The following is a 227,427-nucleotide window of genomic DNA, read 5'->3' on the forward strand; positions in this document are numbered from 1 at the left end:
TGCTCTTCGCCGCCGTCGCCTTCGTCGGTGGAGCGGTGCTGCTGCGCCGCACCAGCCGGGACCGGTCCGCCACGCTCGACGTGCCCGGCGCGATCCTCGTCGGCGGTGGTCTGTTCGGCCTGGTCTACGGCTTCTCCAACGCCGAGACGCACGACTGGGACTCGCCGGCCACCTGGGGCTTCCTGATCGCCGGAGCCGTACTGCTGGCAGCGTTCACCTGGTGGCAGACGCGTGCCAGCCACCCGTTGCTGCCCCTGCGCGTGCTGCTCGACCGCAACCGCGGCGCTTCCTTCGTCTCGGTCCTGATCAGCGGCGCGGGCATGTTCGGGGTGTTCCTCTTCCTGACCTACTACCTCCAGCAGAGCCTCGGTTACACGCCGGTCAGGACCGGGCTGGCCTTCCTGCCCATGACTGCCGCGCTCATGATCAGCGCCACCCTCGCCTCCAGCGTGCTGGTGCCCCGGATCGGCCCCAGGCCGATCGTCCCGCTGGGCATGGGGCTGGCCGCGGCCGGCATGGTGTGGATGACGGCCCTGGATCTGCACAGCGGTTACGCCACCGATGTGCTGCCCCCGCTGCTCGCAGCCGGCTTCGGGCTCGGGCTGGTCATCGCGCCCGCCATGGGGCTGGCGACCGCCGGTGTGGACGCCAGGGACTCCGGGGTCGCCTCGGCCACCGTGAACGCCATGCAGCAGGTCGGCGGCTCGATCGGTACGGCCCTGCTGAACACGCTGGCCACCGGCGCCGCGACCGACTACCTCGCCGGCCGGAACCCCAGGGATCCCGCGGTGCAGGCGCAGGCCGGGCTGGAGGCCTACTCCACCGCCTACTGGTGGTCGGCGGTCTTCTTCGCAGTCGGCCTGGTCGTGAGCGTCGCGCTGTACCGGCGGGGCGCACCGGCCACGGATCCGGACGCGGCGCCGGTCGTCCACATGTGAGCGGCCGCCGGGGGGTGTCTGCACGCGGCACTTGTGAGACTGCCCCGCCCTCCCGCGCCGCGGCCCGGCGGCTCCTCCCCCGAGCCGCGCCGGGCTGCGGGCATCTCACGGATTGCCGGACTCCGTACCATGAGAGCCATGAACGAGAACGTCGAGCCGCCCGTGCCGCCCGCGCCGGGCGCGGAGCAGTACCCGTCGCTCGCCCTCGTCAACAGCGTGATCGCGCTGCCGGGCGGACACTTCGTGGATCAGCTCGGCACGCCCGCCGCGGCGAACGAGTGGCTCGTGGAGCGCGGGCTGGCTCCCGTCGACGCCGGGATGCGGGAGATGTGCGCGGCACAGCTGCGGTCGCTGCGCGAGCAGGTCCGGTCGCTGTTCGACTCGCGGGTCGCGGCGCTGCCCGCGCTGCCGGCCGCGCTGACCGCCGTCAACGACGCGCTGACCAGGGTGCCGACGGCTCCGCTGCTCCAGTGGGACGAGAAGGACGGCCCCTACCGGGCCGCGACGCACCCCACGACCGAGATCGTCGACCACGCGCTGGCGACCCTCGCCGCCGACGCCGCCGACCTCCTCACCTCCGCCGACGCCGAACGCCTCACGGCCTGCGGCTCGGCCCCCTGCAACCGGTACCTGCTCCGCCACGGCCGCCGCCACTGGTGCTCCACCCGCTGCGGCGACCGCGCCCGCGCGGCCCGCGCCTACGCCCGCCGCACCCGGACGACGGCCGACTGAGGGGGTCCCGGAGCCGGGACACAGAATCGAGTGCTCATGCACCGTCGGCCCCCGAATCACGCCAGTGCCGGTGGGATGCGGGAGATTGCCAAGGTCAGGGCCAGTTCGCTCGCGACGGTCGGGACCGGGGGCCGGCAGGTCCGCCAGTTCGTGCGGGGCAGGGCCAGCGGGGTGGAGAGGTTCGCGGCGGAGAGGAGGGCCGCCGCCGTGGCCGTCCGCTCCGTCGGGGTGCCGGTCCCGGCGCGGCGGATCGCCTCGCGGGCCCGTGCGGCTCGGACCGGGTCCGACGGGACTCGGTCGGTCGTCGGGAGTACGCCCCATCTCCGTACGCGCCGCTCGGACAGGGCGCCCGTGTGCAGGAGGCGGCTCAGGGTGAGGTCCAGGACGGTGTCGCCCTGGCGGTCCAGCCACCAGTGGGCGCGGTGCGCGCGGCGGGTCAGCAGGAGCCGTTCCAGGAGGGCGTCCGAGACCGGGTCCGGGGCTTTCGTCGCGTCCCGGGCGTACACGACCCCGGCGGGGTCCACCACCACCCGGCCCGCCCGCGCCAGTTCCGTCAGGACCGCCGCCGCGAGGACGAGGCCCAGTTCCCGGGACCAGCCCCGGACGCCCGCGCCGCCCCAGCCGTCGTACGCCGCGAGCAGGATCTCCTCGTGCAGGGCGGAATCGGCGGCGAGCACCCGGCTCAGCCTCCCGCGCCCGTGCCCACGGCCATCGGGACGACCGGCCAGGCGTGGTACACGCCCTTGCCGTACAGCAGCGGCTCGCGCGGGAAGACCGCGCTGCCCTCGACCTCGCCGACGATGATCCGGTGGTCGCCCGCGGTCACGGTCTGCACCACCCGGCACTCCGCGTACGCCAGCACGACGTCCGTGAGGATCGGGGCGCCGCCCGCCCTGCGCGACGGCTCCCATGCCACCCGGTCGAACTTGTCCGCCGTCTTGCCCGCGAAGATCCTCGACGCCTCCTCGCCGGGCGCCGCGAGGACGTTCGCCACGAAGCTCCGGCCGGCCAGGATCGCGGGCAGCGTCTGGGAGTTCTCGTCCACGCAGATCAGCAGCAGGGGCGGGGCCGCCGACACCGCGCACGTGGTCGTGCAGGTGAATCCGCGCGGCCGGCCGTCCGCGCCGACCGCGGTGATGACCGCCACCTGCGCCGGGAAGGAGCCGAACAACTCCCTGAAACTCTCCGGACTCACGGGCATACGGCCCGCCTCCTCACAAACGCTCCCGGCCGGTCGGCCTGCCCCACCCGCCCCGCCCTCACAGCAACTCCCGTTCCACGGCCCGCAGCATCTTGTAGCTGCTCTCGATCTCCTCCGGGTCCCGGTGCACCAGGAACACCACGCCCGGCGAGGAGTTGAGGTCGACGGTCGGGCGGGTCGGGGTGCCGTCGGCCTTGCGGAAGCGGACGCTCTCGAAGGCGGGGAGCCGTTCCAGGGCCGCTCGCAGCGCGTGCGTCGGCAGGGGCACCTCGCGGTGGGCGAGGAGGTTGACGCAGCGGGCCGACTCGTGGCGGACGTAGCGCCGGGGGCGGGAGCTCAGTGCCGCCGCCCGCGAGGTGTGGCTGTCGAGGGTCAGGGTGACCTGGTCCGCGCCGGTGCACCGCTGGAGCGCGGGCGGGTTGGCGAGGCCGGACAGCCGGGCGCCGGTCTCCAGCAGGCGCGGCCCGTGCGGGGTGAGGATGAGCTCGGTGTGGGCCGGGCCGTGGGCGATGCCGAGGCCGTCGAGCACCCGGCCGACATAGCCGAGGATCTCGTCGAGCACGGGCGCGTCCGGCGGCAGCAGGTCCTCGTGGTCGTAGACGAGCCGCTTGCCGGAGGTGACCTGCTTGCGGCTGATCCACGCGTCGGTGAACCAGTGGTCGCCGTCCCTGCTCACGCTGTTGACGACGTACTCGTCCCCGGCGAGGTGCTCCTGGATCAGCACCGCCTCGTTGGCGCACAGCATCAGATTGGTCTTGCCGAGGGCCGCCCGCAGTGCCGCGGCCACCTCCTGCTCGGTGTCGCAGGTGTACACGTCCTCGGAGCCGGCGCTGTCCAGCGGTTTGACGACCACCCGTGCCAGGCCCTGGGCGCGGCGCCAGTCCAGCAGTTCCGTGAGATCGCTGCCGCGCAGCTGACGCGGGGTCGGCACGCCGGCCGCCGCGAGGACCTCCATCATGCGGGACTTGTCGCGCCGGGCCGTCGACAGCACGGGGTCGTTCCCGCGCAGTCCCAGGCGGCCGGCGAGTTCGTCGGCGACCTCCACGCCGAACTCGCTGGCGGCGATCACGGCGACGGGTGCCTGCGTCCGCAGCCGGGCGAGCACCTCCTGCGCGCGGCCCGGATACGTGAGGTCCTCCGCGAAGACCTCGGTGGGCAGGCTCGCGGCGAAGGTCTCCGGCAGCTCCGCGCGCGAACGCACATGGACCACGCGGTGGTCGGCGGCGGCCGCGCGGGCCAGCATGGCGCCCGTGGTGAGGGCATCCACCAGGACCAGGGTGGGGCGGGCGCTCACCGCGGGTCCCCCTGAGCGAGCCGGGGCCGGGTCCGCAGCCCGGTCCAGCGCTCCTCGATCAGGTCCAGGCACTCCTGCCGGCTGCCGGGGTCCGACGCGACGCGCCAGCCCGCGGGCACCGGCCAGCCGGGCCACCACAGGGAGTGCCGACCCTCGTCGCTGACGACCACGACGAACGCCTCGACCGCGTCCCCCGCGCCCGCCCCGGACCCGTTCACGTCGTTCCCGTCGACGTCCACGTCTGCTGTGGTCACGCTGCTGCTCTCCATGTGCCGTCCGTCGGTTGTCGATGGCCCGCTCAGACCAGCACCGGACCGTTGCCCGCCCGGTGCGCCCGGGTGAGGCGGTTGTCCAGGTGGACGAAGATGCGGTGCAGCCAGCGGTCCCGGCCGTCGTAGCGGGGGACGAAGTTCGTACGGCCGTGCAGGACCAGGCGGTTGTCGACGAAGACCAGCTCGCCGGGGCGCAGGACCACCGACTCGGAGGCGTCCGTCATGGTCTCGCGCAGCCGGACCAGGGCGCCGGCGGCCTCCTCGTCGAGGGCGACCGTGGCGTTGAAGTCCACGCGGATGTCGGGGTCCTCGGGGCTGCCGACGAGGACCGGGTGGGCCTCGGTGCGCTCGGCGGAGCGGAAGGACGGCGGCGCCTCGGTCACGAAGCGGGGCGCCTCCAGGATCTTGCGGTCGGCCTCGTCGATCAGGCCGAGGACCCGGCGGACCGAGCAGATCTGGGTGCCGGCCGTGCCCTCGTGGTCGGAGCGCAGGCACAGCAGGCCGACGTAGTGCGGCCGGTGCGGGTGGAAGGCGTTCTCGATGTGGAACTCCAGCGGTACGGAGCCGCCGTTGCTCTGGGAGGCGGCGAGCGAGGGCACCGGCACGACGTTCTGCACCAGCGCCCCGTACTTCTCGTCGCGGTAGGCGATGACCTCGCCGAGCTGCTGTCCGATCAGCATCGCGACGGCGGACGGCACGGTGGCGTCCCGCTCGACCGAGTCCGGCACGGCGGGTGTCTCGGGCAGCAGCCCGTCCTCGACCGGCAGACCGGCCAGGCACAGCATGCCGTCGGGGCCGGGGTCGCTGCGGTACTGGCGGATCCGCTCCAGCAGGCGCAGGGGCAGCCGGCAGCTCAGCCGGCGTGCCTCGGCCACCCACGCGTGCGCGTCGACCAGGCCGGGCGCGACCCGGTTGAGCTGCTCGGCCAGCTCACCCACGGCGGCACGCTCGGCACCGGTGAGCTCGAGCCGGACCGGGACCTCGCTCTCGGCACCGGGGCGCGACCGGGCCGCGTCATGGACCTGGACCCCGTACCCGGGCTCGGCCGCATCATGGACCTGAACCCCGTACCCGGGCTCGGCCGTGTCGTCGACCTCCGCCCCGGACCGGGACTCGGCCCCCTCCTTCGGTCCGGCCGTGTCGTGGGACGTCCCCGACCCGGCCGATATGTCAGCGATGGACACGTTGTTCGCCTCTCGTGAGGTACGGACGGGACACTCCGCGGTCAGAGCAGGCTCTGCAGCACGCGGGTGTCGACCTTTCCGTTGGTCGTCAGCGGCACCTGGTCGATGGCGACGAAGTGCGCGGGGAGCATGTAGGCGGGCAGTACGGCCGCCAGGTGGTCCCGGAGTCCGGTGGCGTCCATCGGCGTTCCCTCGGCGGGGATCACATAGGCCGCCAGGGAGCGGGAGCGGACCGGGCCGACCGCGATGACGACGGCCTCGGCGACGTCCGCGTGTTCGCGCAACCGTGCCTGGATCTCGCCGAGTTCGACCCGGAACCCGCGGATCTTGACCTGGTGGTCGACCCGGCCGAGGAACTCCAGCGAGCCGTCGGCCCGCCACCGTGCCCGGTCGCCGGTGCGGTAGAGACAGGATCCGGGTGCGCCGTACGGGTCGGGCAGGAACCTCTCGGCGGTCAGGCCGGGACGGTCCAGGTAGCCGCGGGCCACGCCCGTGCCGCCGATGTACACCTCGCCGGGGACGCCGACGGGTACGGGTTCGAGGCGGTCGGTGAGGACGTACATGGTGGTGTTGGGAATGGGGGCGCCCAGCGGGATCAGCTCGGTGGCGGGCGGCTCGGTGAGCGTCTCCCCGGAGTTGCCGACGGTGATCTCGGTGGGCCCGTACTCGGTGGCCACCGGGGTGCCGCCGGGCCCGGCGAACTCCAGCCAGCGCCGCGCCAGTTCGCTGGTGAACGCGTCGCCGGCGGCGATGACGAGCCCGGCGAGCGAGTGGATCTCGTCGGGGGTCAGGTCGTAGCTCAGCAGGTCGAGATGGCCGGGAGTCATCTTGATGAAGCTGTACGGCGCCCCGGCCGCGAGTTCGTCGCCGAGGTCGGCGGTGTCCAGCGGGTCGGGCAGCAGGTGGACGGGCTGCCCGGTCAGCAGCGGGGCGAACAGGCTGGGCATGCCCAGGTCGAAGGAGATCGACGAGAACACCGGGGAGCCGCCGGTGCCGCGGGCCGCGTACGTCTCGGCCGTCCACAGCAGGTAGTTGGCGAGCCCGGCGTGCTCCACCATCACGCCCTTGGGGTTGCCGGTGGAGCCCGAGGTGTAGATGACGTAGGCGAGGGAGCGCGGATCCGTCGTGCGGTCGAGGGGTGTCGCGGGCAGCGCCTCGATCGACTCCCGTTCCCGGTCGAGGAGGACGACGTCGCAGCCGGCCGGCGGTTCCAGGGCCGGCAGATGGGCGGACTCGGTGAGCACCAGCTCGCATCCGGCGGCGTCGATCATGTGCCGCAGCCGCTCGGCGGGCAGGGCCGGGTCGAGCGGGAGATAGCCGGCGCCGGACTTCCACACGCCGAGCAGCGCGGGCAGCAGATCGGCGGTGCGGCGCAGGCAGACGCCGACCAGGGCGTCGGGACGGGCGCCGAGCCCGGCCAGCCGGCGGGCGATGCGGTTGGCCCGCTCGTCGAGTTCCCGGTACGTCGTCGCGGTGCCGGCGACCTTGACGGCCGTCCCGTCGGGCGTCATGGCGGCCTGGGCCTCGATCCGCTCGACGACGGTGCCGGCGCCCCGGTCGAGCCGCGGCCCCGTGCTCCAGTCGCCGAGCACCGCCCGCCGCTCGTCAGGGTCGAGACGGGCGGCGAGCGCGTCCCCGCCGGGGTCGGCCGCCATGGCCCGCAGGACCTCGCGGTGCATCGAGGCGAGTCGGGCGAGGTACGGCGGGGCGAGGGCGGCGGTGAACGTCAGCCGACGCCCGTCCGCGTGGACCCGCAGGCCGTACCCGGACCGCTGGTCGTCCCCGCCGCTCCCGGGCGGTCCGCCGCTGCCGTCACTCGCGGGTCGTGCACCACTGCCACCGCTCCCGGATCCTTCGACACTCCCGTCGCACCCGGGCCGCTCGACGCTCCCGTCACTCCCGGGCCGCTCGATGCTGCCACCGCTCCCGGATCCTTCGACACTCCCGTCACTCCCGGCCCGCTCGCCGCTGCCGCCACGCGCGAACCGTGCACCACTGCCACCGCCCCCCGACCATCCGTCGCTCCCGTCGCGTTCACCGCCGGCCTCCGCCCCGGCGGTGAACAGTGCGCGTTCGCCGTGTGTCACCTCGTCGGCGGACCCGGCCGGCGGCCGCTCCGCCTTGGCGACGCGTAACACCAGCTCCTGCCAGGTGGCCGCCGCCCGGACCACGGTGACGTGCCGCACCCCGGCGCCGTCCGCGACCTCGGCGCACCGCTCGTCCGCCTCGCCCAGCATGCCCAGCACCTTGATGTGGGCGGCCAGCAGCACGGTCGGCAGGTCGGTGCCGCAGATCCCGGCGAGCGCGCCCAGCCCGTCGGCGAGGTCGGCGTGCTCGACGACGGCCGTTTCGGGTGCCGGGTCGGATCCGGGCGCCGGGCGCCATGCCATGGGCAGCGCGAACACCGTGGCGCCGCTCGCGCCGGCCGGGGTCATGGCGCGACTCCCGCGGGGCGGGCGGCGAAGACGGTGTAGACGCTGGTGCCGCGGTACTCCGCCGGCTGCTCGACCACGGTCTCCATGCCGTGCTCGGCGAACAGCTTGGTGACCACGGCCAGTTCGCCGTTGTCGTCCTCGACCTCGACGGCGGCCCGGCCGATGCGGGACCACAGCGCGTCGCCGATGCCTTCGAGGACCTTCACCTCGAAGCCCTCGACGTCGATCTTCAGGAAGTCGATGCGGTCGATGCCGAGGTCGGCGGCGACCGTCTCCAGCCGGTCGATCCGGACGGGCACCCGCTCCACCGTGTCGAAGCGCTCGCCGATCAGTTCGTCCGCCTCTTCCAGGAGCAAATCCCGGCGGTCCTCGTCGAGTGTTTCCGCGATGTTCCCGATGTACGACTTGACCAACGCCCGGTCGACTTCCGGATCGGCGTCGAAGCCCGACATCATCGAGTACTGCGGGTAAAAAGTCAGCTCACGGGTTTGCGCGGCGTCCCCGAGGGCCATGTTGAAGACGGACACGTTCGGCACGCCACCGGCGTTCTTCTGCAATGCGTCGAACGTGCGCGGCACCGGCTCGAAGGAGAAGATCCGGGCTTCCGGGAACTTCGCCGCCATGAACAGAGCGAACATTCCTATGTTGGCGCCCACATCAAAGACAACGGGCCGTTCCGGAAAACCGAAACCGTCGCCCGGTGTATAAACCTCGTCCTCGAAGATTTCCTTGTAGAGATACTCGGTCTCATTGCGGTTCAGCCCGTGCACGGTCATACCGTTGGGCAGCTCCTGCTGGGTCACCTGGCATCATCCCTGGTCAGGCTGGACGCCAGCAGAGACGGCGTCGGGTTTCTGAACACCGCCGAACTGCGGAAAGTGATCCCCCGCTTTCGAGCGGCCGCGACGACGTCCACCACCTTCAGCGAGTCGCCGCCAAGGTCGAAGAAGTTGTCATCAGGACCTACGTCGACACCGAACAACCCCCTCCAGATGTCTCGAATCTCCTGCTCGATCTCTGCGCCTGAGAGGCCATTCTCGATCACGCCACGGACGGTAGCACGCACTTAACGGATCGGAAAAGGTTCGATCTCGGATCATGAGACAACCGAAGAGGAGAGTCCGTTTTTGCCGCGTCTCAATCCTTTTCTTGTGGTGGACATTCCGAGTGACCCCTGCGCTATCCTCCGGCGAGTTGCATTGGGGGATGCCCGGGACGCGCGGATCGCGTACTGAATTTGGAAATTCCCCCTTCCGTTTGTGAGGGGATCCGACATTGTCCACCCAGACCACCGAAACGACCGGGCCCGGCCGGCCGGCCCCGCAGGACGTCGCCGAACTGCGCAGGACGACCCTGGAGGAGCTGCGGCACTGGATGTCCTCGGGCCACTGGGACGAGGTGGAACGCTGCGTCCCCAAACTCCGTGCCCAGCTGGAGGAACTGGGCCCGCTCCCGGAGCGGGTCGTCATGGTCGCCTACGGCGGCGGCAAGGACAGCGCCTACACCACCGCCTTCGTGCGGGCCATGCAGCTGCGGCTGCTGGAGGAGGCCGGTGAGACGTTCCGGCTGCGCGTGGTCACCATGCGGCACGCCGGAATGCCCGTCGCCGTGATGCACAACATCGACCGCACCTACGCCGCGCTCCGGCTGGAGGCCGACCCCGACTGCGAGCAACTGCTCGTCGACGGGGACGAAATCTCGCCATTCCACGTCGACCTGCCGCAGCGCGACCACGTCGTCGCCCGCAACCGCCTCGACATCCTGGTCACCGGCCACCGCACCCTCGGCGACGGCCGCCCGACCTTCTGCAACGCCTGCAACCTGAGCGCGGCCCACGCCTTCGGCCTCGGCGCCTCCCACGACGGCGGCGTGGACGTCATCATCACCGGCGACTCCCCCTACGAGCAGCGCACCTACCTGGTGTGGATCCACCGTCTCGCCGAGCGCATGGGCGTCGCCCCCGAGGGACAGGACCGGGCCGGCTTCCGCGGCGTCCTGAAGGCCACGGACAACATCGGGCGCGCCTACTTCAGCGACATCTACGGCGCCGGGGCGAAGAATCTGATCCACGAGCGCCGGGTCCACCACGACACCCCCGACCAGCTGCGCTTCTTCTCGATCTACGACGACACCGCCTACGCCTCCGGCGACCACTGGGACCTGCTGACGGACTTCCTCGGCTTCCGCTTCGACGAACTCGCCTTCAGCTTCTCCGAGTCCGACTGCGGCAACCCGGCGCTGATGGCCCACATACGCGGCCTGAAGTGCGAGCGCGTCTACGGCCGCTCCTACGAGGAGGGCCTGGACGAGTACGTCAAGTTCGGCAAGCAGCTGATGCGCAAGAAGGAGTTCCCCGACCAGCTGATCGAGCTGATCGGTGCCCGGTACGAGGGCGAGGGCGCCGTAGAGCGCATGCGCGCCGGCATGGACACCTACGCGCAGGACTGCTTCCAGATCACCGAGGAGCAGCTGGTCTGCATGGTCCACTCGCCCTTCACCGACGGCGGCGCGGGTCTGGCCGGCTACGTCAAGGCCGAACAGCCCGAGCTGCTGGAGCGGGTGGACGCCATGGTCGCGCTGCTCACCTCCGACGCGGACCCGGCCGGCGACGAGGCGGACCTGGTGGCCGAGCTGGAGCGCTTCAGCGGGCTGCCGCTGGCCCAGTTGCGCGTCCTGGCGGCCCGGACCACGCGCTCCATGACCGGCATGGGACAGTCGGGGGTCGTGGACCTGATTCTCGACGGCGATCCCCACAAGCAGCGCATCGCGACCCGGCACACGCCCGACGGTCCCGTCGTCGACGAGCTGATCTCTGGAAGGTAACTCGTTGAACTTCGTGGAAGCCGTCGCCATCGGGGCCGCGAGCGTGGCCGCGGGCGCCATCAACGCAGTGGTGGGGTCCGGCACGCTCATCACCTTTCCGACTCTGGTGGCCTGCGGATTTCCGCCGGTTCTGGCCAACGTGACCAACAACATCGGGCTCGTCCCGGGGGTGCTCAGCGCCGCCTACGGCTACCGCCGTGAGCTGCGCGGGCAGCGGCGCCGGCTGCTGCGGTTCGGCGCCGCGTCCCTGATCGGCGGCCTCACCGGAGCCCTGCTGCTGCTCCAGCTGGACTCCGCCGCCTTCGACACCGTGGTGCCGGTGCTGATCCTCGCCGCGTGCGCCCTGGTGCTGCTCCAGCCCCGGCTGAACGCCTGGCTGAGGAAGCGCCCGGAGCGCGGCGGCGCGGACGGCGGGGTGCCGCTGTGGTGCGGGGTGCTGGGCACCGGCGTGTACGGCGGCTACTTCGGCGCGGCCCAAGGGGTGCTGCTCATGGGCCTGTTCGGGAGCTTTCTGCGGGACGACCTCCAGCGGCTGAACGCGGCGAAGAACGTGCTGGCGGCCATCGTCAACGGTGCCGCCGCGGTGGTGTTCGTGGCGGTCGCCGACGTCGACTGGGCGGCCGCCACGGTGATCGCGGCCGGTTCGACGGTCGGCGGTCTGCTCGGGGCCAAGGTGGGCCGCAAGCTGCCGGCGATGGCGTTGCGCGTCGTGATCGTCGTCGTCGGGGTCACCGCGGCGACGGTCATGATCGTCACGTGAGCCGCCGGCTCATGGCTGCTCCACCTCGAACTCGAAGGTCTCGATGATGCGGTGGATGTCGTCCGTGACCCGCTGCTGGTCCTCGTGGAGCAGGATGAACCGGCCGCTGTGCAGGGCGTCGTAGCTGCCGCCCGGCTCCAGGACCTGCCCCGGCCGGGGCACGAGCTCGCGCCAGATCGTCTCGAAGCGTTCCTTCATCGGGGACGCCCTGCGCACCCGCAGCGGCAGCCCGTCCGGCTTGGGCAGCACGAGCCAGCCGCCGCTCGGGTCGCCGGACTTGGGCGGCAGGTCGACGCTCTCGCCGGACAGGGCGCGCAGCCATGCCTCGTACAGGTTGACCCCGAAGAGCTTGTTCACCAGGTGCGGCACCTCGCTGCCGCCGACCCGGCCGCCCACCTCCAGGAAGACGAGCTCGCCGCTCTCGGTGACGAACAGCTCCAGGTGGAAGGGGGTGTCGTACATCCCGAGGACGGCGATGCACTCGCGGGTGAAGTCCTCGATGCGGGTGCGCAGTTCGCTCTCGTGCAGCACCACCGAGCCCAGCGGCGAGCCGGAGCCGAAGGCGAGGCAGTCGTTGACGTACACGGACGCGACCTGGAAGGGGACCTGGCAGCGCGCGTCGGCGAAGCCGTCCACGTGGTGGATGACGCCGGTGACGAACTCCTCGATCTCGTACCGGGTCAGGTCGAGGGTGGGCACGAGCTCCCGCAGCGCGGCCTCGTCGTCGACGCGGTGGACGCCGATGCTCGCGGCACCGTCGACGGGCTTGAGGATCACCGGGTAGCCGGTGGCGCCGGCGAAGGCGACGCAGCTCTCCAGGTCGGCGCAGGGCGCGAAGCGCGGTACCCGTACCCCCGCCTCGGCCAGCACCTCCTTCATGCGGACCTTGTCCCGGTACACGGCCACCTGCTCGGGGCCGGGCCCGGGGATGCCGAGCGCGACCCGCACCCGGGCGGCGATCTCCAGGGTGAACTCGGACAGCGCGATCAGCTGGTCCACGGGCCCGGCCTTCTCGGTGACCTCCTGGACCGCCGAGCGCAGCGCGTCGTAGTCGTTGACGTCCTCGACCTGCACGAAGTGCGCGATGCGGGCGGGGTCGACGAGCACGCCCTCGGCGCCGAGCGCGTCGACGACGTAGCTCACCCGGTGCTTGTCGTGGTCGATGAACTCCTCGTACCGCGTCAGTTCGTTGTCCCAGCGGATCCCGTCCGAGAAGCGGGGCCAGCGATTGACCAGGACGATATGCATCAGTGCACCTCTGTTGTCTGGGGAACGTCCGGGGAGCCGGTGTCCCGCGGGGCGAGGACCTGGCGGAAGCTGCGCATGACCAGCGGCAGCAGGACGGCCCCGAACACGCTGAGCACCACGGCGAGCACGGTCACCAGGTCCTGGGGCTCGATCGCCTCGCCGGCGGTGCCGACCAGGAGCCCGGCCATCGGGTAGGAGAGCAGGTTGAGCAGGTAGAAGGGGCCCATGACCTTGCCCAGGTGCTCCTGCGGGATGACCTTGATCCGCTGGGTGCGGTTGAAGACGTTGTAGTACGCCACTCCGGTCATCCCCGCGACGAAGGCGGTGCCGTAGACGGCGAACGAGGAAGCGGTGCCGGCGACGAACAGGGCCGCGCACAGCGAGGTGAACCCGATGACGCCGAGGACGTGCACGTCGAGCTTGCGCAGCAGCAGCGGGATGACCAGCAGGTTTCCCAGGCCCACGATGCCGACGAAGGTGTTGAGCATGCCGTAGGACGACTCGGAGGCCCCGAACACCCCGGTGACCAGGGCGGCGTTGGCGCTGAGCACGGTCGCGAAGACCAGGTTGATGGCGAAGTTGAGCACGGCAAGCAGCCGGACCGGGCGGTTGCGGATCAGCAGGGTCCAGCCGAGGCCGAGTTCGCCGAGGATCTCCCGGGCACCGCCGCCGTTCCCGGGCTGCCACTTCTGCCGGGGCAGCGGGAGCCAGCAGGCGGCGGCGACCAGGAAGACGCCCGCTGCGAGGGCGAGCAGCCACACCTTGCCGAGGACCAGTACGGCGACGGCGGCGAGGGCGGGCCCGAGGGCCATCGCCAGCAGTTCCATGTTCTGCACGAGGGACTGCGTGGTCGCGAGCTTCTCGCCCCGGGCCACCTGCGGGACCATCTTCTCGACCGACATCCGCACGGGTGCCGCGAGGATCGACAGCAGCGCGCCGTTGGTCATCAGGGCGGCCGTCGTCCAGCCGGGCTGGGCCACGACGACCACGACGACAAGGCCGAGGACGGCGGCGCGGCCCACGGAGACGCGGGAGAACAGCCGGGCGCCGCCGTCCCGGTCGGCGATCAGTCCCGCGAAGGGGTAGGCCAGCAGTCCGGGAAGCCATTCCAGGGCGAACGCGAAGCCGAGCGTCGACACGTCGCCGGTGTCCTGGAAGATGAGCAACGGCACGGCGAACAGCACCACTTGCTCCGCGATCAGCCCGAGCAGCACGCCGGTGGCGAACAGCCCCCGGTGCAGGCTCTCCACCCGCGCCGTCATGCCGGTCCGGCGGTGCGCTCGTGCTCGCGGATCAGCGGCAGTACGTGGGTGTAGAAGATCCGCATCTCGTCGCGGGTGGGCCAGCCGGAGAAGATGAACTCGCTGACGCCGGCGGCCTTGTACTCGTACAGGTAGGCCGCGACCTCCTCGTAGCTGCCGACGACGCAGAGCGCGGGGCCGCCGCGGTAGGCGACGGCGCCGGAGTAGAGGTAGGGGGACAGCCAGTCGTCCTGGGCCTTCTCGGCCAGGCGGAAGGAGTTCTTCACCGCCTCGGAGTCGGAGGCGGCGACGAAACTCGTGACCCAGGCGCGGTGGTCCTCGTCGGGGTCGCGCATCATCTCGGCGAGGTCGGTCAGCGCCTCCTCGCGGGTCGGGCGGGCCAGGACGTGCATACGGATGCCGGCCCGGCATCCGTTGGCGAGCACGGGGGCGGTGGCCTGTGCGATGCCCTCCGGGGTGTCGCCGTAGCGCAGCCAGCAGTCGCCGAAGTCGACGGCGGTCTTCTGCGCGGGGGCGGAGGCGCCGCTGATGTAGATCGTGGGGCGGCCGCCGCCTTTGTATCCCAGTCCCAGCTGGGCTTCTTCGATGCGATAGTGCGCGCCCCGGTGAGAAAGCGGATTCTCGCCTTCCCAGAAGCGGTGCAGGACACTCAGGAACTCATTCGAGCGGGCATAGCGGTCGTCGTGAGCCAGGAAGTCGCCGTAGTACGCCTGCTCGGCAGGAGAAATTCCGGCCACCAGATTCAGCGATATCCGGCCGTCCGACATCCAGGAAATGGTGTTCACGACCTGAGTGAAGAGCGTGGGGCCCAAAAGACCCGGCCGATAGGCGAGAATGAACTTGACGCGTTCCGTTTCGCGCACCAGGGCGCCGATCATCGGAAGCGGGTCGGGCATGTGGTAGCTGATGCCCATGAGCAGGGAGTCGACGCCGAGTTGCTCGGCCTCCTGCGCGAAGTCGACGATCCCGTCGAAGTCAAGCTCCCCGGACCGGTATTTTTCGGTCGCTTTCTGCTGCCCACTGTCCAGCGGTGAACACCAATGGAACTTCAGCTCCGCCATGCTGGTTCCCCGTTCGTGAATACGAGGTCACCCCTACCCGATCATGGCCAAACCGGGCATTCGCTCCCCCGTGCGACTCATATTCCTTGGGGACACTGACACGTGCCCGCCTGGGCAGTCAAGATCGATCCATATTCTGGAATGTCTGCCGGAGATGCCGATCGACGGTTACCGTGGCTTGTTCAAGGGCGAGGAAAGGATGTCTGAAAAGTGCTCCACTCCACCCGCTGGCTAAAGCGTTACCGCCCCTCGGACGCACCCCGGCTGCGGCTGTTCTGTCTGCCGCACGGCGGTGGCACCGCCGCCTTCTTCCGCAGCTGGGCGGAGGCGCTGCCCGCGGAGGTGGAGCCGGTGGCCGTCCAGTACCCGGGCCGCCAGGACCGTCTGGCCGAGAGTTGCGTCGCGGACATGGACACCCTCGCGGACGCCGTCGCCGAAGCCCTCGCCCCGCTGCTGGAGGCGCCGTTCGCCCTGTTCGGCCACAGCATGGGAGCCACCGTCGGCTACGAGGTGACGCGCCGGCTGGAGGACCGGGGCACGCCCCCGCTGCGGCTGTTCGCCTCCGGCCAGGCCACCCCCTTCGCGGAGCGGACCGGCCGCCCGCTGCACCACGAGGACGACGCCACCATGCTCGCGGGCGTGCGCGGCCTCGGCGGCGCGTACGAGACGCTGGCCGACGACCCCGACCTGCTGGAGGTCGTCCTGCCCTCCCTGCGCGCCGACCTGCGCCTGATGGAGACCTACCGCCCCACGCCCGGCGCCCGCATCGGCACCCCGGTGACCGTCTACGCGGGCGGGGCGGACCCAGGCGTCCCGGTGACGCAGGCGGCGGCCTGGCGCGAGGCGACCACCGGCGGCTTCGCCCTGCGCACCTTCCCGGGCGGCCACTTCTTCCTCACGGAGCATCAGCGGGAACTGCTGGCCGACATCCTCGACAGCGTTTCGGCCGGCCGCTCCTGACCGCGCTCACCCGACGCCGACCGTCCGCAGCACCGTCACCGCCAACGTCCGTGCCACCTCGGCCACTTCGGCCAGGGACACCTGTTCCCGCGCGCTGTGCGCCACCCGGATGTCGCCCGGCCCGTACTGCAGCGTCGGGATCCCCGCCCCGGAGTACAGCCGCAGATCGCTGCCGTACGGCGCCCCGCACTCGCGCGGGTCCGCGGCTCCCCCGGCATCGGCGTGGGCGCCGCGTATCAGCGCCGGCAGCGGGTGGCCCCCGGGCAGCCGGCCGCTGGCGAACTGCCCGCCCGGCCAGGTCACCGTCGCCGGATGCCCGCGCAGCCACGGGTCGGCGGCGCACGCCTCGGCGACGCACCGCTCGAAGGCGGCCCGCGCCTCGGCCGGGTCCTCGCCGAGCCGTACGCCCAACCGCCCCTCGGCGACCAGCAGATCGGGCACGCTGCTCGCCCAGTCCCCGGCGCGGACGGTGCCCACCGACAGGGCGTAGGGGATCGGGTGCTCGGCCATCAGCGCGTCGGCGTCCCGGTTGCGCTCGGTCTCCAGCCGGGCCAGCGCCGCGTGCAGCGGCACATACGCGTCGATCGCGCTGACGCCCTGGTCGCGGGCGCTGCCGTGGGCCGCCTTGCCGGGCACGGCGATCCGGAAGGTCAGCGCGCCGGCGTTGGCGGTGACGAGGGCGCCGCCGGTCGGCTCGGTGATGACGCAGACGTCGCCGCGGTGGCCGCGCCGCAGCGTGCCGAAGGCGCCGAGGCCGCCGTCCTCCTCCCCGACCACGAAGTGCACCCCGACCCGCCCGCGCAGCCGCACCCCGGCGGCCCGGATCGCGGCGAGCGCGGCGAGGTGGGCGGTCAGCCCGGCCTTCATGTCGCAGGCGCCGCGCCCGTGCACGACGTCCCCGACGACCCTGGGCACGAACGGGTCGCCGTCCCAGGCGTCCGGGTCCCCGGGCGGTACGACGTCGACATGGCCCTGCATCACGAAGGTGGGCCCGTCCCCGCCGTCCCCGGTGACCCCGACCAGGCCCCAGGCCTCCTCGCGCTCGGCCTCCGTGCCCGGGAACTCCGGGTCCGCACGCAGCGCGTCCAGGTCCATGGACCACAGGTCGACGTCCAGACCGAGCCGCTCCAGCCGCCCGGCCAGCAGATGCTGGAGCTCCGACTCGGCGGCGCTCCCGGTCACGCTCGGCACGGAGATCAGCTCCAGCAGCGTCCGCCCGATCCCGGCCTCGTCGATCTCCGCCAGTACGGCGTTCTCCACGTCACTCAGCACGACGACGTCCCTCCCCTCGCCACCGGGCGCACGGCCCGCCCGCTCAGATGGTGGCCCATGACGGGGAGATCCGAGAGGGGGCGGGCCCTCGCCGGGTCAGCCGGAGCCGCCGACGGTGAAGCCGATCGCCGTCCCGCCGCCCTCCCGGTGGAACGCGAACGGCGCCCCGCCGTGCGCCAGCGCCACCTCCCGCACGATGGACAGACCCAGCCCGGACCCGGGCAGGGAGCGGGCGTCGGCGGCGCGGTAGAAGCGGTCGAAGACCCGGATCAGGTCGTCCTCGGCGATGCCGGGTCCCCGGTCCAGGACCTCGACGCGCACGGTTCCCGGGCGGGCGGGTCCGGCGACGCCGATCTCGATGGGCGCGGTGCCGTCGCGGTCGAACTTCGCCGCGTTCTCCACGAGGTTGGTCACCGCCCGCTGGAGCATCGCGGGCCGGCCCTCCGTGGTCGTCTCGCCGCTCGTCCGCACCAGGATCCGCCGTCCGGTGCGCCGCCGGGCGAGCACCGCGACGTCCTCGGCGATGTCGGCGAGGTCCACCCGCTGGGCCGGCTCGGTGTCGGACTGCCCGGCCGCCAGATCGACCAGCTCGTTGACCAGGTCGGTCAGTTCGCGTGCCTCCTGGCCCAGGTCCGCCACCAGCTCGTCGCGGGTGTCGGGCGGCAGCTCGTCGATGCGGCGCAGCAGGGAGATGTTGGTCCGCAGGGAGGTGAGCGGGGTGCGCAGCTCGTGGCCCGCGTCCTGCACCAGCCGCCGCTGGTCCTCCTCGGACTGGGCCAGCCGCCCCAGCATGCGGTCGAAGGCCCGGCCGAGGCGGCCGACCTCGTCGTAGCCGGTGACGGGCACCTGGATGCCCAGCTGCCGGGTGCGCGCGACGTCCTCGGCCGCGTCGGTGAGGACGACGAGGCGGCGGGTGATGCGCCGGGCCAGCCACCAGCCGAAGAGTCCCGCGAGGACCACCACGGCCGCCATCAGCAGCAGCGTCCGCTGCTGGAGCGCCCGCAGCAGGTCCTCGGTGTCGCTGAACTCCTGGGCGATCTGCACCGCGCCCCGGCCGCCGCCGAGCGCGACGGTCGCCACGCGGTAGACGTCGCTGCCGACGTCTACGTCCTTGTGCTGGACCATCCGCCCGGCCGTCCCGTCGGCCGCGATCCGCCGGTCGGACGCCGTCACCGGCAGCCCCGGCCGGCCCGGGTCGACGACGGCGCCGTCCGGGCCCAGCACCTGCACATCGGTACGGGCGGGCCGTACGAGATCGTGGCCGGGCGCGGAGGAGGAGAAGTCGTCCGGCAGCATCGGCCGCTGCCGCACCTCGCCGCGCAGGTCCTGCACGACCTCGTCGAACACGGACTCCTGGTCCACCCGCACCAGCCGGGCGGCGGCGGTGTACGACAGCAGGCCGACCAGGACGGTGACGACGGCGGTGACGGCCGCGAAGGACACGGCGAAGGTGGAGCGCAGCGAGACGAGCCCGGTCCGCCGGCGTCCGGTCAGCAGCCGTGCGGCGAGGCTCCTGGCGAGCCGTCGGCGGGCGGGGCCGCCCACTCAGTCCTCCCGCAGCACGTAACCCACCCCGCGGACCGTTTGGATCAGCTGCGGGGCGCCCGGCTCGTCGAGCTTGCGGCGCAGGTAGCCGACGTAGACGGCGAGGTTCTTGGAGCCGGGGCCGAAGTCGTAGCCCCAGATGCGGTCGTAGATGGTGGCGTGGTCGAGGACGATGCCGGCGTTGCGCACGAGCAGCTCCAGCAGCTCGAACTCGGTCCGCGTCAGCTCCAGCTCCCGCTCGCCCCGCCAGGCCCGGCGCGCCTGCGGGTCCATCCGCAGCCCGGCGGCCTCGATCAGCCGGCCTATGGGTCCGGGGGGCTGCCGGGGTACGTCGACGGGGGCGGGGGTGCCGTTGTTCTCGCTGGTGCGGCGCAGCAGGGCGCGCAGGCGGGCGAAGACCTCCTCCACGTCGAAGGGCTTCACCACGTAGTCGTCGGCGCCCGCGTCCAGGCCCGCGATGCGGTCCTGGGTCTCCACGAGCGCCGTCAGCATCAGGATCGGGGTGCGGTCGCCCTCGGCGCGCAGCACCCGGCAGACCTGGAGCCCGTCTATGCCGGGCATCATCACGTCCAGCACGAGCACGTCCGGCGGGGTGCGGTGGGCCTGCGCCAGCGCCTCGACGCCGTCGGCGACCGCGGTGACCTGATAGCCCTCCAGGGTCAGCGCGCGCTCCAGGGCGTGGCGGATGGCGCGGTCGTCTTCGGCGAGGAGAACAGTCTGGGACACCCGTTCAGTCTGCCAAGGCCTCCGGCGGTTCGGCTGTTTCGGGTGCGCCGCAGTTGCCCTTCTTACTGGGATCTCACCGTCACACGGCCGTCTCCGGGGGCTCCGCCCCCGGACCCCCGTTTCGGCCTGGACGGCCTCGTCCTCAAACGCCGGACGGGCTGGTACATGTCTCCCCGCCTCAGCCGCCGGCCGGGCTCGACAGTGCCGCCAGCTGTTCGGCGAACGGCACCACCGCGAGGTCGTCCCCGGCGGGCCGCCTCGCCCCCGACAGGCCCTGCATCAGCGCAGCCAGTTCCCCGGCCGCCCGGTCGATGCGACCGTTCAGGCCCTCCGCGCCCCAGTCCTCCGAGGCGGCGTACACGCCGGTCGGGACGACCACGGCGCGCAGATGGGCGAAGAGCGGGCGCAGCGCGTGCTCCAGGACCAGGGAGTGCCGTGCCGTGCCGCCGGTCGCGGCGATCAGCACCGGCAGCCCCGCCAGCGCGTCCTTCTCGATCACGTCGAAGAACGACTTGAACAGTCCGCTGTACGACGCCGAGAACACCGGCGTGACGACGATCAGTCCGTCGGCCGAGGTCACCGCGTCGATCGCGGCGGCCAGCTGCCGGCCGGGGAAGCCGTTGGTGAAGTTGTGCGCGATCTCCACGGCGAGGTCGCGCAGCTCGACGACCTCGACCTCCACGGGCTCGGCGACGGTCCGTACGGCCGCCGCCGCCAGCCGGTCGCCCAGCAGCCGGGTGGAGGACGGGACGCTCAGCCCCGCGGACACGACCACGAGCTTCATGCGACGGTCACCTCCTGCGACTCCTTCTTCACCAGCAGGGAAGCGTGGGTCGGCGCGTCCGGCACGTCGGCCGGGCGCCCGGCGGCGAACTCCTTGCGCAGCACCGGCACGACCTCCTCGCCGAGCAGGTCGAGCTGCTCCAGGACGGTCTTGAGCGGCAGCCCGGCGTGGTCCATCAGGAACAGCTGGCGCTGGTAGTCACCGGCGTACTCGCGGAAGGCGAGCGTCTTCTCGATCACCTGCTGGGGGGAGCCGACCGTCAGCGGGGTCTGGTCCATGAAGTCCTCCAGCGACGGGCCGTGCCCGTAGACCGGGGCGACGTCGAAGTAGGGACGGAACTCGCGGATCGCGTCCTGGGAGTTCTTCCGCATGAACACCTGGCCGCCGAGGCCGACGATCGCCTGCTCGGGCGTGCCGTGGCCGTAGTGGGCGTACCGGGACCGGTACAGCTCGACCATCCGCTTGGTGTGGTCGGCCGGCCAGAAGATGTTGTTGTGGAAGAAGCCGTCGCCGTAGTACGCGGCCTGCTCGGCGATCTCCGGGGAGCGGATGGAGCCGTGCCAGACGAACGGCGCGACGCCGTCCAGCGGGCGGGGCGTGGACGTGAAGCCCTGGAGAGGCGTACGGAACTTGCCCTCCCAGTTCACGACGTCCTCGCGCCACAGCCGGTGCAGCAGGGCGTAGTTCTCGATGGCGAGGTTGATGCCCTCGCGGATGTCCTGCCCGAACCAGGGGTAGACCGGGCCGGTGTTGCCGCGGCCCATCATCAGGTCCATCCGGCCGTCGGCCAGGTGCTGGAGCATCGCGAAGTCCTCGGCGATCTTCACCGGGTCGTTCGTGGTGATGAGCGTGGTGGAGGTGGACAGCACCAGCCGCTCCGTCCGCGCCGCGATGTAGCCGAGCATCGTCGTCGGCGACGACGGAACGAACGGCGGGTTGTGGTGCTCACCGGTCGCGAAGACGTCGAGTCCGACCTCCTCGGCCTTCAGCGCGATGGCGACCATGGCCTTGATGCGGTCGCGCTCGGTCGGCGTACGGCCCGTGGTGGGGTCCGGCGTGACATCGCCGACGCTGAAGATCCCGAACTGCATGGTCGCTCACCCTCCAGGTTGTTGACGCTTCAACTATACCCGGAGAACGGAGACCTGCGGCGGACTATTCCCGGCCCGTCGCGCTCACCCCCAGTGCGGGTCCCGGCCGGTCCGGGCGAGCAGGCGCTCGAAGGGGGACGCGCCCGCCGGCTCCGGGACGGGCTCTCCGAAGACCCCCATCTTCCGGGCCGTCGGCGCCAGCGTGTCCACGGCGCCGGTGAGCTCCGCCACGACCGGCTCGTCGGCGCCGGCGTAGTCCTGCCCGGTCGCCCGCGCCAGGTCCCACACGTGCACCGTCAGATCGAGCAGCGCCATCGAGCCGACGAGCCGCGCGGGCATGTCCATCCCGCCGGTCCGCCCCTCCTCCGCGCCGGGCGCGGACCAGGCAGCCACCAGCAGGTCCGCCTCCCGCACGAGCCCCTCGCGCCACTCGGCGTCCTCGGCGACCCGGTCCGGGATGCTGTCGCCGAAGTCCGACGCCTCCTTCGCGGCCAGCCGCTGGAACTGCACGATCACCTGGTAGAGGTGATTGACCAGCGCCTTCACGTCGTACTCCGCGCAGGGCGTGGGCGCGGTGAGCGCCTCGTCGGGGATGCCCCGCACCACCACGCCCGCCCGCTCGCGTGCCATCGCCAGCAGCTCGCCGATGCCGTACGTCTTCACACCGTTCGTGTCCATGCCTCGACGGTAGGGACCGCGGCGGCTGCCCTTCTTGAAGAAACGCGACGTACGATCCGGCCATGGAGGCACCCCGCCACGACACCCGCGGGATCGTCGACCCGTCCGGGTTGCTGCGGCGCGTGCGGTTCCGCCGCCACGAGCCCGCCGAGCCGCTGCGCCGGTACGTCGAGTGGTACTGGCTCATCGACTGGGACCTGCCCGAGCCCTACGCCTCCCACGTCGTCCCGCACCCGGCGGTCAACCTGACCTTCCAGTGGGACGAGGACGAGGGACCGCCGTACGCGGAGGTCACCGGCGTCGCGCTCGGCATGTACACCCGGAAGCTGACCGGGCGGGGCCGGGTCTGCGGGGTGAAATTCCGGCCCGGCGGATTCCGTCCGTACGCCCCCGACGCCCCCGTCTCCCACTGGACGGGCCGCGCGCTGCCTGCAGGCGAGGTGTTCCAGGGGGCCACCGCCGACACCGCCCGCACGATCGTCACCGGGGCCGACGACCCCGCCCGGGTGGCCGCCCTGGACGCCTTCCTCCTCGCGCTCCCCCGCACCCCCGACCCCCAGGCCGACCTCGCGATCGGCCTCGTCCGCCGCATCCGTGCCGACCGCACGGTCCTGCGCGTCGGCGACTTCGCGCAGGCGCAGGGCCTGTCGGTCCGGGCGCTGCAACGGCTCTTCTCCACCCACGTCGGCGTCAGCCCCAAGTGGTGCATCCTGCGCTACCGCATCCACGAGGCCCTGGAGCTCGCCGGCACCCGCACGGACGTCGACTGGGCCGCCCTCGCAGCCGACCTCGGCTACGCCGACCAGGCCCACCTGATCCGGGACTTCACCGCAACGGTGGGAGTACCACCGACGGCGTACACACAGGGCACAGAGCCCCGATAGCCCCCGAATCCCCTGGACCTGTGCCGACGACGCCGCCAACCACCAACGCCCCAAAGGGGCGCGGGGAACTGCGCGACCAACCACGACGCCGCCGCACCCGAACGACCACCCATCGCGCCACCCCCAAGGGGCGCGGGGAACTGCGCAACCACCCACGACGCCGCCGCACCCGAACGACCACCCATCGCGCCACCCCCCAAGGGGCGCGGGGAACTGCGCAACCACCCACGACGCCGCCGCACCCGAACGACACACCCCGGCACCCCGGTCACGGCACAAGCACCAGCCTCCCCCGCACCCCACCCTCCCCCAGCCGCGCATGCGCCTTCGCCGCGTCGTCCAGGGCGTACGTCTCCGCCACCCGCAGGACCAGCGCCCCCTCGTCCACCAGCCGCACCAGTTCGGCGAGCTGCGCACCGTCCGCGCTCACCTCGACCGCACCCGTCCGCACCCCGCGCACCGGCCCCGGCTCGGCGTGCGGGATGACGCCGATGTAGGCGCCCCCGTCCCGCACCCACTCCAGCGCGGGCTCGCCCAGGACCGCCGCGTCCAGCACCGCGTCGAAGCTCCCCGCCCCGGCACCGCCCGCCGTGAAACCGGCGGCACCGAGCGACCGTACGAACTCCTCGTCGGCCTCCCGCGCCAGCGCGGTGACCGTGATCCCGCGCCGCGCGGCGAGCTGCACGGCGTAGGCGCCGACCGCGCCCGCCGCACCCGTGACCAGCAACGACCGCCCGGACGTCAGCTCGAGGCGGTCCAGGGCCTGGAGGGCGGTCAGCGCGTTCAGCGGCAGCGAAGCCGCGTGCACCGCGTCCGCGGTCGCCGGCGCCGGGGCCACGGCGTCCGAGTCCACCACGACGTACTCGGCGTGCGTGCCGAGCGGCTTGACCATGCCGTAGTGCAGGGCCACCACCGCGTCGCCCACGCTCCACGGTCCGGCACCGCCGACCGCGTCCACCGTCCCGGCGACGTCCCAGCCGAGGCCGGTCCGCCCCTGAAGAGCTCCGAAGACCCCGGCCCGCACACCCGCGTCCACGGGGTTCAGCGCGGCCGCCGCGACCTTGATCCGTATCTGCCGCTCGCCGGGCTCCGGTACGCCGGTCTCCACGACCTCCACGACCTCGGGCCCACCGACCGAATCCACCACTACAGCACGCACAGCGACTCTCCTCGGTTCGTCAGCGTGTGGACGGGACGCTCTCCCGACCACCTGCGAGCAACCCTAGGAAGAGTTACTATCTCTGGGTAAGTAGTTACCTGAGAGTGCGTACCTACCCCAGAGGTGAGCCATGGCGACCACGACGGCGGCCCAGCGGCGCGAACAGGCCCGGATCGAGTACGACGCGTTCCTCAAGAGCTGCCCGACCAACCAGCTCCTGGACCGCATCAGCGACAAGTGGGTCAGCCTCGTCGTCTCCGCCCTCGCCCCCGGCCCCCTGCGCTACAGCGACCTCGGCCGCAAGATCGCCGGCGTCAGCCCCAAGATGCTGACCCAGACCCTGCGCACCCTCGAACGCGACGGCCTGCTCACCCGCACCGTCACCCCGTCCGTCCCGGTCCGCGTCGACTACGAACTCACCGCGCTCGGCCAGAACCTCGCCCTGCTGCTGACCGCCGTGAAGACCTGGGCGGAGACCCACTTCGACGAGGTGCACCGGTCCCGCGAGCGCTACGACGCCGAGACCCCGGCGGGCTGAGGTTCAGAAGTAGTACGTGTCGCCCGTGTCCAGCACGAGCACGCGCTGCCGCTCCGCCGCCGCCCGGCTCTCGTCGACCGTCCCGTCGCTGCCCACCGGATCGAACTCCAGCAGCACCTCCGTCGGCGCCTCGCGCAGCCGTACCCGCAGGCCGATGCGCTCACCCGTGTCGTGCGCGCCCAGCCGCCCGACCCGGCACCGCACCGCCCGGTCCCCCTCCGGCGCACACCGCGCGGGCAGCGTCTGCCCCTCCTCCAGCGGCTGTGACCAGCGAATCCGCACCACGGAGTCCGGCACGGCAGCCGCCCCGTGATTGTGCGGCGTGAACCGTACGTCGACCCGCTCCCCGACGATGCCGGCGGAGCCGTGATAGGCGAGCCCGACCTCGGCCCCGCGCACCGCCTCGGCCCCGCGCACCGCCCCCGGGGTCCCGGCGGCCGGAGCCACCCCGCCGACCGCCGTCACCACGACCGCGCCGCACACCGCAGCAACCCGCATCCGCCGCATACCGCCACTCCTCACTCCACGTGGTCGTAGCGATGTATCCCCCGCCCGGCGCCCGGCAGGCGCCGTCCAACAGGTGACACGCGGCGAAAAGCCCCCCGCGACGGCATGCGAAGCTCGTCGCCATGCTGATCCTCCGCTCCGTCGCCCTGTTCGTCGTCGCCGCGCTGTTCGAGATCGGCGGCGCGTGGCTGGTCTGGCAGGGCGTGCGCGAACACCGCGGCTGGCTGTGGATCGGCGCCGGCGTGATGGCCCTCGGCGCGTACGGCTTCATCGCCACGCTCCAGCCCGACGCGAACTTCGGCCGGATCCTCGCCGCGTACGGAGGTGTCTTCGTCGCCGGTTCGCTGGCCTGGGGGATGGTCGCCGACGGCTACCGCCCGGACCGCTGGGACGTCACGGGCGCGCTGATCTGCCTCGCGGGCATGGCCGTGATCATGTACGCCCCGCGAGGGAACTGACCGGCGTCTCCCGCCGGGCCCGGCTCAGGACGCCTCGTCGGGCAGCAGCCCCAACTGCCCCAGGAACTCCATCTCGTCGAAGTAGAGCCGGTAGTCGACGATCCGCCCGGCGTCGTCGACCGTGGCGAAGTCCACCCCGCGGATCCTGATCTCCTTCTGCGTCGGCGGCAGCGTCTCCCCCGTCGGCAACTGGATCGGCCCGGTGTTCCTGCCGGTGAAGACGCCCTCGTCGATCGCCGTGTTGCCGACCTCGTAGGCGTGCACCGACTGGTACGAGCCGTCCGGCACCGCCTCGGTCATCTGTCGCCAGTACGCCGCGATGTCGTCGCGCCCGTGCAGCTCCCCGCCGTCCGGGGTGACCGCGACCGCGTCCTGCGCGTAGAGACCGGCGATGGCGTCGGAGTTGCCGGCGGTGATCGCCGTGGTGAGCCGGTCCATGACCTCACGTGCCTGTCCCATGATCCACCTCCTGCCCGAGGGATCACCCGTCTCATTGTCCCACCGCACCGCGCGCCTATCCTGGCCGGACAGGCTCTCGGCCCAGGCCCCAGCCGCATCGACCCGCACGAGGAGCAGCCATGCCCACCGCCGCACCGTCCGCCGCCTCCCGCATCGCCGTCGTCACCGGTGCGAGCAGCGGAATCGGAGCCGCCACGGCACGGCAGCTCGCCGCGGCCGGCTACCGCGTGGTCCTCACCGCCCGCCGCAAGGACCGCATCGAGGCGCTGGCCGAGGAGATCAACGCGGCCGGGCACGCCGCGACCGCGTACCAGCTCGACGTGACCGACCGCGCGGCCGTGGACGAGTTCGCGACGGCCTTCAAGAGCATCGGCGTCCTCGTCAACAACGCCGGCGGCGCGCTCGGCGCCGACCCGGTCGCGACCGGCGACCCGGCCGACTGGCGCACGATGTACGAGACGAACGTCATCGGCACCCTGAACCTCACCCAGGCCCTGCTGCCCAAGCTGGAGGCGAGCGGCGACGGCACGGTGGTCGTCCTGTCCTCCACGGCCGGCCACGGCACCTACGAGGGCGGCGGTGGCTACGTCGCCGCCAAGCACGGCGCCCACGTCCTCGCCGAGACGCTCCGCCTGGAGATCGTCGGCCGCCCGGTCCGCGTCATCGAGGTCGCGCCCGGCATGGTCAGGACCGACGAGTTCGCCCTGACCCGCTTCGGCGGCGACGAGACCAGGGCGGCGAAGGTCTACGAGGGCGTGGCCGAGCCCCTCACCGCCGACGACGTCGCCGACACCATCACCTGGGCGGTCACCCGCCCCAGCCACGTGAACATCGACCTCCTCGTCGTCCGCCCCCGCGCCCAGGCATCCAACACGAAGGTGCACAGGGACCTGTAGTGGCACAGGACGACCGCAAGGACCCCCACGACGAACGCCAGATGTGGTGGTGGCTCGGCTACTTCCTCTTCGGCATCCACATCGTGGCCTTCGTAATGATCTACGCGGTGACCCACGCCCCGAAGTAACCCACAGGGGTGAACCCCATCGATCACCCGACGGGAGTCCGAACAGTCGACCTAGGCTCGCGCCACAACATCAAAACGACGGCCCCCGGCCGGGCGGCATCCCGACCGAGGACCTGACCAGCAAGGAAGTGGAGCTTCCCTGTGGCCAACTGCGAGCCTAGCGTCCACCGGTTCATGGACCTGAGGGTCCCCGAGTACGCGTACATGTTCGGCTTCTTACAGGCGGACGGGCATCTCTCCCAACAGTCCCGGCAGCGGGGGCGGTTGACGGTCGAGATCAGCGCGCGAGACATCGATCTCCTGCGTACGTTCCAGAAGCTGACGCCGTACAACAGCAGCATCACCGAGCGCACTCGATCCACGAACTTCGCCGAGACTGCCCACTCAGCGATCTGGAGCCTCTGCTCCCTCGAAGCCAGGACCAAGCTCAACGAACTCGGCCTGCCGTACGGCCACAAGTCGAAGACAATCACTCCGCCAGGTATCGAGTTCTCACACCGCGACTACCTACGAGGGGTCGTCGACGCCGACGGTTCGGTGGGCTACACCAGCCAGGGGTTCCCCTTCTTGTCCCTGGCAACGAAGAGCACTGCCATCGCGGTCTTCGCGTGCTCCTACGCAAGGGAGATCACAGGAGCCGAACGCACTCTCAAACGCAACGCGCGGGACGGCATTTACAACGTCATGTACACGAAGGAAAACGCCCAGCAGTTGACTGCCCACGTCTACTACCCGGGTTGCCTGTCACTGGAGCGGAAGCAGATCGCTGCTGACTCACTCGCCCATGGGTCCGTCCCGCAGGGATGGGGCGCAGGCCACCGCGCATCCAATGGACCGCCGAAATGGACCGAGTCCTCCTTGCTGCACCAACCATCGCCCACGCGGCAGCGGAGCTCGGCTACTCCACCAGCCCGTGTCAAAACCGTCGGTGGAAGCTGTTGCACGGAGTAGTGCCGCTGCCGGACTGAACAGTGGGTGACGGGCGCGGCCCACCAGCACCCCGCCCGTCACTCTCTACCCCTTCACGCAGATGACCTGCTTCAGCTTGGCCACGACCTGGACAAGGTCCCTCTGCTGATCGATGACCTGCTCGATCGGCTTGTATGCAGCCGGAATCTCGTCCACGACGCCGGAGTCCTTCCGACACTCCACGCCCCTGGTCTGCTCCTCCAGGTCCTTCGTCGTGAAGCGACGCTTCGCTGCGTTACGGCTCATGCGCCGACCCGCGCCGTGGGACGCCGAGTTGAAGGCCTTCTCGTTGCCGAGACCCTTCACGATGTACGAGCCCGTCCCCATCGAACCCGGAATGATCCCGTATTCACCGGAGCCGGCCCGGATCGCGCCTTTACGAGTCACGAGCAGATCCATGCCTTCGTACCGTTCCTCGGCCACATAATTGTGGTGACACGAAATCTCCGGCTCGAAGGTCGGCTTCGCCTTCTTGAACTCCTTGCGGATGACGTCCTTGAGGAGAGCCATCATGATCGTGCGGTTGTACTTGGCGTACTCCTGCGCCCAGAACAAGTCGTTTCGGTACGCCGCCATCTGCGGAGTGTCCGCCACGAAGACGGCGAGATCGCGATCCACCAGACCCTGGTTGTGCGGGAGCTTCTGGGCCACGCCGATGTGGTGCTCGGCCAGTTCCTTGCCGATGTTGCGCGAACCGGAGTGCAGCATCAGCCACACCTGCCCAGAATCGCAAACGGTTACTTCCGCAAAGTGATTCCCGGCTCCGAGCGTTCCCATCTGCTTGGTCGCCCGCTCCTGACGGAACTTCACCGCCTCGGCGACCCCCTCGAACCGCCCCCAGAAGCCGTCCCACCCCGACGTGCCGAAGCCGTGCAGCCGGCCGGGGTCGACAGGGCTGTCATGCATGCCCCGCCCCACCGGAATCGCCTGCTCGATCTTCGACCGCAGCCGGGACAGGTCCCCCGGCAGGTCGTTCGCCGTCAGGGACGTCCGCACCGCCGACATACCGCAGCCGATGTCCACGCCGACCGCCGCGGGGCACACGGCCCCGTGCATCGCGATGACGGACCCGACCGTCGCGCCCTTTCCGTAATGCACGTCCGGCATCACGGCGAGGCCCTTGATCCACGGCAGGGTCGCGACGTTCTGGAGCTGCTGGAGTGCGGAGCCCTCGATCGTCGCCGGGTCGGCCCACATACGGATGGGAACCTTCGCGCCCGGCATCTCCACGTACGACATATCGTCCTCAATCCCCCGGAAACAAAACACAAGTCTGAAAACGCAAAACCGGCGCCAGGGTCGATGAAAAGGGACAACGGACCGGCGTCCACGGTGGTGCGTGCGATACACATTGTCTCCAGTGGGCGCCCCCGCGCGGCAAGCGAATAACCAGCGGGGACACTGAGAGACCGGCAGCGGACCGACCACACAGCCACCGTCGAGAGGAGCCTGACCGTGCAGCGGAAGGCCTATGTATCCGGCGTCGCCGCACTCCTCGCGGCGCTGCTGGCAGGCTGCACCGGCAGCTCCGACAGCGGCGGCGCGACCGACGACTCCAACCCGGGCGACACCGGCACGGCGACCGCGACGGCCGAACCCGGCCGTTACCGCACGCTCCCCGAACCCTGCGGCGTGGTCGGCGAGGACACCCTCGACTCGCTCCTACCCGGCATCCAGGAACTCACGGACGCCGACCAGCAGGAGAAGGCGTACGAGGGCACTCCGACGCTCACCTACGACACCGACCGCAAGATCGGCTGCCGTTGGAAGGTGGACTCCGCCGAAGCCACCGACCACCTCTTCGTCGGCTTCGAGCGTGTCGTGTCGTACGACACCTCGGTCAGCGACGACAGCGAGGCCGAGCAGCTCTTCGCGACCGAGCAGGAGGCGGCGGACCTGCCCGAGCCCGTGAGTTCGGACAGTGACACCGCGGGCGGCGAGGGCACCGCGAGCACCGACCCGAGCGGCAGCCCGAGCGGCTCGCCCTCCGCCCCGGCCGCCAACTCCGCGTCCCCGTCCGTTTCGTCCTCCACGTCCCCCTCCGCGTCCGCGTCGACCGACGCCGCCGGCGCCGCCGAACTCCAGCCCCGGGTACTGGAGGACCTCGGCGACGAGGCGTTCCTCGACGACCGGCTCGCCGGCTCCGGTTCAACGGCTCAGCAGCGCACCGTGACTGTGGCGTTCCGCACGTCCAACGTGATCGTGACCATCGAGTACGAGGAGCAGCCGGCGACCGTCGGCGTCGTCCCGGACAGCGAGGAAATGCAGGACAGGGCGCAGAAACTGGCGGCACAGCTGGCGGACGCGCTGTCGGAATAGCGCCCGTTCTTCACACCTCCACCCCCCTGTGCGACGTAACCGAAACGAGACCGCACAGCTTCTTCACCGCGTACCGTGGCCCCTCGGACCCGATCCGACCGCAGGAACCACAGTGGCAGTCATGAGTGAAGGAACCATGCAGCGAGCAGTGAAGCGAGACGAGCATGACCAGCGCGAGCAGCGGGCGAGGGGCCTGCGCCGAGCCGTCGTCTGCGCGGCCGCAGTCCCCGTGATGCTGATCGCCGCGGGCTGCTCCTCGGACTCCGGTTCGGGCGACAAGGCCGCCGACGACAGCAGCACGAAGTCCTCGGCGTCGTCGTCCGCGAGCCCGTCGCCGACGGTGCAGGCGGCCGCGTACAAGTCGATCCCGGACGCGTGCAAGGTGCTGGGCAAGAAGACGCTCGAGGACCTGGCTCCCAAGGCCAAGTCGGGCAAGAAGGGCTCTTCGGACGACGCGTCGACGCGCGGCTCCTGCTCCTGGAGCAGCCTGGACAACAACGGCGTGAAGGGCTCGCAGTTCCGCTGGCTCAACGTCTCCCTGCTGCGCTTCGAGTCCGATGTGACGCGCGGCTCGGGCGAGGAGCTGGCCCAGGCGTACTACGAGACGCAGGTGCAGGACGCCAAGTCGGTGTCCGGTGCGAAGAGCCTGAAGTCGGAGCCGGTCGCCGGGGTCGGCGACCAGGCGACGGCGGTGCGCTACGACCTGAAGAAGAAGGAGGGTTCCTTCAAGCAGGAGACGGTCGTGGCCCGGGTCGAGAACGTCGTCGTGACGCTCGACTACAACGGTGCCGGTCTCGCCGGTGAGAAGACCCCGAGCGCGGACACCCTGAACAAGCTCGCCCAGAAGGCCGTCAAGGAGGTCGTGGCCGCGGTGGCCGAGGCCAACGACGGCGGCTCTGCGGGCACGCCGAGCAGCGCCCCCTCGAAGTCGGCTTCGAAGTCTCCGTCCGGCAGCGCGTCGAAGGCGGCGTCCAGCTCCCCTTCCAAGTCAGCGGCGAAGAAGAGCTGACCGTCACACCCGGCACTGCGCTGCGTCACAACGCGCAGCTCAGCCAAGCCCTTTGCCCGAGCCCGGCCCGATAACGGTCCGGGCTCGGGCCCGTACCGGGAGAACGTAGGCCGTACGGATGTGCCACTCTGTTGCGCGCAACAACACGCAATGGGAGGGGAGTACGAGTGGCCGGGCCACCCCAGCTGACTCGGATGCACCGCGTTCTCATCGGCGTGGTCGTGTTCGGCGCCGTGATCATCGCCGGCATCGGCTTCGCCGGTTCGTACGCGGCCGTCCGTGAGCTGGCCATCCAGAAGGGCTTCGGGAACTTCAGCTATGTGTTCCCGATCGGCATCGACGCGGGTATCTGCGTCCTGCTCGCCCTCGACCTCCTGCTGACCTGGATCCGAATACCGTTCCCGCTGCTGCGGCAGACCGCCTGGCTGCTGACGGCCGCGACGATCGCGTTCAACGGCGCGGCGGCGTGGCCGGACCCGCTGGGCGTCGGCATGCACGCGGTCATCCCGATCCTGTTCGTGGTGGCCGTCGAGGCCGCCCGGCACGCGATCGGCCGCATAGCGGACATCACCGCCGACAAGCACATGGAGGGCGTCCGCCTCACGCGCTGGCTGCTCTCCCCGTTGCCCACGTTCCTGCTGTGGCGCCGTATGAAGCTGTGGGAGCTGCGCTCCTACGAGCAGGTCATCAAGCTGGAGCAGGAGCGCCTGGTGTACCAGGCCCGGCTGCGCTCCCGCTTCGGCCGCGCGTGGCGCCGCAAGGCGCCGGTGGAGTCGCTGATGCCGCTGCGTCTGGCGCGCTACGGCGTTCCGCTCGCGGACACGGCCCCGGCCGGGCTGGCCGCGGCGGGCATCGAGCCGGCGGTGCTGCCGCCGACCCGGCAGCCGGCCCTGGATGCGGTGCCCGTGGCCGAGGTGGCCGCGCCGGCGCCGGCCGCCACCGCTGCGGTGCCGCTTCCGCAGCAGCGGACGGCGCCTCCCGGCGAGCAGCGCCCGGAGCCGGCGAGCCCGCTCGGACCGGGGCAACAGGACTATGTGCAGGACTGGTTCAACACGCCCCGCCAGGTCGACTATCAGGGCGGTTACAACGCCTCGTACGACCCGCAGGGGCACTACGAGGAGTGGTACCAGGAGCAGGTCCAGGCGGAGCAGTACCAGGACCAGTACGTGGAGGAGCCTCCGACCCAGGAGCCCTCTCCGGAGGACACCGGTACTTTTCCGATCCCGGTGACGCCCAATCGCACCCGCCAGCTGGGCGAGGGCGGCGGCACCCCGGCGCCGGCACCGGGCGAGGAGGACTACTACCTGGTCTTCCGTGAGTCGATCAAGGGCGGGAACGGCGCGCCGACCCCGCGTGGCTTCATCGCCGACGTCGAGGCCACGTACGGCGTCACGCTGGAGGAGGCCGAGTCCAAGCGGATGGTGAACCGCTTCTCCAACCGCCTCAACGCGGAACTGACGGACGAGCACATCGCCTGACGCGGACGGCGTCCGCAGCTCACGAGAAGGGGCCCCCGACAGGTCGGGGGCCCCTTCTTCGTCTCGCGGGCTACTCGCCGAGCAGGCGCCGCACCCGCTCCTGCCCGACCGCGAGCAGCAGCGTGGGCAGTCGCGGTCCGGTGTCCCGGCTCACCAGCAGGTGGTAGAGCAGGGCGAAGAACGTCCGCTGGGCGGTCTTGATCTCGGCCGGCAGTTCCTTGGGCGTGGCGTCGGCGGCGAACCCGGCCTGCACCTTGGGCACGCCGTAGACGAGGTGGGTGAGCCCGTCGAGCGACCAGTGCTCGGCGAGGCCGTCGAGCAGCAGCCGCAGCGACTGCTGGGACGCCTCGTCGAGGGACTTCAGCAGCTCGCCGTCGGCCTCCTCGCGCACGATGGTCCGCTGGTCGGCGGGCACCTGCGTGTTGATCCACGCCTCGGCCTTGTCGTACCGGGGGCGGGCCTCGTCCAGGGTGGCCAGCGGGTTCTCCGGGTCGAGCTCGGAGAGGATCCGCAGCGCCTGGTCCTGGTGTCCGGCGGTGATGTCGGCGACGGAGGCGAGCGTCCGGTACGGCATCGGGCGTGCCGTGCGCGGCAGCTCACCCGCGGCGGTGCGCACGGCACGGGAGTGCGCGGCGATGTCGGCGGGCAGCGCGGAGCCGTCCTCGACCTTCGCGTCCAGCTTGTCCCACTCGTCGTAGAGCCGCTGGATCTCCTGGTCGAAGGCGATCTTGAAGGACTGGTTGGGCCGGCGGCGGGCGTACAGCCAGCGCAGGATCTGCGGCTCCATGATCTTCAGCGCGTCGGCGGGGGTGGGCACCCCGCCGCGCGAGGAGGACATCTTCGCCATGCCGCTGATGCCGACGAAGGCGTACATCGGCCCGATGGGCTGCTTGCCGCCGAAGATCCCGACGATCTGCCCGCCGACCTGGAAGCTGGAGCCCGGCGACGAGTGGTCGACACCGCTGGGCTCGAAGACGACGCCCTCGTAGGCCCAGCGCATGGGCCAGTCGACCTTCCAGACCAGCTTGCCGCGGTTGAACTCGTTGAGCCGGACGGTCTCGGAGAAGCCGCACTCGTCGCAGGTGTACGACAGCTCGGTGCTGTCGTCGATGTACGAGGTGACGGTGGTGAGGTCCTTCTCGCAGTTGCCGCAGTAGGGCTTGTACGGGAAGTACCCGGCGGAGCCGTGGCTGCCGTCGTCCTCGCCGGCCGCGCCTGAGCCCTCGGCGGCCTCCAGCTCGGCCTCGTCGACCGGCTTCTGCGACTTCTTGGCGCCGCCCTTGGGCTTGGTGCGGTACTGGGCGAGCACGGCGTCGATGTCGCCGCGGTGCTTCATGGCGTGCAGGATCTGCTCCCGGTACACGCCCGAGGTGTACTGCGCGGTCTGGCTGATCCCGTCGAAGTCCACGCCGAGCTCGGCGAGCGACTCGACCATCGCGGCCTTGAAGTGCTCGGCCCAGTTCGGGAACGCCGAGCCCTGCGGCGCCGGTACGGAGGTCAGCGGCTTGCCGATGTGCTGGGCCCACGACTCGTCCACCCCGGCGATGCCGGCCGGCACCTTGCGGTAGCGGTCGTAGTCGTCCCAGGAGATCAGGTGCCGGACCTCGCGGCCGCGCCGCCGGATCTCGTCGGCGACCAGGTGCGGGGTCATGACCTCGCGCAGGTTGCCCAGATGGATGGGGCCCGAGGGGGAGAGTCCGGACGCGACGACGACCGGTTTGCCCGGGGCCCGACGCTCCGACTCCTCGATGACCTCATCCGCGAAACGGGAGACCCAGTCGGTGGTCTCGGTGCTCTGAGCCACGATCGGCACGTCCTTCTTTCTCCAGGGCAGCCGTACGGTCAACGGCCGGCACTGCATTCTCCCAGAAGGCATCCCGGTCGAGAAAACGGCTTTACCACCCATGGGATACTGACTGCGTCCATCCGACCCACGAGGAGAACGGCTCCCAATCCCATGGCCTCGGTCACGCCCCTCAGCGCCTCCGTCGAACAGCAGCTCACGTCCGCCCTCTCGGCCACCCTGCCGGAGGCGACCGACGTCGACCCGCTGCTGCGACGTAGCGACCGGGCGGACTACCAGGCGAACGGCATCCTCGCCCTCGCCAAGAAGGCCAAGTCGAACCCCCGGGAGCTGGCCGCCCAGGTCGTCGCCGGCATCACCACCGGTGACGTGATCAAGGACGTCGAGGTCTCCGGCCCCGGCTTCCTCAACATCACCCTCACGGACCGGGCGATCACCGAGAACCTGGCCGCGCGGTACGCCGACGGCGACCGGCTCGGCGTGGCGCCCAAGGCCGAGCCCGGCATCACGGTCGTCGACTACGCCCAGCCGAACGTGGCCAAGGAGATGCACGTCGGCCACCTGCGCTCCGCCGTGATCGGCGACGCCCTGCGCGGCATGCTCGACTTCACCGGCGAGAAGACGATCGGCCGGCACCACATCGGCGACTGGGGCACCCAGTTCGGCATGCTCATCCAGCACCTGTTCGAGAACCCCGGCGAGCTGGCCCCCGCGGCCGAGGTCGACGGCGAGCAGGCGATGAGCAACCTGAACCGGGTGTACAAGGCGTCGCGCGCGGTCTTCGACTCGGACGAGGAGTTCAAGGAGCGGGCCCGCAAGCGGGTCGTCGCCCTCCAGTCCGGCGACAAGGAGACGCTGGAGCTCTGGCAGCAGTTCGTCGACGAGTCGAAGGTCTACTTCTACTCCGTCTTCGAGAAGCTCGACATGGAGATCCGCGACGACGAGATCGTCGGCGAGTCCGCGTACAACGACGGCATGCCCGAGACGGCCCGCCTCCTGGAGGAGATGGGTGTCGCGGAGCGTTCCGAGGGCGCGCTCGTCGTCTTCTTCGACGACATCCGCGGCAAGGACGACAAGCCGGTCCCGCTGATCGTGCAGAAGGCCGACGGCGGCTTCGGCTACGCGGCCTCCGACCTGACGGCGATCCGCAACCGGGTCACGGACCTGCACGCCACGTCCCTGATCTATGTCGTGGACGTGCGGCAGTCGCTGCACTTCAAGATGGTCTTCGAGGCGGCGCGGCGCGCGGGCTGGCTGACCGACGGGGTCACCGCGCACAACATGGGCTACGGCACGGTGCTGGGCGCGGACGGCAAGCCGTTCAAGACGCGTGAGGGCGAGACCGTACGGCTGGAGGACCTCCTCGACGAGGCGGTGCAGCGGGCCGCCGAGGTGGTCCGGGAGAAGGCGCAGGACCTCACCGAGGACGAGATCCAGGAGCGGGCGCAGCAGGTCGGCATCGGCGCCGTGAAGTACGCCGACCTGTCGACGTCGCCGAACCGGGACTACAAGTTCGACCTGGACCAGATGGTCTCGCTGAACGGCGACACGTCCGTCTATCTCCAGTACGCGTACGCCCGTATCCAGTCGATCCTGCGCAAGGCGGGCGAGACGAAGCCGGCCGCCCACCCGGAGCTTGAACTGCACGCGGCGGAGCGGGCGCTCGGCCTGCACCTGGACGCCTTCGGGGACACGGTCTTCGAGGCGGCGGCGGAGTACGCCCCGCACAAGCTGGCCGCGTACCTGTACCAACTGGCGTCGCTGTTCACGTCGTTCTACGACAAGTGCCCGGTGATCAAGCCGGCACCGCCGAAGGAGATCGCGGAAAACCGGCTGCTGCTGTGCGACATGACGGCCCGCACGCTCCACCAGGGCATGGCCCTGCTGGGCATCCGGACGCCCGAGCGCCTCTGAGCCCGTGACGTGACGCCGCGGCCCGTCCTCTCCCCCGCGGGGAGGACGGGCCGCGGTCGTTCCGGGCCGGCGGCTCAGCAGTACTGCTTGGAGTCGGCAGCGAAGTCCTTGAAGGCGGCCTTGGTGCCCGATCCGGCGATGCCGTCGATCGCGCCGGTGTAGCCGTGGTGCGCCTTCAGGTCACGTTGCAGGGCCTTGATGGTGTTCGGGCCGACGATCCCGTCGATGCTGTCGTTGTAGCCCCAGTGCGTCTTGAGCCAGCGCTGGAGCGCCTTCCAGCTGTTGGTGCCGAGCTGCCCGTCGAGGGCGCCGGTGTAGCCCCAGTAGTCCTGGATCCAGCACTGGACGTAGCGGGCCTCGGTGGTGCTCAGGCCGAGGTTGTTCACCGCGAGGACGCCGACCTCGGCGCGCACGGCCGGCTTCGCGTCCGAGGCGGCGAAGGATGTGCCGGCGGTCGCGAGGCTTCCGGCGGCGAGGCCGATGACAGCGCCGGCGCTCACGAGGGTCCTCGTCCAGATGTTCGCTCGCATGCGTTTCCCTCTCGCTCTGGTTGGGGTGCCGGCCCCTGCCGCCGGCTGGTGGGACGAGAGTGCGGGGCGGGCGGCGAGCGTTGCCAGGGCCGCCGCGCAAGTGACGTCACGGCGGGACGCCCCACCCCCTGACCTGCGCGGACGCCTCCGACCTGGGCGGCACGGCGGGACGCCTGTGGCGGGGTGGGTGGCCGATTCCGTACCGGTGCCGGAACCGACTTCCGGTGCGGGCCGTGGATGCTGTTGCAGAATGCGGCGGGGGCGCGGGGGCCGCTGACCACGGACCGCGGGCCCGGACCGTGAACGCGAATGGGGGGAACATGTCGCGTTGGGCAGCGCTGCCCGCGGAACTGGATCCGCGCGTGAGGCAGTTGGTGGTGCGGTTACGTCGGCTGAAGGATCACAGCGGGCTGAGCCTGCGGCAGCTGGCGGCTCGGACGGGGTACAGCCAGAAGTCGTGGGAGCGGTATCTGGGCGGCCGGTCGCTGCCGCCGCGGGAGGCCGTCGAAGCGCTGGCCCGGGCCGTGGACGAGGAGCCGACCCGGCTGCTGGCGCTGCACGAGGTGGCGGCGGAGGCGTGGCGGACCGGACGCCGCGAGGCGACGGCCGGTGCGCCGGAGCAGGAGCCGCTCGTGGCGCCCGGGAGCCTCTCCGCCGAGGCCACCGGCCCCCGGTCGCCCGGCCGTTCGCTGCGGGTCGCCCTGGTGGCGGGCGCGGTGGCGCTGGTGCTGGCGCTCTCCACGGCCGTACTCCTCGTCGTCCGGCTGAGCGGCGGCGACCCGGCACAGCCGGCTTCGCCCCTGGTCGCGACCGGCGGGCAGTCGTCCCCGGCCGTGTCCGCGTCGAGGCCGCCCTCCGTGTCGGCCTCGCCCCCGGCACCGGCGTACACCTGCCGTCCCGAACGGGTCGACGGCCGCTGGTACGCGGGCCTCAGCCGGACCCGGGACGCCATCCTGGCCAACGGCCACGCCGGGCCGGAGGTCGCCGAGGCGCAGTGTCTGCTGCGCCGGGCGGGCATCTCGCCGGGCGCCGTCGACGGGATCTTCGGGCCGGTGACCGAACGCGCGGTCAGGCAGGTGCAGCGGCGGGCGGGCCTGGTGGTGGACGGCATCATCGGGCCGCACACCTGGAAGGCCCTACGGCAATGACGGCGCCGTCCCCGGAACGGGCCCGACTGGCCGCCGCGCTGAGGGAGTTGAAGTGCCGCACCGGCCTGAGCCTGGCCGGGCTCGCGGCCAAGACGGCGTTCAGCAAGTCGTCGTGGGACCGCTACCTCAACGGCAGGACGCTCCCGCCGCGCGACGCGGTGCAGGAGTTGTGCCGCCTCGCCGGGGAGCCGGAGGGGCGCTGTCTGGCGCTGTGGGAGATCGCCGAGTCGGAGGGCAGCGGACGGGCGGCGGCGCAGCCCCCTGAAGAGGCCGCGCCCGTCGAGGACGACGGCCTGCGGGGCTCGGTGGACCAGAGTTCGGTGCACCGCCGAGCGACGCTGGTCGCGGTGCTCGCGTCGGTGTCCGCCGTGGTCGTCGGGGGCGTCGCCGCGGCGGCCCTGCTGCTGCCGGACCGGGGCGGCGAGCCCGGGGCGGCGCTGTCACCGCCGCCGTCCGTGGCCGGGCCGCGCTGCCGGGGGGAGGTCTGTGAAGGCAAGAGCCCGATGCGGATGAAGTGCGCGGGGGCGCCGCTGACCCTCGCCTCGTACCGGACCGCCACCGGTGCCTCGCTGGAGCTGCGCTACAGCCAGGAGTGCGGGACGAGTTGGGCCAGGATGTGGGGGACGCGGATCGGCGACCGGCTGGAGATGTCGGTGACCGGAGGCGCGGGGGACGGCACCAGGAGCGGCACCGGGAACGGCCGTGTCCGCAGCGTGGAGATCCACAACGGCGTCGACGCGGACTCCTACGTCTACACGCCCATGACCGCGGCCGACCCGGGCAGCGTCGTGCGGGCCTGCTTCGACCCGGTGGCCGGCGGCGAGGAGTGCTTCGACAGCCGGGTGGCGAGGTGAGTTGTCAGTGCCGCCCCCTACAGTCACCGGCATGGCGACTCTTCCGAATCCGCTGCCGAAGCTCACGAGCGATCCCACGGGTGCCGCTCTCGGTCTCCAACTCCCGCCCGGGCGGCTCGTCGACGCGACAGACGAGGGCCCTTGGCACGAGCCCTTGCTGTGGCTCGCGGACGGAGAGGCCGCGCCCGGCGACTGGGCCGCGCTGGCCCCGGCCCGGCGGTCCGCAGGACTGCTGCCGGTCGTCGTGGACGGGGGCGGCCGGCACGGCGGCCCGCAGGACTGGGAGCTGGCGCCCGACGCGGTGTCGTACCCGGGAGACCACGACGCCGACGAGGTGCTGGCGGATCTCTGGGAGGAGTACGCCGCCGGGGAGACGCAGGAGGAGTGGCCGGGCCTGGCCGACGCCGGCGCCGACCCGGACTCCGGCGACGGTTCCGGCTCCGCCGAGGACCCGGACGCCGTGGCCATGGACATCGCGGACGACCTCGTGGCGAGCGGCGGCCTGCTGGAGGAGCCCCGCCTCGCACTCGTCCCGGCCCGCCGCAGCGCGGACATCCCGGCGGCGATCGGCTGGTCGGGCCCGGTGAACCACGAGGGCGACACCGCCCGCCTGTGCGCGGTGCTGCGCTCCTGGGAGGACCGCTTCGGCATACGCGTGGTGGCGCTCGGCTTCGACCACCTGCTCGTCTCCGTCGCGTTCCCGCCGGCCACCCTGGCCGAGGCGGAGGCCGTCGCCGCCGAGCACTTCGCGTTCTGCCCGGACAACATCCTCCAGAGCGGCGACACCAGCATCCGCGCCTACGCCGAGAACCGTCTGCTGGGCCGGCCGGCCTGGCACTTCTGGTGGGACTGACGGCCCGTCCTCACGCGGGCGGCAGCAGCGTCATCCCGTCGGGGACGTCGATCCCGAACTCCTCGTCCAGCAGCCGCCGCGCCTCCGCCTCCCCCGTCACCTCCCGCTCGACGACCGTTCCGTCCGCCCGCGTCTCGGCGAGGAGCCGGCCGTTGAGCAGCAGGTGGCGCTCGGCGGACAGGCTCTGGACGTAGACGCGCTGGGTGAAGGGCGAGCGCGGGTTGGTGCCGATGTGCCAGTTGATGACCTCGAAGTCGGGCTGCTCGAACGGCTCCAGGGTGAACGCGTACTGGTCGGCCCACTCGTCCTTCGTCCGGTCGTGGGCCTGGAGCAGCCACAGCGGGAGCGGCCCGTGGTGCGGGGTGTGGGCGAGCCGGTGCCGGCGCCCGGCGTCCTCGAACTCGACGCCGGCCGTCAGGGGCACCGGCTCGAGCAGCGCGCCGATCGCGCCGAAGCCGACGTCCGCGAGATACGGCTGCGGGTCGCCGGGTGCCTCGACGAGCAGCGTCATGTGGGTGCGGGGCCGGCTGTCGATGCGGTCCGCTCCGACGACGACCCGTGCGGCAAGCCGGGTCACCCGGAACCCGAGCGCCTCCAGGATGCCCGCGAACAGGGTGTTGTGCTCGTAGCAGTAGCCGCCGCGCCGGCTGTGCAGCAGCTTGGCGGTCAGATCGGCGGGGTCGAGGGAGGGGGCGATGCGCCGCAGGGCGTCCAGGTTCTCGAAGGGGATGGCCCGCATGTGCGCCAGGTGCACTCCCCGCAGCGTCGCCAGGTCGGCCCGCCGCTCCCCCTCCCAACCGATCCGCCGGAGATACGCGTCGGGATCGAACCGCTGGGTTTCGGTCATGCCTTCACCTTAGGAACACCGGCCGCTCCCCGTCCGCCGTCCACGGCCCGACCCGCACTGCGCCCTTGGCCCTAGGACCCCAGCCCCCGGCCCAGCCGCCGCAGTCCCTCCCCGATCTCCTCGGGCGTCTGCGTCACGAAGCACAGCCGCAGGGTCGAGCGGTCGGGTTCACCGGCGTAGAAGGGTGCCCCGGGGACGTAGGCGACGTCGTGCCGCACGACCTCCGGCAGCAGGGCCGTCGTGTCGTAGGAGTCCGGCAGGCGGGCCCACAGGAACATGCCGCCCTCGGGCCGGTTCCAGGTCGAGCCCTCCGGCAGGGCCCCGGGCAGGCCCGCCAGCATGGCGTCGCGGCGTTCGCGGTAGACGTCCCTGACGCGGGCCACGTGGGCGTCGAGGCCGCCGAGGCAGCGGGCCGCGGCGAGCTGGTTGACGGTCGGGGTGTGCAGGTCGGCGGCCTGCTTGGCGACCGCGCAGGCCCGCCGCAGGGCGGCCGGGGCGCGCAGCCAGCCCAGCCGCAGGCCGGGCGCCATCACCTTGGAGAAGGAGCCGAGCAGCACCGTCCGGTCCTCGGCGCCCGGGTACGCGGCGATCCAGGGCACGCGCTCGCCGTCGTAGCGCAGTTCGCCGTACGGGTCGTCCTCGACGATCCACACCCCGAGCCGGGCGGCGACCTCGGCGACGGCGGCCCGGCGTTCGGCGGGCAGGGTCCGGCCGGTCGGGTTCTGGAAGGTGGGGACGGTGTAGAAGAGCTTGGGCCGCTCCCGCGCGACCAGTTCCGCCAGCGCCCTCGGGTCCACGCCGTCCGCGTCGCAGGGCACGGCCACGACACGGGCTCCCGCGAGGCCGAACGCCTGAAGTGCCGCCAGATAGCAGGGGTCTTCGACCAGGACCGTGTCGCCGGGCTCCAGCAGCGCGGTGGCCAGGAGCGAGAGGCCCTGCTGTGAGCCGGTGGTGATGAGCAGGTCGTCGGCGTCGGTCGCCGGTCCGCGTGCCGACATGCGTGCGGCGAGCCCGGTGCGCAGAGCGGGCTCGCCCTCGGTGGTGGAGTACTGAAGGGCCTGCGCCGGAGTGTCGGCGAGCACGTCCCGGAAGGCCGCCGCGATGGCCTCCCGGTCGAACAGCTCGGGCGCCGGGAGCCCGCCCGCGAAGTTGATGACCTCGGGCCGGGCGGTGACGGCGAGGATGTCCCGCACGGGCGAACCGCCGACGGCACCGGTCCGCGCCGCGAGCGGCGGCACGGCGGCCGGGGCGGTCGGGGGCGCGGGTTCGATGACGGTCATGACACGGCTCCTTGGGCTGCGGCGACACGGGCGACGGCTCGTGCCGGGCAGCCTAGAGAACTGCATGTCCTCTACAAGCGACTTTCCGGGATACGGACCCCGCCGCCCCGCACCCGGGGCCCCGGCCGCCGGTCCCGACGCCTTCCGGCGTCCCACGACCGGTCCCCGCTGTCCGGCATCCCCGCAGGTCAGCGGCCGTCCCACCGCTCGGGTGTCCCGAATCCGCGGTCCATGGTGGCGGTCGGGACGGATGATCACGCAGGCTGGGGGGCGACCCCGACCCCCACCCATGGAGAGGGCCGCACCATGTCCGCGTCCGCACACCCCCCTCGCTCCCGGGCCCGGCTGCTCGCCGCCACGCTGGTGGCGGTCGCCGTGCTCGCGCTCACCGCGTGCGAGGACGGCCAGGGCCTGCGCGACGAGGGTCCCTCGACCCCGACCAGCCCGACGGCCACCGCGCCCACGACTCCACCGCCGTCGGGCGGACGGTGACGGTGCCCGGGTGCGCCGCGGCTACCGGCGGCCCAGCTTCTGCGCGGCCTCCGTGGCCCAGTAGGTGAGGATGTTGCGCGCGCCGGCCCGCTTGATGCCGGTCAGCGTCTCGAAGATCGCCCGGTCCCGGTCGATCCAGCCCTTCTCGGCGGCGGCCTCGATCATCGAGTACTCGCCGGAGATCTGGTAGGCGGCGACCGGCACATCGACCGCGTCGGCGACCCGGGCCAGGATGTCGAGGTAGGGCCCGGCCGGCTTGACCATCACCATGTCGGCGCCCTCCTCCAGGTCGAGGGCCAGCTCGCGCATCGACTCCCGGACGTTCGCGGGGTCCTGCTGATAGGTCTTGCGGTCGCCCTTGAGGGAGGAGGCGACGGCTTCGCGGAAGGGCCCGTAGAACGCGGAGGCGTACTTGGCGGTGTAGGCGAGGATCGCGACGTCCTCCCGCCCGATCTGGTCGAGCGCGTCACGGACGACGCCGATCTGCCCGTCCATCATGCCGCTGGGCCCCACGACATGGGCCCCGGCGTCGGCCTGCACCTGCGCCATCTCGGCGTAGCGCTCCAGGGTCGCGTCGTTGTCGACCCGCCCCTCGTCGTCCAGCACACCGCAGTGCCCGTGGTCGGTCGTCTCGTCCAGGCACAGGTCGGACATGACGAGCAGGTCGTCGCCCACCTCGGCGCGCACGTCGCGGATGGCGACCTGGAGGATGCCGTCGGGGTCCGTCCCCGGCGTCCCGAGCGCGTCCTTCTTCTCCTCCTCGGGCACCCCGAAGAGCATGATCCCGGAGACCCCGGCCTGCACGGCCTCCAGCGCCGCCTTCTTCAGGCTGTCCCGCGTGTGCTGGACGACACCCGGCATGGTGGCGATGGGCACCGGCTCGCCGACGCCCTCGCGCACGAAGGCCGGGAGGATGAAGTCGGCGGGGTGCAGCCGCGTCTCGGCGACCATGCGCCGCATGACGGGGGTGGTCCGCAGACGCCGCGGCCGAGTACCGGGAAAGGATCCGTACGTCGTCATGCCACCTACGCTACGCCCGCCCCGGCAGCACCTTTGCCGACGTCCCGTCGGGGCCCGGCGTGCGAGGGCCACGATCACGGGTCCATCCTGAAGAAAGGCACTGGAACACACCCGCAGACACCCTCGAACCATCCCTCCGTACACGCACCACGGAGGACGCGATGACAGCGATCCATCACAACACTCCCGACCTGTTCGCCCTCTCCGAGATCCGCGGCCCGGTCCTGCGCCCCGCCGACGACGGCTACGTCGACGAGGTCACCGGCTTCAACCTGGCCGCGTTGCACACCCCCGACGTGGTGGTGGGCGCGACGGGCGTGGACGACGTCGTCACGGCCCTGCGCTGGGCGACGGCCACCGGCACCCCGGTGGCGGTCCAGGCGACCGGCCACGGCGCGAACTTCCCGATCGAACGCGGCCTGCTGATCAGCACGGCACGCATGACGGACGTGAGCGTCGACGCGGACCGGCGCCTGGCGACCGTCGCGGCGGGCGCGAAGTGGCAGCACGTCCTGGAGGCTGCCGCCCCGCACGGCCTGGCCGCGCTCTGCGGCACCTCCACGGACGCGGGCGTCGTCGGCTACACCCTCGGCGGCGGCCTGCCGGTCCTGGGCCGGACCTACGGCTACGCCGCCGACACCGTCCGCTCCTTCGAGGTCGCCACCGCCGACGGCACCCTCCATGTGAGCGACCCCGAGCACGAGCCCGACCTGTTCTGGGCGCTGCGCGGCGGCAAGGGCAACGTGGGCGTGGTGACGTCCCTGACCTTCGACCTGCTCCCCCTGCGGACGCTGCTCGGCGGGGGCCTGTACTGCGCGGGCGAGGACGCCGAGCCGCTGCTCAACGCCTGGGCGGAGTGGACCCGCACGGTCCCGGCGGAGATGTGCAGCACGTTCGGCCTGCTGCGGCTGCCGCCCTTCCCGGAGATCCCCGAACCGTTCCGGGGCCGCTTCTGGGCGCGGGTGTGCGTGGCCTGGACGGGAGATGCGGCCCGGGGCGAAGAGCTCCTGGCACCGCTGCGCGCGGCCGCGCCGGTGGTGATCGACACGGTGGAGGAGATGGACTACACGGCCCTGGACCGCATCTATTTGGACCCCCGGGACCCGCTCCCCGCCCGCGAGTCCTGCGCCCTGCTGCGCGACCTGCCGCCGGATGCGATCAGCGCCTTCCTCGCCCAGGTGGGCCCCGAGGCCGCCGACTGCCCGCTCCTCCTGGTCGAGCTGCGGCACATGGGCGGCGCGCTGGCCCGCCCCGCCGCCGTCGAGGACGCGGTGTGCGCCCGCGACGCCGAGTACCTCCTGGAAGCGGTGGGCGTCCTGGCCGCACCGCCCATGGCCGAGGCGGTCGAGGCGGCCACCGGTGCCCTCCACGCCGCGATGGCCCCGTACGGCACGGGCCGCACCATGGTCAATCTGCACGGCACCCCGGGCGACGAACCGGACCGTGCCCGGGCCTGGACCCCCGAGGTCTACGAACGCCTGCGACGGACGAAGTCGACCTACGACCCGGCCAACCTGCTCAGCCTCGGCCACACGGTGACGGCTTCCGGCCCGCCCGGCGTCTGAGAAGCAAAGGGCGGTGGGGGCGAGAACCCTCAGGTCCGCGCCCTCGCCACCGCCCTCGAATCCCTTACGTCGTCGACCGACGCCGACGGGCGCCCGGACGCCGCTCGCTCGGCCGAGTGACCGGGTCCCCGGCCTCGACCGCGGCGGCACGGCGCCGCAGCCCGAAGTCCGCCAGCGCCTCGGCCAGCCTGTGCACGGACGGCTCCGGCGCCATCACGTCCACCCGCAGCCCGTGCTCCTCGGCGGTCTTCGCGGTGGCGGGACCGATACAGGCGATCACGGTCACGTTGTGCGGCTTGCCGGCGATCCCCACGAGGTTGCGCACCGTGGACGACGACGTGAAGAGAACGGCGTCGAAGCCACCCCCCTTGATCGCCTCCCGGGTCTCCGCCGGCGGCGGCGAGGCCCGCACGGTCCGGTAGGCCGTGACGTCGTCGACCTCCCAGCCGAGCTCGATGAGCCCGGCCACCAGGGTCTCCGTGGCGATGTCGGCCCGCGGCAGGAACACGCGGTCGATCGGGTCGAAGACCGGGTCGTACGGCGGCCAGTCCTCCAGCAGCCCCGCGGCCGACTGCTCACCGCTCGGCACCAGGTCCGGCTTCACGCCGAAGGCGATGAGCGCCTTCGCGGTCTGCTCCCCCACCGCCGCGACCTTGATCCCGGCGAACGCACGGGCGTCGAGCCCGTACTCCTCGAACTTCTCCCGCACGGCCTTGACCGCGTTCACCGAGGTGAAGGCGATCCACTCGTACCGTCCGGTCACGAGCCCCTTGACGGCCCGCTCCATCTGCTGGGGCGTGCGCGGCGGTTCGACGGCGATCGTCGGCACCTCGTGCGGCACGGCCCCGTACGACCGCAGCTGGTCGGAGAGCGAAGCCGCCTGCTCCTTCGTACGCGGCACGAGCACCCGCCACCCGAAGAGCGGCTTGGACTCGAACCACGACAACTGGTCGCGCTGTGCTGCGGCGGAACGCTCACCGACCACGGCTATCACCGGCCGGCCGCCCTCCGGCGAGGGCAGCACCTTGGCCTGCTTCAGCGTCTGGGCGATGGTGCCCAGCGTCGCGGTCCAGGTCCGCTGCCGGGTCGTCGTACCGGCGACGGTGACGGTCAGCGGCGTATCGGGCTTGCGTCCCGCCGACACCAGTTCACCGGCGGCCGCGCCCACGGAGTCCAGCGTCGTCGACACGACCACGGTCCCGTCCGACGCGCCGACCTCGGTCCAGCAACGGTCGGACGCGGTGCGCGCGTCGACGAACCGGACGTCCGCGCCCTGCGCGTCACGGAGCGGGACGCCGGCGTACGCGGGGACGCCCACGGCCGCGGCGACACCCGGTACGACCTCGAACGGCACACCGGCCGCGGCGCACGCGAGCATCTCGTTGGTGGCGTACGTGTCGAGGCCGGGATCCCCGGACACCGCACGCACGACCCGCCTGCCGCCACGCGCGGCCTCCATGACAAGATGTGCGGCATCCCGCACCGCGGGTAGCCCAGCGGTCGTTGACGCGCCGTCAACAACCGCTAGTTGAGGCGTGCCTGTGCCCGGCACGGCGTCCGCATCGGGACCCGTGTCCGTGTGCACTTCGGCGATGCCGGCTCTGGCGTGCACGCGTACGACGTCGAGCACCTCGTGCTCGGCGACCAGTACGTCCGCGTTCGCCAGTGCCTCGACGGCGCGCAGAGTCAGCAGCCCCGGATCCCCGGGTCCGGCACCGAGGAAGGTGACGTGCCCGTGTTCAAGGCCGGCGGGAAGGGTGGTGGGGCTCACTGTGCTCGCTCCCCCATCAGACCGGCCGCGCCCTGGGCAAGCATCTCGGTAGCGAGTTCGCGACCCAGCGCCAGCGCTTGGTCGTGCGTCTCGGGCACGGGACCGGTGGTGGACAGCTGCACCATGCGCGAACCGTCGGTCGTGCCGACGACGCCACGCAGGCGCATTTCCTTGACAATCTGCCCGTCGGCCAAAAGGTCGGCCAGCGCGCCCACAGGGGCGGAGCAGCCGGCCTCCAGGGCGGCGAGCAGTGATCGCTCGGCGCTCACGGCGACCCGCGTGAACGGGTCGTCGAGCTCGCCGAGCGCGGCGACGAGGTCCGCGTTGTCCGCGGTGCACTCGATCGCCAGTGCCCCCTGGCCGGGGGCGGGCAAAACCGTGTCGACCGACAGGAAGTCGGTCACTTCTTCGCTGCGGCCGATGCGATTCATGCCGGCCGCGGCCAGCACGACCGCGTCCAGCTCGCCGTCGCGCACGTACCGGATCCGGGTGTCGACGTTCCCGCGGATCGCGACCGTCTCGAAGTCCAGCCCGTGGCTGCGCGCGTACGCGTTCAGCTGGGCCATCCGGCGCGGCGAGCCCGTACCGATGCGCGCGCCGCGCGGCAGGTCGGTGAGCTTGAGGGCGTCCCGGGCGACTATCACGTCACGCGGGTCCTCGCGCTCGGGGACGGCCGCCAGGGCCAGTTCCTCGGGCTGCGTGGTCGGCAGGTCCTTCAGGGAGTGCACCGCGAAGTCGACCTCGCCCCTGACGAGCGCGTCCCGCAGGGCGGTGACGAACACGCCGGTGCCGCCGATCTGCGCGAGGGCCTCGCGCGAGACATCGCCGTACGTGGTGATCTCGACGAGTTCGACGGGCCGTCCGGTCACCCGGCGTACGGCGTCCGCGACCTGCCCGGACTGGGCCATGGCGAGCTTGCTGCGCCTGGTGCCGAGCCGTAGTGCCTGCTGAGTCATCGTGGGCCTCGGTTCTTCTCGGTGCTGTCCTCGGCGCGGGAGACGGAGGCCACCGTCTCCTGATCGAGGTCGAACAGGGTCCGCAGGGCGTCCGCGTACCCGGCGCCGCCGGGCTCGGCCGCGAGCTGCTTGACCCGCACGGTCGGGGCGTGCAGCAGCTTGTCGACCACGCGCCGCACGGTCTGCGTGATCTCACCGCGGTGCTTGTCGTCGAGGCCGGGCAGACGGCCCTCCAGCCGGGCGATCTCGTTCGCCACGACATCGGCGGCCATCGCGCGCAGCGCGACGACGGTGGGTGTGATGTGCGCGGCCCGCAGCGCGGCGCCGAAGGCGGCGACCTCGTCGGAGACGATCCGGCGGACCTGGTCGACGTCGGCCGCCATCGGGGCGTCGGCGGAGGCTTCCGCCAGCGACTCGATGTCCACCAGACGCACCCCGGTCAGCCGGTGCGCGGCCGCGTCGATGTCGCGGGGCATGGCGAGGTCGAGCAGGGACAGCGCCGGCGCGGGCCGGGGCACCTCGATCACGGGCTCGGGCTTGCGGCGCTCGGGGATGCGGCCGACGGTGGCCGCGGTCGCGGCGAGCGCGGTGATCAGCTCGGCGTCGGCCTCGGGGCTGCGCCGGGCGGCCTCCCGCCGGTCGACGGCACTGCCGGCGGCCCACGCCGCGTGCTGCTCCAGGGTGGCCGCGTCCATCCCGGCGACGGCGGCCTCGCCGAGCACAGAGAAACCTCCCTGCACGGCGGCGACGTCGAGCGGGCAGTTCTCGTCGGTGCCGACGCTGGTGGGCGGCAGCGGGGTCTGCCGTACGTCGGTGGAGTCGGCGGCCGTCCGGGGAGCGGGCGTGCCCGCCTCCGTGAAGGCGACCGGCTGACCGGTACGGCCCTCCACCGCGGCGGCGACCTCCTCGGCCGCGAGGACGAGGCCGGTCGCGCCGGTGCAGGAGACGGCGACGTCGGCACGTGTCAGCTCGACCGGCACCGACTCCATCGGTACCGCGCGGGCGGGCACGTCCGTGCCGTCGGTCAGGATCTCCACGAGCCGCTCGGCGCGGTCCTGCGTCCGGTTGGCGATGACGATCTCCGCGACCCCGGCCCGCGCGAGCGTCGCCGCGGCCAGCGAGGACATCGAACCGGCGCCGATGACCAGAGCCTTCTTGCCGCGGGCCCAGGCCGTGACGTCCGTGCCCTCGGCCAGCTGCTCCAGGCCGAAGGTGACCAGGGACTGGCCGGCGCGGTCGATGCCGGTCTCGGAGTGGGCGCGCTTGCCGACCCGCAGGGCCTGTTGGAACAGGTCGTTCAGCAGCCGTCCGGCGCTGTGCAGCTCCTGCGCCTTGGCGAGGGAGTCCTTGATCTGCCCGAGGACCTGGCCCTCGCCGACGACCATGGAGTCGAGCCCGCAGGCCACCGAGAAGAGGTGGTGGACGGCCCGGTCCTCGTAGTGGACGTAGAGGTACGGCGTGAGTTCGTCGAGGCCCACCCCGCTGTGCTGGGCGAGCAGCGTGGACAGCTCGGCGACACCGGCGTGGAACTTGTCCACGTCGGCGTACAGCTCGATGCGGTTGCAGGTGGCGAGCACCGCGGCCTCGGTGGCGGGCTCGGCGGCGACCGTGTCCTGAAGCAGCTTGATCTGGGCGTCCGCGCCCAGCGCGGCCCGCTCCAGCACGCTGACCGGGGCGCTGCGGTGGCTCAGCCCCACGACGAGGAGACTCATGCCGGCATCACGGCGGGTACGTCCCCGTCGGGCCCCTGATCGGCGGAGTCGTCGGACCCCTCACGGGTGGCGGCGGCCGGTCCCGCACCGTCGGTGTGGGCCTCCTCGCCCGCCTTGCGCTGCTCGTGGAAGGCGAGGATCTGCAGCTCGATGGAGAGGTCGACCTTGCGCACGTCGACACCGTCCGGGACGGTCAGCACGGTCGGCGCGAAGTTCAGGATGGAGGTCACACCGGCGGCCACGAGGCGGTCGCAGACCGGCTGGGCGGCACCGGCGGGAGTGGCGATGACACCGATCGACACGCCATTCTCCTGGATGATCTTCTCCAGGCTGTCGGAGTGCTGCACCGGGATCCCGGCGACGGGCTTGCCGGCCATGGCCGGGTCGGCGTCGATGAGCGCGGCGACCCGGAAGCCGCGGGAGGCGAACCCGCCGTAGTTGGCGAGGGCGGCGCCGAGGTTACCGATGCCGACGATCACAACCGGCCAGTCCTGGGTCAGCCCGAGTTCGCGGGAGATCTGGTAGACGAGATACTCGACGTCGTAGCCGACACCGCGCGTTCCGTACGACCCGAGGTACGAGAAGTCCTTGCGCAGCTTGGCGGAGTTGACCCCCGCCGCGGCCGCGAGCTCCTCGGAGGAGACCGTGGGTACCGAGCGCTCCGACAGTGCGGTCAGGGCTCGGAGGTACAGCGGAAGCCGGGCGACGGTGGCCTCGGGAATCCCTCGGCTACGGGTCGCCGGTCGGTGAGTTCGGCCAGTTGCCACGGTGCTCCTGCGGGTAGAGCGTGGGGGCAGGCGGTCACATGTACCTAGACCGCCCCGTCGAATGCAGGCTATGTCTTTGTGAACGCGTGCACAAAGATGGTGTCCGATTTGCCCGCCCAACGTGACCGGGCTCACGCACGCCCGGCGCACTGGTGTGGAACCGGCGCACACGCACCACCGTTCCTCAACTCTTGAGGGCAAAACCGCACACTCTCCTCAACGATCCCCGCCCCCGAGACCAAGTCGCCGTCGATCCTAAGCCGTTTCCCGAGGACTTTGGACTACCCGGTCAGTGCTTTGCGGAGGCGATCCTCGTTCACGCGCCAGAAGGTGTGCTGGGCTCCGTCGACGAGGACGACGGGGATCTGTTCCCAGTACTGGTCGTGGAGTTGGGCGTCCTCGGTGATGTCCTTCCACTCCCAGGGAACCCCCAGCTCGCCGCAGATCCTCTCGACGACGCTCTGTGCGTCATCACACAGATGGCAGTCGGGCTTGCCGATGAGGGTGACCAGCCGGTCCCCGGGGGACTTGGCCGTGGCACGACGGAAGAGGGGGCTCATGTCAGCCATTCTCGCGCGCCGGAGCCCGGATGACCGGCCGTCGCCCGACCACGCCGTTTAACTGCGCGGTCGCGGAGAGTTCACAGCCTTCAAACCTCTCGACTCCGGAAGCACCGAACAAACTGGCTATGCTCACGGTCATGGCCGCTCTTGGATGGCTCACTCCCCGTAGGCGCTCCGCCACGGCGCGGAGCGTGTTGGCTGGCGAGGCTTCGGCGGAGGCCGCGCGCAAGTCCTCGCAGGAGGCGACAGAGGTCCCGGAGTCCTCGGAGGCCGAGCCGGAGTTCCCGGTGCTCGGCGACGAGGAGGCCGCGGCCTTCTTCGACCTGGACAACACCGTGATGCAAGGCGCCGCCCTCTTCCACTTCGGCCGGGGCCTGTACAAGCGGAAGTTCTTCGAGACCCGCGACCTCGCGAAGTTCGCCTGGCAGCAGGCCTGGTTCAGGCTCGCAGGCGTCGAGGATCCGGAACACATGCAGGAGGCCCGCGACTCGGCGCTGTCGATCGTCAAGGGCCACCGCGTCGCCGAGCTCCAGTCGATCGGCGAGGAGATCTACGACGAGTACATGGCCGAGCGCATCTGGCCGGGCACTCGGGCTCTCGCGCAGGCCCACCTGGACGCGGGCCAGAAGGTCTGGCTCGTCACGGCGGCCCCGGTGGAGATCGCCACGGTGATCGCCCGCCGCCTGGGCCTGACCGGCGCCCTGGGCACGGTGGCCGAATCGGTCGACGGCGTCTACACCGGCAAGCTGGTGGGCGAGCCGCTGCACGGCCCGGCGAAGGCGGAGGCGGTACGCGCGCTGGCCTCGGCGGAGGGCCTGGACCTCGCCCGCTGCGCGGCGTACAGCGACTCGCACAACGACATCCCGATGCTCTCCCTGGTCGGCCACCCCTACGCCATCAACCCGGACACCAAGCTCCGCAAACACGCCCGCCGCCTGGACTGGCGCCTGCGTGACTACCGCACCGGCCGGAAGGCGGCCAAGGTCGGCATCCCGGCCGCCGCCGGCGTCGGCGCGGTGGCCGGCGGCACGGCAGCGGCGATCGCCCTGCACCGCCGCCGCCGCTGAATGCGCCCGCACCACCACTGAATCCGCCTGTACCGAGGTCGCCGCCGGATCTTCCCGCGGCGGCCTCGGCGCGCTTTCGCATGACGGGGCGCGCCCGGGCCGACCGGCCGATCGGCACCCCATACCCGCGTGACTCCCTGTCCAGTCACCTTGGCTGCACACGGCCACAACACGCCCTGGAGTCAGCCCGAACACGGACGTAATCGATCAACAAACGGTCACTCTGCGGCACTTGATCGGGCGTCAATCGGTTACAGAAGAGACGCAATCGGTGATTTGAGCAACTGGGCGTAGCAGTGCCTGCACGAAGCGTTATTCTCCTCAGACGCAAACCGGCACCTCTCCGTCGCTACGACGGGTGAATGGTTCCGTACTGCACGTGATGGAAGCTCTGCCTCTGGGAGTCCCGTGTACCCACACGTCGGGGTTGACGCCTCGGGCCTGGCTACGCTGCGCGCAACGGTCCTCGACCTGTTGCGCGGCTTCGTCCCCACCGCGTACGCCGTCCCCGCCCTCGCCGTAACCGCCGCACCCGTAGGCCCGTGCTACGCGCTCGCCGACGGCGGCGCCGCAGTCGGCAGACGGGGGCGCTCGACCGGCGCGACGACCGCGCGCCGGCCCGCCGCGGACAGCGACAGCGCTCGAATGATGGATCTCGTCGAACGCGCGCAGGCCGGCGAGGCCGACGCGTTCGGCCGGCTCTACGACCAGTACAGCGACACCGTCTACCGCTACATCTACTACCGCGTCGGCGGGAAGGCCACGGCCGAGGACCTCACCAGTGAGACCTTTCTGCGGGCCCTGCGGCGCATCGGCACCTTCACCTGGCAGGGCCGGGACTTCGGCGCCTGGCTCGTCACCATCGCCCGCAACCTGGTCGCCGACCACTTCAAGTCCAGCCGCTTCCGGCTGGAGGTGACCACCGGCGAGATGCTCGACGCCAACGAGGTCGAGCGCTCCCCCGAGGACTCCGTCCTGGAGTCCCTCTCCAACGCCGCCCTCCTGGAAGCCGTACGGCGGCTCAACCCCCAGCAGCAGGAGTGCGTCACCCTCCGCTTCCTCCAGGGCCTGTCCGTCGCCGAGACGGCCCGGGTCATGGGCAAGAACGAGGGCGCCATCAAGACCCTTCAGTACCGGGCCGTCCGCACCCTGGCCCGACTGCTGCCGGACGACGCGCGCTGAGCGCTTCACCGGTACCGATCCAGTACTCTCCGCAACCTCCAACTCACCCTCGGTGAAAGTCTGTTGACTTCGCGGTCCGTTCATCCGCAGTCCGTAACCCAAGTGCCAAGCCGCTCGTTGTGCGGGATGCAGGCTCCCTGTGGTCACTCCCTGGCCGACTTCGATCACTCGATCGTGTGCAAGTGGTCAGGGCGTGCAACCCTCAGGACCCCCTGGGGAGTCGACCGTCATCACGAGAGGAGGTGCCGCCAGTGATCGCGAACGTATCGGCACACCGGCGGGCGAACGCCTTCGCCCAGGCCCTGGACGAGCTGACCGACCGGGGTTCGGCGGCCGAACAGCCCGAGCAGCCCGATGGAACGGCACCGGCGGACGCTGCTTCGGAACACACCGAGCAGGGTCGCCTTCTGACCCTCACCGAGAGTCTCGGCGAACTTCCGAAGCCCGAGCTCGACCCTGAGGTCAAGGTCGTCCAGCGGGCACAGCTGGTGGCCGCCATGGAGGCAATGCTCCGGGAGGGCACCACGGGCGCCGAGGCAGGCCCGGCCCTGCCCGGGCAGCGTTCGGAACGGGGACGAGGGGCGCACCGGGCTTCCCCACTGGGCAAACTGCGGCCGCGCTCACGACTCGCCAAGGGCCTCACCGCCGGCGGGCTCAGTGTCGGCGTCGCCGCCGGAGCCTTCGGCGGGGTGGCCGCGGCGAGCTCCGACGCCCTGCCGGGCGACTCGCTGTACGGCCTCAAGCGCGGCATCGAGGACTTCAAGCTCAATGTCCTGGCCGACGGCGAGGACGAGCGCGGGCGCAGCTACCTCGACCAGGCGTCCACCCGGCTGAGCGAGGCCCGGCGGCTGATGGAGCGCGACCGTGGCGGACAGCTCGACCACGAGTCGATGGCGGAGATCCGCCGCGCTCTGTACGGCATGCGGCACGACGCCTCGGAGGGCCACCGGCTGCTGCGCGAGGCCTATGAGCGCGACCCCGACTCCCTGGGCCCCATCCAGGCCCTGTCCGCCTTCTCCCGCTCACACCGCGCGGTGTGGGGCAGCCTCCGTGAGCGGCTGCCCCTCCAGCTCGGGGACGTCGGCGACGAGGTGTCGTCGGTGTTCGACGCCATAGACGAAGAGGTCGCCCCGCTGCAGTCCCTGCTGCCTGAGCAGCCGGCCCAGAGCGGCGAGGGCAAGCGGCACGGCGGTTCCGGATCGGCCTCCACCGGTACGTCCGGCTCGGACCGGTCGGCGCGGCCCAGCGCCGGCGGCAGCGGCTCCTCCGACGGCCATCGCTCCAGCCGTCCGAGCAACTCGGCGGACAGCTCCGGCAGCGAGGGCGAGGGCCTGCTCGGCGGAAACACCGGCGGCCTCCTCGACCCGCCGAAGGACACCGGCAGCTCGGGTTCGTCGTCCTCCACGCCGACGCCCACCACCGAGCCCGCCGTCACCCTCCCACCCCTGCTCCCGGGCCTCCTGCCCGGCCTGGGCATCGAGGGCGAGGACGCGAACTAGGCCACCGCGAAATCGCCGACACGCCGATGGGGCGCCCCTCAGGGGGTGCCCCATCGGCGTACAAACGTCTCTCCGGTCAGAAAAGCCGTCAGAAGAACACCGACCGCCGCTGCACCAGCAGCTTGTACAGCGTGTGCTGGATCTGTTCTCTGACCTGGTCGGTCAGGTTGAACATCAGCATCGGGTCCTCGGCGGCCTCCGGCGGGTAGCCGTCCGTGGGGATCGGCTCGCCGAACTGGATCGTCCACTTCGTCGGCAGCGGGACCGCGCCGAGCGGGCCGAGCCACGGGAAGGTCGGCGTCAGCGGGAAGTACGGGAAGCCCAGGAGCCGGGCCAGCGTCTTCGCGTTGCCGATCATCGGGTAGATCTCCTCGGCCCCGACGATCGAGCACGGGATGATCGGCGTGCGCTTGCGCAGCGCCGTGGAGACGAAGCCGCCGCGGCCGAAGCGCTGCAGCTTGTAGCGCTCGCCGAAGGGCTTGCCGATGCCCTTGAAGCCCTCCGGCATCACCCCGACCAGCTCGCCCTTCCCGAGCAGCCGCTCGGCGTCCTCCGCGCAGGCCAGGGTGTGGCCCAGCTTGCGGGCGAGTTCGTTGACCACCGGCAGGACGAAGACCAGGTCCGCCGCGAGCAGCCGCAGGTGCCGGCCCGCGGGGTGGTGGTCGTGCACGGCGACCTGCATCATCAGGCCGTCCAGCGGCACCGTGCCCGAGTGGTTGGCGACGATCAGCGCGCCGCCCTCGGCCGGGATGTTCTCGACGCCCTTCACCTCGACCCGGAAGTACTTCTCGTACACCGGGCGCAGCAGGGACATCAGGACCTGGTCGGTGAGCTCCTCGTCGTACCCGAAGTCGTCGACCTCGTAGTCCCCGGTGAGGCGGCGGCGCAGAAAGGCCAGGCCGCTCGCGATACGCCGCTCCAGGCCGCCGTCGTCCTGGGGCCTCGTCGGCGCAGGCTCTTCCTCACGTGTCACAGGAACATCATCCTGCGCGATGGACCGTCCCGGGAGAGGCTGGACCTCGCGTACCAGCGCGGATTCACCGCTCTTGCGCCGGCTCCCCGCGCTCCGGCGCCGCGACGGCCGCTGAACGGCGCTCCCGCGGGACCGGTCGTCGTCGAACGGAATGACCTTGGCGTCCGCCATCGTTGATGCGCTCCTCAGTTGGCGCTCTGCGTCGGGAGGTGGCCGCCGCCCGGCAGGGGCAGCGCGGCGATCCGGTCGACGGCCCCCGCGAGGGCCTCCGGCGGCAGCAGACCCGGTCCGCGGCTGCGCGCGAACTCCGCGAAGGTCTCCGCCGTCGTGTACTTCGGCTTGAATCCGAGCGTCTCTCGCATCTGGTCCGTGGACACCACCCGGCCGTGGGTGAGCAACCGGATCTGCTCCGGCGAGAAGTCCGACATGCCCAGCGTACGCACCAGGGAGCCCGCCCAGGTGACCGCGGGGAGCAGGAGCGGCACGGTGGGCCGGCCCAGCCGCCGGGAGCACTGCGAGAGCAGCAGGACGCCGTCGCCGGCGATGTTGAAGGTGCCGCTGTTGAGCGTGCCCCGCTCCGGCTCGTGCGAGGCGATGCGCAGCACCTCGATCACGTCGTCCTCGTGGACGAACTGGAGCCGAGGGTCGTAGCCGAACACCGTCGGCAGCACCGGCAGCGAGAAGTACGAGGCGAGCGGCGTGTCCGCGGAGGGGCCGAGGATGTTGGCGAACCGCAGCACGCACACGGCGACGTCCGGCCGCCGCCGCGCGAACCCGCGCACATAGCCCTCGACCTCGACGGCGTCCTTGGCGAAGCCGCCGCTGGGCAGGGACTTGGGCGGGGTCGTCTCGGTGAAGACGGCCGGGTCGCGGGGTGCGGACCCGTAGACGTTCGTACTGGACTTCACCACGAGGCGCTTGACGGTGGGGGACTTCTGGCAGGCGCCGAGCAGCTGCATGGTCCCGATGACGTTGGTCTCCTTGACCGTGGTCCGGCTGCCGCTGCCCAGCGCGGTCCCGGTCACGTCCATGTGGACGACGGTGTCGGCGCCGCTCTCCGCCAGCACCCGCGCGATGGTGGGCTGCCGGATGTCGGCCTGGATGAAGTCGGCTCCGCCCAGATGGTGCTCGGGCGGGACCGCGTCCACGGCCACCACCCGGTCCACCTGGGGGTCACGCTGGATCCGTCGTACGAAACGGCCCCCCAGTTGACGGGCCACTCCGGTCACGAGCACGACCTTGCCCAAGATCAGCGCCTTCCTTCCAGCACTCGTACCCCTGCCGAGTTCCCCGTGTGCGGCCAACCTAGCGGGTCGATGTTGCGCTGTGATGACCGCCCAATGCACGAAGTGACGATAATTCTCCGCGTACCACCGGACGGGTCAGTCCTTTGTCCAGGCATACGCACAGAGTTCGGCCCTTCGCACATCGCCCCCGATACGCGTGTGGCCCCCCACCGGTGCGGTGGGGGGCCACAATCACGCTGCTTTCGCAGCGTCGCTCACTTCTTGTTGCGACGCTGAACGCGCGTGCGCTTGAGCAGCTTGCGGTGCTTCTTCTTGGCCATCCGCTTGCGCCGCTTCTTGATAACAGAGCCCACGACTACCCTCGCTCACTTCTCATCACTCGGTGTTTGGGCGCCATGGGCCCACACGACCTACGAGGGGCTAGCCTACCCGTCCGAGCGCTGAGGTCGTAATCGAGGAGGCGAGGGGGAATCCCGAAGTGCCCTGAGGATCCCCTCCCGCCCTCTGCCGTCAGGCGGTTTCCACCCCCACGTAGCTCTCGCGGAGGTATTCGTGAACCGCTTGCTCCGGGACGCGGAACGACCGTCCCACCCGGATCGCGGGCAGATGACCGCTGTGCACCAGCCGGTACACGGTCATCTTCGACACTCGCATCACCGAGGCGACTTCCGCCACGGTAAGGAACTGAACCTCGTTCAGAGGCCTCTCGCCAGCTGCAGCCATGACACACCTGAACCTTCCGCACTCGACGGCCACCGGCTTCCCCTTCCGGTGACTCTTCGTCGTTGCGTGCTCACTCCCCAATGTAGGGGCGGGTGATGCGAGTGGGGAAGAGGGGATGGCATCGGCGCCTTACTGTGACAGACACGCTCGATTGAGTACGTAGCGGGTAAGCGGTCGGTAGTAATCAGACCGCACAGCGTCATCAAGTGGAACGACGACGGACACGGACCCCTCCGCCTGCCCCACAAAGAGCGCGGGGTCATTCGTATCGGCTGGACCAATGGCCTCAAACCCCAGCTGACCTGCCCCGCAGACCCAGCCGTGGTCCCCGATCACCAGCTCCGGCATGGGGCCGCCGGCCTCCGCGGCGGCCGCCAGGGCCGTGCGAACCGGGAGGGGTGAATGCGTGTGTGCGCCGGGCTCACAACCGGGGCGAGAAGCGCCGGGTTCCCGCACCAGCGCGACTCCTCGTACGTAGGCAAGGTTGTACGTGCGTAGTCCGAACCGGGTCGTTATGTCGACACTGTGGCCATGCGCGGGGGTGAGAACGGCACATCCCGCCGCCGACAACGCGTCCGCCAAGGCGGCGTAGAACCCGAGCAGTCGATGGGGGTGCCCGGTGCCGAGCAGGACGGGTGCCCTGCGCTGGGCAACTGCCGCGAGGCGTTCCGCAAAGGCATCCAGAGCGGTCAGAGTCAGCTCCGGATCGATCACATCCTGGCCAGAAATATGATGCGGATCGGCCGAAACCCCACACTTCTCCGCCATCAGCGCAATCAGCTCGCGCTGCCCCCAGGCCCCCTCGGGATCGAGCCCGAGCAGCACCCGAGGATCGCGGGCCGCGAAGAGCCGGTAACTCCGCAGGCTCTCCTCGCGGGAAGTGGCCACGGGCCCGGCGAGCCGCGCGGCAAGAAGATGGGCGCGCAGGGCACCGGTACTCAGCACGTCAGCGATCGTGACCGAAGGAACGGACGAATGCCGACGGAACGGGGAAACACCGCACAGTTGGCGTAACGACCGCCGTGACAGCGGTGACTGAACAGCGACAAAACCGCCCACAACCGTCGGACGGGGTCCCTGGTCTCACAACACGTGTGCGGCAAGCGCCAGTTGACCGGCGTCACCCATGACCCGGGCGTCGCACACGTCGACCACATCACAGGGGGAACACCATGAAGCCGACCCGTCGTACAGCCGCCACCGCCGCCGCCCTCGCAACCTTGGCCCTGGGCGGCACCCTGGCCACGACCGCCCCGGCCTCGGCGGCCACCACCGCGGGCGCGTACAACGGCAAGTGCGGAACCGGCTACGACGTCCAGGACCGGACGGAGATCCACGACTCGGCACGCAAGGTCATCGGCACCGTGTACGTCACCTACAGCCGCGAGACCGGACAGCACTGCGCCGTCCTCGTCCGCAGCAACCCCGGCACCCGCACGTTCATGGAGGTCACCCTCGACACCGACCCCACCTCGGGCAAGCCCGAGCGGGACTACGGCTCCTACTCGACGTACGCGGGCCCGGTGTACCTGGACGCCTCGAAGTCCGGCGCCCAGTGCCTCGAGTGGAGCGGCACGATCGACATCTACTACAACAGCGTGCGCGGGCTCTGCTCCTGACCTCGCCGGTGTTCCGGCCGCGCGGGCGCCGCTACGGCAGCAGGCCCCGCAGCGGGAACACCGCCCGCCTGGCCGCCAGTACGGCCTGGTCCAGGCGGTCCCCGGGGTCGTACCCCGACTCCCAGTCCGCCCAGGACACCGGCCACCGGCCGTCGGTCATCCGCATCGGCGCCAGCTGCCGCGTGCGCGCGAAGACCTCCTGCCGCCAGCTCTCCGGGATCATCGCCTCGGGCTCGATCGGCCGGCCCGCGGCGATGGCCACCAGGTGCGTCCAGGACCGCGGCACGACCTCCACCACGGCGTATCCGCCGCCGCCCAGGGCGACCCACCTGCCGTCGGCGTACTCGTGCGCCAGGTCGTGACACGCCACCTGCACGGCCCGCTGCGCGTCCAGCGACACCGCCAGATGCGCCAGCGGGTCCTCGAAGTGGGTGTCGGCACCGTGCTGCGTCACCAGCACCTGCGGCCGGAACTCCGCCAGCAGCTCCGGCACCACGGCATGGAACGCCCGCACCCACCCGGCGTCCCCGGTGCCGGCCGGCAGAGCCACGTTCACCGCCGCGCCCTCCGCGCCCGGCGCCCCGGTCTCCTCGGGCCAGCCGGTCTGCGGGAACAGGGTGCGGGGGTGCTCGTGCAGCGAGATCGTCAGCACCCGGGGGTCGTCCCAGAACGCGGCCTGGACCCCGTCACCGTGGTGCACGTCGACGTCGACGTACGCGACCCGCTCGGCCCCCAGCTCCAGGAGCCGCGCGATGGCCAGCGAGGCGTCGTTGTAGATGCAGAAGCCCGAGGCGCCACCCGGCATCGCGTGGTGCAGCCCGCCCGCGAAGTTCACCGCGTGCAGCGCCTCCCCGCGCCACACCGCCTCCGCCGCCCCCACCGACTGCCCGGCGATCAGCGCCGACACGTCGTGCATCCCGGCGAACGCGGGATCGTCCAGCGTCCCGAGCCCGTACGCCATGTCGGCCGCCCCCGGCTCGGCCGACGCCGCCTTCACGGCCTCGATGTAGTCCTCGCGGTGGACGAGCCGCAGCGTCGACTCCCCGGCGGGCTTGGCCGCGACGACCTCCACCTCCCGGTCGAGCCCGAAGGCATCGACGAGCCTCCGGGTCAGGGCAAGCCGGACCGGATCCATCGGATGCTGCTGACCGAAGTCATAGCCCGTTACTGCCTCGTCCCACATCAGCTGTGCGCGGCCGCTCATGCCCGTCACCGTATCGGTCCGGTTGAGCGGCGAACGAACGGGCGTACCCGAGCGTCACCAGCACCAACACCATCGGCACGAGCATCGCCCCGCGATAACTCCACGCGTCGCCCAGCGCCCCCACCAACGGCGACCCGATCAAAAAGCCCACGTAGTTGAAGACATTCAGTCGCGCGACGGCCGCATCCGAAGCGCCCGGGAACAGCCGTCCGGCCGCCGCGAAGGTCTGCGGCACCAGCACGCACAACCCCACCCCGACCAGCGTGAACCCCAGCATCCCGGCCCAGGCCCCCGGCGCCGAGGCCACCACCGCGAACCCGGCCGCCGCCACCAGCGCCCCGCCCCGCACGACCACCACGGCCCCGAACCGCCGCACCCCGAAGTCCCCGATGGCCCGCCCCACCAGCGTGGTCACCATGTAGACGTTGTACGGCACGGTCGCCAGTTGCTCCGAACTGCCCAGCACGTCCTGGAGGTACTTCGCGCTCCAGTTGGAGACCGTCGAGTCCCCGATGTACGTGAACGTCATCACCAGACACAGCGGCAACAGCATCTTGAAGACGACGGGCCCACGCTCACCCGCGGCCTCCGGCACGACCTCGTCGCCACCGCCCCCGTCGACGTACCACCGGCTCCCCACCAGCGCGACCGGCAACAGCACCACGACGACCGGCAGATACGACACGAACAGCGCCAGATCCCAGTGCGCCCCCACCCACGCCAGCGAGGCCCCGACGATCCCGCCCAGGCTGTACGCCGCGTGGAAGCTCAACATGATGCTGCGCCCGTACGCCCGCTGCAGGCTCACCCCGAGCATGTTCATCGAGGCGTCCAACGCCCCCACGGCCAGCCCGAACGCGGCCAGCGCCACGCCCAGCTCGACCATCCGCTCCCCCGCGCCGACCCCGAGCAGCGCCAGCAGCACGACGGGCTGGGACCAGCGCAGCACCCGACTGGGCGGTATTCGCTTCACCAGCCGCTCGGTGGCGACACTGCCGACACCGGCGAGGATCGGTACGGCCGCGAGGAAGGCGGGCAGCAACGCGTCGGAGACGCCGTACCGGTCCTGGATGGCCGGAATCCGCGTCACCAGCAGGGCAAAGGCAACACCCTGAGCGAAGAAGCTCAACGCCAACGAGGCCCTACCGCGCCGCAGCACATCAGTCATGGCGGCGAGCGTAGAGCCCCGTTGTACCGGTGGGTAGATCCAGCCAAAGATGAATTTCCCTCAGCTTTACTTGGCGGGCGCGAGATCGGCGGGCGCCAGCTCGGTGCGGACGAGCTCACGGGCCTCAGCGACCTCACCGGCCCGACGCCCCTCCTCTGCCTCCGACTTGGCCTTGGCGACGACCATGGCAGCCATCGGACCGGCGCCCAGCGCACCGCCGACCACGAATCCCAGGGCCATGGCGACGACCATGATCACGTTGCCGGCCCACACCATGGTGTCCACCGGCAGGGTGTACGCCCCCACGACCCGCACCACACACTCCGCGAGCAGTACGACACCCCACACCAGCGAGAACATCCGCTCGGCCCGCCGGAACCGCGCCGACCCGGCGTGCAGCCGCGCCCAGGCGGCCTCCCGACCGGCGTCCCCCTTCACCACCCACGGCTTCATGCCTGCGGTCATCATCGGCTTGCCCAGCACCACGGAGACGATGATCCCGATCGCGATGGTGCTGCTGACCGCACTGTCCTTGGCGATCATCAGCCGCGGGTCCCCGGCAACGAAGCTCAGCAGCAGCGACACGACGTTCACGAACAGGATGAGCGCCGCCATCCCGTTAACCTCACGCGACTTCAGCACGCCCCACCCGGTCCGCACGGCCGGCACGACGCTGCTCAGCGCGAGCGCCATCAGGGTGCTCATCCCGAAGCCGTTCTTCAGGAGGTAGTACGCCCCGATGGGCACCGCGACATCGATGAGCAGCGGCGCGAAGTTCCGCAGCACGCTGCGACGGTTGGTGCTGTTTCCCTTGGTGGTCCCCGTGTTCGTCATGCCCTCAGCTTCGCGTCCGGCACCGGGTCCCCGGTAGAAACGATCGTCCAGCCCTCTGCATGACAAATGTCAGCCCCGCGCCACCGCCTCGCATCACACGAGCAGGTCAGCCAACTCGCCCATGTCGGAGAAGAGTTGCGTGGCCCCGGCCAGTTTCGCGGCCGGCGTCATGGCGGTGAATCCGTAGACGTCCATCCCAGCCGCGACGGCCGCCTGCACCCCCAGCGGACTGTCCTCGACGACAAGACACCTCGCCGGCGCAACCCCCATCCGCTCGGCGGCGTGCAGGAACAGGTCCGGCGCCGGCTTCCCCCGCCCCACATCCTGCGAGCTGAAGACCCGCCCCGCGTCGAAGTACCGGTCGAGCCCCGTCGTCCGATGCCCCACCCGAATCCGCTCATGACTCCCGGAGGACGCGACACAGTACGGCACCCCCTCCGCGCCGAGCTTCTCCAGCACGTCCACGGCACCGGGCACGGCCTTCAACTCCCGCTCGAACGCGGCGAACACCCGCGCATGGAACACGTCGTCAAAGTCGTCGGGCAGCCGCTCCCCGGTCCGCTCCAACACCAGGTCGTGAATCCGGTGCATGGCCGAGCCCATGTAGTCCCGAATGGAGTCCTCGTACGACGTCTGGTGCCCCAGCTCCGTGAGGTACGCGGCCAGAAGCCGATTGGAAATGGGCTCGCTGTCGACGAGCACGCCGTCATTGTCGAAGATCACCAGGTCGTAGCGCATACGTTTGAGCTTAAACGCAGAAAGGCCCACGCCATACGGCGTGGGCCTTTCCTAAAATTTGTTCGGCGGCGTCCTACTCTCCCACAGGGTCCCCCCTGCAGTACCATCGGCGCTGTAAGGCTTAGCTTCCGGGTTCGGAATGTAACCGGGCGTTTCCCTCACGCTATAACCACCGAAACACTATGAAACTGTCGAACTTGCCGCACCGTATGTGGCCATACGGGGCTGTTCGTGGTTTCAGAACCAACACAGTGGACGCGAGCAACTGAGGACAAGCCCTCGGCCTATTAGTACCGGTCACCTCCACACGTTACCGTGCTTCCAGATCCGGCCTATCAACCCAGTCGTCTACTGGGAGCCTTACCCCATCAAGTGGGTGGGAATACTCATCTCGAAGCAGGCTTCCCGCTTAGATGCTTTCAGCGGTTATCCCTCCCGAACGTAGCCAACCAGCCATGCCCTTGGCAGAACAACTGGCACACCAGAGGTTCGTCCGTCCCGGTCCTCTCGTACTAGGGACAGCCCTTCTCAATATTCCTGCGCGCGCAGCGGATAGGGACCGAACTGTCTCACGACGTTCTAAACCCAGCTCGCGTACCGCTTTAATGGGCGAACAGCCCAACCCTTGGGACCGACTCCAGCCCCAGGATGCGACGAGCCGACATCGAGGTGCCAAACCATCCCGTCGATATGGACTCTTGGGGAAGATCAGCCTGTTATCCCCGGGGTACCTTTTATCCGTTGAGCGACGGCGCTTCCACAAGCCACCGCCGGATCACTAGTCCCGACTTTCGTCCCTGCTCGACCCGTCGGTCTCACAGTCAAGCTCCCTTGTGCACTTACACTCAACACCTGATTGCCAACCAGGCTGAGGGAACCTTTGGGCGCCTCCGTTACTCTTTAGGAGGCAACCGCCCCAGTTAAACTACCCATCAGACACTGTCCCTGATCCGGATCACGGACCCAGGTTAGACATCCAGCACGACCAGACTGGTATTTCAACGACGACTCCCCCTGAACTGGCGTCCAGAGTTCACAGTCTCCCAGCTATCCTACACAAGCCGAACCGAACACCAATATCAAACTGTAGTAAAGGTCCCGGGGTCTTTCCGTCCTGCTGCGCGAAACGAGCATCTTTACTCGTAGTGCAATTTCACCGGGCCTATGGTTGAGACAGTCGAGAAGTCGTTACGCCATTCGTGCAGGTCGGAACTTACCCGACAAGGAATTTCGCTACCTTAGGATGGTTATAGTTACCACCGCCGTTTACTGGCGCTTAAGTTCTCAGCTTCGCCCCACCGAAATGGAGCTAACCGGTCCCCTTAACGTTCCAGCACCGGGCAGGCGTCAGTCCGTATACATCGCCTTACGGCTTCGCACGGACCTGTGTTTTTAGTAAACAGTCGCTTCTCGCTGGTCTCTGCGGCCACCCCCAGCTCATGGAGTAAATCCAATCACCGGACGTGGCCCCCCTTCTCCCGAAGTTACGGGGGCATTTTGCCGAGTTCCTTAACCATAGTTCACCCGAACGCCTCGGTATTCTCTACCTGACCACCTGAGTCGGTTTAGGGTACGGGCCGCCATGAAACTCGCTAGAGGCTTTTCTCGACAGCATAGGATCATCCACTTCACCACAATCGGCTCGGCATCAGGTCTCAGACACATGTCAGGCGGATTTGCCTACCTGACGTCCTACACCCTTACCCCGGGACAACCACCGCCCGGGATGGACTACCTTCCTGCGTCACCCCATCACTCACCTACTACCACCTTGGTTCGGCGGCTCCACCACTCCCCTTTGCCCGAAGGCTCCAGGGCGGCTTCACGGCCTTAGCATTAATGGGTTCGATGTTTGACGCTTCACAGCGGGTACCGGAATATCAACCGGTTATCCATCGACTACGCCTGTCGGCCTCGCCTTAGGTCCCGACTTACCCTGGGCAGATCAGCTTGACCCAGGAACCCTTAGTCAATCGGCGCACACGTTTCTCACGTGTGAATCGCTACTCATGCCTGCATTCTCACTCGTGAACCGTCCACCACTGCCTTCCGGCGCGGCTTCACCCGGCACACGACGCTCCCCTACCCATCCCAGAAGGCGTTGGCCCTATATTCTGGAATGACACGACTTCGGCGGTACGCTTGAGCCCCGCTACATTGTCGGCGCGGAATCACTAGACCAGTGAGCTATTACGCACTCTTTCAAGGGTGGCTGCTTCTAAGCCAACCTCCTGGTTGTCTCTGCGACTCCACATCCTTTCCCACTTAGCGTACGCTTAGGGGCCTTAGTCGATGCTCTGGGCTGTTTCCCTCTCGACCATGGAGCTTATCCCCCACAGTCTCACTGCCGCGCTCTCACTTACCGGCATTCGGAGTTTGGCTAAGGTCAGTAACCCGGTAGGGCCCATCGCCTATCCAGTGCTCTACCTCCGGCAAGAAACACACGACGCTGCACCTAAATGCATTTCGGGGAGAACCAGCTATCACGGAGTTTGATTGGCCTTTCACCCCTAACCACAGGTCATCCCCCAGGTTTTCAACCCTGGTGGGTTCGGTCCTCCACGAAGTCTTACCTCCGCTTCAACCTGCCCATGGCTAGATCACTCCGCTTCGGGTCTTGAGCGCGCTACTATATCGCCCTATTCGGACTCGCTTTCGCTACGGCTTCCCCACACGGGTTAACCTCGCAACACACCGCAAACTCGCAGGCTCATTCTTCAAAAGGCACGCAGTCACGAGAAGCAAGCAAGCTTGCTTCCGACGCTCCCACGGCTTGTAGGCACACGGTTTCAGGTACTATTTCACTCCCCTCCCGGGGTACTTTTCACCATTCCCTCACGGTACTATCCGCTATCGGTCACCAGGGAATATTTAGGCTTAGCGGGTGGTCCCGCCAGATTCACACGGGATTTCTCGGGCCCCGTGCTACTTGGGTGTCTCTCAAACGAGCCGCTGATGTTTCGACTACGGGGGTCTTACCCTCTACGCCGGACCTTTCGCATGTCCTTCGCCTACATCAACGGTTTCTGACTCGTCTCACAGCCGGCAGACTGTGAAAGAGAGATCCCACAACCCCGCATACGCAACCCCTGCCGGGTCTCACACGTATACGGTTTGGCCTCATCCAGTTTCGCTCGCCACTACTCCCGGAATCACGGTTGTTTTCTCTTCCTGCGGGTACTGAGATGTTTCACTTCCCCGCGTTCCCTCCACTTGCCCTATGTGTTCAGGCAAGGGTGACAGCCCATGACGACTGCCGGGTTTCCCCATTCGGAAACCCCCGGATCAAAGCCTGGTTGACGACTCCCCGGGGACTATCGTGGCCTCCCACGTCCTTCATCGGTTCCTGGTGCCAAGGCATCCACCGTGCGCCCTTAAAAACTTGGCCACAGATGCTCGCGTCCACTGTGCAGTTCTCAAACAACGACCAGCCACCCATCACCCCGCACCGAAGCACGAGTTCACTGGGGCCGGCATCGAGGGAGTTCATTCCCTCAGATACCCAACAGCGTGCCCGGCCGGACCCTGTCCGGAGATCATGCGTTCCACGCTCCGAAGAGCAGTACTGGCAAGCCTCCGACCCAGAAGATCGGCCGAATAATCAACGTTCCACCCATGAGCAACCAGCATCAGACATTCGCCGATGTACTGGCCTCTGACCAACCGGAGTTGGTGAGAAGTGCTCCTTAGAAAGGAGGTGATCCAGCCGCACCTTCCGGTACGGCTACCTTGTTACGACTTCGTCCCAATCGCCAGTCCCACCTTCGACAGCTCCCTCCCACAAGGGGTTGGGCCACCGGCTTCGGGTGTTACCGACTTTCGTGACGTGACGGGCGGTGTGTACAAGGCCCGGGAACGTATTCACCGCAGCAATGCTGATCTGCGATTACTAGCAACTCCGACTTCATGGGGTCGAGTTGCAGACCCCAATCCGAACTGAGACAGGCTTTTTGAGATTCGCTCCACCTCACGGTATCGCAGCTCATTGTACCTGCCATTGTAGCACGTGTGCAGCCCAAGACATAAGGGGCATGATGACTTGACGTCGTCCCCACCTTCCTCCGAGTTGACCCCGGCGGTCTCCTGTGAGTCCCCATCACCCCGAAGGGCATGCTGGCAACACAGAACAAGGGTTGCGCTCGTTGCGGGACTTAACCCAACATCTCACGACACGAGCTGACGACAGCCATGCACCACCTGTACACCGACCACAAGGGGGGCACTATCTCTAATGCTTTCCGGTGTATGTCAAGCCTTGGTAAGGTTCTTCGCGTTGCGTCGAATTAAGCCACATGCTCCGCTGCTTGTGCGGGCCCCCGTCAATTCCTTTGAGTTTTAGCCTTGCGGCCGTACTCCCCAGGCGGGGAACTTAATGCGTTAGCTGCGGCACCGACGACGTGGAATGTCGCCAACACCTAGTTCCCACCGTTTACGGCGTGGACTACCAGGGTATCTAATCCTGTTCGCTCCCCACGCTTTCGCTCCTCAGCGTCAGTAATGGCCCAGAGATCCGCCTTCGCCACCGGTGTTCCTCCTGATATCTGCGCATTTCACCGCTACACCAGGAATTCCGATCTCCCCTACCACACTCTAGCTAGCCCGTATCGAATGCAGACCCGGGGTTAAGCCCCGGGCTTTCACACCCGACGTGACAAGCCGCCTACGAGCTCTTTACGCCCAATAATTCCGGACAACGCTTGCGCCCTACGTATTACCGCGGCTGCTGGCACGTAGTTAGCCGGCGCTTCTTCTGCAGGTACCGTCACTTTCGCTTCTTCCCTGCTGAAAGAGGTTTACAACCCGAAGGCCGTCATCCCTCACGCGGCGTCGCTGCATCAGGCTTTCGCCCATTGTGCAATATTCCCCACTGCTGCCTCCCGTAGGAGTCTGGGCCGTGTCTCAGTCCCAGTGTGGCCGGTCGCCCTCTCAGGCCGGCTACCCGTCGTCGCCTTGGTGAGCCATTACCTCACCAACAAGCTGATAGGCCGCGGGCTCATCCTTCACCGCCGGAGCTTTTAACCCCCGTCCAGGAGGACAGGAGTGTTATCCGGTATTAGACCCCGTTTCCAGGGCTTGTCCCAGAGTGAAGGGCAGATTGCCCACGTGTTACTCACCCGTTCGCCACTAATCCCCACCGAAGTGGTTCATCGTTCGACTTGCATGTGTTAAGCACGCCGCCAGCGTTCGTCCTGAGCCAGGATCAAACTCTCCGTGAATGTTTACCGGTCATCCGGTGCACACACACGAGAGCGGAACCAGGAGAGGAATAGTCTCCCGGTTCACAGCGTCCTCGCTGTGTTATTTCAAAGGAACCTCGCCCCAACCGACTGGCTGGAGACGGGGTATCAACATATCTGGCGTTGATTTTTGGCACGCTGTTGAGTTCTCAAGGAACGGACGCTTCCTTTGTACTCACCCTCTCGGGCTTTCCTCCGGGCTTTTCCCTTCGGTCTTGCGTTTCCGACTCTATCAGATCTTTCCGATCCGATTTCCTCGGTGCTTTCCAGGTTCTCGCTTTCGCGTTTCCCTTTCCGGCGGTTCCGACTTTATCAGATCCTTTCGGGCCTGACCCCCAGTCAGCGGGGCTTGTCTTCCGGGCCGTTGGGCCCTTCCGACGAGTGAGACTTTAGCGGATTCCTCGCTCCCGAGCTAATCGGGGGCTGCACCCTGTCGAGCGCGGATTCCCATTCCGTAAATACACACGCCAATGAAACGACGGCAGACAGATCGACTGTCGTCGAGTAGTGGTTGGTACTTGCGGAGTGGCTGTCCGGGGACCGACCGGAGTCGGCGCTCACGTCGGACAACTCGGAGAACACTACGTACCGGGTCTGGGCGTGTCAACTTCACTCCGCGTGGCACCCCGGGGGCGTAGTGTGGGGCGCATGACTACGCGTACGTGTACCCAGCTGTGGTGGGCCGCCTGACGGCGGCCGCGCTCACGTACGCACTCAATGGCCGCCGCCTCGGCGGCCGTTTTTGTATCTCCCTCCAGAGGGTCGGCCGGCCGGGGACGGCGGTCTCGACCAGGAGGTGGAGAAGAGATGACGCGAGTCTTCAGCGGGGTCAAGCCGACCGGGCATCTGACGCTGGGGAACTACCTGGGGGCCATGCGGCGGTGGGCGACCGTCGATCAGCACCAGGCCGACGCGCTGTTCTGCATCGTCGACCTGCACGCGCTGACCGTGGATCACGATCCGGCGCGGGTGCGCCGGCTCAGTCGGCAGGCGGCGACGTTGTTGCTGGCGTCGGGGCTGGATCCGGAGCTGTGCACCGTCTTCGTACAGAGTCATGTGGATGAGCACGCGCGGCTGTCTTACGTGCTGGAGTGCGTGGCCACGGACGGCGAGACGCGGCGGATGATCCAGTACAAGGAGAAGGCGGCGCGGGAGCGGGTGCGGGGCGGGAGTGTGCGGCTGTCGCTGCTGACGTATCCCGTGCTGATGGCGGCGGACATCCTGGCGTACGGGACCGACGAGGTGCCGGTCGGGGACGATCAGACGCAGCATGTGGAGCTCGCGCGGGATCTCGCGGCGCGGTTCAACGACCGGTACGGACATACGTTCGTGGTGCCTCGGGCCACTTCGCCGCAGGTGGCGGCTCGGGTCATGAACTTGCAGGATCCGCTGTCGAAGATGGGCAAGAGCGATGACTCCGGGCCGGGGATCGTCTACCTGCTGGACGAGCCGGACGTGGTGCGGCGGAAGGTCATGCGGGCCGTGACCGACAGCGGGCGGGAGGTCGTGTACGACCGGGAGGCTCAGCCGGGTCTGGCGAATCTGCTGGAGATCCTCGCGGCGTGCACGGGTGGGAACCCATCGGAGCTGAGCGGTGTATATGAATCGTACGGATCCTTGAAGAACGACACCGCCGAGGCCGTGATCGGGGTCCTCAAGCCCGTACAGGACAGGCACAGGGAGCTGTGCACGGATCCTGGTTATGTGGAGGGGGTGCTGCGGGATGGTGCGGAGCGTGCGCGGGCGATGGCCCGGCCGACCGTGGATGCCGCGTATCGGGCGATCGGACTCCTGCCGGCGGCTGTGCCTGCGACCGCCGATACCGGGGTGACGGTATAGAGGGGTGCGCTGTGCCGCCCCCTGGGCTGGGGGCGGCTGGGCGTCACTTGTTGCTGCTGCCGGAGGCGAGCTCGCGGCTGCGGTCGCGGGCGGCTTCGAGGGCGGCGATGAGGGCGGCTCGTACGCCGTGGTTCTCGAGTTCGCGGATGGCGTTGATGGTGGTGCCGGCGGGGGACGTGACGTTCTCGCGGAGCTTGACGGGGTGTTCACCGCTGTCGCGGAGCATCGTCGCGGCGCCGATCGCGGACTGGACGATCAGGTCGTGTGCCTTGTCCCTGGGCAGTCCGAGGAGGATGCCGGCGTCCGTCATGGCTTCGACCAGGTAGAAGAAGTACGCCGGGCCGGAGCCGGAGAGGGCGGTGCAGGCGTCCTGCTGTGACTCGGGGACGCGGAGCGTCTTGCCGACGGAGCCGAAGATCTCCTCCGTGTGCGCGAGGTCGGCCTCGCTGGCGTGGCTGCCGGCGGAGATGACGGACATGGCCTCGTCGACGAGGGCGGGGGTGTTCGTCATGACGCGGACGACCGGGGTGCCCGCGGCGAGGCGGGACTCGAAGAAGGAGGTGGGGATGCCCGCTGCTCCGCTGATGATCAGGCGGTCGGCGGGGATGTGCGGGGCGAGTTCGTCGAGGAGGGTGCCCATGTCCTGCGGTTTGACGGTGAGGATCAGGGTGTCGGCGGTCTTGGCGGCTTCCGCGTTGGTGACCGGGGTGACTCCGTGGCGGGTGCGGAGTTCTTCGGCTCGTTCCGCGCGGCGGGCCGTCACCAGGAGGTCGGCCGGCGCCCAGCCGCCGCGGATCATTCCGCTGAGCAGGGCTTCGCCGATCTTGCCGGTGCCGAGGACTGCGACTTTCTGAGTCATGGCTGGGATGTCCTCCGGGGGTTGCGTCGTCCGGATTCATCCTCGCACCGGGCGCCGCCTTTGGCGGTGACGTGTCCGGTGGGCGGACGGTCCGGGCGACGCCGGGCCCGGCCCCTCGGGGGTCATGCCGTCCTGCGTCGCAGGGTCGCCGCTCCCAGGCCCAGGACCAGCAGGGCGCAGCCGGCCACGATCAGGGCGTCGCGGACGAAGGCGGCGGTCATGTCGGTGTGCTTGAGCACTTCGTTCATGCCGTCGACCGCATAGGACATGGGGAGGACGTTGGAGATGGCCTCCAGGGCGGGGTGCATGTTGTCGCGGGGTGTGAACAGGCCGCAGAGGAGGAGCTGGGGGAAGATCACGGCCGGCATGAACTGGACGGCCTGGAATTCGGAGGCGGCGAAGGCCGAGACGAAGAGACCGAGCGCGGTGCCGAGCAGGGCGTCGAGCAATGCCACGAGCAGGAGCAGCCAGGGGCTGCCGGTGACGTCCAGGCCGAGGAACCAGAGGGCGAGTCCGGTCGCCAGGGCGGACTGGATGATCGCGATCGCGCCGAAGGCGAGGGCGTAGCCGGCGATCAGGTCGCCCTTGCCGAGGGGCATGGCGAGGAGGCGTTCGAGGGTGCCCGAGGTGCGTTCGCGCAGGGTGGCGATGGAGGTGACCAGGAACATCGTGATCAGCGGGAAGATCCCGAGGAGGGAGGCGCCGATGTTGTCGAAGGTGCGCGGGCTGCCGTCGAAGACGTAGCGCAGCAGGAACAGCATCACGCAGGGCACGAGGAGCATCAGCGCGATGGTGCGCGGGTCGTGGCGGAGCTGGCGCAGGACCCGGGCGGCGGTGGCGGTGGTGCGGGCGAAGTTCAGGGCGCCGGTGGGGACGGGCCGGAGCGTGCCGGTGGTGCTCGTCGTCGTGGTCATCGCGTGGTCTCCTTCGCGCGGGCGGCGGCGACCGCCTCGTCGACCAGGTGCAGGAAGGCCGCCTCGACGGTCTCGGATCCCGTACGGGTGCGGAGGGCTTCGGGGGTGTCGTCGGCGAGGATCTGGCCCTCGCGCATGAGGAGGAGGCGGTGGCAGCGCTCGGCCTCGTCCATGACGTGGGAGGAGATGAGGAGGGTGGCGCCGCGCGAGGCGGCGATGTCGTGGAAGAGGTTCCACAGGTCGCGGCGCAGGACCGGGTCCAGGCCGACGGTGGGTTCGTCGAGGACGAGGAGTTCGGGGGTGCCGAGGAGGGCGACGGCGAGGGAGACGCGGCTGCGCTGGCCGCCGGAGAGGTTGCCGGCCAGGGAGTCGGCGTGGCTGGTGAGGTCGACGTCGGCGATGGCGCGGGTGACGTTCTCGTGGCGCCGGTCGGCGGCGGCGTGGCCGGGGTCGAGGATCGCCGCGAAGTAGTCGAGGTTCTGGCGGATCGTCAGGTCGTCGTAGACAGAGGGGGCTTGGGTGACGTAGCCGATGCGGGTGCGCAGGGTCGGGTGACCGGCGGGACGGCCGAGGACGTCGAGGGTGCCGGTGACCTTGCCCTGGGTGCCGACGATCGACCTCATGAGGGTGGTCTTGCCGCATCCGGAGGGGCCGAGCAGGCCGGTGATCTGGCCGCGCGGGACGGTGAAGGCGAGGTCGCGGAGCACCTGGCGCGGGCCGCGTATGACGTTCAGGGCCTCGGCTCGGATGGCTGGGGTGTCGGGAGGGTCGGAGCGGACGGCGTCGGCCGGGGAATAATTCATCATGCGATGAATAATGCTCCGGCGGGGGTGTGCCGTCAAGCGTCGGGGGCTCTGGGGTGCCGGGGTGCCGGGATGCCGCGGTGCTCTGGGGTACCGGGGTGCTCTGGGGTGCTGGGCATGAGTTCGTCCGCCCTCGCCGGATCGGGGCGTAGGACGGACTGGGCGTGGAACGGGAGGGACGCGGGTGGCGGGATGCGTCAGGGGGTGGTGGCTACGAGGAGGTCGACGTCGTAGGTCTCTTCGATGATTCCGTCGGGGAAGGCGTTGAGGAGGAGCTGCTTTTCCTCGGTGAGGAAGGCGGTGCTCGCCTCGGTGCCGTGGACGAGGAAGATCGAGTGGCTGCCGATGTTGGCCAGGTGGGTGTCGACGGGGACGCGGCGGCTCCAGCGGACCTTGCGGCGGATGAAGTCGAGCTTGCCGGTCGGGTCGCCCAGGGCGGCTCGGGCGCCGCTGCCGTTCTGTTCGACGGCGGGGTGGTTGCCGAAGCTGCGCTCGATGCGTCGCGCCTGGTCGGCGTGCCAGGCGATGTCGAGCGGGGTGGTGTTCCACCACAGGGCCAGTGCGCCGCCGGGACGCAGCACGCGCAGGGCCTCCGGCACCGAGTGGGCGGGGTCGGTCCAGTGCCAGGCCTGGGCGTAGGTGAGGAAGTCGGCGGAGGCGGTGGTCAGGGGGAGGTGGTTGCCGTTGCCACGCACGATCGGTATGTCCGGGTGGGCGCTGCGGAACTGGGCGGCCATGCCTTCGCCGGGTTCCACGGCCAGGACGTCGGCGCCGCGTCGGTGGAGGAGGTCGGTCGCGATGCCGGTGCCCGCGCCGACGTCGATGACGCGCGCGCCGGTGAGGGGGCGGCCGGCGAGTTGTTCGATCGCGTCGAAGAGGGCGGGCGGGTAGGAGGGGCGGTTCGCGGCGTACTGGGCTGCGGCGGCGTTGAAGGAACTGGCGCGGTCGGAGTGGGAAGGGGCGGTCATACGGCCATGGTGCGCGCTGGTTGGTGCGATGTGCACCGAGTTGGTGGGGTGGGTCGGTGGGGCGGCGTGACTCGGCAGGCCGGCGCGGCTAGGCAAGCGGGCGGCATAGCTCCGGGAGCGGGCGCGGTCCAGGGGGGCAGGCACGACCCGGCCGTCCGTCTACTCGGGACGCCCCAGCCGCTCATCGCCGCGACACGCACCGGCGTCCAGCGGCGGCGCAGGCCCTCACCTCCAACTACGGCACACGCCCCGCGTCTGCCCGCGCAGCACTCCCTCACGTCGGACTCCGGCCCGACGCCGCGCCCCAGAACCAGCCCCTATTCGCGGCGGCGTTTCTTTGACGGGTTGCCGGTGCGGCGGGTGGTTCGGGATTCGTGTTGTTTGCGGGCCTTCTCGTATTCCTCGCGGTGGAGCTTCTCGCCCGGGGCCTCGAAGAGGGAGCGGAAGAAATAGGCGAGGAGGGAGCCGACGAAGCCGATGGTGAGCAGGCCCCGCAGGGAGGCGTGCCGGTCGGGGTCGGGGCGTTTGGTGAAGGCCTCCCAGGTGTGGCGGAAGGCGAGCGCGCTGCAGATCGCGAACATCGCCACGACCAGGACGGTCACGAAGCTGCCGGGGCCGGCGATCGCGATCCCCTCGTAGGCGAAGCGCAGCACCAGGCAGGAGGCGGCCGCGGCGAGGAGGGACCCGGCGCTGGCCCCGATGCGGCGGCCGGTGTAGCCGTGGTCGTGGTCGACCCAGGTCGTGCCGAAGAAGCGCAGGGGCTCGGGGCGGGGGCCCGAGGAGCCCGCGGGGGTGGCCGGCGTGCCGTTCTTCTCGCTCTTCTCGCTCTTCTCGCTCACGAGTCGATTATGGCTCCGGCGGAGCCGCGGGCTCCGTACGGGTCCCGGCGCACCGGGACCGGTCGGCTCAGGAGCAGCGCGGACGGACGTAGCCGTCGCTGCCCGTCTGGACGTAGGCGTCCGCGACGAACTCGCCGTCGTCGATGTTGTCCCAGATGTTCGACGTGCCGAACGGACCGGACACGTTCGTGCCCGGCGTCTGGCAGTAGATCGGGATCCTGGCGCCCTCGGGCAGGACGCGGACGATGCTGTAGGCGGTGCCGGGGCCCCGGCGGACGTTCAGGCGGACGCCCGGTGCGACCGAGTAGTAGCGCACGGCGTTGGCCGTGGCGGCCATCGTCGCGACGCCCTCAGCCGCGACACCCCCGGTTTCTTCGGCTCTTTCGGCCTCTTCGACGCGATCTGCGGACATGATCGTTCCTCCCCCGTTGATCCCCATGGCTGCCATGGGGTCCCGTTGATTCCCCTAAATCACGCCACGCACACATGTGCGTGTTGGGAACAGGGAGGCTAGCAAGCCGCCTCTGTCTCGTATGAGTAATCGACTAGGCTCCGTGCGTCGCGCGCGCGGACGAACAGCACGGGGGTGGTCCCATGGCGCCACAGCAGAACGCCGGAGCGGGCGCGGAAGCGGAACTTCCCGAATACGCCGGTCACTACCGCCTGGAGGAGCGTCTGGGCTCCGGTGGCATGGGCGTCGTCCATCTGGCGCGGAGCACCTCGGGCATGCAGCTCGCGGTGAAGGTCGTGCATGCCGAGTTCGCCAGGGATCCCGAGTTCAGAGGGCGTTTCCGGCAGGAGGTAGGGGCCGCTCGCAAGGTCAGCGGCGCCTTCACCGCGCCTGTCGTGGACGCCGATCCGGAGGCCGAACGGCCCTGGATGGCAACGCTGTTCATCCCCGGTCCGACCCTTTCCGATCATGTGAAGCGGAACGGTCCGATGGAGCCGGCGCAGCTGCGGCGGCTGATGGCCGGGCTGGCCGAGGCACTGCGCGACATACACCGCGTCGGCGTGGTGCACCGGGATCTGAAGCCGAGCAACGTGCTGCTGGCCGAGGACGGGCCGAAGGTCATCGACTTCGGCATCTCTCGGCCAAAGGACAGCGAACTGAGGACCGAGACGGGGAAGTTGATCGGCACGCCGCCGTTCATGGCGCCGGAGCAGTTCCGGCGGCCCCGGGAGGTCGGGCCGGCCGCCGACATCTTCGCGCTCGGCTCGGTGCTGGTGCACGCGGCGACGGGACGGGGGCCGTTCGACTCGGACAGCCCGTATGTCGTGGCGTACCAGGTCGTTCATGACGAGCCGGACCTGACCGGGCTGCCGCCGAATCTCGCGCCGCTGGTGCTGCGCTGCCTCGCCAAGGAGCCCGAGGACCGGCCGACGCCCGACGAGATGATGCGCGAGCTGCGGTCGGTGGCGGCGTCGTACGACACGCAGGCGTTCATACCGGCGCAGCGGGCCACGGACGGGGCACGCAAGCCGGAGTCCCCCGCGGAGGCGGAACCGGAGGCAGGGGCGGGGGCCGGTTCGGGCTCGGGCTCGGGCTCGGATGCCAAGTCGCCGTCCGATGCCGGGAGGAAGCCCGAACGGGCGTCCGGTGGACCCCGGCGCCGTCGGCTGCTCGCCCTCGGAGCCGGAGTCGTCGCGCTCGCCGCGGTCGCCACGCTGGCGTCGGTGCAGTTGCTCGGCGGTGGTGACCCGGCGCCGAAGGGCGGGGACGCGCGGACCACGTCGGCCGGTTTCGCCGGGTGGACGGCGACACCGGCTCCCAACAAGGGCACGCCGCAGTGCACTTACGGCTCCGGAAAGCTGCTGTGCGCGCAGAGCGGGCTCCTCGTCGCACTCGACCCGGGCAACGGCCGGCTGCTGTGGCGCGAACCCGTGGCCCCGTCGGCCGTGAGCGCGGCGCCCGTCGTCGCGGGCGGTCTCGTGCGCCCGGCTTCGGCGCCGACGGACGGCCGCCTGGAGGCGTTCGACCCCGCCACCGGCAAGTCGGCCTGGCGGCAGGACGGGCCCCGGTACGACGAACTGTCGGCCGTCGGCGGCATGCTGCTGCTCACCGGCGCCGACGGCACGGTCACCGGTGTGGACGGGGCCTCGGGCGAGAAGAAGTGGAGCGGTTCGCTGCCGGGGCACAGGAGGCCGTACTTCGTCTCCTTCGCGAAGGATCCGCTGGCGTACGCGACGACGACGTCCGACGACGGATCGAGCACCCGAATCACCGCGGTGGACCCGGCCACGGGTGACGTGCGCTGGGACGCCCGGCTTGAGGGGACGCTGAGGCTCGCCGGTGCCGCGGACGGGTCGGTCTTCCTGCTCCCCGTCGACGGGATCTACAGCGACACCAGGGCCGTGATCCGCTACTCCCCCGCCGACGGGACGTCGCAGCGCGTGTCGCTGTCCCGTGCGATGCAGCAGGCGCACGCCACGGTGCGGGGGAACGTCGTCTACGTCGTGGGGGACGGCGGCTCGCTGGTCGCCGTCGACATGAAGGCGCGCAAGCAGCTGTGGAGCCTGGAGACGTCCGTGATCCGTACGTCGTCGCCCGTCGTCGACGGCCGGCATGTGTACGTCAGCGCTCCGGACGGCCGGCTGCTCGCCGTGGACGCCCGCACCGGCAGGCTGCTGGGCCAGTCGCCGCCCCGGCTCGGGTCGGACTCGGACCGGTTGACGCCCGATCTGCCGGTGCCCGTGCTGGTCGACGGCCGCGTCTACTGCGCCGCCCCCGACGGCACCGTCTTCGGCGTCGACGCCCGCGATCCGTCGCAGTGGTGAGGGAGTGAGCGAAGGGGCCGTCTCCGAAGAGACGGCCCCCGCGATCCGGGCTACGGGCGTCAGCCCAGCTTGGTCACGTCTCGCACCGCGCCCTTGTCCGCGCTCGTCGCCATCGCGGCGTATGCGCGCAGTGCCGCCGACACCTTGCGCTCGCGGTTCTTCGGGGCGTACACGCCGTTCAACGCCTGCTCGCGGCGGGTGAGTTCCGTCTCGTCGACGAGCAGCTCGATCGAGCGGTTCGGGATGTCGATGCGGATGCGGTCGCCGTTCTCGACGAGGGCGATCGTGCCGCCGGACGCGGCCTCCGGGGAGGCGTGGCCGATGGACAGGCCCGAGGTGCCGCCGGAGAAGCGGCCGTCGGTGATCAGGGCGCAGGTCTTGCCGAGGCCGCGGCCCTTGAGGAACGACGTCGGGTAGAGCATCTCCTGCATGCCGGGGCCGCCCTTGGGACCCTCGTAGCGGATGACGACGACGTCGCCGTCGGTCACCTGCTTGTTGAGGATCTTCTCGACGGCCTCCTCCTGCGACTCGCAGACGACCGCTGGGCCCTCGAAGGTCCAGATGGACTCGTCGACGCCCGCGGTCTTCACGACGCAGCCGTCGACGGCGAGGTTGCCCTTGAGGACCGCGAGGCCGCCGTCCTTGGAGTAGGCGTGCTCGGCGCTGCGGATGCAGCCGCCCTCGGCGTCGTCGTCCAGCGCCTCCCAGCGCTCGGACTGGGAGAAGGCCTCGGCGGAGCGGACACAGCCGGGGGCGGCGTGCCACAGCTCGACGGCCTTCGGCGAGGGGGACCCGCCGCGCACGTCCCAGGTCTTCAGCCAGTCCGAGAGGGACGGGCTGTGGACGGCGTGGACGTCCTCGTTGAGCAGGCCGGCCCGGTGCAGCTCGCCCAGCAGGGCCGGGATGCCGCCGGCGCGGTGCACGTCCTCCATGTAGTACGTGCGGTCCTTGGCGACGTTGGGCGCGACCTTCGCCAGGCACGGCACCCGGCGGCTGACCTCGTTGATCTGCTCCAGTCCGAACGGGACGCCGGCCTCCTGGGCGGCGGCCAGCAGGTGCAGGATCGTGTTGGTGGAGCCGCCCATGGCGATGTCGAGGGCCATGGCGTTCTCGAACGCCGCGAAGGTGGCGACGTTGCGCGGCAGGACCGTGTCGTCGTCCTGCTCGTAGTAGCGGCGGGTGATGTCCATGACCGTGCGGGCCGCGTCCTCGTACAGGGCCTTGCGGGCCGTGTGCGTGGCGAGGACCGAGCCGTTGCCGGGCAGGGACAGGCCGATGGCCTCGGTCAGGCAGTTCATCGAGTTGGCGGTGAACATGCCGGAACAGGAGCCGCAGGTCGGACAGGCGTTCTCCTCGATACGGAGGATGTCCTCGTCCGAGATCTTGTCGTTCACGGCGTCGGAGATCGCGTCGACCAGGTCGAGGGTGCGGACCGTGCCGTCGACCAGCGTGGCGCGGCCGGACTCCATCGGGCCGCCGGAGACGAAGACCGTGGGGATGTTGAGCCGCAGGGCGGCGTTCAGCATGCCCGGGGTGATCTTGTCGCAGTTGGAGATGCAGATCAGGGCGTCGGCGCAGTGCGCCTCGACCATGTACTCCACGCTGTCCGCGATCAGGTCGCGGGACGGCAGGGAGTACAGCATGCCGCCGTGGCCCATGGCGATGCCGTCGTCCACCGCGATGGTGTTGAACTCGCGCGGGATGCCGCCGGCCTCCCTGATCGCCTCGCTGACGATCCGGCCGACGGGCTGGAGGTGGGTGTGGCCGGGCACGAACTCGGTGAAGGAGTTCGCCACCGCGATGATCGGCTTCCGGCCGATGTCCGCACCGGGTACACCGGAGGCGCGCATAAGGGCGCGGGCGCCCGCCATGTTGCGGCCGTGGGTGACTGTGCGGGACCTCAGCTCGGGCATCGTCGCTCGCTCCTTCAAGGACTGCAGGGACTGCGGGGACTGCGATCAGAGACTTCTGACTGCTAACGAGCGTACGCCCGTCATCCAGAGGTCGGGACGGGGTGTCCGGAATGCGGGACGCATGTCTCGCGGAATCGGCGCCGCATGGCTGGATGCAGCTGGCCGGCCGGGCCGTCACGGGCCGGTCAGGTGCCCCTGCACGACGGGCGCCACGCGCGCGATGATCTGCTCCGGGTCCGCGGAGGCGATCGGCTCGATCTTGATGACGTAGCGCATCATCGCGACCCCGACCAGCTGCGCGGCGGCCAGCTCGGCGCGCAGTTCCGCGTCCGGGGAGTCGATCTCGCCGGCGATGCGGCGCAGCAGCTGGGCCGAGACCAGGCGGCGGAAGACGGTGGCCGCGGCCTCGTTGTTGACCGCGGAGCGCACGATCGCGAGCAGCGGCCTGCGGGTCACGGGGTTCTCCCAGAGCCCGAAGAGGAAGCGGGTCAGGCGCTCGCCGACGTCGTCGAGGGGCACTTCGAGCACCGCGTCCCGCACCGCCAGGGCGGGCACCAGGGCGACCTCCACGGCCGCCTCGAAGACCTGCTCCTTGGTGCCGAAGTAGTGGTGCACGAGCGCGGAGTCCACGCCGGCGGCCTTGGCGATGCCCCGTACCGAGGTCTTGTCGTAGCCGCGCTCGGCGAACTCCTCGCGGGCGGCGTCCAGGATCCGGTCGCGGGTGTCCGCGGACTCGGCGCGCGGGGGCCGGCCCCGGCGCCGGGAGCCGACGCCGCCCCGTCCGCCCGCCGTGTCGGTCACGGCCGGGGCACCTTCACCGCGGAGGCCAGGTGCAGCCGCGTGAAGGCGAGGGCCTCGGCGAGGTCGGCCTCGCGTTCGGCGCCGGACATCGCGCGGCGGGTGTTGACCTCGATGACGACGTGACCGTCGAAGCCGGTCAGGGCGAGACGTTCCAGCACCTCGGCGCAGGGCTGGTTGCCGCGGCCGGGCACCAGGTGCTCGTCCTTCGCGGACCCCCGCCCGTCCGCGAGGTGCACATGCCCGAGCCGGTCCCCCATCCGGTCGACCATCTGCACGGCGTCCGCGCGGGCGGTCGCCGTATGGCTGAGATCGATCGTGAAGTGGCGGTAGTCGTCCTTGGTGACGTCCCAGTCGGGCGCGTAGGCGAGCATCTCGCGGTCGCGGTAGCGCCAGGGGTACATGTTCTCGACGGCGAACCGTACGTCCGTCTCGTTCGCCATGCGCCAGATGCCGGCGACGAAGTCCCGCGCGTACTGGCGCTGCCAGCGGAACGGCGGATGCACCACCACCGTGCCCGCCCCGAGCTTCTCGGCGGCGGCCCGGGCGCGCTGGAGCTTGGTCCAGGGATCCGTCGACCAGACGCGCTGTGTGATCAGCAGACAAGGAGCGTGGACGGCGAGGATCGGGATCCGGTGGTAGTCGCTGAGCCGGCGCAGCGCCTCGATGTCCTGGCTGACCGGGTCGGTCCACACCATGACCTCGACACCGTCGTAACCGAGGCGCGCGGCGATCTCGAAGGCCGTCGCCGTCGACTCCGGATAGACGGAGGCCGTCGACAGAGCGACCTTCGCATCCGGGATGCGCACCACTGGTTCTGCCACGAGGGACAGAGTACGGGGCGGCACGGAACGCGGGGGAACCGATGACCGCCCGCCCGCGGGGAGGGCCGACAACCGGCCAGCTGCGCGAACTGGGCCGATGCGGGGCAGGTGGAGCACGGGCGCGAGGCGGGGGGTGTGGCGGGGTTCACGCGCGGGCGCGCAGCGCCACCGACCGCGGCGCGCGGGTCCGGCCGCGAGCTCTACGGCCGCCGCGAGCGCCGCACGGCTCCACAGCTCTACGGCCGCACGGGCCCGCCCGCCCGGGTCGGCGGCCGCGTCCGTCAGCCCACCGTCATCTGGTCCAGCTTCCGCAGGATCACGCCCTCGCGCAGCGCCCAGGGGCAGACCTCCAGCGTCTCCACGCCGAACAGGTCCATCGCGCCCTCGGCCACCAGCGCCCCGGCGAGCAGCTGTCCGGCGCGGCCCTCGGAGACGCCCGGCAGTTCCGCGCGCTGGGCCGTGGTCATCCCGGCCAGCCGCGGCACCCAGGCCTCCAGGGACTCCCGCTTCAGCTCGCGCTGGGTGTACAGGCCCTCGGCGGAGCGTGCGGCGCCGGCGATGCGGGCCAGCTGCTTGAAGGTCTTGGACGTCGCGACCACGTGGTCCGGCGCGCCGAAGCGGCTGATTTCGCCGACCGTGCGAGCGATCTGTGCGCGCGCGTGCCGGCGCAGTGCCCGTATGTCCTCGGGGTCCGGCGGATCCCCCGGCAGCCACCCGGCGGTCAGCCGTCCGGCGCCGAGCGGCAGCGACACCGCCGCGTCCGGCTCCTCGTCCATGCCGTACGCGATCTCCAGGGAGCCGCCGCCGATGTCCAGCACGAGGAGCTTTCCGGCCGACCAGCCGAACCAGCGCCGGGCGGCGAGGAAGGTCAGCCGGGCCTCCTCCGCGCCGGTGAGGACCTGGAGGCGTACCCCGGTCTCGTCCATCACCCGTGCGAGTACGTCATCGGCGTTGCTCGCCTCGCGCACCGCGGACGTGGCGAACGGCAGGACTTCCTCGACACCCTTGTCCTCGGCGGCCTGGAGCGCCTCGTGGACGACGCCGATCAGCCGGTCGACCCCGTCGGGTCCGATGGCTCCGCTGCCGTCGAGGAGTTGGGCCAGGCGCAGGTCCGCCTTGTGCGAGTGCGCGGGCAGCGGGCGTGCGCCGGGGTGCGCATCCACCACCAGCAGATGCACCGTGTTCGATCCCACGTCGAGGACACCGAGTCTCATGTACGGAACGCTACTGCCAGCTGGGCGATCCTCCGTCCTCGAAGTCGCAGGTACGGACGCCGTACCCTGGTCCCGTGCCAAAGACGAAAAAGGCGAAGGACGACAAGACGTCCAAAACCGGCAAGGGTTCTTCGCAGGCGAAGGCGGCCACGAAGTCGAAGCAGCCGAAGAAGGGCTCCCCGGAGTCGGACGAGCAGGGTCTCGACTTCGCACGCGCATGGGTGGAGTTCCCTGATCCGGCGGACGACGAGCAGGTCTTCCGCTGCGATCTGACATGGCTGACCTCCCGTTGGAACTGCATCTTCGGCAGCGGCTGCCAGGGCATCCAGGCGGGCCGCGCGGACGACGGCTGCTGCACCCTGGGGGCCCATTTCTCGGACGAGGAGGACGAGAAGCGCGTCGCGGAGCATGTGGCGAGGCTCACGCCGGAGATCTGGCAGCACCACGACGAGGGCATGGAGCACGGCTGGATCTCGGAGGACGAGGACGGCGACCGCCAGACCCGTCCCTTCAACGGCTCGTGCATCTTCCAGAACCGCCCAGGCTTCGCGGGCGGCGCGGGCTGCTCGCTGCACATCCTCGCCCTCAAGGAGGGCCGCGAGCCGCTGGAGACCAAGCCGGACGTCTGCTGGCAGCTGCCGGTCCGGCGGACCTACGACTGGATCGACCGGCCCGACGACACCCGGGTGCTCCAGGTGTCGATCGGTGAGTACGACCGCCGCGGCTGGGGTCCGGGCGGCCACGACCTGCACTGGTGGTGCACGTCGGCGACCTCGGCGCACGGCGCCGGCGACCCGGTGTACGTGTCCTACCGGCCGGAGCTGACGGAGCTGATGGGCAAGGCCGGCTACGACCGCCTGGTCGAGCTGTGCGAGGAGCGGCTGGCATCCCAGCTGCCCCTGCTGGCCCCGCACCCGGCGGACCCGGCCGGCTGACCGAAGGCCGCCCGCCGCACGGCGCCGCACGAGAGGACCTACGGCCCCGACGGGCCGGGCTCCGCGCTCCCGCCGGGCGGCGGGGTCGAGCTCGTCGGGTCGGAGGAACCGGACGGATCCGACGGCGCCGGGTCGGACGACGAGGGCGGTGGATCGCTGGGCGTCCCGGGATCGGTCGGGTCGCTCGGCGTCGGGTCGCCCGGGGTCGGGTCCGGCGGATCCGGGGTCGTCGGCGTCGGGTCGGGCCCGGAGGACGAGGGCGGCGGGTCGCTGGGCGTCCCGGGATCGGTCGGGTCGCTCGGCAAGGGGTCGGGGCCGGGCCCCTGACCGGGGTCGGAGGGGCTCGGGGCGGTGCCGTAGCCCTCGATGGCGACGACGGCACCGGCCGGTGAGATCGCCACCCGCGCGCTCCAGAACCCGGACGGCTCGCGCAGCTGGTCGACGTACACCTTGATCGTCAACGACTCGCCCGGCGCGAGCGTTCCCGACGACCGGCTCAGATACAGCCAGTGCGCGCCGGTGCTCGCCGACCAGCGCACCGGCTTGCTGCCCGTCGCCGTGAGGGTGACGAGAGTGGTGTCGCCGCTGTGGTCGGCGCTCACGTCCAGGTTCCCCGCGCTCGCGCCGCTGACGCCGACGACCTCGACGAGGACGTCCGAGCCGGGGTCGCCGAAGCGGCCGCCGGGGGCGGTGCTGGCGTTGCCCGCGTTCTCGTAGCCGCCGCCCGCGCTGTCTCCCTCGAGTGCGCCCGGGTCGTGCGCCTCGCTGGCGCTGGCCGCGCCGCCTTCGACGCCCTCGCCGGTCGGGGTGCCCCGGTAGGCGGCCCACAGGGCGATGACCGGGGCGGCGACCACGGTGGCGACGACGGTCGTGGTGACGGCACGCGCGCGTAGCCGGTCCCTGCGGGCGGCACGGTCCTTCGGATCCATGGGGAATCCGCGCCGGTCGAAGCGCGGCACGGCGGCACCCCGCGCGCCTGGGTGGTGCGCGAGGGCCATGTGCAGGGCCGCGCGGGGCGCCGGAAGGACGGGCAGCTCGGCGGGGGTGACGGCCGCGCCGGGCCACCTGCCGGGGATCGCGCGCTCGGCGGTGCGGCGGCAGCGGGGGCAGTCGTCGACGTGCCGGACGAGTTCGCGGCGCAGGGCCGTGCCGAGCACGACCTGGTTGTCGCCGGTCAGCCGGGCCACGCTCGGGCAGGCGCCGGTCTCGACGACGGCGAGGGCCGCGCGGGTGCGCTCCACCTCGCAGGCGGCGGAGGCGAGCAGCTCGCGCGCGGCGGCCAGGTCCAGGCCCAGGACGGCGGCGACCTCGGCCGCGGCGAGGTGGTGGCGCACGGCCAGTTCGAGGGCCTCGCGCTGCTCCGGGGTGGTGCCGGCGGCCTCCGGCCAGGCGAGCAGGGCGAGTTCGCGGCGCCGCTGCTCCTGGGTCTCCTCGGTGACGGGCTTTCCGGTGGGTTGCGCGCCGGTCGGCCGATGCGCGCCGTGCCGGCCCGCCGCATGACTGCCCGTACGTTTCTGCTTGGCCTCGGCCAGCTTGCGCAGACACGCCCAGCGGGCCAGCGCGTACAGCCAGGGGCGCCGGTCGGCGGCGGTCTCGGGCACGCGCTGACCGCGGCGCTCGGCGAGCGCGAGGACGTCGCCGAGGGCGGCGGTCGCGGTGTCGTGGTCGCACAGGACGGACAGGCAGTAGGTGAACAGCCCGTCCAGATAAGGCTCGTAGCGCGCGGGCGGACGCTGCGCCAATGTGCGCGCCGCCGCACGATCACGCGCCTCCCGGTGCGCCCGATGCGCGCCGGTGGTGCGGGTCGTGGTGTCCGGAGTGCTGCTCATCATTGGTGGACCGTAGGCGGCCCGGAGTTGCGCCTTCTGCCTGCTTGAGCAGTTTTAATCCATACGGGTGAAACGATCCCTCAAAGGGGTACAGGAACCCCGGATTCCATGGCTTGTGCATGACGAGTAGGCCTCCGCGGAGCCCCGAACAGCGGCCGAAGAGGCGCCTTGTGCACAGCCGTACGGCGTTGTCAGTGGGCTCGGCTACGGTTCATCGCATGGCTGCCCGTACCAAGACCACGAAGGACCGACCGTCCTACCGCTGCACCGAGTGCGGCTGGCAGACGGCCAAGTGGCTCGGCCGCTGCCCCGAGTGCCAGGCATGGGGGACGGTCGAGGAGTACGGCGCGCCCGCGGTCCGTACGACGGCGCCGGGCCGGGTGACGTCGTCCGCGCTGCCGATCGGGCAGATCGACGGACGGCAGGCGACCGCGCGCTCCACCGGCGTGCCGGAGCTGGACCGCGTCCTCGGCGGCGGACTGGTGCCCGGGGCCGTCGTCCTCCTCGCGGGCGAGCCCGGCGTCGGCAAGTCCACCCTGCTGCTGGACGTGGCGGCCAAGTCGGCGAGCGACGAGCACCGCACGCTGTACGTCACCGGTGAGGAGTCGGCGAGCCAGGTGCGGCTGCGGGCCGACCGCATCGGCGCCCTCGACGACCATCTGTACCTCGCGGCCGAGACCGATCTGTCCGCCGTGCTGGGCCACTTGGACGCGGTGAAGCCGTCCCTGCTCATCCTCGACTCGGTGCAGACGGTCGCCTCCCCCGAGATCGACGGCGCGCCCGGCGGCATGGCCCAGGTCCGGGAGGTGGCCGGCGCCCTGATCCGCGCCTCCAAGGAGCGCGGGATGTCCACCCTCCTCGTGGGCCACGTCACCAAGGACGGCGCCATCGCAGGACCCCGCCTCCTGGAGCACCTCGTGGACGTGGTCCTCCACTTCGAGGGCGACCGGCACGCGCGCCTGCGTCTCGTGCGAGGCGTCAAGAACCGCTACGGCGCGACCGACGAGGTCGGCTGCTTCGAACTGCACGACGAGGGCATCACGGGCCTCGCCGACCCGAGCGGACTCTTCCTGACCCGTCGCGCCGAACCGGTCCCCGGCACCTGCCTGACCGTCACCCTGGAGGGCCGCCGCCCCCTGGTGGCCGAGGTGCAGGCGCTCACCGTCGACTCCCAGATCCCCTCGCCCCGCCGCACGACGTCCGGTCTGGAGACCTCGCGGGTGTCGATGATGCTGGCCGTGCTGGAGCAGCGGGGCCGCATCAGCGCGCTCGGCAAGCGGGACATCTACTCCGCGACGGTCGGCGGCGTGAAGCTCTCGGAGCCCGCGGCCGACCTCGCCGTCGCCCTCGCACTGGCCTCCGCAGCCAGTGACACACCTCTCCCCAAGAACCTCGTCGCGATCGGCGAGGTCGGGCTCGCGGGCGAGGTCAGACGGGTCACGGGCGTGCAGCGCAGGCTCGCCGAGGCGCACCGTCTGGGCTTCACGCACGCCCTCGTCCCGGGCGACCCCGGCAAGATCCCGACGGGCATGAAGGTGCTGGAAGTGGCCGATATAGGAGACGCGCTCCGGGTCCTTCCGCGCTCGCGTAGGCGAGAGGCCCCACGGGAGGCGGAGGACCGCCGGTAGACTTTGCCCTGGTCTCGCCCGTCCGTACGAACCGAATGTGCGAAACGGGAGCGCCAGTAACCTGCGACCGGAGGAGTGCAGTGGCAGCCAACGACCGGGCAGCAGCTCCCGGAAAGTCCGGCGGGAGTTCCGGTGCCGATGGCCTGATGCGCGCCTCACTGAGCGCGGTGGCTCCCGGCACCGCCTTGCGCGACGGGCTCGAACGCGTCCTGCGCGGCAACACCGGCGGACTCATCGTGCTCGGCTTCGACAAGACCGTCGAGTCGATGAGCACGGGCGGATTCGTCCTGGATGTCGAGTTCACGGCGACGCGACTGCGTGAGCTGTGCAAGCTCGACGGCGGCATCGTCCTGTCGTCCGACCTGTCGAAGATCCTTCGCGCGGGTGTGCAGTTCGTGCCGGACGCGACGATCCCCACGGAGGAGACCGGCACCCGGCACCGCACGGCGGACCGGGTCAGCAAGCAGGTCGGCTTCCCGGTCGTCTCGGTCTCCCAGTCGATGCGGCTGATCGCGCTCTACGTCGACGGTCAGCGCCGCGTCCTGGAGGACTCGGCGGCGATCCTGTCCCGCGCCAACCAGGCCCTCGCGACCCTGGAGCGCTACAAGCTCCGCCTGGACGAGGTCGCGGGAACGTTGTCAGCGCTGGAGATCGAGGACCTGGTGACGGTCCGCGACGTCTCGGCGGTGGCGCAGCGCCTGGAGATGGTCCGGCGCATCGCGACCGAGATCGCCGAGTACGTGGTGGAGCTGGGCACCGACGGCCGTCTTCTCGCCCTCCAGCTGGACGAGTTGATCGCGGGTGTGGAGCCCGAGCGTGAGCTCGTGGTGCGCGACTACGTCCCCGAGCCGACGGCCAAGCGCTCCCGCACGGTCGACGAGGCGCTGTACGAACTGGACGCGCTCACCCACGCCGAGCTCCTCGAACTGCCCACGGTGGCAAGGGCGTTGGGCTACACCGGCTCCCCGGAGGCGCTGGACTCGGCGGTCTCGCCGCGCGGCTTCCGCCTGCTGGCCAAGGTGCCCAGGCTGCCCGGCGCGATCATCGACCGCCTGGTGGAGCACTTCGGCGGCCTCCAGAAGCTGCTCGCCGCCAGCGTGGACGACCTCCAGACGGTCGACGGCGTCGGCGAGGCCCGGGCACGCAGCGTCCGCGAGGGCCTGTCGCGGCTGGCGGAGAGCTCGATCCTGGAACGGTACGTCTAGCCGGCCGACCCGAGAGCCGCGCCCACACCGGCGCGGCCACACCGGCACCTGCACCGCCCGGCGCCCTGCGCCCTGCGCCGCCGACAGCACTCCGCTGCCGTACGGTCCGCTAGTCGTTCTCCAGCACGAACGACGTCTGTGCCGTGCCGAAGCCGGGCGTCGTCGCCTCCACCAGGTAGGTGCCCGCCTCGGCCGACCCGGCGGCGGGCGTCGCGCACTGCGGGGCGCTCGCCCTGCGGTCCCACTTCACGGTGTACGTGATGCTCGCGCCGGCGGGGACCCGGAAGCGCAGGCTGCCGGTGACCTTGGGGCAGTCGGCGGAGGACCAGAAGTCGTCCTCGGAGCCCGCCTGAGTGACCGTCACCACCGCGTTCTTCGGGCCGAGATCGACCTTGCAGTCGTAGGTGGAGGAGTTCGTCGCGGTCAGCAGCAACGCGGGGGTCTGGCCGGGCTCGTAGGCGTTGTGGCGGCTGCTCACCTTCAGCTTCATCTGGCCCGACACGCAGTTGGGCAGCGAGGAGCCGTCGGCCACCGTGTCGCCCGTGCCGACGTTCCCGCCCGAGCCGCCACCGGCGGAACCGCCGCCGGAGCCGCCCGATCCGTCGGAGCCCCCGTCGGTCGCACCGTCGCCGGAGCCGCTCCCGTCATCGGAACCGTCCCCTGAGCCCGATCCGCCGGAGTCCCCGCCGGCCGTCGACTCGTCGCGTCCGCCCGGCGCCTGACTGATCGCGGGGCCGGAGCCCGAGGGGCCCGGCGTGATGGTCGAGGGGGCGGGATTCTTGCCGTCGGATCCGCCCGCGTCGTTCTTTCCGCCTCCGCCGCCCGAGGTGAGCACCCAGGTGATCAGTAGCGCCAACAGGGCGCACACCGACAGCAGTACGGCCCTCCGTCGCCAGTAGATGGTGGAGGGAAGCGGACCGACCGGATTGCGCAGAGATCCCACGGCGCAAACTGTACGAGAGATCGGCGCGTTAACTGCGCCACCCGCCGCCCCGGACGGCAACTTTTCCGGATCATCATCCCGGAAACCGCTCACCGACGGCCGCGCCACCCCTGCCTTCCGTCATGGGTGACACCTGTCGATCGCGGGGTGTGACGGGATCGGCCCGCTGCCTACGGTCCGTGACCATGGATTTCTGGACGCCGACCTCGCCCGCACCACTCGCACGTGGGTACGGCACGCGGCCGCGACATGGACGGAGGCCGGTCACGTCCTTGGCCACGAGCCGACCCGAGTTGTAGAAGCAGAGCCTGAAGTCGTCGACGGAGAGCAGGAGTTCGCCGCTCGCGCGGTTGCAGCGGTCGCCACTGTCCTGCGGAGGCGGGCGCGCGCTCCACGGGGGCGTCGCGCACAGCGCACGCCGGCGAGGTCGTCGGCCGCATCGCCGCGCCACGGCGAGCGCGGCGCCGATCACGGCCGGTCCCGCCGGCTGCTGCCACAGAACCCGTGAGCGCGGGCAGCACCAGGACGGTCCACAGCAGACCGGCGCCCGCCATCTGCGCGAACGTTCCATTCGGGCGACGCTGCAAGCGGGCGCCGGGGCTCAGCGCTGCCGATCATCGGGTACGGGCCTGTTTCCCGTCGGTCCGCGACCCCCAACGCACCGGCACCCGCCGCCTACCCACCCGGCCGCCCTCCGCATGGCAGGATCGGAAAGCCATGACTGCGCCCACGAAACCCTCACCCGACAGCACCGGCGACGCCCTCTCAGGCTCCCCCGTCGGAGACGACTCGCTGCACAGCCCCGTCATCGACTGGTTCGACGAGAACGCCCGCGATCTCCCCTGGCGGCGCCCCGAGGCCGGCCCCTGGGGCGTGATGGTCAGTGAGTTCATGCTCCAGCAGACGCCGGTGAACCGCGTCCTCCCCGTCTACGAGCAGTGGCTGTCCCGCTGGCCCCGCCCCGCCGACCTGGCCAAGGAGGCACCCGGCGAAGCCGTCCGCGCCTGGGGCCGGCTCGGCTACCCGCGCCGCGCGCTGCGCCTGCACGGCGCCGCCGTCGCCATAGCGGAACGGCACGGCGGGGACGTACCCACCGACCACTCCCAGCTCCTCGCGCTGCCCGGCATCGGCGAGTACACGGCCGCCGCCGTGGCGTCGTTCGCGTACGGCCAGCGGCACCCCGTCCTGGACACCAACGTCCGCCGGGTCCTCGCCCGCGCCGTCACCGGCGTGCAGTACCCGCCGAACGCCACCACCGCCGCCGAACGCAAGCTCGCCCGTGCCCTGCTCCCCGACGACGAGCGCACCGCGTCCCGCTGGGCCGCCGCCTCCATGGAGCTCGGCGCGCTGGTGTGCACCGCGAAGAACGAGTCGTGCCACCGCTGCCCGATCGCCGCGCAGTGCGCCTGGCGGCTCGCGGGCAAGCCGGAGCACGACGGCCCGCCGCGGCGTGGTCAGACGTACGCCGGGACCGACCGTCAGGTGCGCGGCAAGCTGCTCGCCGTGCTGCGCGACGCCCACACCCCCGTTCCACAGGCGGCGCTCGACCGTGTGTGGCACGAGCCGGTGCAGCGCGCCCGCGCGCTGGACGGCCTCGTCTCGGACGGACTGGTGGAGCCGCTGCCGGGCGGGATGTACCGGCTGCCGCTGAGCTGACGCTCAGTCACATCACAGACGTACGGGCTCTGCAACACACGAATCACAGCGTCCGCACGGCCGACGCAGGGCCCGCACATCAATAAATCACCCCATAACGCCCCCAACCGCCCAGCCCTTTTGTCCCTTTCCTGATTCCGTTACACAACCGACGGACAGCCGAGCGCTGGCCGCAGGCTGCTTCGGACAGCGCCGTGACAACGCCTCCGTAGCTTCATTTCCGTACCCGGCAGACCGGGACGACCACGAAGCAGAAGCAGTGAGACCGACGGCCGACAGGCCGGCCGGGAACGGGGAATCGGGAGGCGGTCAACATGGCGCAGGGCGAGGTGCTCGAGTTCGAGGAGTACGTCCGCACCCGGCAGGACGCGCTGCTGCGCAGTGCCCGCCGACTGGTCCCGGACCCGGTCGACGCGCAGGACCTGCTCCAGACCGCGCTGGTGCGGACGTACCACCGCTGGGACGGCATCGCCGACAAGCGGCTCGCCGACGCCTACCTGCGCCGCGTCATGATCAACACGCGGACCGAGTGGTGGCGTGCGCGCAAGCTGGAGGAGGTGCCGACCGAGCAGCTCCCGGACGCCTCCGTCGAGGACTCCACCGAGCAGCACGCGGACCGCGCCCTGCTGATGGACATCATGAAGGTTCTTGCACCCAAGCAACGCAGCGTCGTCGTGCTGCGACACTGGGAGCAGATGTCCACGGAGGAGACCGCCGCGGCCCTCGGAATGTCGGCCGGAACGGTCAAGAGCACGCTGCACCGGGCGCTCGCCCGGCTCCGCGAGGAGCTGGAGAGCCGCGATCTGGACGCACGCGCGCTGGAGCGTGAGGAGCGGGAGCGTTGCGCGGCCTAGGCACGACCACGGGCGGCACCGGGCACACGGAAACGGGTGACGAAGACACGGACAGGGGTGACAGGGCCACGGACGGGGAATCCGAGGGCACCGGCACCGCACGGTCCGGGCCCGGATCCGGGCCCGTGCGGGGGACCTTGCAGGCGGCGTTCACGGCGATGGCCGTGGTCGTCGCCCTCGCCCTTTTCGCCTCCGCCTGCGCCACCGGCGGCACCGGCGCCCGTGACGAGGGGCCCGCGCACGCCGACCTGGCGGGCGGTTCGGCGGTGTCGCCGTCGGCCGTGGCCTCGGCGTCGGCCGTCCCGGACCGTACGCAGGCCGTCCGGCTGGTCAAGGCGGACCCCGTGGTCGCGACGGAGGTCAAGCGCGAGTTGAAGCCGTGCGTGTCCGACGACTACCCCATCGACGTGTCGTACGGCGACCTGACCGGCGGTCCCGAGGCCGACATCGTGGTCAACGTGCTGTCCTGCGGCGACGGCGTGGGCGTCGCCTCGTACGTGTACCGCGAGCAGAGCGGCGCGTACCGCAACGTGTTCAAGTCGGAGGAGCCTCCGGTCTACGCCGAGATCGACCGCGGCTACCTTGTGGTGACCAAGCAGGTTTACGCCAAGGACGACGGACTGTCGAACCCGTCCAGCGAGGACGTGATCTCGTACCAGTGGAAGTCCGACCGCTTCGACCGCAAGTTCAGCACCCGCACCGACTACGGCTCGCTCGGCGGCGACGACTCACCGGCGCCTGACGGCTGAACCGCATCCGACGCACCACCGGAAACACACGAGGACTGAGAGCACCGGGATGGCAGACCAGACCCACGTCCTGTTCGTCGAGGACGACGACGTCATCCGCGAGGCCACCCAGCTCGCCCTGGAGCGGGACGGCTTCGCGGTGACCGCCATGCCCGACGGGCTGTCGGGTCTGGAGGCGTTCCGCACGGACCGGCCCGACATCGCGCTGCTGGACGTGATGGTGCCGGGTCTTGACGGGGTCAGCCTGTGCCGCCGTATCCGCGACGAGTCGACCGTGCCGGTGATCATGCTGTCGGCGCGTGCCGACTCGATCGACGTGGTGCTGGGCCTGGAGGCCGGCGCCGACGACTACGTCACCAAGCCGTTCGACGGTGCCGTGCTGGTCGCGCGGATCCGGGCGGTGCTGCGCCGCTTCGGGCACGCGGGCCGCACGGACCGGGTGGACGAGAGCGACCCCGCGGCCACCGGCGGCCTGCTGACCTTCGGTGACCTGGAGGTCGACACCGAGGGCATGGAGGTGCGCCGGGACGGGCAGCCCGTCGCGCTCACACCGACCGAGATGCGGCTGCTGCTGGAGTTCTCCTCGGCGCCGGGCACGGTGCTGTCGCGGGACAAGCTGCTGGAGCGGGTGTGGGACTACGGCTGGGGCGGGGACACGCGGGTGGTCGACGTCCATGTGCAGCGGCTGCGGCAGAAGATCGGCCAGGACCGTATCGAGACGGTCCGTGGCTTCGGCTACAAACTGAAGGCCTGAGCGGGGCGGCATGCGGGGGATGTTCAGACGGCCGGCCGCGTCCGGCGCGGCGAGTATCGGCCTCACGGATCCGGCGGAGATCGCGGGACACGGTGCCGACGTCCGCGCGAGCGGTGTCCCGGGGTCACCTGCGGGTGGTCGCGGAGGCATGCGGGTGAGAGGCATGGGCGGCGGCCGGATCGCCATACGTACGGGGCTGCGGTGGAAGCTGAGCGCGGCGATCGCGCTGGTCGGCGCCCTGGTGGCGGTCGTACTGAGCCTCGTCGTGCACAACCAGGCCCGGGTCTCGATGCTGGACAGCGCGCGTGACCTCGCGGACGAGCGCATCCAGATCGCCCAGCGCAGCTACGAGCAGTCCAAGCGGCTGAACTTCCCCAACCTCACGATCGACGACCCGGAGCTGCCGGCGGCGCTGCGGGAGAAGGTCGAGGAGGGCCGGCGGGCGACCTACGTCACCGACACCCCGAGCGGCGCGCCCGACATCTGGGCGGCCGTACCCCTCAACAACGGACACGTCCTGTCGCTGCGCACCGGCTTCACCGACCGCAGCGACCACATCCTCAACCGCCTCGACCAGGCGATGATCATCGGCTCGATCGCGGTGGTGCTCGGCGGCAGCGCGCTCGGGGTGCTCATCGGCGGACAGCTGTCGCGGCGGCTGCGCAAGGCTGCGGCCGCGGCGAACCAGGTCGCGAGCGGCGAGCCGGACGTCAGGGTGCGGGACGCCATCGGCGGTGTCGTACGGGACGAGACCGACGATCTCGCGAGCGCGGTGGACGCCATGGCGGACGCGCTCCAGCAGCGGCTGGAGGCGGAGCGCCGGGTCACCGCGGACATCGCGCACGAGCTGCGGACGCCGGTCACCGGGCTGCTGACGGCGGCCGAGCTGCTGCCGCCCGGACGGCCCACGGAACTGGTCCTGGACCGGGCGAAGGCCATGCGCACGCTGGTCGAGGACGTCCTGGAGGTGGCCCGCCTGGACAGTGCGTCGGAGCGGGCCGAGCTGCAGGACATCCTGCTGGGCGAGTTCGTCAGCCGGCGGGTCGCCGCCAAGGACCCCGCCATCGAGGTGCGGGTCGTGCACGAGTCGGAGGTCACCACCGACCCGCGGCGCCTGGAGCGCGTGCTGTTCAATCTGCTGGCCAACGCGGCACGGCACGGCAGGCCGCCGATCCAGGTCACGGTCGAGGGCCGGGTCATCCGGGTCCGCGACCACGGCCCCGGGTTCCCGGAGCATCTGATCGCCGACGGCCCCAGCCGCTTCCGCACCGGCAGCAGCGACCGCGCGGGCCACGGCCATGGCCTCGGTCTGACGATCGCCGCAGGTCAGGCCCGGGTTCTCGGGGCCCGGCTGACCTTCCGCAACATTCGCCCGCCGGGCACCCCGGACCCGGTGCCGGCCGAGGGCGCGGTGGCCGTCCTCTGGCTCCCGGAGCACGCGCCGACGGCCACGGGGAGCTACCCGATGCTGCCGTAGCGGCAGCATCGACGGCTCACCACGACCGAGAGCTCACTCGAAGGACTTCGAGAAGTCGAGCTCCTCGCTCCGCTCGGTCAGCGAGTACCAGTTGCCGTTGTCGTCACGGAAGATCGCCTCGATGCCGTACGGCCGCTCCTGGGGCTCCTGGATGAACTCGACCCCGCGTGCCTTGAACGTCTCGTAGTCCTCGCGGCAGTCGTCGGTGTGGAACGCCCCGGCGCCGATGACCCCCTTCGCGACGAGCTTCTTCAGCGCCTCGGAGGACTCGGGGTCGAGGCCGGGTCCGTCCAGGCTCATCAGCGCGAGCTCGACGTCCGGCTGCCCCTTCGCCCCCACGGTGACCCACCTCATCTCGCCCATGGACAGGTCGTTGCGCACCTCGAAGCCGATCTTCTCCGTGAAGAACGCCTTGGTGCGCGCCTGGTCGAACGTCCAGACGGTGGTGATGCCCAGCCCCTTGATCATGACCCTGCTCTCCCCTGCTCTGCCTCGTGGTTCCTTCCGTCACGTTAGGCAGGGGCGCGGTCAGCGCGCTTCTTCAGAGTTGCTGTCCTGCTGCGCTTCGGAGCTGCTGTCCCGCTGCTCTTCGGAGCTGCTGTCCCGCTGCCGGAAGCCGCCTGTCCAGAGCATCGCGTAGCAGCCGGGTATCAGTGCCGCCCCGCGTCCGACGTGCTTGTCCCGGTACTCGCTCGGTGACAGCCCGGTCCGTGCCTTGAACTTCGCGGAGAAGGTGCCCAGGCTGCTGAACCCGACCAGATGGCAGATCTCCGTCACGGTCAGGTTGGCGACCCGCAGATACTCCTCGGCCCGCTCGATCCGCCGGTGGGTCAGATACTGGCCGGGTGTCTCGCCGTAGACCTCCTTGAAGGCCCGCACGAAGTGATACCGCGAGTACCCGGCGTGTGCGGCCACGGCGTCCAGATCGAGGGCGGGGTCGGCCCACTCCCGGTCCATGGCGTCCTTGGCCAGCCGCAGCTGCCGCACCTTGTCCATACGGTCGATCGTGACACGCCCCACTGACAACGGCGGCGGGCGCGGGGGCAGTGCAGAGCCACTGCCGGTTCCAGCAAAGGGAAAGGCCCCCGGGCTGTGTACCCGAGGGCCTCTCTCGTGCCGGGCGGGACGGTCCGCGCCGTCTCCGGGGCCGGCCTAGATGCCGCCCTCGACAGCCTCCGGCTTCGGGCCCTCGCCGCCCTTGAGCGGGACTTCCTTGACGAACAGGGCCGCGGCCAGCGACAGCACGGCGATCACCGCTCCCAGCAGGAACGCCGAGTGCGTGCCGGCCGACACCGCGTGCTGGTACGCCTCGCGCACCGCGTCCGGCAGCTTCGCCAGGCTCGCCGCGTCCAGCTGCGCCGACTGCTCGGTCACCTTGGAGCCCAGCGACCCGGCCCGCTCGGACATGACGTCCTGCACCCGGTTGTTGAACAGCGCGCCCATGATCGCGACGCCGAACGAGGAGCCGAGCGTACGGAAGAGGGTGGTGGAGGAGGACGCGACGCCCATGTCCTTCATCTCGACGCTGTTCTGCGCGACCAGCATGGTGATCTGCATCAGACAGCCCATGCCGAGTCCGACCACGGCCATGAACACCCCGGACATGAAGCGCGAGGTCCCCGTGTCCATGGTCGACAGCAGGTACAGCCCGCCGACCATCGCGACGCTGCCGACGATCGGGAAGACCTTGTAGCGCCCGGTGTTCGTGGTCACCCGGCCGGCGACCATCGACGTGACCAGCATCGCCCCGAGCATCGGCAGCAGCAGAAGGCCGGAGTTGGTGGCGGAGGCGCCCTGCACCGACTGCTGGTACAGCGGCAGGAACAGCGTCGCGCCGAACATCACGAACCCGGTGATGAAGCCGATCAGGGACATCAGCGTGAAGTTCCGGCTGCGGAAGATGTGCAGCGGCACCACCGGCTCGGCCGCCCTGGTCTGCCAGAACACGAACCCGACGAGCGCGGCGACACCGATGCCGATCAGCTCCATGATCCGCGCGGACGTCCAGGCGTACTCCGTGCCGCCCCAGGTGGTGACCAGCACGATCGCGGTGATTCCGACGGTCAGCAGGCCCGCGCCCAGGTAGTCGATGCGCGCCTGCGACCGCTTCTTCGGCAGGTGGAGTACGGCGCTGATCGCGGCGAGCGCGATGACGCCGAGCGGCAGGTTGATGTAGAAGGACCAGCGCCAGCCCCAGTTGTCGGTGATGGTGCCGCCGACCAGCGGTCCGCCGATCATCGCCAGCGCCATGACGCCGGCCATCATGCCCTGGTACTTGCCGCGCTCCCGCGGCGGGATCAGGTCACCGATGATCGCCATGACGCCCACCATCAGACCGCCGGCGCCGAGTCCCTGCACGGCCCGGAACCCGATGAGCTGGCCCATGTCCTGGGCCATGCCGCTGAGCGCGGATCCGATGAGGAAGAGGACGATCGACGACATGAAGACGCCCTTGCGCCCGTACATGTCGCCGAGCTTGCCCCACAGCGGGGTGGAGGCCGCGGTCGCCAGGGTGTACGCCGTCACGACCCACGACAGATGCTCCAGGCCGCCCAGCTCGCCCACGATCGTCGGCATCGCGGTGCCGACGATCATGTTGTCGAGCATCGCCAGCATCATCGTGATCATCAGCGCCAGCAGTACGACCCGTACGCTCTTCGGCTGCTTGTCGGCCGGATCGGCTTGCTTCGCCTGATCCGCCGGTCCTGTGTCCACTGCCAGTGTGTCCGACATGATTCCCACTCCCCCAGCTACTTACTTGCCGCCCGGCTAGTTGCCTACACTGAAGGAAGGTAGATGCGTAACTAGCCGGGCGTCAAGTAAGTTTTCTGGAAAGCCGAGAAGCACGAGGATGGGTGGCACCATGGACGGCACCAAGCAGCGGCGCCGCGGGAACACCCGCCAGCGCATCCAGGACGTAGCCCTCGAACTCTTCGCCGAGCAGGGCTACGAGAAGACCTCACTGCGCGAGATCGCCGAGCGCCTGGAGGTCACGAAGGCGGCCCTGTACTACCACTTCAAGACCAAGGAAGAGATCATCGTCAGCCTCTTCGAGGATCTGACGAAGCCGATCGAGGAACTGATCGACTGGGGCAGGCAGCAGCCGCACACCCTGGAGACCAAGCAGGAGATCGTACGCCGCTACAGCGAGGCCCTGGCCGGCGCGTCGCCCCTGTTCCGCTTCATGCAGGAGAACCAGGCGACCGTCCGTGAGCTGAGCATCGGCGAGACGTTCAAGGACCGCATGCTCGGCATGCGGGACATCATCATCGATCCGGACGCCGACCTGGTGGACCAGGTGCGCTGCATCAGCGCCCTGTTCACCATGCACGCCGGGATGTTCGTGATGAAGGACCTCGAAGGCGACCCCGAGGAGAAGCGCAAGGCCATCCTCGAGGTCGCCACGGATCTGATCACTCAGGCGCACAAGGGCGCCTGACCGGCTCGGTGCCTCAGATCGAGAGGCCGTTGGCCCGAAGGAAGGCCACGGGGTCGACGGCGGAGCCGTAGTTGGCGGTCTTGCGGATCTCGAAGTGCAGGTGCGGACCGCTGGAGTTACCGGTGTTGCCGGACTTGGCTATCTTCTGGCCGGTCTTGACGACCTGGCCGATCTTCACGTCGATGCGCGACAGGTGGGCGTACTGGGAGAAGGTCCCGTTGCCGTGCTTGATGACGATGGCGTTGCCGTACGCGGGACCGTCACCGGCGCCGTTGCCGCCCGCCTTGACGACGGTGCCGCCGTGCGCGGCGACCACCTGGGTGCCGGTCGGGACGGCGAAGTCCTGACCGCTGTGGGTGGACTGCCACATGCCGCCGGCCTGCGCGAAGCTGGCGGACTTCGTGTACTTCTTGACCGGCTTGACCCAGGAGACGGCCTTCTTGGCCGGGGCCTTCTTCGCGGCGGCCTTCTTCGCGGCCGTCTTCTTCACGGCGACGGTCTGGGCCTGCACGGCGGCGGGAGCGGCGGGGGCGGAGGTCATCTCAGCAGCGACCGCGCCTCCGGCGCCCAGCACGACCGATGCTCCCAGTCCGGCGGCCAGCACAGCAGCACGGGTGCGGAGCGCGGACGTACGGGGCGAACGGAACGAGAAGCGCGGGGACATTCGAAACCTCACGGGTACGACGACAGGGAAAACCACCCGACACATCAGGTCGCCGGATGGCCATCCCTTGGTAACCCCGCCGGACCCCAACCCCAAAACCCTTCAACTACGACGAGGGCTAGTACTCCGCACCAAAAATCCCCGCATCTTGACAGAGCACCCAATACGGACGAACCAGGGTCAACGCCAAAACCGTCCGCCAGTTTTCATAGATAAAGTCCGTTTTGCCCTCCAGGCCCCTTTCCACTATTCCCGCTAGTAACGGACAAATCGCCTGTGCGGCATGTCACCGCCCTACGCAATCGGAAGACCCCGGAATGTGACGGGCACTACGCTGCTGTTCCGCCTACGAGGGCACTCAGGGGGAGGCCGCGTGGATCCGACGGTCATCGGCACGAAAATCGCGTCCGGTCTGGTCGGCCCGCTGGTGAAAAGACTGTTCGTGCAGGCAGGACCGGGTGCCGGCCTGGTCGACAAGCCCGTACGGCTGTCGGCGCTGGTGTCGTTCCGGGGCGAGAAGCGCAGGCTCGGCGACAAGGAGTTACGCAGACTCGTCCGCGAGCTGGTTACAGCGATGTCACCGTGTCCGGAGACTTCAGCCCGGCCCAGATCCGGGGCTGTCTCGACGGGCAGAAGCTCCGGAGTCTGGAACTACGCCGCGGATCCGTCACCAACCTGGGTTTCCTCGGGACGTATCAGAACCTTCGCCGACTCCATCTCCAGGACTGTCCGGAGATCTCGTCGCTCGCGTCGCTCCACGGGACACCTCTGCGCATCCTCATCCTGAACGACCTCCCCGCCCTGACGGACATCAGCTCCATGCGCGCGCTCGCCGGGACACCGCTTGAGTGCCTCTTCCTGCCTCCGAACGCGCGCGACCTCTCCGTTCTGGCCGAGTTCCCCTCGCTGACCGAACTCCGGCTCATGCTGAACAACCCCATCAGCCAGGAGGACTGGCGGTACGTCACATCCCTACCGCAGCTGGACAGCCTGTTCCTGAATCCCGGCGAACTCACGAGTCTCGCCTCGAAAGGCATCCGGCTGGAGAAACCGACGTCGGTGAGTCTGGCCGTCGAGGACAGGTCATCGGCCGATCTACGGGACGCCGTCACCGTGTTCCCCGGGATGACCAGCCTGAATGTGCACTTCGCCGAGGAGCTCGACCTGGCCCCGCTGTCCGCCCATCCCCGGCTGAAAAGGGTGAACACATTCACCGCACGTGTTCTCAACGCCGCCGAACTTCCCGCCACCATCCACCTTGTGGCACCGGCCCCGCCACACGGCGATGAGTGATCGCGCAACATCATGTGACGCACACCTCTAGCGACTTACCCTCCAGTAACCTTACCGTTCCCCTCACGCCACCCCCACCCACGAACATGCACGCGACAACAACAGAGCGCACGTGACGTGAGAGGAACCCCCCACATGACGCTTCGCCAGCCCTGGGCGCGCCGTATAGCGGTCGGCACTGTTTCCGCGGCCGCCCTCGTGGCCCTCGCGGTCCCCGCCGAAGCGGCCACGGCCGCGAGCACCTCGACCACCGCCACCGCCACCGCGGCGGCCGAGGATGTGGACTACGACACCTGGCAGCAGGACTGCAAGGCGGTCATGAACCAGGCGCTGCCCTATCTGAAGCAGCGGATCGCCGGCACCAAGCCGGGTGAGAAGCAGGCGATCGTCTTCGACATCGACAACACCACCCTGGAGACGGACTTCGGCTTCAGCTACCCGCAGCCGGCCAACAAGCCGGCCCTGGAGGTCGCCAAGTACGCCCAGGAGCACGGCGTCTCGGTGTTCTTCGTGACGGCACGCCCGGGCATCATCGCCGGGGTGACCGACTACAACCTCAAGCACGTCGGCTACAAGGTCTCCGGCCTGTACGTGCGCGGCTTCTTCGACCTGTTCAAGAACGTCGCCGACTACAAGACGGCCCAGCGCGTCGACATCGAGAACAAGGGCTACACGATCATCGCGAACATCGGCAACAGCGCCACCGACCTGTCGGGCGGCCACGCCGAGAAGACGTACAAGCTGCCGGACTACGACGGGCAGCTTTCCTGACCCGTCCCTCCAACTCCGGGTAGTCTCACCCCCGTTCGCACGGTCACGGGGGTGAGGCGAATGGAGCCCGCAGTACTGGGCAGTCGGCTAGCGTCCGGACTGGTCGGTCCGCTGGTGCGCAAACTGTTCGTCCAGGACGCCCCCGGCGCGGGGATGGTCGACAAGCCCGTACGCTTGACGGACCTCGTGTCCTTCCGGGGCGAGAAGCGCACCCTCGGTGAGAAGGAAGTCCGCAAACTCGCCGCCAAGCTGGTGGCGGAGGCCGTGGCCTCGCCCGGCGAGCGGCCGTTCCCGCCTGACGAGGAAGCGGCCGTCTCCGACACGCTCGCCCTTCGGCTGCTCGCCCTGGGTGACCTGGAGATGGACGACGTCCAGGCAGTACGACTGGGCAGTCACGAACTCGCCCAGAAGCTTCATCGTCGGGCCACTCCCCCGGACGGCCTGTCCGGGGACGCCTGCGTCTTTCTCGACTCGGCGACACAGTGGGCGTGCCTGCACATCCTGGAGTTCTTCACCCGCCGCTCCACGTTCGTAGCCCGGACCCTCGTGGAGCACAGCCGCGTTCACTCCGAACTGATCGCCCGCGTCAACGAGTTGCTCGCCCGCACCCCACGCCCCGACGCCCGGGACACCGCCTTCGAACGCCGCTATCTGCCTTACATGGTGGAGCAACACAACCACATCACCATCTACGGCATCGACCTGCGCGACTCCCCCGACCGCTGGCCCCTCGAAGTCGCGTATCTGAGTCTGGAGGCGACTCGGGACGAAGAGCGGGCGGCTTCGGGGAGCCGCCCCGACAGCACCTTCAGCGTTCACCTCCCCGCCGAGGAAGCCCTCCTGGACCACGACTGCGTGCTGCTGCGCGGGGACGCCGGTTCGGGCAAGACGACCCTGGTGCAATGGCTCGCCGTGACCGCCGTCCGCAACGGGGACCGGGTCCCGTACGTTCTTCCGCTGCGCACCCTGATCCGCGCGGGCGCGCTGCCGACACCCGAGCGTTTCCTCGGTGCGGTGAGCTGCCCCCTGGCGCCGCCGGATGGCTGGGTCGAGCGGGTGCTGACCGCCAAACGCGCGCTGGTCCTGGTTGACGGACTGGATGAGATCCCCGACGCAGACCGGCACCGGACCCGTGCCTGGCTCCTGGGGCTGATCCATGCCTTCCCCGGCAACCAGTGGCTCCTGACCTCGCGCCCCACAGCCGTACGCCCCGACTGGCTCACCGCCGAAGGGTTCCGCGAGCTGGTCCTCGCTCCGATGCGCCGGAGCGAGGTGACCACATTCGTACGCCGGTGGCACGCGGCGGCGCAAGCTCCCGAGTACCAGGGGCCGCTGTTGGACGCGCTGCGCACCAAGCGGGACCTGGCGAGGCTCGCCACCAACCCGCTCATGTGCGGTCTGATCTGCGCCCTCCACCGAGAGAGGCGCGGATATCTGCCCATTAGCCGCCAGGAGTTGTACGACGCCGCCCTGTCTATGCTGCTGGCCCGCAGGGACCGGGAACGGGGCATGGGAGTTCCCGACGGCATCGACCTCGGCCAGGCGGCCCGCTCGGAACTGCTGCGGCGCATCGCCTACGCACTGATCCTGAGCAGCCGTACCGAGATGGAGCAAGAGGCGGCAGAAGCGGTCGTGGAGCGCGCCCTCCCCAGCATCGCGACGCCTTCAAGTCGGCACGATGCCACGACGATCTTTCGCCATCTCCTATTACGCAGCGGCCTGTTGCGCGAACCGGCACCGAACATCGTGGACTTCGTGCACCGCACCTTCCAGGACTACCTGGGCGCGCTGGCAGCCGTGGAGGAAGGCCACATCGATGTACTGGTGAGCCGTGCCCACGATCCGCAGTGGGAGGACGTAATCCGCATGGCTGTGGCACACGCCCGGCCGCATGAACGGGCCGGCCTCATCAGAAAGCTGCTGTCCCTCGCCCACACGCGCACCGACCTGCTGGCTCTGGCCTGCCTGGAGCATGCGACATCCCTGGACCCACAGGTGCGCACGGAGGTCGAGGAACGGACGGCGCTGTTGATTCCGCCCCAGACCAAGGCTGAGTCCCGGGTACTCGCGGAGGCCGGTGGCCCACTCATCCTGGAACTGCTGCCAGGGCCTGAGGGCCTCTCCGCCGCGGAGGCAGCTGAGGTGACCCGCACGGCGGCGCTGGTGGGAACCGACGGGGCGCTGCCCGTCCTGAAAAGCTTCCGGAGTCACCCCGACCTCGCGGTGCGCGCGCAACTCGTGGCGGCCTGGGGTCAGTTCGACGCCGCGGAGTACGCCGACGAGGTCTTGGCGCACGTCGACGCGAGCGATCTGTTCCTCACTGTGCGGGAGGACGCGCAGCTCCGCGCCCTGGCCCGACTGGGCCCCCGTCCCTGGGTCCGCTTCAACGGGCCGCGCGACCCGGCGGCGCTCCTCTCGGCGCTGGACAGGGAAGTCCTGAGCCATCTGGTGGTCTACGACAACGCCCGGCTGACCGACCTGGCCTTCCTGGCGTCCCTGCCCGAACTGAGCTATCTGCATCTGCACCGTTGCCCCGGCATCACCGACCTCTCACCGCTCGCTGCCACCGGGCTGAGCGAACTGCATCTGTGCTGGGACCGTCGCGGCGCCCCGATGATCGGCCTGGACCGATGCACGGGGCTCAGCCGCCTGGGAATCGACGGAGAACTCTCGTGGGGCGTCCCCCTCTCCGAGTTCCTGCCCACCGCAGCACCCCTCGAGTTTCTCTTCCTCTCCCAGGGTGCGGTGGAGAGCAGGGGGTTGCAGGACATCGGCCGGTGGCCGACGCTGCGAACGCTGAGTCTGGGGCCGGAGCCGGGGCGGCTGTGGCGAAGGGACTGGGAAGCGATCGCAGAGCTGCCTCGGCTCAGTCGGCTGTTTCTGCACGCATCGCTGCTGGACCGTATCGATGACGCCCCGCAAATGCCCGGGATCGAAGTCCTGCGGGTCACCCAGCTGATGGGCAGAGAGCAGTTGCACAGGCTCGCCCGGTGCTTCCCTGGCGTCCGTCAGGTCACCCTGGCAGCCGCATCGGATCGGTTCCTCAACGACGAGTGGTACGCAGATGTCTTCCCAGATGCGGAGATCGTCGTGGAGCCCCGCTCCTGAGCCTTTCGGAGCGAGGGTCCCGGAACTGAGCAGGCATACCAAAGGGGCCGGTGCTCGGAAGCACCGGCCCCTTTCAGCTGGTGAGGCTGGGGAGGCTTACGCCTCCTTGCTCAGGTTCGGTCCGGTGCCACCGGCCGCCTGCTCGATCGGCGGGACGTCCGGCAGGGCCGACTTCTCCTCGCCGCGGAAGGTGAAGGTCTTGGTCTCGCCCTCGCCCTCCGTGTCGACGACCACGATGTGACCGGGGCGCAGCTCGCCGAAGAGGATCTTCTCCGACAGGCTGTCCTCGATCTCGCGCTGGATCGTGCGGCGCAGCGGCCGGGCGCCCAGCACGGGGTCGTAGCCCTTCTTGGACAGCAGCTCCTTGGCGGACTGGGAGAGCTCGATGCCCATGTCCCGGTCCTTCAGGCGCTCGTCCACCTTGCCGATCATCAGGTCGACGATCGCGAGGATGTCGTCCTGGGTCAGCTGCGGGAAGACGACCACGTCGTCGACGCGGTTGAGGAACTCGGGCCGGAAGTGCTGCTTGAGCTCGTCCTGGACCTTGTTCTTCATGCGCTCGTAGTTGGACTTGGTGTCACCCGAGGCCGCGAAGCCCAGGTTGAAGCCCTTGGAGATGTCCCGGGTGCCGAGGTTGGTCGTCATGATGATGACCGTGTTCTTGAAGTCCACGACCCGGCCCTGGGAGTCGGTCAGACGACCGTCCTCCAGGATCTGCAGCAGCGAGTTGAAGATGTCCGGGTGGGCCTTCTCGACCTCGTCGAAGAGGACGACGGAGAACGGCTTGCGGCGGACCTTCTCGGTCAGCTGGCCGCCCTCTTCGTAGCCCACGTAGCCGGGGGGCGAACCGAAGAGACGCGAGACCGTGTGCTTCTCGCTGAACTCCGACATGTCGAGGGAGATCAGCGCGTCCTCGTCACCGAAGAGGAACTCGGCGAGGGCCTTGGACAGCTCGGTCTTACCGACACCGGACGGGCCGGCGAAGATGAACGAGCCACCGGGGCGCTTCGGGTCCTTCAGACCGGCACGCGTACGGCGGATCGCCTTCGACAGCGCCTTGACGGCGTCCTTCTGGCCGATGACCCGCTTGTGGAGCTCGTCCTCCATGCGCAGCAGACGCGAGGACTCCTCCTCGGTCAGCTTGAAGACCGGGATGCCGGTGGCGGTCGCGAGGACCTCGGCGATCAGCTCGCCGTCGACCTCGGCGACGACGTCCATGTCGCCGGCCTTCCACTCCTTCTCGCGCTTGGCCTTCGCCGCCAGCAGCTGCTTCTCCTTGTCGCGGAGCGAAGCTGCCTTCTCGAAGTCCTGGGAGTCGATGGCCGACTCCTTGTCGCGACGCACGCCCGCGATCTTCTCGTCGAACTCGCGGAGGTCCGGCGGCGCGGTCATCCGGCGGATGCGCATCCGGGAGCCGGCCTCGTCGATCAGGTCGATCGCCTTGTCGGGGAGGAAGCGGTCCGAGATGTAGCGGTCGGCCAGGGTCGCGGCCTGGACGAGGGCCTCGTCCGTGATCGAGACACGGTGGTGGGCCTCGTACCGGTCACGCAGACCCTTGAGGATCTCGATCGTGTGCGGCAGGGACGGCTCGGCGACCTGGATGGGCTGGAAGCGGCGCTCGAGGGCCGCGTCCTTCTCCAGGTGCTTGCGGTACTCGTCCAGCGTCGTCGCACCGATGGTCTGCAGCTCACCGCGCGCCAGCATCGGCTTCAGGATCGAAGCGGCGTCGATGGCGCCCTCGGCGGCACCCGCACCGACCAGCGTGTGCAGCTCGTCGATGAACAGGATGATGTCGCCGCGGGTGCGGATCTCCTTGAGGACCTTCTTCAGGCGCTCCTCGAAGTCACCGCGGTAGCGGGAGCCGGCGACCAGCGCGCCGAGGTCCAGGGTGTAGAGGTGCTTGTCCTTGAGGGTCTCGGGCACCTCGCCCTTGACGATGGCCTGGGCGAGGCCCTCGACGACGGCGGTCTTGCCGACGCCGGGCTCACCGATCAGGACCGGGTTGTTCTTGGTACGGCGGGACAGCACCTGCATGACCCGCTCGATCTCCTTCTCGCGCCCGATGACCGGGTCGAGCTTGGACTCACGAGCGGCCTGGGTGAGGTTCCGGCCGAACTGGTCGAGGACCAGGGACGTCGAGGGGGTGCCCTCGGCAGGCCCGCCGGCGGTGGCGGTCTCCTTGCCCTGGTAGCCGGAGAGCAGCTGGATGACCTGCTGCCGCACCCGGTTGAGATCAGCGCCCAGCTTGACCAGGACCTGGGCGGCGACGCCCTCGCCCTCACGGATCAGGCCGAGCAGGATGTGCTCCGTGCCGATGTAGTTGTGACCCAGCTGAAGGGCCTCGCGGAGCGACAGCTCCAGGACCTTCTTGGCACGGGGGGTGAAGGGGATGTGCCCGGACGGGGCCTGCTGGCCCTGGCCGATGATCTCCTCCACCTGCTGGCGGACCGCCTCGAGCGAAATCCCGAGGCTCTCAAGGGCCTTGGCGGCGACACCCTCACCCTCATGGATCAGGCCCAGGAGGATGTGCTCGGTGCCGATGTAGTTGTGGTTGAGCATCCGGGCTTCTTCCTGAGCCAGGACGACAACCCGCCGCGCGCGGTCGGTGAACCTCTCGAACATCGTTAATCGCTCCTCAGAGCGGTCAGGCAGTGGGGGGAACTTCCCCTCCCTGTCCTTCCGCAGCTTAGTCCCGCAAGCGGGGACCGCTCATTCCAACTGCCGACACCGTCGATGGCCTCCTGACCCCGAACGCCGACATCTGCTCCAACCCGATGGTGCGAGACGATGTTCCCGCAGGCCAGGCAGTTACCCTCACCATCAGTACGCCGATGGCGAACGTGAGACTCACTGTCCTGCGTGTCGCCCCCTCCCACTAGGGATGTCTTACCCGCTGGGACTGACACTCCATGCCGCGCCCCCCGGTTCCCTCCGCTACGGGCGAACAACCTTGCGCCACCCCACACCCCCGCACGCCCCCTGTTTCGACACGCTGCGCATCCGTCAGCGCACCCAGCGTAACCCGCACGCCCATTCGGCGGTTGCTCTTGGCATGGTCGGCACCCGTCCCTCGATCACCACGGACATCGCTGCGATCCCCTTCCCCCGTCGGCCGCTCGATCCGAGCGGTCAGGTCCGGCGGTGGTACGAGAACGAACTGGACTGGCCGGTGGTGCCCACGGCCCCCGGATCCCCGCCGGCCCTAAGGGTGGGTCTGCGCTTCGACGTCCTGGACGTCCCGGCCGAGGCGGGCCGTGCGGCCCTGCGCCATCTCGGGCCGTACTCCCCGGTGGCCGTCCAGGGCGACCGGATGCGGCTGCTCGTCGCGGCGGGCTGCGCGGAGGAGGTGCCGGGGGTGCTGGCCTGGCTGGAGTGGGGGGCGCTGCCGCTGGACCTGACGGCGCTCGGCGAGGGCGACCTCATGGAGGCGCCGCTGCCCGCGCGGGCGATCGGGACGTCTGCGGCCGTATGGCATTCGGCCTGGCATCGCACCGGTGAGGTGCGGCCGTCGGCTTTCGTACGGCACCGCGCCGACGAACCGGGTCCGGTCGGGGCGGCCGTACGGCGACCCGTCGATGCCGGACCGAGGGGGGCCGTACGGCGTGCGGGGCTGTCGGGGCCCGGTGATGTGCGGCCGCTTCCCCTGGGCCGCTCCGGTGCCGTGCAGGGGGCCGCCGTGTGGCTGCGGCCCCCCGAGCCTGGGGGCGAGGTCGAGGCCTCGCTGCCGACGTTGTCGGCCCTCGGGGGCGGTGGGGGCGCCCCCGATCTCGTGCGGGTTGTGGACACGGTGGCGTCGCACTGCCACCGCCTGCGGCTGAAGCGCGTGTACGCCCGGCCGCCGGCCCGTCCATAGGCCTGTTCCGTGGATCAGGCTTTGCCCTGGATCAGGCGTTGGCCTTCTCGTATGCCTCACGAATGGACGCGGGAACACGGCCGCGGTCGTTGACCTCGTAGCCGTTCTCCTTGGCCCACGCGCGGATCTGTGCGGTGTCCTGGCTGCCACCGGAAGCGGCGCGCGCCTTTCCACGACCACCCGAAGCGCGGCCTCCGGTACGACGACCGCCCTTCACGTAAGGGTCGAGAAGGCCACGGAGCTTGTCCGCATTGGCAGTCGTGAGATCGATCTCGTACGTCTTGCCGTCCAGCGCGAACGTCACGGTCTCGTCCGCCTCGCCGCCGTCGAGGTCGTCGACAAGAAGGACCTGAACCTTCTGTGCCACCGGATTTCCTTTCATCGATAACTTGAGGGCCTGGGGTCTGCGGCGTCCGCCGTTTCGCCGTCCCCTGTTATATGCAGTACTGCAGTACGTCGGAAAGCAAACCGCTTTTGCTGGAAAAACACAAACCCCCGGGAGAGACCCACAGCCCGGGCACCGTCCGGAAACATGCGCGTTTCGGACATAGGGCACCTGGGCACGGCCTGTCGGGCGGAATACACCTTGCGGATCCTTGGAGGATCCTTCGCGATCACAGATGCAGAAGCATCCGGCTGTTGCCCAAGGTGTTCGGTTTCACTCGTTCGAGACCGAGGAACTCCGCCACGCCCTCGTCATAGGAACGCAGCAGCTCCGCGTAGACATCGGTGTCCACCGGCGTCTCACCGATCTCGACGAAGCCGTGCTTGCTGAAGAAGTCCTCTTCGAAGGTCAGACAGAAAACGCGTCGAACGCCGAGCCAGCGAGCGGTGTGCAGCAACTTCTCCAGCAACTGGTGACCGACGCCGGCGCCCTTCAGACCTGGCTTCACCGCGAGAGTGCGCACTTCCGCCAGGTCTTCCCACATCACGTGCAGCGCACCGCAGCCGACGACCTCGCCGTTGTCGTCACGTTCGGCGACCCAGAACTCCTGGATGTCCTCGTAAAGCGTCACCGTGGCTTTGTCGAGCAGGATGCGCCGGCGGACGTACTCGTCAAGGAGACGACGTACCGACGGGACATCGCTGGTACGGGCCCGTCGGACGGTGATGGCTTTTGAGCTGACTTCTGGGCTCTCGGCCGAGGGAGTCCCGGTCGAGTGGCTCTCTGCTGACATGAGCGGACGCTATCGCCCGTCGGGCTCCTGTGCTGAGCCGGGGTTCTCGCCTGCGGTATCCGGCCGGGTATCGGTGCCGGTATGCGGGGCGGGGGTTTGGGAGCGCCGGGTTTGGGAGCGGCGGGTTTGGCCGCGGGCGGTATCGGAACGGGCAGTATCGGAACCGCGGGTATCGGCGTTGTCGCTATCGGTGCTGGTATCGGTGCTGCCGGTATCGACGCGGCCGGTATCGGTGTCCGTTACGGCGCGGGTATCGGACGACGCCGTCGGCGGGGGTTCGAGGGTTTCCGGGACCTGGACGATGCGTACGGCGTCCCGCAGGGCCTGGCGCTGTTCCTCGCTCATCATGCCGAAGAAGGCGACGAGTGCGGCGGCGGGGTTGTCACTCTGCGACCAGGCGTCGTTCATGAGGGCCGCGGAGTACGCGGCTCGGGTGGAGACCGCCTCATATCGATAGGCCCGGCCTTCCGCTTCGCGGCGTACCCAGCCCTTCTGATGGAGATTGTCCAAAACGGTCATGACCGTTGTGTACGCGATGGACCGTTCCTGCTGGAGATCTTCCAGGACTTCTCGAACGGTCACCGGGCGGTTCCACTTCCACACCCGCGTCATGACCGCGTCTTCGAGTTCTCCCAATGGGCGAGGCACAGTTCAGCACAATAGTGGGAGTTACGGTTGTTCGCGTGCCGGACGTGCAGTTTCTCTGGCAAACGAGAACAAAAAGGGCGTACGACTCGGAAAGCGCGAGGCTTGGAGTCGTACGCCGTTGTGCATGCCGCCGCCGACCGGGAGGCGGCGGCCGATGTCAGGCGTCCTTGGCTGCGGAGGCCTGCCGGGCGCCCTCCGCCCGCGCGAGGGCGGCGTCCACGACGGCGTCCTCCTTGGCCTTGTTGGCTCCGCCCTGGGTCTTCACGATCACTCGGATCACACCGATGAAGAAGACGGCCATGACGGCCGGGGGGAGGAGTGCGGAGACGTAGTCCATGCGTCCAGGGTAGCCAGGGGGGTGGGGGGTTCCGGCGGTGGGTGCCGGGGTGGGCGGCCGCCTGGTGTGCGTGGGCGGCCGCCCGGGTGCGGGTGTGGTCCGAGTGGTGCGGCCACGTGATGGGGGCTTCTTTAGCCTGCCGCGAGGTGTTGGGAAGGGTTGGTGGGGGGTGGGGTCGGCTTGCGGCGGGGGAAGACCTCGCCGGGGGTCGGGATGGGGCGGGTCGGCTTCGGGGCGGGGGTGCGCTCGGGGCCGGGGTCGGGCTTGGGGGTGGCCGGCTTTTCTGCGGGCTTCTTGCGGGGTTGTTTGGCGGGTTCCTGGGCGGCGGCGGCCTGGGCCGGGACGTCGAGCGGGGTGCCGGGGGTGGGCGCGGGGGTGCCGGGGGTGCCGGGGGTGCCTGTGGAACGGCCTCCAGGAACGGCCTGGAGGTGGGTACGGGACGCCGGGATGATTGGCGTGGTGCGCGGGGCCGTCGGGTGGGCGGTGTCGCGCTCCAGGGGCAGGCAGCGGGCCAGGAGGGTGGCTGCGGTGGGGTTGCCGCGCAGGGCCCTGAGGGCGGCGAGATCCTCGGGGATCGGGGGGTAGCCGGCGCCGAGGGCCTCTTCGAGGAGGGTCAGGTAGCCGGCTGCGGTGCCGGGGAGGGCGGCGCGGTAGCGGGCGAGGTCGGCAACCAGGAAGGCACGCAGTCGGGCGCCCTCGCGCATCGCCTCGTCTAGATTCTCGGCGAGACGGAGACAGGCCTCGACGTCCTGGGCCGGGGCGGGGCTGGGGGTCAGGGCAAGGTCGAGGGCGCGGCGGAGCACACGCAGCTCCTCCACGCCGAACGCCATGCCGCCGCGGGATCCGTATGGCGTGGGCATGCGCCGACGATACGCGCTAATCAGACAAACGCGGCATATGGGGGCGGTGTGGCGTGGGGTGACACTCGGGTGGGTGGGGTGCCTGCGGCGGCCTGTGCGGGTTCGGTGGGGGTTCGTGTAGCGCCTGCGGGTGGGGGGTGGGTCGGGGCCGTGCCGGGGGGTGTCCGTCCTCGGTCGGGCGGTTGCCCGGCGTCAGGAGGGTGCCCTTTTTTTGACGCCCGCCGCTGCGGGCGGACACCCCCCGGCACGTCCCCTTGCCGCCGTACGCGGCTGCACCTCTCGACTCCGCCTGCTTCTTGCAGCCCGTCCTACGTCGGTCCGCAACCATTCGGCCGGCCAGCCCCGCCCCTTCAGCCCGTCCGGCGTTTGAGGACGAGGCCGTTCAGGCCGAAGCGGGGGCTGGGGCGGCGCGGTCACATGCGGGAGACGTTGCGTTCGTAGACCAGGCGGAGGCCGATCAGGGTCAGCCAGGGTTCGTGTTCGTCGATGACCGAGGATTCGCCCAGGACCATGGGGGCGAGGCCGCCCGTGGCGATGACCGTGACGTCGTCGGGGTCGTCCGCGAGTTCGCGGGCCATGCGGTTGACCACGCCGTCGACCTGGCCCGCGAAGCCGTAGATGATGCCGGACTGCATGGCCTCGACCGTGTTCTTGCCGATGACGCTGCGGGGGCGGGCCACCTCGATCTTGCGGAGTTGGGCGCCGCGTACGCCCAGGGCCTCCACGGAGATCTCGATGCCGGGGGCGATGACGCCGCCGATGTACTCGCCGCGGGCGCTCACCGCGTCGAACGTCGTCGCCGTACCGAAGTCGACGACGATCGCCGGGCCGCCGTAGAGGTCGACCGCCGCGACCGCGTTGATGATGCGGTCGGCGCCGACCTCCTTGGGGTTGTCGGTGAGGATCGGGACGCCCGTCTTCACGCCCGGTTCGACCAGGACGGCGGGGACGTCGCCGTAGTAGCGGCGGGTTACCTCGCGCAGTTCGTGGAGGACGGAGGGGACCGTCGCGCAGATGGCGATGCCGTCGATGCCGTCGCCCAGTTCGTCGCCGAGGAGCGGGTGCATGCCCATGAGGCCCTGGAGGAGGACCGCGAGCTCGTCCGCCGTGCGGCGGGCGTCCGTGGAGATGCGCCAGTGTTCGACGATTTCCTCGCCGTCGAAGAGGCCGAGGACGGTGTGCGTGTTGCCTACGTCGATGGTGAGCAGCATGCCGGTTCCTACTCCGCCGCTCGCAGGTCCAGGCCGATGTCCAGGATCGGCGAGGAGTGGGTGAGGGCTCCGACGGCGAGGTAGTCGACGCCGGTGGTCGCGTACGCGCGGGCGTTGTCGAGGGTCAGGCGGCCCGAGGCTTCGAGGGCTGCTCGGCCGGCCACGATCGCCACCGCCTCCTCGCACTCGCCCGGCGTGAAGTTGTCCAGCAGGATCAGGTCCGCGCCGGCGTCCACGACCTCGCGGAGCTGGTGCAGGGTGTCCACCTCGACCTCGATGGCGAGGTCGGGGAAGGCCTCACGGACCGCCTTGAAGGCCTGGGCGACCCCTCCCGCGGCCACTACGTGGTTGTCCTTCACCAGGGCCGCGTCCGACAGGGACATGCGGTGGTTGACCCCGCCTCCACAGCGCACCGCGTACTTCTCCAGGGCTCGCAGGCCCGGAGTCGTCTTGCGGGTGTCGCGGACCTTCGCCCCGGTGCCGTCCAGTACGTCCGCCCACGCGCGCGTGGCCGTCGCGATGCCGGACAGGCGGCACAGGATGTTCAGCGCGCTGCGCTCGGCCGTCAGGAGGTCACGGGTGCGGGTGGTGATGGACAGGAGCTTGTCGCCCGCCTCCACCCGCTCGCCGTCCTCGACGTGGCGCTCGACCTCGAACTCGTCCTCGCAGACGATCGAGACGACCGCCTCGGCGACCCGGAGGCCCGCCACCACGCCCGCTTCACGGGCTACGAAGTCGGCCGTGGCCACTGCTTCCTCGGGGATCGTGGCGACGGTCGTCACGTCCACGCCGTGCGCCAGGTCCTCCTGGATGGCGACGTTCGCGATGTCCTCGACCTCGACGGGGTCCAGGCCCGCCTCGGCGAGGAGTTCGGCGAGTGCGGGGTCGAGGCCGCACTCCAGGTACTCCTCGCCACCGCCGCAGGCGCAGTCGTCGCCGCAGCCGCCGTTCGGGGCGAGGGGAAGGTCGGGGGTGGTCACTGCTGTCACTGCTCCTGGGGACGGGTCGGGGGGAAGTCTGCGGTGTCTGTGGTGTGCACGGCCAGTGTGCGGTCGGGGTTCAGGCGTACGACGATGTGGCGGCGCCATGAAGTGTCGTCGCGGTCGGGCTCGTCCTCGCGCCAGTGGCAGCCCCGGGTCTCCTCGCGCAGTTGTGCCGCGGCCACCAGGACCCGGGCCACGCAGAGGAGGTTCGTGGCCTCCCAGGTGTCGACGCCGGGCTCGGCCGTCTTGCCGTTCTGGGTGAGGGTGTCGCGGGCCTCGGTGCGCAGGTGCTGGAGCTGGTCGGCGGCCTTGGCGAGGGACTCGGCCGAGCGCAGGACTCCGGCGCCGTCGGCCATCGTCCGCTGGATCGCGAAGCGGGCCTCGGGGGCCAGCAGCGGGTGTTCGGGGGTCTCGGGGTACGGCACCGGGTGCGGCACGCGCGCGTGCAGGCCGTTCGCCGCCCGGGACGCCGCGATGTCCTCCACGATGCGCTCGGCGTAGACCAGGCCTTCGAGGAGTGAGTTGGAGGCCAGGCGGTTGGCGCCGTGCACTCCGGTGCAGGCGACCTCGCCGCACGCGTAAAGGCCGGGGACGGTCGTACGGCCCTGGGAGTCGGTGCGTACGCCGCCGGAGGCGTGGTGGGCGGCCGGGGCGATCGGGATGGGGGTGGTGACCGGGTCGATGCCGTTCGCCCGGCAGGCGGCGAGGATCGTCGGGAAGCGGTGCTCCCACATGTCGGCGCCGAAGTGGCGGGCATCGAGGAACATGTGTTCCGCGTCCTGCTCCAGCATGCGTCGCATGATGCCCTTGGCGACGATGTCCCGGGGGGCCAGTTCGGCGAGTTCGTGCTGTCCCAGCATGAAACGGACGCCGTTCGCATCGACCAGGTGGGCGCCCTCGCCTCGTACCGCCTCGGAGACCAGGGGCTGCTGGCCCTCCGCATCCGCGCCCAGGAAGAGGACCGTGGGGTGGAACTGGACGAACTCCAGGTCGCTCACCTCGGCGCCGGCGCGCAGCGCCAGGGCCACGCCGTCGCCCGTCGACACCGACGGGTTCGTCGTCGCCGAGAAGACCTGGCCCATACCGCCGGTCGCCAGGACCACGGCCGGGGCGTGGACCGCTCCCACGCCGTCGTGCTGGCCCTCGCCCATGACGTGCAGGGTTACGCCCGCCGTACGGCCCTCGGCGTCCGTGAGGAGGTCGAGGACGAGGGCGTTCTCGATCGTGCGCAGTCCACGCGCGCGTACCGCCTCCACGAGCGCGCGGGAGATCTCCGCTCCCGTCGCGTCGCCGCCCGCGTGGACGATACGGCGACGGTGGTGGCCACCCTCGCGGGTGAGCTCCAGGCCGCCTTCCTCCGACTCGTCGAAGTGGGCGCCGGTCTCGATCAGCCGGCGTACGGCGTCGGGGCCCTCGGTGACGAGGATGCGGACGGCGTTCTCGTCGCACAGGCCCGCGCCCGCGACCAGGGTGTCGTCCAGGTGCTGCTCCGGGGTGTCGCCCTCGCCGAGGGCCGCGGCGACGCCGCCCTGGGCCCAGCGGGTGGAGCCGTCGTCGAGGCTGGCCTTGGTGACGACGACCGTCTTCAGGCCGACGGCCTCGCAGCGCAGGGCGGCGGTGAGGCCGGCGATGCCGGAGCCGACGACCACGACATCCGCGGCGATGGACCACCCGGGCGCGGGTGCGTGCAGTCGTATGCCTGTGCTGGTCACGAGGCGGCTCCGAAGGTCAGGGGGATGTTGTCGATCAGCCGGGTCGTGCCGACCCGGGCGGCGACGGCGAGGACGGCCTCGCCGATGTACTCGTCCTCGTGATCGGTGATCTCCGTGAAGTCGGACGGGTCGACGAGGGCGAGGTAGTCCAGTTCGAGCGGCGGGTCGAGGCGGGCGGCCTCGTCCAGGACCAGGCGGGCGGCGGCGCGGACGGCGGCCGCGGCGCCGGGGACGGCCTTGGCGACGGCGTGCGCGTCGGCCGCGGCGCGGGACTCCCCTATGGCGCTGAGCGCCTCGGCACGCGCACGCGTGGCGGGCACTTCACGGGCGCGTGCGCGCAGCGCCTCCTGGGCGGCGTGCCGGTCGCTGCCGGCGAACAGGGCCTGGGACAGCGCGAGGGCCGTGCGGCGTTCCTTGGGCGAGAGGTAGCGGTTGCGGCTGGAGAGGGCGAGGCCGTCCTCCTCGCGCACGGTGGGTACGCCGACGATCTCGACTCCGAAGTTCAGGTCGCGGACCATGCGGCGGATCAGCGCGAGCTGCTGGGCGTCCTTCTGGCCGAACAGGGCGACGTCGGGCCGGGTGAGGTGCAGCAGCTTGGCGACGACCGTGAGCATGCCGTCGAAGTGGCCGGGGCGCGAGCCGCCCTCCAGGCGCTCGCCCATCGGGCCGGCGCTGATGCGGACCTGGGGCTCGCCGCCGGGGTAGACCTCGTCGACGGAGGGCGCGAACACGACGTCCGCTCCGGCCTGTTCGGCGATCTTGACGTCGGCGTCCAGGGTGCGCGGGTAGCGGTCGAGGTCCTCGCCCTGGCCGAACTGCAAGGGGTTCACGAAGACGGTGACGACGACCTCGCCGTCCGGTCCGGCGATCGCGCGTGCGGTGCGGACCAGGGTGGCGTGGCCCTCGTGCAGGGCGCCCATGGTCATCACGACGGCGCGCCGGCCGGCACGCGTGCGTGCGTGCAGTTCGGCGGCGGTGCGCAGGGTGGTGGTCATCGGGCGTCTCCCTCGGCGCCGTCGGTCCCGTTGCTGCCGTCGGTTCCGTCGGTTCCGTCGGCGAGTACCCCGAGGAGGTCCTCGGCGAGCTCCGGCTTGAGCAGGCCGTGGGCGAGGGCGCGGTCGGCGGTCGCGCGGGCCATGGCGAGATAGCCGGCGACGGTCTGCGGGGCGTGCCTGCGCAGTTCGCTGACGTGCGCGGCGACGGTGCCCGCGTCCCCGCGCGCGACGGGGCCGGTCAGGGCGGCGTCGCCGGAGCGCAGGGCGTTGTCGAGGGCGGCGCCGAGCAGCGGGCCGAGCATCCGGTCGGGGGCGGCGACGCCCGCCTCGCGGAGCAGGTCCATGGACTGGGCGACGAGCGTGATCAGGTGGTTGGCGCCCAGCGCGAGAGCCGCGTGGTAGAGCGGGCGCCGTTCCTCGGCGATCCACTCCGGCTCGCCGCCCATCTCGATGACGAGGGCCTCGGCGGCCAGCCTCAGTTCCTCGGGCGCGGTGACGCCGAAGGAGCAGCCGGCGAGGCGCTGGACGTCCACGGGTGTGCCGGTGAAGGTCATCGCCGGGTGCAGGGCCAGCGGCAGCGCGCCCGCGCGCAGTGCGGGGTCCAGGACCCTGGCGCCGTACCGCCCGGAGGTGTGCACCAGCAGCTGGCCGGGCTTGACGGCACCGGTCTCGGCGAGGCCCTCGACCAGGCCGGGCAGGACGTCGTCGGGGACGGTCAGCAGCACCAGTTCGGCGCGCGCGAGCACTTCGGCGGGCGGCACCATCGGCACGTCGGGGAGCATCCGCTCGGCCCGTCGCCGGGAGGCGTCGGAGACTCCGGAGACGGCCACCGGGCGGTGTCCGGCGAGCTGGAGGGACGCGGCGAGCGCGGGGCCCACCCGGCCGGCGCCGACGACACCGACGGAGAGCCGCGCGGGGCGGTCCCTGGGATCTGGCTGTTGGCTTGTACTCACGCGACGGCGGCCTTCCCGTTCCAGTCCGCTCGGGGTACCGGACGATTTCTCGTCATGTTAACGCGATTGGTTCGAGAGGCGTTCGGTTGTCCACAGGCTGTGGGTTTCGCCACGCCTTCCGGGGCGGACGCTTCGGGCGGGCCGCGGCGGGAAATGCGGATGCCCGCGCAGGTGGGGGCGCGGGATGATCCCGGGCATGAGCGATACGGCGGAGCGGAGCGACCGGCAGCGGGCGGAACGGGGCGGACAGGGGACAGGGGCGAGGGCAGGGGCGGATCCCGGCGAGCAATTGTCGGACGAGCAGGTGTCGGACGACGAGCGGCGCAAGCAGCGCCGTGAGCGGCGCATCGCCGCCTACCGGAGCGCGCGGCGCGTACTCGCGCGCCCCGGCTTCCTGGGGACCCTCCGCGAGCGCCTGGCGCTGCTGGACGAGGCGCGTGCGCTGGACCTGCACGACCTGGACACGCCGTCGGACCTCTACGGCGACGGCATCGTCGAGGCCCTGGAGGAGAAGACCGCCCAACTGCTCGGCAAGGAGGCGGCCGCGTTCTTCCCGACCGGCACGATGGCCCAGCAGGTGGCCCTGCGCTGCTGGGCGGGCCGTACCGGGAACCCGACCGTCGCACTGCATGCGCTTGCGCACCCCGAGATGCATGAGCGGAACGCGTTCAGCCAGGTCAGCGGCTTGCGCCCAGTCCGTGTGACGAGCGAGCCGCGGCTGCCGACCGCCGCCGAGGTACGGGACTTCGACGAGCCCTTCGGGGCGCTGATGCTCGAACTGCCTCTCAGGGACGCCGGTTTCGTACTGCCCACGTGGCAGGAGCTCACGGAGGTGGTCGAGGCGGCGCGCGAGCGGGAGGCGGTGGTTCACTTCGACGGTGCCCGCCTGTGGGAGTCCACGGTCCACTTCGACCGCTCCCTGGAGGAGATCGCGGACCTCGCGGACAGCGTGTACGTGTCGTTCTACAAGTCCCTCGACGGCTTCGGCGGCGCGGCCCTCGCCGGCCCGAAGACGCTGGTGGACGAGGCGAAGGCCTGGCGGCACCGGTACGGCGGGATGGTCTTCCAGCAGTTCCCGACCGCGCTGTCGGCGCTGGCCGGCCTGGAGCGGGAGCTGCCCCGGCTGCCCGAGTACGTCGCCCACGCGCGCGTGGTGGCCGCCGCGCTGCGCGAGGGGTTCGCGGCGGCCGGGGTGCCGTGGATGCGGATCCACCCCGAGCCGCCGCACACGAACGAGTTCCAGGTCTGGCTGCCGTACGACGCCGACGTGGTCGCCGAGGCCGCGATCCGGCACGCCGAGGTGACGAAGACCGTCCTGTTCGCGAACGGCTGGGAGGCCAAGGGCCCCGGGCTGGCCTTCACGGAGGTCTACGTACGGGCCGCGGGGCTGGAGTGGACGGCCGCCGACGTACGGGAGGCCGTCGCCCGGTTCGTGGCCCTGCTGACCGAGGAGGTCACCAGGTAGAGCGCGGCCGCCCGTGCAGCCACCGCCCCAGGGCGTGCCGTATCCGCCCGTGGGCCGGGCGACCGGCGACGACGGCCCTGAACCGGCGGTGGTCGCGGATCTCCCGCATGACCTGCCAGTCGTGGGTGCCGGGCGCCGGAGGGGGCGCCTCGCCCTGCTGCCGGGCACGGTAGGTGTCGAGGAGGTAGTGCTGGGTGATGCTCATGGCCGATCGCCTTCTCGGGACGTAGGAGACATGACGTGGGTGGGTGATCGGGCTCCGCGGCTGCCCCGGTCGTCCCAGGCTGCGCCGGGTGCCGCCGCCGCGTCGCGTCGATTGACGGCGGCCGTCAATCGACGACGGCGTTGTCAGTGGCGGGGTGCACCATGAAGTACATGAGCGTGACCATCGACATCGCGGGGCTGCGGCCGGAGAGGCTCGCCGTCGTGCCCTCGCCCCTGGCCGAGCTCGGCATGGCGCTGCACGCGCTGTCGGAGCCGGGGCACCACCCGGGCCTCCAGGGCTGGGTGACGGGCGTGACGGCCCGGCTGGACTCCCATCTGGCCGACCGGATGTGCGAGGCCGACTTCCTGTGGCGGACGACCTTCTCCGACCTGTTCATGCCCTTCGCCGGCATCCCGGGCCGCAGCACCCTGCCGGGCGCCACGCTCGCGGAGGAGCTCGACCAGCTGGACAAGCTCACGGACGAGCAGTTCGTGGACGCGGCCCTGGAGTTCACCTGCGCCCTGCCGTACAGCACCGGCGGGCCGGACGCGCTGTCCGACCCCGAAGTGCGGCACCGGGCGCTGGACCTCGCCGCCGCGCGGGGGCCGCGGCAGCTGCGGTTCAGCGAGCGGCTGCTCGTCGACCCGCCGCGGATCAGGGCCTGGCTGCGGCAGTTCCTCCAGGACTGCGACGAGGCGTTCTTCGCGGAAGCCTGGTCCCGGCTGCGGCACCAGCTGGCGAACGACGCCCGCCACAAGACGGACCTGCTGCGGCACAAGGGCCTCGCGGAGGCGCTGGCCGCGGTGTCCCCGGCGGTGACCCTGGACGAGCCGGCCGCGCGGATCACCGTCGACAAGCTGGGCGAGGGCCACACGGCCGTCGCGGACGGCGGCCTCCTCCTCGTCCCGACGAGCCTCGGCTGGCCGCACCTGATGGTCCTGCACCGCCACGAATGGCAGCCGGTGCTGCACTACCCGGTCGGCTCCCCCGAGCTCGCCGCGCCGCCCTCGGTCGAGCAGCTGGCCCTGCGGATGACCGCGCTCTCCCACCCCGTGCGGATGCGCATCTGCCGCCACCTCGCCCGCAGCGCCTACACCACCGGCGAGCTGGCGCAGGTGCACGGCATGACGGCACCGGAGATATCCCGGCACCTGGGCGTTCTGAAGAAGGCGGGCCTGGTCACCACCCGCCGCCGCGGCCGTTACGTCCTGCACCAGCTGGACGTGACGGTGGTGGCCCGGCTGGGCAGCGACTTCCTGGAGGGCATCCTCCGGTAGCGGCCCGCATCGGAGCTCAAGGGCGTCGTTCGACGGCAGCCCGCCCCGGGGCTCAGTCGAGCCGGATGTGCCTGATCCCCACTCCGGCCTGCCGCAGCCGCGTCCGCAGCGCGCCCTCGTTGTTGGGCCGAAGCCGCAGTCCGGCCAGGACGGCGATACGGTCGGCCGTCTTCGGCACGGTCGAGTGGTCCGTCCACAGATGTTCGGCGAACTCCGGCTCGCGCAGCCGCTCCAGGCAGTGGTCGAGCTGCCGGACGGCCCAGCTCTCCCGGCGCAGCCCGGCGTTCTTCCCGGCGACGCGCTGAAGGAGGTGCCCGAAGCCGCGCTCCCGCAGCCGCTTCAGGACGGTCTCGCGCTGGGCGAGGAGGCTGAAGTGCCGTACGTCGTGGCCGAGTTCGCCGAGCCGGCCGACCGTCTCGGCGAAATAGTCGGAGTTCGTGACCGTCATGGGGGCGATGACCACGCCGTCGTGCTTGGTGAGGGCGAGGTCGAGCACCTCGACGACGCCCTGCCGCCAGGACGTCAGATCCTGGAAGTCGCCGCGCAGTTCGGGCGGGAGCGTGCGGCGCAGTCCGAACCCGGCGTGCTCCGGGTCGCAGATGACGCTGCCGGGCAGACGGCGCCGGATCTCGTGTGCGGTCTGTGTCTTGCCGCCCCCGAAGGGGCCGTTGATCCACAGGAGCATGCGCAGACCCTAGTGGGCACCGGTCACGCCGGGGTCACGCCCCAGTGCCGCGTCAGCCGTGCCCGCCGGCGCGGACCAGGCCGGTCTCGTAGGCCAGGACCACCACCTGCACCCGGTCGCGCAGCCCCAGCTTGGTCAGGATGCGGCCGACGTGGGTCTTCACGGTCGCCTCGGACAGCACCAGCCGGGCGGCGATCTCCCCGTTGGACAGCCCCTGCGCGACCAGCACCATGACCTCGCGTTCCCGGTCGGTGAGCCGCTCCAGCTCCTTGTGCTGGGGCTCCTTCCCGGCGGACGGCAGCATCGGCGCGAACCGGTCCAGCAGGCGCCGGGTGGTGGACGGGGCGACGACCGCGTCGCCGCTGTGCACCGAGCGGATGGCGGCGAGGAGCTCGCCGGGCGGCACGTCCTTGAGCATGAAGCCGGAGGCGCCCGCCTTCAGCCCGGAGAAGGCGTACTCGTCGAGGTCGAAGGTGGTCAGGATCAGCACCTTGGGCGGCTCGGCCTCCTCGCAGATGCGGCGGGTGGTCTCCACGCCGTCCAGCTTCGGCATGCGCACGTCCATCAGCACGACGTCGACGGCGGTCGAGCGCAGCACCTGGAGGGCCTCGACGCCGTCGCCCGCCTCCGCGACGACCTCCATGTCCGGCTGGGCGGCGAGCACCATCCGGAACCCGGTGCGCAGCAGCACCTGGTCGTCGACGAGCATCACGCGGATCGCCATCGGGGTCCTCTTCCGTCTCTTCCGTATGCGTCTACAGGGCCGTTACAGGTGTCAACAAGGGGCATGGCTCAGAGGTCAGTGTGCTGGTTTGAGCGGCAGCAGCGCACTGATGCGGAATCCTCCGCCCGGACGCGGCCCCGCGTCCAGCGTGCCGCCGACCATGCCGACCCGCTCCCGCATCCCGATCAGGCCGTGCCCGCTGCCGTCGGCGCCGCCGTCCTCGTACAGCTCGTGCGGGGCGCCCTTGCCGTCGTCCTCGACGAGCAGGCCGAGACCGTCGTCGAAGTAGACCAGGCGCACGCTGGCGCCGGCGTTCGGCCCGCCGTGCTTGCGGGTGTTGGTGAGCGCCTCCTGCACGATGCGGTACGCCGTGAGCTCGACGCCGCTGGGCAGCGGGCGCGGGGTGCCCTCGACCTTGAAGTCGACCGGCAGGCCGGAGGTGCGGCACTGCTGGATGAGCTCGTCGATCTGCTCGACGTCGGGCTGCGGGACGTACTCGCCGCCCTCCTGGTGCTCGCCGGTGCGCAGCACGCCGAGCAGACGGCGCATCTCGGCGAGGGCCTGGCGGCCGGTGGAGGAGATGGTCTCCAGGGCCTTCTTGGCCTGGTCGGGGGCGGCGTCGAGGACGTAGGCGGCGCCGTCGGCCTGCACCACCATCACGGAGACGTTGTGCGCGACGACGTCGTGCAGCTCGCGTGCGATCCGGGCGCGTTCGGCGGCGACCGCGACCTTGGCCTGCGCCTCGCGCTCCTTCTCGAGCCGGGTCGCGCGCTCCTCCAGCTGCTCGTAGTAGGCGCGGCGGGTGCGGATCGAGTCGCCGAGGACCCAGGCGAGCGCGAACGGCACCGTCAGGAAGATCATCAGCGCGATGTTGCCCAGGACGCTGGAGTCTCTCTCCGGCCAGCGCAGCTGTGCCAGGGGTGCCGCGCACAGGCCGACGCCCAGCGCGGTCCGGGAGGCCCAGCGGGCGCCGGTGGCGGCCACGGTGTAGGTGATCACCAGGAAGGCGAAGTTGGCCGGTGTCGTCGCCACGTCGAGGGCCAGCTGTGCAAGCCCCACTCCGATGGCCAGCAGCAGCATCTTCTCCGGCATCCGCCGGCGCAGCGCGATCACCAGGCACAGCAGGAGGACCATCACGACGATGGCCGCTTCCGAGTCCGTGCCCGGAGGGTTCTGTCCGCCCTCGTCGCGGACGGCCACGGTGACCACAGAGATCCCGAAGAGGAAGACGGCCCAGAAGCTGTCGACCCATGTCGGGTGTCTGCGGATGAAGTCGTAGAGGCGCTGCACGTAACCCAGCGTAGGGAAGCGAGATGTGTGCAGGGGTCAACCGGAGGGCCGATCCGCACCCCGCGCGCGTACTCCCCAAGGTGGAGGCTGTGTTCTTCCGTGCGCTTAGCCTGGGCCGGTGACAGCAGAGGCGACGGGTGAGTGGCACGGGTGGCGCACGGCGGCGGAAGCCGCTCTCTACGGGCCGGACGGCTTCTACCGCCGCCCCGAGGGACCGGCCGGGCACTTCCGTACGTCCGTCCACGCCTCGCCGCTCTTCGCCGACGCCGTGGCCCGGCTGCTGTGCCGCGTCGACGAGGCCCTCGGGCGTCCCGCGCGGCTCGACCTCGTCGACATGGCCGCCGGACGCGGCGAGCTGGTCACGGGCGTCCTGGCCGCCCTGCCCGCCGAGGTGGCGGCACGCACGCGTGCGTACGCCGTCGAGATCGCCGACCGCCCGCAGGCGCTGGATCACCGAATCGAGTGGCTGCCGGAGCCGCCGCCGCGGATCACGGGCCTGCTGTTCGCCAACGAGTGGCTGGACAACGTGCCCGTGGAGGTCGCCGAGGTCGACTCCGCGAGCGTATCGCGCCGGGTCCTCGTGCGGCGCGACGGCACCGAGCGCCTCGGGGAGCCGGTCTCCGGGGCGGAGGCGCGGTGGCTGGAGCGGTGGTGGCCGTCGGGGGGCGCCCAGGGGACGCGGGCCGAGGTCGGCCTGCCGCGGGACGAGGCCTGGGCCGCCGCGGCCGGGACGCTGGACCGGGGCCTCGCGGTCGCCGTGGACTACGCGCACTCGGCGCAGGCCCGACCGCCCTTCGGCACCCTCACCGGCTTCCGCGAGGGCCGCGAGACGGCGCCCGTCCCGGACGGTTCGTGCGACATCACGGCCCATGTGGCACTGGATGCCTGCGCCCTGCCCGGAGCGGTCCTGCTGACCCAGCGCGCCGCCCTGCACGCCCTGGGCATCTCGGGCGCACGCCCCCCGCTGGAGCTGGCCTCCACACGCCCCGCGGAGTACGTGCGGGCCCTCGCGGGCGCGGGCGAGGCCGCCGAGCTGACGGCGCCGGGCGGGCTGGGTGACTTCGGCTGGCTCCTGCAGTCGGTTGGAATTCCGAACGTACTGGCCGCCCATGGGCAGGGCGGCGGCCCCACGGACTGACGGGCCGGCCGCTTGGCGCCTACTCGCCGCCTACTTGTCGATGTCTCCGACCACGAAGAACATCGACCCCAGGATCGCCACCATGTCCGCGACCAGCGTCCCCGGCAGCAGCTCGACCAGCGCCTGGATGTTGTTGTACGACGCGGAGCGCAGCTTCAGCCGGTACGGGGTCTTCTCGCCCTTGCTGACGAGGTAGTAGCCGTTGATGCCGAGCGGGTTCTCGGTCCACGCGTACGTGTGGCCCTCGGGCGCCTTCAGCACCTTGGGCAGCCGCTGGTTGATCGGCCCCGGCGGCAGCTCGGCGAGCCGGTCGAGGCAGGCGTCGGCGAGGTCGAGGGCGACGTGGGTCTGCTCCAGCAGGCACTCGAAGCGGGCGAGGCAGTCGCCCTCCTGCCGGGTCACCACGCGCAGGACGTCCCCCAGCTCGCCGTAGGCGAGGTAGGGCTCGTCGCGGCGCAGGTCGAAGTCGACGCCCGAGGCGCGCGCGATCGGCCCGCTCACGCCGTACGCGTGCACGGCCTCCGGAGTGAGAGCGCCCACGCCCCGGGTGCGCCCCCGGAAGATCTCGTTGCCGAGGACCAGGTCGTCGAAGCGGTCCATGCGGGAACGCACGTCGGCGACGGCGGTACGCGCGCGTGTGGTCCACCCGGCCGGCAGGTCCTCCTTGAGGCCGCCGACCCGGTTGAACATGTAGTGCATCCGCCCGCCGGAGACCTCCTCCATCACGTGCTGGAGTTCCTCGCGCTCCGTGAAGGCGTAGAAGATCGGCGTGATCCCGCCCAGCTCCAGCGGGTACGACCCGAGGAACATCAGGTGGTTGAGCACCCGGTTGAGCTCGGCGAGCAGCGTCCGCGTCCACACGGCCCGCTCGGGCACCTCCATCCCCAGCATGCGCTCCACCGCCAGGACGACGCCCAGCTCGTTGGAGAACGCCGACAGCCAGTCGTGGCGGTTGGCGAGCATGATGATCTGGCGGTAGTCGCGGGCCTCGAAGAGCTTCTCGGCGCCGCGGTGCATGTAGCCGATCACCGGCTCCGCGCTGATGATGCGCTCGCCGTCCAGCACGAGCTTCAGACGCAGCACGCCGTGCGTGGAGGGGTGCTGGGGGCCGATGTTGAGCACCATGTCGGTGCTCTCCGCGGCGCCGCCGATACCGACCATGGTCTCCGTCGTAGGAGTCATGGACACAGTCTCTCCTACGTACGCTGGCCCCATGGAGACGGGGAGCCCACAGAACACGGGAACGGCGGGGGACGAGCGGGCGGGGGACGAGCCGGGGTGGACCGGCCTGCCGCCGGGCCTGCTCCGCATGCGCCGGCTGTTGCTGGTGGTGTGGCTGGGACTGCTGGCGATCGGCCTGGGACTGCTGCTCGGGCTGCTCGCCGGGCCGGGCTGGGCGGCGTTCTCGGCGCTGCCGCTCGCGCTGATGGCGTGGGGCTGGGTGATGCTGGGCCGCAACTGGCGTTCGTGGCGCTACGCCGAGCGCGCCGACGACCTGCTGATCAGCCGGGGCGTGCTGTGGCGCGAGGAGACAGTCGTGCCGTACGGCCGTATGCAACTGGTCGAGGTCACCTCGGGTCCGGTGGAGCGGCACTTCGGGCTGGCCAGCGTGCAGCTGCACACGGCGGCCGCCGCGACCGACGCCACCATCCCCGGCCTCGATCCGGCGGAGGCGGAACGGCTGCGCGACCGGCTCACCGAGCTCGGCGAGGCACGATCGGCGGGCCTGTGACGACGCCAGGCGTCGGCGACGCCGTACGCGAGCGGCCGCCGGTGTCCGAGCGGCGCCTGCACCCCGTGACGCCGCTCAGGCGCGCATGGGCGCCGGTTGCCGTGCTGATCGGCTGGGCGGTGCACGACCCGGACCAGGCGCAGCGCCAGCTCACCAGGCTGACCACGACCACGCTGCTGATCGCGCTCGCCGTGCTGCTTCCGGCGGCCGCCCTGTACGGCTTCCTCACCTGGTGGTACACGCACTTCGCCGTGACCGACGCGGAGTTGCGCATCCGCACCGGGCTGGTGTTCCGGCGCACCGCGCACATCCGGCTGGAACGCATCCAGGCGATCGACGTCACCCAGCCGCTCCTCGCGCGCGTGGCGGGCGTCGCGAAGCTGAAGCTGGACGTCATAGGCGCCGACAAGAAGGACGAACTCGCCTTCCTGGGCGCGGAGGAGGCGCGCGCCCTGCGTGCGGAACTCCTCGCGCGCGCCGCCGGTTTCGCCCCCGAGACGGCGCACGAGGTCGGTGAGGCACCGTCCCAGCAGCTCCTGCGGGTCCCGCCGGGCGTCCTCGCCACCTCCCTCGTCCTCACCGGCGCGACCTGGGCGACGCTGGGCGCCGCGCTGGTCGTACCGACGGTCCTGTGGCTGGTCACCGAGAGCGCGTGGACGGTCCTGGCCACCGCGATCCCGCTGGTCGGCGCGGCGGGGGCCAGCAGCGTGGGGCGGTTCGTCACCGAGTACGACTGGACGGTGGGCGAGTCGCAGGACGGTCTGCGCATCGACCACGGCCTCCTCGACCGCGCCCACGAGACGGTGCCGCCGGGCCGCGTGCAGACGGTAAGGATCGTCGAGCCGCTGCTGTGGCGACGACGCGGCTGGGTGCGGGTGGAACTGGACGTGGCCGGCTCCGCCAACTCGCTCCTGCTCCCGGTGGCACCGCGCGAGGTCGCCGAGTCGGTCGTCGCGCGCGTGCTGCCCGGGGTGACGGTCCCGAGCCGCGCGTCCCTGTCCCGTCCGCCGCGCCGCGCGGGCAGGTGCGTGCCCCTGTGGTGGCGCGGCTACGGCCTCGCCGTCACGGACGCGGTGTTCGCCGCCCGCACGGGCCTGCTCCGCCGCAGCCTCGCCCTGGTGCCGCACGCCAAGGTCCAGAGCGTCCGCCTGGCCCAGGGCCCCTGGGAGCGCCTGTGGGGCGTCGCCGACGTCCACGTGGACACGGGGGCCAACAAGACGGTCACCGCCCGTCTGAGGGACGCCGAGGAGGCGTCGGAGCTGCTCCGGGGCCAGACGGAGCGATCCCGAACGGGGCGGCGCGATGCCCTGCCGGATCGGTGGATGGCTTGAGCGGTGCCGGGGGGTGGCGTGAGGCGTCGCCCTGGAGGCGGGGGGTCTGAGCCGGTCCCGGGAGGGGGCTTGAGCCCGGCCCCGGAGGGGGCTTGAGCCCGGCCCGTCCCGGTGGGGCGTGAGCCCGGCACGGGAGGTGGCGTGAGCCCGGCACGGGAGGTGGCGTGAGCCCGGCACGGGAGGTGGCCTACGCCCGTCCCCGGGACGTGGCCTGCGCTGTGGCTGAGAGGTGGTCTGTGCCATCCCCTGGAGGTGCCGAGCATGAGCCGTCCCGGAAAGTGGCGGCGGCGGGCCTGAGCGAGCCGCCGCCCGTCCGGCGTCAGGAAACCGCGCTCCGCAGCCCCTGGATGTCGATCTGCTCGGTCTCGTCGTGCGCCGTCAGGTCGATGACCTGGCCGATGCCCCGGGACTCCTCGTCGGCCGGCTTGAACTCGGCCTCGGACTCGGCCTTGTGCAGGGCGAGGGCCTCCTGGCCGACGACGTCGGCGAGGTCCTCGTTCTGCACGGACTCCAGCGCGGACGGCTCCGTGCCCTGCTTCGTGCCGAAGAAGTCGAACCCGCCCTCGACCGCCGGGCGCCGTACGGGCGCGGCCGGTGCGACGGCCACCGCGGTCGGCTCGATGAAGTGCCCCGCGGGGCGCCGAGCGGCGGGCAGCGCCGGCCGGGTCGTGGCCAGGGCGCCTGCCGGGGTGACGGCGGCCGCGTGCTCATGCCCGTCGACCGCCCCTGGCTTCCCCTGCGGGTCGTCCTCCAGCACGGGCTCCGTCTCGGAGGCGCCGGCCCCCTCCACCTCGGCGTCGCCCGAGGCGTCCTTCAACGGCCTGCCGCCGGACGGGCCGTCGCCCTTCGGGGGGTCGTTCTTCGGAGACCCGTCCTTGGAGGGCTCCTCCTTGGAGTCCACGGAGTCCTTGGCGGACTTGGCCTTCACGGACTCGTCCTCGGCCGACCGGTCGGCGGCCGACCCGTCCTCCGACGCCTCGCCCAGGGGCGCCTCGTCCACGGACGACTCAGCGACGGGCGACTGGGACTCGTCCTCGGCGGACGTCTCCTCGGCCGACGTCTCCTCCGGCGAGTCCCCGTCGGACGCCTCGCCCTTCACCTCACCGTCCGCTTCCGGCTCACCGTCCTTGTCGAACCGCGCCAACGCGGCCTTGGCGCGCAGGAACAGCCGCGAACCCTCCGGCGAGAAGACCTTCGCGTCGACGGGCGCCTCTTCGGCGGCCTCCGCGACCTCGTCGTCCTCGTCGTCCTGGATCGCCTCGGCGTCGTCGTCCGCCACACTCTCCACGTCGTCCACGCCCTCCGCCTCGGCCGGGGCAGCCACAGCCCCCGCCTCCTCGGCCTCGGCGAACTCGGCAGCGGCGTCGTCGGCGGCCTCCGCCTCTCCGTCACCCGGCTCCGGTACCGGCGGCAGCGCCCGCGCGGGCGCGGCGGCCTCTATCTCCAGAACCCGGCGCTCCTCCAGGACGGTCGCGCGCTCGGTCTCCGCCGTGGCGTACCGCCGCAGCAGCGAGGCGTGCTCGTTGCGCAGCCCGGCGAGCTCGGCCCGCTTGCCGCGCAGCCGCTGTTCGAGCTTGACGCGCAGCTCGCGCGACTCGTCGAGGTCGGCCTCCAGCTCGGCGACCCGCTCCTCGTGCCGCCACTCGTCGCTGGCACGCGCGCGCGTGAGGTCGGCGACCTGCTTGCCCGCGTGCGTGTCCCAGCGGCGCATGACGACCGCACCCACGACCGCCGTCGCCGCGGCGGCCGCGGCGAAGCCGCGCAACGCCATGGTTTGGGAGAACACCCAGGGGGCGAGCGCACAGACGACGGACACGCCCGCGATGGCCGACGGGGGCAGCATCCTGTGCAAGGGCGGGGAATGGCGGTGACGTCCACGTGGCATGGCCAGAAACTTACCGCGCGTAGGCGAATCTTGGCGCCCCGCCCCGTAAAAAGACAGCCATCCCGAGTCGTTCACTTGGCATCAGGATTCAGTTCCGTCACCGAATTGGCCACGAAACAAGATCAAAGAGCCGGATCGGCCACCTCACCTGCCGTCCAGCCGTCCGCTCAGCCACTGGAGCGTCCCCGGAATCTCCCGCCGCCAGGTGTTGAAGTTGTGCCCTCCGCTTTCGAGGACGATCGATGAGATCCGGGTCAGCCCGGTCGCCTTCACGCGCTCAATGAACTTCAACGTGTCCTTGTAGTTGGATTCTCCAACTTTGCTGCTGCTGACAAGCAGTGAAGTGTCCGGAGCGGGCATGTGCGCGAGGTACCACCACAGGTTCGCGCGATTGCGCAGTTCCTCGTCGCCGTGGAAGAGATCGCCGGTCGTGGCGTCGATGGGCGCCTTGTAGTAGGCGGAGAGTCCCGCCCCGGCGGCGTACACGCGCGGATGGTGCATGGCGAGCTTCAGCGCGCAGTAGCCGCCGGTGGAGTCGCCGATGATGCCCCAACTGCCCGGATCACCGCCGACCCTGTAGTGGCCGCTCACGGCCTCGGGGAGATCCGACGCGAAGAACGTCTCGGTCTGCGGTCCCCCGGGGATGTCGACGCATTCGGTGTCGCGCGGCGGGGCCACGGTGGGACGCATCATCACCAGGATCATCGGCTCCATACGGCCTTCCCCGACCAGCCGCGCGGCCGTGCGCGGGTAGTCGAGCTTGTCCACCAGCGCCTGGGCCGTACCGGGATAGCCGGTGAGGACGACGGCTGCGGGGAACGTACGCGTCCGGTATTCCGGCTGAAAGTATTCGGGCGGCAGATAGACATACGCGGGCGTGGCGATGCGTGTCGTACGGCCGACGATGTCGACCTTGTCGATCCGGCCGCTCCGCTGCGGACCGGCGCTCGTCGCCCCCGGCACCCGCCGCGTCTCGGCGACCCGCAGCGGCCCGCCCGCCGGCACGTGGTCCACGACGACGCCCTGGTCCTTCTCCTGCCCGAACAGGTCGGCCCAGCTCGCGTAGAACCCGAAGACCTGGTTGGCGAGGAGGCCGACCGACGCGAACAGCGCCAACTGCGTGGCGAGCAGCAGCCCGACGCGCCCGGCGACGGCACGCGGGCCCCGCCGCGCCAGCCGTGGCCACAGCCACACCGTGCCGACGAACAGCCCTAGGGCCGCGAGCACCGCCAGCGCCAGCACCTTGTCGCTCGTGAGACCCATCGATGGTTACCTGCCCGCACTTTCCGCCCGGAGCACGAGTGCGGACACCTGCCCCACGCGTCGCCTCCCCCGCACCTTCGCAAGGGCTTGCCCCGGACTTTCCTTGGCCTTTGAAACGGTTTTGGGAAGCCGAGTGAACCTCTCCCCTCAAGACACCGTCCTAGAGGGCGCAATGTCGCCGGATGCCCGAATCGGCACCGGATCCAAGGTCTCTCGCAGAACTAATGGGATGCGATGTCTGTCAGGACAGATGTGGAAATGTCGGGCAAGGTTCCTCAACGATCTCCCCAGGTGGGGCATCTGTCGAGCCGCGTGCGGAACGTGCTGCGCGGCCCGCGCCCCGAGGCCGTTCCCGTCCTCCTCGGCAGGGCCTGCGCGCTGGTCGGCCTGCTGGACATCGGCGCCGGCGTCTTCCCGCGCTTCCGGCACAGCCGTATGCACGCCATCGCCGAGGTGCTGCCGGGCGCGACGGGCCCGTTCGCGGCCGCCCTCTCGCTCAGCGCCGGCGTGCTGTTGCTGCTGCTCGCGCACGGCCTCAAGCGCGGCAAGCGCAGGGCCTGGCGCGCCGCCGTCGTCCTGCTGCCGGCCGGAGCGGTGGCGCAGTTCACCTACCGCCACTCCGTCATCGGCGTCCTGATCTCCCTCGCGCTGCTCGCGCCCCTGCTGCGCCACCGCGACCAGTTCGCGGCCCTGCCCGACCCGCGCAGCCGCTGGCGCGCGCTCGCCAACTTCGTCCTCATGGGCGCCGGTTCGCTCGCCCTCGGCCTGGTCATCGTCAGCGCCCACCCCAAGACCCTCGTCGGCGACCCGAGCCTGGCGGACCGCATCACCCACGTCCTGTACGGCCTGTTCGGCTTCGAGGGCCCGGTCGACTACCAGGGCACCACCTCCTGGACGGTCGCCTTCTCCCTCGGCGCCCTCGGCCTGCTCACCGCGATCACCACCATCTACCTGGCCTTCCGCCCCGAGCACCCGGCCGCCGCCCTCACCGAGGACGACGAGGCCCGGCTGCGCGCCCTGCTCGCCAAGCACGGCGGCCGCGACTCCCTCGGCCACTTCGCGCTGCGCCGCGACAAGGCCGTCGTCTTCTCCCCCAGCGGCAAGGCCGCGGTCACCTACCGCGTCGTCTCCGGCGTGATGCTCGCCAGCGGCGACCCCATCGGCGACGTCGAGGCCTGGCCCGGCGCCATCGAACGCTTCATGGACGAGGCCAAGGCCCACTCCTGGACCCCCGCGGTCATGGGCTGCTCCGAGACCGGCGCCGAGGTCTGGACCCGCGAGACCGGGCTCGACGCCCTCGAACTGGGCGACGAGGCGGTGGTGGACGTCCCGGATTTCTCGCTCACCGGCCGCGCGATGCGCAATGTGCGCCAGATGGTCAAGCGCATCGAGCGCGCCGGTTACGAGACCCGGGTACGCCGTGTCCGTGACCTCGGCGAGACCGAGCTGGAGCGGATCCGCCAGGCCGCCGAGGACTGGCGCGGCACCGACACCGAGCGCGGCTTCTCCATGGCACTCGGCCGCGTCGGCGACCCGTCCGACGGCGACTGCCTGATCGCCACCGCCCACAAGGCGGACGACGAGCCGGGACCCTACGGCGACCTCAAGGCGATCCTGCACTTCGTGCCCTGGGGCACCGACGGCGTCTCGCTGGACCTGATGCGGCGCGACCGCGCGGCCGACCCCGGCATGAACGAACTGCTGATCGTGGCCGCCCTCCAGGCCGCCCCGAAGTTCGACATCGCGCGCGTCTCCCTCAACTTCGCCATGTTCCGCTCGGCCCTGGCACGCGGCGAGAAGATCGGCGCGGGCCCCGTGCTGCGTGCCTGGCGGGGACTGCTGGTCTTCCTCTCCCGCTGGTTCCAGATCGAGTCGCTGTACAAGTTCAACGCGAAGTTCCAGCCCCGCTGGGAGCCCCGCTTCGTGGTCTACCGCGCCTCGGCCGACCTGCCCCGCCTCGGCCTCGCCGCGATGCAGGCGGAAGGCTTCGTGAACATGGCCCTGCCGCTGCCCCGCTTCCTGCGCCGCCGCACGGCCACGCGACGCCCCTGCGCACACCGCGCGGCAGAACGGGACATCCAAGCGGCCTAGCGGCAGCGCCGCAAAGGGGCGCGGGGAACCGCGCGACCGGCCACGACGGACCCGCAGGCCGCCCACCCACCTGTCCCGGCCCTCCCGGCGGAGCGCATACGCTGAACGTATGAGCAAGCACAGCGGACGCGGGCGCGTCGCGGGCCTCCCCCAGTGGGACCGGTGCGCGGTCATGGGAGTCGTCAACGTGACCCCCGACTCCTTCTCCGACGGCGGCCGCTGGTTCGACACGACGTCCGCCGTCAAGCACGGCCTCGCCCTGGTCGAGGAGGGCGCCGACCTGGTCGACGTCGGCGGCGAGTCCACCCGCCCCGGCGCCACCCGCGTCGACGAGGCCGAGGAACTGCGCCGCGTCATCCCCGTCGTGCGCGGCCTCGCCGCCGAGGGCGTCACGATCTCCGTCGACACCGTGCGCGCGTCCGTCGCCGAGCAGGCCCTCGCCGCAGGCGCCGCCCTCGTCAACGACGTCAGCGGCGGCCTCGCCGACCCCGCGATGATCCCGGTCGTCGCCGACGCCGCCGCCCCCTTCGTCGTCATGCACTGGCGCGGCTTCCTCGACGGCGGGAACGTCAAGGGCGTGTACGCCGACGTCGTCGCCGAGGTCGTCGAGGAGCTCCACGCACGCGTGGAGGCCGTCCTGGAGGGCGGCATCGCCCCCGACCGCATCGTCGTCGACCCCGGCCTCGGCTTCTCCAAGGACGCCGAGCACGACCTCGTCCTTCTCGCCCACCTCGACCGGCTGCTCACCCTCGGCCACCCCCTCCTCGTCGCCGCCTCCCGCAAGCGGTTCCTCGGCCGCGTACTCGCCGGCCCGCAGGGCGAGCCGCCGCCCGCCCGGGAGCGCGACGCCGCCACGGCCGCCGTGTCGGCACTCGCGGCCCAGGCCGGCGCATGGGCCGTACGCGTCCACGAAGTACGCGCCACGGCGGACGCGGTGCGCGTCACCCGCGCCATCGAGGAGGCCCGCGACGCCGGAACCGCACCCGGCGCGCAGGCCGGGAGTGACGGCGCGCACGGCTCTGAAGGAGCCCGGTGAGCGCCCCCCACACCGACGTCGAACAGGTGGAGGCGGCCAACACCGCCTTCTACGAGGCAGTGGAGCGCGGCGACTTCGAGCAGCTCTCCAAGCTCTGGCTCACCCCCACCGACCTCGGCGTCGACGAGACCTACCACGACCCGGCCGACGCCGGCGTGATCTCCTGCGTGCACCCGGGCTGGCCGGTCCTCACCGGACGCGGCGAGGTCCTCAGGTCGTACGCGCTGATCATGGCGAACACCGACTACATCCAGTTCTTCCTCACCGACGTGCACGTCTCCGTCACCGGCGACACCGCCCTGGTGACCTGCACCGAGAACATCCTCAGCGGCGGCCCCGCGCCCGACGCCGGCGAGGAGCTCGGCCCGCTCGTCGGCCAGCTCGTGGTCGCCACGAACGTGTTCCGGCGCACGACCGAGGGCTGGAAGATGTGGTCCCACCACGCCTCGCCGGTTCTGGCCGAAAACGACGAGGACGAAAGCGACGACACCCCCGCCTGAGTGGGTAGGCGCCGTACAGGACCGGCAGGACCCACCAGGCTCCCGCAGGGGTCCCGGGGACGACCACGGTGCCGCGCCCGTGCCCGCACGACCACCCGCAAGGGGACCCGCGGGTGCCCGCCGGGACCAAGAAGTGGTTGGAATCACTTGTGTGCGGGTAGGCGCGGCTACCAACCCGTGAGCCGCCGGATTCCCCAGGGGAAACACCTGGTGAATCCTGCCGGCCCCGGACCGGGCCCACGCCCCCGTGGCCCGGCCCTGTCAGTGCCCGCAGGTAGATTCGTTCGAGGCCGGTGTGCCGCCCGCACACGGCACCGACCGGCCGTCACCGACGATTGCAGGAGTGATTCGCGTGGATCGTGTCGCGCTGCGCGGCCTGAAGGCCCGCGGGTACCACGGCGTGTTCCCCGAGGAACGCGCACAGGGCCAGATCTTCGTCGTGGACCTCGTCCTCGGCCTCGACACCCGGCCCGCCGCCGCGGACGACGACCTGGCGAAGACCGTCCACTACGGCATCGTGGCGGAGGAGGTCGTGGCCGTCGTCGAGGGCGACCCGGTCAATCTCATCGAGACGCTCGCCGAACGCATCGCCCAGGCCTGTCTGAAGCACGAAGGGGTCCACGAGGTCGAGGTCACCGTCCACAAACCGGACGCGCCGATCACGGTCCCCTTCGACGACGTGACCGTCACCATCACCCGGAGCCGAGTATGACTGCACCGTTCATCAAGGGCCCCAGCGACCCGACCGTACAGCCGGTACCCGCCTCCGTCGTCGAGCAGGTCGACGCCGCCGACACCACCCTCAGCAACCCGAAACGGGCCGTGATCTCCCTCGGCTCCAACCTCGGCAACCGCCTGGAGACCCTCCAGGGCGCCATCGACGCGCTGGAGGACACCCCCGGCGTCCGCATCAAGGGCGTCTCCCCCGTCTACGAGACGGAGCCCTGGGGCGTCGAGCCGGGCAGCCAGCCCTCCTACTTCAACGCCGTCGTGGTCCTCAAGACCACGCTCCCCCCGTCCTCCCTGCTGGAGCGCGCGCACGCGGTCGAGGAGGCCTTCCACCGGGTCCGGGACGAACGCTGGGGCGCACGCACCCTCGACGTCGACATCGTCTCCTACGCCGACGTCGTCTCCGACGACCCGCACCTCACGCTCCCCCACCCCCGCGCCCACGAACGGGCGTTCGTCCTCGCCCCCTGGCACGACCTGGAACCCGAGGCCCAGTTGCCCGGCCGCGGCGCGGTCGCCGAACTGCTCGGCACGGTCACCCTGGACGGCGTGGCGCCGCGCGTGGACCTGGAACTCCAGCTCCCCGAATAGTCGTTAAGGTCAAGACGACCACAATCCGCGGGCACCCGGGGGAGCTGAAGGAACACCGTGAGAGAGCTGCGCATCAGGCTGCTGGCCGGCGTGTTCATCATCGCCGGAGTCCTGTCCTGGGCGGGTGCCCGCCTGTGGAACGCCGTGGGGACCCTGCCCAGCGTCCCCCTGGCCGCCCCCATCGTCCTCGCCCTGATCGCCGTGGTCCTCCTGTCCACGGCGATCTCGATCCGCGCCCGCCTCAAGGCGCAGCGCGAACGCGACCCCGACGCCAAGGGCGTCGACCCGCTGATGGCCGCCCGCGCGGTCGTCTTCGGCCAGGCCAGCGCCCTGGTGGCCGCCCTCGTCGCCGGCATGTACGGCGGCACGGGCGTCTTCCTCCTGGAATACCTCGATATCCCCGCCCGCCGCGACCAGGCCATCTACGCCGGCTTCTCGGTCCTCGCCAGCCTCGGCGTAATAGCGGCAGCAGTCTTCCTGGAACGAGTCTGCAAGCTCCCGGACGACGACGAACACAACAACACGGGCGCCACGCCTACGACGTAGCGCGGGGGATCGGCGCGCGGTGGGTCAGCGGGCCATGATGAGGCTCATCGCCTCGTTGCGCGTCGCCGCGTCCCGCAGCTGACCGCGCACCGCCGACGTTATGGTCTTCGCGCCCGGCTTGCGGATGCCACGCATCGACATGCACATGTGCTCGCACTCCACGACGACAATCACCCCGCGCGGCTCCAGGATCTCCATCAGAGAGTCAGCGATCTGCGTAGTGAGACGTTCCTGCACCTGCGGCCGGCGGGCATAGACATCCACCAGCCGGGCCAGCTTGGACAGCCCCGTGATCTTGCCGGACGTGGCCGGGATGTAGCCGACGTGCGCGACGCCCCGGAACGGCACCAGATGATGCTCACAGGTCGAGTACACCTCGATGTCCTTCACGAGCACCATCTCGTCGTGCCCGATGTCGAACGTCGTGGTCAGGACGTCCTCGGGCTTCTGCCACAGGCCCCCGAAGATCTCCTTGTACGCCCGCGCCACCCGCGCCGGTGTCTCCCTGAGGCCCTCGCGGTCCGGGTCCTCGCCGACCGCGATCAGCAGTTCGCGTACGGCGTTCTCGGCGCGCTTCTCGTCGAACTCGCCGATGCGGCCCTCGCCGTCCAGCGTCACGGGGTCGGTCATGTGGTGCCTCGTTCCTTCGCGGGTGGCGCGTGTGGGTCACGCGTCTGGACTGCGGGCATACGAAAATGCCGCGCCCCCCAGGCTAGAACCAGGGGGGCGCGGCATCCATTCCGGGCCCGGTGCGCTCACCGGGTGGGGCGTCAGCTCTCGGGACGCTCCTCGGGAGCCGGCTCCGTCGCCGGGGCGGGCTCCGTCACCGTCGACTTGGCGGTGCTGATCGCCGGGGTCGCGCCGTTGGCGCCGTTCGTCAGTGCGAGCTCCTTGGGGGAGAGCACCGGCGGACGGGTGGACGGCGTGCGGCGGGAGGACCCGGTCCAGGCGGGCCGCGGGGGACGCTTGACGATGGTGGCGAAGACCTCGGCGATCTCCTCCTTGCCCAGCGTCTCCTTCTCCAGCAGCTGGAGCACCAGGTTGTCGAGGACGTCGCGGTTCTCGACCAGGATCTCCCAGGCCTCGTTGTGCGCGTTCTCGATGAGCTTCTTGACTTCCTCGTCCACGAGCGCGGCGACCTCTTCCGAGTAGTCGCGCTGGTGAGCCATTTCACGTCCGAGGAAGGGCTCGGTGTTGTCGCCGCCGAACTTGATCGCGCCGAGACGCTCGGTCATGCCGTACTGCGTGACCATCGCACGTGCGGTGGTCGTGGCCTTCTCGATGTCGTTGGCTGCACCGGTGGTCGGGTCGTGGAAGACGAGCTCCTCGGCCGCGCGGCCGCCCAGCATGTAAGCCAGCTGGTCCAGCATCTCGTTGCGGGTCGTGGAGTACTTGTCCTCGTCCGGCAGGACCATGGTGTAGCCGAGCGCGCGGCCTCTGGACAGGATCGTGATCTTGTGGACCGGGTCGGAGTTCGGGGAGGCCGCCGCGACCAGGGCGTGTCCGCCCTCGTGGTACGCGGTGATCTTCTTTTCCTTGTCCGACATGATCCGGGTCCGCTTCTGCGGGCCCGCCACGACGCGGTCGATGGCCTCGTCCAGCATCTGGTTGTCGATGAGCTTCTTGTCCGAGCGGGCGGTGAGCAGCGCGGCCTCGTTGAGGACGTTGCTCAGGTCCGCGCCGGTGAAGCCCGGCGTGCGGCGGGCGACCGCCGACAGGTCGACGTCCGGGGCGACCGGCTTGCCCTTCTGGTGGACCTTGAGGATCTCCAGACGGCCCTGCATGTCCGGGCGGTCGACCGCGATCTGGCGGTCGAAGCGGCCGGGCCGCAGGAGGGCCGGGTCGAGGATGTCGGGCCGGTTCGTCGCGGCGATGAGGATCACGCCGCCCTTGACGTCGAAGCCGTCCATCTCGACGAGCAGCTGGTTGAGGGTCTGCTCACGCTCGTCGTGACCGCCGCCGAGGCCGGCGCCGCGGTGGCGGCCGACTGCGTCGATCTCGTCGACGAAGACGATCGCCGGGGCGTTCGCCTTGGCCTGCTCGAACAGGTCTCGGACTCGGGAGGCACCGACACCGACGAACATCTCGACGAAGTCGGAACCGGAGATCGAGTAGAAGGGCACGCCCGCCTCGCCGGCGACGGCGCGCGCGAGGAGCGTCTTGCCGGTTCCGGGAGGCCCGTAGAGCAGTACGCCCTTGGGGATCTTGGCGCCCACGGCCTGGAACTTGGCGGGCTCCTGGAGGAATTCCTTGATCTCCTGGAGTTCCTCGACGGCCTCGTCCGAGCCGGCGACGTCCGAGAACGTCGTCTTGGGGGTGTCCTTGGTGATGAGCTTCGCCTTGGACTTCCCGAAGTTCATTACTCGGGAGCCGCCGCCCTGCATCTGATTCATCAGGAACAGGAAGACGACGACGATGAGGACGAAGGGGAGCAGGGAGAGCAGGATCCCGACGAACGGGTTCTGCTTGGACGGCGAGACCGTGTAGCCGTCCGGGATCTGCTTGTCCTGGTACTTGTTCTGCAGCGTGCTGGCGATGGTCACGCCTTGGTCGCCGATGTAGCTCGCCTGGATCTTGGTGGCGCCCTCGACCTTTTCGCCGTCCTTGAGCTGGACCTTGATGGTGTTCTCGTCACCAGTGGTCAGCTTGGCCGACTCGACCTTGTTGTCATTGATCGCCTGGACGACCTGGCCGGTGTCCACCGTCTTGTAGCCGCCGGACGAGCCGACGACCTGCATCAACACGACCACGGCAAGGACGGCCAGCACGATCCACATGACCGGCCCACGGAAGTATCGCTTCACGTCCATCCATACGGAGCGGTGCCGCCCCGTCCCTCCTGCCATAGTGAGTTTGATAAGACAGTTCTTCTGACGGTACCCCAGCTTCGTCGCGCGAAGCCGCACGGGACGGCTGGCAAGCCCGTCTGCATGCTCCAACGGCGCGAGGCCCGCCGGGGTTCCCGATCTTCGTACGGTGCTTGGGCCCTTCGGGTCCGCGGTCGCGGACCGTGGGGCTCAACCGCCGTAGACGTGGGGCGCGAGCGTACCGACGAACGGGAGGTTGCGGTACTTCTCGGCGTAGTCGAGGCCGTAGCCGACGACGAACTCGTTGGGGATGTCGAAGCCGACCCATTCGACGTCGATGGAGACCTTCGCGGCGTCCGGCTTGCGCAGCAGGGTGCAGATCTTCAGGGTCTCGGGCTCGCGCGAGCCGAGGTTGTTGATCAGCCAGGACAGGGTCAGGCCGGAGTCGATGATGTCCTCGACGATCAGGACGTGCCGGCCCTTGATGTCGGTGTCGAGGTCCTTGAGGATCCGCACGACACCGGAGGACTGGGTGCCGGCGCCGTAGGAGGACACCGCCATCCAGTCCATGGTGACGGGGGTGGACAGCGCCCTGGCGAGGTCGGCCATGACCATCACCGCGCCCTTGAGGACACCGACGATGAGCAGGTCCTTGCCTTCGTACTCCGCGTCGATCTTCGCTGCCAGCTCTGCCAGCTTGGCGTCGATCTCTTCCTTGGTGATGAGCACCTGCTGGAGGTCGGCACCCATGTCTTTCGCGTCCACCCGCATCACTTTCGGTCGGTCGTCCCGCATTCTCGGCTCACCGGCCCCTCCTTGGTCTGCTGTGGAGGGGTCGGGAATCAGCCTTGCCGAATCACCAGTCTGCCACCCTGCCGCTGCGCGACGACTTTGCCGGGGAGGTTGATGGCTCCCTGGCCGCGCCAGCCGGTGATCAGACGGTCGACTTCTTCGATGTGGCGGGCGAACAGCGAACCGGCGGGCGCTCCGGCCTCGATGGCGGCGCGGCGCAGGATCCGGCGGCGTACGGCGGGCGGCAGCACGTACAGCTTGGCGCACTCCAGGAGACCGGTCGCGTCGCGTACGCCGGCCTCGGCCTGGCTGGCCCAGGCGTCGAGGGCGTCGGCGTCGTCGCGGGAGAGCTGGGCGGTGCGGGCGAGAGCCTCCACGACGCCTTTGCCGAGTGCCTTCTCCAGGGCGGGCAGGCCTTCTTGGCGCAGGCGGGACCTGGTGTACGCGGGGTCGGAGTTGTGGGGGTCGTCCCAGACCGGCAGGGCCTGGACCATGCAGGCCTTGCGGGCGGTCTGCCGGTCGAGTCCGAGGAAGGGGCGGCGGTAACGGCCGCCGGCCCCCGAGACCGCGGCCATTCCGGACAGGGAGCGGATGCCGGAGCCGCGGGCGAGGCCGAGGAGGACGGTCTCGGCCTGGTCGTCGCGGGTGTGGCCGAGGAGGACGGCGATGGCGCCGTGGCGTACGGCCGCGTCGTCGAGGGCGGCGTAGCGGGCGTCGCGGGCTGCGGCCTCGGGTCCGCCGGTGCGGCCGACGGTCACGGCGAGGGACTCGGCCGGGTCGAGACCGAGTTGGCGCAGGCGCAGGACGACTTCTTCGGCGCGCAGGTCGGAGCCGGGCTGGAGGCCGTGGTCGACGGTGATGCCGCCGGCGCGGATGCCGAGTTTGGGGGCTTCGAACGCGAGGGCGGAGGCGAGGGCCATGGAGTCGGCGCCGCCGGAGCATGCCACGAGCACGAGCGGGGAGGGGGGCCGCTCGTGCGGGGCAGCGCGCGGGGGCTCCTGAGGGCTCTGGCCGGGGAGCTCGTACGACGTTTCGAGTGCGGTGCCCAGGGCGGCGTGCTGTGTGCCGGGGGACGGCGCGGGCGTCTTGGGGGAGGCCGCGCGCGGGCTGCTGGGCGCGGGCACGTCGTAGATGCGGCTGTGTTCGGTGAGGATGTCGTGGAGGACGCGGCGGACCGCCAGGCGTATCGCCGCGACCGCAGGATGGGGACCCATGTCCGGTTCCCTTCATGAAGTTGTCGGGGGGTGAGCCCGAAGCTCGGTCACTCAGAGTGTGTAGATGGTGACAGAGCCGGGCCGTTCCCCGAGCATTGCACGCCTACCCATGGCTCACGGTCCCTCGGACGGGTGATTGCAGGGGCGTTCGCCTGCCGTCGGCCGGATTCGGTTCACGACCTTCGTATGAGATGCACGACTCGGCGCGTGTTTCACGACTCCGCCTTGCGGTGCACCCGCGCGATCCAGTCCGCCGGTTTGGCGATCTCCGTCTTGGTGGGGAGGGTGTTCGGGGAGGTCCACACGCGGTTGAAGCCGTCCATGCCGACCTGTTCCACGACGGCGCGTACGAAGCGTTCGCCGTCGCGGTACTGGCGCAGTTTGGCGTCCAGGCCGAGCAGTTTGCGCAGGGCCGTGTCCAGTCGGGAGGCGCCCTTGGCGCGGCGCTGCTGGAATTTCTCGCGGATCTCGGCGACGGACGGCACGACGGCGGGGCCGACTCCGTCCATCACGAAGTCGGCGTGGCCTTCGAGGAGGGACATCACGGCGGTGAGGCGGCCGAGGATCTCTCGCTGGGCCGGGGTCTGCACCAGTTCGACGAACGAACGTCCGCCGTCGTCCTCCTCCGAATCGGGCCGGCTGCCGGAGAGGGACTGGGCGGCTTCGCGGATGCGCTCCAGGACGGTCATGGGGTCGACGTCGGTCTCCCCCAAGAACGACTGGATTTCGCCCTCCAGGTGGTCCCGCAGCCAGGGCACCGCGCTGAACTGGGTGCGGTGGGTCTCCTCGTGCAGGCACACCCACAGGCGGAAGTCGTGGGGCTGTACGTCGAGTTCGCGCTCCACGTGGACGATGTTCGGGGCGACGAGGAGGAGGCGGCCGCCGCCGCTCGGTGAACCAGGGGGGCCGCCCGCCGGGAGGTCGCGGGTGGCGGGGGCGAAGGTCTCGTACTGGCCGAGGACACGGGAGGCGAGGAAGGACAGCAGCATGCCGAGTTCGACGCCGGTGACCTTGCCGCCGACCGCGCCGAGGACGGCGCCGCCGGGGCTGGTGGTGCGTCGTTCCTGCATCTTGTCGAGGAGGGGCTTGAGGATCTCCCGGAAGCCGGCGACGTTCGCCCGGATCCAGCCGGGGCGGTCGACGACGAGGACCGGGGTGTCGTGGATGTCGTCCGTGCCCATACGGGTGAAGCCGCGGACGTGTTCCTCCGAGGCCTTGGCATGCCGGCGCAGCTCGGCGACGACGGCGCGGGCCTCGTCGCGGCTCACCTCCGGGCCCGGCCGTACGAACCGGGTCGCGGTCGCCACCGCGAGATTCCAGTCGACCATCTCGGCACCACCGATGCTCGTCATGTGTCAACCGTACGTGAGCGGTCCCACTTGGGGCAGGCCGTGGTGCGTGGCGGAAGCGGTGGCCGGTGAGGTCAGCGGCAGCCGCAGGACGCCAGTGCGGTGGCGGCCCTGTCCAGTGCCGACCGGGCGGCGCCCACGTTGTCGCCGGTGGACAGGAACGCGAAGGCGAGGAGCCGGCCGTCCTGGTCGACGACGGTGCCGGCCAGGGAGTTCACGCCGTGCAGGGTGCCTGTCTTCGCGCGGACGATGCCGGCCGCGCCGTCGGTGTAGCGGGTGCTGAGGGTGCCGGTGAAGCCGGCCACGGGGAGGCCGGTGAGGACGGGGCGGAGTTCGGGGTGGGCCGGGTCGGCGGCCTTGGCGAGCAGGGCGGTGAGCAGGTCCGCCGTCAGCTTGTCGGCGCGGTCGAGGCCGCTGCCGTCCTTGATGTCGGTGCCCGCGACGGGGAGGCCGAGCTTCTTCAGGCGGTCCCTGATCGCCTTGCCCGCGCCGTCGAAGTCGGCGCGTGCGCCGCTCGCGACGGCGGTCTGGCGGGCGAGGGCCTCGGCGATGTCGTTGTCGCTGTTGGTGAGCATGCGCTCGACCACGGAGGACAGGGGCGGTGAGGAGACCTCGGCGAGCGGTTCGGCGCGGTCGGTCGCCTTCGAGGGGCCGGGCGCGCTGGTCTTGATGCCGTGGTCGGCGAGGAGGTCCGCGAATCGGGCGGTCGCGTCCCTCGCGGGGTCCTCCACCCGCTTCACGGGGCCGCTGGTGGAGTCGTCGGTGCGGGCCTCGTCGACCATGAGGGCGCTGACCAGGGCGAGGTTGGGGTTGTTCCCGATGGGGTGCAGTTCGGAGCCGGCGTAGAGCGTCTTGTCGTACGAAAGGGTGATCTGGCGTACGTCCTGCTTCTTCAGGGCGCGGGCGGTGCGGTCGGCGAGTTCGCGCAGGCTCGCCCAGCCGTCGGCGTCCTTGCGGGCGGTGAGTGTGGGGTCGCCGCCGCCGACGAGGACCAGTTCGCCGGTGTCGGGTTCCAGGGCGGTGCGGGTGGTGAGGCGGTGGTCGGGGCCGAGGGCCGCGAGGGCGGCGACGGCGGTGGCGATCTTCGTGGTGGAGGCGGGGGTGAGGGCCTTGCCGGAGTCGTCGCCGTAGAGGCGTTCGCCGCTGGCGACGTCGACGATCGCCACGGACCTGCTGCCGAGCGCCGGGTCGGCCAGGAGCGGGCCGACGAGTCCGGCGACGGCCTTGCCGTTCGGGGCCGATCCGGCGGTGCCGACGCCGCCGCCGAGGCCGGTCAGGACGGAGGCCGCGCTGGGGGCGGGGCGGGGTCCTTGGGCCGCCGTGCCGGAGGAGTCGGACGTATCGGTATTACGGCCGTGATCTGTGCCACCCGTACGTTCCTGGGCGGCCGCCCAGTCCCGCTCGGCCGTACGCTGACCGGTGGAGTCCCAGGGGCCGGCGGCGGTCACCACTCCGGCGGCCAGCGCCAGTCCGGCGGTGGCGGCGCCCGCGGTGTACTGCCAGGTCTTCGGCCTGGTGATCCGTGCGGCCTGCGGGGAAACGGCTCGGGTGAGCCGTACGACCCGCGGTTTCGCGGCCGTCGCGGCGCGCGCGAGTCGTGGCCGGACGGCCTCCGCGGCTCGTGCCAGACGGGGTCGTACGGCGCCCGCGACCCGCGTCACATGCGGTTTCGCGGCTCGCCAAGGCCTCATCTCCGGCACGACCACCAGCCCCTTTCGCGATCACACACCTGCGTGAGGGACACTTAACCACCAGAACTATGTGTTGATCATGGAGGAGCCACCGGTGGAGTTCGACGTCACGATCGAGATTCCGAAGGGTTCGCGGAACAAGTACGAGGTGGACCACGAGACCGGTCGGATCCGCCTGGACCGTCGCCTCTTCACCTCGACCGCCTACCCGACCGACTACGGCTTCGTCGAGAACACCCTCGGCGAGGACGGTGACCCGCTGGACGCGCTGGTCATCCTGGACGAGCCGACGTTCCCGGGCTGCCTCATCAAGTGCCGCGCGATCGGCATGTTCCGTATGACGGACGAGGCCGGCGGCGACGACAAGCTGCTGTGCGTGCCGGCGACGGACCCGCGCCAGGAGCACCTGCGTGACATCCACCACGTCTCGGAGTTCGACCGCCTGGAGATCCAGCACTTCTTCGAGGTGTACAAGGACCTGGAGCCCGGCAAGTCCGTCGAGGGCGCCGACTGGGTGGGCCGTACCGAGGCCGAGGCCGAGATCGAGCGGTCCTACAAGCGCTTCAAGGACCAGGGCGGCCACTGAGGCAAATCCTTGGCTTTTGGCCATGTGAACGGGCTGTACGCGTGCGCGTGCAGCCCGTTCGTGCGTCTGTGCGCATACTGAGGGCGGCAGGAGGTGTCGTAAGAGGAGTGCTGCGCACGTGACGGAAGCGGAGGACCGCAAACCGCAGTCGGACGAGGCGAGGATGGCTTTCAGGCCACCGGCCGGCATCGAGGTGGGGGACAGCGAGTCGGAGACCACCTCCGAGTTCGCCCTTCCCACGGGGCTGGACGTACCTCAGTCGACGTCCCCGGAACCGGAGGGCTCGGCGTTCGCCACGCCGGGCGGGTACAGCGTCGAGGACGCCTCGCCGGCGTTCACGCCGGCCACCGGCATCCCGCGGATAAGCCTGACGAAGGACCTGCCCTGGCAGGACCGGATGCGCACGATGCTGCGCATGCCGGTGGCCGAGCGGCCCGCGCCGGAGCGGATGCCGAAGGTGGAGGAGGAGGGTCCGGCCGTCCCGCGCGTGCTCGACCTGACCCTGCGTATCGGTGAGCTGCTGCTGGCGGGCGGTGAGGGCGCGGAGGACGTGGAGGCCGCGATGTTCGCGGTGTGCCGGTCCTACGGCCTTGACCGCTGCGAGCCGAACGTCACCTTCACGCTGCTGTCGATCTCGTACCAGCCGTCGCTGGTGGACGATCCTGTGTCGGCGTCGCGTACGGTGCGGCGGCGCGGCACGGACTACACGCGTCTGGCGGCCGTGTACCAGCTCGTCGACGACCTCAGTGATCCGGAGAGCCACATCTCCCTGGAGGAGGCCTACGGGCGGCTCGCGGAGATGCGGCGCAACCGGCACCCGTACCCGACGTGGGTGCTCACCTCGGCGAGCGGGCTGCTCGCGGGTGCGGCCTCCGTGCTGGTCGGCGGTGATCTGATCGTGTTCGTCGCGGCGATGCTCGGCGCGATGCTCGGCGACCGGCTGGCGTGGCTGTGCGCGGGGCGCGGGCTGCCGGAGTTCTACCAGTTCACGGTGGCGGCGATGCCGCCGGCCGCGATAGGGGTCGCGCTGACGCTGACGCACGTCGACGTGAAGGCGTCCGCGGTGATCACCGGTGGGCTGTTCGCGCTGCTGCCCGGGCGGGCCCTTGTCGCGGGAGTGCAGGACGGCCTGACCGGCTTCTACATCACCGCGTCCGCCCGCCTGCTGGAGGTCATGTACTTCTTCGTCGGCATCGTGGTCGGCGTCCTGGTGATCCTGTACTTCGGGGTCAACCTCGGCGCCAAGCTCGATCCGGACGCGGCGCTGAACATCTCGCCGCGGCCGTACTGGCAGATCGCCGCGTCCATGCTGCTGTCGCTGACCTTCGCGGTGCTGCTCCAGCAGGAACGGTCCACCGTGCTCGCGGTGACCCTCAACGGCGGTGTCGCCTGGGTCGTGTACGGCGCCATGCACTACACCGGCGAGTTCTCGCCGGTTGCCGCCACGGCGGTCGCGGCGGGGCTGGTGGGCCTGTTCGGGCAGCTGATGGCCCGCTACCGGTTCGCGTCGGCGCTGCCGTACACCACGGCGGCGATCGGGCCCCTGCTGCCGGGTTCCGCGACGTACTTCGGGCTGCTGTCGATCGCGCAGAACAACGTCGACAAGGGGCTGGTGTCGCTGGCCACCGCCGCCTCACTCGCCATGGCCATCGCGATCGGCGTCAATCTGGGGTCGGAGATCTCGCGGCTGTTCCTGCGGATCGGGTCCCCGGAAAAGCGACGAGCTGCCAAGCGCACCCGAGGGTTCTAGCGCCTGGCAGCTCGCTCGCGGGTGTCTCAGTAGCCCTGGTTGGGCGGGTACTGCTGGTTCTGCTGGTTCTGCTGTCCGCCGTAGGGCTGCTGCTGGCCGTAGCCCTGGGGGTACTGCTGGGCGTACGGCTGCTGGGGCTGGTTGCCGTAGTACTGCTCGTCGTAGCCGTACTGCCGGCCGTCCTGGTTGCCGTAGTGCTGCTGGTCCTGGTTGCCGTACGACGGGTCCTGGTTGCCGTAGGGCTGCTGGGGCCGGTCGTCGGAGGGGATGCGGCGCAGCTGGGTCGTCGCGTCGTCCATCTGCTGGTGCTGGGGCTGTGCGGCGGCGGGAGCCTCGGCCGCGGCGCGCTTCTTCTTGGCGCGCTCGCGCAGGACCTCGATGATGATCGGGACCACGGAGACGAGGACGATCAGGATCAGGATCGCCTCGACGTTCGTCTTGATGAACGTGATCTGGCCGAGCCAGTAGCCCGCGAGCGTGACGCCGGTGCCCCAGGCGATGCCGCCGATGACGTTGTACGTGAGGAACGTGGCGTACCTCATGCGGCCGGCGCCCGCCACGATGGGGGCGAAGGTGCGCACGATCGGCACGAAGCGGGCCAGCACGATCGCCTTGGGCCCGTACTTCTCCATGAACTCGTGGGCCTTCTCCAGGTTCTCCTGTTTGAAGAGCTTGGAGTTGGGCCGGCTGAACAGCTTCGGGCCGAAGAACTTGCCGATCATGTAGCCGACCTGGTCGCCGATGACGGCCGCCAGGACGATGAGCGTGCAGACCAGCCACAGCGGCTGGCTGATGTAGTTCCCCTCGGCCACGAACAGACCCGCCGTGAACAGCAGGGAGTCCCCGGGCAGGAACGCGAAGAGACCGGACTCGGCGAAGACGATCAGCAGGATGCCTGGGAGGCTGAAGGTCTCGATCAGATAGTCCGGGCTGAGCCACTCGGGGCCGAGCGCAAGCGTGGTCACGGGATTGTGGCTCCTGCGGGGAAGGGGCGGGCGGGCTGTGACTGGCGGGTCAAAAATATCAACGCTGCGCCGGTCGCCCAGGTTCCATTGACCCGTTCAGGATGCACTGTGCGCCCGCTGGGACAAAGCTGTGAGCCATGGGCATCGAAGAGTACGGCGGCGGGCAGGGGCCCCGCCCTGACGTTCTGGTAGTGACCACGAACGACATTCCCGGCCATCGGGTCACGGAGGTCATCGGTGAGGTCTTCGGACTGACCGTGCGCTCCCGGCACGTCGGCAGTCAGATCGGCGCCGGGCTGAAGTCGCTGGTCGGCGGTGAGCTCAAAGGGCTCACCAAGACGCTCGTGGAGACCCGTAACCAGGCCATGGAGCGGCTCGTCGAGCAGGCACGCGCGCGTGGCGCGAACGCTGTGCTGGCGTTCCGCTTCGACGTGACCGAGGCGGCCGACGTGGGCACCGAGGTGTGCGCCTACGGGACCGCGGTGGTCCTGGCCCGGGAGTAGGGCCCGGGCCAGGACGTCAGGAGGAGTGCCGGGCCGCGTTCGCGAGGATCGCGGCCCGCAGGTGCTCGGCGAGGCCGGGACGCATGGTGTCGTAGAACGCCTTGAAGCGTTCGTCGGCGACGTACATCTCGGCGAGGCACTGGTGCATCTCGTAGCCGCACTCGTAGTACCAGCCGCTGATGTGCTGCCGGTGTTCCTCGGCCAGGTCCATGGCGCCCTCACCGGTGGGCGGTTCACCGGCGGCCATCAGGGCGACGTAGCGCTCGCTCCACTCGTTCGCCTCCGCCTGCAGCCTCTTCCAGTCCTCCTTGGTGTAGGTCGCGGCGCGGCGCTGTGACTCGGCGTACGACTCCGTGCCGCCCCAGCGCCGTTCCGCCTCCTCGGCGTACTGCTCCGGGTCCTTGTCGCCGAAGACCTCGAAGCGCTCCTCCGGCGTCAGATTGATTCCCATCGTGCGTGCCTCCATGGCGTGCTCCACGGCCTCCGCCATCTTGCGCAGCTGCTCGATCCGGGCGGTCAGCAGCTCGTGCTGCCGGCGCAGGTGTTCGCGCGGGTCCGCGGCCGGGTCGTCGAGCAGGGCGGCGACCTCTTCGAGCGGGAAGCCGAGCTCCCGGTAGAACAGGATCTGCTGCAGCCGGTCGAGGTCGGCGTCGTTGTAACGCCGGTGGCCCGCGTGGCTGCGTTCGCCGGGTACGAGCAGGCCGATGTCGTCGTAGTGGTGCAGGGTGCGCACCGTGACGCCGGCGAAGCCCGCGACCTGTCCCACGGAGTAGCTCACTTCCGCTCCCTTCTCGGTTCGCGTTCCACACTGAGGCCTCACGCGGCGTGAGGTGCAAGCCGGGCAACGCGGAACTACCGTCGATTACATGCCACTGCATCGTGGGAACACCGAGGCCTCGGACGGGGACGGCCCGCGCAGGCTGTCCGTCAACCCGTTCTTCGGCGAGGCGAACCCGGTCGGCGGGATGACCGAGGCTCCCCCCAGGCATCGACTGCCCGACGCCCCCATGGCGCCTTCGTCCGCCTATCAGGTGGTGCACGACGAGCTGATGCTCGACGGCAACTCACGGCTCAACCTCGCCACGTTCGTCACGACGTGGATGGAGCCCCAGGCGAACGCGCTGATGGCCGAGTGCCGCGACAAGAACATGATCGACAAGGACGAGTATCCACGCACCGCCGAGCTGGAGCGGCGCTGTGTGGCGATGCTCGCCGACCTGTGGAACGCGCCCGACCCGTCGTCGGCCGTGGGCTGCTCCACCACCGGCTCCAGCGAGGCGTGCATGCTCGCCGGGATGGCGCTGAAGCGGCGCTGGATGCGGCGCAACGCCGACCGCTACCCGGGGGCGCGCCCCAACCTGGTCATGGGCATCAACGTCCAGGTCTGCTGGGACAAGTTCTGCAACTTCTGGGAGGTGGAGCCGCGGCTGGTCCCGATGGAGGGCGAGCGGTTCCATCTCGATCCGCAGGCGGCGGCCGAGCTGTGCGACGAGAACACCATCGGCGTCGTGGGGATCCTGGGCTCGACCTTCGACGGTTCCTACGAGCCGATCGCGGACCTGTGCGCCGCGCTCGACACCGTTCAGGAGCGCACCGGCCTCGATGTCCCGGTGCATGTCGACGGGGCGTCCGGGGGGATGGTGGCGCCGTTCCTGGACGAGGATCTGGAGTGGGACTTCCGGCTGCCGAGGGTCGCCTCGATCAACAGCTCGGGGCACAAGTACGGCCTGGTCTACCCGGGTGTCGGCTGGGCCCTGTGGCGGGACAAGGAGGCGCTGCCCGAGGAACTGGTGTTCCGGGTCAACTATCTGGGCGGCGACATGCCGACGTTCGCGCTGAACTTCTCCCGGCCGGGCGCGCAGGTCGTGGCTCAGTACTACTCGTTCCTGCGGTTGGGGCGGGAGGGGTACCGGGCCGTGCAGCAGGCCGCGCGGGACGTGGCCGGGCAGGTCGCCGAGGCCGTGGAGAAGCTCGGCGACTTCCGGCTGCTGACCAGGGGCGACCAGTTGCCCGTGTTCGCGTTCACCACGGCCCCGGACGTGACGGCGTACGACGTCTTCGACGTGTCGCGGCGGATGCGTGAGGCGGGCTGGCTGGTTCCGGCGTACACCTTCCCGCCGCACCGCGAGGACCTGTCGGTGCTGCGGGTGGTCTGCCGCAACGGCTTCTCCACCGATCTCGCCGAGCTGTTCGTGGAGGACCTGAGCCGGTCCCTGCCGGAGCTGCGCCGGCAGCCGCGCCCCGCCACCCATGACAAGGGCGCGGCCACCGGGTTCCACCACTAGCGGGTCACGGGCGGACCGTCAGCGGCTCAGACGCGCGAACCGCCGCACCGCCAGCGGGAAGAACACCGCGAGGAGCAGCAGCGGCCAGACGACGGCCGGCAAGAGGTGCTCGGTGCCGGTGCCGCGGAACAGGTCGCGTGCGGCGGTCGCCGTGTGGGACATCGGGTTCCACTCGACGACGGTGCCCAGCCAGCCGGGCATGGACCCGGGCAGGGCGAGGGCGTTGGACAGGAAGCCGACCGGCCAGACCAGGATCTGCACGGCCTGCACCAGTTCCGGCTTGCCGGCCACCAGGGCCAGGTGGATGCCGATCCACAGCATGGCGAAGCGGAACAGCAGGAGCAGTCCCACGGCGCCCAGGAAGGCCACCGGCCCGCCGTCCGCGCGCCAGCCGAGCGCGAACCCGACCCCCATGAGGGCCAGCAGGGCCAGCGCCGACTGGAGCATGTCGGCGATCGAACGGCCCACCAGGACGGCCCCGTTGGTCATCGGCATGGACCGGAAGCGGTCGATCACGCCCTTGTTGAGGTCCTGGGTGACCGCGATCATCGTGCCCTCAAGGCCGAAGGCCATCGTGAGCGCGAGCATCCCGGGCAGGAGGTAGTCGATGTAGGAGCCCTCGACACCGCGTCCGCCGCCGATGAGGTAGCCGAACATCAGCAGCAGCATCACGGGGAAGAACAGGGCGACGACGACCTGGACGGGCTGGCGCGCCCAATGGGCGAGCTCGCGGCGGGTCATGGTCCAGGAGTCGGCCAGGGCGTAGGCGTTCGTGCTCATGCGGGCTCCTTCACTCGGTTGTCGTCCCCGGTGAGGTGCAGGAACACCTCGTCCAGCGTCGGGCGCCGCAGGGCCACGTCCTCGGCCTCGATCCCGGCCGCCTCCAGGGCCCGTACGACGCCGGAGAGCGCCGCCATCCGGTCGGTGACCCGGGCGCTGAGCAGCCGGCGGTCGGCATCGACGGAGACGGCGTCCTTCGGTACGGGCAACAGGGCCACGGCGGCGCCCAGTTGCCCGGCATCGCGCAGGACGACGTCGATGCGGTCGCCGCCGGTGAGCGCCTTGAGCTCGTCGGCCGTGCCGTCGGCGGTGACCCGGCCGGCGTCGACGACCGAGATGCGGTCGGCGAGCTGGTCGGCCTCCTCCAGGTACTGGGTGGTGAGCAGGACCGTGGTGCCGCCGCCGACCAGGGAGCGGACGGCGGACCAGACCTCGGCGCGGCCGCGCGGGTCGAGTCCGGTGGTGGGTTCGTCCAGGAACAGCACCTGCGGGTCGGTGCCGTGCCGGTTGCCGATGAGCGAGGCGGCCAGATCCAGCCGGCGCCGCATGCCTCCGCTGTACTGCTTGACCGGCTTGCGGCCGGTGTCGGCCAGGCCGAAGCGCTCCAGGAGCTCGCCGGCGCGCACGCCTGCGCGCCGGCCGCCGAGGTGGTGCAGGCGGCCGAACATCTCCAGGTTCTGCCGGCCGTCCAGTTCCTCGTCCAGGGCCGCGTGCTGGCCGAGGAGGCCGATGCGCAGGCGCACCTCGTACGCCTGGCGGACCGCGTCGTGCCCGGCCACCTCGACGCGGCCGCTGTCCGGCCGCAGCAGAGTGGACAGGATGCGGACCAGGGTGGTCTTGCCCGCGCCGTTCGGGCCGAGCACTCCGTGCACGGTGCCGGCCGCGACCGTAAGGTCGAGCCCGTCCAGTGCGTTCTTGCCGGCTTTGCCGCCGTACCTCTTGCGTGCCCCTTCGACGATGATCGCCGTGTCGGCCACTGAGAACCCCTTCGCTAGTCAAACTTGACTACCAGCCCGAAGCTAATACCCCGCAATCGGTTAGTCAAACTTGATTAGTGATCGTCCCCGGGGTGCCGCTCCCCCGTCGCGTACGGGTTGCCCTCGTCATCGGCGAGAACACCGACGAAGGGATCGCCCTCCCCGGCGAAGATGTATGCGCCGCCCTCGATCCGCCCGATGAGCCCCTGGGTCCACTCGGCCTCGGCGTCGGCGGTGTGGATCCAGAGGTTCATGATCTCGCCGATGTGACCGAGCTGGCCGGGACCGGCCTCGGGCACGTAGTGCTCGGTGACGGCGGAGCGCCACTCCTCGATGCGCCGGATGCGCTCCTTGAGCAGGGCGACGGTCTCGCCGCGCGGCAGGTCGACCATGAAGCCGATGGCCGCCGACTTGACGTCCATCTTCTGGTCGTAGGAGGTCAGCGCCTCGCGGACCAGGCCGAGGTACTCCTCGACGCCACGGTCGGTGATCTCGTACTCCGTGCGCGGCGGCCCGCCTGCCGTGGACGGCGCGACCTCGTGGGCGTGCAGCAGTCCCTGCTTCGCCATCTGCTTCAGGGCGTGGTAGATCGAGCCGGGCTTGGCGTTGGACCACTCGTGCGCGCCCCAGTACTCCAGGTCGTTGCGCACCTGGTAGCCGTGGGCACGCCCGTGCTGGCGCACCGCGCCGAGCACGAGAAGACGGATCGCTGACATGCGCTCCAGGTTAGGTCCGTTACGGGCGGGCGCCGAGGTCAGGCCCCGATGGCGCACCGTCCGGAAACGGAGCGTGTGCGCCTCGGGGCCGGGCTCGGGACGTCTAGAACGGGAAGCCGCTGCGGCCGTGCTGGACGGAGATCCACTTGGTCGTGGTGAAGGCGTCCAGCATCGTCTCGCCGTTGAGGCGGCCGAGGCCGGAGTGCTTCTCGCCGCCGAAGGGGACGATCGGCTCGTCGTGGACGGTGCCGTCGTTCACGTGGAACATGCCCGTGTCGATCTGCTTGGCGAAGGCCACACCGCGCTCGATGTCGCCGGTGTGGACGGCACCGCTCAGACCGTAGGGGGTGTCGTTGACGAGACGTACGGCCTCCTCCTCGCCGTCGAAGGTGAGGAGGAAGGCGACCGGGCCGAAGACCTCCTGCTTCAGCAGGGGCGAGTCGGCCGGGAGGCCGCTCAGGACCGACGGCCGGACGAGGTTCTCCGTGGTCGTGCCGTGCACCAGCGCCGTGGCACCCTCGGCGATCGCCTGCTCGACGGCGCCCGAGATGGCGTCCGCCTGGGAGGAGTTGATGACCGGGCCGATGACGGTCTCGGGGTCGCGCGGGTCGCCGGCCTTGAGGGACCTCACCTTGGCGACGAACTTCTCGGTGAACTCGTCCGCGACCGAGCGGTCCACGAGGACGCGGTTCGCGGCCATGCAGACCTGGCCCTGGTGGACGTACCGGCTGAAGACGGCCGCGTCGACGGCGTAGTCGATGTCGGCGTCGTCGAGGACCACGATCGCGCTGTTGCCGCCGAGTTCGAGGACCGAGCGCTTGAAGTGCGAGGCGCAGACGGTGGCGACGTGGCGGCCGACCTTGTCGGAGCCGGTGAAGGAGATGACCTTCGGGATCGGGTGCTCGATGAAGGCGTCGCCGATCTCGGCGATGTCGGTGATGACGACGTTCAGCAGACCGGCCGGGAGCCCCGCGTCCTCGAAGATCTTCGCGACCAGGGAGCCGCCGCAGATCGGGGTGTTCTGGTGGGGCTTCAGCACCACGCCGTTGCCGAGCGCGAGCGCCGGGGCGACCGACTTCAGGGAGAGCAGGAAGGGGAAGTTGAAGGGGCTGATCACGCCCACGACACCGACCGGGACGCGGTAGACGCGGTTCTCCTTGCCGTCCACCGGGGAGGGCAGGATCCTGCCCTCGGGGCGCAGCGCCAGATGGACCGCCTCACGCAGGAACTCCTTGGCGAGGTGGAGTTCGAACGCCGCCTTCAACCGGGTGCCGCCGAGCTCGGCGATGATCGCCTCGGCGATGTCCTGCTCACGGTCCTCTATCAGGCGCAGCGCCTTCTCGAAGACGGCACGGCGGGCGTAGGGATTGGTCGTGGCCCACTGCTTCTGGGCGCGGGCGGCGGCCTTGTAGGCGTCGTCGACCTCGTCGACCGTGGCTATGGTGATCGACGCGAGCTTCTCGCCGTCGTAGGGATTGAAGTCGATGATGTCCCAGGAGCCTGTACCCGGGCGCCATTCACCGTCGATGTACTGCTGAGCCAGGTCGGTGAAGTAGGACGACATGTGATCCCTCAATCCCTAGCAGACCCGCGATCGGCACGGCCGCCATCGCGCTCGTCTTCACGGTCTGATCACACGTCATCGTACTTGTGATTCAAGAGAGTTGAAGGAGACCCCGGAGAAGATCCCGGCTCTCGTCCGGACCCGGACTGTCCTGCTGGAGCTCCTTGAGCGCGGTCTCGTACTGGGCGACGTCCTCGTGCTTGTCGAGGTAGAGCGCGGAGGTGAGCTGCTCCAGGTAGACGACGTCCGACAGGTCGGACTCGGGGAAGCTGAGGATCGTGAAGGCGCCGGACTCGCCGGAGTGGCCGCCGAGGCTGAACGGCATGATCTGCAGCCGTACGTTGGGTCGCTGGGAGATCTCGATCAGGTGCTGGAGCTGGCCGCGCATCACCTCGCGGTCGCCGTAGGGACGGCGCAGGGCGGCCTCGTCCAGGACGATGTGGAACTCGGGGGCGTTCTCGGAGAGGAGGTACTTCTGCCGCTCCAGGCGCAGCGCCACGCGCTTCTCTACGTCGGCCGCGCTCGCGCCCTTCATGCCGCGCCTGACGACCGCGCGGGCGTACGCCTCGGTCTGGAGCAGGCCGTGCACGAACTGCACCTCATAGGCGCGAATGAGACTTGCGGCGCCCTCCAGGCCGACGTATGTGGGGAACCAGCTGGGCAGGACGTCCGAGTAACTGTGCCACCAGCCGGCCACGTTGGCCTCGCGGGCGAGGGAGAGGAGCGAGGCGCGCTCCTGTTCGTCCGTGATGCCGTACAGCGTCAGCAGGTCCTCGACGTCCCGTGTCTTGAAGCTCACCCGGCCCAACTCCATGCGGCTGATCTTCGACTCGGACGCACGGATCGAGTACCCCGCAGCTTCGCGGGTGATCCCGCGCGCCTCCCGCAGTCGCCTCAGTTGCGAGCCGAGCAGCATGCGCCGCACCACCGATCCGGGCTCTCCCGCGCTCACGTTCGCCAGCCTCCCCAACCGTCTTCAGGGCCCGCAGTCTGCCACTAAATCACTTCGAGCAGTACTCGTCCGATTACAGAGACGGAAAGAAGACAAGGATTTCACCCAGGAAGGAGTCAGCGGAACGCAAGGAGAGGAAGCGAAGTTGGCGGAAAAAATGGCCAACAAGCGGTACGGGAGCGTCCAATTCGGTCACGTGCACGTGCATCTGCCCTTGCATCTGCTCTGCGCATCAGAAACCATGGTCCCGCGCAACCGCTGCATCGCAACGACCGCGAACTCCCGGGAGTGCCTCGCATGGGGACGAATGGATCGACCATGCTCGAGCCGTTACGGCAGGGCCTTCCGCCACTGGACCCCGCAGCCGTCTCCAACGCCGCCTCCTGCGCACTGCCCGCCCGCTACGAAGCGGTCCGTGAGGCACGCAAGTTCACCCGACGCACGCTGGACCAGTGGGAACTGGACTACCGCTTCGACGACGTCTGCCTCGTGGTCTCGGAACTGGTGACCAACGCGCTACGGCACGCGCTGCCGGCCGGTGCGCAGCGGCTGCCCGAACAGACGCCGCCCGTGCGGCTGCATCTGATGCGCTGGACCGAGCGGCTGGTGTGCGCGGTGCGCGATCCCAGCCACGACAGCCCGGTGGCACGCGACTCCGACGACTTCTCGGCGGAGTCCGGGCGCGGTCTCTTCCTCGTCGATTCCTTCAGTGACAGCTGGGGGTGGCAGCCGCTGGCGGGGACGCTCAGCGGCAAGGTGGTCTGGGCGCTGTTCCGGCTGCAACCGGGCCAGACGGCCACGGCCGGCTCGGCGGACTCATGAACCGCGGCGCTCGACGGCTCCGCGGTTCTACGCGCGTTACAGAGCGGAACACGTCGATTGCCCTGGGTTGTGCACCCAGTTGGGTCAGCCCACGACCAAGTGGTCGAACTCGCCGTCCTTGACGCCGAGGAGCATCGCCTCGATCTCGGCGCGCGTGTAGACGAGCGCCGGGCCGTCGGGGAAGCGCGAGTTGCGCACCGCCACATCACCGCCGGGCAACCGCGCGAACTCCACGCAGGAACCCTGCGAGTTGCTGTGCCGGCTCTTCTGCCAGGCGACCCCGTTCAGCTCCGTGGCCGCCATGCCGTTGTACACGTCGTGGTCCACAGGTCGCTCCCCGGTGGTGCGGTGGCTCGAGGCCATTGAGGCAAGAGGTGGTGCAGTGGTGCGGAAGTCAACTGCTTCCGGATCATAGCTCTGTTCACGTGCAACTGCATGAGCAGATGCACGTGCACGCGGGGTGTTCCTGTGGTTACTCCTGTGACGTACGCGGGCTCACATGCGTTCCAGCGCATGCCCCAGGGATCGCATCACATGCGTCCGCCAGCCGCCGCCCATGATCTTCCTAGCCATGAGTTGGGCCGGGTCGTCCGGATCGAATCCCTCGTGCACTAGGAAGAGACGCGTTCCGCGCCCTTCTTGTTCCAAACTCCAAGTAACCGTCCAATTGGCGGAGTTGACCGGAGAAGGGTCGATCCAGCGGAGGCTCAGCATCCGCTCGACCCGGTACGCCAGGACCTCCACCTCGATGGTTCCGGAGAAGTTCGTGTTGGGTCGCGGGACGGAGGTCATCGTGTACCGGTGCCCGACCTCCAGCCGGAAGTCCTCGACGCCCTGCATCTGCCACTGCACGAGCAGCTCGGGTTCGGTCAGGGCGCGCCAGACCTTGGCGGGCGGATGCGGAAAGTACTGGTCCACGCGGACGACGGTCAGATCGTCGTCGGGCTCGGGGCCGAGGCGGGGGTCCGGTTCGTCGCTCATGCCGGCTCATCGTCGGGCATGCGGTCGAGCAGGTCGCCGAGGCCCTTCATACGGTCGCGCCAGAACCGCTCGTACGGATGGAGCCAGTCCTGCACCTCGGCGAGCGGGGCCGCCTCAAGGCGGTAGATGCGCTGCCGGCCGGAGCGCTGCTCGGAGACCAGGCCGGCGTCCCGGAGCACCTTCAGATGCTCCGAGAGGCTGGGGCGGCGCATGTCGAAGTGGTCGGCCAGGACCTGGACCGGCTGGGGCCCGCCGTCGCGCAGCAGTCGCAGCACCTCGCGGCGCGTGCCGTTGGCGAGCGCGGCGAAGACGCGGTCCTCTGCGGCCTCCCGGGCCCCGGTCGCGGTCATGCCCTGCCCTTCCCGTTACTGAGCGGCCTCCGTCAGCAGCATCAGGCCGTTGCCGTCGGGGTCCTGGAATCCGGCCATCCGCCCCCAGGGCAGATCGTCCGGCCCCTGCACGGAGACCCCCGCCTGCGCGAGCCGCGTGCAGTCCGCGTCGACGTCGGTCGTGACCAACATGATCCCCCGGGTCGTGCCGGGCTCGAAACCGCCCATCCCAGGGCCGGAGAGCGTGAAGACCGTCTGCGCGCCCTTGGGGGCGACCTGGAGCCACCTGCCCTGCGGCATGTCCAGATCGGCGGTGACCTCGAAGCCGAGGACCTCCGTGTAGAAGCGCAGGGCGCGGTCCTGGTCGGCGACGGGGAGCGTGACGAAGGAGGCGTGAGTGATGTTCATGGGAACGACAATAGGTAGGAGATTCCCTACGCGTCAAACGTAGGGAATCTCCTACCTGTGAGTCCCGAGGGATCGCGGGAGGCGGCTAGCGGGACGAGTACGGCAGCAGTGCCATCTCCCGCGCGTTCTTGATGGCCTTCGCCAGTCGGCGCTGCTGCTGGACCGTGACGCGGGTGACCCGGCGGCTGCGGATCTTGCCGCGGTCGGAGATGAAGCGGCGCAGCAGGTCGGTGTCCTTGTAGTCGATGTGGGTGATGCCCGCCTGGTCCAGCGGGTTGGGCTTCTTGCCGGGCTTGCGCTCGGGCTTGCGGGGCATGGGGGTCAGACCTCCAGGAGGGTGTCGAAGGCGGGCGGGAGCCGCTTCCAGGCATCGCGGCCCGCGGCGTACTCGGCGTCGGTGAGCAGGCAGGACTCCAGCAGCCGTTCGAGGCCGTCGCGGTCCAGGCCGGGCGAGGTGAAGACCAGGTGCTGGCAGCAGTCGCCGTGCTCGGGGTGCCAGTCCAGCGAGGCGGCGGCCCGGCGCACCGGCGGGACCATGTCCCAGGCCGCGTCCGGGAGCGAGGCGAGCCAGGGGCCCGCGCTCTCCACGCACAGGGCGCCGCCCGCCGCGTCCCAGTGCAGCAGCACGTCGGGCTTGTCGGCGAGCCAGAAGCGGCCCCTGCTGCGGGCAGCCGCGCAGGTGATGTCCTCCAGCGCCTCGTAGAGCCGCTCCGGGTGGAAGGGGCGGCGGCGGTGCCAGACGAGGGTGGCGACGCCGTGCGCGTCGGCCTCGGCGGGGAGCAGCGCGCACGCCGGGTGCTGGGCGGCCGCGGCCGACTCGACGTCGAAGCCGGCCAGCGCGGCCTGCGCGAGGGGGGTGAGCGGGCGGCGGCGCGGGGCCGGCACCGTCAGGTCGTCGGCGGGTGCGCCCGCCGGGTCGCCGTGGCCGATCGGGACCCGGCGGGCCGTCGGGTGGAGCTGGGCGAGCAGTTCCCGGTCCTCGTCGTCGGCCTCCCCGGAGTCGGCGACGGCGAGGACGGGGGCGTACTCCAGCTGACGCGCGAAGGTGTCGGCTACGGTGCGCTGATCGGTCGCGGCGGCGGCCAGGCCGCGCTCGGCCAGGTCGTCGCCGTTGCCCAGATACGGCAGCACAAGCGCCGGGTCGACCGCGGTGATCACCCCGGTGACCGTGAGCCCGCCCGCCGTGACCACCTCGGCCATGGCCTTCGGCTCGACCGAGTCCCACAGCTCGACGACGGCCATACGCGTGCCGCCGGTGTCCCGGATCCTCAGCAGCTCCGGCACCAGGTCCTCGCGCAGGGCGCAGCAGGCGCAGTCGTTGACGAGGGGCGCCTCGCCGGCGCTCAGGAGTCCGGTGGCGTCGCGGATCGTCCGTACGACGGTGCCGGCGGCTGCCGTGGCCAGGTCGTGGTGGAGCACGACACTGCCGGGGACGTCGGCGAGCAGCCGCTCGACGGCCGCCTTGCGGGCGTCGGCGTGCAGCCCGCCGACGATCACGACGGAGAGCTCGGGCACCGCGTCAGCCCTGCTTCCCGTACCGGCGCTCGAAGCGCTCGACGCGGCCGGCGGTGTCCAGGACGCGGGCGGTGCCCGTGTAGAAGGGATGGCTGACGTTCGAGATCTCGACATCGACCACGGGGTAGGTGTTGCCGTCCTCCCACTCGATCGTCTTCTCGCCGGTCATCGTCGAGCGGGTCAGGAAGGCGTGGTTCGCGGCACGGTCGCGGAAGACGACGGGACCGTAGGCCGGGTGGATCGCGTTGCGCATGGCGTGCCTCAGCGCTCCTCTCGGAAGTCGACGTGCCGGCCGGCGACCGGGTCGTACTTGCGCAGGGTCATGCGGTCGGGGTCGTTGCGGCGGTTCTTGCGGGTCACATAGGTGAAGCCGGTGCCGGCCGTGGACCGGAGCCTGACGACCGGACGGAGTTCGTTGCGTGCCATGCTGCTATCTTACTGAAAACGAATCCCATTACCAGTAATCGACGAGAGAGGTTCGTCACCCATGTCAGCCCACTGCATGCTGACCGGCGCACAACCCGGCTTCGGCAACACGATTTCCCACTCGCACCGGCGGACCTCCCGCCGCTTCGACCCCAACATCCAGACCAAGCGCTACTGGCTGCCGAGCGAGGGCCGGCACGTGCGGCTGCGGCTGACCACCAAGGGCATCAGGACGGTCGACGTCATCGGCGTCGAGGCGGCCGTCGCACGGATCCGCGCCCGGGGAGTGAAGGTCTGATGGCCAAGAAGAGCAAGATCGCGAAGAACCGCCGGCGTCAGGAGGTCGTCGCGCGGTACGCCGAGCGGCGCGCCGAACTGAAGGGGATCATCCGCAGGCCGTCGTCCACGGACGCCGAACGGTTCGCAGCGCAGCGCGAGTTGGGGCGCCAGCCGAGGGACGCCAGCGCCACGCGCGTACGCAACCGCGACCAGGTGGACGGGCGCCCGCGCGGCTACCTCCGCACCTTCGGACTGTCCCGGGTGAACCTGCGGGAGCAGGCGCACGCCGGGTATCTGCCGGGGGTGCGCAAGGCGTCCTGGTAGGGCCGTTCGGATGCTGGGGTCCGGACCCGACTCCCTGGTAACTTGCTGCGGACGTTTCGGCCACGTCGGCCGGATCGGCGTATGCCGACCGCTACAGCTTGGAGTTCCCAGTGACCTCGGCGACTTTCTCGCGTACGCGCACGATGTCGGGCCGGCGGATGCGGGTCGTGGCCGCGGCCGCGACGCTGGCGGGCGCGCTCGCGCTGACCGCGTGCAGCAGTGACGGCGGTTCCGAGGGCGACGCGGCCCCCAGCGGTTCCGCGAGCGCGAGCGCCGACACGGGCGGCGGTAGCGGCGGCGGGTCCGCCTCCGCGGCCGGTGCGCTGGAGGGCAGCTGGCTCGCAACGACCGACGGCAAGGCCGTCGCGCTGGTCGTCACCGGCAAGGAGGCCGGCCTCTTCACGACCGGCGGGACCGTGTGCAGCGGGACCGCCGGCGAGGAGGGCGGGATGCGGATGATCCGGCTCAAGTGCACCGACGGCAGCAAGGACCGGGCCACCGGGATGGTCGAGTCCCTCGGCAAGACCTCGCTCAAGGTGACCTGGGAGGACGGCATCGGGGCGGAGACGTACACCAGGACCGAGGGCGGCAAGCTGCCGACGGGCCTGCCCACGGCGAATCTGGGATCGTGAGGGCTGATCCGGTGACTGCCCGCGATCACCGACGTGACTCCGTGACTCCCTGAAGGACTCCATGCGCGCCACCTCCCTCACCGTCGCCGCCCTCGCCGCGGCCCTCGTCCTGACCGCCTGCGACAGCGGCGGGAGCGGGGACGACACCCCGGACAGCAAGGCCGACGCCGTCTGCGTCGACAAGCTCGCCGTGGAGTTCGGGCCCGGCAACGCCGCCCCCGCCGCCGGGGACACCGGCAACGTGCCGGTCACCGTCACCAACCGGGGCGGCGGCGACTGCACCCTGGACGGGCTGCCGGCCTTCGCGTTCGAAGCGGGCGGCACCTCTACGGCCGTCGCGCCCGACCAGGCCGCCGCGGCCGGAAAGACGACGCTCACGAAGGGCGCCTCCACCTCCTTCACGCTCACCTACGTGCTGGGCGAGAAGGGCGGCAAGGGCCTCGCCCCGCAGAAGGCGAAGGTGACGCTGCCCGGGGCCGGCAAGGCGCACAGCTTCAAGTGGTCGTACGGCGTCGTCGCGCTGAAGACCGACGGCAAGACGCCGGACGCCTCGGTGAGCGGGTTCCAGCGGGCCGGCGACTGACGGCCCGGCACACTCCCTCGGCGGATCAGCGCAGCGGTCGGCGCGGGGCCATCTGCGCCCGGTCGGCCGCCTCCGCGCCCTCCACCCAGCCCGCCTCGTCGGTGACGCCGCGCAGGCGGGTCGTGGTGGTCTCGGGGAACATGCGGTCCAGGCGGGCGGTGACCGCGACCTCGCGCGAGGCGAGGACCGGGAGCAGGTCCTCGGTCACCGGCGTGCGCGCCGCCGCGGTCAGCCGGGTGCCGATGCGGTGGGCGTAGGCCGCCAGGAACGACTGCCGGAAGGTCTTGGTCCGCTTTCGGCCGCCCGCGCGCTGGGCGGCCTCCGCCCTCGTCATCGCGGTCTGCGCCTGCACGAGAAGCGAGGTGTGGAGCAGCTCGACCACCTCCAGATCGGCCTCGAAACCGACGACCGTGGAGAAGGCGAAGGGCTCGTTCCACACCGCACGGCAGTGGTTGACGGTCGCCACCGCGTCCAGCAGGACGGCCTTGGCCTGCTCGTACGGCGGCTCCACCCCGATCCGGCAGGCGCCGGGCGCGTTCCTGGCGTCGGGCGTACGGGACGCGAGCAGGGCCTCGTCGATGCTGTGCCGGGCCATCAGCTCCTGCGCCTTGGCGCTCAGCGCCTCCGCCTCCTCCGGGAACCCGGTCGCCTCCGCCTTCGCCAGCAGCGCCCTGATGCGGGTGAGCATGCGGGACTCCGGCCGGGCGGGCCCGCCGACCGGGTCGGCCGCCTCGTCCAGGGGCTCCAGCGCGGGCAGCTTCAGCAGGAGGCGGTACAGCTCCAGCACGGTGGTCGCGTGCGAGAACCGGTCGGTGCCGGGCGGGGTCCCGGTGGGCAGGTCGTCGAGCTGCGCCTGCCAGCGCGGGCCGCGGGGGCGGTCGTTGGGGACCTGTGCGCGGATCAGCGCGGCGAGCAGCCGTATGTGTGCGTCCTCCAGCTCGCGCCGGACCAGCCGTACGACATCGGCCGGCTGCCAGCCGCGCCGCCAGGCCGCCGCCACGAACTCCTGGCCGCGCCGGTCGAGTTCGGCGTCGGCGCCCGGGTCGGACGCGAGGAGGGAGGCGCCGGTGTCGAGCGTGGTGTGCTCGGTGTCGTAGAGGGCCGCCTCGAAGGCGCGGTCGACGGTGCTGGGCTTGCTCACCCAGGGATCGTAAATCCGCGCGGGCGGCCGCGGCATGGCACCCGAAGATCACTGTCAACCTCGGGTTGACACCCCCTGGCGTGTCAACCTACGGTTGACACATGTCGACGAACCCATCGATCACGTCATCCGTACGTCTCGACGAACTCATCGCGGCCATCAAGAAGGTGCACCCCGAGCCGCTCGACCAGCTCCAGGACGCGGTGATCGCCGCGGACCACCTCGGCGAGGTGGCCGACCACCTGATCGGTCACTTCGTGGACCAGGCCCGGCGATCGGGCGCTTCCTGGACCGACATCGGCAAGAGCATGGGCGTCACCCGGCAGGCGGCGCAGAAGCGGTTCGTGCCGAAGGAGGGGACCGACCTCGATCCTCAGCAGGGCTTCGGCCGCTACACGCCGCGTGCCCGCAACGTGGTGATGGCCGCGCACAACGAGGCCGTCGCCGCCCGCAACCCCGAGGGCCGCCCCGAGCACCTGGTCCTCGGCCTGCTGGCCGAGCCGGACGGCATCGCCGCGAAGGCGATCACGGCCCGGGGCGTCCTCCTGGACTCCGTGCGCCAGGCCGCCGCCGCGGCGCTGCCGCCCGCCGCCGACGAGGTCCCCGAGCTCATCCCCTACGGCTCCGACGCCAAGAAGGTCCTTGAGCTCACCTTCCGCGAGGCCCTGCGCCTCGGCCACAACTACATCGGCACCGAGCACATCCTGCTGGCCCTGCTGGAGTTCGAGAACGGCACCGGGGTTCTGTACGGCCTCGGCATCACCAAGCAGGAGGTCGAGCAGTACATCGTCGAGCTGCTGGCCCAGTTCCTGAAGAGCGGCGAGGAAGCCACCAAGCAGGCGCGGGAGGAGGGCGGAGAGCGGGGCTGAGGTCGTTGTCAGACCCGGGTGTCACACTCGCAGCATGACCGAGCGGTGGGCTCTCGCTCCGGCCGAGGACGGTGGCGCGGAGGTCGCCCCCCTCGGTCCGGACGGGCTGCTCGCCGGGCCCGTGCGGCGGGAGCCGGACCTCGCCGGGGCCGTGCGCGGGCGGCCGGAGGTCGCGCGGTGGGTGTGGCGGTCCACCGCCGAGGTCTATCCGATGCTGCTCGCCGCGGGGGTGCGAGTGGAGCGGTGCTACGACATCGAGGACGCCGAGACCCTCCTCCTCGGCCACGAGGGGCGGTACGGCGAACCGAGATCGGCCGCCGCCGCACTCGCCCGGCTGCGCGGCGGCCCCGTGCCGTCCGACCCGCCCCAGCGCGCCGCCGAACCCGGCTCGCAGTCCCCGCTGTTCGAGCCCCAGGCGGTCCATGTGCCGCTCACCGACCTCGTGGAGGTCTACGCCGAGCAGCAGCGGCGGCACGACAGGACCGCGCACCCCGACCGGATGCGGCTGCTCACGGCGGCCGAGTCGGCGGGGATGCTCGTGGCCGCGGAGATGAACCGGTCCGGGCTGCCGTGGAGCGCGGACGTACACCGCGCGCTGCTGCACGAGATGCTGGGCGAACGCTATGCGGGCGGCGGGGAGCCGCGCCGGCTGGCCGAGCTGGCGGACGAGGTGTCGGCGGCGTTCGGGCGCCGGGTGCGGCCCGATCTGCCGGCCGATGTGATCAAGGCGTTCGCGCAGGCCGGGATCAAGGTCAGATCGACCCGGCGCTGGGAGATCGAGTCCGTCGACCACCCGGCCGTGAAGCCGCTGATCGAATACAAGAAGCTGTACCGGATCTGGGTGGCCCACGGCTGGTCCTGGCTCCAGGACTGGGTGCGGGACGGGCGGTTCAGGCCGGAGTTCCTCGCGGGCGGGACGGTGACCGGGCGCTGGGTGACCAACGGCGGGGGCGGGCTGCAGATCCCCAAGGTCATCCGGCGTGCGGTGGTCGCGGACCCGGGCTGGCGGCTGGTGGTGGCCGACGCCGACCAGATGGAGCCGCGCGTGCTCGCCGCGATCTCCCGTGATCCCGGGCTGATGGAGGTGGCCGGCCGCGAGAGCGACCTGTACCAGTCGGTGTCCGACCGCGCCTTCTCCGGAGACCGCGCCCAGGCCAAACTCGCCGTGCTGGGCGCGGTGTACGGACAGACCTCCGGCGACGGCCTCAAGAACCTCGCCGCCCTCAGACGCCGCTTCCCCAAGGCCGTGGCCTACGTCGACGACGCGGCGCGGGCCGGCGAGGAGGGGCGGCTCGTACGGACCTGGCTGGGACGGACCTGCCCACCGGCGGCCGGCGCGACGGCCGACGCCGACGAGGAGGCGGGGATCCCGATCCCGGACGCGGACGAACCGGCCGAGGGCTCCGGGTCCCAGGACTGGGGCCGGGGCTACGGCTACGCCTCCACCAACGCCCGCGCCCGGGGCCGCTTCGCCCGCAACTTCGTCGTGCAGGGGAGCGCGGCCGACTGGACACTCCTGCTGCTCGCCGCGCTACGGCAGTCCTGTGCGGGTCTGGCGGCGGAGCTGGTCTTCTTCCAGCACGACGAGGTGATCGTGCACTGTCCGCAGGAGGAGGCCGATGCGGTGGTGACGGCGATCCGGGAGGCGGCGGAGCTGGCGGGGCGGCTGACGTTCGGGCAGACGCCGGTGCGGTTTCCGTTCACCACGGCGGTGGTGGAGTGCTATGCGGACGCGAAGTAGGCAGGGGGCAGCGGGGGTGGCCGAGGTGGCCGGTTCAGATGGGGTCGGAGGCCCCGTGCTCCAGCCCGCCGTGCCTACCACCGGTGTACGTCCCTGACCTGCCTTGCGTGCGCCTGACGTACGCCTGACGTGGTTGCCTGAGGTGACAGTCGCGTGTCGCGGAACACAACTTGCGACAGGTCTGCGATCTGTCGGCATGGCTTAATCTGATCACTACAACGGATCCGGCCCGACGGTGCGCGCGTATGACGCGCAGCTCGGGGGAGCGTCGCCGCCGTGGCCGGATCCGGGGACGCGTTCGGGTCCCGGTCGTCCGAGGTGAACGACCGGGGCCCGCGTCCCGTTTTCCTTGCTGTCTGCGGCCGTTGCCGCTCCTCCGCAGTCGGCGCTCCCGCGGCACGGCGCCCTGCGTGGCGCAGCCCTCCCCGCCCGCTTCAGATGACGGGCGGTCGTCCCAGTCGGCTCAGCTGCCACACCGTGCGCCACCGCATGGGCCGCCGCTCGCCGGCCGATTCCCGCAGACCTTCCAGGAAACCGCCGAACCATGCGCGCAGCCCGCCGAGCGAACGGGTGCGTGCGAGGGTGAGCAGCATCCAGATGCCCAGGTGGACCGGGATGAGCGGCAACGGCAGCCGACGCCGGGTCAGCCAGACGCGGTTGCGGGCGTTCACGCGGTAGTAGATGGCGTGCCGGGCGGGCGAGGTCTTCGGGTGCTGGAGCAGGAGCTCGGGCGCGTAGAGGATGCGCCAGCCGGCGTCGGCGGCACGCCAGGCCAGGTCGGTCTCCTCATGGGCGAAGAAGAACTCCGCGGGCCAGTTGCCGGTCCGGGCCAGCATCGCCGTACGCAGTGCGTGCCCGCCGCCGAGGAAGCCGGTGACGTAACCGCCCCTGAGCGGATCCGACTTGCCGATCCTCGGCACATGGCGCTGCTGGGTCTCGCCGTGCTCGTCGGCGATGCGGAAGCCGACGATGCCGAGCCGGTCGTCGGCGGCGTACAGATCCCGTACGCGACGCAGCACATCGGCGTCGACGAGGAGCCCGTCGTCGTCCAGCTCGACCACGACATCGACGTCCCCGAACGCGCACAGCCGCTCCAGCGCGGCGTTGCGGCCGCCGGGGCAGCCGAGGTTCTCGTCCAGCTCTATCGGGGTGAACTCGCCGGGCAGGGCGAGCCGTTCGGCGAACTCGGGCAACGGGCAGCCGTTGCCGACGACGACGATCCGATCGGGGGCGACGTCCTGCTTGGCCACGGACTCCAGCAGCGCGTCGACCTCGGCGGGCCGGTTGCCCATGGTCACCACGGCGACGGCGATCCTCAGCTCCGACATACCCCACCCCCTCGCTTCGTTCCGGCATCGATTACCGGCGCGATGCTAGTGGTTAACGGTAAGGACTTTTCAAGTTCGCCGTATTGAGGGGGAGTCGGTGGGGACCGAGAGGTGTGACGGAGGACTCACCTGACGGCTGGGCGAGGGAATCAGGGCAGTCGTCGCGGCAGCCGACGCGGTCTACCTGCCGCGATTCTCCCGACGCCGTACGAACTTCAGGCCCGACCAGTCCTCCCCCAGCGCCGCCACCTTGACGTCGACCACGCCGAGGGGGAGGAAGAGGTCGCGCAGGGAGTTCTCGGTGATGTCACTGACGTGGCCGGCCGCGCGCCGGGGCCAGGCGATCCACAGCATGGCGTGGTCGGCGAGGTCACGGACCAGCGCGGGGCCTTCGGCGACGAGTTCGGCGTACGACCGATGGAAGGCGAGGGCGACGTCCGCGCCGCGCGGACCCCCGTCGGCGACCTCGCATCCGTCCGGCAGGCCGGGGATGTCCCAGCGGGCGGGGGCGTGCAGGAGCCGGACCTGGTGGCCCGGCTTGATGCCGATCTTTCGGGCGAGGGGTGTGCCGGATGCACCGGGCGTGCCGGATGAGCCGGGCGTGCCGGATGGACCGAATGGACCGGGTGTGCCGGATCGACCTGACCTCCGGTCGGCTTCGCTCATGCCGAACCTCCGCCTCGCTCCGCACCGTCCGTAGGGTCCGCACGGTCTGGATGCCATCCTCACCCACGGACATCCGACTCGCCTGCCCCCCGGCGACACGCAGGCCAGAGGCGGGAGGCCGGGGGAACCGATGCGGGCGCGAAGTGAGCCGAGGCGGCCTGGGACGTCGGCACCCCCTGGCCGCCCAACCCGCCACGAGGCCTCCCCCACCCGGCTCACCCAGCTCACCCAGCTCACGCGCCTCAGTCGCCTCAGTCGCCCGGCCCGACCCGCAACGGATTGAAGCGCGTGGCCGCCATGAGGTACCAGGCGGTCGCCCCGACATGCCGGTACGGGTAGTACCCGAACCCGAACCCGGTGTCGATCGGACTGCTGGCCGACACGACGCCCGCCCGCTCGGGAACCGCACGTCCGCCGACGGTCTGGGCGCCGCCGAGCAGATCCTGAGCCCGCTCGATGGAGTCGATCAGCCGCTGGGCTCGCGCCTCGTCGCCCCGCCCGTGCCGCTCGCGAAGGGCGAGCGCGAGGTGAGCGGTCCCCTCGAACCAGACACCGTTCCGGTCCGGCTTGGGCTGGGAGTCGGCGATCGGCGCGTCCTCGTTGGCGAGCAGACTGGCGGAACTGAAGGTGACACCGTCGTACGACTGCCCCGCCGGCACCGTGCTGTTGCGCCGCTCGGCATGATCGAGGACGGCGAGCTCCCGCGCGGCCCAGTCCAACGACCGTGCGTGGGCACGCGAGTCGAGGGCGAGGTGGGTCCAGGTCTGGGTGTCCTCGGGAATCGGCGAGGTGTTGATGTGCACCCCGTCATTGGTCCCGGTGTAGAAGAACCCGCCGTCGGCCTCCCACATCTTCAGGGCGAACGCCCGCGCACGGGAGCGCCTTTCCCACCACACCCGGTCCCCGGTGAGCCGGGCGAGCCGCCCGAAGAGACAGACAAGGTCGGTGTTGTGCTCGGTGGAGGTGAAGGGCAGTTTCTGATTACCGCCGTCGACCCCGAACTTGTACCCGCCGAGCGGTTCGTCGGTACGGCCGTTGCGCTCGACCCATTCCCCGATCCGCACGGCACCGCGCAGGAACCGCCGCTCCCCGGTCCGCCGCGCGAGCGCACTGAGCGCGATCCCGGCCCAGGCCATGTCCCCCACGGCCGTCCCGGTGAACCCGAACTGCGACCCCACGTTGACGGTCCCGTCCGCCCGCACGAACCCGTCCGGCTGCCGCGAGCCGTCGTAGAAGGTGTACGGCCCGACGTTGTACCCCTGCCGAAGCCGCCCGTCACCATGGACCGGATCATGCGCCTGCGCATACAACAGGGCGTCCCCGAGCGACGCGGCCCTGCGCTGCGCGTCGACGGTACGGACGCCGAGCAGGGCAAGAATCGCGAGGGCGTTGTCGTAGGTGAAGGCGGTACTGAACAGCCCGGCCTGATCGGCGTAACTCTGAGCGAGCCGGACGGGGCCGTGATCGGGGTAGCCATCGGTGGCGGCAGCGAGGAAAGCGACGGCACGACGCCGGGCGGAGGCACGCGGGGAGGCATGCGCCGAACCGGCTGTGGGAGCGGAGCCGTTGCCGGCGCCGGATGCATTCGCCGCCCCCACCCCGGCCGCACTGAAGAAGGCGGCACCGATCCCGACCCCAATCAGCGAGCGACGACTGAACCCCGGGTCAGGCCTACCGGACATACCGTTCATGGGTCTCCCTTGCCACGGCTTGAGAGCGCTCTCAAGAAGCGCGGGGCCATTCTGCTGGCACGGGTGGGACGGGTCAACGGTCCTGGGCCCATGCACAGTTGCCTCCGCCTCGGGCACGTCATGCCACCTCGGACATCCCGCCTCGTCATCCCGTCCATTCCATGATCACTCTCAGCAGTGAATCGGTCGAAAAACTGCAACTGTCCTATGTAAGGCCCAGTTGTCCCAGGTGTTCATCGGGAGATCACCAGAAAGGGAGAGCCTTGCTCGGGCAGCACCTCACGCGCCTCGCCACGACTCTGACCATCACGGGAGCCCTCGCGTTCGCCACTTCCACAGGCGCACACGCCGGCGCCATCGGCGCGACTCCAGTGCGCACGTTCGAGTACAGCGTGGGCGGCGTAACCATGAAAGTGCCGACCGGCTGCATGTTCACGCACGTCGTCCGAGGAAGCGGCAGAAAGATCACGTACCAGAACGCAGGGGTCGACTGCGCGTTCGTCGGGGCGCTGAGCAGCGGTTTCTGCAACTGGCGCATCGACTTCAGCTACGCCGACACGAACAACCGCACCTATCGCACATCGCGTGGGCGAACGCACAGCGAGTGCAAGATCGACCCGATGCGGAGCAACGCTCCCCGGACACTGCCTCGTTATGGCAAGACGTGCGCCCACCTTCATGTCAACGGGGTGCGGCGCGTGAGTCAGTGCCACCACGTCACGAAATGAGTCGCTCATGGTCGCGCAGCAACAGGGGCAGGAGTCGGATCAGGGGCGGGATTCGCAGCGGCGTCGGGCCGCTATCGCCGCGTTCCTCGGGGGCTTCTTCGCCGCCCTGGCCTTCTTCGCCTTCTTCCCCGGCCTGCCCCACGTCATCGACTGGGGCGCCATCCTCGCCTCCCTAGCCGTGGGAGCGCTGACCCAGTGGGGTTGCCGGTCCTGGATGAAGAGGACAACCACGAAGAAGCCCGAACACATGTAGGCGCTCAGGTGGACGCCTATTCCGGGTGACTACTGAGACCCGGGGGGCCAAGACCGCGGCCGCCCGAGTCGGCAGATCTATAGACCTCGCGAGGCTTCCGCGCGAGCAGGAGGCTCCCCGTCACTCCGCGGTCAATCTGGTGCGTGGATGGTCCGCCACATGGTCGTGGATCATGTATACGGGTACGATTTTAAGAGCTCTCGTAACTGAAGGGCTCTTTTCTGGTCTTCCTGAAAACACGACGGGCCGGTGTTCGGCCAGGGTTTCGCGGATCCCGACGGCACGAGTGGCGGCGGCGAGGGCCTCCTCCCGCCGCCCCAAGGCCGCGACGACCTTGACGATCCCGAATTCCGCGACACCTACACCGACGCCCCGGCACAGATCATCGAAGCCAAACGCGAAGACAGGCCCCTGCCCAAGACACCCGAACCCGAAGCAACGGGTGGCAAGGTGCTCGACCTGATGACCGCCCGCAACGAATCCGTCGCCAAGGCAAATGCCGCCCGCGGCGCAGGCGCCGACGACGTACACGAGATCTTGAAGAAGAAGACCGCGGCCAATAAAACCACTGCGGAGAAGACCACGGCGAAGAAGCCATCGACGCGACGGCCGCGCGCAGCGCCTAAGGGAGTCGCAGCATGGACATCGAGCTGACGTACGGCAATGGACTTCTGCGCAGCATCGGCAGTGCGGAGATCAGCTACGGCCGACGGGAGTGGATGGACAGCACGCCCCGCGCCGTTGGTTCGTGGCCCCTTGAGTACCAACGGTTCAGTTCCACCCTGCGTGCTGTGGGCAGCGTCGAGATCACATACCGTCGACGGTCGAGCCTGCCGCGCACCGTGGGCCGGTGGAGCTGCGAAACCAGCAGATTCGGTGGCCGCCTTGAGCGCATCGGGCCGTATGAACTGATGCACGACGGAGCCGGCCGAGTCTGCGCCGTGGGTCCGCTTGAAATCTTTTACAACGGAGGGGGGAGCCACCCCATACACGTGCGCCTGCCGGGCGAGGACGTGACCTTGACCGAGGAGTTGCTTCTCGTACTCTTCCTCGTCCTGTTCTGGCAGCAGCAAGCCTGGGATGCGTACTACCAGGCCAACCGCTGATAGCCCCACCTGTCGTCCCCAGTCGGACCACACCACATAAGGGCTCGGATCTTCTCCTGTGCTGATGGTCCGCAGATGTCCAGGCTCGTCGGCCGGTGTGCGTCGGCGTCGTTACGCAGTTAGACACTCATGGCTGCCGAGCAGCTCGTTTCGCACCAGGAAAGGCCCGTTGCCTCCCAGCCGAGGGCGCCGGTGTCTCACTCAGCACGCCCGATGGTGACACGGCGTCTCCACACGCCCGGGACGCCTTGCTCGCTTCAACCGCGGTGTTGGTGTGGCCTGCGTTGCTGGAGTGGAAGAACGTCTGCCGGTGGGCTGGGCCGAGTTGGGCGCCGAGTCCGAACGGCCAGTTGCTGTCGGGGCCACGGTGCCGCGGAGCCCTTCGACCCACTTCGCACCGTCCCGGGATGGCGGTCTGTGAATCTGCGCGTCAAAGCACGAAGTTGAGGCCGTGATCTCAGAACCGTTGAATGAACGCTCTGGCGTTCCCCGTTGACTGCTGCTCGATCGGGCAGGCAATAGGCGCGCTGGCTCTTACCCGGTTCTTGGGTGGCGGCTGCCTGATTCCTGGCCCGATCGAGCCTAGTTCGTCCTCAGGCGGCCGTCTGCGGCTGCCGTGCCGCCACGGCCCTCACTGCCGAGCCCGAGACGAGCACTCCTGACAGAGCGATGAGGCTGGTCAGGATGTCCTGGATCTGTGTCGCCGGGACATAGACGATCACGATGACGATGAGCAGGGCCGCCCAGTCCTTCGGGCGAGCGATTGACAGCACGGAGCGGGTTGGAGCCACAGTCATAGCGGTACCTCCTTGTACTCAGTGCCCGCCCCACCGGTCATGCCGCCAAGCCCGTCCGGTGGCGCGGGCCTCCTGCTTGGACCCATAGTGGCGTCTCTTCCGTCAGGACCTGTCTTGAGCACGTCGGACAAGGCCAACGGTCCCTCGGACGGGCCAATTTGGGGCACTCACTTCCCTCTGGGCCCGCATGCACGTAAAGCGGCGCCGCGCCCGCGGGGCTTGAACTAGGTACTTCACCGCCAGATGGCGGGACTTGAACCCACGACAGCTCCGTCCCCAAGCGACTTGGACGAGGCTCACGGAGCTCGTGAAGGCGTACCGGGATCAGGGTCGGAATCTGCGAGACCTGGACGGTCACCATCTACTGTGCGAGGCCTGCGCAGCAGCCAGCGCTACCGGCAGACTGTCGGCGAAGCGCAAGATGCGCCGGCCGAGACGATGGAGCGGCTGTCCGGGCGGGACGAGATCGCTACGTCCGCCCGCGCTGCCCCCCCCCAGTCTCCGTCGCGCTCTCAAGGGAACGACAAAACCCCAGGTCAAATTCACTCTGACCTGGGGTTTGATGGAGCCGCCTTCGGGATTCGAACCCGAGACCTACGCATTACGAGTGCGTTGCTCTGGCCATCTGAGCTAAGGCGGCGCGCCGTCCGCACTATGGTGCGATCGGCAACGTCGGTAAGTCTACACAGTTTCCGAGGCGCTCCGTACCAGCCCCCCAGTAACCCCTTCGGCGGCCGTGATCAAGGCTATGAGCAGCGCTTTCCTCCGGTTGGCGGCGTTCCCCGGAGGAGGTACGCGTTGATCGTGTCGTCGATGCAGTCGCTGCCCCGACCGTACGCCGTGTGGCCGTCGCCGTCGTAGGTGAGGAGGCGGGACGAGGAGAGCTGGCGGGAGAGGGCCTGGGCCCAGCGGTACGGGGTCGCCGGGTCGCGCGTCGTGCCGACCACGACGATCGGGGCCGCGCCCTTCGCCTCGATCCGGTGCGGCTCCCCGGTCGCGGCCACCGGCCAGTACGCACAGTTCAGGGTCGCCCAGGCCAGCCCCTCACCGAAGACGGGGGACGCCTTCTCGAACGCGGGGAGGGACCTGCGGACTTCGTCGGGGGTCGAGAAGGCCGGCGGGAGGTCCACGCAGTTCACGGCCGCGTTGGCGAACATCAGGTTCGTGTAGCGGCCGTCGCCGTCGCGCTCGTAGTAGCTGTCGGACAGGGCGAGCAGGCCCGCTCCGTCGTTCTCCCGCATCGCCGAGGTCAGCCCGTCGCGCAGCGCCTCCCAGGCTCCCTCGTCGTACATCGCCGCGATCACACCGGTCGTGGCGAGGGATTCGCCCAGCTCACGGCCGTCCGGGTCGCCGGTCGGGATCGGCTGGGCGTCGAGCTTGTCGAAGAAGGCCTTGAGGTTGCGGCCGACCTCGCTCGCCCTGGTGCCCAGCGGGCAGCCGCGTTGCCGCACGCAGTCTTTCGCGAACGCCCGGAACGCCGTCTCGAACCCCGCCGTCTGGTCGAGGTTCATCCGGCGGGCGGGCAGGGAGGGGTCCATCGCGCCGTCCAGGACCAGCCGGCCCACCCGGTCCGGGAAGAGCCCGGCGTACGTCGCCCCGAGGAACGTGCCGTACGACGCCCCCACATACGACAGCTTCTCGTCCCCCAGCACCGAGCGCAGGATGTCCATGTCCCTCGCCGCCTCGGCGGTGGACACATGACGCAGCAGACCCGGCGCGTCCTTCCCGCAGCCCTCCGCGAACTTCTTCTGCGCCTCGACCAGCTCCGCGGTCTCCTTCGCGTCGTCGGGAGTGAAGTCCGTCTGCGTGTACGCGTCCATCGCCCGCCCGCTCAGGCACTCGACGGGCTCGCTGCGGGCGACTCCGCGCGGGTCGACCGCGACCATGTCGTAGCGGGCGCGTACGTCGGTCGGGTAGCCGATCCCCGCGTACTGCTGGAGGTAGCCAATCGCCGAGCCGCCCGGACCGCCCGGGTTCACCAGCAGCGACCCCAGGGGCTTGCCGGGTCCCGTCGCCTTCTTGCGGGCCACCGCGAGCTGCGTGTTTCCGGCCTCCGGCTTCGTGTAGTCGAGCGGCGCCCGCATCGTCGCGCACTGGAAGCCGGGCACCCCGCAGCTGCGCCAGGTCAGCTTCTGCGTGTAGTACGGCGTGAGCGCGGCCGGTGTCGCCCGCGGCAGCGCTACCAGCCCGGCCTCGGCCGGCCCTGCCTCGGCCGGCCCGCTCCCCGCGTGCGTGGAACCGCCGGAGGTGCAGGCGGACGCGAGCAGAGCGGCGACGCCGACGAGGGCGCCGACCATGCCCGCACGACGACGGTTACGGGAGCGGCCGCGCGCGCCCGGACCGCCCCGGGCGCTCGGGTTCGGGTCCTGGGCTGAGCCGGCTGGGGAGCTGCGCCTGGTGTACATCTGGCGAGCGTAACTCTGCGCAGCGGTTTAGATGCTCTCCGTGCATGTGGCGGCTCGTACGGATTACATGGTCAACCGCCTGTTGATCACATGGGTGGGGCAGGTGGCGTGGCGTGTCATGAGCGGCGCAGGTCGGGCGGCGCCGCGCTCCCTCAGCCCGCTCTCAGCGCCATCGTCATCGCCTCCACCGCCAGCAGCGGCGCCACATTGCTCTCCAGCGCGTCCCGGCACGCGGCGATCGCCTCGATGCGGCGGAGCGTGGACTCCGGGGAGCTGTCGCGGGCGAGGCGCTCCAGGGCCTCCTCGGCGTCCATGTTGGCCAGCGCGATGCGCGAGCCGAGCTGGAGGGCGAGGACGTCGCGGTAGAAGGCGGTGAGGTCCGTCAGGGCGAGGTCGAGGCTGTCGCGCTGCGTGCGGGTACGGCGCCGCTTCTGCTTGTCCTCCAGGTCCTTCATCACGCCCGCCGTGCCGCGGGGCATCCTGCCGCCCTGGGCCGCGCCGAGCGCCGCCTTCAGCTCCTCGGTCTCCTTGACGTCGATCTCCTCGGCGAGCTGCTTGGCGTCCTCGGCGGCAGCGTCGACGAGTTCCTGGGCGGCCTTGAGGCAAGCGCCGACCTCGCCGAGGCGCAGGGGCAGCTTGAGTACGGAGGCCCGGCGTTCACGGGCCGCCGGGTCGGTGGCCAGGCGGCGGGCCCGGTCGACGTGACCCTGCGTGGCGCGGGCCGCAGCCGCGGCGACGGCTGGCTCGATGCCCTCCCGCCGTACGAGCATGTCGGCGACGGCGTCGACCGAGGGCGTGCTCAGGTTCAGGTGGCGGCAGCGGGAGCGGATGGTGGGCAGGACGTCCTCGAGGGAAGGCGCGCAGAGCAGCCAGACGGTGCGCGGGGCGGGTTCCTCCACTGCCTTCAGGACGGCGTTGGCCGACTTCTCGTTCAGCCGCTCGGCGTCCTCGACCAGGATGATCTGCCAGCGGCCGTTCGCCGGCGAGGTGAACGACTTGCGGACGGTGTCCCGCATGTCGTCGGCGAGGATCTGGGTGCCAACGGCGGCGACGGTGGTGACGTCGGCGTGCGTGCCGACCAGCGCCGTGTGGCAGCCGTCGCAGAAACCGCAGCCCGGGGCGCCGCCGAGGGCCCGGTCGGGGCTGACGCACTGGAGTGCGGCGGCGAAGGCCCGCGCGGTCTGGTTACGGCCCGCTCCGGGCGGCCCCGTGAACAACCAGGCGTGCGTCATCCGGGACGCCTCGGGCGGTGGGGCGTCGGTGGCGATGGCGGTGACCAGGGCGTCGGCGTCCCGAGCGGCGGCGTCCAGCTGCTCGCTCACTCGTTCCTGGCCGACCAGGTCGTCCCACACGGTCATGGGTTACGCCCGCCTTTCGTCACACTTCACGTCGCGCGATCCATTGTGCGGGGCGGCACTGACAGTGGGTGCCGGCCGGGGGCGCCGACCGGGGCGCCGACCGAGGTGGGTGGGCACGGTTGTCGGGCGGCTGCGGGCCGGTGGGGGCCGGTCGCGCAGTTCCCCGCGCCCCTTGGGTGGGTCCGGTCACGCCAACACAGACGTGACCGCACCCCGCCGACCGACCTCAGCCAAAAACCTGACCGCAGCCCCGCCGACCTCAGCGCCGACGACCCCGCCCCCGGCCGCCCCCGTCCTCGTCGTACTCGTCCTCGTGCGGGCCCAGCAGTTCGTCCGCCAGCGTCGGCAGGTCGTCCAGCGGGGTCTCCTCGGCCCAGTCGGAGCGTGCCCTGCGTCGCGGGGCGCCCGCCTCGTCGACCTGGGGCATCTCGCGCGTACGGGCGTCCTCGTCCCGGAAGTAGCCGGGCGGAACCCGGTCCCCGGGCTCGTCCGCCGGCACGGGAGGCAGTACGGCCGTCTCGTCCGCCGCGCTCGGCGGCACCGGCGGCAGCACAGCCGTCTCATCGGCGGCACCCGGCGTCACCGGCGGCAGCACCGCGGTCTCCTCCGCCGCGCTAGGCGGCACGGGAGGCAGTACGGCCGTCTCCTCCGCCGCGCTCGGCGGCACCGGCGGCTGCGGCAGCTTCGTCGTCACCTCGGAGGCCGATTCCCTGGCGGGAGCGGCATCCGTCGCCGACGGCTCCTCGTCGCGTACCGGGCGCAGCACGGTCGTCTCGTCGGAGGCGCCGCCCCGTGCCTGTTCCGGTGTCACGACGGGCGTGGGCACCGTCGCCGCGTCCTTGAAGCCGGTCCCGGCCGCGGGCCCCGCCTGCTTCGGTCCCGCCTCCGCGGCGGCCGTCGCCTGCTCGGCCAGCCGTCGGGCCTCCTCGGCCCGCAGCAGGGCCTCCTCCGCCTTGCGCTGCTTCTCCAGGCGCCGTTCCTCGGCCTCGGCGCGGATCCGCGCCTCCTCCTCGGCCTGCTTGCGGCGACGGTCCTCCTCGGCCTTGCGGCGCGCTTCCTCCTCCGCGCGCACCTTCTCCTCCGCGAGGAGCCGCTGCCGCTCCTCCTCGGCGCGCCGGGCGGCTTCCTCGGCCCGCTGCCGGGCCTCCTCCGCCTGCCGTTCGGCCTCGCGCCGCTGCGCCTCCTCCAGCTCGCGCCGCTTGCGCTCCTCCTCCTCGGCGCGCAGCCGGGCGAGCTGCTCCTGGCGCTCACGCTCCAGGCGCTCCTCCTCAGCCTTGCGGGCGGCCTCTTCCTCGGCCTTGCGGCGGGCCTCCTCCTCGGCCTTGCGGCGCGCTTCCTCCTGCGCCTGGATCTCGGCCTCGGACAGCGGCAGCATCTGGTCGAGCCGGTGCCGGACGACCGTGGTGACCGCCTCGGGCTCCTGGCCCGCGTCCACCACCAGGTAGCGGCCGGGGTCGGCCGCGGCCAGCGTCAGGAAGCCGGAGCGCACGCGCGCGTGGAACTCCGCCGGCTCCGACTCCAGCCGGTCCGGCGCCTCGGTGAACCGCTCGCGGGCGATCTCCGGCGAGACGTCGAGCAGCACGGTCAGGTGGGGTACCAGTCCGTTCGTGGCCCAGCGGTTGATGCGGGCGATCTCGGTCGGCGACAGGTCACGGCCCGCGCCCTGGTAGGCGACCGAGGAGTCGATGTAGCGGTCCGAGATGACGACCGCGCCGCGCTCCAGGGCCGGGCGGACCACCGTGTCGACGTGCTCCGCGCGGTCGGCGGCGTACAGCAGCGCCTCCGCGCGGTGCGACAGACCGGCGCTGGACACGTCCAGCAGGATCGACCGCAGCCGCTTGCCGACGGGCGTGGCGCCCGGCTCGCGCGTGACGACGACCTCGTGGCCCTTGCCGCGGATCCACTCGGCGAGCGCCTCGGCCTGGGTGGACTTCCCGGCGCCGTCGCCGCCCTCCAGGGCGATGAAGAAGCCGGACGTCGCGGGCACCTGCTCGGGGTCGTCCCCGCCGAGCACCGCGTCCCGCAGGTCCTGCCGCAGCGGCACGCCGGAGCGGTCGTCGACCTTGGCAAGGACCAGGACGGCCACCGGCAGCAGCAGTGCGCCGACCAGCATCAGCGTGAACGCCGCGCCGCCGTGCGCGAAGACGAACTTGCCGCTCTCCAGCCGGTGCGGCCCGATGAGCGCGGCCACCAGCGGCGCGATCACCGCGCCGAGCGCCACGCACACCCGTACGACCGCGTGCAGGTGCTCCGTGGTGCGGGGCTTGCGGAACTCCTCGGCCTCCTGGTCGAGCAGGGTGTGCCCGGTGTTGGCGGACACGCCGGCGCCGACCCCGGCGAGGGCGAGGATCAGCAGGACGGTGGTGACGTCCGGGACGAGGCCCGCGGCCAGCAGGGCGATGCCGGTGAAGGCGATCGCCAGCGCCAGCAGGCGGCGTCGGGACAGGGCGGGCAGCAGGGCGGGGGCCGTACGGATGCCGACGACCACTCCGCCGGTCAGCGCGAGCACCATCAGGCCGTAGAGCACGGGCCCGCCACCGAGGTCCTTGGCGTGCAGCACGGACACGGCGACCGCGGCGGCCACCGCGGCGGCGACGGCGGCACAGGCCGTCACGAGCAGCGCGATCGCGCCGGTACGGCCCTTGTCGACGCCCGAGCCGGTCTTCGGCCGGCGCAGGCCCTCCAGGGGCGACCGCGCGCGCGGGGTGCGCGTGTCGGGCAGCTCCAGGAACGTCACCACGGACAGGGACGCGGCGAACAGGCCGGCCGCGACGTACGAGGCGAGGGCCGCCTGGTGCTGCTCGAACCAGTCGAGCCCGGCGCCGAGCAGGTTGTTCAGCAGGGCGGCGGCGACGAGTGCGGCGGCGGCCAGCGGGACCGCCACGAAACTCGTGCGCAGCGAGAGCCGGCGCAGGGCGTCCATGTGGTCCGGCAGCGGTCGTACCGTCGCGCCCTCCGGCGGCGGGGGCGGCACCAGCGCGGGCGCCGCGCTCTCGCGGCACACCGTCCAGAAACGCTCGGCGACGCCGGTCACGAAGACGGTCACCAGGAGGAACGCCAGTGCGTTGTCCGGCGTCCAGTCGATCCACAGGGGCGCGACGATCAGCAGGGCGGCCCGCAGTCCGTCGTTGACGACCATGGTCCAGCGCCGGTCGAGGGGGCCGTCCTGGGAGGTCAGCGACGTCAGCGGGCCGAGGAGTACGGCGCCGAAGAGGAGTGTGGCCAGGATGCGCACGCCGAAGACGGTCGCCACTGCGAATGCCACGCCCCGGTAGCCGCCGCCGAACGACCCCTCGGCGATCGCCGCCTGAAGGGCCAGCAGCACCAGGACCAGCAGGGCGAGGATGTCGCCGACACCCCCCACCAACTGCGCACTCCACAGCCGCTTGAGCTGCGGTCGGCGTAGCAGGGCACGGACAGCGCGCTCGCGGGAGTCCGCGGCAAGGGCGTCGTCGGGGGCCGGATTGGCGGCCGTTGGCTGCTCGGCACGGGTCATGCTTTCAGCCTATCGGGACGCACCGACAGCCCGGCGCTCCCGCCCGAACGTACGCCCGCCCCGACACCAAACTGATGCCGAGGCGTTCGTTTTGCGAACCCGAGGTGAAGGACCCGGCCCTCAACCGGCCCCGGAAGGGGCTCGGTTGCGACCGGGATCCGTAGGGCTCAGTCCTCGCCGGTCGAGTTCGAGGCCGTGGCCTTCTTCGTGGCCGTGGCCGTCTTCTTCGCCGTCGTCTTCTTCGCGGCCGCGGTCGTCTTCTTCGCCGCGGTCTTCTTGGCGGCCGTCTTCTTGGCCGGGGCGGCCTTCTTCGCGGCCGTCTTCTTCGCCGGGGCCTTCTTCGCCGTCTTCTTGGCGGGTCCCTTGGCGCGCTTCTCGGCCAGCAGCTCGAAGCCGCGCTCAGGCGTGATCGTCTCGACGCTGTCGCCGGAGCGCAGGGTCGCGTTGGTCTCGCCGTCGGTCACGTACGGCCCGAAGCGACCGTCCTTGACGACGACCGGCTTCTCGCTCACCGGGTCGGTGCCCAGCTCCTTCAGCGGCGGCTTGGCGGCCGCGCGGCCACGCTGCTTGGGCTGGGCGTAGATCGCCTGCGCCTCCTCCAGCGTGATCGTGAACAGCTGCTCCTCGGCCTGGAGCGAGCGCGAGTCCGTGCCCTTCTTCAGGTACGGGCCGTAGCGGCCGTTCTGCGCGGTGATCTCCACGCCGTCCGCGTCGGTGCCGACGACACGCGGCAGGGACATCAGCTTGAGCGCGTCCTCCAGCGTGACCGTGTCGAGCGCCATGGACTTGAAGAGGGAGGCCGTGCGCGGCTTGACGGCGTTCTTGCCGGTCTTCGGGGTGCCCTCGGGGAGCACCTCGGTGACGTACGGGCCGTAGCGGCCGTCCCGGGCGATGATCTGGTGGCCCGTCTTCGGGTCGGCACCGAGCTCGAAGTCGCCGCTCGGCTTGGCGAGCAGTTCCTCGGCGAGCTCGACGCTCAGCTCGTCCGGAGCCAGGTCCTCGGGCACGTCCGCCCGCTGGTGGTTCTCGGAGTCCTTCTCGCCGCGCTCGATGTAGGGGCCGTAGCGGCCGACGCGCAGCACGATGTCGTTGCCCACCGGGAACGACGACACCTCGCGGGCGTCGATCGCGCCCAGGTCGGTCACCAGCTCCTTGAGGCCGCCGAGGTGGTCCCCGTCGCCGTTGCCCGCTTCCGCGGCGTTGCCGTTGTCGGTGCCCTCGCCGAAGTAGAAACGCTTCAGCCACGGCACGGACTGGGCCTCGCCGCGGGCGATGCGGTCGAGGTCGTCCTCCATCTTGGCGGTGAAGTCGTAGTCGACGAGCCGCCCGAAGTGCTTCTCCAGGAGGTTGACCACGGCGAAGGACAGGAAGGACGGGACGAGTGCCGTGCCCTTCTTGAAGACGTAGCCGCGGTCGAGGATCGTGCCGATGATCGACGCGTACGTCGACGGGCGGCCGATCTCGCGCTCTTCGAGCTCCTTGACGAGGCTGGCCTCGGTGTAGCGGGCCGGGGGCTTGGTGGCGTGCCCGTCGACCGTGATCTCCTCGGCGCCGAGCCGGTCGCCCTCGCTGACCTGCGGCAGCCGGCGCTCGCGGTCGTCGAGCTCGGCGTTCGGGTCGTCGGCGCCCTCGACGTAGGCCTTGAGGAAGCCGTGGAAGGTGATCGTCTTGCCGGAGGCGCTGAACTCGACGTCCCGTCCGTCGGCAGCGGTGCCGCCGATCTTGACGGTGACGGAGTTACCGGTCGCGTCCTTCATCTGGGAGGCGACGGTCCGCTTCCAGATCAGCTCGTAGAGCTTGAACTGGTCGCCGGTCAGACCGGTCTCGGCGGGCGTGCGGAAGCGGTCGCCGGAGGGGCGGATCGCCTCGTGCGCCTCCTGCGCGTTCTTGACCTTCCCGGCGTAGGTACGCGGCTGCGGGGGCAGGTAGTCGGCGCCGTACAGCTGCGTGACCTGGGCACGGGCCGCGGCGACGGCGGTGTCGCTCAGCGTCGTGGAGTCCGTACGCATGTAGGTGATGTAGCCGTTCTCGTACAGCTTCTGCGCGACCTGCATGGTGGCCTTGGCGCCGAAGCCGAGCTTGCGGCTCGCCTCCTGCTGCATCGTCGTCGTACGGAACGGGGCGTACGGCGAGCGGCGGTACGGCTTGGACTCGACGGACCGGACGGCGAACTGCGTCTGCTCCAGCGCGGCGGCGAGCGCGCGGGCGTTCGCCTCGTCGAGGTGGAGGGTGTTCGCGCTCTTGAGCTGCCCGAGGGAGTCGAAGTCGCGGCCCTGCGCGACGCGCCTGCCGTCGACGGTCTGGAGGCGGGCGACCAGCGACGACGGGTCCGAAGAGTCCCCCGCGCGGCCGGTCGAGAAGGTGCCCGTCAGGTCCCAGTACTCGGCGGAACGGAACGCGATGCGCTCGCGCTCCCGCTCCACCACGAGGCGGGTGGCGACGGACTGGACGCGGCCGGCCGAAAGGCGCGGCATGACCTTCTTCCACAGGACCGGCGAGACCTCGTAGCCGTAGAGGCGGTCGAGGATGCGGCGGGTCTCCTGGGCGTCGACCAGCTTCTGGTTGAGCTGGCGCGGGTTGGCCACGGCGGCCTGGATCGCGGACTTGGTGATCTCGTGGAAGACCATCCGCTTGACCGGGACCTTCGGCTTGAGCACCTCCTGGAGGTGCCAGGCGATGGCCTCGCCCTCGCGGTCCTCATCGGTGGCGAGGTAGAGCTCGTCGGATTCCTTCAGCAGGTCCTTGAGCTTCTTGACCTGGGCCCGCTTGTCGGCGTTGACCACATAGATCGGCTCAAAGTCGTGTTCGACGTCCACACCGAGGCGGCGGACCTCACCGGTGTACTTCTCCGGCACCTCCGCGGCGCCGTTGGGAAGGTCGCGGATGTGCCCGACGCTCGCTTCGACTACGTAGCCGGGGCCCAGGTAGCCCTTGATCGTCTTCGCCTTGGCAGGCGACTCGACGATGACGAGTCGGCGGCCGCCCTGTGCGGTCTCGCTGGTCGGGGACAACTTCGCTCTTCTCTCCGGTCGACGCTGGGCCTCCCCAGGCCGTAGTCCCGGGGTCGGGTGGTGGTGACGCTGCGGAGTGTGACGGTACATCCCGCCCCGTTGTCAAACGGGAAAAGCCCGCAACGGCCACTCGAACGGTAACCCGACTTCCGCCATTCCTGCCGCCCGGAGTGCGCACAGGTCTTTTCGAGCCTTTCCGGAAGAGGCCCTGTCAATTAACGGCTGCCCAGCTCGCGGGCCGTTCTCAGAGGCGGGTGAAGCACCAGGTTCCGAGGATCAGCGCGATCATCGAGACAACGCCGGCGAGCGTCGCGGATGCGACGGGGTTCACACCGTGAGCGACGGGCTGACGCTGCCGTACCCGGACCGCGGTCCACACCAGCAGCCCGCCTCCGAACAGGGCGAACACGATCCCGGCGAAGAGTGCCGGTCCCCTTTCCATGGTTCCGCTTGCCCCTTTTCTCCCGTCAGCGGATGCCCAGCCCGGCGAGACTGGCACGCGCGGACGGCGCACAGACGAACCTCAGGTGAACGCGGGGCCGACATGGCTGTGGACTCCGGAGTCACTCCGGCCCCGGCAGCCACGGCGGCCTCTCGGCATCCTCCGCCCTCACCGGCCCCGTCCGGCTCAGACCGCGCCGGGCGCCGGTATCTTTCCGGTCGTCTCGGCGTTGTCGACCCGGCCGACCGTGCACACGGCCTTGTCGAAGCCCGCTTCCCAGTCCTCCTCGTCCGCGATCCAGCCGTAGACGGCCCGCTCCTCGCCCGGCGCCCAGATCGCCTCGAATTTGTTCCGGCACAGCTTGGTGGCGTTGTCCGAACCGTTCTCGTGACTCATTCCGCCGGGTGCCTGAACCGTGCCTATGACCTGGTCGGTGTGGGGTTTGGCGCAGTCGATCAAGGGGGCGTTGTAACCGTCGCCCTCTTCCTCGTAGATCCAGCAGTCGCCGACACTCATCTGCCCCACCCAGAGGTTCTCCCCGTCGTCACGGAAACCGCCCACTTCGCCGCCTATCGCGGCATGCCGGCCGAGTACGAGACATGCGGTGCCGCTGCCGGCCGCGGCGAACCCCTGCCGCGTCGGTACGACGGCGTAGGGCGCCGCGTCCGGCAGCGCGGCGGCGATCGTCCCGCTCTGCCGCTCGCAGCGCCGGGTGCCCTGCGCTCGGGCGTCGGCGAAGTCGGTGGCGGTGTCGACGGCCACGACCTGGCCGTCGGGCCAGTCGTCGGCGCAGTCCACGACGCCGAGGTTCGGCACCGACTCGAACGGCGTCCCGGACCACACCGCCCGCACGCAGTCGCCCGTCTCCAGCGGCTCGGTGAGGCCCACGCCCTCGCCGTACGGATACACCGGGCCGGTCGGTGCCGGAGATGTTCGCGACGCGCTCGCCGCGGGCGACGCCTTCGTCGCCGAGTTCTTCTGGGCCCCTGCGTCTTCGCCGGTCAGCGACACGACGGCCCAGGTCCCACCGGCGACGACGAGCACGAGCCCAAAGACGAGCGCGACGATCGCGGTGCGCTTTCCGCCGGCGCCGGCCGCGCTTCCGGGACCGCCGGAGATGCCGGTCAGGTACGACGGTGTGGTGGCGGCTGCCGCGCCCTGGGCGTACGGGCCCTGCGCGTAGGTGCCTTGCGCATACGGCCCCTGGGCGTAGGTGCCTTGCGCGTAGGGGTTTCCGGGGTCGAAGGGCGACTGCGGGGTGTTCGGGGTCGGCGGTGCGGCCGGTGTCTGCGGGGTGCCCGGCGTTTGCGGAGTACTCGGTGTCTGCGGAGTGCCCGGTGGCGGCCCGAAACCGATGGGCGGCGGGCCGAACCCCACCGGCCCCGCGCCCACGTGAGGCCCCGTGCCCACGGTCGGCTCCGCCGCCCGCGCCACCCGCTCCAGCCCCCGGGCCACCGCCTCCGGTGCCGATCTGCGCACCGGGTCCTTCACCAGCAACCCCTGGAGCACCGGCGCCAGTTCGCCCGCGAGGAGCGGTGGGGTCGGGTCCTCGCCGAGCAGGGCCGTGAGGGTGGCGTAGTCGCCGTGCCGGTCGAAGGGGCCGCGGCCTTCGACGGCGGCGTAGAGCGTGGCGCCGAGGGAGAACAGGTCGGCGGCCGGGGTGGGCGGCTCGCCACGCGCGCGTTCCGGGGCGAGGTAGCCGGGTGTGCCGAGGATGCCCGCGGTCGCCGTGAGCCGGGGCTCGCGGGACTCGGGCTGGAGGGCGATGCCGTAGTCGGTGAGCAGCACGCGTGCGTGGTGGTCGCCCGAAGCGTCCGGCGCCAGAAGGATGTTGGCCGGTTTCACATCCCTGTGGAGGATGCCGATCCGGTGCCCGGCGGTCAGCGCGTCGAGCACGGCGAGCCCGACGCGGGCCGCCTGAGCGGGCGTCAGCGGCCCCGAACTCCGTACGACCGCCTGGAGATCCACCGCGTCCGGCACGTGCTCCATGACGATCCACGGCAGCCCCTCGTGCACCACCACGTCGTGCACCGTGGCCACATGCGGGTGCCCGCGCAGCCGTGCCGCGTGCCGGGCCTCGCTGCGGGCGCGGGCGATGCGCCGGCTCGTCTCGCTCGCGTCCATCGGCGCGTCCGGAAGCGCGATCTCCTTCATCGCGACCTCGCAGGCCAACTCCTCGTCGTACGCGAGCCACACGCGTCCCATGCCGCCCGCGCCGAGCGTCCGCACCAGCCGGTACCGGCCGTTGATGAGCCTGCCTTCGCCGTGATCCGGCGTCTCCCCCGCCATCACGCCTCCCCCCGGGACCGAGACGGCGCGCCTCCCCCGAGGGCGCGTCGAGTCCGTCTCTTGAAGGTAGCTTCGCACCCACCACTGACAGGAGACCTTTTCAGGATCAATCCCGTCAGATCGGGCACTTGTGAAGCAGTGGTGGCAAGCCACCCCAGGCGTGACAGGCGTCGCGAGGTCGGGTCACCGTGCCGGTTCGAGGAACCCCTGCTCCACCAGCAGCCGGATCTGGGCGGGCGTACGGTCGCGCAGCATCACCGGGTCCTCGCCCATCAGCTGGGCGATCGCGTCCAGGATGCGGCCGGCGCTCAGCGAGCCGTCGCACACGCCCGCGAAGCCCGCGCCGACCGTGTCGACCTGGGTGGCCCGGCGCATGCCCCGGTGCTGGCGCAGCACCACGTGCTCCGGATCCTCGGCGCCGGGCAGCCCGACCTGTTCCTGCACGACCTCGGCGACGAGCCTGAAGTGGTCCTCCAGCAGGGCCGCGTCGTCCCGGGCACGCAGGTAGTCGAGCCGGGCGAAGTGCTCGCGGACGGTGTCACCGAGCGGCTGCTCGACCGGGTGCGGCCACTCCTCCACGGTGATCGAGGGCACGGCGGCCGACGTCCTGCGCAGCGTGATCCACCCGAAGCCGACGGCCCTGACCTTGCGCGCCTCGAACTCGTCCAGCCACGCGTCGTACCGCGCCTGGTACTCGGCCGCGTCACCCCGGTGGTCACCGGCGTCCCTGAGCCACAGCTCGGCGTACTGCGTGACGTCCTGGACCTCGCGCTGCACGATCCACGCGTCGCACCCGCGCGGCACCCAGGAACGCAGCCTGTCCTGCCAGTCCTCCCCCGCGACGTGCTGCCAGTTGGCGAGGAACTGCGCAAACCCGCCCTCGCTCAGCCGCGTCCCCGCTCCCTGAACGATCGACCGGCACAGATCATCCCCGCCCATCCCGCCGTCGCGGTACGTCAGCCGCGCGCCCGGCGAGATCACGAAGGGCGGGTTGGACACGATCAGGTCGTAGGTCTCGTCGTCCTTCAGCGGCTCGAACAGCGAGCCCTCCCGCAGATCCGCGGCGGGCGCGCCGGACAGCGCCAGCGTGAGCGCGGTGATGTGCAGTGCGCGCGGGTTGAGGTCGGTCGCCGTCACGCGCGTGGCGTGCTGCGCGGCGTGCAGGGCCTGGATGCCGGACCCGGTGCCGACGTCGAGGGCGGAGGAGACGGGCGTACGGACGGTGATGCCGGCGAGGGTCGTGGAGGCCCCGCCGACGCCGAGGACGACGCCCTCGTCCTTGCTGCCGATGCCTCCGGCACCGCCGACCGCGCAGCCGAGGTCGGACACGATGAACCAGTCCTCGCCGCCGGGCCCGCCGTAGGGCCGTACGTCGACGGTCGCGGCGATGTCGTCGTCGGACGCGCCGCCGACCCGGACCAGCCACCCGCTCTCCAGGCACGCGTCCACGGGCAGCACGTCCGCCACGCGCGCGTGCGCGACGGGCTGCTGCAGCAGGAAGAGCCGTACGAGCGCCTCCAGCGGCGTGTCTCCGCGGGTCGCCCGGAGCGCGGGCACGGTCTCGCTGCGGGCGAGCGCCGCGTACGCGGGCGCACCGAGCAGTTCGAGGAGCCCGTCGGCGGTGAAGGAGGCCCCGAGCAGGGCCTCTCTGAGCCGGGCGGCGACATCGGGGCGGTCGGAAGCGGGCAGGGAGGGCAGCGTGGAGTCACTCACGCCCTCATTGTGACCCGCGTCCGCCCCTGGAGTGGGCCGGGGCGCCGGTGACCGGGGCCGGCCCGGCCGCCGGTGACGCCGGCGGCCGTGGTCGGGCTCAGCTGCCGGTGGCCCCGGCGGCGCCGGACGCCTCGGCGGCCTGCTTGCAGCCCTCCTGCGAGGTCAGCGCCTTCTTGGTGTCGCCGGACTCCAGCTTCTTCAGCGCCGTGACGGCGCTCTGGCGCTGCGTCTCCACCTGCTTCATCTCGGCGGACACGTCCTTCAGGCCGGAGGCGAACTTGCCCTGGTCCTTCGTGTCCAGCTTGTCGACCCGCTCCTTGAGGTCGGCGTAGGCCGCGGAGAGGGAGGTGAGCTTCTTGACGACGTCCTGCTGGACCTTCGCGCCGTCCTCCACGCCGGGAGGCGCCCCGGCGCCGCTGATGAGGCCGGCGCGCGCCTTGTAGCCCTCGGCGAGGTCCTGGAAGGCCTTGGAGTCGGCCTCCTGGAGCTCCTTGGGCGTGCTGGTGGTGTCCTTGGCCGCCTTGGTTATCGCGACGTAGGCCGCCGAGATCTTCGCGTTCTGGGCCGGTACCGCGTCGCAGACCTTCTTGGCCCAGGCGTCGAGTTCCTTGTTGCCCTCGTCGCTTGTGCATCCCGTCAGCGCCAGTACGAGTACCGCACCGCCGGACAGTGCGGCCGCGAGCTTCTTGTTCACCGGTTTGGTCCCTTCCACGGCTATCGGCCACGGGACCCTACACGTCGGATCGGGGAGGACACCTTGCCGCATGTGCCATCCATTGGCTTTTCATACTGTTTGCACCATGTGAGAGAAGGGTCACGGCAAGGGCGTGAACAGCAAGAGGCGGGCGGGCGGCACGTCAATGCGCGCCGCCCGCCCGCCTCTTGAGCTGGGCCGTCGTATAACCGCCTACGAGACCACAGCGGGATCGGCCGGCTTGGCCACCCTCTCGGCGTTGTCTTCGTCACCCACGGCGATGCCTCGCCGCTTGGAGACGTAGACCGCGCCGACGATCACGAGGGCCGAGACGACGGCGATCAGGACCCGCACGCCGACGCTCTTGTCCTCGCCGTAGCTGAACTGGATGACCGCGGGCGCGATGAGCAGCGCGACCAGGTTCATCACCTTCAGCAGCGGGTTGATCGCGGGACCGGCGGTGTCCTTGAAGGGGTCGCCGACCGTGTCGCCGATCACCGTCGCGGCGTGGGCCTCGCTGCCCTTGCCACCGTGGTGACCGTCCTCGACGAGCTTCTTGGCGTTGTCCCAGGCGCCTCCGGAGTTGGCCAGGAACACCGCCATGAGGGTGCCCGAACCGATCGCGCCCGCGAGGAAGGCGCCCAGGGCACCGACGCCGAGCGTGAACCCGATGAAGATGGGCGCCATCACCGCGAGCAGTCCCGGCGTGGTGAGCTCGCGCAGGGCGTCCCGGGTGCAGATGTCGACGACCTTGCCGTACTCGGGCTTCTCCGAGTAGTCCATGATCCCGGGCCGCTCACGGAACTGCCGCCGCACCTCGTAGACCACGGCACCCGCCGACCGCGACACGGCGTTGATGGCGAGCCCCGAGAAGAGGAACACCACCGCCGCGCCCGCGATGAGGCCGACGAGGTTGTTGGGCTGCGAGATGTCCATGATCAGGTTCATGGGCGCGCCCTCGCCGCTGAGCTTCTCGCCCACGTCCCGTGCGCCGGTGGTGATGGCGTCGCGGTACGACCCGAAGAGCGCCGCTGCCGCCAGGACGGCGGTGGCGATGGCGATGCCCTTGGTGATGGCCTTGGTCGTGTTGCCGACCGCGTCCAGGTTGGTGAGCACCTGGGCGCCGGCGCCCTCGACGTCGCCGGACATCTCGGCGATGCCCTGCGCGTTGTCGGAGACCGGACCGAAGGTGTCCATGGCGACGATCACGCCGACCGTGGTGAGCAGACCGGTGCCGGCCAGCGCCACCGCGAACAGCGCGAGCATGATCGACGTGCCGCCGAGCAGGAACGCCCCGTAGACGCCGAGGCCGATCAGCAGGGCGGTGTAGACGGCCGACTCGAGACCGATCGAGATACCGGCGAGGACGACGGTGGCGGGCCCCGTGAGCGAGGTCTTGCCGATGTCCTGCACCGGGCGGCGGTTGGTCTCGGTGAAGTAGCCGGTCAGCTGCTGAATGACAGCGGCCAGCAGGATGCCGATCGCCACGGCGACGAGCGCGAGGATCCGCGGGTCGCCGTCCTTGGCCGCGATGGCGGCGTCGCCGATGCCGTCCAGGTCGGCGTACGACGACGGCAGGTAGGCGAACACGGCGATCGCGACCAGCACGATCGAGATCACCGCGGAGATGAAGAATCCGCGGTTGATCGCGGTCATGCCGCTGCGGTCGCTGCGCCGCGGTGCCACCGCGAAGATGCCGATCATCGCGGTGATCACGCCGATCGCGGGCACGATCAGCGGGAAGGCAAGCCCGGAGTCACCGAACGCCGCCGATCCGAGGATCAGTGCGGCGACCAGGGTCACGGCGTACGACTCGAAGAGGTCGGCCGCCATGCCCGCGCAGTCGCCGACGTTGTCGCCCACGTTGTCGGCGATGGTCGCGGCATTGCGCGGGTCGTCCTCCGGAATGCCCTGTTCGACCTTTCCGACCAGGTCGGCGCCGACGTCGGCGGCCTTGGTGAAGATGCCGCCGCCGACACGCATGAACATCGCGATCAGCGCGGCACCGAGACCGAATCCTTCGAGCACCTTCGGCGCGTCGGCCGCGTACACCAGCACCACACAGGAGGCGCCGAGCAGACCGAGCCCCACTGTGAACATGCCGACGACGCCGCCCGTGCGGAAAGCGATCTTCATGGCTTTGTGCGAGACGGTGGTGAGATCCTTTTCCGGTTCACCTTCCGCCGGGGTCGCTTCCCGGGCCGCCGCGGCGACACGCACATTGCTGCGCACGGCGAGCCACATGCCGATATAGCCGGTGGCTGCCGAGAACGCGGCGCCGATCAAGAAGAACACCGATCGGCCGATGCGTTGATTCCAGTCGTCCGCGGGCAGCAGCATGAGCAGGAAGAACACGACGACGGCGAATACGCCGAGCGTGCGCAGCTGCCGGGCCAGATAGGCGTTGGCGCCTTCCTGGACCGCTGCCGCGATCTTCTTCATGCTGTCGGTGCCCTCGCCCGCCGCGAGCACCTGGCGCACCAGGACTCCGGCGACCACGAGCGCTGCCAGCGCGACGACACCGATGATCGTGATGATGATCCGGTTGTCGTCCGTCAGCACTGCGGCTGCGAAGGTTGTGGGGTGGTCCAACTGATGAGGGGTAGAAAGCCCCGCCATTCGTCCTCCTTGACGCTTGGGCTGAGCTCAAGATGTGGACGGATTCTAGGTACCGGAACCTGATCAAAACAGATGGCGGTAAACGGAATTGGCCTTCACATGCCGTTCAGCAAATGATCGACATCAAGCCACTGAACCCGAAAGTGCTAATGCCCTAAAACCATTGACGCCGAGATTGACGCTTGATCAAATTATCGGGAGCTTGATCAATTATCGGAAGATCGATCGTGAATTCATTCACGAATTCCCCGGCGCCGGAGACAAAAACACGAAGGGCCCTGCTCAGCAGGGCCCTTCGTGATGAGACGGATGGGTGAGGCTGTTCCCTCAGGGGAGCACCGCGGCCGGCGGTGTGGTCGGCCAGGTCATACGGATCAGGCCACCATGCTCCCCTGCGGAGACTTCGACGTCGTCGACGAGACCACTGATGACCGCGAGGCCCATCTCGTCCTCCTCGGCCTCCACCTCACCGTCGCCGCTCCCGGCGCCGGATGCCCGCTCGCCGGGAACGGAACGCGGCGCCTCGTCGCCGACCTCGATGGAGAACTGCTTCTCCTCCTCGATCAGCGACACCTTCACCGGCGCCGTGATGCCGACCATCTGGTGCAGTCCGACGGCCCGGGTGCAGGCCTCGCCCACGGCGAGTCTGACCTCGTCCAGGACGGCCTCGTCCACTCCGGCCCTGCGCGCCACCGCTGCCGCCACCAGTCGGGCGGTCCTGACGTGCTCGGGCAGCGCGCTGAAGCGGAGTTCAACGGTGGCCATGCATCCCCCTCGCGACTTCGGGCGTGCTGTCGGGGGGACCGGGCCGCCGAAAGCCCAGTCCCCCGTCTGTTTCAACTTCTGCCGCCCCGGGGCACGCTCAGGTGCGCCCCCGGGTCCGGTTGTCAGTCGGTTGCCGCTACCGCTTCCTCGACCGAGGTGTGGATCGGGAACACCTTGGTGAGGCCGGTGATGCGGAAGATCTTCAGAATGCGCTCCTGGTTGCACACCAGGCGCAGAGAGCCCTCATGGGCACGAACCCGCTTCAAGCCGCCGACCAGAACGCCGAGCCCGGTGGAGTCGAGGAAGTCCACGCCCTCCATGTCAACGACGAGGTGGAAACTCCCGTCGTTCACCAGCTCGACCAACTGTTCGCGCAACTTGGGCGCGGTATATACGTCGATTTCGCCACCGACCTCGACGACCGTACGATCGCCGACGGTACGGGTCGACAGGGACAGGTCCACGGATCCTCCAGCACCTTGCTATCGAGCGGTCGTCCCTCGGGACACCTCGGCTTGCAGTCCCAGGACGGTTCGCCAGCCGCGATGGCATTCAATCACTTACCGGCAGGCGTGCACGACGCCTTGGTCCCATTGTCCGTCACGCCAGTGACACACTCGGTCCCGATGGCCAAGAATCACCGATCCGATCGATCCCCGACGGGCCCCGTTTCCCGGGTGGACCCGGGCGCGGTGCTGGGCCGACTCGCCTCGGGGCCGAGTCGGGCTTCGCGCATCACTCATACGGAGCATGTGCCCCCGAGGGAGGGCCGCCATGCCGTCTGGCCCGACCGGATCCGCGCGGAGGTCATCGCCGCGGTGCAGACGGCTGGAATCCAGCATCCATGGGCCCACCAGGCACGCGCCGCCGAGCACGCCCTGGACGGCGAGTCGGTGGTCGTCGCCACGGGCACGGCCTCCGGCAAGTCCCTGGCCTACCTCGTGCCCGTCCTGTCGACACTCCTGGACGGTTCAGAAGCCCCGAACGGCCGCGGCGCGACCGCCCTCTACCTGGCCCCGACCAAGGCTCTTGCGGCGGACCAGTGCCGTTCGGTGAAGGAACTTTCACATCCGCTGGGCAATTCCGTCCGACCCGCCGTGTACGACGGCGATACTCCGTTCGAGGAACGCGAGTGGGTCCGCCAGTACGGCAACTACGTCCTGACCAACCCCGACATGCTGCACCGCGGCATACTCCCGTCTCACCCCCGCTGGTCCTCCTTCCTGAAGGCGCTCAAGTACGTCGTCATCGACGAGTGCCACACCTACCGCGGCGTCTTCGGCTCCCACGTCGCCCAGGTGCTGCGCCGACTGCGCCGCCTGTGCGCCCGCTACGGCGCCTCCCCGGTCTTCCTGCTGGCCTCCGCGACGGCCGCCGAGCCCGCGGTCGCCGCCCGGCGCCTCACCGGCCTCCCGGTCGTGGAGGTCGCCGACGACGCCTCCCCGCGCGGCGAGCTGGTCTTCGCCCTCTGGGAGCCCCCGCTCACCGAGATGCAGGGCGAGAAGGGCGCACCCGTCCGGCGTACGGCCACCGCCGAGACGGCGGACCTCCTGACCGACCTGGCGGTGCAGGGCATCCGCTCGGTCGCCTTCGTACGCTCCCGGCGCGGCGCCGAGCTGATCTCGGTCATCGCCCAGGAACGCCTCGCCGAGGTAGACCGCTCCCTCGCCCGGCGTGTCGCGGCGTACCGCGGCGGCTACCTCCCCGAGGAACGCCGCGCCCTGGAACAGGCCCTCCACTCCGGCGAGCTCCTCGGCCTGTCGGCCACCACCGCCCTGGAACTCGGCATCGACGTCTCCGGCCTCGACGCCGTACTGATCGCCGGCTACCCGGGCACACGCGCCTCCCTGTGGCAGCAGGCGGGCCGCGCCGGCCGCTCAGGACAGGGCGCCCTCGCGGTCCTCGTCGCCCGCGACGATCCGCTGGACACCTACCTCGTCCACCATCCCGAGGCCCTGTTCGACCGTCCGGTGGAATCGACGGTCCTCGACCCCGACAACCCGTACGTCCTCGCACCGCATCTGTGCGCGGCGGCCGCGGAGATCCCGCTGACCGACGAGGACCTAGAGCTGTTCGGCCCCGAGACCGAGAGCCTGCTGCCGCAGCTGGAGGCCGCGAAGCTGCTGCGCCGTCGCACCAAGGCCTGGCACTGGACGCGCCGGGAACGGGCCGCCGACCTCACCGACATCCGCGGCGAGGGCGGCCGTCCGGTCCAGGTGGTCGAGGCCGGGACGGGGCGGCTGCTCGGCACGGTCGACGCGGGCGCCGCGCACGGCTCCGTCCACGAGGGCGCGGTCCACCTGCACCAGGGCCGTACGTACCTGGTGCGCTCCCTCGACCTGGAGGACTCCGTGGCCCTGGTCGAGGAGGCCGCCCCGCCCTACTCGACGGTCGCCCGCGACACGACGGCGATCTCCGTCCTGGAGACGGACGTCGAGATCCCCTGGGGCGACGGCCGCCTCTGCTACGGCTCCGTCGAGGTCACCAACCAGGTGGTCTCCTTCCTGCGCCGTCGGCTGATCACCGGCGAAGTACTGGGCGAGACGAAGCTCGACCTCCCTCCTCGTACGCTGCGCACCCGCGCGGTCTGGTGGACGGTCACCGAGGACCAGCTGGACGAGGCCCGGATCAACCCGGAGATCCTCGGCGGCGCCCTGCACGCCGCCGAGCACGCCTCGATCGGCCTGCTGCCCCTCTTCGCGACCTGCGACCGCTGGGACATCGGCGGGGTCTCCATCCCGCTCCACCCCGACACGCTGCTCCCCACGGTCTTCGTCTACGACGGCCACCCCGGCGGCGCGGGCTTCGCCGAGCGCGCCTTCCATACGGCCCGCTCCTGGCTCACCGCCACCCGCCAGGCCATCGCCTCCTGCGAGTGCGACGCCGGCTGCCCGTCCTGCATCCAGTCCCCCAAGTGCGGCAACGGCAACGATCCGCTGCACAAGCGGGGGGCCGTGCGGTTGCTGACGGTTTTGTTGCGGGGGGCGCCGGAGGAATCGCACGGGAGCCCGGGTGATGGGTCCGGTGCGGTTCAGCCCGAGGGGTCCGCGTCGGCGTCGGACGGGGCGGCCGTGGCCCCGCAATCGGTCACGGAACCGGTCTCGGCCGGTGCCTCACCGCAGGGTCCGGTGCCAGATGCGCCGTCGGCGGTGGAAGCTCCGACTGCTCAGCAGGCCCCGCCCGCGCCCTGACCTCCGCCGCGAAGGGGCCTCGGCCCGAAGCCGCGGTCACGTCCGAGACCTCGCCGACCAGTACGCACCGCACGAGCCGCACGCCTTGCGCGCCGGCGACCCGTTCAGCCCGTGCACAGGCCGCCGGGCCACCCTCCGCCCAGTGGTCGGCCGCTGCCAGCGCCGCGAGATCGGCGCCGCCTGCCGCCCGGTGCCGGGTCACGACGGCGTGGCCCAGGGCGAGTACGACGCCGAAGACGACGCAGAGCACGGTGATGGCGCCGAGGCTCCAGACCGTGGCGGAGCCTCGGTCGGAGCGCGGGTCGGGGGCAGCTTTCCGGGCAGCGCTCCGAAGGCCGGCTGCGGCGCGCGCGGTGCGGCGGCCGGCCACAGACCTGCGACGGCCTGTCTCGGAACTCCCTCTCATGTCCCCGCCCCCACCGTTTCCTCGGCCGCGGCCACGGCTTCCTCCCGTACCTCGAAGGGGAGCCCCGTCAGCACGGGTGGCTTGGCCACGACGACCACCCGGACCTCGTCGCCCTCCCGGCCGACCGTGACCGTCGCGCCGCGGGGTGCCGCCTCACGGGTGACCTCGATGACCGCGTCGGTGGGGTCCTGCCGGGCCGCCGCGCGGGCACCGGTCCGGGCCGCGTCCACGCATTGGATCTGCGCCGCCATCACGAGCAGACCCCACACCAGCGCCATCGCGAACATGACCAGAACCGGTAGGACGACAGCCGACTCCGCGGTGACGAAGCCCCGGTCCGCGCCCCCGAACGGCTTCCTGGCCCGCCGCTCCCTCTCCTCCTCACATCCGCGCATCGAGCGCCCGCTTCACGATGGCCTGCAACTCCTCGCTGACCTCCCCGCTCGTCACGACCTTGTAGAGCACCACCGCGAACGCCACCGCCGCCACGATTCCCATCGCGTACTCAGACGTGACCATGCCGGCATCGCCCCGCGCCGCCCGCACCCTGCACACCAGCGCACGCATCCGTGCCCGTACCGCCTTGTACATCTCAACCCCCGTAAGGTTCAGTCCCGTTGAAACAAACTGTTGAACTTCCGCTGCACGACGACCGCAGCCGCCCGCAACCGGTCCCGCCTGTCGCAGAACCCCCGGCCGTCGGCCTGTGGCCGTAGCCGCACTCACCCCGTCAGCCGGCACCTCCTCCCAACACCCCGCCCGCAAGCCCGATCACGACCGGCGCCACGCCCACCGCGATGAACGCGGGCAGGAAGCACAGGCCCACCGGCGCGCTGACCATGACGGCCGCCCGCCTGGCCCGTTCCGTCGCGTTGCGCGTCCACTCGGCGCGGGCCTCCGCAGCAAGCCGCGCGACCGGTCCGGCCGCCGGAAGCCCCGTCACATCGGCCCGCTCCAGCAGGCGCGCCAGCGCCTCCGCTCCAGGCAGGGCGGCCAACTTCTGCCACGCCTCGCCCGGTTCGCCGCCGAGCCGTACCTCCGCCGCGCCTCGTGACAGCCCGTCCCCGACGGGACCGCCAAGCGCCTCGCCCACTGCCTGAGCCGCGATCACGGGGCCAGCGCCCGCCGAGATGCAGGCCGCGAGGAGATCGGCGGCGAGTGGGAGCCGACGTGCCACCTCACCGGCGTCGACCTCCTGCACTGCACCGGCTACGGCTCTCTGCCGACGCCGCCACAGCCACATCCCGCCCGCGGCGCCCAGCCCCACCGCCAGACCGGCAACCCCGCCGACCAGCGCCCAACCGGCACCCCCGACCGCTGCCAGGGGCAGCCATTGCCGCACGCCCTGCCGGACGTCGTACCGTCTGCGAGGCGGCATCACCTCGGCCGGCGTCATTAGCGACCCCAACCGTCGCCGAGCCTTCCGCTCGCGCCGGACCTCGGCCGACCACCGCAGCAGCCAACCGGCCACCAGCACCGCCCCCATCGCCATCCCCAGCCTGTGGACAACCTCCGCGTTCACCTCGCCACCTCCCGTTCGCGGCGATCATCAACTCGGCCTCTCACGCGATTCCGCACGCTGCCTCCCCATCGACTCCGTACGCGCCGCGCAAGCGATCCCTGACCGACTCGCCCTCCCACTCGGCACCTCACCCCGCCTCTGCTCCTCGGACGATCCACGTCGCCCACCACATCCCGAGCCCTTCCAGTACTCCGCCCACAACCAGACATCCGAACCCCGCCCCGGTGTGCAGCAGCACATGCAATGGGTCGACTCCCATGGCGGCACCGAGCAGCAGCCCCAGGACCGGCAAAGCGGCCAGCATCAGCACCGTCGATCTGGCGCCGGCCAACTGGGCCCGCAGGTCGGCTCGTTGGTCGCGCTCCGCCCGCAGGGCCGCCTCCAGCCGGTCGAGCCCGGCCGCGAGCCCCGCACCCTGGTCCACTGCGACCCGCCAGCACGCCGCCAGACCCGACAGGCCCTCGGCGCCCGGCTGCCGTGCCGCAGAGGCGAGCGCGCCCGGCACGTCCCCGCCGAACTTCGCAGCCGCCAACACCGCGGACTGCGCCTCACCGAGCCCACCGGACTCCCACGCCGCCCGCAGCAGCGCCTCACCCGGCTGCCGGCCAGCCCGTACCTCGCCGGCGAGCATCGCGCACAGCGTGATCACCGCCGCCACGCGACGCTCCCTCGCTCCGCGCGCCTCCCGGGCCAGCCGCACCCGCCTCAGCAATGGCACCCCGGCCGCCCCCGCGACGACCGGCAGCACCGACGACCCAAGCAGCGCCAGCACCAGCCCGACGGCAGCCGCCCACCACTCGGCGCGAATCCGCCCTCGCAGCTCCCCTGCCAGCCGCCGCCAGTCAGGCGGTCCGGCACCCACGGCCCCACCACCGGCCAGCAACAACTGGGCACGTCGCGCGCCGGAGTTCGGCCCGCCCAACAACCAGACCGCCACACCGAGGCACAGCACAGCCGCGCCTTCCGACATCTCACCCACCCCAATCACTCCATCCGTCACACCCATTGGGCCTGGCCCCAACAGCGCCCTCACGCTCCCCGGGCCCTGGCCCGACAAGGCCCTCACGCTCACCGGCCCTGGCCCTACTTCGCCCGCACACTCGACGAACCGACCGCCTCACATCACCCGCACACTCGACGGACCCGGCGGCCCAACGGCCGCACACTCGACGGACCCGGCACCTCTACATCGCCCGCACGCTCGACATCCCGGCCCGACATCGCCCGCACGCTCACCGATCCCGGCGGCGCTACACCGCCCGCACGCCCGACGACCCCGGCCCCACGCCGCCCTCACCCCGAAGCAGCCCCTGCAGCCGCTCCCACCCCCGCTCAGACGCGAACGCCTCCGTTCCCCACCGCAGCGCCGGCACCGTCCGCACCAACCCCGACCGGTCCCGCTCCAGCACATGCACCTCGGCGATCCGCCGACGCCCGGTCCGGTCGCGTACCAGATGGAGTACGACCGACAAGGCGGCCGCCAACTGGCTGTGCAGCGCCGCCCGGTCAAGCCCGGCCGCCGTGCCGAGCGCCTCCAGCCGGGCCGGTACATCGGCCGCCGCGTTGGCGTGGACCGTGCCGCAGCCGCCTTCATGGCCCGTGTTCAGCGCGGCCAGCAGATGAACGACTTCGGGGCCGCGCACCTCGCCCACGACCAGCCGGTCCGGCCGCATCCGCAGTGCCTGCCGCACCAGGTCGTCGAGGGCGACGAGCCCGGCGCCCTCCTGGTTGGCGGGCCGGCTCTCCAGTCGGACGACATGCGGGTGGTCCGGCCTCAGCTCGGCGGAGTCCTCGGCGAGCACGATCCGCTCGCCGTCCCCCACCAGTCCGAGCAACGCGCTCAGCAGCGTGGTCTTGCCTGTGCCCGTGCCGCCGCTGATGAGGAACGACAGCCGTGCGTCGACCAGTGCGCGCAGCACCCGGTCCCCGCCGGGCGGCACCGTGCCTGCGGCGACCAGTTCGGCGAGCGTGAATGCCCGGGGCCGTACAACTCGCAGCGACAAGCACGCGCAGCCGACGGCGACGGGTGGCAGCACCGCGTGCAGCCGGGTCCCGTCGGGAAGCCGGGCGTCCACCCAGGGCCGCGCGTCGTCCAGTCGCCGCCCGGCCACCGCGGCCAGGCGCTGCGCGAGACGTCGTACGGCAGCCGCGTCCGGGAAGGACACGGACGTCAGCTCCAGGCCGCCGCCACGGTCCACCCACACACGGTCAGGCGCCGACACCAGTACGTCCGTCACCGAGGGATCGGCGAGCAGTGGTTCCAGCGGGCCACTGCCGACCAGCTCGGACCGTAACTGCGCGGCTGCCCCGAGGACTTCGGCGTCCCCCAGCACCCTGCCCTGCTCGCGCAGAGCCTGCGCCACTCGCGCGGGCGTCGGCTCGGCCCCGCTCTCGGCCAGCCACTGCCGCACCCCGTCCAGCAACTCCGACGGCACGCCGACAGCCCTGGCCGCCGATCGCTCCGGCACCAAGCTCCCGGCCGACGAACCAGCCCGCTCGGCCGAGTCCCGCCGCCCAAGGCCGGCACCACCCTCACGCCCGCTCACCCGATCGAGCCCCACCGCCTCACCCAAGCCGCCCTCGCGCCCGCTCAGCCCATCAAGCCCCGACGCCGTACGCATGCCACCCCCGCGCCCACCTCCCCGGTCAAACCCCACCGCCGTGCCGACGCCGCCCCCGCGCCCACTCCCCCGGCCAAGCCCCACCGCCGTGCTCATGCCGCCCTCGCCTCAAGCAAAGAGCGCTCCCAGAACTCCCGGCAGAATCGCGCCAGTGGCCCTCGCCCGGCCGCCCCCGGCGGTTCGTCGCTCTCGTGCGGCCGCAGCAGCCCCGGCTCGACCGGCACCTCGCCCACCAATGGCAGATCCAGCAGTCGGGCCACCTCGCGGTCGTCGAGACCGGGTGCGTAGGGACCGCGTACCGCCACCCGCAGGTCCCGTAGGACGAGCCGGGCCGCGGAGGCCACCTGGCGGGCGGCGGCGACGGCGCGGAGTTCGGCGGGGACCACGACGATCCCGACGTCGAGTTGGGCCAGCGCCTCGGCGACCCCGTCGTCGATGCGGCGGGGCAGGTCGACGACGACCGTGCCGCCCCGGCGTCGGGCCGCCGCGAGCACCGCTCGCATCGCCTGCGGCGGAACCGCGACGCATTCGCCGCGGTCCCAGCTCAGGACCCGAAGGGAGTGCAGCTTCGGCAGCGACTCCTCCAGCGCACCACTGCCGAGCCGTCCGCGCGAGCCGGCGAACGAGGGCCAGCGCAGCCCTTCGGCCGACTCACCGCCGAGGAGTACATCGAGTCCGCCGCCCAGCGGATCGGCGTCCACGAGGAGTGTGCGCAGCCCCTCACGCGCGGCGGTGACGGCGAGGGCACACGCGAGCGTGGAGGCTCCTGCGCCGCCTCGGCCGCCGATGACACCGACGGTGAGGGCGGGGCGGCCGACGCCCTCGGTGACGTCGGCGATGCGGTCCACCAGCCACTGTTCGCCGTCCGGCAGCATCAGGACGTGGTCCGCCCCGATCTCGACGGCCCGGCGCCACACCCCGGCGTCGTCCTGGTCCCGGCCCACCAGCACCACCCCGCCCCTGCGTCCCGCGCCGCGCACGCGCCGTGCGGCGTCGTCGCCGACCAGGACGAGCGGCGCGGCCTCCCAACTGCCTCTGGGCTCCGGCACTCCGTGGTGGACCTCGGGCGTGGCGCCGGCCGCCGCGCACAGGCGCAGCAGGTCGTCCAGCAGTTCGACGTCTTCCGTGACGATCAACGGCCTGCCCGGCCGCCCGGAGGCGGCGGACGGCGGATCGTGTGTGACGACTGCGGTCACGGTTTCCGTCCCCCTTCGCTGCATCGCTCGCGCAGCCCTGCGGCCCCGCGATTCCCAAACGTGTGAAGAACCGGCAACCGGCCTCCATATGAACGGCCGATACGAACCGGCCAAACGCACCCGACAAACCGGAACCGGCCAACAAGTCGGCCCGAGCCGGACGCGCTGGAATCACGGTGCAGCGAACCCGGAAATCGTGTGGATCTTGGTCGATAACTGTGGACAACTCAGCAGTTGTGAATATCGCCGTCACCCAAACCGGTGACCCCTGCACCGACCCCTGTACGACTTCCGCAGAGCAGCACGACGACTACACACAGTCATGAATCATGAGCATGCCGAACAGGCGGCCGCAGCCGCCTCGCCGCAGCCCTGCGGCAGTGCTCGAAAGAGGAAAACCCACCCGGACATGCGACGACCCCCGCCGGGGGGGAGAGCGGGGGTCGTCTCCACGGCCGACTCGGGGGGGGAGGAGTCGGACCGGGTTAGCACGGTCGCGAACGATCCGTGACTTCCATGGTGTACCCGAGAGCCCTCTCAGGCAAACCCACGCGCCCACCTTACGCCGAATGGGCTGCGCCTATGCTCAGGGTCGTGGAAAACCACTCCTTGCCCCGCACAGCGGCCTTCTTTGACCTGGACAAGACGGTCATTGCGAAGTCGAGCACGCTCACCTTCAGCAAGTCGTTCTACCAAGGCGGTCTGATCAACCGCAGGGCCGCCTTGCGGACCGCATATGCCCAGTTCGTCTTCCGAGTGGGCGGTATGGACCATGACCAGATGGAGCGCACGCGGAAGTACCTCTCCGCGCTCGTCCGCGGCTGGAACGTCCAGCAGGTCAAGGAGATCGTCGCCGAGACGCTGCACGACCTGATCGACCCGATCATCTACGACGAGGCCGCCTCCCTCATCGAGGAGCACCACATCGCCGGCCGCGACGTGGTGATCGTGTCCACTTCGGGCGCCGAGGTCGTCGAGCCGATCGGCGAGTTGCTCGGCGCCGACCGCGTGGTGGCCACGCGCATGGTCGTGGGCGCCGACGGCTGCTTCACCGGAGAGGTGGAGTACTACGCGTACGGCCCGACGAAGGCCGAGGCCATCAGGGAACTCGCCGAGTCCGAGGGCTACGACCTCGGCCGCTGCTACGCCTACAGCGACTCGGCGACGGACCTGCCGATGCTGGAGGCTGTCGGGCATCCGCACGCCGTGAACCCGGACCGCGCGCTGCGCCGCGAGGCACTCGCGCGTGGGTGGCCGATTCTCGATTTCCATCGCCCGGTCCGGCTCAAGCAGCGGCTCCCCTCCTTCTCCGTACCGCCACGTCCGGCCCTGGTCGCGGCAGCCGCCATAGGAGCCGCGGCGGCCACCGCGGGCCTGGTCTGGTACGCGAACCGACGCCGTACGGCGCCCGTCTGACCTGCGCTTTCCTCTTTGCGCACACCCCGCTCGACAAACAAGCGCCCGTTTGAAGTGATTTGAGAGCAAAAGTAAAGAACTGCGACCAGGCCTTCCGCTTGGTTGTGACCTGGAGTACAAAGGAGTCAACGGCCCGCGAGACCAAGGACATCCGAGAGGATCACCTTAAATTACGCATTTGGCCCCACGGACCGAGCATGAACATTGGGCACCCACGCGACGTCGACCCGTCGATTACGGGCCAGCCGCACCAGGCCACGGGCAAAGTTCCCGACCTGATGGGCAACATATCGAGGACGCTTGGTAACCCGGTGAACATGCCAGCGGCGGTACGAATCCTCGTACCGCCGCAACTCTTGTGGGCCCCGCGCGGGATTCCCGGAACTCGACGAATCCTCACGCGCGCGTGCGCCAAGCCATTCCGCGCCGCCGCGTTCCACGACGGCGAAACCCTGCCTTACGGCACCCCGCCTTACGGCACCCCGCCCGACGGCACCCTGCCCGACGGCACCCCGCCCGACGGCAGCACCCGGCCCTACGCCGCCCCGCGCTGAAGCGCCTCGCACACCGCCGTCGACTCGCGCGCCCCGAGCTCGATCGCCTTGCCGCAATGGGCGATCCACGCGGCCATGCCCTCGGGAGTGCCGGACACATAGCCTTCGAGCGCCGCCAGATAGGCCGCGCGCCCGAGTTCCGCGTGACCGACCTCGGCCGGGCAGACGGACTTGGGGTCGAGGCCGCTGCCGACCAGGACGATGCGTTCGGCCGTACGGGCGACCAGGCCGTTGTTGGAGGTGAACGGGCGCAGCGCGAGGAGCTCGCCGTGCACGACGGCCGCCGTCACCAGGGCGGGCGCCGAACCGCCCGCGATGATCAGCTCCGCCAGCCCTTCCAGCCGGCCGTGCACCTCGTCGGCGCTCGGCAGCGGAAGCTCGATCAGGGGCTCGTCGACGGACTCGCCGGCCTGGCGCGGCCGCCCGACCTCGTCCTCGTTGCTCGCCGCCGCCACCAGGTGCAGACGGGCCAGCACGCGCAGCGGCGACTGCCGCCAGATGGACAGCAGTTGGCCCGCCTCGGCAGTCAGCCGCAGGGACGCCCCCACGACGCGCGCCTCGTCGTCGCCACTGAAGTCGGTACGCCGGCGCACCTCTTCGAGCGCCCAGTCGGCACCCGACAGCGCCGCCGAGCCACGGGCGCCGCGGAGCGCCGCCTCGGAGGTGATCTCGTTGCTGCGCCGGCGCATGATCCGGTGCCCGTAGACCCGGTCCACAGCCTTGCGCACGGACTCCACGGACTCCGGGACCCCGGGCAGCGAACCGAGGGCCGCCAGAGGATCGGCGGACGCACCTGTCGTACTCATGAGTACGACACTACGCGCCCGCCTCTGGGCCGCAGGCGACCCCCCAACGAGCATCGCGCCCCTTCGATCGCCCACACCCCACGATCGAGTGGCCTTCCCCATACGTCTGCCACTTACAGCTATCACCCGACTACCGTTCGTGAACATGAAAATTGCTTTCGTCGGGAAGGGCGGCAGCGGCAAGACGACCCTGTCCTCTCTGTTCATCCGCCACCTCGCGGCCGCGGGCGCACCCGTCGTGGCCGTCGACGCCGACATCAACCAGCACCTGGGGGCCGCGCTCGGCCTGGACGAGGCGCAGGCAGCCGCGGTGCCTGCGATGGGCGAGCGGCTGCCGCTGATCAAGGACCATCTGCGCGGCACGAACCCGCGGATCGCCTCCGCCCGGACGATGATCAAGACGACACCGCCCGGCGAGGGTTCCCGGCTGCTGCGGGTGAGCGAGCCGAACCCGGTCTACGACGCCTGCGCCCGGCCGGTGGAACTCGCCGGCGGCGCCGTCCGTTTGATGGTCACCGGCCCCTTCACCGAGTCCGACCTCGGAGTCGCCTGCTACCACTCCAAGACAGGAGCGGTGGAGCTGTTCCTGAACCACTTGGTGGACGGCCCCGGTGAATACGTCGTGGTCGACATGACGGCCGGCTCGGACTCCTTCGCCTCCGGCATGTTCACCCGCTTCGACATCACGTTCCTCGTCGCCGAGCCGACCCGGAAGGGGGTCTCCGTCTATCGCCAGTACCGGGAGTACGCCCGCGACTTCGGAGTCGTCCTGAAGGTCGTCGGCAACAAGGTGCAGGGTCAGGACGACCTCGACTTCCTCCGCGCCGAGGTCGGGGACGACCTGCTGGTGACCGTCGGGCACTCGGACTGGGTGCGCTCCATGGAGAAGGGCCGTCCGCCCCGGTTCGACCTCCTGGAGGACGAGAACCACCTCTCCCTGCGCCGGCTGCGCACGGCCGTGGACGCGACGTACGAGCTGCGGGACTGGGAGCGCTACACCCGCCAGATGGTGCAGTTCCACCTGAAGAACGCCCGGTCGTGGGGGAACGAGCGCACCGGGGTCGACCTGGCTGCGCAGATCGACCCCGGGTTCGTGCTCGGGGAGAGTCTGTGCGCCCCGCGCGAGGCCAACACCCCGCTGACGCCTACTGCTTGAGCGGCGGAGCCCCGGGGACCCCCTTCGGGGCGGGCGCGGGGTGTCCGGACAGGAAGGACGCCCAGCCCTGCTTCGGGGCTTCGCCGACCTCCAGGGTGCGCAGCTTCCGCAGGACCGCCGGGTCCTGTGCGTCGAGCCAGTCGGCGAGCTGCCGGAAGGACACGCAGCGCACGTCGGGCTTGTTGCAGACGGCTTCGACGACCTCTTCGACGGCGCGCATGTAGGTGCCGCCGTTCCAGGACTCGAAGTGGTTGCCGATGATCAGGGGCGCGCGGTTGCCCTCGTAGGCGCGGCGGAAGCCCATGAGCAGGCCGTCCCGCATCTGGTCACCCCAGAACTCGTGCTTGTCGGGGTCACCCTGGCTCTTGGTGCCCGACTGGTTGACCATGAAGTTGTAGTCCATGGTGAGCTGCTCGTAGGAGTGCCCGGGGAAGGGCACGAGCTGCATCGACAGATCCCACAGGCCCTCCCTCTTCACGGGCCAGAGCTGGTTGTTGACGCCGCTGGAGTCGTAGCGGAAGCCCATCTCGCGGGCCGCGGTGACGAAGTTCTTGCGGCCCTCCAGGCAGGGTGTGCGGGCGCCGATGAGCTCCTTGTCGTAGTCGAAGGGGAGGGGGGACGCCTTGCTCATGCCGGTGTTGGTCTTCCAGGACTTGACGAAACGTTTCGCCTGAGTGATCTCGTCCTTCCACTCCTCCACCGACCACTCGCCCACACCGCCGCCGCTGCCGCAGAAGTGGCCGTTGAAGTGGGTGCCGATCTCGTTGCCCTCCAGCCACGCGAGGCGCAGCTGCTTCACGGTGTCGCTGATTCCCTCCGCGTCGTTGAAGCCGATGTCGGAGCGGCCCGGGGAGTGCTGCGGGGGCCGGTACAGGTCGCGCTTGTGGTCCGGCAGCATGTACACGCCGCTGAGGAAGTAGGTCATGGTCGCGTTGTTCGCCCTGGCCACCTTGCGGAAGTGGGAGAACAGCCTCTGCCCGTCCTCGCCGGCGCCGTCCCAGGAGAACACCACGAACTGCGGGGGTTTCTGACCGGGCTTGAGCCGTTCGGGCCGGGGCAGATGCGGCTGTGCGCCGGTGTACGCGGTGGACCCGTCACCGATCAGACGGATCGCACTGCGGGGCGGCACGGGCGCCGCGGGCTTCGCCTTCTGCGGCCCGGGCGCCGACTGCCCGCTCGTGTCACGGCTCGCGCATCCGGCGAGTGATGCGGCGCAGACCGCGGCGGCAGCGGTGCCCGCGGCAATTCGGTGTGTCGCGGCGGTTTTTCGGGGGGCGGCGAACCTGCGAGTGGCGGCCATGTTCGGTCCACCTACTTCCTTCTCTCGGAGGGCGACAGCGCCGCCAAGGTCGCACGGGACCGAGAAAGGAATTAATACGACAAGCCGACTAATTAGCCACTTCACTCTTGAGGGGGATTTATTAGTCCATTTGCTCGGAAAATCTATTCCGTCACTTTACTCTGCATTACGATCCGTTTACCGACAGTTGATGCATCCCGCCGCTGTATGCCGTGACCACTCGGCCGCGACCCGACCCCCGCCCCGAGGGGACCGCCAGATTCGCGGCCGCGCTGCCCGGAGGAGACGGGAAACATGTCAGCCTGCGTTCCGACCCGCGCCGACGAGCCACGTCGAGAAGAGCACAGCCACGAACCACACAGCCCACCGCCGGCCCGCCGCCCGCGCCTCGCGGGTGCCGATGTCTCGGCCTCCATCGCGGTCTTCCTGATCGCACTCCCCCTTTCCCTCGGCATCGCCCTCGCCACCGGCGCGCCCCTTCAGGCCGGCCTCGTCGCCGCCGCCGTCGGAGGCCTCGTCGCCGGACGGCTCGGCGGTGCCCCGCTCCAGGTCAGTGGCCCCGCCGCCGGACTCACGGTCGTCACCGCCGAGCTCATCCACCAGTACGGATGGCGTACGACCTGTGCCATCACCGTCCTCGCCGGCATCGCCCAACTCGGTCTCGGCCTCCTGCGCGTGGCCCGCACCGCGCTCGCCGTCAGCCCCGCGATCGTGCACGGCATGCTCGCCGGTATCGGCGTCACCATCGCCGTGGCCCAGCTGCACATCGTCCTCGGCGGCGTCCCGCACAGCTCGGTCCTGGACAACCTGCGTGAACTGCCCGCCCAGTTGGCCCGAGTGCATCCCGCCGCCCTGGCGGTGAGCGTGCTCACCCTCGCCCTGCTGGTGCTGTGGCCCAGACTTCCCGGCCGGGCCGGCAAGCTGCTGCGCAAGGTGCCGACCCCGCTCGTCGCCGTCGCCGTCGCGACCACCACCGCCTCACTCATGGGCCTGAGCCTGCCCAAGGTCGACCTGCCGTCCTGGAGCAGCCACGCACTGGCCGCGCTCCCTGACGGGCCGGTGCTCGGCCTCGTCGCCGCCGTGCTCACCATCACGCTGGTGTGCAGCGTGCAGTCGCTGCTCGGCGCGGTCGCCGTGGACAAGCTGGTCGCCGGCCGACCGGAGCAGTCCGCCCAGGTCGGGCGTTCCGACCTGGACCGCGAGCTGCTCGGCCAGGGCGCCGCCAACGTCGTCTCCGGCGCGCTCGGCGGACTGCCCATCGCGGGTGTGGCCGTGCGCAGTTCGGCGAATGTGCACGCCGGTGCCGTGAGCCGGAACTCCACGATGCTGCACGGCGTTCTCGTAGTGATCGCCGCGCTGCTGATGGTCCCGATCCTGGAGCTCATCCCGCTCGCCTCGCTCGCCGCCCTGGTGATGGCCGTCGGCATCCAGATGGTGTCCCTGCACCACATCCGCACGGTGACCCGCCACCGAGAGGTGCTGGTGTACGCCGTCACCACCCTCGCCGTGGTGTTCTTCGGCGTCCTGGAAGGCGTGACCCTGGGCATCGCCATGGCCGTCGGCGTCGCCCTGCATCGCCTCACCCGCACCCGCATCACGCACGACGAGACGGAAGGAGTCCATCACGTACATGTACGAGGGCAGTTGACGTTCCTCGCGGTGCCACGCCTGAGCCGGACCCTGCATCTCGTGCCCCAGGGCGCCGACGCCGTCGTGGAGTTGGACGGGTCGTTCATGGACCACGCGGCCTACGAGTCGCTTCAGGACTGGCAGAACACGCACACCGTGCACGGCGGCACCGTCGAGCTCGTCGGCCGCAGGTCCGGGGTCCGCATCGGTGAACCCACGGGACCGGCCGGTCTCCAGGCCCTCACCGGGGTCGTCCCGGAGGAGAGTGACGACTGCCGCTGCCACCCTTGGACGCCCTGGCGCAACCACCAGTGCGAGATCCCGGAAGCCGCGCTGCTCCGCGACGGGCAGCCCGGGGACAGTCAGGGGACGGAGGCCGACGGCACCGGTGGAGGCGCGGCGCCCTCGGACGCCGACGGCGCCCTTCGCGCGGACGGCACCGACGGCACCGGAGGCCACGGCGGCACCGGCGAGCCCGGCAAGGTAAGCGAGCCGAGCCCCAGCAGCGGCGGCGCAGACGCCCTCGCTCACCCCGACGCGCCCCAAGACAACACCGCCTACGCGAGCGAAGACACCGGCACAGGCGCAGCCACCGACACTGGTGCAGGCCCGCGCGCCGGTACAGCCGCAGCCACCAGCACAGGTGCACGCACCGGAGCAGCCGCAGACACCGGCACTGGCACCGGCACTGGCACTGGCACCGGCGCAGCCACCGACACCAGCCGTCCCAGCGCCCGCCAACTGGCGCGCGGCATCAGCGCGTTCCAGCGCAACACCGCCCCCCTGGTGCGGGGCGAGCTGGCGCGGCTGGCGCGTGAGGGGCAGCAGCCGTCCCAGCTGTTCCTCACCTGCGCGGACTCCCGGCTGGTCACGTCGATGATCACCTCCAGTGGTCCCGGCGACCTGTTCGTGGTGCGCAACGTGGGCAACCTCGTTCCGCTGCCCGGCCGCGAGAGCGGCGACGACTCGGTGGCCGCCGCGATCGAGTACGCGGTGGACGTGCTCGAGGTGCGGTCGATCACGGTGTGCGGGCACTCCGGCTGCGGGGCCATGCAGGCGCTGCTCGCCTCCGAGCCGGGTGCCGCGCAGACCCCGCTCAGGCGGTGGCTGCGGCACGGGGAGCCGAGCCTGGAGCGGATGTCCGCCGAGGACCGGCCCTGGGCCAGGCTCGCCGGGCGGGCACCGGCCGACGCGGTCGAGCAGCTCTGCCTGACCAACGTGGTGCAGCAGTTGGAGCACCTGCGGTCCCACGAGTCGGTGGCGCGGGCGTTGCGCGCGGGCGAGCTGGAGTTGCACGGGATGTACTTCCACGTGGGTGAGGCACAGGCGTACCTGCTGACCGAGGGCCATGAGGACCGGGTGTTCGACCACGTGGGTGTGGCGGACCTGTCGGCCTGACGCAGGCACCGTGCGCGGCCCCGCTGCTCGGCGGGGCCGCGCTCCCATGGAGTCCGCCTGCCCACGCTCGCATGGAGCCCACCTGCGGCTCCCCCTGTGGTCCACCTGCCGCTCTCCCATGCAGTACGACCGCCGCCCTCCCGCGTGATCCACGTCGCGCCTCACCCCCGCTCGGATGTGAGAGGGGTTACAGACCTGAACCGCCCTCGGCCGGCGTCCGTGGAAACGGATAACCCCGGCACAAACCGCAGCTAGGGGCCCATCCCGATGACAGGTCTAAACCAATTTTCCGACGACCCTTGTCATCGGACCCCCGGGTCTGATGAGCTGTGGCCTGGGACACAACGGACACCCTGGGAAAGGGAGATGTCGTGAGCAACGAAAGCCTGGCCAACCTGCTGAAGGAAGAGCGCAGGTTCGCACCCCCCGCCGACCTGGCCGCGAACGCCAACGTCACGGCGGAGGCGTATGAACAGGCCAAGGCTGACAGGCTCGGCTTCTGGGCCGAGCAGGCCCGTCGGCTGACCTGGGCCAAGGAGCCGACGGAGACGCTGGACTGGTCGAACCCGCCGTTCGCCAAGTGGTTCAAGGACGGCGAGCTCAACGTCGCGTACAACTGCGTGGACCGGCATGTGGAGGCCGGGCTCGGCGACCGTGTCGCCATCCACTTCGAGGGCGAGCCCGGCGACAGCCGCGCCGTCACCTATGCCGAGCTCAAGGACGAGGTCTCCAAGGCCGCCAACGCCCTGCTGGAGCTGGGCGTACGGAAGGGCGACCGGGTCGCCGTCTACATGCCGATGATCCCCGAGACGGCGGTCGCGATGCTGGCCTGCGCGCGCATCGGCGCCGCGCACTCGGTCGTCTTCGGCGGCTTCTCGGCGGACGCGCTGGCCACCCGTATCAAGGACGCGGACGCCAAGGTCGTCATCACCTCCGACGGCGGCTACCGGCGCGGCAAGCCGTCCGCGCTGAAGCCGGCCGTGGACGAGGCGATCGGCAAGGTCGACAACGTCGAGCACGTGCTCGTCGTGCGCCGCACCGGCCAGGATGTCGCCTGGGACGACAGCCGTGACGTGTGGTGGCACGAGATCGTCGAGCGGCAGTCCGCCGAGCACACCCCGGAGGCCTTCGACGCCGAGCACCCGCTGTTCATCCTGTACACGTCCGGTACGACGGGTAAGCCCAAGGGCATCCTGCACACCTCCGGCGGCTACCTCACCCAGACGTCGTACACCCACCACGCGGTCTTCGACCTCAAGCCGGAGACCGACGTGTACTGGTGCACGGCCGACGTCGGCTGGGTCACCGGCCACTCGTACATCGTGTACGGGCCGCTGGCGAACGGCGCGACGCAGGTGATGTACGAGGGCACGCCGGACACCCCGCACCAGGGCCGCTTCTGGGAGATCGTGCAGAAGTACGGGGTCACCATCCTGTACACGGCGCCGACGGCGATCCGTACGTTCATGAAGTGGGGCGACGACATCCCCGCGAAGTTCGACCTGAGCAGCCTGCGGGTGCTGGGTTCCGTGGGCGAGCCGATCAACCCCGAGGCGTGGGTCTGGTACCGCAAGCACATCGGCGCCGACCGGACCCCGGTCGTCGACACCTGGTGGCAGACCGAGACCGGCGCGATGATGATCTCGCCGCTGCCGGGCGTCACCGAGACCAAGCCCGGCTCCGCGCAGAACCCGCTGCCCGGCATCTCCGCGACCGTCGTCGACGACGAGGCGAACGAGGTCCCGAACGGCGGTGGCGGCTACCTGGTCCTGACCGAGCCGTGGCCGTCGATGCTCCGCACCATCTGGGGCGACGACCAGCGCTTCCTCGACACGTACTGGTCGCGCTTCGAGGGCAAGTACTTCGCGGGCGACGGCGCGAAGAAGGACGACGACGGCGACATCTGGCTGCTCGGCCGGGTCGACGACGTCATGCTCGTCTCCGGCCACAACATCTCGACCACCGAGGTCGAGTCCGCACTGGTCTCCCACCCGTCCGTCGCCGAGGCGGCCGTGGTCGGTGCCGCCGACGAGACGACCGGGCAGGCGATCGTCGCCTTCGTGATCCTGCGCGGCACGGCGAACGCCGATGACGAGAACCTCATCGCCGACCTGCGCAACCACGTCGGCGCCACCCTCGGCCCGATCGCCAAGCCGAAGCGAGTCCTGCCGGTGGCCGAGCTGCCGAAGACCCGCTCCGGCAAGATCATGCGCCGGCTGCTGCGGGACGTCGCCGAGAACCGTCAGCTCGGTGACGTGACGACGCTGACCGACTCGACCGTCATGGACCTCATCCAGTCGAAGCTGCCGGCGGCGCCGAGCGAGGACTGAGTAAGGACCAGCGTGAGGGGCACCCGGCGACCGCGCCGGGTGCCCCTCACGTACGTACGGTGGAATCCGACGGATGCGATCCGGCGCACCCTTAGGTAAACTAAACAAAGCGAACATCACGCATAGGTGCGCCGGGAAGTCTGGTCGGCAAGTGCTCCGTCCTGCCCACCGACCGGAGGTCTCCCCGTGACCGCGCCCCGCACCCCCGCTCCCGTCCGCAAGGTCCTCGGACGGCTCTCGCTCCCCGAGCGGACCTACGTCGCGGACGCGCTGCGCACCGAGACCCTCGGCGGTGTCCTGCTGCTGCTCGCCGCGATCACCGCGCTGATCTGGGCGAACGTACCCACACTGCACGACAGCTACGAGAGCGTCGGCCACTTCCATCTCGGCCCCGAGGCGCTCGGGCTGAACCTGTCCGTCGAACACTGGGCGGCCGACGGACTGCTCGCGATCTTCTTCTTCGTCGCCGGGATCGAGCTCAAGCGCGAGCTGGTCGCCGGTGATCTCAAGGACCCCAAGGCAGCCGCGCTGCCGGTCGTCGCCGCGCTGTGCGGCATGGCGGTGCCCGCGCTGGTCTACACCCTGACCAATGTCACCGGGCACGGCTCCTCGGCCGGCTGGGCGGTTCCGACCGCGACGGACATCGCCTTCGCGCTGGCGGTGCTCGCCGTCATCGGCACCTCCCTGCCCAGCGCCCTGCGCGCGTTCCTGCTCACGCTCGCCGTCGTCGACGACCTGTTCGCGATCCTGATCATCGCGATCTTCTTCACATCGCAGATCAATTTCGCCGCGCTCGGCGGCGCGGTGGCCGGCCTGGCCGTCTTCTGGCTGCTCGTGAGAAAGGGCGTGCGCGGGTGGTACGTGTACGTCCCGCTCGCCCTCGTGATCTGGGGGCTGATGTACAACAGCGGCGTCCACGCCACCATCGCGGGCGTCGCGATGGGCCTGATGCTGCGCTGCACCCGGCGCGAGGGCGAGGAGCAGTCCCCCGGCGAACACATCGAGCACCTCGTGCGCCCGCTCTCGGCAGGGCTCGCCGTCCCGCTGTTCGCGCTGTTCAGCGCCGGTGTCGCAGTCTCCGGCGGCGCGCTCGGCGATGTCTTCGCCCAGCCGGAGACGCTCGGCGTGGTCCTCGGCCTCGTGGTCGGCAAGACGGTCGGGATCTTCGGCGGCACCTGGCTGACGGCACGTTTCACCAGGGCCTCGCTCAGCGACGACCTGGAGTGGGCCGACGTGTTCGCCGTCGCGACCCTCGCCGGCATCGGCTTCACCGTCTCGCTGCTCATCGGCGAGCTCGCCTTCGCCGGCGACGCCACATTGACCGACGAGGTCAAGGCGGCCGTACTGATCGGGTCCCTGATCGCGGCCATCCTGGCGACGGTGCTGCTGAAGATACGGAACGCCAAGTACCGCGGGATGGTCGAGGACGAGGAGCGCGACGAGGACGCCGACGGCATTCCGGACATCTACGAGCAGGACGAGCCGGAGTACCACCTGCGCATGGCCGCCATCCACGAGCGCAAGGCCGCCGAGCACCGCCGCCTCGCCGAGGAGAAACTCGCCGCACGCCACGCGCTTGCCGAAGTGACGGGCAGGGCAGGCGAGGAGGACCACCGTCGGGCATGATCTGACGGGACGGTACAAAAGACGGAACCGTACTCAGTCAGGCAGAAGACGGATCCGTACACGACGAGGGAGACCGCGATGAGCGCACCCGACGGCAGCCCGGTCGGCGCCGAACGCAGCATCGGCCAGCTGTTCGCCTCGGCGACGACCGAGATGTCGGCGCTGGTGCATGACGAGATCGCACTGGCGAAAGCGCAACTCAAGCAGGACGTCAAGCGCGGCGCGACGAGCGGCGGCGCGTTCACGGTGGCGGGCGCCGTGCTGGTGTTCTCGCTGCCGATGCTGAACTTCGCCCTCGCGTACGGCATTCGGACCTGGAGCGACTGGAACCTCGCGCTCTGCTTCCTGCTGTCCTTCGCCGCGAACGTCCTCATCGCCCTCGTCCTCGCGCTGATCGGCGTCGTCTTCGCGAAGAAGGCCAAGAAGAGCAAGGGCCCGCAGAAGGTAGCCGCCTCGATGAAGGAGACGGCGGGCGTCCTGCAGAACGCCAAGCCGCACCCGCGCCCCGCCCCGCAGCCGGAGCTGGAGGACCGGGCGCCCGCGGCCATCGAGGCTGTGGCACGCTCGTCGTCATGACGGATCCCGCCACCCCCTCCTCGGTCGTGCGCCCGGACGGCCCCTGGACCCACAGGGACGTCGCGGCGAACGGCGCGCGCTTCCACATCGCCGAGCTGGGCGACGGTCCGCTGGTGCTGCTGCTGCACGGCTTCCCGCAGTTCTGGTGGACCTGGCGGCACCAGCTCGTCGCGCTCGCCGACGCGGGCTTCCGGGCGGTGGCGATGGACCTCAGGGGCGTCGGCGGCAGCGACCGTACGCCGCGCGGCTACGACCCGGCCAACCTCGCCCTCGACATCACCGGCGTGGTCCGCTCGCTCGGCGAGCCGGACGCCGCGCTCGTCGGCCACGACCTGGGCGGATACCTGGCATGGACGGCGGCCGTGATGCGCCCCAAGCTGGTCCGCCGGCTCGCGGTCGCGTCGATGCCGCACCCACGGCGCTGGCGCTCGGCGATGCTCTCGGACGTCAAGCAGACCGGTGCCGGCTCCTACATCTGGGGGTTCCAGCGGCCCTGGATCCCCGAGCGGCAGCTGACGGCCGACGACGGCGCGCTCGTCGGCCGGCTCGTCCGGGACTGGTCCGGCCCGCGACTGCCGGACGACGACGCGGTGGAGATGTACCGCCGCGCGATCTGCATCCCGTCGACCGCGCACTGCTCGATCGAGCCGTACCGCTGGATGGTGCGCTCGCTGGCCCGCCCCGACGGCATCCAGTTCAACCGCCGCATGAAGCGACCGGTGCGCGTACCGACGCTGCACCTGCACGGCTCCCTCGACCCCGTCATGCGCACGCGCAGCGCGGCCGGTTCGGGCGAGTACGTCGAAGCGCCGTACCGCTGGCGCCTGTTCGACGGCCTCGGACACTTCCCGCACGAGGAAGACCCGGTCGCATTTTCCACCGAACTGATCAACTGGCTCAAAGACCCCGAACCCGATCGGTGACCGCGCCGATGCGCCCGGTATCCGGAACTGAACACCTGTCCTACGAACAGCCAATTGCCTGGCGCATAGGCCAATTGGGGGCCCTGGGGGCGGTTATCGACCATGGGGCAGGGGCAGACGTCGGGGTATGGGCTGGACGCACGACTACAGTGACGTAGCACGCAATCGCCGCTCGGCCAGCGGGCTGAGCTCCCATCAGCGGGGCAGCGCCCCGCAAATGCCGGGCGCGGACCTCCGGGTAGGCATTCCGCGTATTCTGCGCCGCCGGGCCCGCTGGGTCTCGGTGCGCCTGCGCCACCCGCGCGGCTGACAGGCCGCCGCTCTTCAACCGTCTCCACCGTCCGGGGCAGGCTCTTGTGCCTGCCCCGGCCTCACGGCCTCACAGTGCGCAGCTGTCGCTGTCCACCTGCTGGTTGGCGGTACGACCCTTGACGATGTCCTCCTGGATCTCGTCCGCGGTCAGCGCGTAGCCGGTCTCGGCGTCGTCGAGGGACTTGGCGAACACCACGCCGTACACCTTGCCCTCGGGCGTCAGCAGCGGTCCGCCGGAGTTGCCCTGACGGACGGTCGCGTACAGGGAGTACACGTCACGGCGCACGGTGCCGCGGTGGTAGATGTCCGGCCCGTTGGCCGGCAGGCGCCCGCGCACGCGCGCCGCGCGCACGTCGTACGCGCCGTTCTCCGGGAAGCCCGCGATGATCGCGCTGTCGCCGCTCTCGGCGTCGGTGGCCGTGAACTTCAGCGCGGGCGCGTCGAGATCGGGTACGTCGAGTACGGCGATGTCGCGCTCCCAGTCGTAGAGGACGACCGTCGCGTCGTACCGCTTGCCCTCGCCGCCGATCTGGACGGTGGGTTCGTCGACGCCCCCGACGACATGCGCGTTGGTCATGACTCGGCGGTCGGAGAAGACGAAGCCGGTGCCCTCCAGGACCTTGCCGCAACTCGTCGCCGTGCCCATGACCTTGACGATGGATCGCTGCGCGCGGGTGGCGACCGGGCTGTTGGCGAGCGCCGGGTCGGGCGGCTGGACCTCGTTGATGGGCTCGTTGGAGAACGGGCTGAAGACCTGTGGAAAGCCGTTCTGCGCAAGGACGGTGGAGAAGTCCGCGAACCAGGTGTCGGCCTGGTCGGGCAGCGCCCGCGAGACACCGAGGAGCACCTTGGAGCCGCGGACCTCCTTGCCGAGCGTCGGCAGCGTGGTCCCGGCGAGGGCGGAGCCGATCAGCCAGGCCACGAGGAGCATCGCGAGGACGTTGACGAGGGCGCCGCCGGTGGCGTCCAGGGCGCGGGCCGGGGACCAGGTGATGTACCGGCGCAGCTTGTTGCCGAGGTGGGTGGTCAGGGCCTGGCCGACGGAGGCGCAGACGATCACGACGACGACCGCGACGACGGCGGCGGTGGTGCTCACCTCGGCGTTGTCGGTCAGCGCGTCCCAGATGACCGGGAGGAGGTAGACGGCCACGAGACCGCCGCCGAGGAAGCCGATCACCGACAGGATGCCGACGACGAAGCCCTGGCGATAGCCCACGATCGCGAACCACACGGCGGCGACCAGCAACAGGATGTCCAGCACGTTCACCGGTTCGAGCCTCGCCTCGTCACTCTTCGCTCACCACAGGTCGGCCACGGGCCCGGCCCGCCACTCAGCGGCTTTCGGACACGACGGCCCCCGGGAAGACACAGCACGGCAGACACCCTGTCATGACCGCCAGTCGAGCGGGACCTGCTTCCCCCGGTCCCAGGGCCGCTCCCAGCCCGCGAAATGGAGCAGACGGTCGATGATCCCGGCCGTGAAGCCCCACACCAGTGCCGATTCGACCAGAAATGCCGGTCCTCGGTGGCCGCTGGGGTGCACGGTGGTGGCGCGGTTGTCCGGATTCGTGAGATCCGCCACGGGGACGGTGAAGACGCGTGCCGTCTCGTTCGGATCGACGACGTCGACCGGGCTGGGCTCGCGCCACCAGCCCAGCACGGGAGATACGACGAAGCCGCTGACCGGGATGTACAGCTTCGGCAGGACGCCGAAGAGCTGGACGCCGCTCGGATCGAGCCCGGTCTCCTCCTCGGCCTCGCGGAGAGCTGCCCGCAACGGCCCGTCGGTCTGCGGGTCGCCGTCCTCGGGGTCCAGGGCGCCACCGGGGAAGGAGGGCTGTCCGGCATGGGACCGCAGCGAGCTCGCCCGCTCCATGAGCAGCAGCTCGGGCCCCTCCTCGCCCTCACCGAACAGGATCAGCACGGCGGACTGGCGTCCCGCACCGCTCTTCGGCGGCAGGAAACGGCTCAGCTGCAACGGCTCGATCGTCTCGACGACCCGCACCACCGGGTCCAGCCACTGCGGCAACCCGTCCTTGCTGACCACCACCGGCCCGTCCTGCGTCTCGCTCGCCCGCTTCATCGCCACCCCCGTCGTCCTGCCCACTCCAACGCCCGAGGGCACATAGATCGTTCCGCGACGAGACCACGACGACGGGCCCGCACCCGCGAAAGCGGAACCTCGACGACCGTACGACGACGGACCTGCACCCGCCGGAACGGAGCCCCGACTCCCACACGACCACCGGCCCGCACCCGCAGGAGCGGAACCCCGACGGCCGTACGACGACGGGCCGGTGTCTCCGTGCCCTGCACCCGCCCCGTCATCCGGCCCCCAGCGGCGGGGCCGGCTTGCCGCCCGCGTCCAGGTAGGACTGGGGCGGGTTGAGCCGCTGCCCGGGGAAGCCGCCCTTCTCGTACTTGAGGAGCTTCTTGGCCTTCTCCGGATCGGTCTCGCCCTCGCCGTACGCCGGGCAGAGCGGGGCGATGGGGCAGGCGCCGCAGGCGGGCTTGCGGGCGTGGCAGATACGGCGGCCGTGCCAGATCACATGGTGCGAGAGGTCGGTCCAGTCGCTCTTGGGGAACAGCGCGCCGATCTCGGCCTCGATCTTGTCCGGGTCCGTCTGCTCGGTCCACTGCCAGCGCCGCACCAGCCGCTGGAAGTGGGTGTCGACGGTGATCCCGGGCCGCCCGAAGGCATTGCCGAGCACGACGAAGGCGGTCTTGCGGCCGACGCCGGGCAGCTTGACGAGCTCTTCGAGCCGCCCCGGGACCTCACCGCCGTAGTTCTCCACCAGCGCCTTCGACAGCCCCATGACGGACTTGGTCTTGGCCCGGAAGAACCCGGTGGGCCGGAGGATCTCCTCGACCTCCTCCGGGTTGGCGGCGGCCAGGTCCTCGGGGGTCGGGTACTTGGCGAACAGGGCCGGTGTCGTCTGGTTGACGCGCAGGTCGGTGGTCTGGGCGGACAGCACGGTGGCGACGACGAGCTGGAAGGGGTTGTCGAAGTCCAGCTCAGGGTGGGCGTAGGGGAAGACCTCGGCGAGTTCGCGGTTAATACGGCGGGCACGGCGCACGAGAGCGGTACGCGACTCGGCGGCGGGAGCCTTGGCGGAGACGGTCTTCACGCCCGAGGCGCCCTTCACGTCGGCGGTGGCCTTCTCGGGCACGGCAACGGGCTTCTTCTTGATCGCCTTCTTGGTGGTCACGTTCGTGGCACCGGCTTTCTTGGTGGCCGCTTTGGTGGTCGCCGCCTTCTTGGCAGCCACCTTTGCGCCGACCGCCTTCTTGGTGGCCGGCGATTTCGCAGAGGTGGCCTTCTTCGCAGGGGCGGCCTTCTTAGCGCCACCAGCCTCCGCGCCCGCCGCCACTTTCCGGCCACCGGCTGCCGCGCCACCCGGCGCCCTTTTCGCCGCTTCTGCCGCTTTCCTTCCGCCACCGGAGTTCTGTTCGCCCACAGCGGAATCCCGACGTACAACCACCCGCCCAGCCCCCTTGGCCTGTGCTCTCACCGGCGATTTGGACACCCGGCCAGCCTAAAGCCAGGCACTGACATCCGCCCCGGACCCTGAAGATCAGCCCCCAATTGGACCCCTGCCGCTTACCTCGGGACACCTGTGCGGCATCCTTGTGACAGATCACACTGTTTGGACCGTCCGGCAAAATGGGGAACACGGTCCCCTGGTACACAGGGGAGTGATCCCCTGAGCAGGTCGACAAGGAGAGAACTCGTGGACGACGTTCTGCGGCGCAACCCGCTCTTCGCGGCGCTCGATGACGAGCAGTCCGCGGAACTGCGCGCCTCCATGAGTGAGGTGACGCTCGCCCGTGGCGACTCCCTGTTCCACGAGGGCGACCCGGGCGACCGGCTCTACGTCGTCACCGAGGGCAAGGTCAAGCTTCACCGCACCTCCCCCGACGGCCGCGAGAACATGCTCGCCGTCGTCGGCCCCGGAGAGCTCATCGGCGAGCTGTCCCTCTTCGACCCGGGCCCGCGCACGGCGACCGCCACCGCGCTGACCGAGGTCAAGCTGCTGGGCCTGGGCCACGGCGACCTCCAGCCCTGGCTGAACGTCCGCCCCGAGGTGGCCACCGCGCTCCTGCGCGCCGTCGCCCGCCGGCTGCGGCGCACCAACGACGCGATGTCCGACCTGGTCTTCTCGGACGTCCCCGGCCGTGTGGCCCGCGCACTGCTCGACCTCTCCCGCCGCTTCGGCGTGCAGTCCGAGGAGGGCATCCACGTCGTCCACGACCTCACGCAGGAGGAGCTGGCCCAGCTGGTCGGCGCGTCGCGCGAGACGGTCAACAAGGCGCTGGCGGACTTCGCGCAGCGGGGGTGGCTGCGCCTGGAGGCCCGTGCGGTGATCCTGCTGGACGTCGAACGCCTGGCAAAGCGCTCCCGCTAGCCGTACGACATCAGGGCCCTGCTTCCTTCCGAGGCGGGGCCCTGTTTCACGCCCACCCCCGTTTCCTCGCCCCCGCCGCCCCTACCCATCCCGTCCCTGGAGGCTGCGCCCCCAGACCCCCGCTTCGGCCTGAACGGCCTCGTCCTCAAACGCCGGACGGGCTGAAGGGGTGGTGCGCTCGCCCACGGCGGCAAGGGGCCGTGCCGGGGGGTGTCCGCCCGCAGCGGCCGGCGTCAAGAAACGTGGACCTTCTCAGCTACAGCAACCGCCGGACCGAGGACGGACACCCCCCGGCACGGCCCCGACCCACCCCCCACCCGCAGGCGCTACCCGCACCCCCACCCACCAGCCACAGGCCGCCGCAGGCACCCCTCGAACATCCGCGCGTCACGAGATAGCCTCCGCCCATGGCTAACGGGCAGTGGTACCCACCGGAGTGGCCGGACCGCATCCGCGCGCTCGCGGACGGCAGTCTCACCCCCGTCACCCCAAAACGGGCGGCCACGGTCATGCTGCTCAAGGACACCGCCACCGGCCCGTCCGTACACATGCTCCGCCGCCGCACCTCCATGGCCTTCGCAGGCGGCGCCTACGCCTACCCCGGCGGCGGCGTGGACCCACGGGACGAGCAGCAGATCCGCTGGGCAGGCCCCACGCGCGCGTGGTGGGCAAGGCGCCTCGGCCTCGAGGAAGCCGCCGCCCAGGCCATCGTCTGCGCCGCCGTACGCGAGACCTACGAGGAAGCCGGCGTCCTCCTCGCCGGCCCCACCGAAGACTCCGTCGTGGGCGACACCACCGGCGAGGACTGGGAGACCGACCGAGCCGCCCTCGTCGCCCGCGACCTCTCCTTCGCCGAGTTCCTCGACCGCCGCGGCCTGGCCCTCCGCTCCGACCTCCTCGGCGCCTGGACCCGCTGGATCACCCCGGAGTTCGAACCCCGCCGCTACGACACCTGGTTCTTCGTAGCCGCCCTCCCGGAGGGCCAACGCACCCGCAACGCCTCGACCGAAGCCGACCGCACGGTGTGGATCCGCCCCACCGACGCCGCCGCCTCGTACGACAAGGGCGAACTCCTGATGATGCCGCCCACCATCGCGACACTGCGTCAGCTGACCCCGTACGACAGCGCCGCCCAGACCCTGACCGCAGCCCCCGACCGCGACCTCACCCCCGTCCTCGCCCGGGCCCGTCTCGGCGAGGACGGCGAGATCGTGCTCGCCTGGCCGGGCCACGACGAGTTCACCAAGCACATCCCGACCGGCGGAACCTCCGCATGACCCCGCACCCGGCGCCCACAACGCCTACCGCGCCCACCGCGCCCACCGCGCACCCCGCCCCGGAAGGCCCCCTCGCATGACGGACGCAGCAGCCCTCCCCGGCCAGCCGCGAGGCGAAGTCCTCTCCGGCCCCGCGACCCCGCGCGCCGTCAACGTCCTCGCCCCCAACGCCTCGGCGATGACCCTGGACGGCACCAACACCTGGCTCGTCTCCGAACCGGACTCCGACCTGGCCGTCGTCATCGACCCCGGCCCGCTCGACGACGGACACCTGCGCAACGTCGTCGCCACGGCCGAGAAGGCCGGCAAGCGCGTGGCCCTGACCCTCCTCACGCACGGCCACCCGGACCACGCCGAGGGCGCGGCCCGCTTCGCCGAACTGACCGGCACGCACGTGCGTGCCCTCGACCCGGCGCTCCGCCTCGGCGACGAGGGCCTCGGCGCCGGGGACGTGGTCACCGTCGGTGGCCTGGAGCTGCGCGTCGTACCGACTCCCGGGCACACCGCCGACTCCCTCTGCTTCCACCTCCCGGCCGACCGCGCCGTCCTGACCGGCGACACGATCCTGGGCCGCGGCACGACGGTGGTGGCGCACCCCGACGGCCGTCTCGGCGACTACCTGGACTCGCTGCGCCGGCTGAGGTCCCTCACGGTCGACGACGGCGTGCACACCGTCCTGCCGGGCCACGGGCCGGTCCTGGAGGACGCGCAGGGCGCGGTCGAGTTCTACCTCGCCCACCGCGCCCACCGGCTCGCCCAGGTCGAGACGGCGGTCGAGGACGGCCACGGCACTCCGGGCGAGGTCGTCGCCCATGTGTACGCGGACGTCGACCGCTCCCTGTGGCCGGCGGCCGAGCTGTCGGTGCGGGCGCAGCTGGACTACCTGGAGGAGCACGGCATCATCTAGCCGATGCCGATGCCGAATTCGATGCCCAGGCCGAGGGCTGCCTGCCGAGCATCCTGCCCCCTGGCCCCTCAGTCGGGCCGCGGAGCCTTGACCCCGTGCACGCGCGCGTACTCCTCGGCGAGCCAAGGCCCGAGGTCCTCGACGTACGACCGCAGGACGCCCGCGTCCCCCGTCGGCGCGTCCCCGAGCACGGCCGCCGTCCGCAGCTGCTCGGCCCGCGCGGGGTAGTACGTCCCGAAGGCCGCCGCCATCTCGCCGAGATCGCTGGTCCACCCGCCCCAGCGGGGCATGACGAGCGTGAACCCGGTCCGCACCAGACGCCGCGACATGAACCGGACGAGCGGCCGACGGGCGTCGTCGCTGTCGTCGGCGCCGTCGATCCGCGCCCGCCAGCGGGGCAGCAGGAGACCGAGGTCGCCGTTCGTCTCGCGCGCGAGCAGCGTGTCGGGCCGGTAGCGCGGCAGATACTCGGCGAGGTCGTCCCCCAGCAGGGGCGTGCACAGACAGGCGACGAACCAGCCGCCGTCGTAGGTCTCCAGGTCGCTCAGCAGGCGACCGCGGCTGCTGAGCAGCGTCCCCGCCCCGTCGATCTGCGCGAACTCCTTGTCCAGCGCCTCGTCGAGCGCACGGGCGTCGGCCCGGTCCGCCTCGGTCGGTTCCGCGCGCAGGGCGACCAGCAGATCCAGGTCGCTGCGCCCCACGCGCGCGGTGCCGCGCGGAATCGACCCGTAGAGGTAGGCGCTGTCCAACCGCGCCCCGAACACGTCGAGCAGCCGGTCCCGCGCGGCGGCGACGACGGGCCTGAAGTCCCGTGCGACACGCCCGAGAGCCCCTTCACGCGCGATGTACCCCTGGTCATCGAGCCCTCTGCGCGGAACCGTCTCGGTCATGGGCCCACTGTGCCCTGCCCGGAGCCCCGGAAGCGGCTCATTTTCCCGGCGCCACGGCACCACGACGCTCAGCCTGCCCGGACCCCGGACCCCGGACAGGCTGTCACGACACAACGACCGGCAAACGACCGCCATAGGCAGCCCAGCCGTATACGACGGCCGCCGCACAACGGCTCGACCGCCGGAGGCCTACGCCCCCGTCAGCTCCACCTGGACCTCGACCTCGACCGGCGCGTCCAGCGGCAGCACCGCCACGCCCACCGCGCTGCGCGCGTGGACGCCCTTGTCGCCGAGGACCTCCGCGAGGAGCTCGCTCGCGCCGTTGATGACGCCGGGCTGGCCCGTGAAGTCGGACGCCGACGCCACGAAGCCCACGACCTTCACGACGCGCGCGATGCGGTCCAGGTCACCCGCCACGGACTTCACGGCCGCGAGGGCGTTCAGCGCGCAGATGCGGGCGAGGTCCTTGGCCTCCTCGGCCGTGACCTCCGCGCCCACCTTGCCGGTGACCGGCAGCTTGCCCTCCACCATGGGGAGCTGGCCGGCGGTGTAGACGTACACGCCGGACTGGACCGCCGGCTGGTACGCGGCCAGCGGCGGCACGACCTCCGGGAGCCTCAGGCCCAGCTCGGCGAGCTTCGCCTCGGCCGCGCTCACGCCTTCTCCCGCTTCAGGTAGGCCACGAGCTGCTCGGGGTTGTTCGGTCCGGGCACGACCTGGACGAGCTCCCAGCCGTCCTCGCCCCAGGTGTCCAGAATCTGCTTCGTGGCGTGGACGAGCAGAGGCACGGTTGCGTATTCCCACTTGGTCATGTGGCCGACTTTATCCGTTGGCCACAAGCCGCCACGCGGCCGACCGCACTCAAGTTATCCACAGGCTGCTGCGTGGTCGGCGCACCGACTGGTTAGGCTCGAAGATGTGAGCAGGCTCCAGGTCGTCAGCGGCAAGGGCGGGACCGGAAAGACCACGGTCGCCGCCGCGCTCGCGCTCGCCCTCGCCACGGAGGGGAAGCGGACGCTTCTCGTCGAGGTCGAGGGCAGGCAGGGCATCGCGCAGCTCTTCGAGACAGAGGCGCTGCCCTATGAGGAGCGGAAGATCGCCGTCGCTCCTGGGGGCGGGGAGGTGTACGCCCTCGCCATAGACCCCGAACTGGCCCTTCTGGACTACCTCCAGATGTTCTACAAGATGGGCGGTGCCGGCCGGGCCCTGAAGAAGCTCGGCGCGATCGACTTCGCCACCACCGTCGCCCCGGGGCTCAGGGACGTACTCCTCACCGGCAAGGCGTGCGAGGCCGTGCGGCGCAAGGACAAGGCAGGACGGTTCGTCTACGACTGTGTCGTCATGGACGCGCCCCCCACCGGCCGCATCACCCGCTTCCTGAACGTCAACGACGAGGTCGCGGGGCTCGCCAGGATCGGGCCGATACACAATCAGGCGCAGGCCGTGATGCGGGTGCTGAAGTCGGCGGAGACGGAAGTGCACCTGGTGACGCTGCTGGAGGAGATGCCCGTCCAGGAGACCGCGGACGGGATCGCCGAGCTGCGCGCGGCGCGGCTGCCGGTGGGCCGGGTCATCGTGAACATGGTGCGCCCGGAGGTGTTGGACGCGGCCGATCTGGAACTCGTACGCAGTGTCCCGCGCACGGCCGTGGCCAAGGCGCTGTCCTCGGCCGGGCTCGGCGGGGCCCGGCGCGGCGGGAACGCCGAGAAGCTGGTGACCCCGCTGCTGGCGCAGGCCGACGAGTACGCCGAGCGGTACGCGCTGGAGCAGGAGCAGCGAGCGGTCCTGGACGAGTCGGGGCTGCCGGTGCACGAACTGCCGCTGCTCGCCGAGGGCATGGACCTGGCGGGCCTGTACGAACTCGCGGGCGAGCTGCGGGAACAGGGCCTGTCATGAGTCCGTTCACAAGTCGGAGGCCGTACGCGGAAAGCCAGCAGCCGTACACGGTACGTCGGAAGCAGGGGATGTCATGAGTCGTCCGGAACCGGCCCAGACACAGGACGCGGCCCGCCGGCCCCACCATCTCTCCGCCCGGCGCGTGCTCGACCTCGATCCGCTGCTCGACGACCCGAAGACCCGCATCGTGGTGTGCTGCGGCTCGGGCGGCGTCGGCAAGACCACGACGGCGGCGGCGCTGGGCCTGCGGGCGGCCGAGCGCGGGCGCAAGGTCGTCGTGCTCACCATCGACCCGGCCCGCCGGCTCGCGCAGTCGATGGGCATCGACTCGCTGGACAACACCCCGCGCCGGGTCAAGGGCGTCGAGGGCGAGGGCGAGCTGCACGCGATGATGCTCGACATGAAGCGCACCTTCGACGAGATCGTCGAGGGGCACGCGGACCCCGATCGGGCCGCCGCGATCCTGGGCAACCCCTTCTACCAGTCGCTCTCCGCGGGCTTCGCCGGCACGCAGGAGTACATGGCGATGGAGAAGCTGGGCCAGCTGCGGGCCAGGGACGAGTGGGACCTCATCGTCGTGGACACCCCGCCGTCCCGCTCCGCGCTGGATTTCCTGGACGCCCCCAAGCGGCTGGGCTCGTTCCTCGACGGCAAGCTGATCCGTGTGCTGCTGGCCCCGGCGAAGGTCGGCGGACGCGCGGGGATGAAGTTCCTGAACGTCGGCATGTCGATGATGACGGGCGCGCTCGGCAAGCTGCTCGGCGGTCAGCTGCTGAAGGACGTACAGACCTTCGTGGCGGCCATGGACTCGATGTTCGGCGGGTTCCGTACGCGCGCGGACGCCACGTACAAGCTGCTCCAGGCCCCCGGGACCGCGTTCCTGGTCGTGGCGGCGCCGGAGCGGGACGCGCTGCGGGAGGCGGCGTACTTCGTGGAGCGGCTGGCCGCCGAGGACATGCCGCTCGCGGGTCTGGTGCTCAACCGGGTCCACGGCAGCGGCGCCGACCGGCTGTCCGCCGAGCGGGCGCTCGCCGCCGCGGAAAATCTTGAAGAGCCCCGCATTGTGGATCAGGAGGGCGGGAAAGCTGGACTTCGTAACTCCCCCGACACGTACGACAGTTCAGAATCAGCCGCTTCCGAGGCACCGGCTCCAGACGCAGGCTCCCCCGCCGTCACGGACCTGGAGCACACCGCAGCCACGGACGAGCCACAGACGCATGTGGAGCGGTCCGTCGACCAGCTCACGGCAAGCCTGCTGAGGCTGCACGCCGAGCGCATGCAGCTGCTCTCCCGCGAGCAGCGCACGCGTGACCGCTTCACCGCGCTCCACCCCGAGGTGGCGGTGGCCGAAGTGGCCGCGCTGCCCGGCGACGTGCATGACCTCACAGGGCTGCGCGACATTGGGAACCGGCTCGCGGCCCATCGGCCGGAGCTGCCCGATCCCGAGGTCTGACACGGCAGACCTGCCGGATCCGCCCGAGGAGAGCCCTCGTGGCCCCCTCAGCCCACCGCCGCGAAGTTCTCGTACACCTCGTCGTCGTCGAGCGGCAGCAGACCCGCACCGCGCTCGTACTCCGTGCGTGCCGTCTCCAGCAGCCGGCGCCACGACGTGACCGTCGGCCGCCTGCGCAGCAGTGCGCGGCGCTCGCGCTCCGTCATTCCTCCCCACACGCCGAACTCGACGCGGTTGTCCAGCGCGTCCGCCAGGCACTCCGTGCGCACCGGGCATCCGGTGCACACCGCCTTGGCCCTGTTCTGCGCTGCTCCCTGAACGAACAGTTCATCCGGATCGGTAGTGCGGCAGGCCGCCTGCGCACTCCAGTCGGTAACCCAGCCCATACCGGCGCCGTCCTCTCCCGAATCGAGGCTCCCCCACGGCGGCAGCGGCATATTCACCGCCGCCAGTTGAGGACGTTACGGAAGGTGGGCACAGCGCAACACCCCCTTCGGGCCCAATCTTGAATGGCCCGAACGGACTATGCGTAAGCGGCAGATCACCCGGGGGAGTGAGCTGGCGACATGCGTGACTTTCCCGTCAAACCGGGACAGTTCAGTTGAGTCACAACGGACGCCGAATGACACACAAGGCGGATTCGGACACGCCCCCACCAAAAAAGTGGGCTACCGCCAGAACGATTCGGGGTCGCCGGACGTATTGATACGTGGCCGCACTGCTGTGACAGTTGAGAGCAGCTTAGGCCAAGGCCTGTACGCCTGTCCGGCGAATGGGCCGCATCCGCGCGCATGGCCTGGCTCACGTCGCCGTGCCGGGCTCGCGCGCGACCGGCTCTCGGTTCGCTCATGTCTACGGTTTAGGCTGCCCCCATGCCAAAGAACCGCTCGGGCGGTGGTCTGTCGCCGACGCAGCAGGCCGCCAAGTTCCTCGGTGTCAGTGTGCTCGCGGGAGCCGTGCTGGCCGGTATCGCGCTGCCCGCCGTCGGCGCACTGGGGCTCGCGGCCAAGGGATCCGTCGAGAGCTTCGACGAACTCCCCGCCAACCTCAAGACGCCACCGCTGAGCCAGCGCACCACGATCCTGGACGCCAAGGGCGGCACGATCGCCACGGTCTACTCACGTGACCGCACGGTCGTCGACCTCAAGGACATCTCGCCGTACATGCAGCAGGCGATCGTCGCGATCGAGGACGCCCGCTTCTACCAGCACGGCGCGGTCGACCTGAAGGGCGTCCTGCGCGCCCTCAACCGCAACGCCCAGAGCGGCGGCGTCAGCGAGGGCGCCTCGACGCTCACGCAGCAGTACGTGAAGAACGTCTTCGTGGAGGAGGCCGGCGACGACCCGACGAAGGTCGCCCAGGCCACCCAGCAGACCCTCGGCCGCAAGATCAAGGAGCTGAAGTACGCGATCCAGGTGGAGGAGGAGCTCGGCAAGAAGAAGATCCTCGAGAACTACCTGAACATCACGTTCTTCGGCCAGCAGGCGTACGGCGTCGAGGCCGCGGCCCAGCGCTACTTCTCCAAGTCCGCCAAGGACCTCAAGGTCCAGGAGGCGGCGCTGCTCGCCGGCATCGTCCAGTCGCCGAGCCGCTACGACCCGGTCAACGACGAGGCCGAGGCCACCAAGCGGCGCAACACCGTCCTGCAGCGCATGGCCGACATGGGCGACATCTCCCAGGCGGAGGCGGACAAGGCCAAGGAGGCGCCGCTGGGGCTGAAGGTCAGCAAGCCCAAGAACGGCTGCATCACCGCGGTCAAGGGCGCCGGCTTCTTCTGCAAGTACGTCGAGAAGGTCTTCCTCAGCGAGCCGGTCTTCGGCAAGAACCGTGAGACCCGCGCCAAGATCTGGAACCAGGGCGGCCTGACCATCACGACGACGCTGGACCCGCAGTCCCAGAAGTCGGTCCAGGCCTCGCTCAAGGATCACGTCTACCAGGACGACAAGGTCGCCGCCGCGACCACCCTCGTCGAGCCCGGCACCGGCAAGATCCTCGGCATGGGCCAGTCGAAGCCCTTCGGCTTCGGCAAGAACGAGACCGAGATCAACTACTCGGTCGACTCCAAGTACGGCGGCTCCAACTTCGGCTTCCCGACCGGTTCGACGTTCAAGCCGTTCGTCGCCGCGGCCGCGCTGGAGGAGGGCCGGCCGCCGACGCAGCAGTACTCGTCGCCGTACGAGATGGAGTACCCGAGCCCGGTCCAGACGTGCGAGAGCGCGCCGTGGACCAACCGGAACAACGAGAAGCTGGAGAACGAGAGCGAGTCGGAGCACGGCCCGTACCGCCTGAAGAAGGCGATGGAGCTGTCGGTCAACACGTACTTCGTGCAGATGATCGCCGACATCGGTCTGTGCCCGGTGGTCAACATCACCGACAAGCTCCAGGTCCGCCAGGGCAACGGCGACAAGCTCCCCGAGCGCCCGGCCATCGCCCTCGGCTCGGTCGGCCTCTCCCCCCTGACGATGGCGAGCGCGTACGCCGCCTTCGCCTCCCGCGGCATGTACTGCACGCCGATCGCCATCGAGTCGATCTCGCAGAAGGTCGGCGGCCAGCAGAAGTCGCTGGAGGTGCCGAAGTCGACGTGCTCGCGTGCGATGTCCGAGCAGACCGCGGACACCGTCAACAGCCTGCTCCAGGGCGTGGTCGACTCCGGTACCGGCAAGGAGGCCGGCCTCACCGACCGTGACAGCGCCGGCAAGACCGGTACGACGGACGAGCGCCGCAACGCCTGGTTCGTCGGCTACACGCCGAACCTCTCGGGCGCCGTCTGGGTCGGCAGCGCCACCCAGAAGGTGAAGATGCGCAACATCTACATCGGCGGTGTGTACAACGACCTGGTCTACGGCGGCCGGGTGCCGGGGCCGATCTGGCGGGACGCCATGCTCGGCGCGCTGGAGGGCAAGCCGGTCGACGAGTTCAACACGATCCACATCCCGGACGAGGACGAAGACCGGGACCGCGACCGTGACAAGGGCCGGGGCAACGACGACGATGACGACAACGGCAACGGCGACAACCTCATCGGCGGCCTGCTCGGCGGCGGGGACAACGGCGGCGGCAACGGTGCCAATGGTGGGAACGGCGGCGCCGACGGAGGCACGGAACCGTCGCCGAGCTTCTCCATCCCCGAGGGCTGGTGGCAGGGCCAGACGAACGGGAACGGCACCGGGGGGCGCGGCTGAGCGGCCGTACAGGTCGTAGAACGGCGACGGCCCCTGTCCCCTCGTACGGAGGGGGCGGGGGCCGTCGGCGTTGGTGGGGCCGCGGAGTAGGGGCGTCAGCCGTGGCCGCCGGGCGGGGGCGTCAACCCTGATCGCCGGGCGGGGCCGCAACCCTCGTCGCCGGGCGGGGAGCGTCAGCCTGCGTCGCCTGGCCGGAGGACGGCAACCCTCGTCACCATGCGGGGGCGTCCGCCCGCGTCGCCTGGCACGGGGCGGCAGTCCTCGTCGCCGGGCGGGGAGCGTCAGCCCGCGAGGAGCTTCTTGACCGCCGCGGCCACGCGGCCGCCCTCGGCCTGACCGGCGACCTTCGGGTTCACGATCTTCATGACGGCACCCATGGCCCGCGGGCCCTCGGCGCCGGCGGCCTTGGCCTCCTGGACGGCCTGGGCGACGATCTCGTTCAGCTCGTCGTCGCTGAGCTGCTTCGGCAGGTACGTGGCGAGGACCTCGCCCTCCGCCTTCTCCCGCTCGGCCTGCTCGGCGCGACCACCCTGCGCGAACGCCTCGGCCGCCTCACGGCGCTTCTTCGCCTCGCGGGTGATCACCTTCTGCACCTCGTCGTCGGAGAGCACGCGCTTCTCCTTGCCCGCGACCTCCTCCTTGGTGATCGCGGCGAGCGTCAGCCGGAGCGTCGAGGAGCGGAGCTCGTCGCGCTCCTTGATCGCGGCGTTGAGGTCTTCCTGAAGCTTCGACTTGAGCGTGGTCATGACGTCGATTGTCGCAGGTGTGGCACGCGGAACGCCCGTTGATTTCAAGGGGCGTGCGGGAGGACGCCGTACGCGAGGCGGCCGGCCCGCCGGGAGGGGGCGGCCGCCTGGCACGGAGCCCTTCGCCGGTCTGACACGATGGTCGTATGCGCGCGCGATACGGAGTGCCCCTGGGAATCACGGCGGTTGGGGCCGCCGGACTGCTGTACTCGGCGGGTTTCGAGGCCCGTTCCTTCCGCCTGCGACGGGTGACGATCCCCGCCCTGCCGGCGGGGATGCGGCCGCTGCGGGTGCTCCAGGTCTCCGACATCCACATGGTCGGCGGCCAGCGCAAGAAGCAGCGCTGGCTGCGTTCGCTGGCGGGCCTGCGCCCCGACTTCGTGATCAACACGGGCGACAACCTGTCGGACCCCGAGGGCGTGCCGGAGGTGCTGGACTCGCTGGGCCCGCTGATGGAGTT

Annotated in this window: 210 protein-coding genes, 1 tRNA gene, 3 rRNA genes and 1 pseudogene (2 of these 215 running past the window's edge); 83 read left to right on the plus strand and 132 right to left on the minus strand. The window is 70.6% G+C overall.

Going from position 1 to position 227,427, the window contains the following annotated elements; all coding sequences use genetic code 11:
- Both CP983_RS18370 and CP983_RS18375 read left to right on the plus strand, forming a co-directional pair.
- Positions 1–938, plus strand: partial view of an MFS transporter gene (locus CP983_RS18370; RefSeq protein WP_150500537.1) — the 3' portion only. The gene continues 601 nt to the left of window position 1, outside the view; 938 of the gene's 1,539 nt are visible here — the last part of the coding sequence; its start codon lies beyond the left edge, outside the window; it ends in the stop codon at positions 936–938.
- Between the two features lie 129 nt (positions 939–1,067).
- Positions 1,068–1,670, plus strand: coding sequence for an ABATE domain-containing protein (locus tag CP983_RS18375; protein WP_167537725.1), 603 nt, complete (start codon positions 1,068–1,070; stop codon positions 1,668–1,670).
- Between the two features lie 56 nt (positions 1,671–1,726).
- On the opposite strand, the gene CP983_RS18380 is transcribed toward CP983_RS18375, so the two are convergent.
- The 8 genes and pseudogenes from CP983_RS18380 to CP983_RS18415 form a co-directional block, all read right to left on the minus strand.
- Positions 1,727–2,347 (minus strand): GOLPH3/VPS74 family protein, encoded by a 621-nt coding sequence (locus CP983_RS18380; RefSeq protein WP_167537726.1) that lies wholly within the window; start codon positions 2,345–2,347, stop codon positions 1,727–1,729.
- A gap of 5 nt (positions 2,348–2,352) precedes the next feature.
- Positions 2,353–2,871 carry a flavin reductase family protein gene (locus tag CP983_RS18385; RefSeq protein ID WP_150500541.1) on the minus strand — a complete coding sequence of 173 codons (519 nt, stop codon included), beginning with the start codon at positions 2,869–2,871 and terminating at the stop codon, positions 2,353–2,355.
- Between the two features lie 58 nt (positions 2,872–2,929).
- Positions 2,930–4,165 carry an ATP-grasp domain-containing protein gene (locus tag CP983_RS18390; protein WP_189748963.1) on the minus strand — a complete coding sequence of 412 codons (1,236 nt, stop codon included), beginning with the start codon at positions 4,163–4,165 and terminating at the stop codon, positions 2,930–2,932.
- On the minus strand, positions 4,162–4,419 hold the full coding sequence (locus tag CP983_RS18395) for an MbtH family NRPS accessory protein (protein ID WP_373309865.1): 258 nt from the start codon (positions 4,417–4,419) through the stop codon (positions 4,162–4,164). Before CP983_RS18395 ends, CP983_RS18390 begins: the two co-directional genes overlap by 4 nt.
- 44 nt (positions 4,420–4,463) lie before the next feature.
- On the minus strand, positions 4,464–5,621 hold the full coding sequence (locus tag CP983_RS18400) for a TauD/TfdA family dioxygenase (protein WP_229914948.1): 1,158 nt from the start codon (positions 5,619–5,621) through the stop codon (positions 4,464–4,466).
- A 56-nt stretch (positions 5,622–5,677) separates the two neighbouring features.
- Positions 5,678–8,056, minus strand: a pseudogene (locus CP983_RS18405) (amino acid adenylation domain-containing protein); the annotation flags it as partial.
- Complete coding sequence (locus CP983_RS18410; protein ID WP_107904369.1) at positions 8,053–8,859, minus strand: FkbM family methyltransferase; 807 nt, start codon at positions 8,857–8,859, stop codon at positions 8,053–8,055. The pseudogene CP983_RS18405 and the gene CP983_RS18410, both read right to left, overlap by 4 nt.
- Entirely contained in the window at positions 8,856–9,101 is a 246-nt protein-coding gene (locus tag CP983_RS18415) for a phosphopantetheine-binding protein (RefSeq protein WP_163016846.1), read from the minus strand. The genes CP983_RS18410 and CP983_RS18415 overlap by 4 nt, the downstream gene beginning before the upstream one ends.
- 230 nt (positions 9,102–9,331) lie before the next feature.
- Between CP983_RS18415 and CP983_RS18420 the strand changes: the two genes are divergently transcribed.
- Together CP983_RS18420 and CP983_RS18425 are read left to right on the plus strand one after the other, a co-directional pair.
- Entirely contained in the window at positions 9,332–10,879 is a 1,548-nt protein-coding gene (locus CP983_RS18420) for a PqqD family protein (protein ID WP_229914949.1), read from the plus strand.
- Between the two features lie 4 nt (positions 10,880–10,883).
- Positions 10,884–11,639 (plus strand): sulfite exporter TauE/SafE family protein, encoded by a 756-nt coding sequence (locus tag CP983_RS18425; RefSeq protein ID WP_150500547.1) that lies wholly within the window; start codon positions 10,884–10,886, stop codon positions 11,637–11,639.
- Between the two features lie 9 nt (positions 11,640–11,648).
- On the opposite strand, the gene CP983_RS18430 is transcribed toward CP983_RS18425, so the two are convergent.
- The 3 genes from CP983_RS18430 to CP983_RS18440 are packed head-to-tail and all read right to left on the minus strand — an operon-like array spanning position 11,649 to position 15,210.
- Positions 11,649–12,887: an ATP-grasp domain-containing protein gene (locus CP983_RS18430; RefSeq protein ID WP_150500549.1), complete on the minus strand. Its 1,239-nt coding sequence runs from the start codon at positions 12,885–12,887 to the stop codon at positions 11,649–11,651.
- Positions 12,887–14,149, minus strand: a complete 1,263-nt coding sequence (locus CP983_RS18435; protein ID WP_107904375.1) for an MFS transporter — start codon at positions 14,147–14,149, stop codon at positions 12,887–12,889. Before CP983_RS18435 ends, CP983_RS18430 begins: the two co-directional genes overlap by 1 nt.
- Complete coding sequence (locus CP983_RS18440; protein ID WP_107904377.1) at positions 14,146–15,210, minus strand: LLM class flavin-dependent oxidoreductase; 1,065 nt, start codon at positions 15,208–15,210, stop codon at positions 14,146–14,148. Before CP983_RS18440 ends, CP983_RS18435 begins: the two co-directional genes overlap by 4 nt.
- A 210-nt stretch (positions 15,211–15,420) precedes the next feature.
- Between CP983_RS18440 and CP983_RS18445 the strand changes: the two genes are divergently transcribed.
- Positions 15,421–16,170 carry a thioesterase II family protein gene (locus CP983_RS18445; RefSeq protein ID WP_150500551.1) on the plus strand — a complete coding sequence of 250 codons (750 nt, stop codon included), beginning with the start codon at positions 15,421–15,423 and terminating at the stop codon, positions 16,168–16,170.
- Positions 16,171–16,176: 6 nt separating this feature from the next.
- Here the strand turns inward: CP983_RS18445 and CP983_RS18450 are convergent, their stop codons facing one another.
- The 6 genes from CP983_RS18450 to CP983_RS18475 all read right to left on the minus strand — a co-directional run bounded on the left by CP983_RS18450 (position 16,177) and on the right by CP983_RS18475 (position 22,266).
- Positions 16,177–17,442, minus strand: a complete 1,266-nt coding sequence (locus CP983_RS18450) for an ArgE/DapE family deacylase (RefSeq protein ID WP_150500553.1) — start codon at positions 17,440–17,442, stop codon at positions 16,177–16,179.
- Between the two features lie 96 nt (positions 17,443–17,538).
- Positions 17,539–18,987, minus strand: coding sequence for a sensor histidine kinase (locus tag CP983_RS18455; protein ID WP_373309866.1), 1,449 nt, complete (start codon positions 18,985–18,987; stop codon positions 17,539–17,541).
- Positions 18,988–19,713: a response regulator transcription factor gene (locus tag CP983_RS18460; protein ID WP_107904384.1), complete on the minus strand. Its 726-nt coding sequence runs from the start codon at positions 19,711–19,713 to the stop codon at positions 18,988–18,990.
- 178 nt (positions 19,714–19,891) lie between these two features.
- Complete coding sequence (locus CP983_RS18465; protein ID WP_150500555.1) at positions 19,892–20,497, minus strand: FMN reductase; 606 nt, start codon at positions 20,495–20,497, stop codon at positions 19,892–19,894.
- A complete protein-coding gene (locus tag CP983_RS18470) occupies positions 20,494–21,588 on the minus strand; it encodes an LLM class flavin-dependent oxidoreductase (RefSeq protein WP_150500557.1) in 1,095 nt (364 codons plus the stop codon). The genes CP983_RS18465 and CP983_RS18470 overlap by 4 nt, the downstream gene beginning before the upstream one ends.
- Positions 21,589–21,672: 84 nt before the next feature.
- On the minus strand, positions 21,673–22,266 hold the full coding sequence (locus CP983_RS18475) for a TIGR03086 family metal-binding protein (RefSeq protein WP_150500559.1): 594 nt from the start codon (positions 22,264–22,266) through the stop codon (positions 21,673–21,675).
- 62 nt (positions 22,267–22,328) lie between these two features.
- Between CP983_RS18475 and CP983_RS18480 the strand changes: the two genes are divergently transcribed.
- On the plus strand, positions 22,329–23,150 hold the full coding sequence (locus tag CP983_RS18480) for a helix-turn-helix domain-containing protein (protein WP_150500561.1): 822 nt from the start codon (positions 22,329–22,331) through the stop codon (positions 23,148–23,150).
- A gap of 268 nt (positions 23,151–23,418) precedes the next feature.
- On the opposite strand, the gene CP983_RS18485 is transcribed toward CP983_RS18480, so the two are convergent.
- Positions 23,419–24,309 carry an NADP-dependent oxidoreductase gene (locus CP983_RS18485; RefSeq protein ID WP_107904394.1) on the minus strand — a complete coding sequence of 297 codons (891 nt, stop codon included), beginning with the start codon at positions 24,307–24,309 and terminating at the stop codon, positions 23,419–23,421.
- 130 nt (positions 24,310–24,439) lie between these two features.
- Between CP983_RS18485 and CP983_RS18490 the strand changes: the two genes are divergently transcribed.
- A complete protein-coding gene (locus tag CP983_RS18490; RefSeq protein ID WP_107904396.1) occupies positions 24,440–24,847 on the plus strand; it encodes a winged helix-turn-helix transcriptional regulator in 408 nt (135 codons plus the stop codon).
- A gap of 3 nt (positions 24,848–24,850) precedes the next feature.
- Here CP983_RS18490 and CP983_RS18495 read toward each other — a convergent pair whose 3' ends face one another.
- Positions 24,851–25,354: a hypothetical protein gene (locus CP983_RS18495; RefSeq protein WP_167537727.1), complete on the minus strand. Its 504-nt coding sequence runs from the start codon at positions 25,352–25,354 to the stop codon at positions 24,851–24,853.
- 122 nt (positions 25,355–25,476) lie between these two features.
- On the opposite strand from CP983_RS18495, the gene CP983_RS18500 reads away from it, so the two are divergent.
- Complete coding sequence (locus CP983_RS18500; RefSeq protein ID WP_093746886.1) at positions 25,477–25,812, plus strand: YnfA family protein; 336 nt, start codon at positions 25,477–25,479, stop codon at positions 25,810–25,812.
- A gap of 24 nt (positions 25,813–25,836) precedes the next feature.
- Here the strand turns inward: CP983_RS18500 and CP983_RS18505 are convergent, their stop codons facing one another.
- Entirely contained in the window at positions 25,837–26,271 is a 435-nt protein-coding gene (locus CP983_RS18505) for an ester cyclase (RefSeq protein ID WP_150500563.1), read from the minus strand.
- Between the two features lie 119 nt (positions 26,272–26,390).
- Here CP983_RS18505 and CP983_RS18510 point away from each other — a divergent pair, with 119 nt between their 5' ends.
- The 3 genes from CP983_RS18510 to CP983_RS18515 all read left to right on the plus strand — a co-directional run bounded on the left by CP983_RS18510 (position 26,391) and on the right by CP983_RS18515 (position 28,246).
- Positions 26,391–27,167 (plus strand): SDR family NAD(P)-dependent oxidoreductase, encoded by a 777-nt coding sequence (locus CP983_RS18510; protein ID WP_107904404.1) that lies wholly within the window; start codon positions 26,391–26,393, stop codon positions 27,165–27,167.
- Complete coding sequence (locus CP983_RS44960) at positions 27,167–27,295, plus strand: hypothetical protein (RefSeq protein WP_255345735.1); 129 nt, start codon at positions 27,167–27,169, stop codon at positions 27,293–27,295. Before CP983_RS18510 ends, CP983_RS44960 begins: the two co-directional genes overlap by 1 nt.
- Before the next feature lie 141 nt (positions 27,296–27,436).
- Positions 27,437–28,246 carry a hypothetical protein gene (locus CP983_RS18515; protein WP_308436551.1) on the plus strand — a complete coding sequence of 270 codons (810 nt, stop codon included), beginning with the start codon at positions 27,437–27,439 and terminating at the stop codon, positions 28,244–28,246.
- Between the two features lie 63 nt (positions 28,247–28,309).
- Here CP983_RS18515 and CP983_RS18520 read toward each other — a convergent pair whose 3' ends face one another.
- Complete coding sequence (locus CP983_RS18520) at positions 28,310–29,503, minus strand: RtcB family protein (RefSeq protein WP_150506688.1); 1,194 nt, start codon at positions 29,501–29,503, stop codon at positions 28,310–28,312.
- A gap of 216 nt (positions 29,504–29,719) precedes the next feature.
- Between CP983_RS18520 and CP983_RS18525 the strand changes: the two genes are divergently transcribed.
- The 3 genes from CP983_RS18525 to CP983_RS18535 all read left to right on the plus strand — a co-directional run bounded on the left by CP983_RS18525 (position 29,720) and on the right by CP983_RS18535 (position 33,070).
- On the plus strand, positions 29,720–30,583 hold the full coding sequence (locus tag CP983_RS18525) for a DUF3558 domain-containing protein (RefSeq protein WP_150500565.1): 864 nt from the start codon (positions 29,720–29,722) through the stop codon (positions 30,581–30,583).
- Positions 30,584–30,719: 136 nt separating this feature from the next.
- Positions 30,720–31,592 (plus strand): DUF3558 family protein, encoded by an 873-nt coding sequence (locus CP983_RS18530; RefSeq protein WP_244364955.1) that lies wholly within the window; start codon positions 30,720–30,722, stop codon positions 31,590–31,592.
- Between the two features lie 167 nt (positions 31,593–31,759).
- Positions 31,760–33,070 carry a DUF2637 domain-containing protein gene (locus CP983_RS18535; protein WP_150500569.1) on the plus strand — a complete coding sequence of 437 codons (1,311 nt, stop codon included), beginning with the start codon at positions 31,760–31,762 and terminating at the stop codon, positions 33,068–33,070.
- A gap of 70 nt (positions 33,071–33,140) precedes the next feature.
- Here CP983_RS18535 and lysS read toward each other — a convergent pair whose 3' ends face one another.
- Complete coding sequence (gene lysS, locus CP983_RS18540; RefSeq protein ID WP_150500571.1) at positions 33,141–34,883, minus strand: lysine--tRNA ligase; 1,743 nt, start codon at positions 34,881–34,883, stop codon at positions 33,141–33,143.
- Positions 34,884–35,027: 144 nt separating this feature from the next.
- Between lysS and argS the strand changes: the two genes are divergently transcribed.
- Complete coding sequence (gene argS, locus CP983_RS18545; RefSeq protein WP_150500573.1) at positions 35,028–36,788, plus strand: arginine--tRNA ligase; 1,761 nt, start codon at positions 35,028–35,030, stop codon at positions 36,786–36,788.
- Between the two features lie 74 nt (positions 36,789–36,862).
- Here the strand turns inward: argS and CP983_RS18550 are convergent, their stop codons facing one another.
- Positions 36,863–37,318 carry a peptidoglycan-binding domain-containing protein gene (locus CP983_RS18550; RefSeq protein ID WP_107904416.1) on the minus strand — a complete coding sequence of 152 codons (456 nt, stop codon included), beginning with the start codon at positions 37,316–37,318 and terminating at the stop codon, positions 36,863–36,865.
- Between the two features lie 320 nt (positions 37,319–37,638).
- On the opposite strand from CP983_RS18550, the gene CP983_RS18555 reads away from it, so the two are divergent.
- Genes CP983_RS18555 through CP983_RS18565 form a run of 3 tightly spaced genes read left to right on the plus strand, consistent with a single transcriptional unit; the run spans position 37,639 to position 40,173 of the window.
- Positions 37,639–38,466 (plus strand): peptidoglycan-binding protein, encoded by an 828-nt coding sequence (locus CP983_RS18555; RefSeq protein WP_150500575.1) that lies wholly within the window; start codon positions 37,639–37,641, stop codon positions 38,464–38,466.
- The gene (locus CP983_RS18560; protein WP_150500577.1) at positions 38,463–39,320 is read left to right on the plus strand and encodes a helix-turn-helix domain-containing protein; all 858 of its coding nucleotides are present in this window, start codon (positions 38,463–38,465) and stop codon (positions 39,318–39,320) included. The genes CP983_RS18555 and CP983_RS18560 overlap by 4 nt, the downstream gene beginning before the upstream one ends.
- A 31-nt stretch (positions 39,321–39,351) precedes the next feature.
- On the plus strand, positions 39,352–40,173 hold the full coding sequence (locus CP983_RS18565; RefSeq protein WP_150500579.1) for a DUF4253 domain-containing protein: 822 nt from the start codon (positions 39,352–39,354) through the stop codon (positions 40,171–40,173).
- 10 nt (positions 40,174–40,183) lie between these two features.
- On the opposite strand, the gene CP983_RS18570 is transcribed toward CP983_RS18565, so the two are convergent.
- Positions 40,184–41,020 (minus strand): arylamine N-acetyltransferase family protein, encoded by an 837-nt coding sequence (locus CP983_RS18570; protein WP_150500581.1) that lies wholly within the window; start codon positions 41,018–41,020, stop codon positions 40,184–40,186.
- Positions 41,021–41,091: 71 nt separating this feature from the next.
- Positions 41,092–42,300 (minus strand): aminotransferase-like domain-containing protein, encoded by a 1,209-nt coding sequence (locus CP983_RS18575; protein ID WP_150500583.1) that lies wholly within the window; start codon positions 42,298–42,300, stop codon positions 41,092–41,094.
- 306 nt (positions 42,301–42,606) lie between these two features.
- Here CP983_RS18575 and CP983_RS18580 point away from each other — a divergent pair, with 306 nt between their 5' ends.
- Positions 42,607–42,792, plus strand: a complete 186-nt coding sequence (locus CP983_RS18580; RefSeq protein WP_150500585.1) for a hypothetical protein — start codon at positions 42,607–42,609, stop codon at positions 42,790–42,792.
- A gap of 21 nt (positions 42,793–42,813) precedes the next feature.
- Here CP983_RS18580 and hemB read toward each other — a convergent pair whose 3' ends face one another.
- On the minus strand, positions 42,814–43,812 hold the full coding sequence (gene hemB, locus CP983_RS18585) for a porphobilinogen synthase (RefSeq protein WP_150500587.1): 999 nt from the start codon (positions 43,810–43,812) through the stop codon (positions 42,814–42,816).
- 161 nt (positions 43,813–43,973) lie between these two features.
- Between hemB and CP983_RS18595 the strand changes: the two genes are divergently transcribed.
- Entirely contained in the window at positions 43,974–45,377 is a 1,404-nt protein-coding gene (locus CP983_RS18595) for an FAD-binding oxidoreductase (RefSeq protein ID WP_150500589.1), read from the plus strand.
- Between the two features lie 64 nt (positions 45,378–45,441).
- On the opposite strand, the gene CP983_RS18600 is transcribed toward CP983_RS18595, so the two are convergent.
- From CP983_RS18600 to CP983_RS18620, 5 genes are all read right to left on the minus strand, one after another.
- Positions 45,442–47,148, minus strand: a complete 1,707-nt coding sequence (locus CP983_RS18600; RefSeq protein WP_125525297.1) for a bifunctional uroporphyrinogen-III C-methyltransferase/uroporphyrinogen-III synthase — start codon at positions 47,146–47,148, stop codon at positions 45,442–45,444.
- On the minus strand, positions 47,145–48,104 hold the full coding sequence (gene hemC / locus CP983_RS18605; protein WP_107904433.1) for a hydroxymethylbilane synthase: 960 nt from the start codon (positions 48,102–48,104) through the stop codon (positions 47,145–47,147). Before hemC ends, CP983_RS18600 begins: the two co-directional genes overlap by 4 nt.
- Positions 48,101–49,816 carry a glutamyl-tRNA reductase gene (locus CP983_RS18610; RefSeq protein ID WP_107904435.1) on the minus strand — a complete coding sequence of 572 codons (1,716 nt, stop codon included), beginning with the start codon at positions 49,814–49,816 and terminating at the stop codon, positions 48,101–48,103. Before CP983_RS18610 ends, hemC begins: the two co-directional genes overlap by 4 nt.
- Entirely contained in the window at positions 49,813–50,583 is a 771-nt protein-coding gene (locus CP983_RS18615; RefSeq protein WP_030957690.1) for a redox-sensing transcriptional repressor Rex, read from the minus strand. Before CP983_RS18615 ends, CP983_RS18610 begins: the two co-directional genes overlap by 4 nt.
- A gap of 281 nt (positions 50,584–50,864) precedes the next feature.
- A complete protein-coding gene (locus CP983_RS18620; protein ID WP_125525296.1) occupies positions 50,865–51,152 on the minus strand; it encodes a glutaredoxin family protein in 288 nt (95 codons plus the stop codon).
- A 131-nt stretch (positions 51,153–51,283) separates the two neighbouring features.
- Between CP983_RS18620 and CP983_RS18625 the strand changes: the two genes are divergently transcribed.
- The 3 genes from CP983_RS18625 (at position 51,284) to CP983_RS18635 (ending at position 54,894) form a co-directional block, all read left to right on the plus strand.
- Positions 51,284–52,213: an HAD family hydrolase gene (locus CP983_RS18625; RefSeq protein WP_107905275.1), complete on the plus strand. Its 930-nt coding sequence runs from the start codon at positions 51,284–51,286 to the stop codon at positions 52,211–52,213.
- Positions 52,214–52,621: 408 nt separating this feature from the next.
- Complete coding sequence (locus tag CP983_RS18630; RefSeq protein ID WP_107904440.1) at positions 52,622–53,395, plus strand: ECF subfamily RNA polymerase sigma factor, BldN family; 774 nt, start codon at positions 52,622–52,624, stop codon at positions 53,393–53,395.
- Between the two features lie 251 nt (positions 53,396–53,646).
- On the plus strand, positions 53,647–54,894 hold the full coding sequence (locus tag CP983_RS18635) for a DUF5667 domain-containing protein (RefSeq protein ID WP_125525295.1): 1,248 nt from the start codon (positions 53,647–53,649) through the stop codon (positions 54,892–54,894).
- An 88-nt stretch (positions 54,895–54,982) separates the two neighbouring features.
- On the opposite strand, the gene CP983_RS18640 is transcribed toward CP983_RS18635, so the two are convergent.
- The 5 genes from CP983_RS18640 to CP983_RS18660 all read right to left on the minus strand — a co-directional run bounded on the left by CP983_RS18640 (position 54,983) and on the right by CP983_RS18660 (position 58,782).
- The gene (locus tag CP983_RS18640) at positions 54,983–56,038 is read right to left on the minus strand and encodes a lysophospholipid acyltransferase family protein (RefSeq protein WP_107904444.1); all 1,056 of its coding nucleotides are present in this window, start codon (positions 56,036–56,038) and stop codon (positions 54,983–54,985) included.
- Between the two features lie 14 nt (positions 56,039–56,052).
- On the minus strand, positions 56,053–57,114 hold the full coding sequence (locus tag CP983_RS18645; protein WP_030952102.1) for an NAD-dependent epimerase/dehydratase family protein: 1,062 nt from the start codon (positions 57,112–57,114) through the stop codon (positions 56,053–56,055).
- 254 nt (positions 57,115–57,368) lie between these two features.
- On the minus strand, positions 57,369–57,467 hold the full coding sequence (locus CP983_RS18650) for a 30S ribosomal protein bS22 (protein ID WP_003948845.1): 99 nt from the start codon (positions 57,465–57,467) through the stop codon (positions 57,369–57,371).
- Between the two features lie 157 nt (positions 57,468–57,624).
- Positions 57,625–57,837, minus strand: a complete 213-nt coding sequence (locus CP983_RS18655; RefSeq protein WP_004984898.1) for a helix-turn-helix domain-containing protein — start codon at positions 57,835–57,837, stop codon at positions 57,625–57,627.
- 129 nt (positions 57,838–57,966) lie between these two features.
- On the minus strand, positions 57,967–58,782 hold the full coding sequence (locus CP983_RS18660; protein ID WP_030952104.1) for a phosphatase: 816 nt from the start codon (positions 58,780–58,782) through the stop codon (positions 57,967–57,969).
- Between the two features lie 227 nt (positions 58,783–59,009).
- On the opposite strand from CP983_RS18660, the gene CP983_RS18665 reads away from it, so the two are divergent.
- Positions 59,010–59,456 carry a hypothetical protein gene (locus CP983_RS18665; protein WP_150500591.1) on the plus strand — a complete coding sequence of 149 codons (447 nt, stop codon included), beginning with the start codon at positions 59,010–59,012 and terminating at the stop codon, positions 59,454–59,456.
- A gap of 31 nt (positions 59,457–59,487) precedes the next feature.
- Here CP983_RS18665 and CP983_RS18670 read toward each other — a convergent pair whose 3' ends face one another.
- The 7 genes from CP983_RS18670 to CP983_RS18700 form a co-directional block, all read right to left on the minus strand.
- Positions 59,488–60,660: an acetoin utilization protein AcuC gene (locus tag CP983_RS18670; protein WP_150500593.1), complete on the minus strand. Its 1,173-nt coding sequence runs from the start codon at positions 60,658–60,660 to the stop codon at positions 59,488–59,490.
- Entirely contained in the window at positions 60,611–61,828 is a 1,218-nt protein-coding gene (locus tag CP983_RS18675) for an MFS transporter (protein WP_150500594.1), read from the minus strand. The genes CP983_RS18670 and CP983_RS18675 overlap by 50 nt, the downstream gene beginning before the upstream one ends.
- Positions 61,829–61,894: 66 nt before the next feature.
- Positions 61,895–62,662, minus strand: coding sequence for a VC0807 family protein (locus CP983_RS18680; RefSeq protein ID WP_229914950.1), 768 nt, complete (start codon positions 62,660–62,662; stop codon positions 61,895–61,897).
- Positions 62,663–62,755: 93 nt separating this feature from the next.
- Positions 62,756–63,400 (minus strand): HAD family hydrolase, encoded by a 645-nt coding sequence (locus CP983_RS18685; RefSeq protein ID WP_150500596.1) that lies wholly within the window; start codon positions 63,398–63,400, stop codon positions 62,756–62,758.
- A 60-nt stretch (positions 63,401–63,460) separates the two neighbouring features.
- Positions 63,461–63,577, minus strand: a 5S ribosomal RNA gene (gene rrf, locus CP983_RS18690).
- A 90-nt stretch (positions 63,578–63,667) separates the two neighbouring features.
- Positions 63,668–66,788, minus strand: a 23S ribosomal RNA gene (locus CP983_RS18695).
- Between the two features lie 302 nt (positions 66,789–67,090).
- Positions 67,091–68,616 (minus strand): 16S ribosomal RNA (locus tag CP983_RS18700).
- Together the 16S, 23S and 5S rRNA genes form the textbook arrangement of a ribosomal RNA operon.
- Positions 68,617–69,444: 828 nt before the next feature.
- Between CP983_RS18700 and trpS the strand changes: the two genes are divergently transcribed.
- A complete protein-coding gene (trpS, locus tag CP983_RS18710; protein ID WP_150500598.1) occupies positions 69,445–70,476 on the plus strand; it encodes a tryptophan--tRNA ligase in 1,032 nt (343 codons plus the stop codon).
- 43 nt (positions 70,477–70,519) lie between these two features.
- Here the strand turns inward: trpS and proC are convergent, their stop codons facing one another.
- The 6 genes from proC to CP983_RS18740 form a co-directional block, all read right to left on the minus strand.
- Positions 70,520–71,335 (minus strand): pyrroline-5-carboxylate reductase, encoded by an 816-nt coding sequence (gene proC, locus CP983_RS18715; protein ID WP_107904452.1) that lies wholly within the window; start codon positions 71,333–71,335, stop codon positions 70,520–70,522.
- A gap of 122 nt (positions 71,336–71,457) precedes the next feature.
- Positions 71,458–72,249 carry an ABC transporter permease gene (locus CP983_RS18720; protein ID WP_125529693.1) on the minus strand — a complete coding sequence of 264 codons (792 nt, stop codon included), beginning with the start codon at positions 72,247–72,249 and terminating at the stop codon, positions 71,458–71,460.
- Positions 72,246–73,055 carry an ABC transporter ATP-binding protein gene (locus CP983_RS18725; protein ID WP_150500600.1) on the minus strand — a complete coding sequence of 270 codons (810 nt, stop codon included), beginning with the start codon at positions 73,053–73,055 and terminating at the stop codon, positions 72,246–72,248. Before CP983_RS18725 ends, CP983_RS18720 begins: the two co-directional genes overlap by 4 nt.
- A 194-nt stretch (positions 73,056–73,249) precedes the next feature.
- Positions 73,250–74,020 (minus strand): class I SAM-dependent methyltransferase, encoded by a 771-nt coding sequence (locus tag CP983_RS18730; protein ID WP_150500602.1) that lies wholly within the window; start codon positions 74,018–74,020, stop codon positions 73,250–73,252.
- Positions 74,021–74,337: 317 nt separating this feature from the next.
- Positions 74,338–74,859 (minus strand): EamA/RhaT family transporter, encoded by a 522-nt coding sequence (locus tag CP983_RS18735; RefSeq protein WP_150500604.1) that lies wholly within the window; start codon positions 74,857–74,859, stop codon positions 74,338–74,340.
- Between the two features lie 67 nt (positions 74,860–74,926).
- Positions 74,927–75,271 (minus strand): SH3 domain-containing protein, encoded by a 345-nt coding sequence (locus CP983_RS18740; RefSeq protein WP_150500606.1) that lies wholly within the window; start codon positions 75,269–75,271, stop codon positions 74,927–74,929.
- A gap of 182 nt (positions 75,272–75,453) precedes the next feature.
- On the opposite strand from CP983_RS18740, the gene CP983_RS18745 reads away from it, so the two are divergent.
- Positions 75,454–77,634, plus strand: coding sequence for a serine/threonine-protein kinase (locus CP983_RS18745; RefSeq protein ID WP_150500608.1), 2,181 nt, complete (start codon positions 75,454–75,456; stop codon positions 77,632–77,634).
- Between the two features lie 59 nt (positions 77,635–77,693).
- Here CP983_RS18745 and ilvD read toward each other — a convergent pair whose 3' ends face one another.
- The 4 genes from ilvD to CP983_RS18765 all read right to left on the minus strand — a co-directional run bounded on the left by ilvD (position 77,694) and on the right by CP983_RS18765 (position 82,383).
- Entirely contained in the window at positions 77,694–79,547 is a 1,854-nt protein-coding gene (ilvD, locus tag CP983_RS18750; protein ID WP_107904466.1) for a dihydroxy-acid dehydratase, read from the minus strand.
- Between the two features lie 174 nt (positions 79,548–79,721).
- Positions 79,722–80,348: a TetR/AcrR family transcriptional regulator gene (locus CP983_RS18755; RefSeq protein ID WP_107904468.1), complete on the minus strand. Its 627-nt coding sequence runs from the start codon at positions 80,346–80,348 to the stop codon at positions 79,722–79,724.
- A complete protein-coding gene (locus CP983_RS18760) occupies positions 80,345–81,169 on the minus strand; it encodes a sugar phosphate isomerase/epimerase family protein (protein ID WP_176575990.1) in 825 nt (274 codons plus the stop codon). The genes CP983_RS18755 and CP983_RS18760 overlap by 4 nt, the downstream gene beginning before the upstream one ends.
- A gap of 281 nt (positions 81,170–81,450) precedes the next feature.
- A complete protein-coding gene (locus tag CP983_RS18765) occupies positions 81,451–82,383 on the minus strand; it encodes a Ppx/GppA family phosphatase (protein ID WP_030959342.1) in 933 nt (310 codons plus the stop codon).
- 74 nt (positions 82,384–82,457) lie between these two features.
- Between CP983_RS18765 and CP983_RS18770 the strand changes: the two genes are divergently transcribed.
- A complete protein-coding gene (locus CP983_RS18770) occupies positions 82,458–83,318 on the plus strand; it encodes a DUF3109 family protein (RefSeq protein ID WP_107904478.1) in 861 nt (286 codons plus the stop codon).
- Positions 83,319–83,356: 38 nt separating this feature from the next.
- Here the strand turns inward: CP983_RS18770 and CP983_RS18775 are convergent, their stop codons facing one another.
- Entirely contained in the window at positions 83,357–85,150 is a 1,794-nt protein-coding gene (locus CP983_RS18775; protein WP_150500610.1) for a BACON domain-containing protein, read from the minus strand.
- Positions 85,151–85,365: 215 nt separating this feature from the next.
- Between CP983_RS18775 and radA the strand changes: the two genes are divergently transcribed.
- Together radA and disA are read left to right on the plus strand one after the other, a co-directional pair.
- On the plus strand, positions 85,366–86,775 hold the full coding sequence (radA, locus tag CP983_RS18780) for a DNA repair protein RadA (RefSeq protein WP_107904482.1): 1,410 nt from the start codon (positions 85,366–85,368) through the stop codon (positions 86,773–86,775).
- An 80-nt stretch (positions 86,776–86,855) separates the two neighbouring features.
- Entirely contained in the window at positions 86,856–87,980 is a 1,125-nt protein-coding gene (disA, locus tag CP983_RS18785; RefSeq protein WP_030958303.1) for a DNA integrity scanning diadenylate cyclase DisA, read from the plus strand.
- Positions 87,981–88,089: 109 nt separating this feature from the next.
- Here disA and CP983_RS18790 read toward each other — a convergent pair whose 3' ends face one another.
- Positions 88,090–88,923: a hypothetical protein gene (locus CP983_RS18790; RefSeq protein ID WP_150500612.1), complete on the minus strand. Its 834-nt coding sequence runs from the start codon at positions 88,921–88,923 to the stop codon at positions 88,090–88,092.
- Positions 88,924–89,640: 717 nt separating this feature from the next.
- Between CP983_RS18790 and CP983_RS18800 the strand changes: the two genes are divergently transcribed.
- The 5 genes from CP983_RS18800 (at position 89,641) to cseC (ending at position 94,413) form a co-directional block, all read left to right on the plus strand.
- A complete protein-coding gene (locus CP983_RS18800) occupies positions 89,641–90,579 on the plus strand; it encodes an HhH-GPD family protein (RefSeq protein ID WP_107904484.1) in 939 nt (312 codons plus the stop codon).
- Positions 90,580–90,893: 314 nt separating this feature from the next.
- Entirely contained in the window at positions 90,894–91,433 is a 540-nt protein-coding gene (locus tag CP983_RS18805) for a SigE family RNA polymerase sigma factor (RefSeq protein ID WP_030961701.1), read from the plus strand.
- A 158-nt stretch (positions 91,434–91,591) separates the two neighbouring features.
- Entirely contained in the window at positions 91,592–92,182 is a 591-nt protein-coding gene (locus tag CP983_RS18810) for a hypothetical protein (protein ID WP_229915059.1), read from the plus strand.
- 49 nt (positions 92,183–92,231) lie between these two features.
- The gene (gene cseB / locus CP983_RS18815) at positions 92,232–92,936 is read left to right on the plus strand and encodes a two-component system response regulator CseB (protein WP_107904487.1); all 705 of its coding nucleotides are present in this window, start codon (positions 92,232–92,234) and stop codon (positions 92,934–92,936) included.
- A gap of 148 nt (positions 92,937–93,084) precedes the next feature.
- Positions 93,085–94,413, plus strand: a complete 1,329-nt coding sequence (cseC, locus tag CP983_RS18820) for a two-component system sensor histidine kinase CseC (RefSeq protein WP_107904489.1) — start codon at positions 93,085–93,087, stop codon at positions 94,411–94,413.
- A gap of 33 nt (positions 94,414–94,446) precedes the next feature.
- On the opposite strand, the gene CP983_RS18825 is transcribed toward cseC, so the two are convergent.
- From CP983_RS18825 to CP983_RS18835, 3 genes are all read right to left on the minus strand, one after another.
- Positions 94,447–94,881: a VOC family protein gene (locus CP983_RS18825; RefSeq protein WP_107904491.1), complete on the minus strand. Its 435-nt coding sequence runs from the start codon at positions 94,879–94,881 to the stop codon at positions 94,447–94,449.
- Between the two features lie 60 nt (positions 94,882–94,941).
- Positions 94,942–95,409, minus strand: a complete 468-nt coding sequence (locus CP983_RS18830) for a helix-turn-helix transcriptional regulator (protein WP_150500616.1) — start codon at positions 95,407–95,409, stop codon at positions 94,942–94,944.
- A gap of 156 nt (positions 95,410–95,565) precedes the next feature.
- A complete protein-coding gene (locus CP983_RS18835; protein WP_150500618.1) occupies positions 95,566–97,146 on the minus strand; it encodes an MDR family MFS transporter in 1,581 nt (526 codons plus the stop codon).
- Between the two features lie 118 nt (positions 97,147–97,264).
- Here CP983_RS18835 and CP983_RS18840 point away from each other — a divergent pair, with 118 nt between their 5' ends.
- Positions 97,265–97,852 carry a TetR/AcrR family transcriptional regulator gene (locus CP983_RS18840; RefSeq protein ID WP_107904497.1) on the plus strand — a complete coding sequence of 196 codons (588 nt, stop codon included), beginning with the start codon at positions 97,265–97,267 and terminating at the stop codon, positions 97,850–97,852.
- A 13-nt stretch (positions 97,853–97,865) separates the two neighbouring features.
- Here the strand turns inward: CP983_RS18840 and CP983_RS18845 are convergent, their stop codons facing one another.
- Positions 97,866–98,516 (minus strand): M23 family metallopeptidase, encoded by a 651-nt coding sequence (locus CP983_RS18845; protein WP_150500620.1) that lies wholly within the window; start codon positions 98,514–98,516, stop codon positions 97,866–97,868.
- 283 nt (positions 98,517–98,799) lie between these two features.
- Here CP983_RS18845 and CP983_RS45205 point away from each other — a divergent pair, with 283 nt between their 5' ends.
- From CP983_RS45205 to CP983_RS18865, 4 genes are all read left to right on the plus strand, one after another.
- Positions 98,800–99,303 (plus strand): NACHT N-terminal Helical domain 1-containing protein, encoded by a 504-nt coding sequence (locus CP983_RS45205; RefSeq protein ID WP_373309895.1) that lies wholly within the window; start codon positions 98,800–98,802, stop codon positions 99,301–99,303.
- A gap of 32 nt (positions 99,304–99,335) precedes the next feature.
- Positions 99,336–99,809, plus strand: a complete 474-nt coding sequence (locus CP983_RS18855) for a hypothetical protein (RefSeq protein WP_150500622.1) — start codon at positions 99,336–99,338, stop codon at positions 99,807–99,809.
- Between the two features lie 135 nt (positions 99,810–99,944).
- The gene (locus CP983_RS18860) at positions 99,945–100,580 is read left to right on the plus strand and encodes an HAD family acid phosphatase (RefSeq protein WP_150500624.1); all 636 of its coding nucleotides are present in this window, start codon (positions 99,945–99,947) and stop codon (positions 100,578–100,580) included.
- Positions 100,581–100,640: 60 nt separating this feature from the next.
- On the plus strand, positions 100,641–103,688 hold the full coding sequence (locus CP983_RS18865; RefSeq protein WP_150500626.1) for an NACHT domain-containing protein: 3,048 nt from the start codon (positions 100,641–100,643) through the stop codon (positions 103,686–103,688).
- 96 nt (positions 103,689–103,784) lie between these two features.
- Here the strand turns inward: CP983_RS18865 and CP983_RS18870 are convergent, their stop codons facing one another.
- Positions 103,785–106,310, minus strand: a complete 2,526-nt coding sequence (locus tag CP983_RS18870; RefSeq protein ID WP_030947794.1) for an ATP-dependent Clp protease ATP-binding subunit — start codon at positions 106,308–106,310, stop codon at positions 103,785–103,787.
- Positions 106,311–106,740: 430 nt separating this feature from the next.
- On the opposite strand from CP983_RS18870, the gene CP983_RS44455 reads away from it, so the two are divergent.
- The gene (locus CP983_RS44455) at positions 106,741–107,541 is read left to right on the plus strand and encodes an SCO3374 family protein (protein WP_189749088.1); all 801 of its coding nucleotides are present in this window, start codon (positions 106,741–106,743) and stop codon (positions 107,539–107,541) included.
- A gap of 31 nt (positions 107,542–107,572) precedes the next feature.
- Here CP983_RS44455 and CP983_RS18890 read toward each other — a convergent pair whose 3' ends face one another.
- The 10 genes from CP983_RS18890 to CP983_RS18935 form a co-directional block, all read right to left on the minus strand.
- Complete coding sequence (locus CP983_RS18890) at positions 107,573–107,908, minus strand: histone-like nucleoid-structuring protein Lsr2 (protein WP_030959275.1); 336 nt, start codon at positions 107,906–107,908, stop codon at positions 107,573–107,575.
- 247 nt (positions 107,909–108,155) lie between these two features.
- Complete coding sequence (locus CP983_RS18895) at positions 108,156–108,719, minus strand: amino-acid N-acetyltransferase (RefSeq protein ID WP_107904505.1); 564 nt, start codon at positions 108,717–108,719, stop codon at positions 108,156–108,158.
- A gap of 9 nt (positions 108,720–108,728) precedes the next feature.
- Positions 108,729–109,367 (minus strand): BlaI/MecI/CopY family transcriptional regulator, encoded by a 639-nt coding sequence (locus CP983_RS18900; protein WP_150500628.1) that lies wholly within the window; start codon positions 109,365–109,367, stop codon positions 108,729–108,731.
- Positions 109,368–109,524: 157 nt separating this feature from the next.
- A complete protein-coding gene (locus tag CP983_RS18905; protein WP_107904509.1) occupies positions 109,525–109,704 on the minus strand; it encodes a hypothetical protein in 180 nt (59 codons plus the stop codon).
- Positions 109,705–109,835: 131 nt separating this feature from the next.
- The gene (locus CP983_RS18910; protein WP_150506690.1) at positions 109,836–110,534 is read right to left on the minus strand and encodes a hypothetical protein; all 699 of its coding nucleotides are present in this window, start codon (positions 110,532–110,534) and stop codon (positions 109,836–109,838) included.
- A gap of 443 nt (positions 110,535–110,977) precedes the next feature.
- The gene (locus CP983_RS18915) at positions 110,978–111,775 is read right to left on the minus strand and encodes a type III pantothenate kinase (protein ID WP_030967788.1); all 798 of its coding nucleotides are present in this window, start codon (positions 111,773–111,775) and stop codon (positions 110,978–110,980) included.
- A gap of 8 nt (positions 111,776–111,783) precedes the next feature.
- Positions 111,784–112,755: a carboxylating nicotinate-nucleotide diphosphorylase gene (nadC, locus tag CP983_RS18920; RefSeq protein ID WP_107904514.1), complete on the minus strand. Its 972-nt coding sequence runs from the start codon at positions 112,753–112,755 to the stop codon at positions 111,784–111,786.
- Positions 112,756–112,760: 5 nt separating this feature from the next.
- Complete coding sequence (locus tag CP983_RS18925; RefSeq protein ID WP_107904516.1) at positions 112,761–114,470, minus strand: L-aspartate oxidase; 1,710 nt, start codon at positions 114,468–114,470, stop codon at positions 112,761–112,763.
- Positions 114,467–115,465: a pantoate--beta-alanine ligase gene (panC, locus tag CP983_RS18930; RefSeq protein ID WP_150500630.1), complete on the minus strand. Its 999-nt coding sequence runs from the start codon at positions 115,463–115,465 to the stop codon at positions 114,467–114,469. Before panC ends, CP983_RS18925 begins: the two co-directional genes overlap by 4 nt.
- Entirely contained in the window at positions 115,462–116,418 is a 957-nt protein-coding gene (locus CP983_RS18935) for a Rossmann-like and DUF2520 domain-containing protein (RefSeq protein ID WP_150500632.1), read from the minus strand. The genes panC and CP983_RS18935 overlap by 4 nt, the downstream gene beginning before the upstream one ends.
- A 196-nt stretch (positions 116,419–116,614) precedes the next feature.
- On the opposite strand from CP983_RS18935, the gene CP983_RS18940 reads away from it, so the two are divergent.
- Positions 116,615–117,883 carry a threonine aldolase family protein gene (locus tag CP983_RS18940; protein ID WP_150500634.1) on the plus strand — a complete coding sequence of 423 codons (1,269 nt, stop codon included), beginning with the start codon at positions 116,615–116,617 and terminating at the stop codon, positions 117,881–117,883.
- Here CP983_RS18940 and CP983_RS18945 read toward each other — a convergent pair.
- Complete coding sequence (locus CP983_RS18945; protein ID WP_125529229.1) at positions 117,873–118,088, minus strand: hypothetical protein; 216 nt, start codon at positions 118,086–118,088, stop codon at positions 117,873–117,875. The genes CP983_RS18940 and CP983_RS18945 overlap by 11 nt on opposite strands.
- A 170-nt stretch (positions 118,089–118,258) precedes the next feature.
- Here CP983_RS18945 and CP983_RS18955 point away from each other — a divergent pair, with 170 nt between their 5' ends.
- Positions 118,259–119,365, plus strand: a complete 1,107-nt coding sequence (locus CP983_RS18955) for a DUF5937 family protein (protein ID WP_150506692.1) — start codon at positions 118,259–118,261, stop codon at positions 119,363–119,365.
- A 52-nt stretch (positions 119,366–119,417) separates the two neighbouring features.
- Here the strand turns inward: CP983_RS18955 and CP983_RS18960 are convergent, their stop codons facing one another.
- The 3 genes from CP983_RS18960 to CP983_RS18970 all read right to left on the minus strand — a co-directional run bounded on the left by CP983_RS18960 (position 119,418) and on the right by CP983_RS18970 (position 122,064).
- Positions 119,418–120,050, minus strand: a complete 633-nt coding sequence (locus CP983_RS18960) for an AAA family ATPase (protein WP_125529230.1) — start codon at positions 120,048–120,050, stop codon at positions 119,418–119,420.
- Positions 120,051–120,102: 52 nt separating this feature from the next.
- Positions 120,103–120,774 carry a response regulator gene (locus CP983_RS18965; RefSeq protein WP_107904526.1) on the minus strand — a complete coding sequence of 224 codons (672 nt, stop codon included), beginning with the start codon at positions 120,772–120,774 and terminating at the stop codon, positions 120,103–120,105.
- A gap of 75 nt (positions 120,775–120,849) precedes the next feature.
- The gene (locus CP983_RS18970; protein WP_030967560.1) at positions 120,850–122,064 is read right to left on the minus strand and encodes a sensor histidine kinase; all 1,215 of its coding nucleotides are present in this window, start codon (positions 122,062–122,064) and stop codon (positions 120,850–120,852) included.
- A 118-nt stretch (positions 122,065–122,182) separates the two neighbouring features.
- On the opposite strand from CP983_RS18970, the gene CP983_RS18975 reads away from it, so the two are divergent.
- Positions 122,183–123,202 (plus strand): SAM-dependent methyltransferase, encoded by a 1,020-nt coding sequence (locus CP983_RS18975; RefSeq protein WP_150500636.1) that lies wholly within the window; start codon positions 122,183–122,185, stop codon positions 123,200–123,202.
- Between the two features lie 30 nt (positions 123,203–123,232).
- On the opposite strand, the gene CP983_RS18980 is transcribed toward CP983_RS18975, so the two are convergent.
- Positions 123,233–124,384 (minus strand): NADH-quinone oxidoreductase subunit D, encoded by a 1,152-nt coding sequence (locus tag CP983_RS18980; RefSeq protein WP_107904530.1) that lies wholly within the window; start codon positions 124,382–124,384, stop codon positions 123,233–123,235.
- 31 nt (positions 124,385–124,415) lie between these two features.
- On the opposite strand from CP983_RS18980, the gene CP983_RS18985 reads away from it, so the two are divergent.
- Both CP983_RS18985 and CP983_RS18990 read left to right on the plus strand, forming a co-directional pair.
- Entirely contained in the window at positions 124,416–124,934 is a 519-nt protein-coding gene (locus CP983_RS18985; protein ID WP_107904532.1) for a PH domain-containing protein, read from the plus strand.
- Entirely contained in the window at positions 124,931–126,265 is a 1,335-nt protein-coding gene (locus tag CP983_RS18990; protein WP_150500638.1) for a PH domain-containing protein, read from the plus strand. Before CP983_RS18985 ends, CP983_RS18990 begins: the two co-directional genes overlap by 4 nt.
- A 319-nt stretch (positions 126,266–126,584) precedes the next feature.
- On the opposite strand, the gene CP983_RS18995 is transcribed toward CP983_RS18990, so the two are convergent.
- Together CP983_RS18995 and CP983_RS19000 are read right to left on the minus strand one after the other, a co-directional pair.
- On the minus strand, positions 126,585–128,150 hold the full coding sequence (locus CP983_RS18995) for an ICP22 family protein (RefSeq protein ID WP_150500640.1): 1,566 nt from the start codon (positions 128,148–128,150) through the stop codon (positions 126,585–126,587).
- A 144-nt stretch (positions 128,151–128,294) separates the two neighbouring features.
- Positions 128,295–129,413: an alpha/beta hydrolase gene (locus CP983_RS19000; RefSeq protein WP_150500642.1), complete on the minus strand. Its 1,119-nt coding sequence runs from the start codon at positions 129,411–129,413 to the stop codon at positions 128,295–128,297.
- Between the two features lie 258 nt (positions 129,414–129,671).
- On the opposite strand from CP983_RS19000, the gene CP983_RS19005 reads away from it, so the two are divergent.
- From CP983_RS19005 to CP983_RS19030, 6 genes are all read left to right on the plus strand, one after another.
- On the plus strand, positions 129,672–131,504 hold the full coding sequence (locus tag CP983_RS19005; RefSeq protein WP_150500645.1) for a phosphatidylglycerol lysyltransferase domain-containing protein: 1,833 nt from the start codon (positions 129,672–129,674) through the stop codon (positions 131,502–131,504).
- Positions 131,505–131,613: 109 nt separating this feature from the next.
- Positions 131,614–132,540, plus strand: coding sequence for a dihydropteroate synthase (gene folP / locus CP983_RS19010; RefSeq protein WP_150500647.1), 927 nt, complete (start codon positions 131,614–131,616; stop codon positions 132,538–132,540).
- Positions 132,537–133,040 (plus strand): nuclear transport factor 2 family protein, encoded by a 504-nt coding sequence (locus CP983_RS19015; RefSeq protein WP_107904543.1) that lies wholly within the window; start codon positions 132,537–132,539, stop codon positions 133,038–133,040. The genes folP and CP983_RS19015 overlap by 4 nt, the downstream gene beginning before the upstream one ends.
- A 352-nt stretch (positions 133,041–133,392) precedes the next feature.
- Positions 133,393–133,752 (plus strand): dihydroneopterin aldolase, encoded by a 360-nt coding sequence (gene folB, locus CP983_RS19020; RefSeq protein ID WP_107904545.1) that lies wholly within the window; start codon positions 133,393–133,395, stop codon positions 133,750–133,752.
- Complete coding sequence (gene folK, locus CP983_RS19025; protein ID WP_107904547.1) at positions 133,749–134,360, plus strand: 2-amino-4-hydroxy-6-hydroxymethyldihydropteridine diphosphokinase; 612 nt, start codon at positions 133,749–133,751, stop codon at positions 134,358–134,360. Before folB ends, folK begins: the two co-directional genes overlap by 4 nt.
- 57 nt (positions 134,361–134,417) lie before the next feature.
- Complete coding sequence (locus CP983_RS19030) at positions 134,418–134,906, plus strand: DUF3180 domain-containing protein (RefSeq protein WP_107904549.1); 489 nt, start codon at positions 134,418–134,420, stop codon at positions 134,904–134,906.
- A 24-nt stretch (positions 134,907–134,930) separates the two neighbouring features.
- On the opposite strand, the gene folE is transcribed toward CP983_RS19030, so the two are convergent.
- The 6 genes from folE to dacB all read right to left on the minus strand — a co-directional run bounded on the left by folE (position 134,931) and on the right by dacB (position 142,759).
- The gene (gene folE / locus CP983_RS19035) at positions 134,931–135,536 is read right to left on the minus strand and encodes a GTP cyclohydrolase I FolE (RefSeq protein WP_107904551.1); all 606 of its coding nucleotides are present in this window, start codon (positions 135,534–135,536) and stop codon (positions 134,931–134,933) included.
- 140 nt (positions 135,537–135,676) lie between these two features.
- On the minus strand, positions 135,677–137,716 hold the full coding sequence (ftsH, locus tag CP983_RS19040; protein ID WP_107904554.1) for an ATP-dependent zinc metalloprotease FtsH: 2,040 nt from the start codon (positions 137,714–137,716) through the stop codon (positions 135,677–135,679).
- A 207-nt stretch (positions 137,717–137,923) separates the two neighbouring features.
- Positions 137,924–138,484, minus strand: a complete 561-nt coding sequence (gene hpt / locus CP983_RS19045) for a hypoxanthine phosphoribosyltransferase (RefSeq protein WP_030944032.1) — start codon at positions 138,482–138,484, stop codon at positions 137,924–137,926.
- Between the two features lie 71 nt (positions 138,485–138,555).
- On the minus strand, positions 138,556–139,719 hold the full coding sequence (gene tilS, locus CP983_RS19050) for a tRNA lysidine(34) synthetase TilS (RefSeq protein WP_150500649.1): 1,164 nt from the start codon (positions 139,717–139,719) through the stop codon (positions 138,556–138,558).
- 212 nt (positions 139,720–139,931) lie between these two features.
- Positions 139,932–141,071, minus strand: a complete 1,140-nt coding sequence (locus CP983_RS19055) for a zinc-dependent metalloprotease (RefSeq protein ID WP_107904556.1) — start codon at positions 141,069–141,071, stop codon at positions 139,932–139,934.
- A 71-nt stretch (positions 141,072–141,142) separates the two neighbouring features.
- Positions 141,143–142,759 (minus strand): D-alanyl-D-alanine carboxypeptidase/D-alanyl-D-alanine endopeptidase, encoded by a 1,617-nt coding sequence (dacB, locus tag CP983_RS19060; protein WP_150506694.1) that lies wholly within the window; start codon positions 142,757–142,759, stop codon positions 141,143–141,145.
- Positions 142,760–142,853: 94 nt separating this feature from the next.
- Between dacB and CP983_RS19065 the strand changes: the two genes are divergently transcribed.
- Together CP983_RS19065 and CP983_RS19070 are read left to right on the plus strand one after the other, a co-directional pair.
- Positions 142,854–143,345: an inorganic diphosphatase gene (locus CP983_RS19065; RefSeq protein ID WP_015658794.1), complete on the plus strand. Its 492-nt coding sequence runs from the start codon at positions 142,854–142,856 to the stop codon at positions 143,343–143,345.
- 118 nt (positions 143,346–143,463) lie between these two features.
- A complete protein-coding gene (locus CP983_RS19070; RefSeq protein WP_150500650.1) occupies positions 143,464–145,095 on the plus strand; it encodes a threonine/serine exporter family protein in 1,632 nt (543 codons plus the stop codon).
- Between the two features lie 26 nt (positions 145,096–145,121).
- On the opposite strand, the gene CP983_RS19075 is transcribed toward CP983_RS19070, so the two are convergent.
- Positions 145,122–146,060 carry a DedA family protein gene (locus CP983_RS19075; RefSeq protein ID WP_107904558.1) on the minus strand — a complete coding sequence of 313 codons (939 nt, stop codon included), beginning with the start codon at positions 146,058–146,060 and terminating at the stop codon, positions 145,122–145,124.
- Positions 146,061–146,197: 137 nt separating this feature from the next.
- Here CP983_RS19075 and CP983_RS19080 point away from each other — a divergent pair, with 137 nt between their 5' ends.
- A complete protein-coding gene (locus tag CP983_RS19080) occupies positions 146,198–146,563 on the plus strand; it encodes a YbjQ family protein (protein WP_107904560.1) in 366 nt (121 codons plus the stop codon).
- Between the two features lie 16 nt (positions 146,564–146,579).
- On the opposite strand, the gene CP983_RS19085 is transcribed toward CP983_RS19080, so the two are convergent.
- Positions 146,580–147,341, minus strand: coding sequence for a MerR family transcriptional regulator (locus CP983_RS19085; protein ID WP_107904562.1), 762 nt, complete (start codon positions 147,339–147,341; stop codon positions 146,580–146,582).
- Positions 147,342–147,429: 88 nt separating this feature from the next.
- Here CP983_RS19085 and gad point away from each other — a divergent pair, with 88 nt between their 5' ends.
- Positions 147,430–148,848 (plus strand): glutamate decarboxylase, encoded by a 1,419-nt coding sequence (gene gad, locus CP983_RS19090; protein ID WP_150500652.1) that lies wholly within the window; start codon positions 147,430–147,432, stop codon positions 148,846–148,848.
- Between the two features lie 18 nt (positions 148,849–148,866).
- Here the strand turns inward: gad and CP983_RS19095 are convergent, their stop codons facing one another.
- The 5 genes from CP983_RS19095 to CP983_RS19115 form a co-directional block, all read right to left on the minus strand.
- Positions 148,867–149,628, minus strand: a complete 762-nt coding sequence (locus tag CP983_RS19095) for an ABC transporter permease (RefSeq protein ID WP_150500654.1) — start codon at positions 149,626–149,628, stop codon at positions 148,867–148,869.
- Positions 149,625–150,605 (minus strand): ATP-binding cassette domain-containing protein, encoded by a 981-nt coding sequence (locus CP983_RS19100; protein WP_150500656.1) that lies wholly within the window; start codon positions 150,603–150,605, stop codon positions 149,625–149,627. The genes CP983_RS19095 and CP983_RS19100 overlap by 4 nt, the downstream gene beginning before the upstream one ends.
- A gap of 74 nt (positions 150,606–150,679) precedes the next feature.
- Positions 150,680–151,321: a PadR family transcriptional regulator gene (locus tag CP983_RS19105; protein WP_125526804.1), complete on the minus strand. Its 642-nt coding sequence runs from the start codon at positions 151,319–151,321 to the stop codon at positions 150,680–150,682.
- A 103-nt stretch (positions 151,322–151,424) separates the two neighbouring features.
- Positions 151,425–152,885: an aldehyde dehydrogenase family protein gene (locus CP983_RS19110; protein WP_150500658.1), complete on the minus strand. Its 1,461-nt coding sequence runs from the start codon at positions 152,883–152,885 to the stop codon at positions 151,425–151,427.
- A 91-nt stretch (positions 152,886–152,976) separates the two neighbouring features.
- Positions 152,977–153,801 carry a helix-turn-helix domain-containing protein gene (locus CP983_RS19115; protein WP_107905282.1) on the minus strand — a complete coding sequence of 275 codons (825 nt, stop codon included), beginning with the start codon at positions 153,799–153,801 and terminating at the stop codon, positions 152,977–152,979.
- A gap of 354 nt (positions 153,802–154,155) precedes the next feature.
- Here CP983_RS19115 and CP983_RS19120 point away from each other — a divergent pair, with 354 nt between their 5' ends.
- Positions 154,156–154,659, plus strand: coding sequence for an ATP-binding protein (locus tag CP983_RS19120; RefSeq protein ID WP_229915053.1), 504 nt, complete (start codon positions 154,156–154,158; stop codon positions 154,657–154,659).
- A gap of 84 nt (positions 154,660–154,743) precedes the next feature.
- On the opposite strand, the gene CP983_RS19125 is transcribed toward CP983_RS19120, so the two are convergent.
- The 8 genes from CP983_RS19125 to rpmG form a co-directional block, all read right to left on the minus strand.
- On the minus strand, positions 154,744–154,962 hold the full coding sequence (locus tag CP983_RS19125; RefSeq protein WP_244364974.1) for a DUF397 domain-containing protein: 219 nt from the start codon (positions 154,960–154,962) through the stop codon (positions 154,744–154,746).
- A 192-nt stretch (positions 154,963–155,154) separates the two neighbouring features.
- A complete protein-coding gene (locus CP983_RS19130) occupies positions 155,155–155,640 on the minus strand; it encodes an SRPBCC family protein (protein WP_107904573.1) in 486 nt (161 codons plus the stop codon).
- A complete protein-coding gene (locus CP983_RS19135; RefSeq protein ID WP_150500662.1) occupies positions 155,637–155,990 on the minus strand; it encodes an ArsR/SmtB family transcription factor in 354 nt (117 codons plus the stop codon). Before CP983_RS19135 ends, CP983_RS19130 begins: the two co-directional genes overlap by 4 nt.
- Positions 155,991–156,005: 15 nt before the next feature.
- Entirely contained in the window at positions 156,006–156,377 is a 372-nt protein-coding gene (locus CP983_RS19140) for a VOC family protein (RefSeq protein WP_125526807.1), read from the minus strand.
- Between the two features lie 85 nt (positions 156,378–156,462).
- On the minus strand, positions 156,463–156,693 hold the full coding sequence (gene rpsR / locus CP983_RS19145; RefSeq protein WP_030944081.1) for a 30S ribosomal protein S18: 231 nt from the start codon (positions 156,691–156,693) through the stop codon (positions 156,463–156,465).
- 5 nt (positions 156,694–156,698) lie between these two features.
- Positions 156,699–157,892: a CobW family GTP-binding protein gene (locus CP983_RS19150; protein WP_150500664.1), complete on the minus strand. Its 1,194-nt coding sequence runs from the start codon at positions 157,890–157,892 to the stop codon at positions 156,699–156,701.
- Between the two features lie 4 nt (positions 157,893–157,896).
- Entirely contained in the window at positions 157,897–158,145 is a 249-nt protein-coding gene (locus tag CP983_RS19155) for a type B 50S ribosomal protein L31 (protein ID WP_126899249.1), read from the minus strand.
- An 8-nt stretch (positions 158,146–158,153) separates the two neighbouring features.
- Entirely contained in the window at positions 158,154–158,318 is a 165-nt protein-coding gene (gene rpmG / locus CP983_RS19160; protein WP_007383717.1) for a 50S ribosomal protein L33, read from the minus strand.
- Positions 158,319–158,379: 61 nt separating this feature from the next.
- Between rpmG and rpmB the strand changes: the two genes are divergently transcribed.
- The 4 genes from rpmB (at position 158,380) to CP983_RS19180 (ending at position 160,136) form a co-directional block, all read left to right on the plus strand.
- Positions 158,380–158,616, plus strand: a complete 237-nt coding sequence (gene rpmB / locus CP983_RS19165; protein ID WP_150500666.1) for a 50S ribosomal protein L28 — start codon at positions 158,380–158,382, stop codon at positions 158,614–158,616.
- Positions 158,616–158,921: a 30S ribosomal protein S14 gene (gene rpsN / locus CP983_RS19170; RefSeq protein ID WP_150500668.1), complete on the plus strand. Its 306-nt coding sequence runs from the start codon at positions 158,616–158,618 to the stop codon at positions 158,919–158,921. Before rpmB ends, rpsN begins: the two co-directional genes overlap by 1 nt.
- 158 nt (positions 158,922–159,079) lie before the next feature.
- Positions 159,080–159,553: a hypothetical protein gene (locus CP983_RS19175; protein ID WP_125526815.1), complete on the plus strand. Its 474-nt coding sequence runs from the start codon at positions 159,080–159,082 to the stop codon at positions 159,551–159,553.
- A 61-nt stretch (positions 159,554–159,614) separates the two neighbouring features.
- On the plus strand, positions 159,615–160,136 hold the full coding sequence (locus CP983_RS19180) for a DUF4232 domain-containing protein (protein ID WP_107904589.1): 522 nt from the start codon (positions 159,615–159,617) through the stop codon (positions 160,134–160,136).
- 25 nt (positions 160,137–160,161) lie between these two features.
- On the opposite strand, the gene CP983_RS19185 is transcribed toward CP983_RS19180, so the two are convergent.
- Positions 160,162–161,313 carry a DUF2786 domain-containing protein gene (locus CP983_RS19185; RefSeq protein ID WP_150500670.1) on the minus strand — a complete coding sequence of 384 codons (1,152 nt, stop codon included), beginning with the start codon at positions 161,311–161,313 and terminating at the stop codon, positions 160,162–160,164.
- A 65-nt stretch (positions 161,314–161,378) separates the two neighbouring features.
- On the opposite strand from CP983_RS19185, the gene CP983_RS19190 reads away from it, so the two are divergent.
- Entirely contained in the window at positions 161,379–162,146 is a 768-nt protein-coding gene (locus CP983_RS19190) for a Clp protease N-terminal domain-containing protein (RefSeq protein WP_150500671.1), read from the plus strand.
- Positions 162,147–162,180: 34 nt separating this feature from the next.
- A complete protein-coding gene (locus tag CP983_RS19195) occupies positions 162,181–163,887 on the plus strand; it encodes a bifunctional 3'-5' exonuclease/DNA polymerase (RefSeq protein ID WP_150500673.1) in 1,707 nt (568 codons plus the stop codon).
- Between the two features lie 434 nt (positions 163,888–164,321).
- On the opposite strand, the gene CP983_RS19200 is transcribed toward CP983_RS19195, so the two are convergent.
- The 3 genes from CP983_RS19200 to CP983_RS19210 all read right to left on the minus strand — a co-directional run bounded on the left by CP983_RS19200 (position 164,322) and on the right by CP983_RS19210 (position 167,563).
- Positions 164,322–165,215 (minus strand): glycosyltransferase family 2 protein, encoded by an 894-nt coding sequence (locus tag CP983_RS19200; RefSeq protein WP_107904593.1) that lies wholly within the window; start codon positions 165,213–165,215, stop codon positions 164,322–164,324.
- Positions 165,216–165,395: 180 nt separating this feature from the next.
- Complete coding sequence (locus CP983_RS19205) at positions 165,396–165,881, minus strand: DUF3052 domain-containing protein (protein WP_229915052.1); 486 nt, start codon at positions 165,879–165,881, stop codon at positions 165,396–165,398.
- Positions 165,882–166,132: 251 nt separating this feature from the next.
- Positions 166,133–167,563 carry a Tat pathway signal sequence domain protein gene (locus tag CP983_RS19210; protein WP_189749082.1) on the minus strand — a complete coding sequence of 477 codons (1,431 nt, stop codon included), beginning with the start codon at positions 167,561–167,563 and terminating at the stop codon, positions 166,133–166,135.
- Positions 167,564–167,733: 170 nt separating this feature from the next.
- Here CP983_RS19210 and CP983_RS44740 point away from each other — a divergent pair, with 170 nt between their 5' ends.
- From CP983_RS44740 to CP983_RS19230, 4 genes are all read left to right on the plus strand, one after another.
- Complete coding sequence (locus CP983_RS44740; protein WP_229915051.1) at positions 167,734–168,300, plus strand: hypothetical protein; 567 nt, start codon at positions 167,734–167,736, stop codon at positions 168,298–168,300.
- A gap of 7 nt (positions 168,301–168,307) precedes the next feature.
- Positions 168,308–168,553, plus strand: coding sequence for a hypothetical protein (locus tag CP983_RS19220; RefSeq protein WP_150500677.1), 246 nt, complete (start codon positions 168,308–168,310; stop codon positions 168,551–168,553).
- Positions 168,554–168,802: 249 nt separating this feature from the next.
- A complete protein-coding gene (locus CP983_RS19225) occupies positions 168,803–169,207 on the plus strand; it encodes a Ku family protein (RefSeq protein ID WP_150500680.1) in 405 nt (134 codons plus the stop codon).
- Positions 169,192–169,659 carry a hypothetical protein gene (locus CP983_RS19230; protein WP_150500683.1) on the plus strand — a complete coding sequence of 156 codons (468 nt, stop codon included), beginning with the start codon at positions 169,192–169,194 and terminating at the stop codon, positions 169,657–169,659. The genes CP983_RS19225 and CP983_RS19230 overlap by 16 nt, the downstream gene beginning before the upstream one ends.
- 593 nt (positions 169,660–170,252) lie before the next feature.
- On the opposite strand, the gene CP983_RS19235 is transcribed toward CP983_RS19230, so the two are convergent.
- The 13 genes from CP983_RS19235 to bldG all read right to left on the minus strand — a co-directional run bounded on the left by CP983_RS19235 (position 170,253) and on the right by bldG (position 189,712).
- Complete coding sequence (locus CP983_RS19235) at positions 170,253–170,456, minus strand: hypothetical protein (RefSeq protein ID WP_150500685.1); 204 nt, start codon at positions 170,454–170,456, stop codon at positions 170,253–170,255.
- A 563-nt stretch (positions 170,457–171,019) separates the two neighbouring features.
- A tRNA-Thr gene (locus tag CP983_RS19240) sits at positions 171,020–171,096 on the minus strand.
- Positions 171,097–171,202: 106 nt separating this feature from the next.
- Complete coding sequence (locus CP983_RS19245; RefSeq protein ID WP_150506700.1) at positions 171,203–172,753, minus strand: alpha/beta hydrolase; 1,551 nt, start codon at positions 172,751–172,753, stop codon at positions 171,203–171,205.
- A gap of 260 nt (positions 172,754–173,013) precedes the next feature.
- Positions 173,014–174,219: a DNA polymerase III subunit delta' gene (locus tag CP983_RS19250; protein ID WP_107904599.1), complete on the minus strand. Its 1,206-nt coding sequence runs from the start codon at positions 174,217–174,219 to the stop codon at positions 173,014–173,016.
- Between the two features lie 259 nt (positions 174,220–174,478).
- Positions 174,479–177,715 (minus strand): dTMP kinase, encoded by a 3,237-nt coding sequence (tmk, locus tag CP983_RS19255; RefSeq protein ID WP_150500687.1) that lies wholly within the window; start codon positions 177,713–177,715, stop codon positions 174,479–174,481.
- A 167-nt stretch (positions 177,716–177,882) separates the two neighbouring features.
- A complete protein-coding gene (topA, locus tag CP983_RS19260) occupies positions 177,883–180,726 on the minus strand; it encodes a type I DNA topoisomerase (protein WP_150500689.1) in 2,844 nt (947 codons plus the stop codon).
- Positions 180,727–180,970: 244 nt separating this feature from the next.
- On the minus strand, positions 180,971–181,168 hold the full coding sequence (locus CP983_RS19265; RefSeq protein ID WP_107904602.1) for a hypothetical protein: 198 nt from the start codon (positions 181,166–181,168) through the stop codon (positions 180,971–180,973).
- Between the two features lie 186 nt (positions 181,169–181,354).
- Positions 181,355–183,457, minus strand: a complete 2,103-nt coding sequence (locus CP983_RS19270) for a serine/threonine-protein kinase (protein ID WP_150500691.1) — start codon at positions 183,455–183,457, stop codon at positions 181,355–181,357.
- A gap of 183 nt (positions 183,458–183,640) precedes the next feature.
- Positions 183,641–185,170, minus strand: coding sequence for a DUF7059 domain-containing protein (locus tag CP983_RS19275; RefSeq protein WP_150500693.1), 1,530 nt, complete (start codon positions 185,168–185,170; stop codon positions 183,641–183,643).
- A 97-nt stretch (positions 185,171–185,267) separates the two neighbouring features.
- Positions 185,268–185,882 (minus strand): small secreted protein, encoded by a 615-nt coding sequence (locus tag CP983_RS19280; RefSeq protein ID WP_150500695.1) that lies wholly within the window; start codon positions 185,880–185,882, stop codon positions 185,268–185,270.
- Positions 185,883–186,077: 195 nt separating this feature from the next.
- Positions 186,078–188,483, minus strand: a complete 2,406-nt coding sequence (locus CP983_RS19285; protein ID WP_107904606.1) for a sodium-translocating pyrophosphatase — start codon at positions 188,481–188,483, stop codon at positions 186,078–186,080.
- 327 nt (positions 188,484–188,810) lie between these two features.
- A complete protein-coding gene (locus CP983_RS19290; protein WP_107904607.1) occupies positions 188,811–189,248 on the minus strand; it encodes an ATP-binding protein in 438 nt (145 codons plus the stop codon).
- A 122-nt stretch (positions 189,249–189,370) separates the two neighbouring features.
- A complete protein-coding gene (gene bldG / locus CP983_RS19295) occupies positions 189,371–189,712 on the minus strand; it encodes an anti-sigma factor antagonist BldG (protein ID WP_003975386.1) in 342 nt (113 codons plus the stop codon).
- Between the two features lie 81 nt (positions 189,713–189,793).
- Here bldG and CP983_RS19300 point away from each other — a divergent pair, with 81 nt between their 5' ends.
- Complete coding sequence (locus tag CP983_RS19300; RefSeq protein WP_229915050.1) at positions 189,794–192,439, plus strand: DEAD/DEAH box helicase; 2,646 nt, start codon at positions 189,794–189,796, stop codon at positions 192,437–192,439.
- Here CP983_RS19300 and CP983_RS19305 read toward each other — a convergent pair.
- The 7 genes from CP983_RS19305 to ssd all read right to left on the minus strand — a co-directional run bounded on the left by CP983_RS19305 (position 192,336) and on the right by ssd (position 198,208).
- Positions 192,336–192,845 carry an Rv3654c family TadE-like protein gene (locus CP983_RS19305; RefSeq protein ID WP_150500697.1) on the minus strand — a complete coding sequence of 170 codons (510 nt, stop codon included), beginning with the start codon at positions 192,843–192,845 and terminating at the stop codon, positions 192,336–192,338. The genes CP983_RS19300 and CP983_RS19305 overlap by 104 nt on opposite strands.
- On the minus strand, positions 192,842–193,240 hold the full coding sequence (locus tag CP983_RS19310; protein ID WP_150500699.1) for a TadE family type IV pilus minor pilin: 399 nt from the start codon (positions 193,238–193,240) through the stop codon (positions 192,842–192,844). Before CP983_RS19310 ends, CP983_RS19305 begins: the two co-directional genes overlap by 4 nt.
- Positions 193,227–193,436, minus strand: a complete 210-nt coding sequence (locus tag CP983_RS19315; RefSeq protein ID WP_030956524.1) for a DUF4244 domain-containing protein — start codon at positions 193,434–193,436, stop codon at positions 193,227–193,229. The genes CP983_RS19310 and CP983_RS19315 overlap by 14 nt, the downstream gene beginning before the upstream one ends.
- Before the next feature lie 139 nt (positions 193,437–193,575).
- Entirely contained in the window at positions 193,576–194,367 is a 792-nt protein-coding gene (locus CP983_RS19320; RefSeq protein ID WP_167537728.1) for a type II secretion system F family protein, read from the minus strand.
- A 127-nt stretch (positions 194,368–194,494) separates the two neighbouring features.
- The gene (locus CP983_RS19325) at positions 194,495–195,337 is read right to left on the minus strand and encodes a type II secretion system F family protein (protein WP_150506704.1); all 843 of its coding nucleotides are present in this window, start codon (positions 195,335–195,337) and stop codon (positions 194,495–194,497) included.
- A gap of 280 nt (positions 195,338–195,617) precedes the next feature.
- On the minus strand, positions 195,618–196,838 hold the full coding sequence (locus tag CP983_RS19330) for a TadA family conjugal transfer-associated ATPase (RefSeq protein ID WP_449336639.1): 1,221 nt from the start codon (positions 196,836–196,838) through the stop codon (positions 195,618–195,620).
- Between the two features lie 242 nt (positions 196,839–197,080).
- Positions 197,081–198,208 (minus strand): septum site-determining protein Ssd, encoded by a 1,128-nt coding sequence (gene ssd / locus CP983_RS19335; protein WP_150500703.1) that lies wholly within the window; start codon positions 198,206–198,208, stop codon positions 197,081–197,083.
- A 558-nt stretch (positions 198,209–198,766) separates the two neighbouring features.
- Between ssd and CP983_RS19340 the strand changes: the two genes are divergently transcribed.
- Both CP983_RS19340 and CP983_RS19345 read left to right on the plus strand, forming a co-directional pair.
- On the plus strand, positions 198,767–199,600 hold the full coding sequence (locus CP983_RS19340; protein WP_150500705.1) for an HAD family hydrolase: 834 nt from the start codon (positions 198,767–198,769) through the stop codon (positions 199,598–199,600).
- Between the two features lie 197 nt (positions 199,601–199,797).
- Entirely contained in the window at positions 199,798–200,154 is a 357-nt protein-coding gene (locus CP983_RS19345) for a hypothetical protein (RefSeq protein ID WP_150500707.1), read from the plus strand.
- Here CP983_RS19345 and CP983_RS19350 read toward each other — a convergent pair.
- The gene (locus tag CP983_RS19350) at positions 200,136–200,960 is read right to left on the minus strand and encodes a Fic family protein (RefSeq protein ID WP_150500709.1); all 825 of its coding nucleotides are present in this window, start codon (positions 200,958–200,960) and stop codon (positions 200,136–200,138) included. The genes CP983_RS19345 and CP983_RS19350 overlap by 19 nt on opposite strands.
- 145 nt (positions 200,961–201,105) lie before the next feature.
- Between CP983_RS19350 and CP983_RS19355 the strand changes: the two genes are divergently transcribed.
- A complete protein-coding gene (locus tag CP983_RS19355; RefSeq protein WP_150500710.1) occupies positions 201,106–202,116 on the plus strand; it encodes an ATP-binding protein in 1,011 nt (336 codons plus the stop codon).
- Here the strand turns inward: CP983_RS19355 and CP983_RS19360 are convergent.
- Positions 202,106–203,416 carry a polysaccharide deacetylase family protein gene (locus CP983_RS19360; protein WP_150500712.1) on the minus strand — a complete coding sequence of 437 codons (1,311 nt, stop codon included), beginning with the start codon at positions 203,414–203,416 and terminating at the stop codon, positions 202,106–202,108. The two genes, CP983_RS19355 and CP983_RS19360, sit on opposite strands and share 11 nt — an antisense overlap.
- A gap of 294 nt (positions 203,417–203,710) precedes the next feature.
- On the opposite strand from CP983_RS19360, the gene CP983_RS19365 reads away from it, so the two are divergent.
- The 6 genes from CP983_RS19365 to CP983_RS44745 all read left to right on the plus strand — a co-directional run bounded on the left by CP983_RS19365 (position 203,711) and on the right by CP983_RS44745 (position 212,208).
- The gene (locus tag CP983_RS19365; RefSeq protein WP_150500714.1) at positions 203,711–206,443 is read left to right on the plus strand and encodes a bifunctional SulP family inorganic anion transporter/carbonic anhydrase; all 2,733 of its coding nucleotides are present in this window, start codon (positions 203,711–203,713) and stop codon (positions 206,441–206,443) included.
- A 371-nt stretch (positions 206,444–206,814) separates the two neighbouring features.
- Complete coding sequence (gene acs / locus CP983_RS19370; protein WP_150500716.1) at positions 206,815–208,773, plus strand: acetate--CoA ligase; 1,959 nt, start codon at positions 206,815–206,817, stop codon at positions 208,771–208,773.
- Between the two features lie 186 nt (positions 208,774–208,959).
- Complete coding sequence (gene nhaA, locus CP983_RS19375; protein WP_150500718.1) at positions 208,960–210,399, plus strand: Na+/H+ antiporter NhaA; 1,440 nt, start codon at positions 208,960–208,962, stop codon at positions 210,397–210,399.
- Between the two features lie 78 nt (positions 210,400–210,477).
- Complete coding sequence (locus tag CP983_RS19380; protein ID WP_125527687.1) at positions 210,478–210,975, plus strand: phage holin family protein; 498 nt, start codon at positions 210,478–210,480, stop codon at positions 210,973–210,975.
- Positions 210,972–211,898 carry an alpha/beta fold hydrolase gene (locus CP983_RS19385; RefSeq protein WP_107904623.1) on the plus strand — a complete coding sequence of 309 codons (927 nt, stop codon included), beginning with the start codon at positions 210,972–210,974 and terminating at the stop codon, positions 211,896–211,898. The genes CP983_RS19380 and CP983_RS19385 overlap by 4 nt, the downstream gene beginning before the upstream one ends.
- Before the next feature lie 127 nt (positions 211,899–212,025).
- Complete coding sequence (locus CP983_RS44745) at positions 212,026–212,208, plus strand: hypothetical protein (RefSeq protein WP_093746816.1); 183 nt, start codon at positions 212,026–212,028, stop codon at positions 212,206–212,208.
- A gap of 69 nt (positions 212,209–212,277) precedes the next feature.
- On the opposite strand, the gene CP983_RS19395 is transcribed toward CP983_RS44745, so the two are convergent.
- The 3 genes from CP983_RS19395 to nth form a co-directional block, all read right to left on the minus strand.
- Positions 212,278–213,477: a MarP family serine protease gene (locus CP983_RS19395; protein ID WP_125527689.1), complete on the minus strand. Its 1,200-nt coding sequence runs from the start codon at positions 213,475–213,477 to the stop codon at positions 212,278–212,280.
- Positions 213,478–213,597: 120 nt separating this feature from the next.
- Complete coding sequence (locus tag CP983_RS19400) at positions 213,598–214,293, minus strand: NUDIX hydrolase (protein WP_107905287.1); 696 nt, start codon at positions 214,291–214,293, stop codon at positions 213,598–213,600.
- A gap of 241 nt (positions 214,294–214,534) precedes the next feature.
- Positions 214,535–215,479 (minus strand): endonuclease III, encoded by a 945-nt coding sequence (gene nth, locus CP983_RS19405; protein ID WP_125527690.1) that lies wholly within the window; start codon positions 215,477–215,479, stop codon positions 214,535–214,537.
- A gap of 462 nt (positions 215,480–215,941) precedes the next feature.
- Between nth and CP983_RS19410 the strand changes: the two genes are divergently transcribed.
- The 3 genes from CP983_RS19410 to CP983_RS19420 all read left to right on the plus strand — a co-directional run bounded on the left by CP983_RS19410 (position 215,942) and on the right by CP983_RS19420 (position 218,800).
- A complete protein-coding gene (locus CP983_RS19410; RefSeq protein ID WP_030943409.1) occupies positions 215,942–216,616 on the plus strand; it encodes a Crp/Fnr family transcriptional regulator in 675 nt (224 codons plus the stop codon).
- Positions 216,617–217,023: 407 nt separating this feature from the next.
- Positions 217,024–217,893: an NUDIX hydrolase gene (locus CP983_RS19415; protein ID WP_150500722.1), complete on the plus strand. Its 870-nt coding sequence runs from the start codon at positions 217,024–217,026 to the stop codon at positions 217,891–217,893.
- A 76-nt stretch (positions 217,894–217,969) separates the two neighbouring features.
- Complete coding sequence (locus CP983_RS19420) at positions 217,970–218,800, plus strand: MBL fold metallo-hydrolase (protein WP_107904626.1); 831 nt, start codon at positions 217,970–217,972, stop codon at positions 218,798–218,800.
- A 68-nt stretch (positions 218,801–218,868) separates the two neighbouring features.
- Here CP983_RS19420 and CP983_RS19425 read toward each other — a convergent pair whose 3' ends face one another.
- The 3 genes from CP983_RS19425 to sp36 form a co-directional block, all read right to left on the minus strand.
- Positions 218,869–219,690 (minus strand): nucleotidyltransferase domain-containing protein, encoded by an 822-nt coding sequence (locus CP983_RS19425; protein WP_150500724.1) that lies wholly within the window; start codon positions 219,688–219,690, stop codon positions 218,869–218,871.
- 189 nt (positions 219,691–219,879) lie between these two features.
- Positions 219,880–220,347, minus strand: coding sequence for a RidA family protein (locus CP983_RS19430; protein WP_030943397.1), 468 nt, complete (start codon positions 220,345–220,347; stop codon positions 219,880–219,882).
- Positions 220,344–220,502, minus strand: a complete 159-nt coding sequence (gene sp36 / locus CP983_RS19435; protein ID WP_003967454.1) for a Sp36 family protein — start codon at positions 220,500–220,502, stop codon at positions 220,344–220,346. The genes CP983_RS19430 and sp36 overlap by 4 nt, the downstream gene beginning before the upstream one ends.
- A gap of 106 nt (positions 220,503–220,608) precedes the next feature.
- On the opposite strand from sp36, the gene bagA reads away from it, so the two are divergent.
- Both bagA and bagB read left to right on the plus strand, forming a co-directional pair.
- Positions 220,609–221,586: an ATPase BagA gene (gene bagA / locus CP983_RS19440; protein ID WP_030943394.1), complete on the plus strand. Its 978-nt coding sequence runs from the start codon at positions 220,609–220,611 to the stop codon at positions 221,584–221,586.
- Positions 221,587–221,659: 73 nt separating this feature from the next.
- A complete protein-coding gene (gene bagB / locus CP983_RS19445; RefSeq protein WP_150500726.1) occupies positions 221,660–223,039 on the plus strand; it encodes an ATPase BagB in 1,380 nt (459 codons plus the stop codon).
- Between the two features lie 47 nt (positions 223,040–223,086).
- Here the strand turns inward: bagB and wblA are convergent, their stop codons facing one another.
- On the minus strand, positions 223,087–223,425 hold the full coding sequence (gene wblA / locus CP983_RS44015; protein ID WP_030943388.1) for a transcriptional regulator WblA: 339 nt from the start codon (positions 223,423–223,425) through the stop codon (positions 223,087–223,089).
- A 486-nt stretch (positions 223,426–223,911) separates the two neighbouring features.
- Here wblA and CP983_RS19460 point away from each other — a divergent pair, with 486 nt between their 5' ends.
- Positions 223,912–226,221, plus strand: coding sequence for a transglycosylase domain-containing protein (locus CP983_RS19460; RefSeq protein WP_150500728.1), 2,310 nt, complete (start codon positions 223,912–223,914; stop codon positions 226,219–226,221).
- Positions 226,222–226,502: 281 nt separating this feature from the next.
- Here CP983_RS19460 and CP983_RS19465 read toward each other — a convergent pair whose 3' ends face one another.
- Positions 226,503–226,967, minus strand: coding sequence for a GatB/YqeY domain-containing protein (locus CP983_RS19465; RefSeq protein WP_030943383.1), 465 nt, complete (start codon positions 226,965–226,967; stop codon positions 226,503–226,505).
- A 146-nt stretch (positions 226,968–227,113) separates the two neighbouring features.
- Here CP983_RS19465 and CP983_RS19470 point away from each other — a divergent pair, with 146 nt between their 5' ends.
- Positions 227,114–227,427: the 5' end (the start) of a metallophosphoesterase gene (locus CP983_RS19470; protein WP_150500730.1), read on the plus strand. The gene runs 613 nt beyond the window's last position; only the first 314 of its 927 coding nucleotides appear in the window; its start codon is at positions 227,114–227,116; the stop codon falls past the right edge of the window.

It is taken from the genome of Streptomyces chartreusis (genome assembly GCF_008704715.1).
Lineage (GTDB): Bacteria > Actinomycetota > Actinomycetes > Streptomycetales > Streptomycetaceae > Streptomyces > Streptomyces chartreusis.

Excerpts from the sequence above, each read along its gene's own strand:
- CP983_RS18375 (WP_167537725.1), top strand. The coding sequence starts at position 1,068 with ATGAGAGCCATGAACGAGAACGTCGAGCCGCCCGTGCCGCCCGCGCCG.
- CP983_RS18385 (WP_150500541.1), bottom strand. The coding sequence starts at position 2,871 with ATGCCCGTGAGTCCGGAGAGTTTCAGGGAGTTGTTCGGCTCCTTCCCG.
- CP983_RS18430 (WP_150500549.1), bottom strand. The coding sequence starts at position 12,887 with ATGCATATCGTCCTGGTCAATCGCTGGCCCCGCTTCTCGGACGGGATC.
- CP983_RS18435 (WP_107904375.1), bottom strand. The coding sequence starts at position 14,149 with ATGACGGCGCGGGTGGAGAGCCTGCACCGGGGGCTGTTCGCCACCGGC.
- CP983_RS18440 (WP_107904377.1), bottom strand. The coding sequence starts at position 15,210 with ATGGCGGAGCTGAAGTTCCATTGGTGTTCACCGCTGGACAGTGGGCAG.
- CP983_RS18465 (WP_150500555.1), bottom strand. The coding sequence starts at position 20,497 with ATGAAGCTCGTGGTCGTGTCCGCGGGGCTGAGCGTCCCGTCCTCCACC.
- CP983_RS18470 (WP_150500557.1), bottom strand. The coding sequence starts at position 21,588 with ATGCAGTTCGGGATCTTCAGCGTCGGCGATGTCACGCCGGACCCCACC.
- CP983_RS18475 (WP_150500559.1), bottom strand. The coding sequence starts at position 22,266 with ATGGACACGAACGGTGTGAAGACGTACGGCATCGGCGAGCTGCTGGCG.
- CP983_RS18480 (WP_150500561.1), top strand. The coding sequence starts at position 22,329 with ATGGAGGCACCCCGCCACGACACCCGCGGGATCGTCGACCCGTCCGGG.
- CP983_RS18490 (WP_107904396.1), top strand. The coding sequence starts at position 24,440 with ATGGCGACCACGACGGCGGCCCAGCGGCGCGAACAGGCCCGGATCGAG.
- CP983_RS18495 (WP_167537727.1), bottom strand. The coding sequence starts at position 25,354 with ATGCGGCGGATGCGGGTTGCTGCGGTGTGCGGCGCGGTCGTGGTGACG.
- CP983_RS18500 (WP_093746886.1), top strand. The coding sequence starts at position 25,477 with ATGCTGATCCTCCGCTCCGTCGCCCTGTTCGTCGTCGCCGCGCTGTTC.
- CP983_RS18505 (WP_150500563.1), bottom strand. The coding sequence starts at position 26,271 with ATGGGACAGGCACGTGAGGTCATGGACCGGCTCACCACGGCGATCACC.
- CP983_RS18510 (WP_107904404.1), top strand. The coding sequence starts at position 26,391 with ATGCCCACCGCCGCACCGTCCGCCGCCTCCCGCATCGCCGTCGTCACC.
- CP983_RS18520 (WP_150506688.1), bottom strand. The coding sequence starts at position 29,503 with ATGTCGTACGTGGAGATGCCGGGCGCGAAGGTTCCCATCCGTATGTGG.
- CP983_RS18530 (WP_244364955.1), top strand. The coding sequence starts at position 30,720 with ATGCAGCGAGCAGTGAAGCGAGACGAGCATGACCAGCGCGAGCAGCGG.
- argS (WP_150500573.1), top strand. The coding sequence starts at position 35,028 with ATGGCCTCGGTCACGCCCCTCAGCGCCTCCGTCGAACAGCAGCTCACG.
- CP983_RS18550 (WP_107904416.1), bottom strand. The coding sequence starts at position 37,318 with ATGCGAGCGAACATCTGGACGAGGACCCTCGTGAGCGCCGGCGCTGTC.
- CP983_RS18555 (WP_150500575.1), top strand. The coding sequence starts at position 37,639 with ATGTCGCGTTGGGCAGCGCTGCCCGCGGAACTGGATCCGCGCGTGAGG.
- CP983_RS18560 (WP_150500577.1), top strand. The coding sequence starts at position 38,463 with ATGACGGCGCCGTCCCCGGAACGGGCCCGACTGGCCGCCGCGCTGAGG.
- CP983_RS18565 (WP_150500579.1), top strand. The coding sequence starts at position 39,352 with ATGGCGACTCTTCCGAATCCGCTGCCGAAGCTCACGAGCGATCCCACG.
- CP983_RS18570 (WP_150500581.1), bottom strand. The coding sequence starts at position 41,020 with ATGACCGAAACCCAGCGGTTCGATCCCGACGCGTATCTCCGGCGGATC.
- CP983_RS18575 (WP_150500583.1), bottom strand. The coding sequence starts at position 42,300 with ATGACCGTCATCGAACCCGCGCCCCCGACCGCCCCGGCCGCCGTGCCG.
- CP983_RS18580 (WP_150500585.1), top strand. The coding sequence starts at position 42,607 with ATGTCCGCGTCCGCACACCCCCCTCGCTCCCGGGCCCGGCTGCTCGCC.
- hemB (WP_150500587.1), bottom strand. The coding sequence starts at position 43,812 with ATGACGACGTACGGATCCTTTCCCGGTACTCGGCCGCGGCGTCTGCGG.
- CP983_RS18595 (WP_150500589.1), top strand. The coding sequence starts at position 43,974 with ATGACAGCGATCCATCACAACACTCCCGACCTGTTCGCCCTCTCCGAG.
- hemC (WP_107904433.1), bottom strand. The coding sequence starts at position 48,104 with ATGACTCAGCAGGCACTACGGCTCGGCACCAGGCGCAGCAAGCTCGCC.
- CP983_RS18610 (WP_107904435.1), bottom strand. The coding sequence starts at position 49,816 with ATGAGTCTCCTCGTCGTGGGGCTGAGCCACCGCAGCGCCCCGGTCAGC.
- CP983_RS18620 (WP_125525296.1), bottom strand. The coding sequence starts at position 51,152 with ATGGCTGACATGAGCCCCCTCTTCCGTCGTGCCACGGCCAAGTCCCCC.
- CP983_RS18625 (WP_107905275.1), top strand. The coding sequence starts at position 51,284 with ATGGCCGCTCTTGGATGGCTCACTCCCCGTAGGCGCTCCGCCACGGCG.
- CP983_RS18640 (WP_107904444.1), bottom strand. The coding sequence starts at position 56,038 with ATGGCGGACGCCAAGGTCATTCCGTTCGACGACGACCGGTCCCGCGGG.
- CP983_RS18655 (WP_004984898.1), bottom strand. The coding sequence starts at position 57,837 with ATGGCTGCAGCTGGCGAGAGGCCTCTGAACGAGGTTCAGTTCCTTACC.
- CP983_RS18665 (WP_150500591.1), top strand. The coding sequence starts at position 59,010 with ATGAAGCCGACCCGTCGTACAGCCGCCACCGCCGCCGCCCTCGCAACC.
- CP983_RS18670 (WP_150500593.1), bottom strand. The coding sequence starts at position 60,660 with ATGAGCGGCCGCGCACAGCTGATGTGGGACGAGGCAGTAACGGGCTAT.
- CP983_RS18675 (WP_150500594.1), bottom strand. The coding sequence starts at position 61,828 with ATGACTGATGTGCTGCGGCGCGGTAGGGCCTCGTTGGCGTTGAGCTTC.
- CP983_RS18680 (WP_229914950.1), bottom strand. The coding sequence starts at position 62,662 with ATGACGAACACGGGGACCACCAAGGGAAACAGCACCAACCGTCGCAGC.
- CP983_RS18685 (WP_150500596.1), bottom strand. The coding sequence starts at position 63,400 with ATGCGCTACGACCTGGTGATCTTCGACAATGACGGCGTGCTCGTCGAC.
- trpS (WP_150500598.1), top strand. The coding sequence starts at position 69,445 with ATGACGCGAGTCTTCAGCGGGGTCAAGCCGACCGGGCATCTGACGCTG.
- proC (WP_107904452.1), bottom strand. The coding sequence starts at position 71,335 with ATGACTCAGAAAGTCGCAGTCCTCGGCACCGGCAAGATCGGCGAAGCC.
- CP983_RS18720 (WP_125529693.1), bottom strand. The coding sequence starts at position 72,249 with ATGACCACGACGACGAGCACCACCGGCACGCTCCGGCCCGTCCCCACC.
- CP983_RS18725 (WP_150500600.1), bottom strand. The coding sequence starts at position 73,055 with ATGATGAATTATTCCCCGGCCGACGCCGTCCGCTCCGACCCTCCCGAC.
- CP983_RS18730 (WP_150500602.1), bottom strand. The coding sequence starts at position 74,020 with ATGACCGCCCCTTCCCACTCCGACCGCGCCAGTTCCTTCAACGCCGCC.
- CP983_RS18740 (WP_150500606.1), bottom strand. The coding sequence starts at position 75,271 with ATGTCCGCAGATCGCGTCGAAGAGGCCGAAAGAGCCGAAGAAACCGGG.
- CP983_RS18745 (WP_150500608.1), top strand. The coding sequence starts at position 75,454 with ATGGCGCCACAGCAGAACGCCGGAGCGGGCGCGGAAGCGGAACTTCCC.
- ilvD (WP_107904466.1), bottom strand. The coding sequence starts at position 79,547 with ATGCCCGAGCTGAGGTCCCGCACAGTCACCCACGGCCGCAACATGGCG.
- CP983_RS18765 (WP_030959342.1), bottom strand. The coding sequence starts at position 82,383 with ATGAGACTCGGTGTCCTCGACGTGGGATCGAACACGGTGCATCTGCTG.
- CP983_RS18775 (WP_150500610.1), bottom strand. The coding sequence starts at position 85,150 with ATGATGAGCAGCACTCCGGACACCACGACCCGCACCACCGGCGCGCAT.
- radA (WP_107904482.1), top strand. The coding sequence starts at position 85,366 with ATGGCTGCCCGTACCAAGACCACGAAGGACCGACCGTCCTACCGCTGC.
- CP983_RS18800 (WP_107904484.1), top strand. The coding sequence starts at position 89,641 with ATGACTGCGCCCACGAAACCCTCACCCGACAGCACCGGCGACGCCCTC.
- CP983_RS18805 (WP_030961701.1), top strand. The coding sequence starts at position 90,894 with ATGGCGCAGGGCGAGGTGCTCGAGTTCGAGGAGTACGTCCGCACCCGG.
- CP983_RS18810 (WP_229915059.1), top strand. The coding sequence starts at position 91,592 with ATGGCCGTGGTCGTCGCCCTCGCCCTTTTCGCCTCCGCCTGCGCCACC.
- cseB (WP_107904487.1), top strand. The coding sequence starts at position 92,232 with ATGGCAGACCAGACCCACGTCCTGTTCGTCGAGGACGACGACGTCATC.
- cseC (WP_107904489.1), top strand. The coding sequence starts at position 93,085 with ATGCGGGTGAGAGGCATGGGCGGCGGCCGGATCGCCATACGTACGGGG.
- CP983_RS18825 (WP_107904491.1), bottom strand. The coding sequence starts at position 94,881 with ATGATCAAGGGGCTGGGCATCACCACCGTCTGGACGTTCGACCAGGCG.
- CP983_RS18830 (WP_150500616.1), bottom strand. The coding sequence starts at position 95,409 with ATGGACAAGGTGCGGCAGCTGCGGCTGGCCAAGGACGCCATGGACCGG.
- CP983_RS18835 (WP_150500618.1), bottom strand. The coding sequence starts at position 97,146 with ATGTCGGACACACTGGCAGTGGACACAGGACCGGCGGATCAGGCGAAG.
- CP983_RS18840 (WP_107904497.1), top strand. The coding sequence starts at position 97,265 with ATGGGTGGCACCATGGACGGCACCAAGCAGCGGCGCCGCGGGAACACC.
- CP983_RS18845 (WP_150500620.1), bottom strand. The coding sequence starts at position 98,516 with ATGTCCCCGCGCTTCTCGTTCCGTTCGCCCCGTACGTCCGCGCTCCGC.
- CP983_RS45205 (WP_373309895.1), top strand. The coding sequence starts at position 98,800 with ATGTCACCGCCCTACGCAATCGGAAGACCCCGGAATGTGACGGGCACT.
- CP983_RS18855 (WP_150500622.1), top strand. The coding sequence starts at position 99,336 with ATGCGCGCGCTCGCCGGGACACCGCTTGAGTGCCTCTTCCTGCCTCCG.
- CP983_RS18860 (WP_150500624.1), top strand. The coding sequence starts at position 99,945 with ATGACGCTTCGCCAGCCCTGGGCGCGCCGTATAGCGGTCGGCACTGTT.
- CP983_RS18865 (WP_150500626.1), top strand. The coding sequence starts at position 100,641 with ATGGAGCCCGCAGTACTGGGCAGTCGGCTAGCGTCCGGACTGGTCGGT.
- CP983_RS18870 (WP_030947794.1), bottom strand. The coding sequence starts at position 106,310 with ATGTTCGAGAGGTTCACCGACCGCGCGCGGCGGGTTGTCGTCCTGGCT.
- CP983_RS44455 (WP_189749088.1), top strand. The coding sequence starts at position 106,741 with ATGGTCGGCACCCGTCCCTCGATCACCACGGACATCGCTGCGATCCCC.
- CP983_RS18895 (WP_107904505.1), bottom strand. The coding sequence starts at position 108,719 with ATGTCAGCAGAGAGCCACTCGACCGGGACTCCCTCGGCCGAGAGCCCA.
- CP983_RS18905 (WP_107904509.1), bottom strand. The coding sequence starts at position 109,704 with ATGGACTACGTCTCCGCACTCCTCCCCCCGGCCGTCATGGCCGTCTTC.
- CP983_RS18910 (WP_150506690.1), bottom strand. The coding sequence starts at position 110,534 with ATGGCGTTCGGCGTGGAGGAGCTGCGTGTGCTCCGCCGCGCCCTCGAC.
- CP983_RS18915 (WP_030967788.1), bottom strand. The coding sequence starts at position 111,775 with ATGCTGCTCACCATCGACGTAGGCAACACGCACACCGTCCTCGGCCTC.
- panC (WP_150500630.1), bottom strand. The coding sequence starts at position 115,465 with ATGACCACCACCCTGCGCACCGCCGCCGAACTGCACGCACGCACGCGT.
- CP983_RS18940 (WP_150500634.1), top strand. The coding sequence starts at position 116,615 with ATGAGCGATACGGCGGAGCGGAGCGACCGGCAGCGGGCGGAACGGGGC.
- CP983_RS18945 (WP_125529229.1), bottom strand. The coding sequence starts at position 118,088 with ATGAGCATCACCCAGCACTACCTCCTCGACACCTACCGTGCCCGGCAG.
- CP983_RS18955 (WP_150506692.1), top strand. The coding sequence starts at position 118,259 with ATGAGCGTGACCATCGACATCGCGGGGCTGCGGCCGGAGAGGCTCGCC.
- CP983_RS18960 (WP_125529230.1), bottom strand. The coding sequence starts at position 120,050 with ATGCTCCTGTGGATCAACGGCCCCTTCGGGGGCGGCAAGACACAGACC.
- CP983_RS18965 (WP_107904526.1), bottom strand. The coding sequence starts at position 120,774 with ATGGCGATCCGCGTGATGCTCGTCGACGACCAGGTGCTGCTGCGCACC.
- CP983_RS18980 (WP_107904530.1), bottom strand. The coding sequence starts at position 124,384 with ATGACTCCTACGACGGAGACCATGGTCGGTATCGGCGGCGCCGCGGAG.
- CP983_RS18985 (WP_107904532.1), top strand. The coding sequence starts at position 124,416 with ATGGAGACGGGGAGCCCACAGAACACGGGAACGGCGGGGGACGAGCGG.
- CP983_RS18995 (WP_150500640.1), bottom strand. The coding sequence starts at position 128,150 with ATGCCACGTGGACGTCACCGCCATTCCCCGCCCTTGCACAGGATGCTG.
- CP983_RS19000 (WP_150500642.1), bottom strand. The coding sequence starts at position 129,413 with ATGGGTCTCACGAGCGACAAGGTGCTGGCGCTGGCGGTGCTCGCGGCC.
- CP983_RS19005 (WP_150500645.1), top strand. The coding sequence starts at position 129,672 with ATGTCGGGCAAGGTTCCTCAACGATCTCCCCAGGTGGGGCATCTGTCG.
- folP (WP_150500647.1), top strand. The coding sequence starts at position 131,614 with ATGAGCAAGCACAGCGGACGCGGGCGCGTCGCGGGCCTCCCCCAGTGG.
- folK (WP_107904547.1), top strand. The coding sequence starts at position 133,749 with ATGACTGCACCGTTCATCAAGGGCCCCAGCGACCCGACCGTACAGCCG.
- folE (WP_107904551.1), bottom strand. The coding sequence starts at position 135,536 with ATGACCGACCCCGTGACGCTGGACGGCGAGGGCCGCATCGGCGAGTTC.
- ftsH (WP_107904554.1), bottom strand. The coding sequence starts at position 137,716 with ATGGACGTGAAGCGATACTTCCGTGGGCCGGTCATGTGGATCGTGCTG.
- hpt (WP_030944032.1), bottom strand. The coding sequence starts at position 138,484 with ATGCGGGTGGACGCGAAAGACATGGGTGCCGACCTCCAGCAGGTGCTC.
- tilS (WP_150500649.1), bottom strand. The coding sequence starts at position 139,719 with ATGGGTCCCCATCCTGCGGTCGCGGCGATACGCCTGGCGGTCCGCCGC.
- CP983_RS19055 (WP_107904556.1), bottom strand. The coding sequence starts at position 141,071 with ATGACGAGCATCGGTGGTGCCGAGATGGTCGACTGGAATCTCGCGGTG.
- dacB (WP_150506694.1), bottom strand. The coding sequence starts at position 142,759 with ATGAGGCCTTGGCGAGCCGCGAAACCGCATGTGACGCGGGTCGCGGGC.
- CP983_RS19080 (WP_107904560.1), top strand. The coding sequence starts at position 146,198 with ATGGGCATCGAAGAGTACGGCGGCGGGCAGGGGCCCCGCCCTGACGTT.
- gad (WP_150500652.1), top strand. The coding sequence starts at position 147,430 with ATGCCACTGCATCGTGGGAACACCGAGGCCTCGGACGGGGACGGCCCG.
- CP983_RS19095 (WP_150500654.1), bottom strand. The coding sequence starts at position 149,628 with ATGAGCACGAACGCCTACGCCCTGGCCGACTCCTGGACCATGACCCGC.
- CP983_RS19105 (WP_125526804.1), bottom strand. The coding sequence starts at position 151,321 with ATGTCAGCGATCCGTCTTCTCGTGCTCGGCGCGGTGCGCCAGCACGGG.
- CP983_RS19110 (WP_150500658.1), bottom strand. The coding sequence starts at position 152,885 with ATGTCGTCCTACTTCACCGACCTGGCTCAGCAGTACATCGACGGTGAA.
- CP983_RS19115 (WP_107905282.1), bottom strand. The coding sequence starts at position 153,801 with ATGCTGCTCGGCTCGCAACTGAGGCGACTGCGGGAGGCGCGCGGGATC.
- CP983_RS19120 (WP_229915053.1), top strand. The coding sequence starts at position 154,156 with ATGCTCGAGCCGTTACGGCAGGGCCTTCCGCCACTGGACCCCGCAGCC.
- CP983_RS19125 (WP_244364974.1), bottom strand. The coding sequence starts at position 154,962 with ATGGCGGCCACGGAGCTGAACGGGGTCGCCTGGCAGAAGAGCCGGCAC.
- CP983_RS19130 (WP_107904573.1), bottom strand. The coding sequence starts at position 155,640 with ATGAGCGACGAACCGGACCCCCGCCTCGGCCCCGAGCCCGACGACGAT.
- CP983_RS19135 (WP_150500662.1), bottom strand. The coding sequence starts at position 155,990 with ATGACCGCGACCGGGGCCCGGGAGGCCGCAGAGGACCGCGTCTTCGCC.
- CP983_RS19140 (WP_125526807.1), bottom strand. The coding sequence starts at position 156,377 with ATGAACATCACTCACGCCTCCTTCGTCACGCTCCCCGTCGCCGACCAG.
- rpsR (WP_030944081.1), bottom strand. The coding sequence starts at position 156,693 with ATGCCCCGCAAGCCCGAGCGCAAGCCCGGCAAGAAGCCCAACCCGCTG.
- CP983_RS19155 (WP_126899249.1), bottom strand. The coding sequence starts at position 158,145 with ATGCGCAACGCGATCCACCCGGCCTACGGTCCCGTCGTCTTCCGCGAC.
- rpmG (WP_007383717.1), bottom strand. The coding sequence starts at position 158,318 with ATGGCACGCAACGAACTCCGTCCGGTCGTCAGGCTCCGGTCCACGGCC.
- rpmB (WP_150500666.1), top strand. The coding sequence starts at position 158,380 with ATGTCAGCCCACTGCATGCTGACCGGCGCACAACCCGGCTTCGGCAAC.
- rpsN (WP_150500668.1), top strand. The coding sequence starts at position 158,616 with ATGGCCAAGAAGAGCAAGATCGCGAAGAACCGCCGGCGTCAGGAGGTC.
- CP983_RS19175 (WP_125526815.1), top strand. The coding sequence starts at position 159,080 with ATGCGGGTCGTGGCCGCGGCCGCGACGCTGGCGGGCGCGCTCGCGCTG.
- CP983_RS19180 (WP_107904589.1), top strand. The coding sequence starts at position 159,615 with ATGCGCGCCACCTCCCTCACCGTCGCCGCCCTCGCCGCGGCCCTCGTC.
- CP983_RS19185 (WP_150500670.1), bottom strand. The coding sequence starts at position 161,313 with ATGCCGCGGCCGCCCGCGCGGATTTACGATCCCTGGGTGAGCAAGCCC.
- CP983_RS19190 (WP_150500671.1), top strand. The coding sequence starts at position 161,379 with ATGTCGACGAACCCATCGATCACGTCATCCGTACGTCTCGACGAACTC.
- CP983_RS19195 (WP_150500673.1), top strand. The coding sequence starts at position 162,181 with ATGACCGAGCGGTGGGCTCTCGCTCCGGCCGAGGACGGTGGCGCGGAG.
- CP983_RS19200 (WP_107904593.1), bottom strand. The coding sequence starts at position 165,215 with ATGTCGGAGCTGAGGATCGCCGTCGCCGTGGTGACCATGGGCAACCGG.
- CP983_RS19205 (WP_229915052.1), bottom strand. The coding sequence starts at position 165,881 with ATGAGCGAAGCCGACCGGAGGTCAGGTCGATCCGGCACACCCGGTCCA.
- CP983_RS19210 (WP_189749082.1), bottom strand. The coding sequence starts at position 167,563 with ATGTCCGGTAGGCCTGACCCGGGGTTCAGTCGTCGCTCGCTGATTGGG.
- CP983_RS44740 (WP_229915051.1), top strand. The coding sequence starts at position 167,734 with ATGATCACTCTCAGCAGTGAATCGGTCGAAAAACTGCAACTGTCCTAT.
- CP983_RS19220 (WP_150500677.1), top strand. The coding sequence starts at position 168,308 with ATGGTCGCGCAGCAACAGGGGCAGGAGTCGGATCAGGGGCGGGATTCG.
- CP983_RS19230 (WP_150500683.1), top strand. The coding sequence starts at position 169,192 with ATGGACATCGAGCTGACGTACGGCAATGGACTTCTGCGCAGCATCGGC.
- CP983_RS19235 (WP_150500685.1), bottom strand. The coding sequence starts at position 170,456 with ATGACTGTGGCTCCAACCCGCTCCGTGCTGTCAATCGCTCGCCCGAAG.
- CP983_RS19245 (WP_150506700.1), bottom strand. The coding sequence starts at position 172,753 with ATGGTCGGCGCCCTCGTCGGCGTCGCCGCTCTGCTCGCGTCCGCCTGC.
- CP983_RS19250 (WP_107904599.1), bottom strand. The coding sequence starts at position 174,219 with ATGACCGTGTGGGACGACCTGGTCGGCCAGGAACGAGTGAGCGAGCAG.
- tmk (WP_150500687.1), bottom strand. The coding sequence starts at position 177,715 with ATGACCCGTGCCGAGCAGCCAACGGCCGCCAATCCGGCCCCCGACGAC.
- CP983_RS19265 (WP_107904602.1), bottom strand. The coding sequence starts at position 181,168 with ATGGAAAGGGGACCGGCACTCTTCGCCGGGATCGTGTTCGCCCTGTTC.
- CP983_RS19270 (WP_150500691.1), bottom strand. The coding sequence starts at position 183,457 with ATGGCGGGGGAGACGCCGGATCACGGCGAAGGCAGGCTCATCAACGGC.
- CP983_RS19285 (WP_107904606.1), bottom strand. The coding sequence starts at position 188,483 with ATGGCGGGGCTTTCTACCCCTCATCAGTTGGACCACCCCACAACCTTC.
- CP983_RS19290 (WP_107904607.1), bottom strand. The coding sequence starts at position 189,248 with ATGGCCACCGTTGAACTCCGCTTCAGCGCGCTGCCCGAGCACGTCAGG.
- CP983_RS19300 (WP_229915050.1), top strand. The coding sequence starts at position 189,794 with ATGGCATTCAATCACTTACCGGCAGGCGTGCACGACGCCTTGGTCCCA.
- CP983_RS19305 (WP_150500697.1), bottom strand. The coding sequence starts at position 192,845 with ATGAGAGGGAGTTCCGAGACAGGCCGTCGCAGGTCTGTGGCCGGCCGC.
- CP983_RS19310 (WP_150500699.1), bottom strand. The coding sequence starts at position 193,240 with ATGCGCGGATGTGAGGAGGAGAGGGAGCGGCGGGCCAGGAAGCCGTTC.
- CP983_RS19315 (WP_030956524.1), bottom strand. The coding sequence starts at position 193,436 with ATGTACAAGGCGGTACGGGCACGGATGCGTGCGCTGGTGTGCAGGGTG.
- CP983_RS19325 (WP_150506704.1), bottom strand. The coding sequence starts at position 195,337 with ATGTCGGAAGGCGCGGCTGTGCTGTGCCTCGGTGTGGCGGTCTGGTTG.
- ssd (WP_150500703.1), bottom strand. The coding sequence starts at position 198,208 with ATGCAGCGAAGGGGGACGGAAACCGTGACCGCAGTCGTCACACACGAT.
- CP983_RS19340 (WP_150500705.1), top strand. The coding sequence starts at position 198,767 with ATGCTCAGGGTCGTGGAAAACCACTCCTTGCCCCGCACAGCGGCCTTC.
- CP983_RS19345 (WP_150500707.1), top strand. The coding sequence starts at position 199,798 with ATGAACATTGGGCACCCACGCGACGTCGACCCGTCGATTACGGGCCAG.
- CP983_RS19350 (WP_150500709.1), bottom strand. The coding sequence starts at position 200,960 with ATGAGTACGACAGGTGCGTCCGCCGATCCTCTGGCGGCCCTCGGTTCG.
- CP983_RS19355 (WP_150500710.1), top strand. The coding sequence starts at position 201,106 with ATGAAAATTGCTTTCGTCGGGAAGGGCGGCAGCGGCAAGACGACCCTG.
- CP983_RS19360 (WP_150500712.1), bottom strand. The coding sequence starts at position 203,416 with ATGGCCGCCACTCGCAGGTTCGCCGCCCCCCGAAAAACCGCCGCGACA.
- CP983_RS19365 (WP_150500714.1), top strand. The coding sequence starts at position 203,711 with ATGTCAGCCTGCGTTCCGACCCGCGCCGACGAGCCACGTCGAGAAGAG.
- CP983_RS19380 (WP_125527687.1), top strand. The coding sequence starts at position 210,478 with ATGAGCGCACCCGACGGCAGCCCGGTCGGCGCCGAACGCAGCATCGGC.
- CP983_RS19385 (WP_107904623.1), top strand. The coding sequence starts at position 210,972 with ATGACGGATCCCGCCACCCCCTCCTCGGTCGTGCGCCCGGACGGCCCC.
- CP983_RS44745 (WP_093746816.1), top strand. The coding sequence starts at position 212,026 with ATGGGCTGGACGCACGACTACAGTGACGTAGCACGCAATCGCCGCTCG.
- CP983_RS19400 (WP_107905287.1), bottom strand. The coding sequence starts at position 214,293 with ATGAAGCGGGCGAGCGAGACGCAGGACGGGCCGGTGGTGGTCAGCAAG.
- CP983_RS19415 (WP_150500722.1), top strand. The coding sequence starts at position 217,024 with ATGGCTAACGGGCAGTGGTACCCACCGGAGTGGCCGGACCGCATCCGC.
- CP983_RS19420 (WP_107904626.1), top strand. The coding sequence starts at position 217,970 with ATGACGGACGCAGCAGCCCTCCCCGGCCAGCCGCGAGGCGAAGTCCTC.
- CP983_RS19425 (WP_150500724.1), bottom strand. The coding sequence starts at position 219,690 with ATGACCGAGACGGTTCCGCGCAGAGGGCTCGATGACCAGGGGTACATC.
- sp36 (WP_003967454.1), bottom strand. The coding sequence starts at position 220,502 with ATGACCAAGTGGGAATACGCAACCGTGCCTCTGCTCGTCCACGCCACG.
- bagB (WP_150500726.1), top strand. The coding sequence starts at position 221,660 with ATGAGTCGTCCGGAACCGGCCCAGACACAGGACGCGGCCCGCCGGCCC.
- wblA (WP_030943388.1), bottom strand. The coding sequence starts at position 223,425 with ATGGGCTGGGTTACCGACTGGAGTGCGCAGGCGGCCTGCCGCACTACC.
- CP983_RS19460 (WP_150500728.1), top strand. The coding sequence starts at position 223,912 with ATGCCAAAGAACCGCTCGGGCGGTGGTCTGTCGCCGACGCAGCAGGCC.
- CP983_RS19465 (WP_030943383.1), bottom strand. The coding sequence starts at position 226,967 with ATGACCACGCTCAAGTCGAAGCTTCAGGAAGACCTCAACGCCGCGATC.